The following is a 223,660-nucleotide window of genomic DNA, read 5'->3' on the forward strand; positions in this document are numbered from 1 at the left end:
CGCATGGCCCGTTCGCCGGGCAGTAGGTAGATGTCCGCCTGTGGTCAAGGCCTTTTGCCGAGGCTGCATGCTGCATTTTTTTTCGTGCAAGAAGCGGGTGGGCGGGGCGGGGTCTCGGCCGCGCGCCAAGGGGTGAAAACGCCTATTTCTTGTGCAGATTCCTTACAAATTGCCTATTTTTTAGGCAACACTAGGCGGGCCAGCCGAATTGAATGCCGATGGTTTAGAATCACGGCATCTTTACTGAGTGAGGGGTATCCATGAGCCGCATCGCCGTAGTACTAGAATCCGTTGTTCTGTCGTCATTCCTTGTCGCCTGTGGCGATGGTGGATCACCATCGTCAGCGGCACCGCCTACGCCGAAGGAAGTTGTAAAAATAAGCGCCGGACAACTGTTCAACGCTTACGAAGAAAACGAAGTAGCAACTGATGAAGGATTCAAAAACAAGTTGATCCAGGTATCCGGAAGCGTGCAGGCGATCAGCAAGGATGCTTTCGACAACATCGTGATCGATCTCAAAACATCAAACCAGTTCATGCCCGTACACATGAAGATGGAAGACACTGAGAAGGCTGCAGCCGTGGCGCTTAAGAAGGGAACAAAGACCACCGTGCTGTGCGAATCAATGAGCCGTATCATTGGCGCGCCTTATGGAAATGGATGCAGATTCGTTGCCGAAGAAGCCAAGAAACCAGCCAAATAAGGCGTTGCTTCAGCCAAGTTCCAAGATCGCTGATGATTGTAGAAATGGAAAAACCCGCCGAAGCGGGTTTCGTTTTCTGCGCTGCCTATCCGGCAGTATGACTTAAGTCGGAAACTACTTTTCCTGAGCTGCCTATCCGGCAGTGATTCACCAAATCACAACGCTACCTTTTCTAAGCTGCCTATCCGGCAGTAATCGCTTTCGCGTAACTACTTTTACTGAGCTGCCTGTCCGGCAGTAGCTAACCATAGGTTAATCTATTTTTACTGAGCTGCCTTCCGACAGTGCATTGATTAAACCGTCATCATGGATGAAAGTCAATGTAGCGCCTGGCGACCGCACCTCTAACATCATTCGGATAACCGCTCTGCTTGAACCATTCAGGGAACTGACTGGCGACCCGACGATACTCCCGGACATCGCTCGCCCGGATCACGCCACCGGTTTTCAATAGCCGAAGGCAGGAAAGTACATGGGCTTTATCGGCCGCAGCCGGCGCAAGAACTACAGTCCGTTCCGGGGCGGCGGCCGATACAGTGACCGGCGCTGATATGCGGCGCTGGTATTCAGCCATTGCCGAAGAGATCAGTTTCGACAGTTCCGTCGTCGACAGGGCTTCGAGGTCGATCACCGCGTCACCCCGAGTTTTTTCAGTAGCAGATGCCATGCGGCGAAGCTGATGTTTTGTCGAGTCGAGGCGCCATCGGTGGCAGTGTACTTTCTGAAATTCTGCGGCGTCATGCCGACCAGGGCGGCAGCTTTCGCACCGCTGATTCCGGTAAACGATCCTTCGCCGACGACATGCCGAATTTCCCAACTAGAAGGCGCCCGCCACTGTTCCGGGTCGGTAGTGACGACATCGACGGGCAATAGGTTTCTGACCCAGCAGAGCGGCGCGGCGCTGGATGTCGATCTGATCGACGCATAGCCGTCGATCGAGACGGGCATGGAATACAGCCGATTATCGCTCTGCAGCCAGAATTCGGCGCGATCGTCGATCAGCCCTGCTGTCATGCCTTCGACAATCGAACTCTCGCAGACAAAGCCGGCGATACGGTTACCGGACTGCATGAGATTAATCGGATGAAGTTCTGTCTTCGCGCGCAGTTCATCGCGCAGCTGGGCAAAACAGTCTCCGAGCGAATCTGCTACTTCGTGACGGGTGATGCCGGTCGTATCGATGTTGCTCGCCAACGTTTTCAAGCCATAGCTGATGTCAACCCGGCCGCCGGATCTTGGTCGGACCTCGAAAGGCCCGACCATGAAGTTTTCTTTCAACATGATCGGGGTTCCTTTTACTCGTTGTCGTAATAGGCAGCGTCGGTGCAGTTGGCTTGCCAGGCTTCGCACGGGATAGCCATTTCATGCTGAATCAGCACATGCGATCCATCTTCGAATGTGCGGATTTCTTCGTAAGGGTTCGGGGCGCGAACGCTGATCTTCTTTGCCAGTTCGCTGGCACAGAGGTCGCCGAATTGCTGTTCGCACTGAGCGGCCGCAGCTTCGAATTCCGTCCCGACGAAGTCTTCGGCAGCAGGCCAGCCGAGGCTAATCATGGGGTCGGCAGAAATGCGACGTTCGAAAGAAGCGCGGCAGATGGATTCGAGGCGTTGAGCGATGGTGGTCATGATCATCTCCTGAGAGGAACAGCGCTAGCGGGATTGCTGTGCTGATGGGTTTATTATAGCGCGAATAGCGCTAAGTAAAAGTTTTTTTGCAATGATCCAAAAATATTTTCACCGCCACCAAAATCGACCCCCAAAAAACGCCGCCCGAAGGCGGCGATAACGACGGCGGTCGGTAGATGATGACCCTGTCAAAAATTCCTGATGATCAACTCCCCCGCCTTCTCCTTCGAGCGATTTGTGCCACCGACCATGTAAGGAATCTCCACGCGCTGCATATCGAGTCCAGCGAAGACCTGGCGCATTTCCGGGATGTCGTTGACCGAGATGATCATGCGGCCGGCGATCGAGCGTGCCAGCTCAGCCATGCGGGTGTAGTTATCGAAGGGGAATTCGACGCCATAGCCCTCGGTCGACCAGTAAGGCGGATCGCAGTAGAACAGCGTGTGCGGCCGGTCATAGCGGGTCACGCAGGCATCCCATGGAAGGTGCTCAACATAGACCCGCTGCAGGCGTAGGTGCGCTACAGATAGGTCCTCCTCGACCCGGGTAAAACTCAGGCGCGGCGCCGAGGTTGTTGCCGTGCCGAACGTCCGGCCATCGACCTTGCCGCCGAATCCAAGTTTCTGCAGGTAGTAGAACCGGGCGGCCCGCTGGATGTCCGTCAGCGGCTCGGTCGGTTGATCATTAAGCCAGTCGAACACCTGGCGACTGGACAGCGCGTACTTGAACTGCCGGATCAGTTCCTCCGGATGATGCTGGATCACTCGGTACAGGCAGACCAGTTCGCCGTTGATATCGTTGATCACCTCAGCCTTGACCGGCTCCTTGAGGAAGAACAGCGCGGCGGCGCCGCAGAACGGTTCAACGTAGCACTGATGTTCCGGGAACATCGGGATGATGGTCTTTGCCAGCCGGCGCTTTCCACCGATCCAGGGGATAACAGGTTTTGCTTTCAGCATGTGTAACACTTTCCGTTTACGTGATAGCCTTCGGCCCGCCGTGTGCACGGTGGCGGGGCCTTGGCCGAAAGCAGCACACTCTGCTGGAGGTGGCCTGGTCGGGTGTTAGCGCACCTGACCAGGTCGCACCGTCTCTCATCGCGCCGGAATCTTCTCCGGCGCTGCCACTGGCTCGCCGGCATCGGCCAGCGCGTAGGGCTTGAACCTGATCACCTCTTCCCCCATCCAGTCATTAACCTCAAGCAAGCGCGCCTGCAGCGGCAGGATCTCGTTCGCGTTGAACACGCGGGCCGCCGTAGCCGCGTCGCCAAAGCCGCCGGTATTGCCCGGCACGATGCCCATCAACTGAGGCGGCGTCCGGTGCATCGCCAGCATGTCGTCGCGGGTCACGTTCTTGATGCTGGCAAAGTCGTCCTTCGCCGCCACCTCGCTGACCGGGATGATCTGGATACCGTCCTTCTTGCCGTTCGGCGCGTACATGAAAAGGTTGCGGAAGTTGCCCGGCCCCTTGGCGCTCTTCAGCGCTTCGCGCAGCGCGTCGACGTCTTCCTGCTTCTGGGCGGCATCGGTCATGTACAGGATGTAGCCGGCATGACTGCCGTTCTTGTAGTACTTCCGGCGGAACAGCGTGGCGCTCTCGTTCAGCCAGGCGCTGTGCAGCGCCGGGATGTATTCCGGCAGGCCGTAGATGTCCTGGTTGACGTCCGGTTCGAGCAGGTGGAAGACCTTGCCCTTGGGAAACCGGTGCTCCTCGTTGTACTTCGGCACATACCAGTACTGCCCATCCTCCAGGCCTCGGCGGGTATATTTTGCCTTTGTCGCAAGCAGGCGTAGCGGCTCGCGCAGGCGGTTGTCCCGGCGCTCCAGATACGCATTCCCGAAGATGATGAACTCATGGGCAAACACCGAAAAATCACTGCGCGACAGGTATTGCGACGGCTCAAAGCAGCTCACCAGGATGTTCCGCTTCACGTACATCGCCGAGGCATGATGCACCGCCGAACGGCTCGACTTCGCCAGGCCGTCCAGGCTGATCGGCGGCTCGTACCACTTCCCGTTGTCCGGGCACTCCAGCATGTCGAGGATCTCGCGCCGATCGAGCACAGCCTCCGGATCGCCAAAGGTAAAAGCCTCCATGCGCGGCATTTCTGCGGTCGACGCCGTGTTTTCCGGAAAAACCGGGGTCATCAGATCGTTGATCATCCAAAAATCTCCATCGAAGATTGATTGCTGGCCGACATGCCCTCCAGCGGCTCACGCGCCAGCGCGTGCATCGTTGCCCACGCCAGATCGGCGTGGCTGGTCGTTTCGCTACGCCCGGCCTCGAAAGTCATGGCGTTGCCGCTGGCCGTCGTCGTCTTCTTGATCGCCATGAAAGCCGCGGCCATGTCCGTCCAGCCGGCGTCGAACTCCAGCCGGCCTTTGCCGACCACATCCATCGCCTTGAGCACCAGGCGGGTTTTCACCTCCGGCGTGTAGCGGAACCCAACTACACCCGGATAAAAGTTCTGCACCAGCTCATAGACCAGATCGCCGATACCGGTACGGTCGATGCCGATGTAGCCAACGTTGTAGATCTCGGTAAATTTCCGGATGCGCTCCGCCTGCTCCTCGTAGCGCATACCGGCGAACGTCACGCGATCGAGAATCCGGAACTTCCCACCCGGCACCGCCGGCGGGCACACCACCACCAGCGCCGCGTTGTCACCTGAGCGGCTCGGGTCATACCCGATCCACACCTCGCGCTGCCCCATCGGCCGCAGCGCGAACGGCTTGAAGTCCGCCCACTCCGTCCAGGAATCGACCATGCAGCGCTGCATCGTCGCCAGCGGAAACACGCTCTCGCCATCGTCGATGAACTGGCACATCAGCAGATTCAGGAACTCCTCCGGGGAATACTCCCGGCGCAGTTCCTCGATGTCGAACAGGTCGCAACCGCCGGCGATCGCATCCATCACCGTCACGATCTGGCGCCACTGGAAGTCCTCGCACAGCCGACCATCGCGCAGCGCGGCGTGGCTCACGTCGACCTTGACCTTGTCCTTCGACGCCCTGCCCTTATTGAACAGATCGCCCGTCCAGAACGGATAGGCTTCATGCGACATCGCCGACGGCGTCGAAAAATAGGTCAGCCGCCACTTCTTGTGCATCGCCATCCCGGAGGCCACCTTGCGGAACTCCTGGAACTTCGGAATCCAGAAGTACTCGTCCATGTACACGTTGCCGTGATAGCTCTGCGCCGTCCGGCTATTCGTGCCCAGGAAGTAGAGGCTGGCACCGTTCGCCAGCTCGATCACATCGCCGCCCTTCAGATCCACATCGGCGGTATCTGCTGCAAACTGCTTGATGTACTGCCGGAACACATACGCCTGCGCCTTCGACGCGCTCAAAAAAATCTGATTCCGCCCCGTCTCGACCGCATCGACCAGCCCCTCCCGGGCGAAATACCACGTCGCACCAATCTGCCGGCTCTTCAACAGATCGCGCACCCGCTGCACCAGGCCCGCGCGGTACCAGGTCTCCTGATACGGGAACAGCGACTTCATGAACGCATCGACCAGCGCCTCCTGCTGCGTCTCGCTGATCGCGTTCTTCGCTGGCGCCTTGCGGGTGCCGGCCCGGGTCTTTGCGTTCCGGTTCTCGACGTTCGGGTTAAGGTCGGCCTCATTGCCGCCGTTCGAATACTTGCGCACCCGCGCCAGGCGCTCCATCTGCCGCCCGATCAGGTCGATTTCCTTGAAATCCCGACCGTCCTTGTCCGCCTTGTTGACCAACTGGATCATGCGGGCTTCGAGGCTTGACTCGACGCGCTGGATCGGTTCGTATGTATCCCACGCGTCGCGGCGCTTCCAGCTATGAACCGTTGAAACCTTCTCGGTCAAATGCTCCGCGATGCGCGAAATCCGCCAGCCCTGCCAGTAAAGGTCACGGGCACGCCGCCGCGGATCGATCTCCGCAGGGATAGCATCGGTGGGCAAAGGTGCATTCATGGCCCCGAGGCTACCCGCGCGCGAAGCCATTGCTGCCCGCCGCCGGGAGTAAGCCGCCGCCCTACACCCGCAAGCCTTTGCCCGCCCGCGGCGCCTCCCCGAAACTGGACCGGTCATCACAGATAACCGCCCGGAGACCGACGCCATGCCAATTTCCAAGCCCTTTGCCATCGCAACCGAAGGCTCGACCGTCGACGGCCGAAAGATCAGCCGCGAATGGTTGACCCAGATGGCCGCCAACTACAGCCCCAAGGTCTATACCGCCGTCGCCAACCTCGAGCACTACCTCTCCAGCCTGCCCGACAGTGTCTTCGGTGCCTACGGCAAGGTCATCTCCCTCTCGACCCGCGAAACCGACATCCTCGGCGAGAAGCGCCTTCAACTCATGGGCGTCGTCGACGCCAATGAAGAACTGGTCGCCCTGCAGCAGAAAGGAAAAAAGGCCTTCGCGTCGATCGAAGTCCTGGACAACTTCGCCAACAAGGGTATCGCCTACCTCGGCGGCCTCGCCTTCACCGACCGCCCGGCATCGCTTGCCACTGAATCGATGAAATTCAGCGTCGCCGGTGCCGCGGGCGAGCGCTTTGCGTTCAAGGACGAAATCGAAATCGAATTCGAACCGGAAACCAAGCCCGAGACCAAGCCGGGCGACACCCTCTTCGCCAAGGTCAAGGATCTGCTCGGTATCAGCAAGAAGGACAACGACGGCCGCTTTGCCGACCAGGCCAACGCGATCACTGCCGTCGCCGAGTCGCAGAAGGCCCTGCTCGACAACTTCGCGAGCTTCGAGCAACAGGTCGCCGACGCCGGCGCCCAGGTCAAGAAGCTCACCGAAGAATTCGCCGCCGCCCAGAAGGACTACGCCGACCTGAAAAAGACCCTGTCCGAAACCGATGGCGACCCCAAAAAGCGGCCGAACACCACCGGCGGCAACGGCACCATCACCACCGACTGCTGACCCGGCCGGTCCTTCGAAAACGCCACACCAACGAACCGGAGAAACACATGCGCACAGAAACCCGCTTGGCCTTCAACGCATTCAAGGCCGCCCTCGCTCAACTCAACGGCGTCCCCGACGTCGCCGAAAAATTCACCGTCGCCCCGAGCGTGCAGCAGAAGCTCGAAGGCCACATTCAGGAATCCTCCGACTTCCTCTCGCGCATCAACAATATCGGCGTCACCGAGCAAAGCGGTGACAAGGTCGGCCTCGGCATCGGCAGCACCATCGCCTCCACCACCGACACCACCACCCAGGACCGCGTCGCCATCGACCCCACCAGCCTCGACAGCAACGGCTACGTCTGCACCCAGACCAACTTCGACACCGCCCTCAAGTACAGCAAGCTGGACGCCTGGGCCAAGTTCCCCAACTTCCAGACCCTGATCCGCGACCAGATCATCCGTCGCCAATCGCTCGACATCATCACCATCGGCTTCAACGGCATCACCCGCGCCGCCACCTCCAACCGCGTCACCAACCCGCTGCTGCAAGACGTCAACAAGGGCTGGCTGCAGAAAATGCGCGAAAACGCCAGCGGCGCCCGCGTCCTCAGCCAGATCGGCAGCACCGGCAAGATCGTCATCGGCGACGGCGCCACGGCATCCACCGGCTACAAGAACCTCGACGCCCTCGTTTTCGACGTCGTCAACAACCTGCTGGACCCGTGGTACCAGGAAGACACCGAACTCGTCGCCATCATGGGCCGCGCCCTCCTGGCCGATAAGTACTTCCCGCTCATCAACAAGGTCCAGGACAACAGCGAAAAGATGGCCGCCGATGTCATCGTCAGCCAGAAGCGCGTCGGCGGCCTGCCCGCCGCCCGCGTGCCCAACTTCCCGGCCAACAAGATCCTGATCACCCGCTTCGACAACCTGTCGCGCTACTACCAGGACGGCGCCCGCCGCCGCACCATCATCGACAACGCCAAGCGCGACCAGATCGAAAACTACGAATCGTCCAACGACGCCTACGTCGTCGAAGACTACGGCCTCGCCGCCCTGGCCGAAAACATCGAAATCGCCTGATCGGAAGCTGCCCGAGCGGGGCCGGAAACGGCCCCGCCGGCATCCCAAGGAGCCACCCATGCAATCCCCCGCCAAAGCCCACTGGCAACGCGCCATGGCCGCCAACAACCAGCCGGCCGAAGACCAGGCCATCCCCGCCGGCGCCGCCAACCAATACGAGCTCATGCTGCTCAAGCTCGCCGAAGACAAGCGCCGCCTCAAGGACATCCAGTCCATCGAACGCAAAATCGAAGTCAAGGCCACCCTGCTGCCCGACTACCTGCCCTGGATCGAAGGCGTCCTGGCCGCCGGCGCCGGCCGGCAAGACGACGTACTCATGACCGTCTTCGTCTGGGCCATCGACATCGCCGATTTTGCCCTCGCCATCAAGATCGGCGCCTACGCCATCGAGCACGGCCTCACCATGCCCGACCAGTACAAGCGCGACGTGCCCTGCGTGCTGGCCGAGGAAGTCGCCGACGTAGCGCTCAAGGAATCCGACGACATGCGCGCCGGCATCCTGCCGGTGCTGCTCGCGGTGGCCGGTCTGGTCGAAGGCAAGGACATGCCGGACGAAGTCCGGGCCAAGCTGCACAAGGCCATCGGCTACGCCCAGCGCGCCGCCGGCGACCTGGTCAAGGCCCGCGAATCCCTCGCCCTCGCCATCAAGCTGCACGACAAGGTCGGCGTCAAGAAGGACATCGAGCGCCTCGACGTCGCCATCAAGAACTCGGCCCCGCCGGCACCGGCCGGCGACGCCTGACAAAGAGCGGACCCCGCACCCGCGCGGCTCGGGTGGCGCCCTCGGTTTCCCTCCTTGACCGAAGGTAGCCACCCGACCACCGCGCACCCAAACATCGGAGCCAGAAATGACCTCGTTCAAAACCCCTGCCCGCCAGAAACGTGAATCCCTGCTGGATAAGGTCCTGGCCCCGCTGACGCAGGCCGAGCGCGAAGCCCTGCGCATGGCATTCATCAGCGGCATCTCGAAAAGTGACATCGAAGCGCTGCTGGACGATGTTGGGCTGAGCAACCTGGTGAAGTATCAGAACAACGACATCAACGGGAGGATTACATTGTTGGGTCCGGGGGGCCAGCCGATCACGCCAGCCGACCTCGGTTGGGACATCCCGAATATCGTCACTGCGCCGACGCTTGTTTCTGCGCCGTCGTTTTCGCTTGCGCCTCAGGTTGGCGTGCCCCTGTCTGTCACCGAAGCCGTGTTCGGTGGAGGGGCTGCGACGGTATCGACAAAAATACTGCTGGACGATGCAGAGATCGTCGGCGCTGGACTGAGCTACACGCCGATCACATCGGATGCCGGGAAAACGATGAAAGTTCGCCAGACGGCAACTAACTCGGCCGGATACGTGACAACGACGAGCGCAGGTGCCGTCGTACAAGCTGCATCGTCTCTCCCAGTGCCCACGAATAACCTGTTTTCTGTGCTCGGAGACAGCCGCACGCAGAGCGCCACGGGAGATTTTCCGGCGACCGGAACGATCAACGCGTCCGGTTATATTGCGTGGGCGTTGCAAGCGATGGGTTATAAAGCCTACGCATCCGGAAACTTCGGGATCGGTGGCAGCTACATGATCCCCAACAATAACGCCACGTACTCAATCCGTCCTCGTCTCCCTGCCGTACTCGCCGATCCGGCGTCGGTCGTCGTTTTTTTGTGCGGAGTCAATGACACATCTACGCCGATTGAAACACTGATCCCTGAGTACACGTATTGCTTCCAGCAGATCACCGCCGCCGGGAAAATCCTTGTCGTCTGCAACGAACTGCCGAAGACCGGCATCAGTGAGGCCGAAAGAACGGCGCAGCTAGCGCGTAAAGCATGGCTTGAATCGCCGGCTTGCGCTGCTATCAGCCCGTTGATTGTGCAGCTTGACACGTTTGCGCCGATGCTCAAATCCGGGACGACGTGCGATTTCAAGGATGGCTACGCTCCCGACAACCTTCATCCTGCGACGCTCGGGAATTCGGTTCTCGGCGCGACCATCGGCGCGAAACTTGCGCAGTTGTTCGCTGCGCAGACTGCTTATTACAACGCGCCGACCGGTGCCGACGATTACAATTCCAGCACCAACCCGACCGGCTGCCTGATCCCGAACTACATGATGACCGGGACGGCCGGAACCGCGACCGGGGTCAATGGCCAAGTCGCAACCGGCTGGTCTTTCGCAACCGGCAATGCCGGTGGGGTGACGGTCGATTGCAGCAAGGGAGTCGATGCGGATGGCTACGACTGCCAGATCATCCACGTCTACGGCACGCCGACCGCTGGCAGCAAGACGCTCGCGTTCCAGAGTCTCAACCAGACTGCTGGGAACATGGGTTATATCGGCTCTGGCGACTATATCCGGTCGATAGCTCGGGTGAAAGTTGACGCTGGCGCAGTCGGTTTCAGAGGCTTCGGGATCGGTGCGAAACTCCAGGGCAACAACGGCGCATCGGTCAATAAGACCAAATACAATTTTGCAGGTACGTCGAGCGAATGGCCGTCCGACCTACCGTTTGACGCCGTTTGCGTCTCTCAGCGCAATGACGTCTACGCGGACTGGGCGACGATGACAAGCCGCGGAATTACAGCGCTGCTCAATCTCGCATTTACCGGCGGAGCGCCCGTAGATTTCACGGTACGCGTTTCTCGGTTCGGTGTGAAGAAGTAATTTTCTAATCCCCTCTTGCACCGCATAAAGCCCGGCCGCGCGCCGGGCTTTTGCTTTTCCGGGTGTAAGCGCCCCGGCTACACCCGCCGCCGATGGCGCGCGCGCGAGCGGTCAAACATCATGGTTGCAACTCAACGCAGCCAGCAATCATGTCCCTCGTCATCTCCGCGCCGACTCCCGACACCCTCGAAACGCCGATCGTTTCCGGCCCGTTTTGGCCCAACATCGCGCCGGTCGACGTGCGTGCCCAGCAGCGCATCGACAACACCATCACCCCGGCACGCCTGCGCGGCGCGCTGATCGAATCGATTGCCGAGACCAACCACGCGCTGCGCATCTGGCGTCTGGCGCAGCAGGATCTCGGCATCAATCACCTGGCCGACGTCGTCAGCGACTACGAACCGGTCGACGGCGAATCCGCCCTCATCCAGAAATACCGCCGCGCCTGCGGCTGTCTCGCCAAGGCGCTGCTGCTCGAACGCTGGCGCGATTTCGACACCACCGCCCAGGGTGACAAACAGGCCGACACCCTCGAAATCCAGATCGGCGATCACCGGCGCGACTGGCACGCCGCGATTGCCGACATCACCGGGCGCACGCGGTCGACCGTGGAGCTCATCTGATGCAGGTGATAGCGCATCAGGGCGACACGGTCGACAGCCTGTGCTACCGCCATCTCGGCAGTAGCGCGCAGGTCGAAACCGTCCTCGACGCCAACCCCGGCCTGGCCGCGCTCGGCCCGGTCCTGCCCGAAGGCACGCCCGTCACCCTGCCCGATGCCGCCATGGCCGCACCGGCGACCAAAGCCTTCATCAATCTCTGGGACTGACCCATGGCCGAACCCATCGCCCCAACCCTCACCAGCACCGGCCTCATCGTGCTCGGCGTTGCCACAGGCCTCGATCCAATGCAGCTGCTCGCCGGCTTCATCGGCTGCTGGTGGTACAACACCTACGTCACCCCGCCATTGCCCATCGTCCAGCGGCTCACCTCCGGCATCCTCGCCGCCCTCGTTGCCGCCTGGGTCACCCCGCCCGTCCTCGCCTGGGTCACCGGCAGCGCCTGGTGGCCGGCACACGTCCCCCGCGGCACCGTCGGCCTGCCGCTGGCGCTGGCCGCCGGATTCCTCACACACCGAGTGCTCGGCCCGGCGCTGCTGCGCCTCGCGCAGAAAAAGGTGGAGGACATCGCATCGTGATCGACCTGGCCATCAAGCTCCTGCTCCTGATCGCCTGCAGCATCATCCTGCTGCGGGTCGAGCCCGCGCTCAACCGCATGTCGCCCTGCACCCCGTGGCGCATGCGCTACGCCGCCCTGCTGCTCGCCGGCGGCGCCCTCGCCGGCCTGTTTGGCCTGCTCGATGACGGCAAACCCAGCCTCGCCACCACCTGCCTGGCCGCCGGCATTGCCGCCCTCATGCTCGCCGACCGGCGCCGAAACCCCATCCACCGCCCACCTCACCCTCAAGGAGACCGCCATGCGTAAAGGCGATACCGGACATCAAGTCGCAACCCTGCAGCGCGAGCTCGTCACTGCCGGCTTCAAGCTCACCGTCGATGGATGGTTCGGCGCCGCCACCGAAGCCGCCGTCAAGGCCCTGCAGCAGCGCGCCGGCCTGGTCGTCGATGGCATCGCCGGCCCCAAGACGCAGGCCGCGCTCTACTCGCAAGACAAAGACAAGCGCACGCTGGCCGAAGCCGATCTCATCAAGGCCGCGGAGCGCCTTGGCATCGGCCTCGCCGCCATCAAAGCCGTCAACGAGGTCGAAACCACCGGCCACGGCTTCCTCTCCGACGGCCGACCGGTCATCCTCTACGAGCGTCACAAGGCCTTCGGCCTGCTGGGCGAATCCGGCGTCCCGGCCGAAGACGCCATCGCCCTCGCCACCCGCTACCCCAACCTCGTCAACGAAAAGCGCGGCGGCTACGCCGGCGGGCACCACGAATGGTCCCGCCTCAACACCGCGCTCACCATCCTGCCACCCGCCGTCGCCTACGGCGCCTGCAGCTGGGGCCAATATCAAGTCATGGGCTACCACTGGCAGCGCCTCGGCTACGCCTCGATCGACGAATTCGTCTTTTCCATGAAATCCGGCGAAGCCGGGCAGCTCGAAGCCTTCGTCCGCTACCTCGAAGCCGAGCCGGCCCTCATCAAGGCGCTCAAGGCCGGCAAGTGGGCCGATTTCGCCCGCGGCTACAACGGCCCGGCCTACAAGGACAACGCCTACGATATCAAGCTCGCCCGCGCCTACGAGCGCTACGCCGAGGCCGATCAAGCCGAGGCCGCCTGATCATGCTGCCCATGCCAACCGTCGCCAGCATCTACGCCGCGCTCGGCCGCTGGGCGCTCTATGCCCTGATCGCCGTCGGTCTGCTGCTCGCCGGCTACCTGCACGGCATCGACACCAGCGAAAAGGCCCAGGCCAAGCAGCTGCTCGATCAGGCCCTGGCCTACGCCGATCGCATCGTCCAGCTGCAGGACCAGGGCGAACAACTCACCGCACAGAACAACACCCTGCGCACCGCGCAGGCCGAAAAAACCCGCATCGTCACCCGTGAGGTCCTCCGCTATGTTCAAGTCACGCCGCCTGATCGTCGTGTTGTCCTGCCTGGCACTTGGCGCCTGCGCCACGACGCCGCTGCCGCCGGCGATCTTGCCGCCGCTGCCGCCGGACCCCTGGCTGATGGAGCCGCCGGAACCGCTCAAGCCCTTGCCGAGCAGCCCGTCGCCGACGACATCGCCCTCGAAACCGTCGCCGACAACTACCGCGCCTGCCGGGAAACCGCCGCAAAGCTGGAAGGCTGGCAACGTCGCCAGCGCGCTCTGGCGGGAACCGCACCATGAAAAAACCGGCTGAGCTGCGCAAGCACCTGCAGCAATGGGTGCCGGACCTAGACCGGAACCCGGATAAGCTGCACATGTTCGTCAACAAGGGCCGAGTCAGCGCGCAGCACGGCGGTAATCTCAGCTTCGAACAGCACTACCAGCTCGAAATCATCGTCACCGATTTCGGCGAATCGCTCGACGTCCTCAACGTCCCGCTGCTTATCTGGATCAGCGAACACCAGGCGGACATCCTGCTCAACCCGGACGCGAAGACCAAGGCCGTCGAGTTCGAGGCCGAGATCATCGACGCCAGCAAGGCCGACATCCGGATCACCCTCGAACTCTCCGAGCGCGTCATCGTCCAGCCGGCGGCCGGTGGCGGCTACACCTGCGCGCACGTCGACGAACCGCCGCTGCCCGACCTCACCGGCCCCACCGGCTGGGCCATCTACCCCAATGGCGATCCGGTCGCCGAAGACGATGGCGGCTGACGACCTCGCCGCGCTCGACGCCTTCGCCGCCGACCTCGTCGCCAAACTCGAGCCGGGTGCACGGCGCGAACTCGCCGCCGCGCTCGCCAACGAACTGCGCGCCAGCCAGCAGCGGCGCATCGCCGCGCAGCAGAACCCGGACGGCTCCGCCTACGCGCCGCGTAAACTGCAGCTCAGGCACCAGAAGGGCCGCATCCGCCGCGCCATGTTCAGCAAGCTGCGCACCGCGCGCTTTCTCAAAGCCAGGGGCACCGCGGACGCCGCCATCGTGGGTTTCACCGAGCAGGTATCGCGCATCGCCCGCGTGCACCAGGGCGGCCTGCGCGACTACGTCAACCGCCGCACCGGGCTGGAAGTCGACTACCCCAAGCGCGAACTGCTCGGCTACAGCGAGCAGGATCTCGCGCGCATCGCCGAAATCGTCGTCGCACACCTGGCTCGGGCGTAAGCCGGCGCCCTACACCCGGCGGCACAAGCCATGCGCGCGCGGGGCCGGCATCATCGGCCTCATGGACATCGCCACCCTCTCCCGCCTGCTGGAAAACCTGATCCGCGTCGGCACGATCCATTCGGTCGACCTCAGCAAGCCGCGCGTGCGCGTCGAGACCGGCCGCATCGTCACCGACTGGCTGCGCTGGATCGAAGACCGGGCCGGCGAGACCACCACATGGAACCCGCCCACCATCGGCGAACAATGCATCATCCTGTCACCCTCCGGCGTGCTGGAACAAGGCGTCGTCCTGCGCGGCCTGCCGTCCGACGTCATTGACACCCCGAGCCGCAGCCCGGTCGAGCACGTCGTCAAGTTCCCCGACGGCGCCACCTTCACCTACGACCACGACGCCGGCCACCTCAGCATCACCGGCATCAAGACGGCCATCATCGTCGCCGAAGAAAGCATCACGCACGACACGCCGCTCACGCACCTGACCGGCAAATGCGTGATCGACGACCTGCTCACCTACAACAACGGACTCGCCGGCTACGGCGGCGGCAACGGCAGCGCCATCAAGGGAGACCTCCGCCACCGCGACGGCGTCCTCGAGCAGCAGAACGTCGCGCAGACCAACACCGGCGGATCGATCACCGACAACGGCATCACCCTGCATACCCATCGCCACGAAGGGGTCTATCCGGGCGGCGACACCAGCGGGGGGCCGGTCGCATGATGTCCCGCACCACTGGCCGCGCCATCGGCGAAGACGAGCACATCCGGCAATCGGTCGCCGACATCCTGACCACGCCCATCGGCAGCCGGGTCGAACGCCGCGCCTACGGCTCGAACATCCCAGACCTGATCGACTTCCCCGCCACCCCTGCCAACCGCCTGCGCCTCATGTCCGCCAGCGTCATGGCGCTGACCCGCTGGGAGCCGCGCATCGGCATCAGCACCGCGGCGGTCGACTACACCATGGACGGAAAAACCACCATCACGCTCGACGCCGTCAAACGCCGCGGCCAGCGCGCCGGCCAACCCATCACCCTGGTCCAGGCCCTCAAATGACCGTCGACCTGTCATCCCTGCCCGCCCCGGACGTCGTCGAGACGCTGGTCTTCGAAGCCATCGTCGCCGAGATCAAGGCTGACTTCATTGCCCGCTACCCGGCCGGCGCCGACGTCCTTGACCTCGAAAGCGAACCCGTCGTCAAGCTGCTCGAAGCCTTCGCTTACCGCGAGCTCAACCTGCGCGCCCGCTACAACGACGAAGCCCGCGCCGTCATGCTCGCTTTTGCCGAAGGCGCTGACCTCGACCATATCGGCACCACCTACTATCAGGAAGCCCGTCTCGTCGTCACGCCGGCCGACCTCGACACCATCCCGCCCATGCCGGCAGTCATGGAACTCGACGCCGACTACCGAAACCGCCTGGCCCTCAAGCCAGAGAGCTACTCCGTCGCCGGCCCGCGTGACGCCTTCCGGTTCCACGCCATCAGCGCCGACGGCCAGATCAAGGACGCCTCGGTCGACAGCCCGGAAGGCGGCACCACGCGGGTATTCGTACTGACGCGCACGGGCAACGGCATGCCAACGCCGACGCAGCTCGCCACCGTCACCGGCGCCCTGAGCGGCGAGACCGTCAGGCCGCTGTCCGAATCCGTCGTCGTCGCTGCACCGGAAATCGTCAACTACAGCCTGGATCTCGCGCTCACCTTCTTCGCCGGGCCGAGCACCGAAGTCGGCCTCGCCGCCGCGCAGGCCGCACTCGCCAGGTTCGCCGCCGACAGCCACCGGCTCGACACCGACATCATCCGCTCCGCCATCGATGCCGCCGCACACGTCGCCGGCGTGAAGAAAGTCGTCATCGCCAGCCCGGCCGCGGACATCGTCTGCACGCGCGGGCAAGCCCCGTACTGCACCGGCATCAACCTCACCGTCGCGGGGGTCGAATGAGCGCGCTGCTGCCGCCCCAGAGCACCACGCTCGAGCGAGCCGTCGACCAGAGCGCCGCGGCGCGCCTCGCCGCCCTGCCGGCCGTCGTCAGCAGCCTGTGGAATGCCGACACCTGCCCGCCGGCCATGCTGCCCTACCTCGCCTGGGCGCTGTCGGTCGACGAGTGGGACGAAACCTGGTCAATCGATCGCAAGCGCGCCGTGATCCGAGAATCCCGGCTGATCCACCAGCAGAAGGGCACGCTCGCCGCGGTTCGGCGCGCGCTGGCCAGCATCGGCCAGGGCGATGCGCTGGTGATCGAGCGCGGCGACTACATTCACCGAAATGGCGTCGCCCTGCGCGATGGCACGCATCGGCGCCGCGGTTCCGGTGGCTGGGCAACCTACCGCGTGGTGCTGCGCGAGCCGATCACCATCGACCAGGCGCAACGCATCAAGCGATTGCTGTCAGCCGTCCAGCGCAACTGCATCACCCTGACCGCCATCGATTTCCGCAAAGCCACCTTGCGCCGAAACGGCCAGGCCATGCGCAACGGCAGCTACACCCGCGGCCTTGTCAACACCAGCATTTCATAGGAGTCAACATGGCTATCTTGCCCGAAGCCGACGAATGGACCCCCGGCATCTATCAATACGAGGAAGAGGACGTCCTGCAGGGCGGCCCGGACGGCATGGACAACGTCCAAGGCAAAGCACTGGCGAACCGGACGCTGTGGCTGAAAAACCAGATCGCCAACCTGTCGACCGGAAAACAGCCGCTGGATGCCGAACTGACCGCGCTCGCCGCGCTGGTCAGCGCCGCTAACACCCTGCCCTACTTCACCGGCGCCGGCGCCGCTGCCCTGACCACCCTGAGCGCCTTCGCCCGGACCCTGCTCGACGACGCCGATGCCGCCGCGGCACGGGCAACCATCGGCGCCAACGACGCCAGCAACCTGACTACCGGCACCATCCCCGCCGCCCGCGTACCGACGCTCAATCAGAGCACCACCGGCAACGCGGCGACGGCCACGAAGCTGGCAACCGCCCGCACCATCAACGGCGTCCCATTCGACGGCACGGCCAACATCACCATCTCCAGCACCGATGCCTCGAAGCAGCCGCTGGACGATGAGCTCACCGCCCTGGCGGCGCTGGTCAGCGCCGCCAACACCCTGCCCTACTTCACCGGCGCCGGCGCCGCTGCCCTGACCCCCCTGAGCCCATTCGCCAGGACCCTGCTCGACGACGCCAATGCGGCCGCTGCCCTGGCAACCCTCGGCGCTGCCCCGCTTGTCAATGCGGCGCTGGGAGGTACCCCGACTGTACCCACGGCCGCCGCCGGAACGAACACGACGCAGATCGCCTCGACGGAATTTGTCCAGGCCGCCAGAGGCGCGTCGGCACCGGTTCGGCAAACGGTTCTTACCGGCCCATGCGATGGCAACGGTTGGCCGAGCTTTCTCCCGGCAACCTCGGCCAACTTGTCCATCTCAACGCAAAATGTCGGTGTCGACAGCGCCGCGTTGATCGTCGGCAGCGCCAGCGGGTTTTCTATCGACGGCGCCGTCGACCGCCTCGGCATCACGACCGAAAACCTGACCTGGGCATTAACGGCAAACGCAACGAACTACCTCTATGTTGATGTTTCCGCCGATGGAACCCTGGTCCCCGGCAGCACAACGATCCCGCCGATCTATACGAACAGCAACGCGCCAGCAGCAACCAATGGACAAGCGACTTTTTGCATAAAATTAATGCGGATGTTCGTTGGCAACGGTGCCGCCCCTGTGAAGGCAAATCGTGTATTTGTCGGCGAAGCGGTCACCAGTGCCGGCGCAGTAACAAGCGCAATCGCCTACGCTTATAACGGGATATACGACTCCGGCTTTTACGCAGTCGCAGCCGCGAGCAGCTACAACAAAAACCATAATCTGGGAGTGCTGCCGCTTTCAGCATCGCAACTTGTAGCGCAGAACGCCGACGGCTCCGGGTGGCTTGTATACATGGGCGTCCAGGGGAATTCGACCGGCATCAACCAAGGCGCGTCGATTATCTCAGCCTCTCGGGTGTCGATGATGCTGAAGACCGGGCCGAACTATGTCGCCTGTTTCACAAACGCGGCGGGAAACCAGAGTTATGAGCCCTCTGGATACGCCCGCCAACTCATATCGAGAGGATGGTAAGCATGGGCTTCATTTCTTCGACCACCGGGCAATACTACGAGGGCGACCGCATCGGCGGCGATCAGGAAGTGCCTGCGCGGCCAAATGCCGAGGCGGTCGCGATCAAGTGGGAACAGATCAAGGCCGCGCGTGATCAACGCACGGAACAAGGCGGCGTCCAGGTCGACGGCCGCTGGTACGACACCGACAGCGCCAGCGCGCTACGCTACAAGTACCTCGCCGACCTCGCCCTCGCTGCCGGCGGTGTTGTTAACGAAACCATCGTCCGCGCCGACTGGCGGCCGATGGACTACGACACCCTCGGCCCGGTCGACATGACCTACGGCCTGCTCCTGCGCATCATGCGCGCCGGCATCGAGCAGGCGCTGGCCATCGACACCGCCGCCGAGGTGCATCGCGCCGCGCTTCTGGCGGCCGAGGATCCTGCCGCATACGACTACCGCGGCGGTTGGCCGCTGGCGTTTTTCGACCCTCGGGCGTAAGCCGCGCCCCTACACCCGCCGCCGCGTGACCCCCGCGCGCGCGGCCGGCACCATGGGTGGCACACCTTGACCAGGAGCCACCCATGCCCGCCGACTACCATCATGGCGTACGGGTCTTCGAGCTTAACGAAGGCACCCGCCCCATCCGCACCATCGAAACCGCCATCATCGGCCTGGTCGGCATCGCCGACGACGCCGACGCGGCAACCTTTCCGCCCAACACCCCGGTCCTGATCACCGACGTCCTCGCCGCCAGCGGCAAGGCCGGCGACCTCGGCACCCTCGCCCCGTCGCTCGACGCCATCGCCGACCACGGCAGTCCGGCCGTCGTCGTCGTCCGCGTCCCCAAGGGCGCGACCGATGCCGAAACCACCAGCAACCTGGTCGGCAGCGTCACCGCCGGTGGCCAACTCACCGGCGTCAAGGCGCTGCTCGGCTCGCAGGCGCGCTTCGGCGTCAAGCCGCGCATCCTGGGCGTGCCGGGGCTGGATTCCCTGCCCGTCGCCACCGAACTCGTCGCGATCGCCAAGAAGACCCGCGCCATGGCCTACCTGTCGGCCTACGGCGCCGAAACCAAGGAAGCCGCCGTCGCCTACCGCGAGAACTTCGGCGACCGCGAAGCCATGGTCATCTGGCCCAACTTCACCCGCTGGGACACCGTCGCCAATGCCACCGCCGTCGCCCCGGCCGCCGCCCGCGCGCTCGGCCTGCGCGCCTGGATCGACGAAAACCACGGCTGGCACAAGACGCTGTCCAACGTGCCGGTGCAGGGCGTCACCGGCATCAGCCAGGACGTCTACTTCGACCTGCAGGACGAGTCTACCGACGCCAACTACCTCAACAGCCACGAAGTCACCACCCTGGTGCGCCGCGACGGCTACCGCTTCTGGGGCTCGCGCACCTGTTCCGACGACCCGCTGTTCGCTTTCGAATCCGCCGCGCGCACCGCGCACGTGCTGGCCGACACCATCGCCGAAGCGCACTTCTGGGGCGTCGACAAGCCGCTCACCCCCTCGCTCGCCCGCGACATCATCGAAGGCGTCAAGGCCAAGGGCCGCGAGCTCGTCCGCCTGGGCTACCTGCTTGGCTTCGACTGCTGGCTCGACCCCGCGCTGAACGCACCGGTGGTGCTCAAGGCCGGCAAGCTCTACATCGACTACGACTACACCCCCGTGCCGCCGCTCGAAAACCTCATGTTCCAGCAGCGCATCACCGACCGCTACCTGCTCGACTTCGCGTCGCGCATGGCCGCCTGACCCACCGGAGAAAACCATGCTCCCGACCAACCTCAAGAACTTCAACCTCTACAACGACGGCGAATCCCTGTTCGGCGTCGCCGAAGAAGTCGTCCTGCCCAAGCTGTCGCGCCAGATGGAGGAATACCAGGCGGCCGGCATGCCCGGCCCGATCGACATCGACATGGGCAACGAAAAAATGGTCCTTGAATGGACCAGCGCCGGACTCGTCTTCAGCGCCATCAAGCAGTACGGCGCGAAGAAGCCGGACGCCCTGATGCTGCGCTTCTCCGGCGCCTACCAGCGCGAGGACACCGGCGACACCCATGCCGTCGAAATCGTCGTGCGCGGCCGGCACAAGGAAATCGACATGGGTACCGCCAAGGTCAAGGACCCGACGAAGACCAAGATCACCACCACGCTCGCCTACTACAAGCTGATCGTCGACGGCGAGGTCCTGATCGAATACGACGCCCTGGCCATGATCTTCGTCGTCAACGGCACCGACCTGCTCGAAGACCAGCGCAAGGCCATCGGCCTGGCGTAACGCATACCCACCCCGCGAGCCTGCGAAAGTCCGCCCCGGCGCCTCGGCGCACGGGGCGGCCAGGGCAGCGGAAAACCAAGGAGAACCCCCTCATGACCACCAGCACCACGATCACCCTCTCCGTCCCGCTCAAGCGCGGCGACAAGGAACTGCACGACATCGTCCTGCACAAGCCCAACAGCGGCGCGCTGCGCGGCGTCAGCCTGCGCGAACTGCTCGACATGGGCACCGACGCCATCATCACCGTCGTCCCGCGCGTCTCCGACCCCAAGATCACACCGCAGGAAATGGCGGTCGTCGAACCCTGCGATCTGCTCAAGATGGGGGCCGCGCTCGCCGGTTTTTTGCTCCCGCCGGAAGTCCTGGCCGAGGCGGAGAAGAGCACCCAGTCCCCGACCGTGTAGAGGAATTCATGGCCGACATCGCCGTCGTCTTCCACTGGACGCCCGAATCCATGAACCCCATGGAACTCGACGAACTGTGCGCCTGGCGTGCCCGTGCCGCCGCGCGCATGCCCAAGGGCGACGGCAATGAATAACCTCGAACTCAAGGTCGTCTTCGCCGCGGTCGACAAGTTCGTCCGCCCGGTGAAGGCGATCACCGGCGCCGCCACCGAGGCGGCCAAGGCGCTGCGCGACAACACCGCACGCATCAAGGAACTCAACCGCAGCGTCGAGCAGATCGACGCCTTCAAAAAGGCCGAGAAAGACGCGGCGATCACCGCCAACACCTTTGCCAAAACCCGCCGGCAGATCGACGAACTCAATGCCGCCATCAGCCGGACGGGCGTGCCGACACGGGCACAATCCGCCGAACTCGCCACCCTTACCCGGCGCTCGGAAGACCTTCGGCAAAAGCACAAATCGCTGACCGAAACCGAGCAGAAGCTCTTCGAAAGACTCAAGGCCGCCGGCATCGACACCCGCAACCTGGCCGAGGCGCGCCGGCAGCTGGCCAGCGCCAGCGGCCAGGCCAGCACAGAAAGCCGGCGCCTGCAGGCCAACCTCGACGCCGAAAACCAGAAGATGCGCCGCCTGCGCGCTGCCCAGGCCGACCTTGCCAAGGCCAAGTCCACCGCCGGCAAGCTGGCCATGGCCGGCGCCGGCATCACGGCGGCCGGCGCCGCCGTCGGACTGCCGGCCGCCCGTGCGGTCAACGACTTCCGCGACTTCGAAACCGCCATGCTTGGCGTCGCCCGGCAGATGGACGGTGCCCGCGACGCCAGCGGAAAGCTGACCGCCGACTACTGGGACATGGCCGCCGCCATCAAGGCCATGAGCGAACGCCTGCCCGGCACCGCCAACGACATCGCAAAGATCGTCGAAGGCGGCGCCCGCATGGGCATCCAGGGCAAGCAGAACCTGCTGATCTACGCCGAAACCACCAGCATCATGGCCAACGCCTTCGACCTGCCGGTCGACCAGGTCGGTGAAGACATCGGCAAGATCAGCCAGCTCTACAAGGTGCCGATCCAGGACATCAAAGAACTCGGCGATACCATCAACTGGCTGGACGACAACGCGCTGAGCAAGGGCGGCGACATCATCGACGTCATGAAGCGCATCGCCGGCACCGCCGACATGTCCAAGATGAGCTACCGCGAAGCCGCCGCGCTGGGTTCCACCTTTCTCAGCCTCGGCGCTGGCGCCGAGGTGGCGGCCAGCGCATCGAACGCCATGGTGCGCGAGCTCGCCGTTGCTAACATGCAGAGCAAGCGCTTCCGCGAAGGCCTCGGCATGCTGGGGCTGGACGGCAAGGCCGTGCAGGCGGGCATGGCGAACAACGCCACCGGCACCATCATCATGGTGCTGGAAAAGATCAAGGCGCTCGCCGGCGACAAGCAGCTCGAAGCCGCCACCCGCCTGTTCGGCAAAGAATTCGGCGACGACGCCGCCAAGCTGGCCAGCAACCTCGAGGAATACCGCCGGCAGCTGGCACTGGTCCGCGACGAAGCCGCCAAGGGCAGCATGGACCGCGAATTCAGCGCCCGTGCCGACACCCTGAATCAGCGCATCGAAAACGCACAGGACAGCATCCGCAACCTCTCCAGCGACCTCGGCCAGCACCTCAAGCCGGCCATTGCCGACACGCTCGAAAGCACGCAATCCATCATCCAGGGCATCCGCGACTGGGCGGCGGAAAACCCGCGCCTGTCAGCCGGCATCATTACCGGCGTCAAGTGGCTGGCCATCCTGCTCACCGTGCTGGGCGCCATCACCATCGCCGCCGGGGCGATCCTCGTCCCGCTGGCCATGCTCAAATTCTCGTTGGCGGCAATCGGCCTGTCCGGATCGGCGGGAAAAGCCGGGCTAGCTGGGATAGCCTCGAAAATCTGGCTGGTCCTCGGCCCCATCACAAAGCTGACAGCCGCATTCGGTGCAGGATACGCGGCCGGCACCCTGCTCAATGCCGGCATCGATACCCTGCTCTCGAAGATCCTCGGCTACGAAACCACGCTCGGCGGCAGCATCTACGATCTTGAGCAGCGAATCCGCGGCGGATTCGGCAATGCCGTCACCTGGCTGGAGACCCTGCCGCTCCGCGCCGTCACCGTCGGCAGCGAACTGGTCAACGGCATGATCCGCGGCATCCAGGCCCGCTGGGACGCGCTGCGCAGCACCGTGACCGGCATGGCCGACTCAACCATCGGCTGGGTCAAGGAAAAGCTCGGCATCCGCTCGCCATCACGGGTGTTTGCCGAAATCGGCGCTTTCACCATGCAGGGGTTTGAACGCGGCATCCTGCAGAACGACACCGGTCCGCTCAACGCGCTGGGCGGCGTGGCCCGCCAGCTCGCCGGCATCGGCAGTGCCGCCGCGCTCAGCATGTCGCCAATCGGCATCGGCTCGGCGGCGGCAGCTGGTGGAAACACCTACCACATCAGCATCCAGGCGCCGGCCGGTGCCGATGAGCAGCTGCTCGCCAGCCTCGTCATCCGCGCCATCGAGCAAGCCGATGCCCGCAAGGCCGCCGCCCGCCGGTCGCGCCTCACCGATTCGGAGTAAGCCATGTACGGCGTCCCGGCCATCCACATGCTCATGATCTACGGTCTCTTCCCCTTCGGGCTGGATACCGTCCCCTACCAGCAACTGCAGCGCCAGATCAGCTGGCGGCACCCAGAAAATGCCCGCGTCGGCGCCCGGCCGGCCTCGCAATTCGTCGGCCGCGGGGCCGAAACGATCACCCTGTCCGGGCTGCTGGTGCCCGAGATCACCGGCGGCAAGATCAGCCTGGCCGCGCTCGAAGCCATGGCCGACGAAGGCAAGTCGTGGCCGCTCATCGAAGGCACCGGCTGGTATTACGGCATGTTCGTCGCCGAGGACCTGGCCACCACCGCCAGCGCCTTCTTCGCCGATGGCGCCGCCCGCAAGATCGAGTTCTCCCTGCGCCTCAAGCGTACCGACGACGACCCCAGCCTGCTCGGTACCGTCGGCAACGAACTGCTCAAACTGCTGGATCTCAAATGATCGACCTCGGCCAATACCTGGCCCGCCAGCCGGACCGCCGCATCGACTGGCGCATCGCGGTCGACGGCAAGCAGATCAGCCAAACCATCGATGGCCGCCAGCGCCTCATGTCGCTCACGCACACCGACCTGCGCGGTTTCGAGGCCGACACCCTCGACATCGAGTTCGATGACAGCGACGGCGCGCTGGCGCTGCCTGCCAAGGGCGCCGAAATCACCTTCGCGTTCGGCTGGGCCGGTGAAGGCCTGGTCGACAAGGGCAAATTCATCGTCGCCGACGTACAGCACCGCGGCACGCCGGACGTGCTCGCCATCCGCGCCACCAGCGCCGACCTGGCCGCCGGGCTGACCACCCAGCGCGAACGCGCCTGGCACCAGACCACGCTGGGCGCCATCGTCCGCACCATCGCCGATGAAAACGGCCTCAAGCCGCTGGTCCACGCCAGCCTGGAAAACATCGCCATCGCGCACGACGACCAGACCAACGAAAGCAGCGCCAGCTTCCTCACGCGCCTCGCCAAGCGCTACGATGCCTACGCCGCAGTCAAGAACAACTACCTCATCGTCTCGCCGTCCGGCGCCGGCATCACCGCCAGCGGCGCCGAGCTGCCCACCCTCGACATCACCCGCCAGCGCGGCGACCAGCACAACTTCCTCTTCGCCGACCGCGACACCTTCGCCGGCGTGCGCGCGCTGTACAACGACGTGGATCTCGCCGTCAAAGGCGAGGTCGTCTGGGGCGACAGCGAAGACAGCAACGAGCGCAAGCAGCGCCCGGCCACCGTCAGCACAACGCCGGTCAACGGCCAGTACAAGGCGCTACCGACCACCTACCCGAGCCGCCAGAAAGCGCTGCGTGCGGCCCGCGCGGAATGGAAACGCCTCAAGGGCAACAAGGCCGCCAGAGCGGCCTACATCGGCGTGCGCGCCAAGTACAACGACCGCAACCTCAGCGCGGCCGGCGAAGTCGCCTACGGCCAGGCCGACGACGACAAGGCCATCGCCAGCGCCAAACGCCAGGCCGCCACCGACGCCAGCCGGATGACCGGCACAGCCAACCAGTTCGATCGAACCGCCGACAACCTCAAGACGCTGCGCCACGTCTACAGCAACCGCCAGAACGCCCTGCGCGCCGCCCGCGCCGAGTGGCGCCGCCTGCAGCGCGGCGTGGCGACATTCAGCCTCACACTCGCCGTCGGCATCCCCGAAGCCATCCCGGAAATGCCCGCCATCGTGCGGGGCTGGAAGCCGCAGATCGACGGCACCGACTGGCTGGTGACCAAAGCGACCAACACCATCGGGGCCGATGGCGGTTATTCGCAAGTGCTGGAGTTCGAGGTAAAGGCGACAGAGATTGTGACGGAGTCAGCAATATAACCTTATTGATATTGCTATTGCATACTACCTTGGCAAAATAAAGCCCTCCGGGAGAGGGCTAAGGGAACATATTACGACATGCTCCGGGATCGGTTGGCGATCCCTTCTGGCTGTTATATCGCCGCCAGTACTGTCATCGACTCGTTTGTGACAGGTCATCGTTTGCAAGGCGCTTGGCAAACGTCAGCAGCATTTCTGCATCACTATCCGTCAGCGGCAAACTGAAGATTTCTTCAGCCACCCTGGCCGCCGGCGTATAGGGCCGGGATTCGGGCTCATGCAGCACCGCCCCTCCATCGCTGGCGATCGAGCGACGCCCGGTGATCACATACCCGATGTCGGCACCGATGCCATAAAACAGGATCAACTTGTCGAGTTTTGGCGGCGTCGAGCCTTTTTCGTAAGAGATGATCGTCCGCTCAGTCGTCACCAGCGGCGCGGCGAGCTGCCCCTGCGTAAAGCCAAGCCGCAGCCGTTCCTCGCGGAACCTACGCCCGAACCCGAAAATAATTTCATCAACTTCCGTTGACATATGAAACTTTCTTCACCACAATGTGTTACACACAACACAGAACTTCCATCATCGCATGAGCAACACAAAGCGCAACCCCGACGGTGTCGTAAAAGGAAGCCCGATTCCGCTTCGGCTGATGCCGCAGGAACTGAAAGAGGCACATGCCGTGGCCGATCAATTTCAGATCAGCCGATCAAAACTCGGCCGCGATGCCTTCATTGCTGGCCTCCCAATTGTCATCAAGCGTCTATCCTCTGCCGCCGCCAGCCTCCCCCCCTCGAAACCGGCGGCGGACTTTACCGGCGGTGAGGCTTCGGCCTCACCGTCCGGCCTTTCTTCTCTCGCAGAATAGGGCCAGGTGAAAAAATGATCATGCAGCGCGCAACGCACCCCAGCCCCATCGCCCTGCTCCGCGAGCACATCGAAGCCTGGCGCCGCGACAATCGCTGGTCCCGCGAGACGACCGCGGACATGATCGTCCAGGCGCACATCCGCATCGGCGGCCCGGTATTCACCGGCATTGCCTTCGAGCCGCCCACGACCGACACCTTCGAGCGCATGCGCGTCAACGCCGACCGCATCTTCCGCTGGCTCGATGACGTCACCAAAGACAAGAACCTTCTGCCCTTCAATTTCCTGCTGTCCATCGTCGCCGCCCTGCCGGAAGACCGCCGCATCCTGCTGCTCAACGACCTGCTGGCGCCGGTCGGCCTGCATGTCGAAGCCGGCCAGGACGACGATGCCGACGTCACCCACGAAGAGCTCGTCGATGCGTTCCGGACCCTGGTCGAGCATGGGGCGCAGGCCACCGTCGCCACCAGCCAGCTACTCGATGGCATCCACCCCGGCGAGATCGAGCATGCCGAGAAAAAGCTCGGCCTGATCGCGTCGACCGTAAAAAAGGCCCGTGGCCTGATGGCCCGGTTGAAAAAGCGGAGGTCGGCATGAGCGAATTCAACCAGTGGCGCATCGTCTGCCCGCACTGCGGCCACACCAGCACCGTTCGCAGCTCCAAGCAGATGGGCGATACCGTGCGCGAATCGACGGTCACCTGCGACAACCCGGAGTGCATGCATAGCTGGGTCGCTCAACTGGTCGCCGTCCGCACCATCGCCCCATCGATGAACCCCAAGCCGGGCGTCTACATCCCGCTGTCTCCCCGCTCTCAGGCGGCCGAGCAGCAGGCAGCTGCCGCGCAACTGGAACTCGGCATGACGCACCCGCCGCCGCGCCCAGGCTGACGCCCTAGCCCCACAACCCACTCATCCACCAGCACGCTGGAAACAGCGCGCAGGGACTTTTTACGCCAAAAAACGGAGCCAGACATGGCACAGCAAACACCGATACGCGCAATCAAGGAAGCCAGAAAGATGGCCGACGAGCACGGCATGCTCGTCATCGAAAAGGCGGGTCGCTTCCTGCTCTACCGCAAGCTGCCGCACCGCAACGTCTACATCGGTTTCCGGTCGGACATCGAGGCCTTCCGCCGCTTCGTCGAAGCCTGCGCCTACCCCAAGCAGAAGGAAGCGCGGCACTGACATGGCTGAAATGCGCAACGACATCCTCGTCGAGCTGCTGCCGCGGATCAAGGCGGACTTCAAGTTCAAAAAAACCGTCGGCGGCTGGCTGCAGGGCGGCGAGTGCCCGAAATGCAACAAGAAAGAGCTCTTCGCCAAGGCCGACAATCCCTGGACGCTCAACTGTGGGCGAAAGGACAACTGCGGCCACATCGTCTACGTCAAGGAAGAGTACCCGGACATCTTCGACGACTGGTCAAAGCGCTACGCACAGTCGCCGGCCGAACCGAACGCCGCAGCGGATGCCTACCTGCGGACCAATCGCGGCTTCGACCTGGCCAGAATCCAGGGCTGCTACACCCAGGAGTATTACCAGGACAGAAAGAAGGGCATCGGCTCCGCCACGGTTCGCTTTCCCATCGCCAACGGCGGCTACTGGGAACGTCTGATCGACCAGCCCGGCCGCTTCGAGAAAAAGGCCAACTTCAACTTCGGCGCGCAGTACCAGGGCACGGTATGGGAACCGCCCATGCCGCAGCCGGACGACGAAATCTGGTTTGTCGAAGGCATCTTCGACGCCATCGCATTGATGCATGCCGAGCGCTACGCCGCCACGCCGCTATCGTGCAACAACTACCCTTACCTGTTCCTTCAGGCGATTGCCGAGCGCTGCATCCAGTCAGACAAGAAGCGCCCGAAGCTCGTCTTTGCCTACGACGACGGCAAGGCCGGACGCGACTACATGCGGCGCCACGTGGCCCGCGCCACCACCGAAGGCTGGGAGGCCAGTGCCGCCTACATCCGCTTCGAGCGCGGCGTAAAGCGGGACTGGTCCGACCTGCACCTGGCTGGCGGCATCACCGACGAAGCGATCGAGGACGCCCGCTACCGCGGCGCGCTGCTCACCGCCCGCAGCGCCGCCGACAAGGCCGGGATCATTTTCAAGAAAAAGCAGTGGCGCGACTTCTACTTCGACTTCAACAACCGCCTCTATTGGTTCGAAATCGACTACAAGAAGCTCAGCGATGCCGAGGAATACCTCAAGAAAGAGGCCGGCAACGCGCAAAAGACCCCGGAAGAGATCAAGCGCATGGCGCTCGAACAATCCCGTACCGTCTTCGAAATCGCCAACTGCCTGCCCACCCCGCTCTACTACCAGTCCAGCGCACTGACCGACGAGGCCTGGTACTACGTCCGCATCGATTTCCCGCACGACGGCAACAGCCTCAAGGCCGCATTCAACGGCCGCCAGATTCGCGTCGCCGGCGAGTTCTCCAACCGCCTGATCCACGTCGCGCCCGGCGCGCTCTACACCGGCAATCAGCGCCACCTGGACCTCTGGCTCAAGAGCCAGATGTTCGGCATCCGAACCGTCGACTCCATCGATTTCATCGGCTACAGCAAGGACCACAAGGCGTGGATTTTCGACAAGCTGGCGGTGGCCGAAGGCAAGGTCATCAAGCTCAATGAGGAAGACTTCTTCGACATCGGCAAGCGCGCAGTCAACAGCCGCAATAAAACGGTCAACCTCGCCATCAACGCCGACCTCACCGAATACGATCCGGCCTGGTCGAAAGTGCTGTGGTCCTGCTTTGGCGCCAAGGGATTCGTGGCGCTGTCCTACTGGCTGGGAAGCCTGTTTGCCGAGCAGATCCGCGAACCGGCATTCCACGAAAGCTACCCCTTCCTCGAAGTCACCGGCGAACCGAACGCCGGCAAATCGACGCTGATCGAATTTTTCTGGAAGCTCTGCGGCCGGACGGCCTACGAGGGCTTCGACCCGGCAAAATCCTCCGCCGCCGGCCGCTCGCGCAATCTGGTGCAGGTCTCCAACCTGCCCATCGTCCTCATCGAATCCGACCGCGACAAGGGCGAATCGGACAAGCTCAAGCAGCGCTCGTTCGACTGGGACGAGTTCAAGACGGCATTCAACGGCCGCAGCGTGCGCAGCCTGGGCGTCAAGAGCAGCGGTACCGACACCTACGAGCCACCCTTCCGCGGCGCGCTGGTGATCAGCCAGAACGCCAAGGTGGTGGCCTCCGACGCCTTCATGCAGCGGATCGTGCATATCTGGCTCGAGGCCAAGCCTGTCACTGTCCAGAGCCGCGCCAACTTCAAGGCGCTCACCGGCTTCCCGGTCAAGGCCTGCAGCGGATTTGTGCTCAAGGCCACCCGCGCCGAGCCGGAGATCCTGAAGACGGTCCAGCAACGCTACGAGGCCTACGTTCAGCTACTCGACGACCGGCCCGAGATCCGACAACAGCGGGTCAAACACAACCACGCCCAGCTCATGGCCTTGGTCGATGCGTTGCGACTGATCGTCGAGTTCGACGACGACATGCACCTCGCCATCCTCGAAGAAATCATCGCCATGGCGATCGAGCGGCAGGAAACCATCAACGACGACCCGCCGGTTGTCCAGGAATTCTGGGAAGTCTTCGACTACATCGAGTCCAGAAACGACGAGTCGACGCTCAATCACAGCCGGGATGACCGCCAGATCGCCGTCAGCCTCAACGAGTTTGTCAGCCGCGCCGAATCCATGCGTCAACAGGTGCCCGACATGCGCGAGGTCAAGAAGCACCTGCGCAACAGCCGCTGGCGCCGCTTCGTCAAGGCCAACCACCCGGTCAACAGCCGCATCACCAATAAAACGGTCAAGTGCTGGGTCTTCGAGCGGGACGACCCGCGCCGCAAGGCCGGCGACGACTGAACCACCGATTTTTTCGCAGCACAACCAAGGAGCCCATCATGGAAGTCATCATCAATAAGGCCAAGTTCGACCGACTGGTCGGCGCGGTCGAGCAGCTGCAGACGCTCAACGCCGACGGCACACTCGCCGCCGCCTTCGCTTTCAATGCCGAAGGCGACAACGTACACAAGGCCGTCACCGCCTTCGACAACCTCGCCACCGCCACCGCCGTCATCCGCGTCGAAACCCGCAACGCCAGCCCATTCCTGCGCTACCGCCGCGAGATCATTGCCGATACCCCATCCGGTGCCGCCCTGCGCCGCCTGGTGCTCTCGCTCTACGGCCGCCATGCCGCACCGCTGCGCGACCTGTTCGAACACTTCGGCGAGCACGAATCCCGCGTCGCCCTCGAATGCATTACCAGCTTCGCCACCCACGGCGACCGCGACAGCCAGTTCATGGGCCTCGGCCTGGAAATCGGCCAGGCCATCAGCGATGAACCGATCGAGGTGGTGGCATGAGCGAGATCCAGATCATCCCCCTCGAGGATCACCTCGACAGCCAGCACGACGGCATGATCCGCGTCTCGGTCACTCTGCCCCGCGCCGACCTGGCCAAGCTGCATGCCTGGATGGATAGCGACACCTGGGAGAAAGCCGAAGCCGTCCGCAAGGCCCGCCTCGATGACTGCCTGAAGTCGCTCGAGCACGCGCTGAACTGGGCGCTTCGCCACGACACCAGCGGCGCTCGTGTCTTCGCCACGCTGCTGGCCAGCATGTACAACGGCAACCGCGTGAAGTTCGATGTCTCTGACCTCAAGCTGCTCGACTGCGCCAACTTCGAGCACGCGATGAACAGCATCCGCCTCTGCCAGGAAACGAACCGCGAGCCGCACCAGTTCTTCAAGGACGGCGGAAAGTTGTTCGAGCGGATGATCGGCGACTGGAAGCTGGAGAAGAAGCGGAGGGCTGCGTGATGAGCATCTATAAACGCTACTTCCGCGTCACCGCTGGCCCGCTGATGGACAAGGTCCGCGAGATCAATGCCGCAAACGACGCGAACCGTAAAACCGTCCTGGCATTTGTTGATGAAATCGGCGCCAAGAACGTTTACACCTACAAGGACGGCACCGTCAGCGGTTTTGAGTTCGATAAAACGCCAGATCAGGGCGTCTGGAAACAGCCGAACAGCTTCGGCAATTACATGCCCAGGAAGAACACCGCCAGCGGAAAGGTGATGCTTACGCGCATTCAGAAACTGCCGCGGCTTCTTTGCATCAGTAATGCCCTCGAAGTGATCGGTCTTCATGGCGACGTCCCCGTGCTGATCGGTGGCGGGATTGGTTACCGATCGACGCTGACCGGATCAACGAAGCTCGGCGTCATGTTCGTCGGCGTTCCCTGGCGCGATATCGATCCCGCAGAACTCGCCGAATACCAGCAAGAGCATGCCAAGGGCACATGGTTCTCCACAGAAATGGAACACCTCTGCTGGATTCCGTCGCCAGACATGCAGGAGATCAAGCGCTGGGAGATGGAGAAGGAGATCGATGAACTCAATGCGCGCCTGCGGGCGATGGCTGAGGTGCCGGCATGAAAGCCCGCGACCTGCTCCAGAAGCTGATGGCCGGCGATATCCCGCTCAACGCCACGCTGTACGTCCAGACCATCGACCCGGAAACCGCCCAGCCCGTACTGGTGCCGGTGACCGCCATCGCCCGCGGCGAATCCGACACCTACGGCAACGCCGCCATTCTTGAAATCGAGGAGTGACCATGCAAACCATGTACCCCTACCAGATCAACGCGATCATCCACCCGCTGTGCCAGATCGCCGAAGCCTACGAAGACGCCTACCGTCCCGAATGGCACACGCTGGCCAGCGCCGCCGCGTGCCTGGAACGCCTGCTGATCGGCGACAAGCCGGCCGACCTTGAACAGGTCGTCACCCGCCTTAAGGCGCTCGACCCGACCGACCCCGGCTATCGCCGCCCCGGAAAAACCTACCACTTCGCGGTCGACATGGCGATCACCGTGCTCGACGGCGTACGCCTCGGCCTGATCGAGGTTCTGCCGCGCGGCGACACCACGCCGGTATTCCTCGGCGTCGATCTGGCGGAAGGGCCGGACATCAGCGTGATCAGCCCCCCGTGCCAGGCCTATTCCCGCCGCGGAGGAAGCCATCATGCGTAAGCGCTGCCGCCGTACACATCGCCGCGAGGCCGCGCCGACCATCGTCGCTTACTACCTCAATCCAGAGGTCAGCACCCAGGAGCGCATGGCCGTCGAGGCCATCCGCGCCGGCTGGGCGAAGGTGGCGCATTTCGACGTGCTGGCAGACTGCCGCGACATGCTCGCGCTGGCCGCCGACGAAAAGCGCGACCAGCAGACGCTGGCGGTCTGCGAGCTCGGCCTGATCGCCCTGCAGAACATCAAGGACCGCTACGTCGACCGCCAGCGCCTGGTCGCCACCGGCGACGAGCTGCAGGCGCTCTACGCCCTGGTCGACGTCTCCGAGGATTTCTGGAAGCGCCAGCCGGGCAGCCTGTTCATCGATGCCGAGGCGGCCCTGTCGCGTTGCCGGGCGGAACAGCGGGAAAGGAGAGCGGCATGAAAACCTATGCCCTCATCTTCTGCTGGATTCCGATCGCCGCAGCGTTCATGGGAACCGGGCAGCCGGGATTCGGAAGCTATTTCTTCTGGGCGCTTGTGCTGACCGCGAACGCCGTCAACGCCTGTGCCAGAGCCTTCCACAAGGCCGGCGAAGAAAGCCATCGCCGGATCGACGACGAGATGAAGCTGGCCGCCCTGCTTTCGGAAACGGAAACGGAGTGGAACCAACGCTGCCTGGCGCACGATCTGTTCTGCGAAAGGGGGACCAAGTGACCGCCATCGCCCTCTTCGCCGCCACCTACTTCCTGGTGCTCTTCCTCGGCCTGCAGAGCCTCAACGTCAACGGCGGCCACAAGCTGCTGGCGGCGCTCACCAGCCTGGGAATCAGCACCGCCAACATCACCGTGCTGAAGCTGATGCCCGGCCCGACCAGCGCCTGGGAAATCGCCGCCTACTGCATCGGCGGCCCGGCCGGCATCGTCACCTCGATGCTCATCCATCCGTGGATGGTGCGCCGCTTCGGGAGAAAGCCATGAACCCCGCCATCTACCCCGCCGACTTGGCTGCCCTGACCGCCCAGCGCGCCGGCGAAAAGTACCGGCCGAGCAACGGCACCGAGAGCGAATGCTTCTTCGCCGCCTGGTGCCGCAAGTGCCAGCGCGACAAGTCCATGCGCGAAGGCGTCGATGTCGACGAGTGCGACGACAACGAGCGCTGCGACCTGATCGCCCGGACCTTCGTTTTCGACGTCGAGGACGCCGAATACCCCACCGAATGGCAGTACGGGAAGGACGGCCAGCCCTGCTGCACCGCCTTCGTCCCCGCCGGCGATCCGATCCCGACGCCGCGCTGCACGAAAACATTGGAGCTTTTCTGATGAGCAACCTGTTCGATGTCGTCGCCCTCGACGACAACTGCACACGCTTCGCCTGCCAGCGAGAACTGTCCGACTGCACCTTCGAAACAATCGGAAACTACGCCAGCGCCGACGAAGCGCAGATCGACTGCGATCTGATGAATGAGGCGGTTGAAGAAGATAACCGTGCCTGGGAAGACTTCCTGGCCCCCGTCTACAACCAACAACAAGGCGGTGCCCAATGACCGCCCGCCAACCCATCCACCGCAACCCGGACGACGTTCGCGAGATCCGCAGCTTCATGCTCTTCGGGGCCATCGGTGCCGGCGCCAAGGGCTTCATGCGTGGCTCGGCGCGCGTCGGCAACATGGTCGCCCGGCCGCGCTGCATCGGTTCGGTCGACGTCGATGCCGCCGCCAACCGCGACTTCAAGCGTCTGGTCGGCGTCGATGCCACGACGCTGGACATGTTCTCGCTCGAGCAATACATCGCCTTCCACGGCCGCACGCCGCCGGCTGGCTGGCGCGAAGCGACGCCGGACGACATCCGCCGCGCCGCCGGCTACGAGTTCCCGCACATCGTCTTCCTGAGCGCACCGTGCAAGGGCTTCTCCGGCCTGCTCAACGAGACCCGCAGCAAGACGGACAAGTACCAGGCGCTCAACGGCCTGACCGAGCGCGGCGTCTTCCTGATGCTCGAAGCCTTCGCCGAGAACCTGCCGGAACTGATCGTCTTCGAGAACGTCCCGCGCATCGCCACGCGTGGCCGCTTCCTGCTCGATCGCATCGTCGCCCTGCTGCGCCACTACGGCTATGCCGTGGCCGAGACGACGCACGACTGCGGCGAGCTGGGCGAACTGGCCCAGAGCCGCAAGCGCTTCCTGATGGTTGCCCGCCACATGGCCAAGGTCCCGCCCTTCCTCTACGAGCCGGCCAAAAAGCGGCTGCAGGCGGTCGGCACAGTCCTGGACCGCATGCCGCTGCCCGGCGACCCGGCCGGCGGCCCGATGCACCGCGTGCCGAACCTGCAGTGGAAGACCTGGGTGCGCCTGGCCTTCGTCGAGGCCGGCAGCGACTGGCGCAGCCTGAGCAAGCTGGCGGTCGAGGATGGATATCTGCGGGATTACCTGATCGTGCCGGGCTACCACCACGGCTACCTCGGCGTGCAGCGCTGGGACGAGACGAGCGGCACGGTGCAGGGACGGTCGACGCCGAGCAACGGGGCTTTTTCGGTGGCCGATCCACGCTTCGAGCAGTCCGCGCACTGGAACCACGGCCAGGCTTACGGCGTTCTGCGCGCCGACCAAGCAGCAGGCGCGGTCGCCGGACAGCAAGCCCCCGGGCAAGGCTACTACTCGGTGGCTGATCCGCGCCACCAGGGGCCAGCGAAGCACAGCAACGAATTCCGCATCGTGCCCTTCAACCACGCCGCGATGGCTGTCACCAGCGCCCACGGCAGCGGCCAGTGCGTGGCTGATCCGCGCGGATCCACCAACCCGGCCGACCTGCACGGCAAGTACAAGGTCGAACGCTGGGACGAGTATTCCCGCACGGTCATCGCCGGCAACGCCAACGGCGCCTACGCCGTCGCCGACCCGCGCCCGGCCGGCATCCCGCAGGCCGGCGACCACTACCAGACCGGCGGACACTACGGCGTCCGTCGCTGGGAAGACACCAGCGGCGCCGTCGCCTCGGCCGCGTGCCACGACAACGGCTTCTGGTCCGTTGCCGACCACCGTATGCCGGCCGCGACCGACAAGGTCGTCGCCGTCATCCGCGCCCTGGACGGCACCTGGCACCGCCCTTTCACGACGCTGGAACTCGCCGCCCTGCAGTCGATCATCGAGCCCGAGGAATACCTCGAGCTGGACGGCCTCAACGACAGCGCCTGGCGCGAACGCATCGGCAACGCCGTCCCGCCAGCCGCCGCCGAGGCCATCGCCTCGCAGATGTACCAGACCCTGCTGCTGGCCTGGTCGGGCGAAACCTTCCTGCTGTCGTCGACACCCATCTGGGTGCAGCCGGTGGCGGTGGCGCTGAGTGTGGCGCAGGGAGTGGTTGGGTAACGCTGGCAGTAACGGGCCGAGCCGCGACAGCGGCGGAGGTCCGCGTTGACTGAAATGTTATGCGGCAATTTTGAAAGGAAGAACATGAACACTGACACCAACAACGCCAAGCTGCTGCTCCTGTTGCAGCAAGCCTTCGACGCGCTGGAAGCCACTGCCGACAGCGACATTGACCACTTCGAGGACGAGGAAGAAGAAGCCGAAGCAGTTCCGGCGCAGTACGCCTGCCGCAAGATCATGGATGCCATGGACCTGCTGCGAGCGGCGAACAGGGAGCGCCTGCTTGGCGCATAACGCTAAATAGCCGGCCTCCACGCCGCCTATTCTGTCCACAGCCGACTTTTACATCAAATGATCACCTATATCGCCAGCGCATGAACCACGACGCCCTGATCCGCCACCTGACCTACTACGCCGACCTCATGATCAAGGATCTGCGAGAGGATCACGCCCGCAGCTACCTGCGCGGCTGCATCCCGGTCTGGCGCGATTCCTACGGCCAAGATGTAGCTGCACAGATGGGCCGGATCATCGCCCAGCGTTTTCGGGAACGTGCGAGCCATGCCGCTTGATCAGCCGCCGGCAAGGGCGACAATCCATCTCACGGTCGACGAGCTCGTCGACCTGACGGATCGGCGCATGCCATCGAAACAGATCCAATGGCTTGAGCAGAACGGATGGAAATACATCGTCTCGGCGGCCGGCAGACCAAAGGTTTCCCGGGCCTACTATGATCGGATGATGGGTGCGATCGACGCCGATCCGGCAGATGGCGCGCAAGAACCCGACTTTTCTCATTGGACGGAAAAAAAACATCATGGTGGGTCGCAGAAAGAACAATCTGGAGTTGGGCATGTCCAGGCTGTACGTCTACGAAGGCAAGCGGCATAACACCTACTACACCGTCGACCGCAACAACAAATACATCAACCTCGGCCACGACGAGCTCGAGGCCAAGCGCAAGTTGCTGGAGATGCAGGGCGAAGAGCCGGAGCGCGGCACAGTCGCTGACTATCTGGCACAGATGATGGCCGATCGCTGGCGCCTGGTGAAAGCCAGGAAGCTTTCGGCGGCGACGGTTGAAACCAATGAGCTGGAAGTCGACCAGTTGAACAAGGCCTTCGGCAAGATGGACCCAGCCGCCGTCAAACCGAAGCATATATGGCTCTACCTGCACACCCATCGCGGCGCCGAAAACCCGGTGCGCGCAAATCGAGAGATCGCGCTGTTTTCCAAGCTGTTCAACCGCCTGGTCGGCGCTGGAATCGTCGATCGAAACCCATGCCAGGGCGTCGAGCGAAACGAAGAACGACCCCGCGAACGCCTGGTCGGCGACAAGGAATTCACCGCCTTCCTCAAGTTCTGCGTTCGCAAGAGCGAATCGGGAAAGCGCATGGCCTTCGCCGCCTACCTGGCCTACCTCACCGGCAAGGCTCAGGGCCAGATCCTGAAACTGACACGTCACCAGCTTGAAACCGAAGGCATCCGTTTCCAGGCCCGCAAACGCGGCGCCGGCACGCTGGTACTTTGGACGCCACGACTGCGCAAACTGGTCCGCACCGCGCTGGCCATGCCATGCAACATCTCGCCGCTGTTCGTGATCCACACCAAGGACGGAACGCCCTACACGTCGGACGGTTTCAAAAGCATCTGGCAGCGCCTGATGGCAGAGTGGTGCCAGCTCGGCAACGAACGCTTCACTTTCCACGACCTGCGGGCTAAAGCCGTCACCGACGTCATTGACCAGGGCCGCAAAGCCAGCGACCTAACCGGCCACCGCCAAGAAGCCACCATCAACCGCGTCTACGACCGACGCCGGCTCAGAAAATCGAAGGCCGTCCGGTAATCGATCTTAGGAAAACTGGACAATCATCTTAGGAAATCGCCAGCCGCGCCTGGCCACAGTCACCACCAGAAAAAGAAGAAGCCCCGCAGGGCGTACCTTGCGGGGCTTCGTATCTTGGGGCGACATACCGGGATCGAACCGGTGACACCTGGAATCACAATCCAGTGCTCTACCGACTGAGCTAATGCCGCCGTCGAAGAAGGGCCGCATTTTAAGTGCTCTCAAGCCGGCTGTCTACAGGTTTCAGCGATTTCCGACGATCAGCCGCTGTCTCGTCGCTGCATGCCGGCCGTGATATGATTGGCGGCTTTATTTTTCGGCTCTGAAGTCTCAAGGAATTCTCATGGAAGCAACCACTGCACAAGCTAACGAACTGGAACGCCGCATCGATCTGTCCGTCGCCATCGCCGACGTCGAGAAGGAAACCGACGAACGCCTGAAGCGCATGGGCCGCAACGTGAAGATGTCCGGCTTCCGCCCGGGCAAGGTCCCGTTCGCCATCGTCAAGCAGCAGTACGGCGCCCAGGCCCGTCACGAGGTACTGGCCGAGCAGCTGGACCGTGTTTTCGCCGACACGGTCAGCGAGCAGAAGCTGCGCGTTGCCGGCTACCCGCGTATCGAGCCGAAGACCGGTGAAAACGCGACGCACATGGAATTCTCGGCCGTCTTCGAGGTGTATCCGGAATTCACCCCCGGCGACCTGTCGACCGCAGAAGTCGAACGCCCGACGCTGGAAGTATCCGCCGCCGAAATCGACAAGACCCTGGAAATCCTGCGCAAGCAGCGGGTCCGTTACGAAAACGCCGATCGTCCGGCACAAAAGGAAGACCGTGTCGTCATCGACTTCCTCGGCAAGAAGGACGGCGAGCCCTTCCCGGGCGGCGCTGCCAACGATTATCCCTTTGTGCTCGGCCAGGGCATGATGCTGGCCGATTTCGAAACTGCCGTCGAAGGCAGCAAGGCAGGTGAAACCAAAACCTTCGACCTGACCTTCCCGGCCGACTACTTTGCCAAGGATCTGGCAGGCCAGACCGTCCAGTTCGACATCACCGTCAAGCAGGTGCAAGGACCGAAGCTGCCGGAAGTCGACGCCGACTTCGCCAAGCAGATGGGCGTGGCCGACGGCGACGTCGCCAAGATGCGGGCCGAGATCGAAGCCAACCTGAAGCGCGAAGTAAAGCGTCGCATCGACGGCAAGCTGAAGGACCAGGTCATGGAGGCCCTGCTCAAGGTCAATCCGATCGCCGTGCCCAACGCCCTGGTCGAAATGGAAATCCAGCGCCTGATGCAGGCCGCCCGCCAGGACATGGAACAACGTGGCATGAAGACCAAGGACATGCCGATCCAGCCCGAATGGTTCGCCGACCAGGCAAAACGCCGCGTCACGCTTGGCCTGATCCTTGCTGAGGTGGTGAAGACGGAAAAGCTTCAAGCCACGCCGGAACAAGTGCGTACGCTGGTCGAGGAAACCGCCGCCAGCTACGAGCAACCGGAAGAAGTGATTCGTTGGTACTACGCTCAACCGCAACGTCTTGGCGAAGTGGAAGGCGTGGCGATCGAAAACAACGTGGTCGCGTGGGTGCTGGGCAAGGCCAAGGTCACCGACAAGGCTGCCGTTTTCGACGAACTGATGGGGCAGCAGCAGTAAGCTGTACCTGCGTCACGAAAACGACAAACGTCTGAAACGCTACACAAGGGCCGACATGATTATCGACAACGCAAGCAACTGGGATCCGCAGGCCCTTGGCCTCGTCCCGATGGTGATTGAGCAGAGCGGGCGCGGTGAACGCGCATTCGACATCTATTCCCGCCTGCTCAAGGAGCGGGTGATCTTCCTGGTCGGCCCGGTCAACGACGCCAGCGCCAATCTGGTCGTCGCCCAGCTGCTGTTCCTGGAAGCCGAGAATCCGGACAAGGACATCTACTTCTACATCAACTCGCCGGGCGGTTCAGTGACGGCCGGGATGTCGATCTACGACACCATGCAGTTCATCAAGCCGGACGTGTCGACGCTGTGCATCGGTCAGGCCGCCTCGATGGGTGCCTTCCTGCTGTGCGCTGGCGCCAAGGGCAAGCGTTTTGCCCTGCCCAACTCGCGCGTGATGATTCACCAGCCGCTGGGTGGTTTCCAGGGCCAGGCCTCGGACATCGCGATCCACGCCAAGGAAATCCTGTCGATCAAGGACAAGCTCAACCGCATCATGGCCGAGCACACCGGCCAGCCGCTGGAAACGATCGAGAAGGACACCGACCGCGACAATTTCCTTTCTTCCGCCGAAGCGGCAGAGTATGGTTTGATCGACAAGGTATTGACCCGCCGCGACGCCGCGGCCTGATCGAGGGAGTCTAAGATGGATAAGGGCGGCCAGGACAAATTGCTCTATTGCTCTTTCTGCGGAAAGAGCCAGCACGAGGTGAAGAAGCTGATCGCCGGTCCGTCGGTGTTCATCTGCGATGAGTGCATTGCACTGTGCACCGACATCGTGCGCGACGAACTGCCGGAAGAGTCCGGCAAGGCAGGCCGCTCAGACCTGCCGACACCGCGCGAGATCAGCACCATCCTGGATCAGTATGTCATCGGCCAAGAAGTCGCCAAACGCATCCTGTCGGTAGCGGTCTACAACCACTACAAGCGCCTTCGCCATACCTCGCGCAATGCCGAGGACGTCGAACTGGCCAAGAGCAACATCCTGCTGATCGGCCCGACCGGCTCCGGCAAGACGCTGCTCGCCCAGACCCTCGCCCGCCTGCTCAATGTGCCGTTCGTGATGGCCGATGCCACGACACTGACCGAAGCCGGCTACGTCGGCGAGGATGTCGAGAACATCATCCAGAAGTTGCTGCAAAAGTGCGATTACGACATCGAAAAGGCACAGCAGGGCATTGTCTACATCGATGAAATCGACAAGATCTCGCGCAAGTCGGACAATCCGTCGATCACCCGCGACGTCTCCGGCGAAGGCGTGCAGCAGGCATTGCTCAAGCTGATCGAAGGCACCACCGCATCGATCCCGCCGCAAGGTGGCCGCAAGCACCCGAACCAGGATTTCCTGCAGGTCGACACGACCAACATCCTGTTCATCTGCGGCGGTGCCTTTGCCGGTCTTGAGAAAGTGATCCGCAACCGCTCCGAAAAGGGCGGTATCGGCTTTGGTGCTCAGGTCAAGAGCAAGGACGACGGCAAGGAAGTCGGCAAGATTCTGCTGGAGACCGAACCCGAGGATCTGATCAAGTTCGGCCTGATCCCTGAACTAATCGGCCGCCTGCCCGTGGTTGCCACGCTGCAGGAGCTGGAAGAAGACGCCCTGGTGCAGATTCTGACCGAGCCGAAAAACGCCCTGGTGAAGCAATACCAGAAGCTGTTCTCGATGGAAGACGTCGAACTGGAAGTCCGGCAAGCCGCCCTGACGGCAATCGCCAAGCGGGCACTGGAACGCAAGACCGGCGCGCGCGGCCTGCGCTCGATCATGGAACACGCCCTGCTCGACATCATGTACGAACTCCCCGGCATGGAAAATGTCGAAAAGGTCGTAATCGACGAGAATACGATTACCGGCGACGCTGCACCGCTGATCATTTACGCCGACCAGCCCAAGGTGTCCGGCTCGAACTGAGCCGGGCAGTCTTGAAATCCGGTTTCCCGCCCCCACCTAGGGGGCTCGTATCCTATTCAAAGGCACTCTGATGTCGAACCCCAACACGCTCCCGGAAACCGTCGAACTCCCGCTGCTGCCGCTGCGCGATGTCGTCGTGTTTCCGCACATGGTCATTCCGCTGTTCGTCGGACGCCCGAAGTCCATCAAGGCACTGGAAATGGCCATGGAAGCCGGCAAGAACATCCTGCTGGTCGCCCAGAAGTCGGCCGCCAAGGATGAGCCGGAAGCCGAAGATTTGTACCGCATCGGTTGCCTTGCCAACATCCTGCAGATGCTCAAGCTGCCGGACGGTACCGTCAAGGTACTGGTCGAAGGCACCCAACGCGCGCGCATCGACGCCATCGATGTCCAAAGCTCGGTCTTCATGGCCACCGCGGAGCCTCTGCCCCAGGCGGGTATTGAAGACCATGAAATCGAGGCGATGCGCCGCGCCGTGGTTACGCAGTTCGATCAATTCGTCAAGCTCAACAAGAAAATTCCGGCCGAGGTCCTGTCGTCGATCGCCGGTATCGAAGATGCCGGCCGCCTAGCCGACACCATTGCCGCCCACCTGCCGCTCAAGCTCGAGCAAAAGCAGGAAGTGCTGGAAATGGAAAACATCCGCGACCGCATCGATCGCTTGCTGTCGCAACTGGAAGCCGAAATCGACATCCTGCAGGTGGAAAAGCGCATCCGTGGCCGCGTCAAGCGCCAGATGGAAAAGAGCCAGCGCGAGTATTACCTGAACGAGCAGGTCAAGGCGATCCAGAAGGAACTCGGCGAAGGAGAAGAAGGCGCCGATCTCGAGGAACTGGACAAGAAGATCAAGGCAGCCGGCATGAGCAAGGAAGCGCTCGGCAAGGCCCAGTCGGAACTGAAGAAATTGCGCCTGATGTCACCGATGTCGGCCGAAGCCACCGTCGTGCGCAACTTCATCGAAACCCTGATCGGCCTGCCGTGGCGCAAGAAAACCCGTATCAGCAAGGATCTGCAGGAAGCCGAGAAGATTCTCGACACCGACCATTTCGGTCTGGAAAAGGTCAAGGAGCGCATCGTCGAATACCTCGCCGTGCAACAGCGCGTGGACAAGGTTAAGGCCCCGATCCTGTGCCTGGTCGGCCCGCCGGGCGTCGGCAAGACCTCGCTCGGCCAGTCGATCGCCAAGGCGACCAACCGCAAGTTCGTGCGCATGGCGCTCGGCGGCGTGCGTGACGAGGCCGAAATCCGTGGCCACCGTCGGACTTACATTGGCTCGATGCCGGGCAAGATTCTGCAGAGCCTGACCAAGGTCGGCGTACGCAATCCGCTGTTCCTGCTCGACGAAGTCGACAAGCTCGGCCAGGATTTCCGTGGCGACCCGTCCTCCGCGCTGCTCGAAGTCCTTGATCCGGAACAGAACAACACCTTCCAGGACCATTACATCGAAGTCGATTTCGACCTCTCCGACGTGATGTTCGTGGCCACCGCCAACTCGCTGAACATCCCGGCACCGCTGCTCGACCGGATGGAAGTCATCCGTCTGGCCGGCTACACCGAGGACGAAAAGGTCAACATCGCCATGCGCTATCTGCTGCCCAAGCAGATGAAGAACAACGGCGTCAAGAAGACCGAACTGACGGTTGCCGAAAGTGCCATCCGCGACATCGTCCGCTACTACACCCGGGAAGCCGGCGTCCGTGCGCTGGAGCGGGAAATCTCCAAGATCTGCCGCAAGGTGGTGAAGACCCTGGTGCTGAAGAAGCGCGAATCGAAGATTGCGGTCAACGCCCGAAATCTCGACAAATTCCTCGGCGTCCGGCGCTACAGCTTCGGCATGGCCGAAAAGGAAAACCAGGTCGGCCAGGTGACCGGTTTGGCGTGGACCGAGGTCGGCGGCGAACTGCTGACCATCGAGTGCGCCAGCATGCCCGGCAAGGGCAATATCCTGCGCACCGGCTCGCTGGGTGACGTGATGAAGGAATCGGTCGAAGCCGCCCGTTCCGTCGTGCGTGCCCGCGCCCGCCGCCTGGGCATCAAGGACGAGGTGTTCGAGAAGACCGACCTGCACATCCACGTGCCCGAAGGCGCCACGCCCAAGGACGGCCCGTCGGCCGGCATCGCGATGACTACCGCGCTGGTCTCCTCCTTCACCGGCATTCCCGTTCGCTGCGATGTCTGCATGACCGGGGAAATCACCTTGCGTGGCGAAGTGCTGGCCATCGGCGGCCTGAAGGAAAAGCTGCTGGCAGCCGTTCGCGGCGGCCTGAAGACGGCGCTGATTCCCGAAGAGAACGTCAAGGACCTGACCGAGATTCCCGACACGATCAAGAACCGCATCGAAATCGTGCCGGTGAAATGGATCGATCAGGTCCTCGGACTGGCGCTCGAACGGACCCCGGAAGCCCTGCCGGACACGCCGCCCGCGGAAACCGCCGTCCAGACGGCGGCAGGCGACGCAGGCAGCACGACCGTCGTTACTCATTGATTTGAAAGGCAAGGATGCCGATGCATTGTCATCGGCATCCAAGCACCTTCTGCCCGGCCCCGAAGAATCCGCCAAAATCCGCTTGACACAAGGATTTCGCGGAAGATATAAATCCGCCTTCTCTGGATTTTCACACCAAACCATCCACATCCACAGTAGGGGATTTACTCATGAACAAGACTGAACTGATCGATCAGATCGCTGCCTCCGCCGACATCTCCAAGGCTGCCGCCGGCCGCGCACTGGACGCCGCCGTCGACGCCATCAAGGATGCCCTGAAGAACGGCGACAGCGTCAGCCTGATCGGTTTCGGCACCTTCTACGTCGGCGAACGCGCTGCCCGCACCGGTCGCAACCCGCGCACCGGCAAGACGCTGACCATCAAGGCTGCCAAGTCGCCGAAATTCCGCGCCGGCAAGGGCCTCAAGGACGCCGTCAACTGATATAATCCGCCGCTCTCTGCAGCGGCAGACGGGTGCTTAGCTCAGTTGGTAGAGCGTCGCCCTTACAAGGCGAATGTCGGCGGTTCGACCCCGTCAGCACCCACCAAATTCGAACCCCGCCCCAGTGGCGGGGTTTTTGTTGTCCGTAATTTGGCGCAGAATTCGAGCATGACCGACGCCCGCCCAAGCAACGACAACGACAAGACCGGCGACGCGCTGAGCGAGCAGCGTTTCAGCATGCTGAGCGACATCGCCCGCGAGCTGTCCAGCGACATCGTCTTCCCGACTTATTTCGACGCCATCCTGAGGCTCCGTCAGGCACTGGAGAATCCCGATCTGTCGCTGACCGACATCGGCAAGATCATTGCGCTCGACCCGCTGATCAGCGCCAAATTGCTCCACATGGCCAATTCTGCAGCATTCAACAGTGCCGGCCGGCCCGTCGTCGAGCTGAAAACCGCTGTTGCAATGCTTGGCTTGACCACCGTGCGTTCGACGGCAATGGCGATTGCCATGCGGCAATTGATGCGCGCCAAAAGCCTGGCGCAATTCGCGTCGACCATGCAATTGCTGTGGGAGCACACCATTCGTTGCTCGGCCGCCGCCAGGGTACTGGCTGAGAAGCTGACCCGGGTCAATCCGGATGAAGCCATGCTGGCCGGGCTGATTCACGATCTGGGCGCGTTTTACATGCTCTATCGCGCCACCCAGTACGAAGAGCTCCGGAATCGGCCGGACAGCCTGCGCCACCTGATCCTGCACTGGCACGAAAGCATCGGCATCAGTCTGCTGACCGCTTTGGGCCTGCCCGATGAAATCGTCAATGCGACGGCCGAACATGACCGCCCTCGCCTGCTTCCATCGCCGCCCAGTAGCCTGCACGACATCATCTATATCGCCAACCTGCTGGCCGGCAGCCAGCGCGAATGGTTGCAGGAAATGGACGACGCCACGCTCAAGTTGCAGCAGGAAGCCAAAACCCGGTTCCAGGAATTCCTGCCCGACATCGAAGCGATTACCGACGAACTTCAGCGCACGCTGAAGGGCGATTGATCAATCGCGCCGACCATGGCGCGTCGGCGACTGCGTTGCCGAGAGGATGCCGCGCAGGATGTTCACTTCGTCGCGCTCCAGAGCGATCCGGCCGAACAAGCGGCGAACCTTCTGCAGCAGGCGGCCGGGCTGGGCCGGATTGAAGAAACCGGTCGCGGTCATCACCTGCTCGAGGTGGCGGTAGAGGCCTTCCAGCTCGTCGTGGGTCGCCGGCGGGGCCGAAAACGGCGTGGCATGCTGTTCCAGTAGCGGTGCCGCACCGGCATGGGCGGCCATCCGGCATTCGTAGCAGAGCACCTGAACCGCCGCGCCCAGATTCAGGGAACTGAAATCGGGGTTGGTCGGAATGCTGACCGCCAATTGACACAAACCGAGTTCCTCGTTGCTCAAGCCGCTGGTCTCGTTGCCGAACACCAGCGCCACATCGCCCTCGCCGGCAGCCGCAACCAGACGCTCCACGGCCGTCCGCGGCGTTGCTGGCGCCGGCCCCAGGTCCCTCGCCCGCGCCGACAAGGCCACCGTCAATACGCAGCCTTGCAAGGCTTGCGCCAGATCGCCGGTGATTTTTGCCCGTTGCAGTACGTCGACCGCACCAGTTGCCCTGACATCGGCTTCGGGATCGGGAAACTGCTTTGGCGAGACCAGACGCAGATCGGACAGCCCCATGGTTTTCATCGCCCGGGCGGCAGCGCCGATATTTCCCGGATGACTGGGACGACAAAGGACCACACGGATACGGGACAGAAGTATTTCAGGGTTCATGGTGTAAAATCGCGGTTTTCCAGACAACGAATCGGGTGGCGCGGAGGGTTCCGCAGGCCGCCCGATCGCTCTTTAAAGCCCATGCATCCAGCTCTCAATATCGCCATCAAGGCCGCGCGCCGTGCCGGCCAGATTATCAATCGCGCATCGAACGACCTCGACTCGATCAAGGTCGCCAGCAAGCAACCCAACGATTTCGTCACCGAGGTCGACAAGGCCGCCGAAGCCGCCATCATCGAGACGCTGCAGGAGGCTTATCCCAATTACGGCATTCTAGCAGAGGAGTCCGGCACGGCTGCCGGCAAGGCCAATGCCGAATATCAGTGGATCATCGACCCGCTGGACGGCACCACCAACTTCATTCACGGCCTGCCGCAATACGCCGTGTCGATTGCCCTGGCCAGGAAAGGCATCGTTGAACAGGCCGTGGTCTTCGACCCCAACCGCAACGAACTGTATACCGCCAGCAAAGGCGGTGGCGCCTTCCTGAACGAGCGCCGCATCCGCGTCTCGCGCCGCACCAGACTCGGCGAAGCCCTGATCGGTACCGGCTTCCCCTACCGCGAATTCGACAAGATCGAGCTCTACCTGAGCATCTTCCGCGAATTGGCCGAAAAGACTGCCGGCCAGCGCCGCCCGGGTGCCGCTTCGCTCGATCTCGCCTATGTCGCCAGCGGCCGCTACGACGGCTTCTGGGAGTTCGGCCTGGCCCCGTGGGACATGGCAGCAGGCACCCTGCTCATCTCCGAAGCCGGCGGCCTGGTCAGCGACTTGCGCGGCGAGGCCAACTATCTGGAAACCGGCAACCTGATCGCCGGCACGCCGAAAGTCTTCGCGCCGCTGCTCAAGCTGATTGAAGAAAAGCTGCCGGCCTCGATCCGCGGCTGACCTCGCAACATCCCGATCCTCCAAAGCGCCCGAGCGGCGCTTTTTTTACATCGAAAAAATATTGCAATGGAAAATCCGGCGCCGGAAAAGCAAAACGGCCCTTCAAGGGCCGTTTTTGCAGTTTCCTGGCGGAGAGGGGGGGATTCGAACCCCCGATAGGCTATTAACCTATACACGCTTTCCAGGCGTGCTATTTTTTTGCCATTGACGGCCTATTGACGGGATTTTTCGTAAAGCATATCATCATTTTTTGATTTTCCGTCACAATTTGGTCACACCAAACGATGGCAACCTTCCGACAACGTGAGTCTGGCTACTGGCAAGCAATCATTCGCCGCAAGGGGTGGCCCGAGGAATCGAAAACCTTTCGCACCAAGAGCGAGGCCGAGGCATGGGCATCCCTAGTCGAGGCCGACATGAGGCGCGGCATCTACCAGTCAGCCAGCGAAGCAGAACGCACCACTGTCAAAGATCTCATTAAGCGATTCCGCGAGGAATTTGCACCGAAGCACTATCGCAAACGAGATGACGAGAAGGAGGCCTGGCGTTTTCAACTGTCCAGGATTGAGGATTTTTTCGGCGATTATTCCCTCGCCGCCGTTGATCAAAAATTGATCGCTCGCTATCGCGATGAACGACAGAAGCCACCGACCGGAAGCAAGCTAAAGGCAGTTGGCGACAGCACTGTGCGCAAAGAACTGTACATGCTGTCCAAGCTTCTGAAATTTGCAGAGACAGAATGTGGCATTGCCCTACCAAGAGGGAATTCAGTCTCGAAAATCCGCAAGCCTCGTGAAGGGAAATCGCGTGAACGTCGGCTCACTATAAAGGAATGGGAGGCTTTGGAACGCGAATGCAGGAAAAGCCGAAACCCTTGGCTTGCCTCGGCAGTTACATTTGCAGTGGAAACAGCTCTGCGTCAAGGGGAAATGCTATCGCTTCTGTGGGCACATATCGACAAGAAGCGCCGGCTTGCCTTGCTGCTTGATCCTGAGAAAATCAAAACAGAGGAACCTCGTGCGGTACCTCTTAGCTCCCGTGCGTTGGCAACTATTGAGGCCCTCCCCCGCTCTACATGTGGCCGTATTTTCCCGGTGGAACGATTGACGCTTTATCATGCCTTCTGCGCCGCCTGCACGCGAGCAGGCATTACAGACTACACATGGCACGACTTGCGGCATGAGAGCCTATCCAGACTGGCAGAGAGAGGGGACCTATCCGTACTGGAACTAGCCGCAGTGTCTGGGCACAAAACGCTCCAGATGCTAAAACGCTACACCCACCTGCAGGCCGAAAAATTGGCTGAAAAACTGGGATAGCAATAAAGCTGTTTGACGCAGGGGCTACTCTTCGGCCAATCCGGCCGTTCGAATCACTTCACTCTTCGGTCAGCAAACTGCTGGTTACCTGCCGCGCAGTAAGCAGAAGCGAGGAACGGCAGCATTTATATCTAACAAACTCTGCTTCGACAGAAAAACCAAGGCTATATTCAAGAAATAGTGTGATGAGTCATTCAGGCAACCGTCAGATTTCGACGGAATCGGAGAGATAATCCGTCCGTTGATTCAGTTCGAGGTGGGGAATGGGCGACTGCTGTTCATCGTCCGGGTGCGACGCAAAGCATCCGCAAAAACGCCGCTGTCCCATCAATGGGACCGAGTGCGCGGAGGTCCCGACGCGGACCGTCGCCCACCACATCAAGGAGCCGTGGAACTGGACGCCGACCGCCGAACGGTTCTACTTCTGCGACGATCCCGACTGCGATGCCGTCTATTTCGGAGACGATGGCTCGGTTGTCCCCAAGTCCATGTTGAGGACGCGGGCCGGAGCGAAGGAGCGGGACGGGGATTCCCTGCTGTGCCACTGTTTCGGCGTAAGCAGGGCCGACTTCGACAAAGACCCGTCCATCAGAGATTTCGTGGTGGAGCAGACCAAGGCGGGACGCTGCTCCTGCGAGACCAGCAATCCGTCCGGGCGGTGCTGCCTGAAAGACTTCCCCAAGCCGAAAGGCTGACCGGCAGCGAAGCCGCTACCCGATGGCCGCCTCCAAAAACCGCTTAGCGGAAAGCCCATTGCCGGCCGTTCGCGTGGCCGTCCTTCACGAACCGAACGCTGCCGCAGTGTGGACACGCCCTCACGCTCGCCATGCGAGCCTGTTCGACGGCCGATTTCACCACCTGCCCCTCGCGGACGGAGAGGGCTTTTTTGACCGTCTCGATCTCGTCGGCGGAAAGGGCCGCCACGGCGGCCATCATCCGTTTCAGTTCCCTTGGCGTCATACGAAAGCTCCGTTTTTGTTCTTCGGGAGATGCTATACGTATAACGCACAATAAATCAATGGGTTGACTTTCTCATCCCACTATTTCTTGAATATAGCCAAAACCAAGTAACGTTGGTGCGAAAGCGACGGGCACCTCTCTCCCTGACCATTTCCGGCGAAAAGCTTTCAAAAATGTAACGCGGGGGTCAGCGTCCTGTTGGTATCGGACTCCTAAGATGACATCACGGTTGGACGAAATGAGTCCGACACGATTAACCCGATGTCACAAGGAGAGAACCATGAAAACGAAATTTTCCCAATTAGCCCTGATCGCTGCGATCAGCCTCGCTGCAGCTGGAACGAGCTACGCTCACGAGGATTATTCCGAGGCCGGCACCAACCATTGGCTGAGCCACGTTTCAGAAACCAAGAGCGCACCGACGGCAAATCAACTGGCTTCGTTTGGTTACACGGCCACGAAAAACGCCGACCGAGAGGTCACTCTGTCCAGCGGTAGCAAATATCTGAACGTCACGCGTCTGGAGACCATCAAGATCAACGTCGCTGGCAAGAGCGTCGTCTGGACCTTCGACACGCTGGGGACCGCGCCGTTTCCACTTTCCAAGATCATATCGGGAGCCGACGGCATCACCGTCTACGTGACCGAAAACCCTGCCTATCAGGGCGGCTGATCAACCTGACGGCTAGGTGATGCAATTGTCACCCAGCCGTTGGCAAATTGTCAGGATCGAATCCTTAATATTGATATCGCAGTACAACAGCACCTATTCATGAGGAGATGAAAATGTTCAAGAAGATGCTCGCAATCGTGGCCCTGAGTTCCCTGGGTGTTACCGCCTACGCAGTTGATGCTTCTCAAGTCGAGAAGTCCATTGAGTTGAAGGACGGTTCGACTGTTTATATTTTCAAAGACGGCAAGATGGGTATGGAAGACAAATATGGTCGCGCAACCTATATGGAATCTGGCCATGTGATGGAAACCAAGGACGGCAAAAAAATCATCATGAACGGAAACGAAATCTGGCGTGTTGACGAATTGCTGCACAAAGACCATCGCGGTTAATTTCCCGCATCACTCGAATTCGGCGGCTCCTTTGGGAGCCGTTTTCATTTTGAAGTACCGTTCAAGCATCGCCTTCAATTCCTGACTCCATTGGGCATGATCTCTGGATTGGCCTTGTGCGTATAGCACCGGAGCAACCTGCCGGAAAACGGCATGAATCTTTGGATCGAAATGCTGGCCATCTTCCCGTTCCATGATGCTCAACGTCTCTTCCAATGACAAGGCTGGTTTATACGGGCGAACAGAGGTCAATGCGTCGAACACGTCGACCAGGGCAAAAATCCGTGCGGCCAACGGTATTGCCTCGCCAATGAGCCCATCCGGATACCCTTTCCCGTCGAAGCGTTCGTGATGATGCCGGATGGTCTTCTCTGCGCCAGCCAGCCAGGGATTGCCGGCGACGATCTCGATGCCGAGCATGGCGTGGGTCTTCATGACCTGAAATTCTTCGCTGGTCAGCCGTCCCGGTTTCAACAGAATCTGATCCGGAATGCCGATTTTTCCAACGTCGTGCAGAAAGGCGCCCAGCACCAGTTCGGCAATGGTTTCCTTGCCAACACCCAGTGCTTCGGCAAGTGAGACCGCATAGCAGGTAACCCGGTAGTTATGGGCGTCGGTATCTGCATCACGCTTGGCGATGGCGTTTCCAAGGGAGCGCAGCAGCGAAAGATTGGATTCCAGGAGTTGAGACGACAATGCCACCGTTTGGCCCAGCAATCCCGACATTAACGGGTAAAGCAACAGCGCTGCCGCGAATACTGATATCGAGGCCGTCAGCGCAGCCCCGCGAATCTGTTGTTCTCTCTCTTGCAGTGCCGAGCGGGACACCAGGCTGATTCCCTCGACATAGCCTGCAAGACGGCCATCACTGGTGGTCATCGGCAGAATGACCTGAACCAGTTCTTCGCCAGCCACCGAAAATCGTTTGCTATGGCTGCCTGGAGCTGGCGGCCATGGATGGCGCTGTTGTCGGGCGATCTCTTTCAGCGACTCGGGGAGTGACCGCCAAGCATCAAACACCATCTCCGTATTGGGCGAAAAAACTCGAATCCCGACAAACTCATCGGTCAGCAACTGCGAAATCGCGGAATGGCTATCTCCTTTATCCCCGCCGACCGCCATTTGCATGGCGGGCGACTCGAAATGCCTGACCCCCGCTATGGCGCGTTCAAGGGTGCGCTGCTCTACGCGATACGATTCGACCCAGTAGGCAAGACCTCCCGCGAGACTGCCAACCAGGAGCGCACCTATACCGAGGCGCCGCGCCAACATGCGGCGCAATTGCCGGTGTGTCTGGGGCAGTTGAATAGCGTTCATTTCAGATTCTGTAGCAGTTCCATGGAGTGCTTGAAGTGGCTGCTGACGCGATCGAGTGAGAATTGGTGCATTAACGAATTTTCAGCCATTTTCTGTCGTTCGACATCCATTTCCACCGTGTTGCCATCAGTAGCCGCTTGGTAAGGTACGTGATACTTTAGTGGGAATGGTGATGTTTGCCCGGTGCCCGAGAGATGTCCGGTAGCCGTGCTCGTCAATGGCAACGATGAGGAGGCACCTTGAACGATTTTGGCAGCCTCTTCAATGTCAATATCAACGGCCTTATAACCTGGAGTATCGGCATTGGCGATGTTCGAGGCCAGGAGTTGCTGCCGATAGACACGAACACCCAGCATTTTCTGCTGAAAATTGTGACCGGCATGACCGCCTTGTCCAACTGTGAAGTGATTGGGATGGGCTGACGCCGTGCTGGAGGCCATTCCGGAAGAATGCCCAGTGTGCCCAACTACCCCGGCACCTTGTCCGCCATGATTGCCATGACTGACCACTGGGTTGTTTGCCTGCTGAACAATCGCCTGATTCAAGGCCTCGGAAAACCCTCCGTTGTTGGCCCCCCCGAGGACGCACTATGTCCCTCGTGCCCTCCTTGAACAGAAGTAGATGGGGGAATTGCCGGTGGGATAGGAGGGGCTCCAGCCATGACACTGATTACTCGTTCATGATCAGGATGGCCTTCACCGGATCAATCTGGCCGACGCCATGCCATTTCAGATCGCTGTTTGCTACGGCCGGCTTTGCCAGGCATCCATGATTGCATTCGATGATCCAGCGTTTCTGAAGCACCGTTCGACAATAGTTGTAGGTAAGCAGCTTCGGGTCACTGCCGACCGCAAGCGCCAGCGTGCGACATACACATCGATCGCCGTGCTCTGCCGGTTTGTGGATATCCATGACTGAAATGCCGAGGCCTCGATTCCGAGGCCTTTACTGGGCAGTTACTTTCCATCTCGCGGATGGAAATGTTTGCTCTTGTCCTTGGCTGCGTTCGGCTTGTCAGCCTTTGCATCCGGCATGCTTTGCGGCATTCCGGTTTTTTCCTGGACATGGGAATGTGGCTTGGAAGCAGCCTTGTCAGCCTGTCCTTCGGCAGCCTTCGGCGCAGCGGCCTTTTCGTCGGCGAAGACGACGCCGGTCATCGTGGTGCCAGCAAACAGAACGGCGGCAATGAGGGAGGAAACTTTCATGATCTTGACTCCTGAGTTTTGGGGATTTCAACGGTCCGAATCGAATGGACAGATTCAGTTTGTGCTTCTGTCACTGTTAATAGGATGACTTGTTGATTGCATTGTTGTCAGGAAGTGTGGCCAAATACGGATTCACCAAATGCCCGATTGCGTCGGCAAGCGCATCACGCAATTGCCGTTCGCAACACCCCATCAAAATTCCGTCCTCCAGTGCATCCTGGGCCATCTGGCGAAGTTCATCCAGGTTCTCATTGAGTACCTTGATTTTTTCCGTACAGGCAATGACCTTGCCGGAAGAGTCTTGCCAGCGCACCGACCCCGACGAACTCATCATCGAGTTCACTTTGTCGAATGTTGGGCTAGTACCTGCAAAACCCGGTGCTGGTACTCCATGCTGTCGAGGGTGTATGCCTTCCAATACTCGATGGATAAATTGCCGACTGCAGCCCACCATGCCCCGCTTTGCCCAGGATCATCCAGAGACAGCGATGAAGTTTGCTCAAGGAGTTCCTTGAGCGGGGAAAACTGCGTGGAAACCATCTTTTCCAAACAATCGAGATTCACGCCAACCAACTGGGAAACCAAATGGAAGTCGGGGGATGTGTTGAAAATTGCGAACGAATTGTGTGCGGACATGATTTTCTCCCTGCGGCACGATCAAGGCCCATTGCCTCGTAGGGGGAGTTTGCCTGTGGGTAGCTGTCGCACCCATAACGGGAACATTACAACTCGGTCACTGTTTCGTCAGCTTGTTGCCGTGCTGTTCACTGGGAGCGATTATCTATTGAGTCTGGGCACTTAGCCCCAGAAAGACCTGTTGCCTCCGCCTCTCGAATTCGCCTGCGGAAACCTGCCACTGTGGGTTATGGGGGGAGTTCAGTTCGACAGCGACAATCCGACGCACATAAGCCAGCGCGGATGCCTTGCCTCGCGTAAGCCGCAACAGATCCGGCATTGCCGCATCGAAGGCATCGCGATGATGGTCTCTCAGATCGGTGGTGAGCACCACAAGAATGGCAACGGCATCCTCAAACGGTCGCATTGAATCGTCTTCTTTGGACAGTTTCCCCCCTGATAGTGCTTTGTTTGAAGCATCCGCTATTGGATGCCAACCTTCCGCTGCTCAGCCCGCACATAGGCGGTGACGTGGGCGACGTCGTCCGGCGTCACCCCTTTCACCGGAGCCATGTCGCCAAACTTCCAGTGATGGGCCCGCACACCGTTGGCCACGGCCAACTGGAACGCCGCATCGGCATGATGTGACGGCTCATAGATCTTGTGCAGCAGGGGCGGTCCCTTTTCCGATCCCTTCAAGTCGCCGCCATGACAGCCCGCACAGTGATTGGCGAACAGCGCCTTGCCCGTGCCGGGATTGGGCATTAGGCCGGGACTGGGTTTGGGAATGCTCCAGCCTTGAGCCTGGGCAAGGCTTGGCAGCATGGCCACAACAAGAGCCACAGGAATCCAATGCGAAAGCTTGTGTCTCATTGCTCCATCCCCCGTTTCATTCGCCACTGCTTGACCAGGGCGTAGATGGCGGGGATGACTGCGAGCGTCAGCACCGTCGAGGAAATCATCCCGCCAACCATCGGCGCCGCAATGCGACTCATGACTTCTGAGCCGGTACCGGTACCCCACATGATCGGCAACAGGCCGGCCATGATCGCCACCACCGTCATCATCTTCGGGCGAACCCGCTCCACGGCGCCTTCCATGATGGCCTCGTAGAGATCGTGCAGGGTTGGCGCTTGGTTTTCCGTCCGGCGCTTGGCCTTCAGCGCTTCCCAGGCATGATCAAGGTAAATCAGCATGATCACCCCGGTTTCCGCTGCAACCCCGGCTAGGGCGATGAAGCCCACGGCGACGGCAACGGACAGGTTGTAACCGAGCAACCACATCAACCAGACCCCGCCGACCAGCGCAAACGGCACCGACAGCATGACAATCAAGGTCTCTGTCAGACGTTTGAAGTTCAGGTAAAGCAGCAGAAAGATGATCAACAGCGTCACCGGGACGACGATCTTCATTTTCTCGATCGCGCGCTCCATGGATTCGAACTGGCCGCTCCAGGTCGCGTAATAGCCCGGCGGGAATTTCACGTTTTCCGCCACCGCCTTCTTGGCATCGGCGACATAGCCACCGATGTCGCGTTCGCGAATGTCCACGAAGATATAGGCGGAAAGCAACGCGTTTTCAGTCCGGATGCCGGGCGTTCCCTTGGCCACCTCGACGCGGGCCAATTGGCCGAGCGGAATCATTGCCCCCTCCATGGTCGGCACCAGCACCTCGCGGGCAATCTGCTGCGGATCGGAACGAAGTTCACGCGGATAGCGCACGGTGACGCCAAACCGTTCGCGCCCTTCGACGGTCGTGGTAACCATCTCGCCGCCCAAGGCCTGGCCGATAACATCCTGCAAATCGCCGACCGCCAGCCCATAGCGGGCCAACTGGGTGCGGTCCGGTTCGATATTCAGGTAAAAACCGCCGGTAATCCGTTCCGCGAAAGCCGAGGTAGTGCCTGGAACTGCCTTGACGACCGTCTCGATTTCGCGGGCCAGTCGTTCCATCTCGTTGAGATCCTTGCCGAACACCTTGATCCCGATTGGCGTCCGGATGCCGGTCGACAGCATGTCGATGCGCGCCTTGATCGGCATCGTCCAAGCGTTCGATACGCCCGGGAACTGCAAGGCCTTGTCCATTTCGGCGATCAGCTTGTCGGTCGTCAATCCAGGGCGCCATTCGGATTCCGGCTTCAGATTGATCACCGTCTCGAACATCTCCGTCGGCGCCGGGTCCGTTGCCGTGTTGGCACGACCCGCTTTGCCATAAACCGATGAGACTTCCGGGAAACTCTTGATGATCTTGTTCTGGGTCTGCAACAGTTCCGCCGCTTTGGTGATCGACATCCCGGGCAGCGAAGCCGGCATGTAGAACAGCGTGCCTTCATTCAGCGTCGGCATGAACTCGGAGCCCAACTTGCTGGCCGGATAAATCGAGACCACCAGCGCGAGCAGTGCGGCCACGATAGTGGTCTTTTTCCATTGCATGACGCCGGCGATGATCGGGCGATAAGCCCAGATCAGGAAACGATTCACCGGGTTTTTCGATTCCGGCATGATTTTGCCGCGAATGAACAGCATCATCAGCACCGGCACCAGCGTCACCGACAGCAATGCAGCGCCCGCCATCGAGAAGGTCTTGGTGTAGGCCAAGGGCGAGAACAGACGTCCTTCCTGGGACTCCAGCGTAAAGACGGGCAGGAAGGAAACGGTGATGATGAGCAGCGAGAAGAACAGTGCGGGGCCGACCTCTTTGCAGGCCGCAATCATTGCCTCGATGCGATCCCCGTGGGTATGATCCTCCGGCAAACGCTCGATGTGCTTATGGGCGTTTTCGATCATCACGATGGCCGCATCGATCATCGCCCCAATGGCAATGGCGATACCGCCCAGACTCATCAGGTTCGAGTTCATTCCCAGCAATCGCATGGCGATGAAGGCAATCAGCACCCCGACCGGCAGCATCAGGATGGCTACCAAAGCACTGCGCATGTGCATCAGGAATACGACGCAGACCAGCGCGACGATGAGACTTTCTTCCGCCAAAGTGCGCGTCAAGGTGTCAATCGCACGGTGAATCAATTCCGAACGATCATAGACCGTCTGGATCGTCACGCCCTCCGGAAGCCCGGCAGAAATCTCACCAATTTTTTCCTTCAAGTTGTGAATGACCTCCAGCGCGTTCTGGCCGTAGCGCGCCATGGCGATACCGGAAACCACTTCACCTTCACCATTCAACTCGGTGAGACCGCGCCGCTCGTCCGGCGCCAGTTCGACACGGGCAATGTCACGAACCAAGACGGGCGTCCCGCCTTGTGACTTAACCACCAGATTTTCAATATCGCCTGTGCCCCGCAGATAGCCCTTGCCGCGCACCATGTATTCGGTTTCCGCCATCTCGACGACACGCCCGCCGACATCGCGGTTCGATTCCCGAATGACCTTTGAAACCGCCGCTAGCGGAATGCCATAGGCGCGCAACTTCACCGGATCAACCGTGACCTGGTAGGTCTGGACGAAGCCGCCAATCGAAGCCACTTCGGCGACGCCATGTGCCTTGGTCAGTTGATAGCGCAGATACCAGTCCTGCAGCGTCCGCAGTTCGGCCAGCGTCTTGTCCTTGGCGAGCAGCGCGTATTGATAGACCCAGCCGACGCCCGTGGCGTCCGGACCGATTTGCGGTGTGACGCCCTTGGGCATGCGGCCGGCGGCAAAGTTGAGGTATTCCAGTACCCGGGACCGCGCCCAATAAATGTCCGTGCCGTCTTCAAAAATGATGTAGACGAAGGACGCGCCGAAGAAAGAGAAGCCGCGAACCACTTTGGACTTCGGCACTGACAACATGGCCGTCGTCAGCGGATAGGTGACCTGATCCTCGACGACCTGTGGCGCCTGGCCGGGGTATTCGGTATAGACGATGACCTGCACGTCTGAGAGGTCGGGCAAGGCATCGAGCGGCGTTTTCATGACCGCAACGACACCACCGACGACAACAAACAGCGTGGCGAGCAGGACGAGGAAGCGGTTGCGCCCCGACCATTCAATGATTTTGGCGAGCATGGTATCCCCTGTCAGTGGCCTGCGTGGGGATTGGCCGCCACTTTTCCAGCCATCGGTTTGATGCTGGTGACGACCCATTCACCTGGTTTGCGCTCGACAAACTCGAAGGCCACCGTCGCACCCGGTTTGAGTCCGCTCAACAGCGCCGGCGTCGCGACCTGGAACTCCATGGTCATGCCCGGCCATTTGAGACTGGCGACCGGCCCGTGATTGAGCGTCAGCATACCTGCCTTGGCGTCGAACCCCTCGACCGTGCCTTCGGCCTGATGCCCGACAGCAGCAGGCTTGGCTGACTCCGGCTTCGGCTGGCTGCCGTGGCTAGCATGGCCGAAACCGCCGACCGCCGCCTTCAGGTTGCTTTCGGCGTCGATCAGGAAATTGGCGGCAACCACCACCGGCTCACCATTCTTGACGCCTTCAAGCACCTCAACATGGTTGTCACTGCGTTGCCCCAGCTTGACCTCGCGTGGCTCGAAACGGCCTTCCTTCGCCTGGACCAGCACGATGCGGCGGGTGCCGCTGTCAATCACGGCCGAGGTCGGTACGGTAACGACTTCTCCCTTTGCGCCGACCGGCAACTCAACCTGGGCGAACATGGCCGGTTTCAGCAACTGACCGGGGTTCGGCAGTTCGACCCGAACCGGCACCGTCCGCGTCTCGGCCTTCAGGGTCGGATAAACGTAGGTAATCGTGCCTTCGAACACTTTGTCCGGGTAGGCATTGATCCTGACCTTGGCTTTGGCGCCGGTCTTGACCTGACCAATGTCTTGCTCGAAGACATCGGCAACCACCCAGACCGCCGAGAGGTCGGCCACCTGATAAAGCGCCTCGCCCGGCATGAAACGCATGCCCTGCAGGGCTTTCTTTTCGGTGACGATGCCGGCGACCGGTGAGCGGAAAGTCAGCGTGCGCCGTGCTTCACCGGATTTTGCCAGCGCCTTGACCTGCTCCTCCGATATATCCCAGTTTTTCAGACGCAACAGGCTTGAATCGGCCAGTTGCTTCATGCCGTCCCGCGCTTGGCCGCCGGCTTCCTTCAGCGATTCGACGCCTTGGGCGGCAATCGCGTATTCGCGCTGGGCGGAAACCAATTCCGGGCTATACACCTCAAACAGCGGCTGCCCCTTGCTGACCGGCTGGCCCGTGACATTGACGTGCAGGCGTTCGACGTAGCCCTCGAACTTAGGAGAAATCGCGTAGATGCGGCGCTCGTCCGGCTCGATCCGACCGGCGGCGCGTACCACCTTGTCAAGGATGCGCAATTGGGCGGCTTCGGTTCGAACGCCCAGTTTCTGTACTTTTTCGGTGCTTATCTTTATCTGGTTGGCCGATGCCGGATCGTCGTCCTGCTCTCCCTCATAGACCGCGATGTAATCCATCCCCATCGGGTCTTTCTTGGGCACCGGCGAGGTGTCGGGCAGTCCCATCGGATTGCGGTAGAACAGCAGCTTTTTCTCTTTCTTGGCCGGCTCGGCCGGGGCGCTGGTGACCGGTGCCGCATCGCCATGGGAAGCGCCGCCACGTCCGCCCAGCCAGTAACCACCACCGGCAGCCACAGCAACGGCAATAACGCCGATGGTCAGTCCTGCACCCTTGTTCATAGATCTTCCCCTAAAAGACGTTCGATTTCGGCCAGACGCATCTGGGCGTCGACTTGGGCCTTAAGCTGGTTTTGTCGGGCCTGCCGGATTTGGCGCTGGGCATCGAGCAAGGTGGCGAAATCGACCTTGCCGGTCTCATACCCGGCCAGCGCCGCCTTGAAGGTCAGTTCGGCCTGCGGCAGTAGGCTGTTGGCCAGCAGGTTTTCCGTGCGGCGGGCGGCTTCGATACCAGCCAGGGCCTCGGCCAGTTCGGCGGAGACTTGGTTGGTAGTGGCTTCCTTGCGCGAGCGGGCGGCATTGAGCATCGATTCCGATTCTCGCTCCTGCGCCCGGCGCGAAGACTGCTGCAGCGGGATATTCAGCTCGACCATCAACTCCCATTCCTTGATGGCGCTCTGGTACTGGATGGGGGATACGCCCAGCGTAAAATCGGGATAGCGGTTTTTGTAGGTCAGGTCGCGGGATTTCTCGGCGGCCTTGATTTTCGATTCGTCGGCGAACAGTTGCGGGTTGCGGGTTCGCACGCGCTCTTCCAACGTGGCGTAATCCAGCGCCACGGGAGTCGGCAGCTTGCGCAACTGCGCTGGTTCCTGCAAGGGCGCATTGCTTGGGCGGGCCAGCAAGGCATTCAGCCGGGCATGCAGGTGGTGCTGTTCGGTTTCCAGCGCAATCAATTCGTTGCGCATGTTGGTCTGCTCAACCTGGGCGCGGATAACATCCTGCTGCGCCGCCAGGCCGCCGGAATAACGAACCTGGGCGACTTTTTCCAGGCGGGTCATCAGGTCGAGGATTTCCCGGGTCAGTTGCTCATTGCGGTGTACGAAATACAACTGGGCAAAATTGACTTTGATCCGCCCGGCAACATCGGCCCAGGTGCCCAACGCACGTCCCTTGGCGCCGTCGGCTTCAAGCTCGGCGATTTCGCGCTTCAGGTCACGCTTGCCGAACCAGGGTATGTCCTGCATCAGCAAGTAACGGGTGCTGCCGACGCGATTTGGGGCTAGCGTGGCACTCTGTTCGCCCATCCGCGTTATGTCACGCAACTCGGTCCGAAACTTCGGGTCGGGCAAGGCACCGGCCGGCGTCACCCGCTCGCCTGACGCTTCGGCCTCGGCCTGCATCGCGGCGTACTCCGGATTGCGTGTCTTGGCATAATTGATCAGGCTGTCCACGTTCGCACCAAGGGCGGCGTCTTGGGCAAGCACGGGCGACCCAAAGGCGGTGGCAAGCGCCAGGATCAAAATGGGTAACGGCCTGAGTCGGCGCATGCGACCTCCCTGCAATATTTGTTTTTATGAAGCATGCTGACAGCGAGAGGTAAGCACCGTCTCGCCGTCAGTCGATTGGGTTATTTGGCGGGTTCGAAATGGACGACGGTGATGGCACCATTCACGTTTTCGGCCATGAAGCGAATCTTATCGCCGGTTTTCATCTGGTCCAACCAGGCGACATTGGAAACCTTGAGTACCATGGTCATCGCCGGCATGTTCAGGTTGGTCAGTGGGCCATGCGACAAGGTTACTTTGCCGGCTGCCTTGTCCACTTTCTTGACCTGAGCGTCGATCATCTGCATTTCAGCAGACGCGGCGCTCGGCGAGGCCATGGCATGCCCGGCATGGTCGCTTGCAGCTTGGGCAGAAACGGCGCCGAGGGTGGAAAAGGCGATCAGTGAGGCGGTGATAAGTGCTTTCATGAGTTTCTCCTGTTTGGGGGATCAATGTTTGGCAAAGATGCTGGTTTCGCCACCGGCCTGGACCAGCATCGTGTTGTAGGGGACGGGTCTCGGGCTTTCCATGCCCGGCGATCCTGGCGGCATCGACGGCACCGCGATGCCGAGGGCTTTCGGTTTTTCCTTGAGCAGACGCTGGATGTCGGCAACCGGCACATGGCCTTCGACCACATAGCCGGCCACCTTGGCGGTGTGGCAGGAGCCCAGCCGATCGGGCATCCCCAATTGTTTGCGGGCCGCCGGGACGTCCATGACGTTGTGCGAGCGGACCTCGAAGCCCGCATTTTTCAGATGATCGACCCACTTGCCGCAGCAACCGCAATTCGGGCTCTTGTAAACATCCACCATTTCGCCGGCCGCCACGGCAGTGGAAAGGCCGGCGCCGAGGACGGAGCTCAAAGCAAGAACAAGAAAGGGGTTACGCATGGCGAAGCTCCTGTGTCAGTCGAGTGGCGTCAGTATGGATAGCCGACGCCAACAATTTGCTGTCCGTCGGATTACATTTTTGTAATCTTTATGGGGTTAATGTTTGTGCGCTCCGTGGTCATGGCTGTGCGCATTTTTGCCCTTGGCCACCGGCTTTTCCTCGACCGGGGCTGCTGGTGCCTCTTCGTGGCCTTCCAGTCCGCCATGGGAATGACCGTCACTGGCTGCCACCAGTTGCTCGTAGGCGGTCGCCGACAGCAAAGGCATCTTTTGCAGGAAGGCCGTCAGGTCCCAAATGGCCTCATCCTCCATGCCGCCCTTCGACCAGGCCGGCATACCGGAAGCCTTGATGCCGTGCTTAATGATCCAGAAATCGCGGGCAGCGTCACGTGACGATGGCGCCGCCGGTTTTTCGGAAAGATTGGGGGGAGTCGGATACAACCCCTTGCCAATCTCCGAATCCGGCGCTTCCGGAGACAGGTGGCAATTGACGCACATTGCCGCATAGTTGCCGGCCCCGCGTCGCACGCGCTCGGGATCGGCAAGATCAGCCGGGGTCTGGATTTCACCCGTACGGCTGGCAATGGCTCTTTCGCGGGCAAACGTCAGCGCCTGGTAGGTGAATGAACTGTGGGGGGTATCGGCGCCGACATCGACGACGCCTGCCACGACGACGATCCCCGCCGTTGCCGCGCCCAAGCCGATGGTTGCCAGAGCACCCCAAATAAATCTGCACATAGTTTTTTCTCAGTAAGGGTATGCGGAGTCCAATTGGTCTTGCTCCGAAATTGCTATTTTGTCTTTACCAAACCAACATCTTGCTGACTTGCGGATTACATTTCCGTAATCTAGGCAATCGGCCTTTAAAAGCGACGGAAAATGCGCCATCAATAGCCAATGATTGGTGGAGAGAACGATGAAAATTCTTGTGGTGGAAGACGAAACCAAAACCGGCTCTTACCTCAAGCAGGGGTTGGTCGAGGCGGGCTTCGTCGTGGATTTGGCCGTCAATGGCCTCGACGGGCTGCATCTGGCGCTGACCGAGGCCTATGATCTGGCGATCCTCGACGTCATGCTCCCGGGCATCGACGGCTGGCAGGTGTTGCAAGGTATTCGCCGAGCCGGCAAGGAAATGCCGGTACTGTTTCTGACGGCACGCGACCAGGTCGAGGACCGGGTCAAGGGACTGGAGTTGGGCGCCGACGACTACCTGGTGAAGCCCTTTGCCTTCTCCGAACTGTTGGCGCGAGTCCGGACCCTGCTGCGGCGGGGCGGCAAGGCGAAGGAGTCCGAGTTCCTGCGCGCCGCCGACCTCGAACTCGACCTGCTGCGCCGCCGGGTCAATCGCGCCGGCAAACGCATCGATCTGACCGCCAAGGAGTTCGCGCTGCTTGAACTGCTGTTACGCCGCCAGGGCGAAGTGCTGCCTCGGTCGCTGATTGCCTCCCAGGTTTGGGACATGAATTTCGACAGCGACACGAACGTCATTGAGGTCGCCATCAAACGCCTTCGGGTCAAGATTGATGAGGGGTACGAACCCAAATTGATTCAGACCGTGCGCGGCATGGGCTATGTTTTGGAGATTACCGATTGACCCCAATCCGCGGCCCCTCACTGACACTCCGGCTGACTCTGCTGTTCGCGCTGGCCTCGGCCTTTGTGCTGTTCCTGCTCGGCCTGCTTATCGGCAATGCGGTTGAGCGCCACTTCGAAGAGCAGGATTTGGATGTGCTGACCGGCAAAATGCAGTTGGCAAGGCATATCTTGGAACGAAAACCAGATAGTCAGCCGAAAGAGACACTGACCCAGCAATTGGACGATGCGCTGACGGGGCATCACGGGTTGATCGTTGCCGTCTATGACCAGAATGGCGAAATGCTGTATGCCAACGAAGCGATGGTGTTTCCGCAGGATCTACTAAGCATTGGCGCGACACCAAGGCGCGAGCAACCCGTCAAATGGAACAGCAACGACGGCCAGCCATGGCGGGGAGTTTCCTCGATGGTCAAAGGCACCGATGGTGGCGTTAGTTACACCGTGGCAATTGCCACCGAAATCACCCATCACGAGCACTTCATGACTTCCTTCCGGCAGACTTTGTGGGGGTTCATGAGCCTGGCGACTCTGGCGATGGGATTGCTCGGCTGGTTTGTCGTCCGGCGCGGCCTGTCGCCTTTACTGGCCATTAAGCGGCAGGCGGCTGAGATCACCGCCAATCGCCTGCATACCCGCTTGCCGGTCGAAGCCATCCCCCGCGAATTGGCGGATCTGGCCGACACATTGAATGGCATGCTTTCGCGCTTGGAAGAGTCCTTTCAGCGCCTGTCGGATTTTTCATCGGACTTGGCTCATGAGTTGCGAACGCCGGTCAGCAATCTGTTGACCCAGACACAGGTCACGCTCTCGAAAGCACGCTCCGCAGAAGACTACCGGGACACCCTGGCGTCGAACACGGAAGAATTCGAACGCTTGTCGCGAACCATTTCCGACATGCTTTTCCTGGCCAAGGCCGACAACAACCAGATCATCCCCAATCAGGAGCCGATAGACCTTGCCGAGGAAATTGGCGATTTGCTGGAGTATTACGGCGTGCTTGCCGAAGAGAAATCGATAGCCTTGTCGCTCACAGGTAACGGCCAAATCGTCGGCGACCGATTGATGTTGCGCAGGGCGGTTAGCAATCTGCTATCCAACGCGCTGCGCCACACGCCGAACGAGGGCAAGGTTACCGTTCGAGTCGACAATAACCGTGAAGGTAGGATTTTGGTCTCCGTCGAGAACACAGGGAGCGATATCCCTACCGAACATTTGCCCCGCCTGTTTGATCGTTTCTACCGTGTCGACAGTTCGCGCCTGCGCACGACCGAAAATTCAGGCTTAGGGCTGGCGATAACCCAATCTATTGTGTTGGCTCATGGCGGGGATGTTGGCGTCAACTCGGAAGGTGGAAAAACGCGCTTCACACTTTCTTTACCCTGTGCCCATCAGTAGGGGGCCGCTTTTTGTAAATCGATCCCGCCAATACCAAGTTCTAACTCAACTACAGGGCTAGAAACAGACGAGGGGGCCATTTGAATCTCTTGTGGGTGTTCAAAACCCATCATCGAGGGAAGGCTAAGGGCTTCGGCGAAACATTTTTAGCCAGTTTCTTCGCTTGACCTTGCCTCTGTAGTAAGGTCAAAGGGTCGCTTACCGCCGCATTGCCGACAATTTCAGCCAGAGTGTCGAATGGCAACTCAGGCCGACAACCGGCCTGATAGCAGTGACAATTGGCAGTCCTAAGCCTTATGTGAAGCTCAACACAAAGGCGATTAGGCGTCCTTCACGAAGATATTTTTGTGTCTTCAAGCAATTCTGCGACATCTACGCCCAATGCCATTGCAAGCCGCTCCAGCCCATCGATAGAGATATTGGTGACGCAGCGTTCGAGTTGCGACACATAAGTTCGGTGGAAATCCGCCAACTCGGCCATTCCTTCCTGGCTTAAGCCCCGCTCCAACCTCAGCCGCCGGACGTTGGCGGCGATCCGCCGGCGAGCCTCCCCCGTTTGATGTTTATACGTACCCATAGTACGGCAGAGAGTGACCCGCTACGGCCTTTGTATCTACAGCGCAAAACTCTACCGTTTATACATCTCGTTTCGGTACAATGATTATTCCATTGCAATACGCCTAAACACGATCCCACGCGAACCGGTTACCGGCCGACGACGTGACCATTAACAGAAGAGCGACCGACCCATGACGAAATCCACGATGAATACGGCCTGGCTGGTCCTCCATGGCCTGGCGATCAGCGTTTGCCTGTCTTCGGCTCCGACGTACGCCGCCTCCGATGCTGCCGCTATTGCCGCCGCCACCCCGTCGGCGAAGCGGTTTCTGGAAGAATTTGGCAACGCCACGTCCCTGGGCAAGGCATGTAGTTACCGGGAAGAAGCGATCGGCCAGTACTACTCCAAGGAATTTGCCCGACTGATCCGCATAGAAGCCAAAGGACCAACCGCCGATCACGACGTCGATCGAGAGGTCGGCATCGCCCTGGTCACGGCCAAGATATACGCCAATCAGCGCACAGCTGGAAGGCGCTTTACGAGCGAGCAATGCGCGATGGCCCGCCAAGCAATCGACGAATCGGTGCCCCGGGGCTATGACAAGCCATAATCACCCAAAGTTGTCGGCCACCCGATTTTTTCCCGCCCCGTCTGTGGGGATTCGTTCTCTGGCGATCACTCTCCTCCTAGGCACCGCGCCCATGCTCGGCTGGTGTTCGGATACCCCGGCATCCGAGCCGCCCCAGATCCAGCGGGAAGTTATCAGCAAGAGCTTGCCGCCAGCCGACACAGTTCATCAGCGAATCTTCGTCAGTTTCGAAGGCAGTCCGAAAATGACGCAGATCCTCCAGGAGAAGCTGAGGGCCAAGGGGTTCGCCGTCGTGGAAGATTCGTCATCGGCGGATGCGCGGTTCAGGTTCAACGGCACCTACATCATCTCGGCCCTGGCTAAGCAGGACATCGTCGGCCCGCTGGGCGAGGTTCTTGAGCGTACGGTCCAGGTGGACGACAAGCCAGCCGATCCGCATTACCAGACCGTCGACCTCCTGCAGATCGGGGCGGTCGGTACCTACCGCGGCGCCATTTCCGTTCCGGATCTCCTGCTCTGGATCAGCCAGAAAACCGGCATCGCCGGGCGTTTCAACAAAATGCTGACCGGCGACCCGCGTGGCTGGTGCTTGAATGAAAAATGCAATCAGGTGCGAAGCTACGTCGAGATGCGCGTGTACGGCGACGGCGTCTTCTGGCGAGTGAAGGCGCAGACTTGGCACGAGAAGCTATTGTTGGATGTCCTTATCGCCGATGTCCTGGAAAACACCCTGGCCCCCTTCTATCAGTTGAAAGCCTCGGATGCGCAAGTCCCCGGCACCAACCTTCCGTGAGTTCGAGATCGTGCCGCGTGCCACTTGGCTCCTTCCCCTCGCGGCGGTTCTTGCGAGTTGCACCGGCCTGGGATCGGCCAAGCCCTACCGCCCGCAGTCTCCGCCCGAATTCCGGACGGCTGCCGCCTCGATCATGGGCAAGGACGTTAATAACTCGGTTCCAGACGACCCCGACAACCCCAATCCCCGCATCCGCCTGCAGCCTTCACCGGGGAAGGCGCCCCTGATCGGAAACCGCCCCGTCGAAGTGCTGGCGTCAAACAACAAGAGCGGCGCCTATGTGGCCTTCACCGGCCAGGTGCCGGTCACCCAATACTTCCGGGTGCTTCACCGGGCCGATTGTGACGACTGGGTCTATCTTCAACCGATCGCTCCTTTCGTGGATTACTACACTTCGGGCGACTACACCGGTGACAAGGCGACTCTGAAATGCCTCAGCAAGGTCCACGAGAGATTTCGGGATAAAGCCGACGAGCGCTTGGCTGGATCGGATGGGGTAGTGTTCGATGCCCAGTCGGCGAAATTCACCGATCGAGATGATTCGGCTTATGGTCCGAGGAAAATACACATGGACGGTTGGGCGATCAAATTTGTCGAGCCCACCTCGGCCGACATCGAGGCTCGCCTCAATGCCAAGTCGCTTTCACCCATTGATATCGTCCAGTTCAAGTCGGCAGCCTACTGGGTGGAGAAACATCGCGTAGCAGCTTTCACGCCGGCACTGAGGAAGGTGCTGCCGCTCGAATCCCCTTTTTCTGCCCTAAATTCCTGGGGTGAAACTGAACATGCGGCACTTCGGGCGCTGGTGATGGCCGAGCCCGCCAATGCCTCGATCGATCCCTATGTGCATATCCTAGAAGCCGGCATCGCCAAAATGCTCGTTCCAGGGTCTCAGTATGCCGTATCCGGTCAGAAGGTTGGGTATGCCCCCTTCTTGGCTGCTAACGTGCTGGTCTGCCGCAACCGACCTGGCACTACCGAAATGCTTGAGCGAGTCATGCTGAATGCAACGATTATTCAACACAAGATGGCTGCGGTGAGGGCCCTGATCGCCTTGGGCGAATCCGATGTAGTCAGCAAGAGCTTGGCCGATGGAAAACTTGGGAATATCTCGTCCAAGGCCCGGGATCTGCTGGCCGGGCATGACCACCTCCCGTTCACCTGCCCAATGATGCTACCAAACGGTTAGCTCGACCGAGCAGTTCTACAAATACTCTCGTCTTGCATGGCCATTCGTTATGGTTTCTTTAAACCATCGCCCCTCGGAATCCTCATCACGCTTTTTATGGCCAAGATATCTGCTGATTGCCGCGCCCATAATACGAAGCACCTGAGAGCTTATCTGGTACTCGTTGCTTCCGTCCCATCGGGGCAGCAATTTCAAAACGGAGATCTCTTCGTGGGTCAAACACTGAAGAACATGACAGGCAGGCATCCAGATAGTTTTCGAATTCAGGCTGTGAATGAACACCTCACCTCTCGTGCTATCAAACCCGGGGATACTGTCATTGATACGAATCTGTGAGCGTCCGGAGCAAACCGTGAAGACATCCGTTACAAAGCTGATACTCAAGTCTTCCAGTGTTTCGCTTTCAAATTGATCCAGCGCCGTCATGGCTGCTCCAAGAGTTTTTTGTTCTGGAAGTATCTTGCGGCTGGCGGTAGCAAGGAAGCCACGAATTCCGCCGAAAAGCCGGGGGTAGGTGTATTAATGGACGTGATCGCCAACATTTCGGAGACACCAGGCCCGCTTCAAGATGATTCAACTGCATATGGCGTTTCAAGAGTCCAATGGAAGACAGAAGCTCCGAATTACCAATCCCCGTCAAATCCTGAGGCTCCCTCCCAATGATTTAATCTTTCCATATTGGGTTCATGAGACAAGTCCGTCCCATACAGATTTCCCTCGATATCAACCCCAGCAAATCCTCCGATCATTGGTAGCCCGTTCGCCGGATTCGAGACATCGTCATCCATCAGGCACATTGGCTCGCATATGTCCAGCGAGGCACACACCGAGTCGGCATCATCAAACAAGCTGCCCAGCCATCTAAACATATTCATTGGCCTCTCCAACGGTCAATCGTCGCTACCGAGGGAAATCCCCCAGCTCACTGCAAAGCAGAACATTGCCGTGGTCGTAATGAACGCCAGCAAGACCGCAGCCGTTGCCAGGCAGTCGAGAAGGCTGGATTCCGGGCTAATCATGGCCTGTGCAATTCCGATAGCAACGGTTGGATACCACGCGTCACGGAACAAGTTTTTCCCCATACGGCGGAGAAATTCAACCCAGTCTGCTCGCGAGAAATTCATTGCCACCTCCTATCTTTCCAGACCAATTTACTCACCCCGTTTCAGCGTTTCTGAAAAACTTCCCGACCGGACGATGGCTGGCGATGTAGCACAGCGATAAAATGCGCCACTTATGCCAACGCAATCGGGCAACCACAAAAGATAGAACCCAAGGGGAAGGCAATGCGCGATGGGACGATGACGGAAGCAGATACTTGCCGCGAATACGTCACGCCGAAGCTAGTTGAGGTCGGCTGGGGTGCCGCACCACACAGCATCGGTGAACAGCGCACCTTCACCAACGGCCGCATCATCGTCGCAGGCGGGAAAGTCCGCCGCGGCCAGCAAAAGCGGGCCGATTACCTGCTCTATTACCGTCGCGACTATCCGCTGGCAGTGGTGGAGGCGAAGGAGATCGGCCTGCCCGCAGAAACCGGCGTACAACAGGCGCGGGAATACGCCGAGATCCTCGGCCTCAAATTCGCCTATGCAACCAATGGTCGCCGCATCATCGAGATCGATTACGTCACCGGCACCGAACGCGAGGTCGACCGCTATCCCACGCCGGATGAATTGTTTGCCCGCCTGACCACTGGTTCCCATTTACCGCAAACCGGTGCGCCACATCTCCTGGAGCCCTTCAATCTGGTTTCCGGCAAGGTACCGCGCTACTACCAGCAAATTGCGATTCACCGAGTCATCGAGTCCATCCTGCTCGGACAGAAGCGGATTCTGGCCACACTAGCCACCGGCACTGGCAAAACCTGCGTCGCATTCCAAATCTGCTGGAAGCTCTGGAACAGCCGCTGGAACCGCACCAGCGAATACCGCCGCCCGAAAATCTTGTTCCTCGCCGACCGCAACATCCTGGTCGACGACCCAATGGCCAAGATGTTCGCTCCCTTCGGCGATGCCCGACACAAGATTGCCGGAGGCGATGTCAGTCAGAGCCGTGACATGTATTTCGGCATCTATCAGGCGCTTTCAACCGCCAGCGCCGATGTATTCCGCCAGTACCGCCGGGATTTCTTCGACCTTATCATCATCGACGAATGCCATCGTGGCTCTAGCCGTGATGAAAGCGCCTGGCGGGCTGTACTCGACTATTTCGAGCCCGCCGTCCAATTCGGCATGACCGCAACGCCGCTACGCGAGGAATCCCGCGACAGCTACGAATACTTTGGCAACCCGGTCTACACCTACAGCCTGCGCCAGGGCATCGAGGATGGCTTTCTGGCCCCGTACCGCGTGCACCGCGTCATCACTACCGTAGATGCCGCCGGCTGGCGGCCCAGCAAGGACGAGCTGGATCGCTACGGCCGAGAGGTGCCTGACGAGGAGTATCAGACCAAGGATTTCGAACGCGTCGTGGCCTTGCGCTCCCGTACCCGGGCAATGGCCCGCCACCTGACCGACCTACTCAAAGGAACCGACAGGTTTGCCAAAACTCTCGTGTTTTGTGTCGATCAGGAGCACGCGGCCGAAATGCGGCAGGAGTTGATCAACCTCAACAGCGACCTCGTCAAGCAGTACCCCGATTACGTCTGTCGTGTCACCGCCGACGAGGGCGCCATTGGCCTGACTCATCTGTCGCACTTCCAAGACGTGGATAAGCCCACACCCGTCATCCTGACTACCTCCCAACTACTGACCACCGGCGTCGACGCCGAGATGGTCAAAAACGTGGTGCTGGCGCGCGTAGTGGGCTCCCGCTCTGAATTCAAGCAGATCGTCGGTCGCGGCACGCGGCTAAAGGTAGATTACGGCAAGGAATATTTCAACATCATCGACTTCACCGGCACAGCCACGCGCCACTTTGCCGACCCGGACTTCGACGGCGATCCGGCGCGGATCGAGGAAGTGACCGTTGATGAAGCCGGCGAGCAAGTCGGGACTGCCGAAGCTGAAGCAGATGTGACGCAGGACGATCTGGCTACTGAATACGAAATGCCCGAAGAACAAATCGGGCCTGGGACGGGTCTGCCGATCGATGAACCGCCGCCCGAGCCCCGCAAGTTCTACATTGACGGCGGCGAAGTCGAGGTCATCGGCCATCTGGTTTACGACCTCGACACTGACGGCAAGAAGTTGCAAGTCGTGAAATATACGGAATACTCCGGCCGTGCCGTACGCACGCTGTATCCGACGCGCGACGCACTGCAATCCGCCTGGGCCAACCCCGACACGCGCAGCGAAGTGCTGCGCGAATTGACCGAGCGTGGCATCAGTTTCGAGGAACTGGCCGCCAGCAGCGAGCAGCCCGATGCAGATCCCTTTGACCTCCTCTGCCATCTCGCCTGGAATGCCCCCCTGCTGACTCGTCGCCAGCGGGCTGACCAGGCGCGCCGCCAGGCACAGGATCTATTTACGCAGCACGGCGAAACCGCCCGCGAGATCCTGACGCTGCTGCTCGAACGCTATATCGAGCGCGGCATCCTCCAATTCAATACACTGTCGGATCTGATGAAAGTCCAACCCTTCGATCGCTACGGCAGCCCTTCCGAAATCGCCACGCGGCATTTCGGCGGGGTACGTGGCATGAAGGACGCGGTTGCACGCCTGCAAACCGCCCTGTACCAATAAAGAAAGTTCAACCCGATGGTCAAAGCAGCATCCACCAGTACAACCGAAAAAAAATCCCGCGCACCGCGTAAAGCCAAAGCCCCCCTCACCACCCGCGAAAACCTTTCCTGCCGGGTCGGCCGGGATTCATGTGAAATCCTCGAAAAACCCTGCTAACCATCGGATTTGGTGTAAAAAATCCAGCGTTGGCTATTTCGACTGATGGCGCCAGCCGGCCTTATGGCTCAACAGTGGCGGATCGAATAATGTACCGCACACCACGTTGAACAAGTGGTTCGAGTTCATTAACCCGCCACAGAACTCTGGCTCAGTCGCGATGGTCATTCCCGTCATTCTCGGGAAAATCCACGACATGAACGGGCTTGCAGGATCAAGGCATGCCTGGATTTCGTCTGGGCCGACCAGTTGAAGCTTGTCGCCTCCTCCGCATGGGTCCGGACTTTCAGTGAAGTAATCCAAGTCGATATCGAGGATAACCGAATCGTGCCCTTGCCCGGAAATCGCCTCGCTTAATTGCTCCAGGGAGTCATAACAGCGGACCAGGTGCTGCCGCCCTTCGATATCCACGAAATTCTTCGGGCATTCATCACGTTGCTTTTGCACAACGTGGATGTCGCCAATCAAATTGAGGTAAGCCGCAGCCAGGATGTGGCCATCGTTTAAGGCATGTAACTTATCCCAGCAAAAGTAACTAACAGCCTTGTAATCGGCCGTATCAAGCGCGCTGAGCCAGTCGCATTCGAGTTCGCAGGGTTGAACAAGATCTTGATGCCAATCCAGAGAAATCAGTGTTGGCGGATTGGGCTGCTCGGCTTGCTTGTTGCGCCACTTGAGCCAATAGAAGAAAGCGAAACGATGGTCCTGAACGATCGCCACTTCGATTGCACGCTGTCTATCAATCGGATGTGCAACGATGTCATAGTAGGTTCCCGGTGGTCGAATGTGCTCGTTGGACTCCATGCTTTCCTAAGTTTTTCGGTTCGCTGATGAGCATGGTGGCGTTGAAACCATGCAACTAGACGTTCATGCGGAATCGCGTTTTGTCGACCACTGAATCGCATCCGACTTGACCGGCTCAATTTGACCCAATCCGGCCTATTCACAAATCAAAATGAAATTTCCACTCCTGGCTCGTTGCTGACTTTCAAGGGGAAAAGTTCTTCGCGAAATAGTCAATCATCTGTGCAGCCTGCGTACCCTTCCGGAATTCCTTCTGCTCAGCGAAATTGAGCGATGGCACTAGGTGGATGAACTGAGTTTCTCCATAAAGCGACATCACCTCTTTCGGATCAAGCAAAGGGGGGCGTAGTCCCGTCAGTCCATTCGCTGCTTCGATGATAGCCCCGATCATGACATCGGCAATCTGCACTGCGGGACTACTTTTCGAGTCGACCTGAGTGACAGAAGTCAGCTTGAGAGGGAACCGAAGACTAGCAATTTTGGATTGTCTGAATTCGACCTCGTGCTGGTGATCGATGTAGCTCTGCAGCAAATCGTGATAGGTCAGTAGGTTTTTTGACTGGTCGTGTTCGACCCGGTATGGCCCATCAGCCATTACCTCCATTCGGCTGATCAAGGACTGCAACACCACCATCGCCGCATCCGTAGTGACACCAGGAGTGGCTATAGCGGACAGACACTCTGGCGATGCCTGCACCAGAGGCCCCAGAGCCTCAGGTAACTCCTGCCATTTCAGGCGCCTGGCCGCTAGCACTAACTCGCGCAGGGCTTCCTGGCTTTTCTCCTTGATTGCGTGCTGGAAGGCAACTAGCAAAGCATCGAATGCCTCACTGCCAAACAAGGTCGGGCCTGCCCTGTAGAGTAAAGAAGCCAGCGAGTAGTTCTGACCATCTTCATAGAAATTGACTCCGCCCTCGTAATAGAAGGGCTCTACAGCGTAGTCGAGGAACATCAAGACCAGCAGAAAGCGCTTGTCGCAGACATAGGTCACGCACTTGTGTTGGGACAGCACGGTGCGTTGCAAGTCTAGAAGCGGCCGGTGGTAGCCAGGCCGGCGTACGAGCGAACGGTATTTGAGTTCAGGAGCTTGCAGTTTGGGAAAATACTCCCGGATCAAGCGTGCTGCCTCGTCATCGCTAATTGCAATGGCAGCAGCCCCTTGAAAGCGCTGCTCTAGGTTCATTAGATCGAACCCCGTGTAACCGCTCTCGTCAATCCGGAAACATTCCATTGGGCTTTTCTCTAGATGGCCAGGGGAACCGACATTTTATGCAGGACGTGTGAATGTCTGCAAAGGTCGAATTACCGTCTTGGCGTTATCCGGACCGACAGTCGGCTTCAGTAGGAAAGAACAGCCGTTAAGGTGCTGGGGATTTCAGCGCCGGCAATGCCCGCTCCTGGCGGGTTGTTGCCTGATGTCACTTGGTCAATGTGGTGATATTTGATGGTCAGGTGCGTTGAGATTGGGCGGTCAATTTAGCCGAGGTTTCGCATTCACGCTTGGGGAACTGGCAACAGCATCCTGGCTGGCCCGAAAAGCCGCATAACGCTGACCTCCCTCATTATTTTTCCGGGTCAAAGAGCGATTCTTGGTTCTCGGCACTTTCTTTGCGCTGTCCGCTGCTTTTCGTTGCCGGTGTCTGATTGACGGTGAGTCTTTGCAGGATTTGTTCCTGGCTGGCCAACACAGCCTTCGCTGCCGTTAATTCAGTCTCCAAGCGGAGCTTGGCTTGATTCGCATCCTTTAAATTTTCTGTGCAGCTTTGGTTTTCCACGACCACTTCATCAACGCGGGCAGCACTCTGGGCTAGGTGCTCTTCCAACTGCTGATTCTTCAGTTCGGAAACAGCCAGATGTTCCCGGGCTGTACGTAGCGGACGAATCTCAGATTCCAAACGATGTAACTCGCTACGAAGATGAGCCTGCTCGCTGGAAAGACGGGCATTGTCCTGGTGGCTGCGGATGAGTTCCTGCTGCTTCGCGTTTACCGTTTCCTTGGCTGCGCGCAATTCGCCCTGCAAGAACTGAATCTGCTGCTCGAACTGTCGCTGATCCAGCTCCCGTTGTTCCTTCGCCGCAGTGCGGAAATGCTCCAGAGCCTCTCTGGCATGCTGGTGCTTTTCTTCCAGCGATACACGGTACGCTTCATCCTTTGCCAGTTGCCCCTCCATGTCCTGGATGCGCTGAGTCATTTGCGCCCGAACGATTCTCTCTTCCTGAAGCGTGGCCAGTGTTTCGGTGTGGGCCATTTTTTCTGCCGCCAGTTCCAAGGCCTGGCGCTCAGCCTGCCCACGGAACGACTCGCTTTCGTTACGTAATGCAGCCATTGCATCATTCAGCGCAGCAATTTCCGCCTTGTGCTTGTCGGTCAGTGCCGCCAAGCGCTGATCGGCTTCCTGATGCAGGCGCTCTGCGAGTCTGGCCGACAGATCCTGGATGGCCTCGCTCACGGCAACGTGAGGCCCCGTACTGCCGCCTTCCTCTTCCTCGATCTCCTTGAGGTAGCGGTGAATCGTGCCTTTCGAGCCGGTGTTGCCCAATTCGCCGCGGATGGCATCGATTGACGGGTAGCGCCCCATCGCCAATAGGTTGTCTCGCGCTCTCACCACTTCTGACTTGTAGATTCCAGCTCTGGCCATAGCATCCTCAAATTTCGTACCGTATTACGTATTACGATATTACATACCAAATCTACAAAATTCAAGGCTGTGAATGTCTATATTATAAGACGCGATAATGGTTGATTATTTCTTGTGATGGGCAACGGAGCGGAAAAACTATGTAGGGATGGTACGAAATGGAAGGTTTGCTTCCTGACAATTTCTGCCCAAAGGCTTTCAAAAACGTGACTCTGGGGTTCGTCGTTCCGTTAGGTAATCCACCACGCCAGTGATTTGATCCATGCGGGTGTGTCGGCGGTAATGCCCCGGGGTTGAAAAATGAAACGAGACCGACCCACAAAAGCCCCCTGTTATTTCAGTGATTGAAATAGCTCTTTCATGTGCTTGAACTCACCACCAACCCGGTCAAGGGTGAATTGATACATCAATGAGTTCTCTGCGAATTTCTGGCGCTCAATATCCATTTCAACGGTATTTCCGTCAGCCGCAGCCTGAGAAGGAACATGATATTTCAGGTTTACGGGTGGCGACTGCCAAGAAGAATTGCCCTTCGAATGTCCCGGCGAGGAGGCGTTCAATTGAAGAGGAGGAGATTGCTCGCCACCAGCGGCCTCAGCAATATCAATATCCATCGCTTTGTAGCCAGGGGTGTCAGCGTTGGCGATATTAGACGCAAGAATTTGCTGCCTATAGGCCCTTATTCCGAGCATTTTTTGTTGGAAATCCTCGTTTTTCTTGCCTAAGCCGTTCTCGTTCGCTGGTAAGTGAGATGAATGCGTTGTGCCAAGAGTCAATTTCCCGGCGGGGTCGAGATTGTCGCTTGAGGCAACATTGGCAGCCGCCGAACGTGCGACGGCGTTTTCAAGGATGCTAGAAAATGTTGCCGAGCTTTGAGTTTCACCTGCGTCGGAGATGCGAGGCGCTGCATTTCCAATAAATCCCCCCGGCCTTACCGGGAACAAAGCTGAAATCTCAGACATAGAAGCTCGTTGGATGAAATACGGCCGTGGGAGCTATTGGCTGTGTCCGATTTCCTAAGGGGTACCGCCCACGCATTGCACTGCCCCCTTGCCTGGGCTGTCAGTGAACGAATGGGCGGTAAGGTGAGCATCTCGCCTAATTCAGGACGAAACGAACACTCTGGCCAGACTTGTCGCCGAGTTTGACTATGGCGACAGCCTTTGTGCCGGCTTGGATCTTGAAGGCTCCTTGGGCACGCAACTGGTTACTTCCAGCTGGCAGCAATTTGGCTTCGGTCTTGTCTGATGCAGACAGCAGCGTTATGGTAGCTGACGCATTTCGGGTATCGACAGGCTGGTCGTGATCGGTCACGTAGAGCGTGATGGAGTCTGTCTTCGCCACCAACTCATAGTTGATGTCCTTGATGACCGATACGACGCCACCATGCTGTGGCTTGGCGTCATGGACGTGGGACTGGCCCGGTTTCTCGGTATGGGCATGGCCCTTATGGTCGTCCGCAGCGGATGCCAGATTAACGAAGCAAGCAAGGAGTAACGTTGAAAGTACCGTGGAAAGTTTCATGGGAGCTCCATGTCAGTTGATAAATCGGTTAATGAAAATTTGGGTTATCGTCGTGCTCGGGTGTGCTGCCGACGTAGGTGCAACCTTCCGGTTGGTGCGCACAGGGTTTTGTTTCGCATTGCAGCGTCGTGTGGACTACCTTGAAGCGGTTGGCCAACACCGTCTGTAAGGCGGGCATCAAAACTTTCTCAGGGGAATAGGTCTGGTCGTAAACCGCATGCGCAGTCAGGCTGGTTTTGCCGGTCGTTAGCGACCAGAGATGCAGGTCATGGATGCTGAGTACGCCTGGCACGGCTAGCATGGCCTGCTCCACATCTCCTAAGTCGATGCCCTCGGGCACGCCTTCGAGCAGGATGTTCAGACTGTCCTTCAGTAAGATCCAGGTGCGTGGCAAAACCCAGAGGCCAATGGCTACAGCCACAAGCGGATCTACCCAGGACCAGCCGGTTAGCTGAATCACCACCGCGCCCATGATCACGCCGATCGACCCCAGAAGGTCGCTCCACACTTCGAGATAGGCACCCTTCACGTTGAGGCTATCTGACTGCCCCCCGCTCAGTAGGCGGATGCTGATCAGATTGACGATGAGGCCGATACTGGCAACCACGAGCATCCCAACCGAATGGATGTCGGGCGGGGAGGTGAATCGTCGGTAAGCCTCAATCAGGATGTAGAGCGCCACGGCAAACAGCAGCAAGGCATTGAAGGCTGCCGCCAGAATCTCAAAGCGGTGGTAGCCATAGGTTCGCCGGCGATCGGCCGGGCGCCGGGCAACGCGAATGGCCGCCAATGCGATGGCGAGCGCAGCAGCATCGGTCAACATGTGCGCGGCATCCGAGATGAGAGCTAAGCTGCCGGTCAGTACGCCGCCAATGACTTCGGCAATAAGAAAACTGCCAGTCAGCGCCAGGGCAAAGCGCAGGGCACGCTCGTTTTCGGTACTCGGGAGCGCGTGGGTGTGACTCGAACTCATGCGGCCCCTCCTTGATCATCGGGGCGTCGCTTCCATTTCTGCTTCGTCATCTGGAGACGAAGCAGAAGGTTTTTTGAATATTTTGGTGCCTTACCGCGCCTGCCTTCCCGCCAGCAAAACCATCCGTAAAGCACCAGAAAAGTCAGAATCAGCCCCAGAGTAAGCATGAGGAACTGGAACCCAAGGTGGCTGTGGATCATGTGCTTGACCATGAGGGATGACAGCAAGCTCAGGACTGCTGCGCCTTGCCGCAATTCGGGCAAAACTTAGTACCCGGGGCGAGGTTCGCATTGCAGTCCGCACAATTGCTGGGCACCAAGGCTGTGCCGCATTGGGCGCAGTAGCGTCCCCCAGGGTTGGTCGCAGAGCCGCACTTCGGGCATGAGGGGCCACCGGTAGCGCTATTGGTGGGTGGCGCTGAATTTGAGGGATAACGATTCCCCCAGCCATGATGTCCGCTGTTCCGTTCACGGCCATGATGATCTCCGCCATGCGAACCGGCGACTCCTCGCAAGAGTTTTTCAAAAAATCCCATAACAGCCTCCGTAGTTGAGTAGATGAATGAGTGACCGACGGTTTATGCCGAATCTGGCACTGAGCCCCCGGTCACGAACGGAAAACGCTAGGCCTCAGATGGCTGGTCTGTTGATTTCGTGAAGTCCTCCTCATCGGCATCTTTGCCGTGAGCAAGGCGGTATAGAAGCGGCAACACAAGAAGCGTCAGCGCCGTCGACGACAGGATTCCACCAATCACCACGGTAGCCAGCGGGCGTTGGACTTCCGCACCGGTACCTGTCGCAATGGCCATGGGGACAAAACCGAGCGAGGCGACCAATGCTGTCATCAGCACAGGGCGCAGTCGAGTCAGCGCCCCTTCGTGAATGGCATCATCCAGAGAGCGGCCTTCTTCACGCAAATTGCGGATGAAGGAAATCATCACCAAGCCGTTCAGCACCGCTACCCCGGACAAGGCGATAAAACCGATACCTGCCGAAATCGAGAGCGGAATGTCCCTTAGCCAGAGTGCGACAACGCCGCCTGTCAGCGCAAACGGAATGCCGGTAAACACCAGCAGTCCATCTTTCACGTTCCCGAACATCGCGAACAGCAGCGTGAATACCAAAAGCAAGGCCACGGGCACCACGATCTTGAGACGCTGCGAGGCCGATTCCAGTTGCTCGAAAGTTCCGCCCCAGGCGGTCCAGTAGCCGCTTGGAATCTTGACCTCGGCTAGACGGCTCTGAGCCTCGCCAACAAAGGAGCCGATATCTCGTCCCCGAACATTGGCACTAACAACAATCCGACGCTTACCGTTTTCCCGACTGACCTGGTTCGGACCCGGTGCAATCTCAAGACTGGCGACTTCCCCCAATGGGATATAGGTCGTACGTACATCAACCCCATTTCCGGCAGAAGCCCCCTTCGGCAAAGCTATCGGCAAACGCTTTAGTGATTCGAGATCAGAACGAAGGTTATCCGGCAATCGCACGACAATATCGAAGCGTCGGTCACCTTCAAACATGGTTCCTGCTTCTCGACCACCAATCGCTGTCGAGATTGCATCCTGGACATCACCAATATTGAGTCCATAGCGCGCCGTTTTCTCCCGGTCAATATTCACGGTCAGCATAGGTAAGCCCGTCGTCTGCTCTATCTTGACCTCGGAAGCGCCCGGAATTTTCTCCAATACAGCAGAAATCTTGCTGGCCGTATCGTTCATCACATCCATGTCGTCACCAAATATTTTGATGGCAACATCGCTGCGTACCCCTGAGATCAACTCATTGAAACGCAACTGGATCGGCTGGGAAAACTCATAGGTATTCCCCGGCAGTCTTCCAACGGTCTTTTGGATAGCTGTCAGCAGTTCATCCCGTGATTTCCGTGGCTCCGGCCATTCCGCTTCAGGTTTCAACATGATGTAGCCGTCCGAAATATTGGGAGGCATCGGATCTGAGGCGATTTCGGCCGTTCCCGTTCTCGCGAAAATCCTGTCGATTTCCGGATACTCCGCCTTGAGCCCCTTTTCCAACTGTTGCTGCATGGCTACTGACTGCGAAAGACTGGTTCCTGGAATACGCAGTGCCTGAATCGCGAAGTCGCCTTCATTCAGGCTCGGTACGAACTCACTCCCCATGCGCGTAGCGACCAAGCCAGAGAGAAGAACCATCACCGTCGTGAAGACCAGGACTACCGGCTTGTTCGCCATGACACCAGCCAGAACGGGCTCATACCAGCGCTTGGCTGCCCGCATCAGGAAGTTTTCCTTTTCATCCACCTTTTCACCGATAAACAGTGCGACTGCTGCGGGAATAAAGGTGACGGAGAGGATCATGGCACCTACGAGCGCGGTGACCACGGTGAAAGCCATGGGGTGGAACATTTTTCCTTCGACGCCGGTGAGCGCGAAGATCGGCAGATAGACGATCATGATGATGAGCTGACCGAATAGCAGCGCTCGGCGAGCCTCTTTCGAAGCGGTAAAGACTTCGTGGAAGCGCTCGGTCCGGGTCAACGGTCGCCCGTGATGTGCCTGGGCATGGGCCAAACGGCGAACACAGTTCTCTACAATGACGACTGCACCATCGATGATGATCCCGAAGTCAAGAGCGCCGAGGCTCATTAGGTTGGCACTAATCTGGTAGGTCACCATCCCCGAAAAGGTAAACAGCATGGAGAGCGGGATCACCATGGCGGTGATTACAGCTGCCCGCATGTTGCCGAGGAACAGGAATAGAATGACGATGACTAGGATCGCCCCTTCCAGAAGGTTCTTCTTGACGGTATTGATCGCTTTGTCCACCAGGACGGTACGGTCATAGACTGTCACTGCCTTGATGCCTTCCGGCAGATTGCGGTTGATTTCGACCATTTTCTGGTCGACCGCCCGTGAGACGGTGCGACTGTTCTCGCCAATCAACATGAACACGGTACCCAGAACGACTTCACGCCCGTTGTCAGTGGCGGCACCAGTACGTAGCTCGCGACCGATGCCAACATCGGCCACGTCGCGGATACGGATCGGCACGCCCTGGATATTGCCCAGGATGACGTTTCGAATATCCTCGATGCTATGCACTTGGCCAGGAGCACGAATCAGATACTGTTCGCCGCGCTTCTCGATATAACCGGCACCGACGTTACTGTTGTTGCGGTCGATGGCGACTACCACGTCTTGCAGAGTTAGGCCGTAGGAAGCCAACTTTTCCGGGCTGGGTGCTACCTGATACTCTTTGGCAAAGCCACCAATCGAGTTGATTTCAGTCACGCCTGTCACGTTGCGCAGTTGCGGCTTGATGATCCAATCCTGTATTTCGCGCAAATCAGTCGGTGTATAGGGAGTGCCATCCGGCTTTTTGGCGCCGTCCTCTGCTTCTACCGTCCAGAGATAGATTTCACCCAGGCCAGTAGAGATGGGCCCCATTGCCGGCGCTATTCCGGCAGGGAGTTTTTCCCTGGCTTCCTGAATCCGCTGATTGACCAGTTGGCGGGCAAAATAGATGTCCGTTCCATCCTTGAAAATCACCGAAACCTGCGACAACCCGTAACGCGACAGGGAGCGCGTCTGCTCCAGATGGGGAAGGCCGGCCATGACGGTCTCGACCGGAAAGGTCACTCGCTGCTCGACTTCGAGCGGCGAATAGCCCGGCGCTGCCGTATTGATCTGTACTTGGACATTCGTGATATCGGGTACGGCGTCAATCGGCAGGCGCTGGTAGTTATAGACTCCCAAGCCGGCCATCCCGAGGACGGCCAATAAGACCAGCCAGCGGTGTTCGATGGCGAGGCGGATGATGCGTTCAAACATGTTGTTCTCCCTCGCCTCAGTGGCTGTGCTCGGCGCTACCCTTGCCGAGTTCCGACTTCAGGACGAAGCTGCCTGACGCTGCATAAGGGGTTCCTGCTTTCATTCCACTAACCACTTCGATGAATTTGCCATCCGAACGGCCCAAGGTCACCGGTTGTGCAACGAAGCCGTCAGGCACCTTGATGAAAACGACGCTCTTGTCACCAATCGTCTGAATGGCGTCGGTTTGAACGCTGACTGGAACTTCGGCTTCACTGGAAACGACTTCGATATTCACGAACAATCCAGGACGCCAAGCCATCTTCGGGTTGGCCAAAGTGACCCGCGCCTTGGCCGTGCGCGTATCCTGTCCGAGCAATGCACCCACGTAGGAGATGCTGCCTTCGGCTTTCGAGTCGAAGGCAGTTGCCTTAACAACAACCTTTTCACCAACCCGGATGACGTTCAGATCTTTGGCAGGAACGACAATCTCCGCCCATACGGAAGACAAGTCGGAAATTGTGAAAATACTGGCATCTTCCTTGACTGCCTCGCCAAGTGCGATGTGTTTTTCCACGACCATGCCGTCGAAAGGTGCGCGGATTTCATAACGATTGAGGCTGCCCGAAACCGTGGCACTGGCACCCAGCGCAATCAACTTTTGCTGGCTGTTGGCAACGGCGATTTCGGCTTCCCTTAAAGTTTGCTGGGCTTGCAGGTAGTCTTGTTCGGCAGAGATTTTTTCTTCCCAGAGCTTCTTCTCTCGCTCATAGGTCGATTTGGCGAGCGAAAAGCGTTTCTGTGCTGCCAGAAGTTCGCTGCGTTGTTCCGAAAGGCCAGTGCTGGCGATCACAGCCAGAATCTGACCGCGCTTGACCGTTTGTCCCAGATTGGCAGGAACACTCTCGACGACTCCGGCAAGACGAGGTACGACATGCGCGGTACGGTCCTCGTTAAACCGGATTTCGCCGGGAAGCTGAGCCGCTGTTTTGATTTTGGCGGGAGTGGCCCTCTGGATACCGATGGCAGCAGCTTTAACTTGCTCGTCCGTTAGCTCGATTTTTCCTTCTTCCCGGGTATCGATGAACAGGAATGGGGTGTTTCCCATTAGCACCGATATGGAAGCTTCGAACACATGCGGCTCTGCAATTCGGCTGGTACTCTTCAGATAGTCTTTCTCGGCTGAAAAAAGGACTTCCTGCTTCTCTTCACCCGGTCGCGTCAGTGTTATCGAGACTTTTGCTGCAGTTGGTGCAAGCGGCTTTCCTTCCTGGAACAACCAGACACGGAAACCTGGCTCACCACCATCTTCGGACAACAGCAATTCCAGACCAAAACCATCCTCGGTAAAAAGCTTGCCACCATGCGGCCCCGATTGGGGCTCATCCTCATGGTGCTCTGCATCTCCATGTTCTTTGGCATGCTCGTGACCATCGCCAGCTTTGCTGCCATGATGCTCGGCATCGGCATGCCCCTTGGCTTCTGCATGGCTGGCGTGTTCATGCTGTTCTCCAGCAGGTTGGGAAGTACTGCCCCCCAGTATCCAAGTGCCGGCGACAATTCCTGTCGCCAAAATCACGGCAATGGCGATCCCTTGCTTTCTGGTGAGATTGAAAGTGTTCTTGTTGAAATTCATTTTCACGACGAGCTCCTACGGACGGCTGGGCACAGCAGATGGCATTGAATCGATGGAGCCCAGGAAGCGCTCCAGTTCGGCAGCGGTCCGATGAGCGTCGGACAAACTTCTCAGGTATTGGGCTCTCGCCTGAAAGAAAGTACGTTGTGCATCCAATACCTCCAGAAAGCTGAATTTCCCCAGTTCAAATCCTTTGCTGGCGGCCTCATAGGCGCTACGGGCGCCCGGCATGATTTCGCTTTGCAAGGCTTGTGCTTCAACAACCAGGGCTTTTAGACGTTCCTCGTTTTGTGTTATCTCTGCACCCAAACGAACCTCGGTAACACTGAGCTCGTCCCGAGCCTTGTCGGCTCGACGCTGCGCCTCAAGCACATTGCCCTGATTGCGGTCGAAGATCGGGAAGGGAATTGAGATACCCACAATGGTTTGGTTGCGCCCAAGCTCTTCAGCCTTTTTGGTTCCCAGGCTGACGGTGACGTCAGGAATCCGGCGAGAACGCTCCAAGTCGGCGATAGCAGAAAAGCGATCGGCTTCGTGGCGTGCTCGAAGAAGTGCTGGAGAAGCGTTCAAGCGGCGAGTGATTTCTTCGGCGGAACGGACCGGCGGCAACAAATCGGTACGCCCTTCGACCTGTTCGAACCGTGGCGTCGAACTTCCCCAACTTGCGGCCAAACGCTTGCGGGCCGACACCAGTTCGCGTTGTGCCTGATTCAACTCCACTCGTGCCGAGGCTTCCGCCACACGGGCCTTTGTTTCCTCAACCGGCGATATTTTTCCGGCAGTCACGCGTCGTGAAGCCGCCTGGCTAGCGCGTTGGGCCAGGCCGAGCAAGTCCTCGGCCTGTTGAATACGCTCCTGAGCAACCAGAACATCGAAGAAGGCCCCGATCACGGTTGCGCGTATGTCAAGGCGTTTCGCTGCCAGATCGGCTGCTGCTACATCACGGCCCCGCTCGGCAGAGGCAATTCGAGCCGAGCGCTTGCCACCAAGCTCGATCCGTTGGCTCAGCTGGATAGTTGTGGTTCGCGTGGCCTTATTCTGCGTATCTTCAACGGAAGTCGAAATTTCCGGATTGGGCAGAACCCCAGCTTGGATTACGGCCCCTTCGACAGCACGCAATTCGTTCGTGGCTGCAGATAATTCCGGGTTGAACGTTAGCGCGAGATCAATGGCCGCCGATAGGGTCAAGGAACCAGATGGTTCCTTGGCGAGCGCAGGTGCAAACGTCGCAACAGACAGCGCGTCCTGCATCTGCGCCGATAGGTTTGTGCTGGCAAGCACTGAGAATCCGAACAAGGTTCGGAGCAGCAACGTGACAGCAAAATTTCTTGGGTACATCCGATTCTCCAGTGATGAAATACACGTTGGGGAATCGGCGGGGCGCCATCTGACTGACAGAGTGGCACAGCACGCGGCTTAGGCCGCAGCAATTAGATTTGGGAAAATGCCCAAGCCCCGCCGATTAGGCGGAGATGGACCAGTTAGGACGCTCAGGCTGTTCGTCTGGAGGGGAAGCCCAAAGCAGGACTGTCCGAAAATGATCAGCAACAGCCCCCACCTTGGGCAGCAAACTGCTGAACGAGGTCAATGCAGCAACACAGCCTGCATGGCAGACTGCGCAATCATTGTCCACATCAGAGACCGAGCCTTTCGCAAGCTTCTCGCCATCCTCGGCTTGATGCTTATGGTCGTGATGACCAAAGTGCTTCGTCGATCCCGTTTCGTGCTGGCAATAGGTCGCTGCGACCGCCCAGGAAATCTGGAGCGGCAAAACAATCAACAGGAAAATAGATAGCCAGCGACGCATGGGATGAATGGTAACAGAACAAAATGTGTTCAAGCAGTAAGCCTGCGGGGGGAATGTATGGAAAGGCGAGTTGCTGATGACCAGGGTTTTCCTGGTCATCGTCCGATGGACAACATATCCGTCCTCGGGGCGGAATTAACCACCCTGGTACAACGCCTCGCGTTGCTTCTTTTCTTCCGGCGTCATTTGCACGGATGGCGCAGGTGTGTTGTGCTGGAGTTTGTCGACGTGTTGCCATTTCCCATCGCGATAGGCATATTCGTGCGGAATCAGCACCCAGCCTTGATCACCGCCAACATAACGATACTGGCCGTCCGCACTTACTGGATTGCGTTTGAAGTCATCGAGTTCCTGTTGCACTTGCTGGGCGGATTTGCTGCCCGAACCGTGCGCCGGGTAGAATTTTGTCGCGCCCTCCGGCGTGCTGTGCATGACCGAGTCGGCCAACACCTGACCTGACAGGAGCAAACCGGCACAAAGAACGGGGATGGAAAGGGCTTGTTTGACGTTCATGATGGAACTCCTTCATTGATGTTTCGTTCATCGGTTTTGATGTATGCCGAACAACTGAACGGCATGGGTGAACTATAAAAAAACAGCACTGACAGAACGCCAACAGGAAGTTTACAAAATTGACATCTTTCGATTTGGAAAGAAATGAAACTATTGGTTGTCGAAGATGAGCAAAAGCTTGCCCAGTATCTGCAAAAAGGATTGGGTACGGCAGGCTTCGTTGTCGACCTTGCCCATGACGGAGTAACCGGACTTCACATGAGTCTGGAGTTTGATTACTCCGCCATCATCTTGGACTCCATGCTGCCTGGCATGGACGGACTTGCCTTGCTGGCTGCCCTGCGTACCCAAAAACAAACCCCGGTCTTGATGCTGACCGCGCTGGGTAAAGTGGAAGACCGGGTCAACGGTTTGCAGACTGGCGCCGACGATTATCTGGTCAAGCCGTTCGCCTTTTCTGAGCTGATCGCTCGAATCCAGGGACTGCTGCGCCGCTCGGCGCAGCATCAACCGGAAAGCACGTCAAACCGTCTGGCATTGCACGATCTTGAAATGGATCTGGCTCGCCGCAAGGTTTCCAGGAATGGTCAGCGTATCGACCTGAGTGCCAAGGAGTTCCTGCTGCTTTCTCTGTTTCTGAGGAAACAAGGCGAGGTGCTATCGCGTACCGAGATTGCCGAGCAGGTTTGGGATATGAATTTCGACAGCAACACCAATGTAGTCGAAGTTTCGATCAAGCGACTTCGCGCCAAAATGGATACACCCTTCGAGCTCCAACTACTGCACACCGTACGAGGCATGGGTTATGTCCTCGAAATGCGCGAATGAAACTTGGCAAACAGATTAATCCGACGCTGAGCGGTCGCCTTGTACGCTGGCTCGCCTCACTAAGTTTGGGTGTCCTTGGATGTTTGTGTCTCGGAGTATTTTTCTCGGTCAAAATCAATCTTGAGTCACAACAGGATCTACGCCTTGAAAAGCTCAGTACGGCAATTCAGCACCTGTTTGAAGAAACGCCGGCACACCTGCAACCGGGAACACTGGAGCATGATCTGGAAGATCTTCTGAAGATCAATCGGGACTTGCATCTCAAGTTACTCGATAGATTGGGTGAGGCTCGTTTCATTTCGACGCCAAGTGCGTGGCCGTTAAAAGCGCGCTTTCTCTCGCTTGCACTCCCCGAGGAAGCTTCGAGGACAGATTTTGCCGTTGCCGAATTGGCGCTCGACACTGCACCCGACGAGGCTATTCTGGATCGCCTCGCAGCCATTCTCTGGGGGGCTGCATTGATCGGCAGTGCTGCGATCACCGTGGGCGGTTACCTGCTCGTTTATTTTGGGCTGACCCCCATTCGGACACTGGCTGAGCAAACACGCTGTCTCGCAATACTTTCCCTCGACAAACGGTTGGAAACTGAGGGGATTCCCGCCGAGCTACAAGTGCTTGTCGATCAGTTCAACGATTTGCTAAACCGACTGGAAAAAGCCTACCAGCAGCTCGAAGGATTCAATGCCGATGTAGCGCACGAATTGAGAACGCCGTTGGCGAATATCATCGCTAGCAGTGAGTTGGCTTTGCGTAGCAACGACAAGGATGAAAATCTGCGTGATTGCATCGGTGCGAATCTCGAAGAAATGCACAGGCTGTCGGGCATTGTTAATGACATGCTGTTCCTGTCGCAAGCCGACCGGGGTGCAAAAGCCCGGCGGATACCCGTTCAAAGCCTCGCCCAACTCTGCACGGAGGTGGCTGACTACTATGAAGCAGTGCTGATTGAGTCCGACCTTCAGTTGTCGATTGAAGGTGATGCATCCGGCCTATTCGATGCTGCACTGCTACGGCGCGTACTGTCCAATTTACTGAATAATGCGGCCCGGTATGCTGAGCACGGAAGTGCAATCTTGATCCGGATAGCGCCGGAAGCAGATGGACAACTAAAGCTCTCGGTGATCAACCAGGGGGAACCGATTCCTGCTGCAAGCCAGCCCCACATCTTCGATCGCTTTTTCCGCGTAGACACGTCACGTAGTCACGGCCACCAAAATCATGGACTGGGTCTCGCCATCGTAAGCGCGATTGCCCGGATGCATGACGGGGAGGCATTCGCAATATCCGCCGATGGCGAGACCGAAATAGGCGTACGACTGGACTGCTGACGGCCTCGCTGCTTTCGCCGATGCAGGCCAACGGGTCTTCAGTCTCTGGTTTGCGGCGCAGAGGTTCGCAACGTTCGCAGGCCGTTAGCGACGACCAGCAGACTGGCGCCCATGTCAGCAAATACCGCCATCCACATCGTGGCATTTCCGAACACCGCGAGCCCGAGAAATACGACCTTGATGCCCAAGGCCAGTGCGATGTTCTGCCAGAGCACGGCGTGTGTCTGGCGGGACAAACGGATGGTTTCCGGAATACGCCGCAAATCGTCGTTCATGATGACCACGTCGGCGGCCTCCATGGCGGTATCGGTGCCGGCAGCGCCCATGGCGACACCGATATCGGCGCGTGCCAAGGCGGGCGCATCGTTGATGCCATCACCGGTCATGGCTGTCGGGCCATGACGCCCCTGCAATTCCTCAATTGCAGCCAACTTGTCTTCCGGCAGCAAATTGCCTCGTGCATCGTCGATCCCTGCCAGGCGGGCAATACTGGTTGCGGTTGCGACGTTGTCGCCGGTGAGCATGACCGACGTGACACCAAGGCGATGCAGATCGGTAATTGCTTCCCGCGAGCTTTCCTTGATGGTATCAGCCACCGCGAATATGGCCAGTACCCGATCCTCGGTAGCCAGCAGAGTGGCGGTTCGCCCTTGATTTTCATGAACGGCAAGACGCGCCTCGATCTCGGGGCTGCACAATCCGCGATCTTCAATCAACCGATGGTTGCCCAGTATCAAGTTATGTCCATCTAGGCGGGCTTCAATGCCGCGACCCGGAAGCGCGGTGAAGTCGGTTAGACCGTTTTCCGGGAGATTCAGTCCCTTGGCAATTGCTTTCGAAACGGGGTGGTCCGAATGGCCGGCCAGGCTGGCGGCCCAGGAAAGCACCTTTGCTTCTGGATCGGAGGGGGACAGCACCTCTGTGGCTACCAGACGAGGCTTGCCTTCCGTAATTGTGCCGGTCTTGTCGAGAGCAATGACGCGCAGTTTGCGAGCTTCTTCCAGATAGACGCCGCCTTTGATCAGGATGCCGCGCCGAGCGGCTGCGGCCAGTCCGCTGACAACTGTAACCGGCGTAGCGATAACTAGCGCGCAGGGACAGGCAATTACCAGGAGAACCAGTGCCTTGTAGAGCGCCTGTGTCCACATCCAGTCGAACAACCAGGGGCCGCCAATGGCCACGGCCACGGCAATTGCAAAAATGGCCGGCGTATAAATGGCGGCAAAGCGATCAACGAAACGCTGGGTTGGAGCCCGCGTGCCTTGGGCTGCCTCGACTGCATGGATGATGCGAGCCAGGGTCGTGTTGTTGGCGGCAGCCGTCACCTCGAATTCCAGCATGCCGGTCTCGTTGATGGTGCCGGCGAAAACAGGATCGCCAGTCGTCTTGTCCACAGGAATGCTCTCGCCGGTGACCGGCGCCTGGTTGACGGCACTGCTGCCGGCGGTCACTCGTCCATCCAGCGGGATGCGGGCACCAGGCTTGACCCGCACCTGTGCCCCGATGACAACCTTGTCGGCCGGCGTCTCCCGCCAGCCACCGTCGCCTTGGCGAATCTCTGCGGTTTCCGGGGCTAAGGCGAGGAGCCCCTTGATGGCGTTGCGAGCCCGATCGACGGACCGGGCCTCGATTAGTTCGGCGATGGCGTAAAGCGCCATGACCATAGCGGCCTCCGGCCATTGACCGATCAGGAAAGCGCCAGTCACCGCCACACCCATCAGGGCGTTCATGTTCAATTGACCGCGCCGCAATGCGGACAATCCCTTGCGATAGGTGGAGAATCCAGAGAACGCAATGGCAGCCGCTGCCAACGCCATGCCCAGCCCCTTGAGTAGCAGGGTATCAGGTGCAAAGAAATCCAAAGCTTCGGCTCCGATGGCCAATGCCAGTGCGATCAATGCTTTACTGATCTCGCCGAGACCTGATGGGCTTTCGGTCTTCTGTTCATGCTCGATGGGCTGCGCTTCGAAACCGAGCTGGCGGACGACCTGTAACGCGATTTCCTGAGCAGACTGCTCGCCATCGATGGTCAGGGTCCGGGACGACAGTTCGAAGCGTAGTGACCGAATCCCCTCAATGCCAGTCAGCGCCTTGCGGATATCATTTTCTTCATTGGGACAATCCATGGCTGGAATACGAAAAATTCCCCAATTGGTGTCCGCTACCGACTCTCTTGAAGTAGCAGAAGCAATTTCTGACGTTGCTTTTGAGGCACATCCAGTCTTGCATCCACAATGTTGTCCGGCATCTACCGGGGGGGAAGGATCGTTAATCTGTTTCATGGCTGTCTCCAAGTGATGGCACCATTAGAAACTCTAAAGTCACTCCAAGGTCAACAGGCTAAAGCCACGTCAGGAGATATCCATGAAAATCGGTGAGTTGGCGAAAAAGGCAGATACGAGTGCAGAAACAATTCGCTACTACGAGCAAGCCGGGTTGCTTCCGAAAACGATGCGTAGCGAAGGCAACTACCGCATCTACTCATCACCCCATCTGGAACAGTTGATATTTGTACGCCATTGCCGCAGCCTGGACATGACCCTTGATGAGATCCGCATTCTGCTGAATTTCAAGGCGTCGCCTGACGAAAACTGTGCCGTGGTCAACCAACTGCTGGACGAGCACATCGGCCACGTTGCTCAACGAATTGTCGAACTGCAGGAACTGGAGCGGCAACTGCGTGAACTACGCCAACGCTGCCCAGACAATCGCCAGGTTCAGCACTGCGGCATCCTAAAGGAGCTGTCTCAGTCTGTAGCCAACGAAAAGATGCCGACCAACCATGTTGCCGGCGTCCATGTTGGCACTTCACATAGAACATCACAGTAAATCGTAAGTGCGGTACTTGGTGCAGTCCCAATCCTGGTTATTGACTACAAAATAAATTTCGTCATAAAATTCGTCACAATAAAACATGTGGAAAAAGGCAATTTCGTGGCAAAAAAAGCAACATCCGGCGACGTTGATAGCATTGAAGATGATTTCGCCAATTTGGCCCGTCTTGCCGCCTCAGACTCTCATGAGGATACCCGCTTGCTATTGGCGCGTCTCATACGCAAGTATCGCCAGCAACGCCCTGAGTTAGCCGCACGTCTCGATCAATCACTGAAGGCTTCCCAAACCCGCTCGGCGGGTAATTCAATCCTGCGGCGCGGTGCACCGGTAATGGAGCCAAACGAGGCGCCGCTCCCCGTCGACGGAGACTCCCGTCTAGCGCTGATCCGGGTTTTCGATGATCGCGCTGGGTTGGCCCCGCCCATTCTTCCCGGCAGCGTTCATGACGCCATCGGCGCCATCATTCGCGAACGCCAGGAACGAGAACGACTGGCCGCCCGGGGGATCAGCCCGACCCGCTCAGCCATCCTGGTTGGACCACCCGGGGTCGGCAAGACACTCTCAGCCCGCTGGATTGCCAGCGCCCTGGGCAAGCCTCTGTGGGTACTCGACCTGACAGCGGTCATGAGCAGCCTGCTTGGCAAGACCGGCAACAATCTGCGTGCTGCGCTGGACCATGCCAAAAAACACGCAGCCGTCCTGCTACTCGATGAGATCGACGCCATCGCCAAGCGACGCAGTGATGAGTCCGATATCGGAGAACTGAAACGCCTGGTTACAGTAATGTTGCAGGAAGTCGATCAGTGGCCAGACAGCGGGCTTCTGCTGGCCGCCACCAATCACCCGGAATTGGTTGATCCGGCCTTGTGGCGACGTTTCGATCTGGTCCTCAAATTTGATTCGCCAGATGCCTCGGCGATTGCCGTGGCCATCCAACGATTTCTCGGCGACGACCTGAAACTGTTTGAGTCTTGGGTCGATGTGCTGGCGGCCGGCTTGCAGGGGCAGTCGCTGTCGGATGTCGAGCGCAGCATCAACGCACTGCGTCGCGGCCATGTCTTGCAGACGGCGCCGTTAGAGCAACTGATCGGCTCGGCACTTGGTCAGCGCCAGGAAGCCTTGAGCAAGGCAGAACGCCTCAATCTCGCAATCGAACTGGCCAAGGCGGGTCAGCATACGCACATGCAGATCAGTCAGATGACGGGGGTCGCTCGCGACACCATTCGCAAACATGCGGGGCCATCTCCCCGCAAAGGCAGGGGGCTCAAATAAATGACTACGCGATACCTGATCGGCCGTGCCGAGTTGCTGACCTATCCCATCGAAGCGCCCAAGAAGAAGGTCGGCGACAAGGCTCATCCTTATACGCTTAGCGAGGCTAAGCGCCTCATCTTGCCGGAGATTGAGTTAGCCAACAGCGTTTTCCAGGAACTACCGCCGAAAGCCTGTGCCGATGATCTAGCGGTGGCCCGTCTGGTATTGCACCCGGCCTACTTGGCCAAGTCGTTTTTCCCGAAGTTGCTGCTCGATCAAGTCGGCCTCGCCTCGGTCGGGTCGCGGACCCGCCGTATTCAGCCGCGTCGCCAAACTCAGAGGAAGGCACCGCCGGAAACTGAAACCACGGAACTCTTCGTGGCTGGCACGCGGGCAGCGTTGGGAAACTTCCCAGCTTTCGCCCGAAGCCTGAACGAACAGATGCCGGTCGCCGAACAGTTTGCTCGCATCGAGACCTTTGCCGCGATGACCCCATCTGATCGCCTGCATCTTGAGGGCGCCCATATCGGCCACGTTTTCGAGGTTGGTCTGCATTTCCCCCCCGAGGGCGACGCCTCCGATGTTCGTGCCATGTTCACCGACTATGCCAAGGACTGCGGCTTCAAGGTCAATGGCGAATTTGAGTTTGAAGCGGGCCGCCTGCTGTTCGTTGCGGTCGAGGGGGACGCTGCCGGCCTGGAAAACCTGGCCCAGTTCACCCTGACCCGTGTCGTCCGGCCGATGCCGCACTTGCGGGCGGCTCGTCCGGTCACCCGCAGCATGCCGCTTTCGGTGTCGTTCTCATTGCCGAGCGGCGAGCCGCTTTCTCGCGAACCCAAGGTTGCTGTCCTGGATGGTGGCCTGCCGACTGAGCATATCCTCGATGGCTATGTCCGCCGCTATTTCCTGGCTGACAAAGATGCGAGCGACGTACCCGACTTTACCGAGCATGGCCTCGGCGTCACCTCGGCTTTGCTGTTTGGGCCGATTGAGCCGGAAGCTGCGGCAGAACGTCCTTATGCGCCGGTTGACCATCATCGCGTGCTGGATGCCAAGATCGACGGGGAAGATCCCTATGAGTTGTATCGCACGCTCGGCCACGTCGAAACCGTACTGCTTTCCCGTCAATACCAGTTCATCAACCTCAGCTTGGGTCCGGATTTGCCAGTCGAGGACCAGGATGTACACGCGTGGACGGCGGTGATCGACAGCATTTTGAGCGATGGTGAAACCCTGATGACTGTTGCAGTCGGCAACAATGGGGAACGCGATGCAGCACTTGGCCTTAACCGTATCCAGGTGCCTTCTGATAGCGTGAATGCGTTGTCTGTGGGCGCCGCCGACCGAAGCGGCCCGGATTGGAAACGCGCTGGTTCGTGCCGCGACCTTCGGCTCCCTTGTGGACACCGCCAATGCCCGCCTGCTCAAGCTACGCAGCGTACTGGCAGATCGATACAGCGCTTCGTCCACCGATCAACTGCTCGACCGCGTTTTTTCTCAACCATCTCAAGAAGGATTGTGCTGAAGGGAAGCTGGAATCGCTTGTTGCTGTAGGATGGCTAGAGACCCTTCCAATACGCCGATTTTCTCGGCCACGCGCTGGCCTTCCTCGGCACGTATCGCGTGAGCGGAAACCAGTTCTGCAGCAGCCTTGAACCTTTCCGTTTGTGCTGCCTGCAACTGCGCGGAGACTGCACGTAGCTCTTCCTGCGCCTCGGCCAGACGGCCCTGAAGACTTGCAACCGCTTCGCTTTTGGATAGTTCCAGCGATTGGTATGCGGCGCCGGAGACGGCAAGCTCTTTTTCGACCTCCTGGCGGCTCCGGTCAATCAGCTGATATTCCTTGCGAAGTTCAGCGAGTTCAGCCTCCAGTCGGGGCAAGCCTTCAAGACGGAGCATGAGCTTGGCCACTTCGGTTCGAGCAGCTTCGGCGGCCTGACGCTCACGGGCAACGTCTTCGCGGTTCGTGCCGATGGCAGTTTCAATTTCGGCCAACCTGCCTGCCAGTGCGGCCTTCTCTCCCCGCAAACTTTCAATCGTCACCAACTGTTCGTCGATCAGCGCGGCCTGGCGCTCATTTTCTGTGGCCAAATCTTCGGCAGAGGTGGTTGCTTGGCACAACCGTTCCTCCAAATCGGCACGCCCAACAGAAAGTTCGTGACGGACAAACTCAAGGATTGCCCGTTGCACGGACGGCGGCAAACTCAGTGCGGCCTCGATGGCGAGAGCCTGCGTGCTCTCCCATTGTTGGAAAAGCTTGTGGATAGTGCCGAAGCTTCCCGATCCATGCCGGTCACGAATCTGGCGTGGCGTCGGTTTCCCGCCCTCGGCCTTGATGGCTTCAGCGTATCGAACTACCTGATCATAGGTTATGGTGGCTTCACGCGGCATGATTTTCTTCCTGATTGATATGAAACGTACGATACGAATCGTTATGTATGAATTGCTGAGAGCGTTGGGCGCTACCCTGTTTGGGTGAGCTGCTGCCTGCCCAGCCAGGTCCGAAGCGTTGGGCGACTGACGCCAACGAGCTTGGCGATCGCTGTCTGATTGATACCCAGCTTCTGATAGCGCTCGATTTCCGGACGCTTTTCATCGAGTTTGTAGTGCTTGGCCAACGCGCCTTGCGGACGGCCAAGCTGTTTTCCGGATGCCTTGCGCTTGGCCAATGCCTCCCGTGTCCGCATCGAGATGAAATCGCGCTCGATTTCTGCAGCCAAGCCCAAGATCGTTGCCGTAATTCGCGACTGCATCGAGTTGTCGAATGTCAGTCCGTTCTTGACGATGACGACGGACACCTGGCGCTCAGAAGAAAACTTCAGGATTTCCAGTACCTGCAAAGTACTACGAGCTAATCGGCTGACCTCAGCTACGAGCAAGACATCACCCTTGTCCGCACCGGACAACAGTTCTCCGATTTTTCTGGATCGCCAATCGATGCTGCCTGACGCCGTATCCTCGACAACCGTGTCCGGAACGATTCCCCGCTCTTGGCAGTAGTCACGGATGCCATGAAGTTGATTTTGCGTGTCCTGCACGTTCGTTGAGACCCGCACGTAAATGAAAATGGCCATTTCGCTCCTCTTGGAAAAAACAAACCCTGTTTGCAATTCAATTGTCATTTTCAGAAGACGACTGCACCAGTTGATTGAGTGTAGCGGCTGTTGTGCAGCCAGCTCCTGACAGTCCAATATCAGAAGTGATCTGCACCAATCTCGACTATGCTCAATACTCGTGTGCACCAAAGCGAGGTGAGCATGACGACCGACACCCCACGGATTCCCGAGCAAGGCGTGGCCACTCTGCCTGATAAGGCTTGGGAGCGTGCGCGCCGTCGTGCGGAGATCATCGGCCCGTTGGCGCAGTCGGAGACGGTCGGGCACGAAGCGGCCGATATGGCTGCTCAGGCGTTGGGCTTGTCTCGGCGGCAGGTGTACGTTCTGATCCGGCGAGCCCGGCAAGGCAGCGGCCTCGTGACGGACCTGGTCCCCGGCCAATCCGGCGGTGGCAAAGGCAAGGGGCGCTTGCCGGAGCCGGTCGAGCGCATCATCCGCGAGTTGCTGCAAAAGCGGTTCCTGACCAAGCAGAAACGGACTCTGGCAGCGTTCCACCGCGAGGTCGCGCAGACTTGCAAAACGCAAAAGCTGCGGGTGCCGGCGCGCAACACCGTGGCATTGAGGATCGCCGGCCTCGATCCGCGCAAGGTCACTCGCCGGCGGGAAGGCCAGGATGCGTCCCGCGGCCTGCAAGGTGCTGGCGGCGAACCTCCTGCCGTGACAGCACCGCTGGAGCAAGTACAGATTGACCACACGGTCATCGACGTGATCGTGGTCGATGAGCGCGACCGGCAACCGATTGGCCGCCCGTATCTGACCATCGCCATCGACGTGTTCACCCGCTGCGTGCTCGGCATGGTCGTCACGCTGGAAGCACCATCTGCCGTCTCGGTCGGCCTGTGCCTGGCGCATGTCGCCTGCGACAAGCGCCCCTGGCTGGAAGGGCTGAACGTGAAAATGGAGTGGCCGATGAGCGGCAAGCCCAGGCTGCTCTACCTGGACAACGCGGCCGAGTTCAAGAGCGAAGCGCTACGCCGAGGCTGCGAGCAGCATGGCATCCGGCTTGACTATCGCCCGCTCGGGCAGCCGCACTACGGCGGCATCGTGGAACGGATCATCGGCACGGCGATGCAGATGATCCACGACGAACTGCCGGGAACGACCTTCTCCAACCCTGACCAGCGAGGCGACTACGATTCCGAAAACAAGGCCGCCCTGACGCTGCGCGAGCTGGAGCGCTGGCTCACATTGGCGGTCGGCACCTACCACGGCTCCGTGCACAACGGTCTGCTTCAGCCGCCGGAAGCGCGCTGGGCCGAGGCGGTGGCCCGCATCGGTGTGCCGGCCGTCGTCACCCGCGCCACTGCCTTTCTGGTCGATTTCCTGCCCATCCTCCGCCGCACGCTGACCCGCACCGGCTTCGTCATCGACCACATTCACTACTACGCCGACGCGCTCAAGCCGTGGATCGCACGGCGTGAGCGCTGGCCGTCCTTTCTGATCCGGCGCGACCCGCGCGACATAAGCCGCATCTGGGTGCTGGAACCGGAGGGGCAGCATTACCTGGAAGTCCCCTACCGTACTTTGTCGCACCCGGCTGTCACCCTATGGGAACAAAGGCAGGCGCTAGCGAAATTGCGGCAGCAAGGGCGCGAGCAGGTGGATGAATCGGCGCTGTTCCGCATGATCGGGCAGATGCGCGAGATCGTGACCACCGCACAGAAGGCCACGCGCAAGGCGCGGCGCGATGCGGATCGACGCCAACACCTCAAGGCGTTGGTTCCGCCGGACAAGCTGACTCCGCCAGAAACGGACGTTGCGGCCGCGCAGGCAGACAACTTGCCGCCCGCCAAACCGTTCGACCAGATTGAGGAGTGGTAGCCGTGGACGAATATCCCATCATCGACCTATCCCACCTGCTGCCGGCGGTGCAGGGGCTGGCTCGGCTGCCGGCGGACGAGCGCATCCAGCGCCTTCGCGCCGACCGCTGGATCGGCTATCCCCGCGCGGTCGAGGCGTTGAACCGGCTGGAAACCTTGTATGCGTGGCCGAACAAGCAGCGCATGCCTAACCTGCTGCTGATCGGCCCGACCAACAACGGCAAGTCGATGATCGTCGAGAAATTCCGGCGCACGCATCCGGCCAGCTCCGACGCCGACCAGGAGCACATTCCGGTGCTTGTCGTGCAGATGCCGTCCGAGCCTTCGGTGATCCGCTTCTACGTCGCACTGCTCGCCGCGATGGGCGCTCCCTTGCGCCCGCGCCCACGACTGCCGGAAATGGAGCAATTGGCGCTGGCCTTGCTGCGCAAGGTCGGCGTGCGCATGTTGGTGATCGATGAACTGCACAACGTCCTGGCCGGCAACAGCGTCAACCGTCGGGAATTCCTTAACCTGCTGCGCTTCCTCGGCAACGAGCTGCGCATCCCGCTGGTCGGTGTCGGCACGCGCGACGCCTATCTGGCGATCCGGTCGGACGACCAGTTGGAGAACCGCTTCGAGCCCATGATGCTGCCGCTGTGGGAGGCCAACGACGATTGCTGCTCGCTGCTGGCCAGTTTTGCCGCGTCGCTCCCGCTGCGGCGGCCTTCCCCAATTGCCACGCCGGATATGGCCCGTTACCTGCTCACGCGCAGCGAAGGCACCATTGGTGAATTGGCGCACCTGTTGATGGCGGCGGCGGTCGCCGCCCTGGAAAGCGGTGAAGAAGCGATCAATCACCGCACGCTCAGCATGGCCGATTACACCGGCCCTGGCGAGCGGCGTCGGCAGTTCGAGCGGGAACTGATGTGAAACCGGCAGCACGCTGGCCGCTGCATCCTGCTCCCAGGGAAGGCGAAGCCTTGTCCTCATGGCTCCAGCGTGTCGCCGCCCGCTACCAGATGGACTTGTATGACCTGCTGGAGCACGACCTTGGTCACGGCCGGGTCGATGACCTGGATACTGCGCCACCTCCGGCGCTGCTGACGGCCCTCTCCCTGCGCAGCGGCATTGAGCTGGAGCGGCTGCGTTGCATGAGTTTCGCTGGCTGGGTGCCGTGGCTGCTGGACAGCCTCGATTCCCGGATTCCAGACGCGCTGGAAACCTATGCGTTCCAGTTCTCGCTATTGCTGCCGAGACGCGGCCGCAAGACGAGATCAATCACGAGCTGGCGCGCCTGGCTGCCAAGCCAGCCGATTCACCGCGCCTGCCCGCTTTGCCTGAACGACTCGGAGGATCAAGCCATACTGCTCGCGTGGAAATTGCCGTTGATGCTGAGCTGCCCGCAACATGGCTGCTGGCTGGAATCCTATAGTGGCGTGCCGGGGCAGTTTCTCGGCTGGGAAAACGCCGATGCGGCCCCACGCACGGCCAGCGACGCGATGGTGGCAATGGACCGACGTACTTGGCAGGCGCTGACGACGGGTTACGTCGAGCTGCCGCGCCGACGCATTCATGCCGGCCTCTGGTTTCGGTTGCTGCGCACCCTGCTCGATGAGCTGAACACGCCACTCTCGCAGTGCGGGCCTTGCGTCTGGAGCATTCGCCATGTCTGGGCGTGCTGCGGCCATCTACTGCGCGCTGGACAAAGCCAGTGGCGTCCCTACGAGATTCTGGCCCCGGCGGTGCAGTTACAAATGCTGGAGGCGGCGGCTACCGCCATCGAGCTGATCGAATCGAGCGTGGTGCGTCCACACGGGGAGTTGGGAGCACTGTTCTTGTCGGAGCCGCACACCGGGTTCACCAATGGCCTGCCCGAGAAGAAACGTAAGCCTGAGCCTGTCGATCACTGGCGGGAGGCGGTCAAGGCGCTCAACGAGGCTATCGCCGAGGCCCGACATAATTGCGAAACGGCCCGCTCACTGTTCACGCTGGCGTCTTATGGGCGGCGCGACCCCGAGTCCCTGGATCGCTTGCGCGACACGTTTGCCCAGGAGGGCATTCCCCCGGAATTTCTGTCACATTATGTTCCTCGCGAACCCTTTGCATTCCTTAGTATGAATGACGGGTTAAGTGACAAAATTTGACGATCAGAACTTTCCAACCCACACTGTCACATAATCGAACGTATACGTGACGGGTGAAAAGGTGCTGATCGGCTACATGCGGGTATCGAAGGCGGACGGATCCCAGTCCACCAATTTGCAACGCGATGCGCTCATCGCCGCTGGTGTGAGCCTTGCGCACCTTTACGAGGATCTGGCCTCGGGCAGGCGCGATGATCGCCCAGGGTTGGCTGCTTGCCTGAAGGCGCTTCGTGAAGGGGACACGCTGATCGTGTGGAAGCTCGATCGGCTTGGCCGTGATCTGCGCCACCTGATCAACACCGTGCACGACCTAACTGCGCGTAGCGTGGGCCTGAAGGTCCTGACCGGTCACGGTGCGGCGGTCGACACGACGACTGCCGCCGGCAAGCTTGTGTTCGGTATTTTTGCCGCGCTGGCCGAGTTCGAGCGTGAGTTGATTTCCGAGCGAACAGTCGCTGGACTTATCTCGGCGCGCGCTCGCGGCAGGAAAGGGGGGCGCCCCTTCAAGATGACCGCCGCCAAGCTACGCCTGGCGATGGCCAGCATGGGGCAACCGGAAACCAAGGTGGGCGATCTCTGCGAAGAACTCGGGATTACCCGGCAGACGCTCTACCGGCACGTGTCGCCCAAGGGCGAACTGCGGCCAGACGGCGTAAAGCTGCTCTCCCTCGGTTCAGCCGCATAAATGGAGGCGACCTGGAACGGGGCGCTGTTCAGTGCGGCAACGATCCGATTACCGGTGTCGACCCTGAACCGCCGTAGAGCTTTTGGGAAAGCTGTCGTTCAACGTTTGGTTAAGGGGCGGGCTTTAGCCCGTCCCAGCGAGCGGAGCGAGCGATTTGAACCTGTTGTTAGACATTTTTCACCAGTCGGATATCTATCTCGCGTTCGACATATTCCCACTCTTTTGATGAGCGTAACTGAGCCAACAGTTTGTTGAATATTGCAGTATGCTCCGGAGCAAACTCGAACCAGGTTAAGAAGTCAAACGGCTCTCCGAGGTCGCGAGAATGATGTAGCTGTCTTGCGATTTCTGGAAGATAAGCCAGTCCAATTTCTGTGTGGTGGGACTTTGCTTCAAAAATTTCGCGCCGTTCCTCTTGTGACATTGCCCACCATTCTGGACTTTTCTTTATGGGAATGAGTGCAGCGCATGATGACGTAGGACGGTTTAATTCCTCCTGTTTTGCGCGAAGTTGATTGATCTCATGCCGTTCGGCGTACCGAACATTGCTTGTAAAGCCTTGAAGCACCCAGGTGCCACGTTCGATCAAATTTGTTGAGGGCATATTAACTACATTGACCCTCTCCACAATCTCAAGAGGTATGCCAATGAGTGTTTCACAACTGGTGACTCGCCAAGAGCCCTCGGAGCCGCCAATAAATGAGTAATGATTATTCATGTGATGGAATGCTCTAAATGTCTAACTTTGTTTTCGGGCGACTGCCCAGCTGCGTAACATCGTTACTGCTCCATAATATCACACATCGACCCACGGCGTAACGCGCTTGCTGCTTGGATGCCCGAGGCATAGACTGTACAAAACAACAGTCATAACAAGCCATGAAAACCAGCACTGCACCGTTACCACCGCTGCGTTCGGTCAAGGTTCTGGACCAACTGCGCGAGCGCATACGCTACTTGCATTACAGCTTACGAACCGAACAGGCGTATGTCCACTGGGTTCGTGCCTTCATCCGTTTCCACGGAGTGCGTCACCCGGCAACCTTGGGCAGCAGCGAAGTCGAGGCATTTCTGTCCTAGCTGGCAAACGAGCGTAAGGTTTCGGCATCCACGCATCGGCAGGCATTGGCGGCCTTGCTGTTCTTCTACGGCAAGGTGCTGTGTGTGGATCTGCCTTGGCTTCAGGAGATCGGAAGACCTCGGCCGTCGCGGCGCTTGCCGGTGGTGCTGACCCCGGATGAAGTGGTTCGCATCCTCGGTTTTCTGGAAGGCGAGCATCGTTTGTTCGCCCAGCTTCTGTATGGAACGGGCATGCGGATCAGTGAGGGTTTGCAACTGCGGGTCAAGGATCTGGATTTCGATCACGGCACGATCATCGTGCGGGAGGGCAAGGGCTCCAAGGATCGGGCCTTGATGTTACCCGAGAGCTTGGCACCCAGCCTGCGCGAGCAGCTGTCGCGTGCACGGGCATGGTGGCTGAAGGACCAGGCCGAGGGCCGCAGCGGCGTTGCGCTTCCCGACGCCCTTGAGCGGAAGTATCCGCGCGCCGGGCATTCCTGGCCGTGGTTCTGGGTTTTTGCGCAGCACACGCATTCGACCGATCCACGGAGCGGTGTCGTGCGTCGCCATCACATGTATGACCAGACCTTTCAGCGCGCCTTCAAACGTGCCGTAGAACAAGCAGGCATCACGAAGCCCGCCACACCGCACACCCTCCGCCACTCGTTCGCGACGGCCTTGCTCCGCAGCGGTTACGACATTCGAACCGTGCAGGATCTGCTCGGCCATTCCGACGTCTCTACGACGATGATTTACACGCATGTGCTGAAAGTTGGCGGTGCCGGAGTGCGCTCACCGCTTGATGCGCTGCCGCCCCTCACTAGTGAGAGGTAGGGCAGCGCAAGTCAATCCTGGCGGATTCACTACCCCTGCGCGAAGGCCATCGGTGCCGCATCGAACGGCCGGTTGCGGAAAGTCCTCCCTGCGTCCGCTGATGGCCGGCAGCAGCCCGTCGTTGCCTGATGGATCCAACCCCTCCGCTGCTATAGTGCAGTCGGCTTCTGACGTTCAGTGCAGCCGTCTTCTGAAAACGACATCAATCTACCGAGATGCGGCAGGTTTTTCTGTTTTTTCCCTTACCGATAAGCGGCAACGGAAAACGGTGGTTAAAAAATGCCACGCGATGACTCATGCTGTCCTGTGCGGACGGCAAATCCAGGCCGTCCGCACAGGACTCTCAGCAAGGCAATCCATTCTTTGGCTTCATTTCATAGATGAGCAACTCGTCAGGCAGCAGGAGTGGAAAAATCATGTGATCGACAAGACCAATCTCATGCTCGTCACCAGGGCCTTCTGATTTACAAAGCTGCAGGGCGTAGCGGCGACAGACATATTTAAGCTCTGGGTCCCAAGGGATTTGCTGCATATCCATTTGCCTAGCCCGCTCAAAGTTTTCCCCAAGCGCTTTCCGGACAGCCCAGTGGGCAGCATGGGCAAATGGCACTTTGATGGCGGAGCTAAGGGCTTCAATCTGCCGATAAAGGAGCCAGTCAGTTACGGATCGACTCTCGAAAGACAACTTCAGGTTCGGGTAGCCCATGTATGCCGGCCCCCACCAGTCTGCATTCAGCCAGTGCTCAGGCACAACCGCTCCATACAGGTATTGGGGGAAGTAGTCTTTAGAAGTCATGGGGGATACAAGCACCGGTTCAGGCTGCTTCGTCATTTGAATCTCCTTCAGGTTTGTTGGCGGGTTGTTCGGTGGGGTCGTTTTTGACGGGACGCAATTTGTGGCCAAGACTTCCGCAGTACATGCCGGTAGCCGACTGCCGGAAATGGCCGGCCTGGAGAGAGACGGCCAGCATGGCTTTTTGGTGGGTCTCCTGGTCTGCAGGAAGAACGCCAGCCTCTTTGACCGGTGCAGGAACACCGGCGTAACGCTGGTACTCATCCTGCAGATAGCCGTGACGTAGTCCGTGGGCCGTAACGCCAAGCTGCTCGCGCGTGGCACCGAGCTGCCCCATCAGATAGTAGAAACGGGATTGCGCTTGCCGCCATGTGGTGTCAGGCCAGCGCAATTGGGCATTGAGGCGATTTCCAACCAGCTGTTTGGCTGCTTCGATAATGCGGCGTTGGCGGTCGCTACGGATTGGAATCATCCGATGCCTACCGCCTTTCGTTCCGTCGGTTACATACAGATGATCTTTCCCCAAGGCTATTGCCCGCCAGGGACGAATTTCAATCGACTCCTTGGCACGAAGTCCAAAAAACCGCTGAAATTCAAGCATCACCACAAGCCTGGAATCGAGTAGCTTTGCATTTGCAAGAAATTCCTCGACATCGATTCCACTGGCCTCCCAACTGAGATCCTCGGTTGCGGCCGTTTTCCTTTGAAGGTGCTCTCGTCCGCCAGCATAGACACCAATGTCCTCGACCATTCCGTCTTTCCCAATCCAACGGCAAAACGCCCGTAGGTTCGAGAACAGACCATGAACCGTCTTGGTGGCCAGCCCTTTCCCGAGCCAGTGGTAACAAAGTGCCTGCACATGCTTGGGCTTCAAATGCGTCGGACTTTCGAGTCGATAACCAAGCTGGCGAAGTTCAGCAAAAATCAGGCGGAGATTGCCACGCCGTTCGCGCCGGGTTTTACGGCTGCTGTCGCGTGGAACGACCCGAACTACTGAATGATTTTTTTGGTTATGTTGATTCAGGATGCGATCAAGTTCATCCCGGAAACGCTTGGACAAAACCTGATCTGCAAGGGATGTTCGACTCATGCTTGTCCCTCCCGGATCACTACTAAAACTTTGCTCTGGGCAAAAGCAGGTTCAAAAAACCCATGGAATCCCTGCGCCAGAGCGAGAATTGATGTATGTCTGGTTTTTGCCGGCGATACTTTGAAAATCGGCTGTTGAAGATCACGAAGCATGCGTCGTCCTCCGAGCCTTGGCTTTGCGAGTCTTTTGCAGAAAGCGTTCCCCAGCCTGGACGGCATCAGGGTCACCCCTCATTTCAGAGATAAATTCGGAAGACGACTGTTGGTGGATCTTGTTGAGGGCAGCAGCAGCGCGCTTTGCTTTTACCTGCCGGAGTAGCTCGGCCTGAACGATGCCTGGAACCGGGTTGTCAATTGCCGCAACAGCCACCTTGATCGATTCTTCCGAGTATTCACTTTCCAATGCGTCAGCCAGTAACTCATCATCGACCGTCCAGGTGATGATTCCGCAGGCTCTTACCCGTCTGCGTTTAATGGCAGCAGCAGAAACGGTGTTCTCCTTATGCCACTGCTGCTGTGGAGGCGGTTCTGCTTCATCAATAGCAGAACCGTTAAATTGAAGACCCTTAGCATCGGGATCTCCGAACGTCTTGCTTTCCGATTCTCGGAATTCCCGCACTTCGGTTGCTGACTCACTACCGGACGAAGTCAGAGAAGAAATCCGAGCCCACTTCTGCGGATTGACCAGTATCCAACGCCTGCCATGAAGCTTGCCATCGTCGCTTTGAATAGGCTCGATTCGAATGGCTCCAACATTTTCCAGTTCCCTCAGCCTGGATCGGATTGCGTCTTTTCCATCAGGCCCCATTTTCGAGAGATGCCCAACGTTAGGGCGCCAGCCAACTGGCAAATCCCAAAGGAAGGCAAACAAGCCACGAGCACCAAAAGACAGGCGTCCGTCGCGCAGGGAAGCCCGCGAAATCGGTTTGCAAAATTCGATTTCCCCATCACGGATCAAATAATCATCCACGATCACCTCCCGCACAAAGGCGCGGCCGGCCACGAGGCCTTTTGGTACGCGAGGTATCGCTGTTCAAATTGAAATTTGGCTCAACCAACGCAGCTACGCCAAGTCTGGCGATCCAACCTTCAATATCGGTCCGCCTGTAACGCAAAATTCGCCCAACCTTGACCGGCGTGGGAAATCCTTGCGGGGCAGGCTTTCGCCGATAAGCCCAGTTCGCCACTGTCGCAGGACTGAATACAATCAGCCGCGCGACTTCATCGAAATCCAGAAGTAAAGAATCCATATCTCCGTCTCTGCAATAGAACGGAGCCCTTTGGAGTAGGGATTGTTAGGCGCACCCGAGCGGCGCCGGCGGGCTTCGGAACCCGCGCCGCGTTACGCGCGGCTCAATACGGGGTATGGAAACAAGCGAGGCGAGAGAGCAACATGAGCGATACCTAATCCATCAAGTACCGCAACAACAGCTTCGAACGATTGCCTAGCAAGCTTATGGAAAGTACGTGCAGCCAAGGCAGTCAGCACGGCCATCAATTCGCGAAATTCAGCGCGATTCCTCAAACAGTAAAACGAAACCTCGCTGATGGCACTTCTAAGGGCTCGAGCTCCCTGAGATGCCATCTGATGAATAGCCAGGCCGATCAATGAGCCGATAAGGGCTACCAAAGCGATACAACCAAACTGCCAGGTGAGCAGTGCAATGGCTACAAGCGACAAGAAACACACTCGCCACCCATGGTCGGGGGTGCAACCTTCTGAGAAGCGCAGAGCGAGGTGGTCAAGTGATGTTCTCATCGTGGCCGGATATTACCCTCAGCTTATCCAATGTCAACAATCTTTTGTTTTTTAATCAAACGCTTAGTTGCATGTTAGGCGCACAACACGGTCACACCAAAACGGATAATCATGAGGACAATTTGGGCACAAAATGGGCACACCTGCTCTCGGAAACAAGCGTACATTAGAAATCTATCAATATATTCGTCATAACAAAATCAAGACAAGAAAAAACCCGCAAAGCTTGTAGCCATGCGGGTTTTCATTATGTCCTGGCGGAGAGGGCGGGATTCGAACCCGCGGTAGGCTATTAACCTACACACGCTTTCCAGGCGTGCGACTTAAACCACTCATCCACCTCTCCGGGAAGCCGCGCATTGTAGCAGAACGGGACGCGGGGTCAAACAAACTTTCGCAAAATGGCGAGTCCGATCCACAGCACGAACAGCATCGCGAAAGCAAACAGGTTTTTCAGCCAGGACGCGCTGGCTGCGGGCAGCAGATGCGCGAACAGGCGGACCGGCATCTCGGTGATCAGGCGGAACATCGCGTATATCGGATTTTTCTCGCTGTTCCGCCCGGCAATCGCGAAAAGTGCTCCCTGCCCGATCAGGCACAAGCCGAGCATTTCGATGATGGCGCGCAAGGCGGCGATGGCGAACAAGAGCATTTCCATGCAATCGTCTTATTCGAGCGGTGAGTCTTCGCGGTAGCGTTCGTCCAGGCGGTCCATCCTTCGGTTGTACCACCAGATCAGCCAGAGGTAGAGCAGCAGGATGCCCTGGGCGCCCATATAGAAGCCCAGCGGAAAACCGAGAAAGTCGAATTCGTTGAGTGCCGAGGCAAACCAGTTCAGGCCAAAGGTCAGCAAGCACCAGAGCAGCAACAGGAACAAGGTCAGGCGACGGGTCTGGCGCCAGTACGGGGTATTGGTCGGCACGGCTTAGCCCTCCACCTGCCGGATACGGGCCAGGAAGGCTTTTGCCTCGTCGCCGGGTTTGGTCATCAGGCTGACCACGATATTGACCAGAAAGCCGCCGAACACGCCGAACACGCCGGCCGAGGTCGATTGCAGATGGAACCACGGCTCCATCGGAAAATCGCTCAAGCCCAGCCAGGGCAGACTGGAAAACTCCAGACGCAGGATATAGAACAGCGAGATGCCGAGACCGGCGAGCATGCCGGCAATCGCGCCGGCTCGCGTCGCCCGGGCCCAGAAGATGCCCAGCACCAGGGCCGGGAAAAACGCCGAACCGGCGATCGAGAAGGCCCAGGCGACCATCGACAGGATGGTCCCCGGCTTCTGTGCGGCGACGGTTGCCGCCAGCACGGCGACCACCAACAGCAAGGATTTGGAAATGACCAGCCGGAACTGCGTTGACGCACCGGGCCGGAAAATCCGGTAATACACGTCGTGCGACAGCGCGCTGGTGATGGTCAGCAGCAGACCGTCCGCCGTCGACAATGCCGCGGCCAGTGCGCCAGCAGCGACCAGGCCGGAGACGACATAAGGCATGCCGGCGATTTCCGGGGTCGCCAGCACGATCACGTCCGGATTCAGCGACAGTTCGGCCAGTTGCAGGATGCCGTCGCCGTTGATGTCCTCGATCGACACCAGACCGACCTTGCTCCAGGCGGCAACCCAGCCGGGCAGTTTGGTGATCGAGATGCCGACCAGATTGGTCAGCACCTCGTGCTTGGCAAAGACCGCGTAGGCCGGCGCGGTGACGTACAGAATGGTGATGAACAGCAGCGACCAGAACACCGAATGGCGGGCTTCGGCCACCGTCGGCGTGGTGTAGTAGCGCATCAGCACGTGCGGCAGCGCCGCCGTACCGACCGTCAGACAGAAAATCAGCGCCAGGAAATTCAGGCGCTGGGCCTTCTGCTGTTCCGGCGTCTCCCCCGGAAAGGCCTGCGCGTGGTGAACCGGCACCTTGCTGCGGTCGACCGCAGAAAACATCTCGTTTTCCCAGCGCGCCTTCGCCGCCTCCGGATCGTGCGGCAGATCACGCCGCTGACGCTCCAGCGCGACGATCTCGCGCATCTGGGTGTCGCCGGCCTTGAGCCGGTTGATTTCTTCCGACAGGTGCTGGCGTTCCAGATGCAGCGACTGCGGCAACTGCATGATCTTTTCCGCGTAGCGGTCGGCCCGCTCGCGGTACAACTCGCGAACCTGCTGTTCGGCCGGTGCATCGAACAATTCGTTTTCGAGCGCCGTCACCTTTTTCAGCACCTGTCCGTAAACCGCCTGCGGCACCGGCATGCCGGTCACCTTGTAGGACAGGATCGCCACCGGCGTGATGTAGGCGACGATCAGGATCAGGTACTGCGCCACCTGCGTCCAGGTCACCGCCCGCATGCCGCCCAGGAAGGAGCAGACGAGAATGCCGGCCAGACCGACGAAAACGCCGATTTCGAACTGCAGGCTGACGAAGCGGCTGGTGATCACGCCGACGCCGTAGATTTGCGCAACCACATAGACGAACGATGCCAGGATAGCCGCCGCCACCGCCACCAGACGGACGGTATTGCCGCCATAACGGGCGCTCAGGAAATCGGGAATCGTGAACTGCCCGAAGCGCCGCAGATAAGGCGCCAGCAACAGCGCGACGAGGACGAAACCGCCGGTCCAGCCGATCACGTAGGCCAGCCCCTGGAATCCGGACAGATAGAGCGTACCGGCCAGCCCCATGAAGGATGCGGCGCTCATCCAGTCGGCGCCGGTCGCCATACCGTTGAAGAAGGCGGGAATCTTCCGGCCGGCCACGTAATACTCGGAGATGTCGCTGGTCCGGCTGAAGATGCCGATCACCGCATACATCGACACGGTGAACACCAGGAAAGCGTAGCCGACCCAGCGCGGCGGCATGCCGTGCTCTTCGAGCACGGCCAGAGCCAGCACGAAGAACAGGAAGACGCTGGTATAGGCGAGGTAGTAACGCTGAAGCCGGGTCAGCGAAGACAACAGCCGCTTCAATGGGTCCGCCGCAAGTGGCTGCTGGCCCGGGTTTCGTCGATCAGCGCTTCGACCGTATCGACCTCCTTGGCGTGGGCCCGGACGACCAGCATCTGCATCAGGCGGGCCAGCGCCAGCGTATTTTCCATCGCCGAACGCCGGCCGTTACCAACATCGAGTCCAAAGGCGGTCAGCCAGTCGTCGAGCGGCATCGGCTGATGGCTGATTTCGCCGAACATCGCCGGCAGCAACCAGGCCAGATCGACCCAGCGCGGCTCGAAGGCCACGCCGAGCCTGGCCTTGATGGCCGGCTGCAGCAGGCCGGCGACATAGGCCAGGTGATACGACACCAGCGGCGACTTGCCGACAAATCGCAAAAATGCCGCCAGACGGCGGTCGACCGTAGCAACATCTGCGGTCGACGCGTCGAGATCGACAAAAATCCCCAGCGCCGGCTGCACCACGCCCTGATGCAGCACGCTCGCCGCGATGCCGGTCAACCGGCCATTGCCGTCCGTTTCGACATCGACGACGACGTAACGCGTCAGGAAATGCGAGGACTCCAGGCCATCGGCCGGCGCTGCCAGCCATTGTTCGACGGTGGCGCGCACGTCGGCCGGCAGGTCCTCGCGCAAACCGTCGCCGAACAGAAATTTCTTGATGCCGAACATGGTCAGTGATTCACCTGGTAATCGAGCTTCAGCCGGGACTGGATTTTACGCGCCTGGCGGAAGGATTCCTTCAGGATGCGCCGATCGAGTTCGTTGAGCTTCTCAGGATCGATCAGATTGTCGCCCTGGCGCCCCGGTTCCCCTTCCAGATACTGGTGTTGCAGGCGCAGCAGCTGGATGAAGTTGAGGCCGTCGAGCACGGCGTTGATCTCGTCGCCCTTGATGTTCATCTTCTGCGACGCCAGCCGCAGGCGCTGGATCGAATTGGTGCTGTGCACGCCGGCGGCCAGCGCATAGATGCGCGCGACATCGACGAAGATGCGCGAGCCGTATTTCTTCAGATCGATCTTGCCCGGATGATCCGGTTCGAGGTCGGTGACGAAGTCGCGGATCTTGCCCAGCGGCGGGCCGACATCCAGGGCATTGCGCGCCATCGCCTGCAAAAAGATCGGCGTCGCCGAGGCCAGGTCGAGCAGATGTCGGCGCATCGCGTCGGCCAGCGCGGCCTTGCCGTACAGCGGCCGGAAATCGAAGAAGATCGTCGCATTGAGCAAGGCCACCGGTTCCGGCGTGCGTATCCATTTCCCGAACTGCGACTTCCATTCATCCAGCGTCAGGCACCACTGCGGATTGCTGGCCATGATGTTGCCCTTGCACAGTGGGAAGCCGACCTTGTCGAGATCCTTGTTGGTATCCAGCGCAAAAGCCAGGAAACGCTGCTTCAGCACGGCTTTGTCCTCGCCGTCCGGTACCGCGAACACGATGCCGTTATCCTGATCAGTGCTGAAAGTCTGCTCGTCGCGCCCTTCCGACCCGAAAGCCAGCCAGGCCCAGTCGATGCCGTCGAAATTGTGGCGTTCCAGGTTGAGCTGGATGACACGCCGGGTCAACGCATCGTTGAGGGCAGAAATGAACTGCGTCAGTTGCTCGGCGCCAATGCCCTGGGCCAGCATGTTGAACGACAGTTGCCGGACATCGGCCGCCGACGCCTTCAGCGACTCGACATCGGGCGCCGATTCGATCGCCTGCCGGATCTGGCGCAGGCCGACCCGCTGCAACGCGAACAGATCGCGCTCGGAGACGACCCCGGTCAGCCGGCCGCCGTGGTCGACGACCAGCACGTGGCGAATCCCGTGCGTGGCCATGGCCAGCATCGCATCGTAGGCGGTGGCATGCTCTTCAAGCATGCACGGCGTCGCCGACATCGCGCCTTCGATCGGCGCATCGAGCGGCAGGTCGGCAAGCACGACGCGATCGAGCAGATCGCTGCGGGTGAAGATACCGAGCGGTTTGCCCTCGGGATCGACCACCACCATCGAACCGACGCCGTGCTGCGACATCGCCTGCAGCGCCGCGCGCAGCGGGGTTTGCGGCTGGACCGACAACGGTTCGCGGGCGCCGATGCCGGACAGCGGAGAATTCAGCGTTTGCTGCTCGCTGGCTTTCTGGGCGAACTGCGCCTGCAACTGGCGACGAGACTGGTCGAGCAGGCTGGCGATGTACTGCGTGCAGAACAGGTTGAATTCCGGGCTGCTCGCCATCAGCGTCAGGAAATCCTCGGCCGGCAGGTGATAGCAGAAGGTGTCCTCGACCGCCGTGTAGAAATTGGTCGACGGCCGGCCGGCCGTCACCGCCCCGATCGGGAAACACTCGCCGGGCCCCAGACTGAGGATGGAATACTCGGTCATCGCCACTTCCCCGGCCTGGCGCGCCTGCACCTTGCCGGTTTCGATGACGTGGAAGTAGCGTACGTTGCCCGATTCCGGCCCGACGATCAGGCTGCCGGCCGGGTAGAAGGCGATATGCGCCCGGTCGGCAAACAGTTGCAGCGACGCCTGCGCCATCTTGTTGAATGGTGCATGTCGCGACAGGAAGGCCAGCGTATTGCCGGCCGCCCGCTTCTGCCCTTCCTGGCGAAGCATGGCTTCCACCTGACCGACATCGACGCCGGTCCCAACCTGCGCTTCCTGTGTACTCACGGCTCCCTCTTTTTCTTTAAATAGGTACGGTTGATGACCACGGCCCGCTCCAGCTCAGTACTTGACGCGGGCGAAGTAGGTTTTCTCGGCGGCTTCCAGCGCCTGACGGATCGTCACGATGCCCTTTTCCTCAAGCAGCGGGACCATCTTCAGAAACACCTCGCCGGTGGCGATCGCATCTTCCAGCGCGTTATGTCGTGCATCGATGACGATACCCAGCCGCTCCAGAATCACATCCAGCTTGTGCGATTCCTGGTTCGGATGAATCACCGCCGAGAGCAGCAGCGTATCGAGCACCGGCTGCGTGAACCGGATGCCGGTCCGCTCTTCCTTGAGCTGCAGGAAGCGCATGTCGAACGCCGCGTTGTGGGCGATCAGCACGGTATCCTCGCAGAAGGCGTGAAACGCCGGCAGCACGATATCGATGTTCGGCTGACCGCGCACCATGTCTTCGGTAATGCCGTGGATCGGGATCGATTCCGGGCGCAACGGCCGCTCCGGATCGACCAGCTGATTGAAGGTTTCCTGCTTGAGCAGGCGGTTGTTGACGATGCGGGCGGCACCGATCTGGATGATCTCGTCACCGTTGGAGGGCTCCAGCCCGGTCGTTTCGGTATCGAACACGGTGTAAACCAGTTCGGAGAGCTTGCGATCCAGATCGATCGTCTGGTCCTCGAAATTGAACAGGTCGAAATCGTAATACTCCGGACGACCGGTACTGCGCCGTTCCTCGGGCAGTTCGGCGGTCGGCGTCGCCACCGGCAACACGAACCGGAAGAAGGCGCGATGCGCCGCCTTTTCGCGCTGGTACCAGATTTCGCCGCCGTGCCGGTCGATCACCTCGCGCAAGGTCAGCGACGAGGTCTCGCCATGCGCCTGCAGGCTCTCGCCTTCCCAGGTATAGAAGGTTTCGGAAGACATCGCCGGACCGGCCCAGATCAGGTCCAGATACGCCAGTTTGCCGTCGTTGATGATGCGGAAGCGCAGTTCGCGCGGCGCGTAGTGATCCTGCAGGCGCGACGCCAGGAAGACCAGCGCGAAGACCAGCGAGAAGCTGTCGGCCTTGATCCATAAGGTATCGTCGATTTCCTCGGTCTTGGTCGGCAGGTGCAGGCGATCTTCGATGCGCCGCTGGGCGGCCGCCACGATGTCGATGGCCAGCACATCCTCCAGCGGCCAGCGCGACTTCATCGAATCGGCGAAGTCATGCATGGTCTGGTCGAGCTTGCGACTCATCCGCGACGCCTCGTCATCGACCACCTTGACGAAACGCTCGCGCAATTCGACATCCATGTCCGGGTAATCGATCAGGTTCGCCACTGCCGCCCGGATGCTGCCCAGCGCCGCCCGGCTGCCCTCGGTCAGATCGTGCAGGGCCTGGTCGCGGCGCGATTCCTCTTCAAGGCTGCGGGTAATGTTCTCGACCGTCAGCACGTAGCCGGACATCGCCGCCTCCTGCCCCTCCTCGCCGGCCGCCGCCAGCACCGGCACCATCTGGATGCGCAGCAGCTGGCCGCCGCGCGCGGTGGTGATGAAATTGGCGATCGGCGTCTTGCCGGCCGCCAGCCGCTGACGGATCACCTCGCGCGAATGCTCGATCTGGTTCTTCTCCAGGATCGAGAAGATCGAACGCCCCAGGCCGATCAACGCACCGCCGGCCACCGAGGTCGGCCCCTGCGACAAGGCCTTGAACTGCAGTTTCGCCCGGTTGTTGTAAAGCAGGATGCGGCCATCCAGGTTGCAGACGACGACCGCCTGGGCCAGCTCCGACATCAACGCCGCGAGTCGATTCTTCTCTTCCTCGACCGAGGCCTTGGCTTCGGCGATCTGCGCTTCGACATCGCTCATCAGCGCATCGCGCTGGGCGGCCAGATCGTTGGCCGCCTGGGCCAGTTGCTGGACTTCCGGCGGCCCCTCCTGCTTGACGCGGAAATTGCGGTTGGCGCCGAGCATCAGGCGCAACTGTTCGCCCATGCCGAGCAGGCCTTCGACGTACTGCTTGAACAGCTTGTGCAACACGAAGCAGCCGATGGTGAAACCGAACAGCGTCATCGTCGTGCCAAGCGGCAGGCGCGACAGCAGGAGTTCGGTGAGCATCAGCCGCTCGCCCTCCTTCATGTCCACCCAGACCAGGAACGAGGTGACGATGAACGGGCCGGTCATCAACAGGCCCAGGACGACGACGGCGATCAGAAAACGTGCTTTTGCCTTCATGGCGTTCATTCCGTACCGAAAATTGCCGCAGCGGCGGCGTCGACCGCAGCAGGGAGCTCAGGCCAAGCCGAGCAGTTCCTTGACGCGGACAACCAGATCCTTCGTGGAAAACGGCTTGGTGACGTAGGCGTCGGCTCCGATCGCCAGCCCTCGGGCAACCTCGGTATCGCGCCCCTTGGCCGTCAGCATGACGATTTTCAACGCGGCCTGGGCCGGGTCGGCACGCAAGGCTTCGCACACTTCGAAACCGGACTTCTTCGGCATCATCACGTCGAGCAGGATCAGGTCGGGCGAGAACGCCGCCGCACGGCTCAGCGCCTCGTCGCCATCGGCGGCGACGGCGACCTCGAAACCTTCCTTCTTCATCAGGAACTCGAGCGAAATGACGATGTTGGGCTCGTCATCGACGATCAAAATCTTCTTCATGGTCTCCCCTGCTTATGCTTCCGGTGCCGGCAAGGGCACCGTGAATATGAAGGTGGCACCTGCGGTGGGCGCACTTTCGACCCACAGCTTACCACCAAAGTACTCGACGATCTGCCGGCTGATCGGCAAACCAAGACCGGTTCCCTGCGGCTTGTCGGTCATCGTGTTGCCGCCCTGGCGGAACTTCTCGAAAACCTGGCTGCACTCGGCGGGAGTCAGCCCGGGACCGTTGTCGGCCACCGTCACCCGCAGCGCGCCGTCGGCTTCCCCGACCGCCACACGGACCACGCCGCTGTCCGCCGCCACGAACTTGACCGCGTTCGACAACAGGTTGACCACCACCTGCATCAACCGGTCCCGATCAGCCTGCACCGGCGGCAGGGATTCGGCGATCTCGGCGTCGAGCCGAACCCCCTTGTCGCGGAACAACTGGCCGAGCGTTTCCATGGCGTCGCGCACAACGGCGCCGACATCGACCTCGCTGGTGGTCCATTCGGCCCGACCGGATTCCATCTTCGCCAGATCGAGGATCTGATTGATCAGACGGGTCAGCCGCTCGGTCTCGCCGACGATGATGCCAAGAAAGCGCTGGCGCTCCGCCAGCGCCAGGCGCGGATCGTCGTACAGCAATTCGGAAAAGGCCCGGATCGACGTCAGCGGCGTACGCAATTCATGCGTCACCGTGGAAATGAAGTCGTCCTTCATCCGGTCCAGTTCGCGCAAGCGCTCGTTGGCCGCCCGCAACTCCCCGGTGGCCGCTTCCAGCGCCCGCTGCTTGGTTTCCAGCTCCCGGCTGTAGGCGCGGACCTGGCTGGCTTCGTCGAGGATGTCGAGCACCTCGTCGAGCCCGAGATCCTCCTCGCGCGTCGCGTTGGCGACGATCAGCCGGGCACTGGCCGAACCGATCGCGGCCGCCAGTTCGCTCTCGGCAAAATGCACGAATGCGGCATCCGGCGGCAGTCGCCGCCAGTCGTCCAGGCCGCGCAAGCGCGCGTAATGGATCAACTGCTGTTGCGCCCGCGCCGGCCCGAGGAAACGCTTGAGCAACTCGACCACTTCATCCAGCGAAGCCTTGCCGCGCCATAGATGCGCACCGGGCAAGCGCTCCGTCTGCCGGAAAACATCGACGAAGCGCTCGGCCTGGGCCAGTTCGACCGCATCCGGCGTCGTCGCCAGCGATACCGCGACATAGGCACCGAGGTTGGCCAGCAGGCTCCACCACAGGCAATGCGAGATTTCATCCAGTCCGGCCAAACCGAACAGGGCCTGAGCCTTCAGCCAGCCGATGCCGAACAATCCGACCTCGACGAAACTGCCATCCATCCAGCCCGAACGGGCAAACGACGGCAGCAGCAAGGTGTAGGCCCAGACCGAGAAACCGGCCAGCAAGCCGGCCAGTGCACCGGCACGCGTTCCCTGCTTCCAGTACATGCCGCCGAACATCGCCGGCGCAAACTGGGCTACCGCGGCAAAGGAAATCAGGCCGATGCCGACCAGCGCATAGGCTTCGCCGGCGGCGCGGAAGTAGACGTAGCCGAGCAGCAAAATGCCGACGATGGCCGTGCGGCGGATGGCAATCAGCACGCCCGACAGGTCCGCCGCTTTTCTGCGTTTCAGCCAGGTCGACCGCAACAGCAGCGGCATCGCCAGATCGTTGCAGATCATCGTGGACAAGGCGATGGTTTCGACGATCACCATGCCCGTCGCTGCCGACAATCCGCCGATGAAGGCGAACAGCACCAGTGCGTCGGCACCGTGCGCCAGCGGCAGGCTGAGCACGAAACTGTCGGGATCGGTCGTCCCGGCCGGAAAATGAATCAGCCCGGCGAGCGCCAGGGGCAATACGAACAGGTTGATCAGCAGCAGGTACAACGGAAACAGCCAGACGGCGCGTTTCAGATGCGATTCGTCGACGTTCTCGACGACGATGATCTGGAACTGCCGCGGCAGGAACAGGATGGCAAACCCGGACAGCACCAGCAAGGCCATCCAGTTGCCCGACCGGGCGCTGTCCGGATCGAGCAGACGGGCGAATTCCGGGTGCCCGGCCACCCGACTGAACAAATCGCCGAAACCGTCGTAGATGCCGTAGGTGACGAAGACTCCGACCGCCAGGAAAGCCAGCAGCTTGACCACCGATTCGACGGCAATCGCCGCCACCATCCCCTCGTGACGCTCGGTGGCATCGAGATGGCGTGTCCCGAAAAGAATCGTGAACAAGGCCAGCACGCCGGCGACCAGCAAGGTCGAATCCATGCCGAGCAGGCGCACCGAATGCTCGGACTGTCCGAAAACCATGTCCAGCCCGGCCGCCACGGCTTTCAATTGCAGCGCGATGTAGGGCACGATGCCGATCACCGCGATCACCGTCACCAACCCGGCCAGTTGCTGGCTCTTGCCGTAACGCGCCGCAATGAAATCGGCGATCGAGGTGATCCGCTGCGCCTTGGCAATACGGATCATTTTGATCACCACGCCGACGCACATCAGCATCAAGGTCGGCCCGAGATAGATGGTCAGAAAGGAAAGCCCGCCCGAGGTCGCCCGCCCGACACTGCCGAAAAACGTCCATGAAGTGCAGTAGACCGCAAGCGACAGCGAATAGACGTTGGCGGTGATGATCGAGCGCCCGGCATCGGCCCGCGCATCCCCCCAGCGCGCAACGGCGAACAGCAGGCCGAAATAAGCCATGGTGACCAGCGCGACGACGAAGCCGGAAAGCATCTAGCGGCCCCGCCCTTCGGCAATCCAGGCAGCCAGGCCGATCAGCCCGGCCCATACGGCAAACAGATAGACAAAGCCGGCCGGCCAGCCCAACCACTCACCCTGCGCCAGGCCGAGGATGGGAAAGCCCAGCAGCGGCAGGCCGCACAGCGCCAGGGCCCCCAGCCGCTGCCGGGAACGGCTGCCGCGCCTCATGGCACACCGCGCAAAATAAAAACGGTCGACACGCCAAGCGTGCCGACCGTTCCGGGCATGCGGTACCTTGCGACCACATTTCGGGTCACCTTCTTATGGGCGACCATCGTCTCCTCCTGCCCTGTTATAACCTGACCGCGGCGAGGCAAGCGCACCGCGGGATGGTTGCCGGTCCGGGTTCCGCCCAGGGGCAAAACCCGGCGCAACGCCGTTAGCCCTTCAACTGCTCGAGAATCGCCGGGTTTTCCAGCGTCGAGGTGTCCTGCGTCAGTTCCTCGCCCTTGGCCAGGCCACGCAGCAGACGCCGCATGATCTTGCCGGAGCGGGTCTTCGGCAGGTTGTCGCCGAACCGGATGTCCTTCGGCTTGGCGATCGGGCCGATTTCCTTGCCAACCCAGTCGGCCAGTTCCTTGACCAGCTTCTTGGTGGCTTCCGGATCGGTCGGGCGGGCACCCTTCAACACCACGAAGGCGACAATGGCTTCACCGGTCAGATCGTCCGGACGGCCGACGACGGCAGCCTCGGCGACCAGCGGATTGGCGACCAGCGCGGATTCGATTTCCATCGTGCCCATGCGGTGACCGGAAACGTTCAGCACATCGTCGATACGGCCGGTGATGGTGAAGTAGCCGGTATCCTTGTCGCGGATCGCGCCGTCGCCCGCCAGGTACAGCTTGCCCTGGAAGTCGGCCGGGAAGTAGGACTTCACGAAACGGTCGTTGTCGTTCCAGATCGTGCGGATCATCGACGGCCACGGCTTCTTGCAGACCAGGATGCCGCCCTGGCCCCACGGCAATTCGGCACCGGTCTCATCGACCACGGCGAACTGGATGCCCGGGAAGGGCAGCGTGCAGGAGCCCGGCACCAACGGCGTCGCACCCGGCAGCGGGGTGATCATGTGACCACCGGTTTCGGTCTGCCAGAAGGTGTCGACGATCGGGCACTTGCCACCGCCGACGTTGTGGTAGTACCACTCCCAGGCCGCCGGGTTGATCGGCTCGCCGACCGAACCCAGGATACGCAGCGACGACAGGTTGTAGCTCTTCGGATGCACGGCTTCGTTGGCATCAGCCGCCTTGATCAGCGAGCGGATGGCGGTCGGCGCGGTATAGAAGATGGTGGCCTTGTGATCCTGGATCATCTTCCAGAAGCGGCCGGCGTCCGGGTAGGTCGGCACGCCTTCGAAGACGATCTCGGTGGCGCCGCAGGCGAGCGGGCCGTAGGCGATGTAGGTGTGGCCGGTGACCCAGCCGATGTCGGCGGTACACCAGAAAACGTCGCTGTCCTTGATGTCGAAGGTGTACTTCATCGTCAGGATCGCGTGCAGCAGGTAGCCGCCGGTCGAATGCTGGACGCCCTTCGGCTTGCCGGTCGAACCCGAGGTGTAGAGCAGGAACAGCGGATGTTCGGCATCGACCCATTCCGGCTCGCAGGTATCGGCCTGAGCGGCCAGACCGTCATGCAGCCATTCGTCGCGTCCGGCGACCATGGTGACGTCCATGCCGGTACGCTTGAAGACGACGACACCCTTCAGCGTGTCGCAACCGCCCATCGACAGTGCCTCGTCGGCGATGGCCTTGAGCGGCAGCGCCTTGCCACCACGGAACTGGCCGTCGGAGGTGATCAGCAGGACGGCGCCGGCATCATTGATGCGGTCGCGCAATGCCTGGGCCGAGAAACCGCCGAACACGATCGAGTGGGTGGCGCCGATGCGGGCGCAGGCCTGCATGGCGACGACGCCTTCGATGGTCATCGGCATGTAGATGACGACACGGTCACCCTTCTTGACGCCCTTGGCCTTGAGCAGGTTGGCCATCTTGCAGACCTTGCTCAGCAGTTCCTTGTAGGTGACCCGGGTCACGTCGCCGTTATCGGCTTCGAAGATGATGGCGACCTTGTCGCCCTTGCCGGCTTCGACCTGACGGTCGAGGCAGTTGTAGGAAACGTTCAGTTTGCCGTCGGCAAACCACTTGTAGAACGGGGCGTTCGACTCGTCAAGCACCTGGTTGAACGGCTGCTTCCAGGTAATCAGTTCGCGGGCATGCTTGGCCCAGAAACCTTCGTAGTCGTTTTCAGCTTCCGCGCACAGAGCCTTGTAGGCTTCCATTCCGGAAACCGCCGCATTCTTGACGGTCTCTTCGGACGGGTAATAGAACTGCACGGACTCATTCGACATATTTTTCTCCTCTGCGGTACTTCGCAATTATGTTGAAACAACCGATCGGATCTCGGGGTCTCCCCCCCGGGATGTAATTAAAGCCGTACACGCTGTGGTCGCTTGCGACGACGAAAAGGCAGCGTCGAGGCGGCATTACACGACGATAATCTTACAAACCCCTTACGAAATCACGCTGCGGCGCAGCATTCCGGCGATTCCGGCAGGTGGACCGCAGCATGTTAAACTTCGCCCCCCCACAGCATGCCGCCCCGACATTCATAATGAACAAAGCCGTCAGACATCTCGAAAATTTCATTTTCGCCAGCCGCTGGATCCAGGCCCCGCTGTATATCGGCCTGATCGTCGCCCAGGTGGTGTATTGCTGGCTGTTCATGGTCGAACTGAGCCATCTGGTACATAACGCCTTCGACAGTGCGCACTTCAGCGAGACCGAGGTGATGCTGGTCGTACTCGGCCTGATCGACGTGGTGATGATCGCCAACCTGCTCGTCATGGTGATTGTCGGCGGCTACGAAACCTTTGTCTCGCGCCTCGACCTGGAAGGCCACCCCGACCAGCCGGAATGGCTGTCGCACGTCAATGCCGGCGTGCTGAAGATCAAGCTGTCGACGGCCATCATCGGCATTTCGTCGATTCATCTGCTGAAGAGCTTCATCAATGCCGCCAACCTGACCGAGCACACGCTGATGTGGCAGGTCATCATCCATCTCGTATTCCTGGTTTCCGCGCTGGCCATGGCCCTGGTCGACAAGACCATGACCCAGACGCTCGCCCTGCAACATCAAAAACACCACTAAGAACGGAGTTCTTGCATGACCGCCATCAAACAGGAAGACCTCATCCAGTCCGTCGCCGATGCGTTCCAGTACATCAGCTACTACCACCCGCTCGATTACATCAAGGCCCTCGGTGAGGCCTACGAGCGCGAGGAAGCGCCCGCGGCCAAGGACGCCATCGCCCAGATCCTGACCAACTCGCGCATGGCCGCCGAAGGCCATCGCCCGATCTGCCAGGACACCGGTATCGGCATGGTCTTCATCAAGGTCGGCATGCAGGTCACCTGGCCGGATGCGACGATGAGCATCCAGGAAATGATCAACGAGGGTGTCCGTCGCGCCTACGCCAACCCGGACAACCCGCTGCGCGCTTCCGTGCTGGCCGACCCGGCCGGCGCCCGCAAGAACACCAAGGACAACACCCCGGCCGTGGTGCATTTCGAGATCGTCGAAGGCCATCACGTCGAAGTGATCTGCGCGGCCAAGGGCGGCGGCTCGGAAGCCAAGTCCAAGTTCGCCATGCTCAACCCGTCCGACGACCTGGTCGACTGGGTCCTCAAGAAGATCCCGGAAATGGGCGCCGGCTGGTGTCCGCCCGGCATCATCGGCATCGGCATCGGCGGCACGCCGGAAAAGGCCATGCTGCTGGCCAAGGAATCGATCATGGCGCCGGTGGACATCCATGAACTGAAGGCCAAGGCCGCCTCCGGTGCAACGCTGACCCGCGCCGAGGAACTGCGCCTCGAACTGCACGAGAAGATCAACGCGCTGGGCGTCGGCGCCCAGGGCCTGGGCGGCCTGACCACCGTGCTCGACGTCAAGGTGCTCGACTACCCCTGCCACGCTGCCAACCTGCCGGTTGCCCTGGTCCCGAACTGCGCCGCCACCCGTCACACGCACTTCCATCTGGACGGTTCCGGCCCCGCCAAAATCGAACCGCCGAAGCTGGAAGACTGGCCGGCCGTGACCTGGACGCCGGACGTCAAGTCGGCGACCCGCGTCAATCTCGACACCCTGACCAAGGAAGAAGTCGCCTCCTGGAAGGTCGGCCAGAAGCTGCTGCTCAACGGCAAGATGCTGACCGGCCGCGACGCTGCGCACAAGCGCATCACCGACATGCTGGCCAAGGGCGAAAAGCTGCCGGTCGACTTCACCAACCGCATCATCTACTACGTCGGCCCGGTTGACCCGGTGCGCGACGAAGTCGTCGGCCCGGCCGGCCCGACCACGGCCACGCGCATGGACAAGTTCACGCGCGCCATGCTCGAACAGACCGGCCTGATCTCCATGGTCGGCAAGTCCGAGCGCGGCCCCACGGCCATCGCGGCGATCAAGGACAACCAGTCGGCCTACCTGATGGCCGTCGGCGGGGCCGCCTACCTGGTCGCCAAGGCGATCAAGTCGGCCAAGGTCGTCGGCTTCGCCGACCTCGGCATGGAAGCCATCTACGAGTTCGACGTGCAGGACATGCCGGTGACGGTGGCCGTCGATTCGACCGGCGCCAACGTGCACGAAAGCGGCCCGAAGGAATGGCAGGTCAAGATCGGCAAGATCCCGGTCAAGGCCTGATCCGGCCAACTCAGCCAAAGCCGCCTGCGGGCGGCTTTTTTATTGCCCGGCGTTGCCGCTGTCGATCGATGTTGCAATGCAACAAAAATCGCCGAAAAAAATTGTCACAAATCGTCGCACAAGCGCTAATGGAATTTTTCCCGGGCGACGCCATATTTGCCGGCATGCACTTTTTCCACAGGAGGTCCGCATGCCACTCAATCGCCTGAAACTCACCGTTGCCGCCGTCGCCGTATCGGCGGCGATCGGCGGCGCCTACGCCCTGGGGCAGCAACCGGCCAACGGTCCGAACAATCTGCCGCCCCCCGCCGTCGCCACACCGCTGCTTGCCCCGGCAGCCGTGCCAGCGGGCTACCCGGACATGCGCAGCATCGTCGCCGGCAATGGCCCGGCCGTGGTCAACATCAGCGTCACCGGCAATCGCAAGACGGCGCTCAGCGGCCCGCAGATCGATCCCGACGATCCCTTCTTCCAGTTCTTCCGCCAGTTCCGCGGCATGATTCCGCAACAGGAAACCCCGACGCGCGGTCTCGGTTCCGGCTTCATCGTGTCGCCCGACGGCACCGTCTTGACTAATGCCCACGTCGTCGCCGACGCCGAGGAAGTCATCGTCAAGCTCAACGACAAGCGCGAATACAAGGCAAAGATCGTCGGCCTCGACAAGGCCAGCGACGTCGCCGTGCTGAAGATCGACGGCAAGAATCTGCCGACCGTCCGCATCGGCGACTCGAAGAACGCCCAGGTCGGCGACTGGGTGCTGGCCATCGGCTCGCCCTTCGGTTTCGAATCGAGCGCCAGCGCCGGCATCATCTCGGCCAAGTCGCGCAGCCTGCCGGATGGCAGCTATGTGCCTTTCCTGCAGACCGACGTGGCCGTCAATCCGGGCAATTCGGGCGGACCGCTGTTCAACATGAACGGCGAGGTGATCGGCATCAACTCGCAGATCTATTCGCGCAGCGGCGGCTACCAGGGGCTGTCCTTCGCCATCCCGATCGAGGTCGCGATGAACGTCGAGCGGCAGATCGTCACGCACGGCAAGGTCGAACGCGGCCGGCTCGGCGTCACCATCCAGGAAATCAACCAGGCGCTGGCCGACAGCTTCGGCCTGAGCAAGCCGAGTGGCGCCCTCGTCTCCTCCGTCGAAAAAGGCGGTCCTGCGGCCAGGGCCGGGCTCGAAGCCGGCGACGTGATCCTCGGCATCGACGGCCAGCCGGTACAGGCCGCCGGCGAACTGCCGGCCGTCGTTGCCGGCAAGCGGCCGGGCGAGTCGGTCAGGCTGCAGGTCTGGCGCGGCAAGTCGACGCGCGACATCGACATCAAGGTCGGCGCCTTCGGCGAAGAAAAGCAGGCCGCTGCCGACGACGATGCGACGCCGGCCAAGGGCCGGCTGGGTGTCGCCGTCCGGCCACTGACGCCGGAAGAAAAACGCGCTGCCGAATTGCCCGGCGGGCTGCTCGTCGAGCAGGCCGGCGGACCGGCTGCCCGTGCCGGCATCCAGCGGGGCGACGTGATCCTGTCGGTCAACGGCCAGCCAGTAAGCAGTGTCGAACAACTGCGCGGTCTACTCGACAAATCGGGGAAAAAAGCGGCCATCCTGATCGAACGCGACAACGCCCGCCTCTTCGTTCCGGTCGACCTCGGTTGACGCCGAAAAACGCCCGGCAAAAAGGCCACCCGCGGGTGGCCTTTTCAATTCGGGGAAGCGAAGGCGATCAGTTCAACTTTTCCGGACTACCGCAACACTGCTTGAATTTCTTGCCGCTGCCGCACGGACAGGGATCGTTGCGCCCGGTTTTCGGTTCGTCGTGCTGAACCGTACCGCCGCCGCGCTTGGCGCGCCAGAAGTTGTACAGGGTCTGCACGATCACCGGCAGGTTGTCCTGGATGTCGGCCAGCAGACGGGCCTCTTCGGCCGGCGTAAACCAGCGCTGGCCATTTTTTTCGGCGTCTTCCTTGAGCATGCCGTTGAGGATGAACAGCGGCTCCAGCAACTCGTCCAGATCTTCGGCATGCTTGCCGGCCAGTTCGTACCAGTCGCCGGCAATGCCGGCGCCGAACACATAGGCATCGGCCCACGCGGCGAAATCGTATTCCTCGGAATCTTCCTCGACCGGGTAGAGCAGGGGCGAGATCGTTTCGTTGGCCAGCAGCGCGGCAGCAATGTCGTTATTCAGCCGGATCAACAACTGCACGGTCTCCTCGACCACCACGTCGCCCCCCTTGTCGGCGGCATCGCCGAGGATTTCCGGCAGCCACATCGCCGGTTCCACCGGATCGGGGTGGCTGACCACCGCGCACAGTGCCGCCTGGGCTTCATCGAGACGCATCGCCTCGCCATTGAACACTTCGGCCTCGAGCAATTCTTCCAGCCGGTCGAGATCGGCTTCAGTCAGGGGATTCGGATTCATCGTCGGTTATCCTTGCGAAGCCCTGAATCATACTCCCGAACGCCGGTCCAAGCCGGCATTGCCCGCCACATTTCCCCGGAGGAACGCATGGCCAGAATCGAAAAGACCGACGCCGAATGGCGCGAACAGCTGGACGAACTCCAGTACCAGGTCACCCGCCGCAAGGGCACCGAACGCGCCTTCACCGGCATCTACTGGGACTGCCACGATACCGGCACCTACCGCTGCGTCTGCTGCGACGCGCCGCTCTTCCGCTCCGAAGCCAAGTTCGACTCGGGCTGCGGCTGGCCGAGCTTCCACAGCCCGAACGACGAAAATCTGATCGACGAGCACGTCGACCGCAGCTTCGGCATGCTGCGCACCGAAGTCACCTGCCACCACTGCGGCGCCCACCTCGGCCACGTTTTCGATGACGGCCCGGCCCCGACCGGCCTGCGCTACTGCATCAATTCGGCATCGCTGACCCTGGAACGGGACGACTGAACGTCAGGACGGCAATACCGGGCACCATCGCGGTGCATCCTGGCCTACAATAGCCCCTTCCATTTCACCGCTCCCGCGACTGATGTCCCTGACCGCCCACCGCCATTCCTGTTCCCGCCGCGCATCGTCGCGGAGGGACGACGGTGCGCGCCGACACAGCGAAGCCATGCCGGCCCGCGACCTGCAGACGCAGCTCGCCTTCAAGATCACAGGGTCTCCCGCCGTGCTTTCCCAGGCCGTGCGGGGATACCACCAGGGCTGAAGCCCACTCCCCGCACGGCACATTGCCCGGAAGGCGAATCGCGCTTTCCGTTCAACGTGCAGCCGACGGGAACCCGTTACGACACTTTCTGAAAGACCGCGCTCGCGGTCTGCCCGTTTTATCGGGCTGCCCCGCAACGGGTATTCACCGGAGGCTGCATTCCACATACCGTGCCAGGAGCGCGGTGGGTAATGCACGAAGGTGATGCCAATGATTCTCACAAGAAGTTTCGTCAGGGCGAAGCAGCCCTGTTCCGCAGGATTCCGCTGGTTCGTCCGGCATTTCGGCGAGGCCGGAAACTACCAGGAACTACTGGACAAGCTGGTGGCCGACGGCCGCGTCGGGGACGCCTGCTGGCTGCTCGAACGCTTCGGCCCGACCAGCGAGCGTCGTGTGGTCGACGAAATGGCGGCCGAAGCCATGGTTTTCGCCGGCACGCTCGAGGTTCGCGGCAGCGTGGATATCGACGGGCCGTTGCTGATCGGCGGATCGCTGCGGGCGCAGGGCGGCCTGCGAGTCGGCGGCGAATTGAAGACTGGCGCCGATCTGCGGGTGGACGGCAACATCCGCACCGGCGGAAAACTGACCGTCCTTGGCGATCTGCACGCCGGCTGGGGCATCGCCTGTGCCGACGAACTGCGCTGCGACGGCGATCTGCGTACCGGTTGGGGGCTGCATTGCGGCAAGAGCCTGCGGATTGCCGGCAACGCCAGCATCGGCCACGATCTGGAAGCGGAAAACGACGTTCATTGCGGCAAGGGAATCCACGCCGGCGGCGATATCCGGGTGGCCAACAACCTCCAGGCCGGACAGGGCATCGCCACCGGCGGAAGCATCCACGCCGGCCGGCATCTGATGGCCGGCTGGGGCATCAGGGCCGGCGCCGGAATCGGTGCCGGGGGCAGCATCCGGGTCGGCGAAAGCCTGACGGCTGGCGAGGCGATCCGGGCCGGTGCCGGTTACGGGGTATTCGCCGGTCTCGATGTGCAACAGGAGAACTGGGAGAGTTGCGCCCGGGTGAGCGCGGCGGAGCGCCCGGATTTGCTGTTGAGCGGCTGCTGGGCCGGCCCGGAAGCCGGCCGAGGGTGACGCACGATGAATGCAATCGCCCTGCTGCCGACGGCGGTTACCGCCCTCCCGCCGGATTCGGCCGTGCATCGTTTGCGCATCCCGTTCGCCAGTGCGCGCCAGGCCGCGATCCGCTGGCTACGCACGGAACTGCGTATCGACGTCGACCACACCGACGAGGGTATCGAGCGCGAACTCGATGGCTTGTATGAAAGACGCCAGACGCCCGGCGACCCGATCCACTGCGGCACGCCACTCCCGATACCGGGCCCCGGTCTGCACTTCCGGCATCGCGAGGCGGACGGCGAGCACTTCGTTTACGTCGAAGACGTGGCACGCCGCCGCCTTGCCGGTTATACGGTGTTCAACCGCTTGATCGAAGTCGACCGGCGAACCGATCGCCACGTCCGTTCTCCGCACTCCAAGTATGCAGTCGCCTACCGGGGGCGCGGTATCGCCAGCGCGATCTACGACTGGGCACTCGGCCGCGGCTTCTGCCTGCTCAGCGGCGCGCGGCAGTCGGAGAGCGCGCATGCGCTGTGGCAGTCTCTCGCCCGCCGCCACCGGCTGCGCTGGATCGCCCTGCGCGACAAACGCATGCACGACCTGGGCCCGGATCTCGCCCCGCACCGGGCGGACAGCCTCGACACGCGCATGCTGCTGCTCGGCGCGGGCTGGAGCCTGGCCGAGCTCCGCGACCGCGGGCTGTTGTGCGCGACCGCGGAACGGCACGAAGGAAATTCACCTCGCGGTCTGCCGGTCGATCCGCCTGACTGAGGCCCGCCAGGAGAAACAGCCCCCGGCTCGGCAGAAACGTGGGAATCGACCGGCAGGTATGCCAGTATTACGCCTTTCCCTGAACACCGGCATTCCAGCCAACGGGACGGCGGGCCCAACAGCCCGCCGTCGCAAAGCCGCACCCCGACATGACCACCAATACCCTGCCCCGCCCCGCCGCCGGCGACCTCGAGACGATCGCGCTGATCGGCTTCGTGCACGGCGTTTCGCATTTCTTCCACCTGCTGCTGCCGCCGCTGTTCCCGTGGTTGATGGCCGACTTCGGCCTCAACTTCACCGCCGTCGGCGTGACGATGACGGTCTTCTTCGTGATTTCCGGGATCGGCCAGGCCGCTGCCGGTTTCTTCGTCGACCGCTTCGGCGCCTTCCGCGTGCTGTTTGCCGGCATCTGCTGCTTCGTGCTGGCCGGCATCACGCTGCATTTCGCCAGCGGCCTGGCCTGGCTGATCGCCGCCGCGGCGCTGGCCGGACTGGGCAACAGCGTCTTCCATCCGGCCGATTTCACGGTGCTCAACCGGCGCGTCTCGCAGCCGCGCCTCGGCCATGCCTTCTCGGTGCATGGGCTGTCGGGCAACCTCGGCTGGGCGGCGGCGCCGGTGTTCATGACCGGCATCGCCGCCGTCGCCGGCTGGCGCGAGGCGGCGCTCGGCGCCAGCGTCGTCGCCGTCGTCGCCCTCGGCGTCCTGAGCTGGCGCCGCCAGGCGATCGCCGACCCGCTCGCCGAACATGCCGCCAAGCCCGGCGGCGAGGCCGTGCCGCCACTCGCCTTCCTGCGCGTGCCGGCGGTCTGGCTGTGTTTCCTGTTCTTCTTCCTGATCACTGCCGCCTTCGGCGCCATCCAGAACTTCGCCACGCCGATCCTGCAGGCGCTCTACGCCTTCAGCCTGGCCAGCGCGGCGACGGCGCTGTCCACCTACCTGCTCGGTGGCGCCGCCGGCATCGTCCTCGGCGGTTTTCTGGCGCAGAAGAACGCGCACGACGGGCTGATCGCCGGTGCCCTCGGCGTCGCCGCGCTACTTGCGCTGCTGCTCGCCAGCGGCCTGCCGCCGGCCTGGAGCATCCTGCCGCTGATGGGCGCAATCGGTTTCTGCACCGGCGTCGCCGGCCCCTCGCGCGACCTGCTGGTGCGCCGCGCGGCGACGGCGCGCTTCGGCCAGGCGGCGTTCGGGCGCATCTACGGCTTCGTCTATTCCGGGCTCGACCTCGGCCTGGCGACGGCGCCGCTGATCTTCGGGCGGCTGATGGACGGCGGTAATTTCAGCGGCGTGCTGCTCGGCATCGCGATCTTCCAGGCGCTGGCCATCTTCACCGCGCTGCGCGTCGGCAAGGTCTGAATCTCACGGTCGACGGCAAAAAACGGGCAAAAACCGCGTCGACCGCAACATTACAGGCCGCGTGCCCAGGCCGGGCGCAGCGGCGCCTGGCCGGCGATGGCCTGGCGCACCTGGGCGAGCAGGCGTTCCTTGTCGGCGCCGAGCATGCCCTTGAGGACCAGCCAGTTCGAGGCGTGGTCGGAACGAAAGACGGTGCGCTTGAGTTCGAGGCCGCTCAGGAAGGTCTCCATCTCGGCGAACAACTCCGGCTGGGTCAGCGCTTCCCAGCCGGGAAAGCCGGCGCGCAGCCGCTGTTCGCCCTTGGGAAAGCTGACCACCAGCGTCGCCAGGTATTCCGGCTGGGTGGCGTTGGCCAGGCGCGCCGAGTTTTCCGCATGCTGTCGCGACAGCTCGCGCCCGCCGAGACCGTTGAGGATCATCACCGAACGGCTGATGCCGGCGGCGCCGAGCTTGTTCAGCGCGTCGACGGTGGAGTCGAAGGTCTCGCCCTTGCTGACGGCGGCGAGCACTGCGTCGTCGCCCGATTCGGCGCCGACGTAGACCATCGAAAGGCCGGCAGCGGCGAGTTCGTCGATCTCCGACTGGCTTTTCTTCTTCAGGTTGCGCGGCAGGCAGTAGCTGGAAATCCGCCGCACCGCCGGCAAGTGGCTACGGATCGCCTCGATCACGGTCAACAGCCGCCGCGTCGGCAAAACCAGCGCGTCGCCGTCGGCCAGGAAGACGCGGCGTACCCGCTCGCCATACACCTCGCCGGCCCAGCGCAGGTTGGCCAGCAGCTCGGCCTCGTCGCGGGCGCGGAATTTCTTCTGTGGCGCCGTATACATCTCGCAGAAGGTGCATTGATTCCACGAACAGCCGTCGGTCAGCGGCAGGATCAGCGACTCGGCTTCCGACGGCGGCCGAAACACCGGCTCGACGTAGCGGATCGGCCGGGCACTGTTGCCTTCGGCACAATCCGTATAAAGAGAACAATTCATAAGACTTTGTTTAAGTTCGATTTGATCGAAATTCCGGCATAAATTCCAGGTGGCACACGCCTTGCAAAATGGCTGGCAACCCCCGCCCGCGCGGCGGGGCAAACCACTGGCCCGACCGGGCATGACGAGGTGACAGCATGGGATTCCTGCAAACAGCCAGAGATTACCTGACCGGGAAGCATCGTTGGGGCGTTCATCCCGACGATCACAAACGCCCGGCCTCGGAGGTTCCAAGCCGGATCGTCGCACCGCCCGCCCGGGTCTTCATCCCCCTCTCGCAGCACGTCGGCAGCCCGGCCCAGCCGAGCGTGCTGGTCGGCCAGAAAGTCCAACTCGGCCAGCCGATCGCGGCAGCGCTGGGCAACATCTCGGCGCCGATCCATGCCTCGGTCGGCGGGACCGTGACGGCCATCGGCGAAGTCGCCGCACCGCACGTGTCGGGCCTGCCGGTGCCGGCGATCACCATCGAAACCGGGGACGACCAATCCTGGTTCGCCGGCAACATCCCCGGCGATCCTTACGCGCTGGCTCCCGACGAGATTTCCCGGCGGGTCGCGGCGGCCGGCGTTGTCGGGCTGGGCGGGGCGACCTTTCCGTCGGCAATCAAGCTGAACCTGGGCCGCCGGAGCGCAATCGACACCCTGATCATCAACGGCAGCGAGTGCGAACCCTATCTTTCCTGCGACGACCGCCTGATGCGCGACGAAGCTGCCGCCATCGTTTCCGGTATCCGGCTGATGTTGACCGCAACCGGCGCACCGCAGGCACGGGTCGGCATCGAGGACAACAAGCCCGAGGCGATCGCCGCGATGCGTGACGCCGCCGAAGGCTACGGAGAAATCCGCATCTGTCCGGTACCGGCCCGTTACCCGATGGGCTCGGACCGGCAACTGATCGTCGAACTGACCGGCCGCGAAGTCCCCTCGGACAGCCGGGCGGCCGATGTCGGCGTGCTGGTGCACAACGTTGCCACGGCCCACGCGGTGTATCAGGCGGTCTGCCTAGGCCGGCCGCTGGTCCGGCGTCTGCTGACCCTGAATGGCGGCGCCTGCGTCGCCCCCGGCAATTACCAGGTGCCGGTCGGCATGCTGATCGACGACCTGATCGCGGCCACCGGCGGCATCCGGGAAAACTTCGCCTACGCCGTGATGGGCGGCCCGATGATGGGCATCCGCCTGCCCCACCTGAAGATTCCGGTCATCAAGGGTAGCAGTGGCATCCTGTTGCTCGACCGGACGGAAACCCGCGAATCGGAAACGCAGGCCTGCATCCGCTGTTCGAGCTGCGTCAAGGCCTGTCCGATGGGGCTGCTGCCGATGGAGATGGCGCTCAACATCCGCGCCGAACAGTTCGATCAGGCCGCCGGTCTCGGGCTGAGCGACTGCATCGTCTGCGGTTGCTGCGCTTACGTCTGCCCATCGCGGATTCCGCTGGTGCAGTACTTCCAGCACGCCAAGGGCAGCCTGGCGGCACGCGAACGGGAAAAGCTGCGCAACGCGGCCACCGCCAAGCTGGCCAATGCCCGCCAGGAACGCCAGGCCCGGGAAACCCGGGAAAAGGCGGAAGCCGCCGCCCGCCGCAAGGCGGAACGCGAAGCCGCCGCGCAAAAGGCCGCTGCTGCCACGACGAGCACGAGCGAGGCGGGCTGAGAGCCGCTTTTAACAGCATTTTTATCCATTCGGCGATACGATGCGCAAGCCCTGTCTTCGCCCGATTCCCATCTTGCTGCACCGCCCTTATTTCCTCGCGATCATCGGTAGCGTCGTCGCCACGCTGGTCATGCTGCCGATCCAGGATCCGGCCTTCCTGCCCAGTACCGCACTGCTCTACGTGCTGCTGGTGGTCGGCGTGGCCGGCGCACTCGGCCGCGGACCGGCCATCACCGCGGCGCTGATCTGTTCGCTGCTTTACGCTCACGTCTATGTCCCGCCGCTGTTCTCGCTGAACATCCAGGAAGCCCAGTACCTGCTGGCCGCCGGCATCATGTTCGTCGTCGCGCTGGTGGTTGGCCAGCTCACCGCCAAACTGCAGGACAGCGCACGCCAGATCACGACCCGCGAAGCGCAGGCCAAGGCGCTCTACGAACTGGCCCGGCGGCTGACCGCCACACAGACGCAAAGCGAGGTCAAGCTGGCGGTCGCGCACTTTCTCGAAGACGCCCTGCCCGGTGGCCGGATCCGGCTGATCGATCCCGCCGAAGCCGAGCCGTCGATGCTGCCGCCGCACGGGGAAATCGCCGAGCATCGGGGACAGACCATCGTCAGCGTCGGCCAGGGCCGCGAACAGACCCGCCTGCTCGTACCGTTGGTGGCGTCGACCGGCCTGCACGGCTTGATGATCTGCGACCTCTCGGCGTCGCAGGCCAGCCTGTCGGCCACCCGCGAACTGCTCGAAACGGTTGCTTCGGTCAGCGCAGTGGCGCTGGAACGTACCCATTTCGCCGACGCTGCGCGGGAAAGCGAAGTCCGGCATTCGACGGAAATCCTGCGCAACTCGATCCTGTCCGCGCTGTCGCACGACCTGCGCACGCCGCTGACCCGCCTGATCGGCATGGCCGACACCCTGGCCAGCGGCAAGCTGTCGGACGAGCGTCGCCAGGGCATGCTGGAAAACCTGCGCAGCCAGGCGATGCACATCAATCGCCAGGTGACGAATCTGCTGGACATGGCACGCCTGCGCTCGGGCAGCGTCGAACCGGCGCGCGCCTGGCAGCCGGTCGAGGAAGTCATCGGAACGACGCTGCAGCAGATCAAGGAACAATGGAAAGATCGCGAGATCACGCTCGACATCCAGCCGGCACTGCCGCCGGTGCTGCTCGACGAAGTGCTGATCGAGCGGGTGCTGTGGAACCTGCTGGAAAATGCCATCAAGTATTCGCCGGCCGATACGCCGGTCGAACTGTCGGTCAAGCGCCGCGACCCGTGGCTGGACATCGCGATCTGCGACTGGGGCCCGGGCCTGCCACCGGGCAACAGCGAAGAACTGTTCGGTATGTTCCGGCGCGGCCAGTCGGAGTCGAGCATTCCCGGTGTCGGGCTCGGCCTGGCGATTGCCCGCACCATCGCCGAAGCGCACGGCGGTGAGGTGCTGGCCGAAAACCGCCTGGGCGGCGGCGCTTCGTTCACCCTGCGCTTGCCGCTGAACGCCGCGCAACTGCCGGCAACTCCGCTGGAGGACACCCCATGAGCGTCCCGGACAATATCCTGCTGGTCGAGGACGACTGGCAAATCCGCGAATTCATCTCGATTGCCCTCGAAGGCGAAGGCTATGCCATTCATGAAGCTGCCACGGCCAGCCATGGCGCGGTGCTGGCGGCCAGCATCCGCCCGTGCCTGCTGATCCTCGACCTCGGGCTACCCGATCGCGACGGCCAGGAGTTCATCGCCGATTTCCGCGCCTGGTCGTCGGCGCCGATCCTGGTGCTGTCCGCCCGCAGCAGCGAATACGACAAGGTCAAGGCGCTCGATGCCGGCGCCGATGATTACCTGAGCAAGCCGTTCGGTGTTCCCGAACTGCTGGCCCGGGTCCGCGCCATGCTGCGCCGCCGCCACCAGGAAGTGCTGGAAGTCGATCCGCTGATCACGTTCGGCGATTTCCGCATCGACTGCGTCAAACGCCTGGTCACCTGCGGCAACGAACCGCTGCATCTGACGCAGATCGAATACAAACTGCTGATCTTCCTTGCCGCCAACCCCGGCCGGGTGTTCACGCATCGCCAGCTGCTACGCCAGGTGTGGGGCGGCCATGCGGTCGAAAATCACCAGTACCTGCGCGTCTACGTCGGGCACCTGCGGCAGAAGATCGAAGAGAACCCGGCCCGCCCGCGCCATATCCTGACCGAAAACGGCGTCGGCTACCGCTTTCAGCCTTAGGACGGGCGGCAGCCGAGCGCCGGGTTCGGGACCGCGCTCAAGCCGGGGAAAGACGGGCGATGCGGGCTTCCAGCTGACGCACGTGGCCGCTCTCCTCTTCGGCGAATTCCCGGGCCAGGGCCACGACATTGGGATTGCCACTCGCTGCCGCGACGTCACGATAGAAATCGCAGCTTCGACGCTCGCCGTCGAGCGCCAGTTCCAGCGCCGCGGCGACATCCATGAATCCGTCGACGCCGGCCCAGGCAGCGGCCTCCGGACTGCTGCCATCGGGCCAACGGTATTCCTCGGGCCGCAGGTCGGGCGGATAACGAAAGCCGCCGCGGGCCATCGCCTCGTTCAGGTGCAAGCGGGAGTAATGCGCCATCTGCCGGAAGAAGTCGGCGACTTCGGCACTGCCCAGCGACTGCATCGCCTCGGCCAGTTCTTCGTAGCGTCGGGCGGACTCCCTTTCCAACTGGATGGCGTGGGCAAGAAAGAAATGTACGTCTTCCATGGCCGTCCTCAACCGAACTTGAACAGGATGCCGAACCCGCCGCGCGGCCACTCCCACTCGACGTTCCGGTGCTCATCGCAAATGATCCGGCAGGTGCCGCATTCGAGACAGCCATCGGTGATCAGCACGACCTTGCCGTTGCCTTCTTCGGTGTAGCAACCGGCCGGACAACAGACGGTGCATTGCCGCTCGCTGCAGCGGTGAGTACACAGATCGGCATCGCGGATGCTGATATGCGGGTGACCGGCATCGACCCGATAACGGTCCTGGAACAGTTTCTCTTCGACTTTCAACATGGATCTTCTCCTTACTCGACGGCGCGCCAGAAGCGGAAGGCATCGCCGATCAACCCGAGCCGCGAACGGGCGGCGACGAAACTCTGCTTGATCGATTTTTCCTTGGTTTTCTTGTCGACCCCATCCACCCGGATCAGGGTCTGTGCCGCCTTGGAAAGCAGTTCCGGATAGGTCGTGAAGAATTGCTTGTTCTTGTGGAAGATGTCCGGCATCCGGCGATATTTCTTCAGGTCCTTCATGACGAAGCTGTCGTCGAGCTTGCGCTTGTACTTCGCCAGATTGCCGGCGGTGAAAGGCTTGCCCGCCTGCTTCAGCTCGACCAGCGTCTGCGCCGCCAGCATGCCGGTGGTCATCGCCAGATTGGACCCTTCGCGATGGATGCCGTTGACGAACTGGCCGGCATCGCCGGCGATCAGCCAGCCATCGCCCCAGACCTGCGGAATCGCGTTGTAACCGCCTTCCGGGATCAGGTGGGCGGCGTACTCCTTCATTTCACTGCCGGCGATCAGCGGCGCGATCGACGGATGCGACTTCATCCGGTCGAGCAAGGCGTAAGGCGTCACCTTCTGCTGCTTGAAGTCGGACAACATGCAGCCGACGCCGAGGGTGATCGATTCCTTGTTGGTATAGAGGAAACCGGTGCCCATCATGCCGGCCGAAATCTTGCCGGCCATTTCGATGACCACGCCCTCTTCCTCGCCGATGTTGAAGCGGGCCTCGATGGTTTCCTGCGGCAGGAAGTGGATTTCCTTGACCGCCAGCGCCACGTCCCGGGGCTGGATTTCAGCATGAAAGCCGGCCTTGACGGCCAGTCGAGAATTGACGCCGTCGGCCAGGATCACCGCATCGGCGTATATCTCGCCGCCCTTGCGGTCGGTACGCACGCCGATGACTTTCTTGCCGTCGAGCAGCAACTCGCTGACCGTCGTCTCGCAGATGGTCAGCGCGCCGGCTTCCCGCGCCTTCTTGTTGAACCACTGGTCGAAATGCGCACGGATGATCGTATAGCGGTTGTAGGGCTCCTGGTTGAATGCCTCCGAGCGGTAATGCGTACCGATGTAGGAACTGTCGTCGAGCACCCAGACCCGCTGCTCGATCAGGTGGCGTTCGAGCGGCGCCTCGTCGCGGAAATCGGGGATGATCTTTTCGATCGCATCGGCGTAGAGGATGGCCCCCTGCACGTTTTTCGAGCCCGGCGTTTCGCCCCGCTCGATCTGCAGCACGTTCAGGCCGCCCTTGGCCAGGGTGTAGGCGGCGGCGTTGCCGGCCATGCCGGCGCCGACCACGATCACATCGAATTTTTCAGCCATGTTGTTCTCCTCTCAACCGGCCTTCCTGGCCTGCGCCAGGTGGGCCTTGAAGGCTTCGGTCAGTGCCGGCAGCACGGTCATCGCGTTGCCGACGATCCCGTAATGGGCGAAGTCGAAAATGGGGGCTTTCGGATCGCTGTTGATGGCGACGATGACGTCGGCACCGTCCATGCCGACCCGATGCTGGATGGCACCGGAGATGCCGGCAGCGATGTACAGCTTCGGCCGCACGGTCTTGCCGGACTGTCCGACCTGCCGGTCGAGCTCGATCCAGCCGGCCTGAACCACCGGCCGCGAACCGCCGACCTCGGCGCCGAGTACCCGGGCGAGATCCCAGACCAGCGCGAAATTCTCCGGCTTCTTCAGGCCACGCCCGCCGGCGACGATGATGTCGGCGAATGGCAGATTGGGTTTGTCGCGGCTGTCGTCGGGAATGTATTCGAGCACCTTGGTGATGATCGAGGTTTCCAGCATTGCGAACGGCACCTCGACGATCTCGCCGCGACGCGACGGATCGGCATCCGGCATGGCCATCACGCGCGGGCGCACGGTCGCCATCTGCGGCCGGTGGCGCTGGGTCAGGATGGTACACAACAGCGAGCCGCCGAAGGTCGGCCGGGTTGCCGCCAGGTTGCGGCTCTCGGTATCGATCAGCAGTTCGGTGCAGTCGGCGACCAGACCGGTCTTCAAGGTCGTCGCCACCGAACCGGCCAGATCGCGGCCCAGGGTCGACGCGCCGAGCATCAGGATTTCCGGCTGGTAGGTATTGACCAGATCGGTCAGCGCCTTGGTATAGGGCTCGTTGCGGTAATCGGCAAGCACCGGATCCTGCAGCAGATAGCACTTGTCGGCGCCGTAGCCGAAGGCTTCGGCACAGATGCCCTTGCCGCGTTCGCCGGGTCCGGCGATGACCACGCCGCACAGATCGACGTTCAGCGCGTCAGCCAGCTTGCGGCCTTCGCCGAGCAGTTCCCAGGACACCGGATGCACCTCGCCCCGCTCGCTCTCGATGAAAACCCAGACATGCCGGTAACTGACAAAGCGCGGGTCGAGTTCGACCTTCTTGCGCGCCGGCTTTCTTGCTTGTTCGTTCATGGCATTCTCCTGTCGTTGCGGTCAACGGGCGCGCTTGGCGATTTCCCGTTCGAGCTTGGGGTGCTGGGTGAACATCCGGGCCAGCAGGGTGCTCGCCAGGTTCTTCGGCGAGTCATCCTGGAGGTCGATGATTTCCGCCCGCTGGCTGCGCGGCCGCGGCGCGAAGACCTTGCTGACGACGGTCGGACTGCCCTTGACGCCGACCGTCTCCGGATCCTCGATGCCGATCACCGTACGGTCCCAGACCTTGAGTTCGTAACGGGCGGCGCGGAACAGGTCGTCGAGATCGCCGAAGCGCATCTCGTTGGTGCCCTCGAGCATCGTGATCAGGCAGGGCAGCGTCGTCTTCAGCAACTGGACACCGCCCTCGGCACGCCGTTCGACACGGATTTCCCGATGTTCCAGATCGACATCGACGATCTTCGAGACATAGGTCAGCAACTGATAGTCGAGGCGCTTGGCGATCCCCGGACCGACCTGGGCGGTATCGCCATCGATGGTCTGCTTGCCGGTAAAGATCAGATCGACCGGCATGCTTTCCATGATCTTGCGGAGGGTTGCGGTCAGCGCATACGACGTGACCAGCGTGTCCGAACCGGCAAAGGAACGGTCGGAGACCAGGATCGCATCGTCCGCCCCGTAGGACAGGCACTTGCGCAGCGCCGCCTCGGCCATCGGCGGTCCCATGGTGACGACGGTGACCGTGCCACCGAAACGGTCCTTCAGACGCAGCGCTTCTTCCAGCGCGAACAGGTCGTAAGGATTGATGATCGCCGGGACGCCCTGGCGCATGATGGTGTTGGTGACCGGATGGACGCGGATCTGGGCCGAATCCGGCACCTGCTTGATGCAGACGACGCTGTGCATGGCTGTCTCCCGTCGGGCTTCAGGCAGCGTAACGGGGAACGTTCTTGTCGATCACGATGCAGTCGGCCGGGCAGTCGATGACGCACTGCGCCTCGTCGTGATGGCCGATGCATTCGGTGCATTTCACCGGATCGATGGCATAGACGCCGCTCTTGGGAAAGATGGCGACGTTGGGGCAGACGGACTCGCAGGCCGCGCAGGCCGTGCATTGGGAAGAAACGATCTTGTAAGCCATGGTGGTTCTCCGGATGAATGAATCATGGAAAACCCAGGGCAATCGTCGTACCAGGCGGATTTTATATAAAAACCGCGTAAAAACCACGAATATTCAAGGCATTGGATTTTGTCGTTTTGATGCCAGGATATAAAAATGTCTTTATGAACGTGCGGAATCGCGCAAAACCCGAACGAGCTGTCGGCGCGCGACTCTCCCGGTCTTCAGCCGGCCAGCCGGGCAATGAATTCGGCCGGCACGCGCGCCTTGCTGCGCGTCGCGTAGTCGAAGAAGACGATACCGTGCTTGCCGCGCGCCACCTCGCGGCCGCTCGCCTGGTCGCTGAGCCGCCAGACCAGGTCGCAGCCGTAGTCGGCGAAATCGTCGGCGGCGAATTCGGCGACCAGCGTCTCGCCGTGGAAAGCTTCGGAACGGTACTGGGCGGCAACGTCGGCAACGACGATGCCGGGCCCGCCGACATCGAGCTCGCTCCAGCCGAAATGCTTGAAGAAACGCACCCGCGCCTCGGCGACCAGCATCAGCAGCGCGGCGTTGTCGAGGTGGTGGCCGTAGTTGATGTGCTGGATGTAGATCGGGATTTCGGTGCTGAAGACGAACTTCTCGGGCAAGGCGATCTTGATGCGGGGCATGGCGAACTCCGGAGGATGCAAGCCGCGATTCTAGGCTGCGCCGCCGGTTCGCGCGACCGGCGGCAGCGATTCACTTGCGGAACAGCTTCTGCAGTTCCTTGCCGAGCTTCTCCTCGGCCTTTTCCTTCAGCTTGGTCTTGGCCGCCTCCTCGATCAGCTTGCCCATGTCCAGCGAATAGGCCAGCTTGTTGTACGGGCCACGCAGCCGCAGCGGCACGGTGATCCCCTTCAACTGTTCCAGTTCCTTGCCCTCCTGTCCCTTCGAGGTTTCGACCACGCTGACCATCGCCAGATAGTTCAGGCTGTCCTGGCCGATGTCGATGTCGCCCTCGCCGGCCAGACGCAGGAACGGCGACTTCATCGCCAGATCGTTGTTGTGCGCGATGCCGTCGGCAATGCGGAAACTTGCGGTCAACTCGGAGAAATCGGTTTTTTCCGCGCTGTTGCCGGTACCGCTGACCGTGCTCTGGCCTTTCAGCGCCGCCTTGGCGTCGCGCAGCAGCTTGGCGACGTTGATCCCCTTCACCGCACCGTCGCGCAGGTCGACCGCCGCCTGTCCGGCCAGGCGACGCTTGAGCGCCGGCACCGTATCGCCGCGCGTCGTCACGTCCAGCGTCACGCTGCCGCGACCGTCGAGCACGTCCTTGTCGGCAAAATCCTTGAGCAGCGGTCCGATGGCGACGCCCTGCAGGTTCTGGCGGATGGAAAACTGCTGATTGCCGGCGTCGACCGTAACCCGGCCGTCGAGCGAACCGCCGTACAGCGCGGCGCGCATCGGCGCCAGTTGCAGCCGGCCACCGGCCAGGTCCACGCCGAGCACCAGGCTGCTCAGCTTGAGCCCGCGCCACTGCAAGCGGCCGACCTTGACCGTACCATCGACATCCAGGCCTTTCAGCGGCGACAGATCAATCTTCGCCGCCACCGCCTTGCCCGATTCGGCAGCGCTCTCGGCAGGCTTGCCGCCGGTCGAAGCCGGTGCCGGCGGCAGATAGCGATCGACGTTCAACTGATCGATGTCGAGCGCGAAACGGGCGGCCAGCGGCGCGAAACGGCCGAGCGCCAGCGTCAGGTCGATGCGCGAATCGTCGAGTTTGGTAAGCAGGCTCAGATCGGCCTTCTGGCGCTCCAGGTCGGCCTGGAGCCGGCCGTTCAGCGGCAGTTCAAGACGCTTCATCGGCAAGGCCGGACCGCTCAGTTCGAGGCGGCCAGCCAGCTGGTTCAGCGAAATCGTCCGTTTCGGCAGGTCGACCGCAACCGGCGAGATCAGCGCAGCCTTGGCCTGCGTCTCGCCGAGCGCGGCCTGCAGGTCGAAGGCGAAACGCTCGACGACCGGTTGTTCGAGATCGCCGCCCAGTCCCTGCAACGCGACCCGCGCGTCGATGCGCCGGCCGGCCGCTTCGAGCAATGCGGAAAGGTCCACGGCGGTGGCGGAAAGCTTGTCGCCTTCGACGCTCACGGCCGGTACCGACAGGTTGAGCGTCAGCGTCTGCCCGTCGCTGCGGGCCCGCGTGCTCAGCGCGACCTGCTCGACCGCATAGCGCTGCTCGCCGGGGCGGGCCGAGAGTTTTCCGGTCGACAGGTCGAGATCGGAAATTTCCGTCGTCTTGCCGCTGGCTTCGTCGAGCCAGCGCAAGCGCGCCTGGCGCAGGGCAACGCCGGCGACGTCGATGCGCGACGCCGATTCCTTGCCGGGCTTGTCGCCCTTTTTGCCGGCTTCCTCGTCGTCATCCCCGTCGCGATCCAGCAGATCGTCGATGTTCAGGCTGCCGTCGCGGCGCTTGACCAGATTGATCGACAGGCCGTCGAGCTCGATGCGCCGGGCCTCGACATGGCCGGACAGCAGCGGCAGCACCGCCACGCTGACCCGCGCCGCCTGCAGGCTGGCGAACGCGCTGCGACCGTCGGCCTCCGACAGGCTGACCGCCCCCAGCTGCAGGCCGACGTCCGGCCACAACGACAGGCCCGGCTGGCCGGCAATGGTCAACTGGCGGCCGGTACGACTTTCCACCTGGTCGATCAGTTTTTTCTTGGCCGCCTCGGCGTCGAACAGCAGATAGGCCAGTCCGGCGGCAACGAACAGCAGGCCGAACAGTGCGGCCAGAACGATTCCCAGCTTGCGCAGCAGGCTCATGATCGGTCTCCTTCGGGCGTGAAGACCTCAGCCTAGCAAAGCTGGACGGCATCGATTGTTCTGAAATGTAATCGCCCTACCGCCGGGAATCAGAAACGCTTACCAATGCTTAACGGCGCTTAACCGCGAGCCGCCGGAAAATCCCGGCTTTCCCTCACGTCAGGATTGCCCGATGAAACGATCGATTACCCCACTGTTACTGGCCACCTTGGTGACCGCCTGCGCCCCGATGGGCGGCCGCGGGCCGGAACCGGACAAGCAGGGCGGACCGCGCGGCGGTAACGAGGAACGGGGCGGCGGCGCCACGATGGTGGTAAGCGACCTGCAGGAAAGGCTGCGCCAGGCCGCCGAGGCGCTGAAACTGACGCCACCCCAGGCGCCGCTATGGGACGCCTACCAGGAACGGATCAGTGCGCTGATGGCCGACCAGATGAAACTCGAACCCTACCGCGCCAAACAGGGCGCGATGCAGGCCATCGCTCAGAAAGTCGATACCGTGCGTAACCGACTGACGGCGATGGAAGACATCCAGGACGCCGCCGGCAAGCTGTACGCGGCACTCGACGACAAGCAGAAGCAGACGGCCGACCAGTTGCTGCCGCAAACCGTGCCAGCGCTCTATTCCGGCCTGAGTGGCGGCGCTAGCGCTGCCGGCGGCGAACGCTCCGGCGGACGCAACGACCGTCAGGGCGGCCCCGGCGGTGGCGGCATGGGTGGCCCCGGCGGCGGCATGGGTGGCGGAGGAATGGGCGGCGGCTTCGGGCGTTTCTGAAACCCGTTCGCCCTCGCCCAGCGCCTTCGTCCTGCGGTCGACCGGGGTTTTTAGCGAAAAACCGCCGTCGACCGCAGCCCCGGTCAATCCTTCGCGTGCTGTCCGGCCAGCGCACCGCAGGCATGACAGAAACGGGCGAAGGCGCTCTTGCGCTCGTTGCAGGCGGAGCAATGGTCGAACAGGCAGATACCGCAATGCGGGCAGTAGTCGATCGCCGGATCGCTCAGGTCGACGGCCCGTTCGCAGCCCGGGCAGACCTTCTTGCCGAGCCGCGCCAGCGCGGTGTCGTAGGAAAGTTCCTTGCGCCGTTCGACATCGGGCAGCGCCTCGGCCTGTTTCTGCTTTTCCAGGTAGCGGTTGAGCGCGATGATTGCATAGCGCCCGACCAGCACGGTGACGACGATGCCGACCACGGAACGGATCCAGCCGCCATAGCTCGGCAGGTAGGGCACCAGTTCGAAGAAGAAGGCGAACAACGCGAAGTAGATGAATCCCCAGACGAACGGCCACCAGGTGCTCTTGCGCTTCCTGGCGAACAACCAACCGGCGACGGCGAGCAACGGCAGGGTCAGCGCCAGGCGATAGCCGAAGACGCGCAATTCCTGATCGCGCTGGGCATCCCACAGGCGCTCGCGCGCCTCGTCCTCGAATTCGGCCAGGCGCTGCCGGCTGTGCGCGACGCCCTGCTCGATGTCGAGCAGCGCCTGCTGCTGCGCCTGGACATCGGCCAGGGCGGCGCGCTCGGCGGCTTTCAGCTTGTCCAGCGCGGCGCTGCGGGCGATCAGCTCGGCATCCTGCTCGGGGCGCTGCGTGGCGTGGCGCGTGGCCAGCCAGTTGTCGAAGGTCTCGCCGGCGGTCGCCGCGTCGGAACGCGCGCTGTCCAGCTTCAGCTGAGCCTGCTCGTGGGCTTCCCGGGCCTTGGCGGCGCTGCCTTCGGCAACGCGGATTTCGCTGCGCAGCGCGTCGACCGCCGGCCGGTCAGCGATGAAATCGTCGAGCGCCAGATCGCGCTCGACATGCGGCAGGTTGGCGACGACGTCGCTGCCCAGACCGATCAGGAAACTGGCAAAAGCCACCGCCACCAGCCACAAACCGAAGCGATACCAGCGCTCCGACAACCGTAATGCCTTGCTCATGCCGTTTCTCCCTTGGCCTTCTTGTGATTGAACAGCTTGCCGCCGAGCGTGACCACGCCCAGCACCAGCGCGCCGGCGACGACGCCGAGCAGCCCGTTGAGCAGCATCGAGACCAGCCAGCCGAGGCTGCCGACGGCTTCGGCCGCCTGCGCGATGGCGTGATGCACCGGCCCGATGCCATGCGCCACGATGCCGCCGCCGACCAGGAACATCGCCGCCGTGCCGACCACGGTCAGCAGCTTCATCAGCTTCGGCGCGGTCAGCAGCAAACCGCGGCCGACCGCCCGCGCCAGCGCCACCGGCTTGCCGAGCAGCCAGCTACCGAGATCGTCGAGCTTGACGATGGCGGCGACCAGCCCATAGACGCCGACCGTCATCAACAGGCCGATGCCAGCCAGCACCGCGGCCTGCGTGGCCAGCGGCTGTTCGGCGACGGTGCCCAGCGCGATGACGATGATTTCCGCCGACAGCACGAAATCGGTACGGATCGCCCCCTTGATCTTGTCCGCCTCGAAAGCACGCAGATCGACCGACTCGTCGGCCAGCGCCGCCTGTTCGGCGGCGTGCTCGAGCTCGCCCGCCCCGCCGTGCAGCCACTTGTGCGCCAGCTTCTCGACGCCCTCGAAGCACAGGAACAGGCCGCCGACCATCAGCAGCGGCAGGATCGCCCACGGCGCCAGCGCACTGATCGCCAGCGCCGCCGGCACCAGGATCACCTTGTTGCGCAACGAACCGAGGGCCACCGCCCAGACCACCGGCAATTCGCGCTCGGCGCGCACGCCGGAGACCTGCTGAGCGTTCAGCGCCAGATCGTCGCCCAGCACGCCGGCGGTCTTCTTGGCCGCCACCTTGGTCATCAGCGCGACATCGTCGAGCACCGCGGCAATGTCGTCGAGCAGCACGAGCAGACTGGCTCCGGCCATGAGGCATCCTTACGTCATCAAAAGGGCGCATTCTAGCGGCTGCGCCCGGCTGCCGGGAAAATCAGATCGTCGACAGCACCAGTGGCTCAGCCAACCGCGACTTCGGCAGCTTGGCGTTGAAGTCATCCGCCCCGCTGTAACCGAGCGCGACCAGCACCACGGCGCGCAAGCCCTGGTCGGCCAGGCCGAGGGCGTTGTCGATGGCGACGCGGTCGATGCCTTCCATCGGGCAGGCGTCGATACCGAGGGCGGCGGCGCCGAGCAGCAGGCTGCCGAGGGCGATGTATACCTGCTGGTTGATCCAGGCGTCGAGGTCATTCAGTTGCTCGCGGTGCAGGTTGACGTAGAAGCCGCGCGCGTTGCCCTGGGTCGCTCGGGCTTCCGGCGTCGCAAAACGGCCGTCGGCGTCTTCCTGGGCAAGCACCGCCGCCAGGTGGCTATCGTCGAGATCGCGGCGGGCACACAGCACGACGACGTGCGACGCCTTGCCGACCTTCGCCGCGTTGTAGGCGTACGGCCCTTGCAGCGTGTCGGCGAGGCGCGCCTTGCCGGCGTCGGTTTCGGCAAAGATGAAGTGCCAGGGCTGGCTGTTGACCGAAGACGGCGCAAAACGCAGCAGCGTCTTCAATTGTTCGATCTGTGCGGCGTCGACCCGGCGGGTCGGATCGAAGGCTTTGGCGGTGCGGCGGGTGGTGGCGATCTTGGCGAGGTCGGTCATGCGGTTTCTCCTGAAAATTCGGGCCCGGACGGGCGTGGTCTGGGGCAGCAAAATTCTGCCGAAGTTCGCGCCGGACGGGGCGCGCGGTAGAATTGCCCGGTTTTAGCGTATTTCTGCGGTCGACCGCAAGATTCCCCGAAAAAAGATGACCGATTACTCCGCCGCCTCGATCCGTGTTTTAAAAGACCTTGAACCCGTCAAGGAACGTCCCGGCATGTACACCCGGACGACCTGCCCGACGCACATCGTCCAGGAAGTCATCGACAACGCCGCCGACGAGGCGCTGGCCGGCTTCGCCAAAAAGATTTCGGTGGCCATCCGCGCCGACGGCGTCATCGAGGTGGCCGACAACGGCCGCGGCATTCCGGTGGAAATCCACCCGGAAGAAGGCAAGCCGGCGGTCGAGCTGGTCTTCTGCAAGCTGCACGCCGGCGGCAAGTTCAACAAGAAGGAATCGGGCAACGCCTACCGCTTCTCCGGCGGCCTGCACGGCGTCGGTGTGTCGGTGACCAATGCGCTGTCGACGCGGCTGGAGGTCGAGATCAAGCGCGGCGGCGGCATCCACAAAATCGCCTTCGGCGACGGCTTCGTCGTCGAACCGCTGGCGCGCATCGGCGATGTCGGCCCGCGCACCACCGGCACCGCCGTGCGCATTTCGCCCGACCCGAAGTATTTCGATTCGCCCAAGGTCAATCTCGGCCAGTTGGAACATCTGCTGCGCTCGAAGGCGGTGCTGATGCCCAATGTCACCGTCGAACTGGAGATCGAAGGCCAGGAGAAGAAGGTCTGGTGCTACCAGAACGGCATGGCCGACTACCTGACCGAAATGATGGTCGGTACACCGGTGGCGCCGATCTTCGTCGGCGAGAAATACGTCGAAGTCGAGAACGGTTTTGCCGTCGGCGAAGGCGCCACCTGGGCGCTGGCCTGGTTCGAGGAAGGCGGCGGCAAGCCGGAAAGCTACGTCAACCTGATCCCGACGCTCGACGGCGGCACCCACGAAGCCGGCCTGAAGAACGGCGTGTTCGAGGCGGTCAAAGCCTTCGCCGAGCACCACGCGATCCTGCCGGCCAAGGTCAAGCTGGCGCAGGAAGACGTCTGCGGCCGCATGACCTACCTGCTCTCGGCCAAGGTCCTCGACCCGCAGTTCCAGGGCCAGACCAAGGAAAAACTGACTTCGCGCGACGCCTACAAGCTGGTCTCGCAAATGGTGCGCGACCCGTTCGAACTGTGGCTGAACAACCACGCCGACTTCGGCAAGAAGATCGCCGAACTGGCGGTCAAGGCGGCGCAGAACCGGATGAAGTCGACGCAGAAGGTGGAGAAGAAGAAATCCTCCGGCATCGCCACCCTGCCCGGCAAGCTGACCGACTGCGAGTCCGACGACATCGCGCGCAACGAGATCTTCCTGGTCGAGGGCGATTCCGCCGGCGGCTCGGCCAAGCAGGGCCGCGACAAGGAAACCCAGGCGGTGCTGCCGCTACGCGGCAAGGTGCTGAACACCTGGGAAGTCGAGCGCGACCAGCTGTTCAAGAACAACGAAGTGCACGACATCTCGGTGGCGGTCGGGGTCGACCCGCACGGCATCGAGAAAATCGACGAGGTCGACCTGTCCGGCCTGCGCTACGGCCGCATCATCGTGATGTCGGATGCCGACGTCGACGGCTCGCACATCCAGGTGCTGCTGTTCACGCTCTTCCTCAAGCACTTCCCGGCGCTGGTCGAAAAGGGCCACATCCACGTCGCCCAACCGCCGCTGTTCCGCGTCGATGTCGAAGCCAAGGGGCAGACGCGCAAAATCTACTGCCTCGACGAAGCCGAGAAGGAACAGACGCTGCACAAGCTGCGCGAGGAAGGCGTCAACGAAAACCGGATTTCCGTCTCCCGCTTCAAGGGCCTCGGCGAAATGAACCCGGACCAGCTCTGGGAAACCACGCTGTGTCCGGACACCCGCCGGCTGGTGCCGTTCCAGGCCGAACGCGACACCATCCGGGAAATGCACCGCACCTTCACGCTGCTGATGGGCAAGGGCGAAGCATCCGGTCGCCGCGCCTGGATGGAGAAGGACGGCGGCCTGGTCGAGACCGACGTGTGAACATGATCCGGCGCCCGCTGCTCGCTGCGTTGACGCTGCTCTTGGCGGCCGTTGCGCCGCCGGCTGTCGCGGACGCCGGCTCGCTCGAAGACTGCCGCGGCATCGCCGACAACGGCGCCCGCCTGGCCTGTTACGACGCGCTGAACCCGTCGGCGGTACGGGCGGCAATCCCGACCACGCCCTTCTCCGCACCGCCGCCGGACGATACCTCGCCCACGGCGACCCTGCGCAGCAGCAGCGCCTTGCCGACGCTGCTCGGCCATGCCTGGGAACTCGACGACGACGAACGCGGGCACATCCTGCGCATCCGTCCGTACAAGCCGGTTTACGTGCTGCCGCTGTTCCACACCACCCGCGCCAACCACGCGCCGACCTCGCCGGCTGCCGGCCACAGTGCCGACCGTACCGAGCTGAACGACAGCGAAGCCAAGCTGCAGATCAGCCTGAAAACCAAGCTCTACGAAGACCTTTTCGGCAGCAACGGCGATCTCTGGTTCGGCTTCACACAGACCTCGCGCTGGCAGGTGTATAACCCCGGCGATTCGCGGCCATTCCGCGAAACCAACTACGAACCGGAAGCCATGCTGGTCTGGCGCAGCGACCTGCCGGTAATCGGCGACTGGCGCTGGCGCTACACGGCGCTCGGCATCAACCACCAGTCGAATGGCCGCTCGCTGCCGCTGTCGCGCAGCTGGAACCGGGTCGTCGCCTCGTTTGCCTTCGAGAAACAGGACTGGACGCTGACCCTGCGCCCGTGGTGGCGCATTCCCGAAAAGGCCGAGCGCGACGACAACCCGGACATCGCCGATTACCTCGGTCGCGGCGACCTGCAGATCGTCCGCCGCTGGGGGCAGCACCAGTTGTCGCTGCTGCTGCGCCACAGCCTGCGCGTCGGCAACGACAGCCACGGCGCGGTGCAGATGGACTACGCCTTTCCGATCGCCGGCGAACTGCGCGGTCACCTGCAATGGTTCTCCGGTTACGGCGAAAGCATGATCGACTACAACCACCGCGCCAACTATTTCGGTGTCGGCGTCTCGCTGATTGAATGGTATTGAACCGATGAATTCCGTTTTTCCCCGCCGCCGGCTGTTGACCGCAGCCGTCGCCCTGCTGGCCAGCGGCTGCGTCAGCCTGTCGCCCAGCCCGGCCCGCGCCCCCGATACGCCGCCCGTCGCCGTCCCTGCCGCCCGACCGAAGATCGGCCTGGCGCTCGGCGGCGGCGCGGCACGCGGCTTCGCCCACATCGGCGCGATCAAGATGCTCGAAGCGCACGGCATCGTGCCCGATTTCGTCGTCGGCACCTCGGCCGGCGCCGTGGTCGGTGCCCTTTATGCCGGCGGCCACGACGCCTTCGCGATGCAGAAGATCGCCCAGCAACTCGACGAAAAACTGTTCGCCGACTGGACGCTGCGCGGCCCCGGCCTGCTCAAGGGCGAAGCGCTGGCCGATTTCGTCAACCTGCACCTGAAGGGGCGGCCGCTGGAGAAGCTGGACAAGCCGTTCGCCGCCGTCGCCACCGACCTCAACAGCGGCGAGCGCATCGTCTTCCGCAGCGGTGACAGCGGCCTGGCCGTGCGCGCCTCGGCCGCCGTGCCGGGCATCTTCCAGCCGGCGCGCATCCGCGGCCACAGTTACGTCGACGGCGGGCTGACCAGCCCGGTGCCGGTGCAGGCGGCACGCGAGATGGGTGCCGACATCGTCATCGCGATCGACATCTCGGCCCGCCCGGAAGGCCAGCCGACCGACAGCATGACGGCGATCCTGTGGCAGACGACAACGATCATGGGCGGCATCATCGGCCGCTACGAACTGGCCGGTGCCGACGTGCTGATCCGGCCGAAGCTGCCCTACGTCAAATCCTGGGATTTCGCCGCCCGCAACGACGCCATGCTCGAAGGCGAGCGCGCTGCCCTGGCCGCGCTGCCGGCGATCAAGCAGAAAATCGCCCGCTGAGCCCGTCGACCGCAGCAGGCTTGCGTCGGTGCACGAAGCCGCTATGATGGGCCCATCGACATGCTGCGGCGCACAAAAATGAGCCAGACCACCCTGATCAACCTCGCGCTGCAAGGCGGCGGCGCCCACGGCGCCTTCACCTGGGGCGTCCTCGACGCCCTGCTCGAGGACGGCCGTTTCGCATTCGAAGGCGTCAGCGGCACCAGCGCCGGCGCGATGAACGCCGTCTGCCTGGCGCACGGCCTGATGCAGGGCGGCAACCAGGGCGCCCGCGACACGCTGCGCGCCTTCTGGACCGCCCTCGCCGACCTGGCGCCGATGCCCACCGCGGCACAGCCCGGCAGCAGCTTTTCGCCGATGAAGCTGATGCTGCAGTGGACCAACTACCTGACGCCCGAGCAGATCAATCCCTTCGACCTCAATCCGCTGCGCGACATCGTCGAAGCCCGCTTCGACTTCGCCCGGCTGCGCCGCGACTGCCCGGTCAAGCTGTTCATCGCCACCACCCATGCCAATTCCGGCAAGCTGCGCATGTTCGGCAACGACGAACTGTCGGCCGACGTGCTGCTCGCCTCGGCCTGCCTGCCGACCCTGCACCGGACCATCCACATCGACGGCGAGCCCTACTGGGACGGCGGCTACAGCGCCAACCCGGCGGTCTTCCCGCTGTTCTACGACTGCCGTTCGCCGGACATCCTGCTCGTCCTGCTGACGCCGCTGCGCTACAACGAAACCCCGGAAACCGCCGAAGACATCCGCACCCGGCTGCGCGAACTGGCCTTCAACTCGACCTTCCTGCGCGAGATGCGGATGTTCGCCCACCTGCACGACCACATCGCCTCGCCCAACCTGCCCGACTGGGTGCTCGACAAGCTGCCGATCGCCCGCTTCGAACGGCGCATGGCGGCACTGCGCTTCCACGCCATCAGCGCCGAACAGGTGCTCGGCGAAATGCCGTCGGACAGCAAGTTGACCGTCAACCACGAATTCTTCGACATGCTGTTCGCCGTCGGCCGCGCCCATGCCCGGCGCTGGCTGGCCGAACACGGCGACTCGGTCGGCCAGCGGCCGACGCTGGATCTCGGCCAGCTGTTTTACTGAACGGCCGCCGCCGCGTCAGAACAGCTCGGCCTGCACCGGTCCCTCGTCGGTCAGTTCATCGACCGGCACCAGCCCGCCGGCCCGCACGCCGAGCAGGCGGATGCGCCGGTCCAGTTCGATCCGCTTCAGACACTGGCCGGCCGCCCGGCGGATCGCCTGCGCGTCGGTCACCGGCGCCGGCAGCGTGACGTCGCGGGTGACGCTGCGGAAATCGGAAAAACGCAGTTTGAGGCCGATCGTCCGCGTCGCGAAGCCCTTGCGCCGCAGGTCGTCGGCGACCCGCTCGCACAGCCCGGTGAACAGTTCGGACAGCTCCGGCCGGTCGCGCACCGCATCGAGGTCGCGCTCGAAGGTCGTTTCGCGGCTGATCGATTTCGGATCGCGCTCGGTGACGATCGGCCGTTCGTCGATGCCGTGCGCGGCGCGGTTCAGCCAGTGGCCGGTGGTCGCGCCGAAACGGCGGACCAGTTCGTCGACCGGCGCCGCCGCCAATTGGCCGACTGTTTCGATGCCCATGCGCTGCAAACGCTCGCCGGCCTTCGGACCGATGCCGTTGATCTTGCGCACGGCCAGCGGCCAGAGGCGTGCCGGCACGTCGTCCATGCCGAGAATGGTGGTGCCGTCCGGCTTGTCGAGATCGGAGGCGATCTTCGACAACAGCTTGTTCGGCGTGATACCGATCGAACAGCTCAGGCCGGTCGCCTCGTGCACTGCCTGCTTGATGCGCCGGGCCAGCGTCGCGCTGTCGTCCGGCAGGGCGCTGAGATCGATGTAGATTTCGTCGATGCCGCGATCCTCGATGCACGGCGCGATGCCGGCCACCGCCGCCTTGAAGCGCCGCGAATAATCGCGGTAGGCATCGAAATTGGCCGGCAGCAGGATGGCATCCGGTGCCAGTTGCGCCGACTTCATCAGCCCCATGCCGGAAAACACGCCAAGCGCGCGCGCCTCGTAGGTCGACGTGGTAATCACCCCGCGCCCGACATAATCGCGCAGGCGCGCAAACTGCAGGCTGCCGTCCGGCTGCGGACGCGGCCGGTCCACGCGCCGGCCGCCGACCACCACCGCCTGCCCGCGCAGCATCGGGTAGTGCAGCAGTTCGACCGAGGCGAAGAAGGCATCCATGTCGAGGTGGGCGATGCGGCGAACACTGTTCATATCAACAGTATAACTCAGCACAATTTATCCACGAAATCTGTGGATAAGTCTGTGAACGGCCTCTGGGCCGTTGTTCCAGCTTTCTGATCCGACAGGTTTTTTAACTCTCTGCCCAAAGTTTACGCGCCGCCCGATACGGCTTCCCCGGTAAACTGGCGACCATGAGCAAGTCCGATTTCCCCGCTGCCTCCCGCCTCCTGTCGCTCATCCCGCCGATGACGCAGCTCAACGTCCCCTACCCGGCCAGCGCCTACCTGACCGGTTTCCTGCGTTCGCGCGGCTTCCACGCCGCGCAGGCCGATCTGGCGCTGGGACTGGTGCTCGACCTGCTGTCGCTGGCCGGGCTGGATGAACTGCGCAAGGCCGCCGAAGCGCTGCCGGGAAAGAAGCGGCCAGCGCCGGTGCGCCATTTCCTCAACGAGTTCGCCCGTTACCGCGCCACCGTCGGCCCGGCCATCGCCTTCCTGCAGGGCCGCGATCCGTCGCTCGCCTTCCGCATCGTCGGCCGCGCCTTTCTGCCCGAGGGGCCGCGCTTCTCGGCGCTCGACCACTACGTCGACGACGGCAGCGGCGATCCGCTGGCCTGGGCCTTCGGCCAGCTTGGTGTGCAGGACCGGGCGCGGCATCTGGCGACGCTCTTCCTCAACGACCTGGCCGACGTGATCCGCGAAGCCGCCGATTCGCGCTTCGAGTTCGTCCGCTACGCCGAATCGCTGGCCCAGAGCCAGCCCAGCTTCGTGCCGCTGGCCCAGGCGCTGGCCGCGCCGCCGACCTTGGTCGATGCAAGGCTGGAAAAACTGGCTTTGGCTGCGGTCGACCGCGAGAATCCGGACATTTTGCTGCTTTCCGTGCCCTTCCCCGGCTCGGTCTATGCCGCCTTCCGCATCGCCCAGGCGGTGAAGGCGAAACATCCGCAGATCGTCATCGTCCTCGGCGGCGGCTGGGTCAATACCGAACTGCGCGAACTGGCCGAGCCGCGCGTCTTCGACTACGTCGATTACGTCACGCTGGACGACGGCGAGGCGCCGCTGCTGGCGCTGATCGAGCACCTCGCCGGGCAACGGCCGCGCCTCAACCTGCTGCGCACCTTCACCCGTGTCGACGGCGCCGTGCGCTGGTTTTCCAGCGGCGAACCGGACGTACCGTTCGAGGACGTCGGCACGCCAACCTGGGACGGTCTGCCGCTCGACCGCTACCTGTCGCTGCTCGACATGCTCAATCCGATGCACCGGCTGTGGTCGGACGCGCGCTGGAACAAACTCACCGTCGCCCACGGCTGCTACTGGAAGAAGTGCAGCTTCTGCGACGTCAGCCTCGACTACATCTCGCGCTTCGAAAGCGCCAACGCCAGCACGCTGGTCGACCGCATCGAACGCATCATCGACGAAACCGGCCAGACCGGCTTCCACTTCGTCGACGAAGCCGCCCCGCCGAAGGCGCTGCGCGCGCTGGCCGAGGAACTGCAGCGGCGCAATCTGGCGATCTCCTGGTGGGGCAACGTGCGCTTCGAGAAGTCGTTTACGCCCGAACTCTGCCTGCAGCTCGCCGACAGCGGCTGCATCGCCATTTCCGGCGGCCTGGAAGTCGCTTCCGACCGCCTGCTGGCGCTGATGAAGAAAGGCGTCTCGGTCGACCAGGTGGCGCGCGTCACCCGCGCCTTCACGGACGCCGGCATTCTGGTACACGCCTACCTGATGTACGGCTTCCCGACGCAGACCGTGCAGGACACGGTCGATGCGCTGGAATACGTGCGCCAGCTGTTCGCCGAGGGCTGCATCCAGTCCGGCTTCTTCCACCGCTTCGCGTGCACCGTGCATTCGCCGGTCGGCAGAAATCCGGCGGAATACGGCATCACGCTGCGGCCGGAACCGTTCAGGGGCTTCGCCAGGAACGACGTCGCCTTCGTCGATCCGACCGGCACCGATCACGCCAGCCTCGGCCGCGCGCTGAACAAGGCGCTCTACAACTACATGCACGGCATCTGCCTCGACGACGACGTGCGCCGCTGGTTCGACGAGCGCGTGCCGAAACCGCGCGTCAAGCGCGATTTCATCGGCCGCGCGCTGGCGAGCGCCTGACATGCGTTTCCGCGACGACACCCCGCCGACACCGCGCGGCTTTTCGGTGGCGCTGATCTTCGCGCTGGCCGCGCATCAGCTACATGCCTTCTACGAACACGGCCAGTGGCCGAGCGAAGCGGCGATGGCCAGTCTTGCGGTCGACTGGCTGAATCGCCAGAAAACCGTGCTGCCGCTCGCCGAGCGCCGCCGGCTGGCCGGCCTCGGCGACACGCTGGCCCGCCAGATCGCCGACGGCCTGTCGCGCGAGGCCGGCCTGTACGCGGCACACGAGATGATGGAAGCGCTGGATCCGAACTATCAATCCGAATTCGCCCAGTCGCTGATGAAGGAATGCGAGCGGCTGTTCGACGCAGCCGCATAACAAAACGGCCCGCCGAAGCGGGCCGTTCAACCGGCTGAAACGACGCCGGACGGAGACTTACAGCAGGTCGGCCGGAATGTTGCCGCCGTTGTCAGCCAGCTTCTGCAGCACGGTCTTGTGCAGCCACATGTTCATCTGCGCCGAATCGCCCATCTTGTCGGCCGGGCAGCCGAGCTCGCCGGCCAGTTCCTTGCGGGCGGCGAGGCTGCTGTCGAGGCCGAGCAGCTTCATCAGGTCGACAATGGAGACCTTCCAGTTCAGCTTTTCCGGGTGGGCCTTGGCCAGCGTTTCCAGTTGGCCGAGTACGTCGACCACGCTGATCGCCACCGGCGCCGGGGCGGCAGCCGGCGCGGCAGCGGCCGGGGCGGCGGGCGCGGCTTCTGCCGCCTGAGCTTCGCCGAAGCCGAGCTTGGCCAGGATGGTGCTGAAAATTCCCATGGTTTTCTCCTTGAAAGCGGTATTTCTGCAAGCCCGCCGGAATTCGACGGACAACGGGATGGTAAGACGCCCTCGATGAAAACATTGTGAATAAATATGAAGCCGCTTTACAAAGTCCGCCGTTTCGCCAACCATCGGCCGATCATGCCGACCAATCTTTTTGCCGATCTGCCGCGGTCGACCGCCACCGCCGAGACATTTCTCGAACTCCTGCAACGCCCCGGCCTGCGTATCGAGCGCATCGTGTCGGCCGGCCAGTGCAGTCCGCCGGATTTCTGGTACGACCAGCCGGAAGGCGAATGGGTGCTGGTGCTGCAGGGCGAAGCCGGCCTGCGTTTTGCCGACGAGGCGGCACCCCGCACGCTGCGTGCCGGCGACTTCGTCGACATCGCGCCGCACCGCCGGCACCGCGTGGACTGGACCGCTGCCGACGGCCCGACCGTCTGGCTGGCAATCTTTTACGCCGCCTGAGTTTTTTGCCCGACGCTGCGGTCGACCGCGGAAATCGGCCAAAATACGCCTTTGCCAGCTTCAGGAAACCTCGCATGAGCCTCGTTGCCCGACTCGCCCTTTCCCTGCCGATCATCCAGGCGCCGATGGCCGGCGTGCAGGACGCCGCGCTGGCCATCGCCGTAGGCTCGGCCGGTGGACTCGGCTCGCTGCCGGCGGCGATGCTGACACCGGCAGCGCTGAGCGAACAACTGGAACGGCTGGCGCAGGCCGGGCGTCCCTGTAACGTCAATTTCTTCGCCCATACGCCGCCGCTGCCCGATGCCGGGCGCGAGGCCGCCTGGCGCGCCAGGCTGGCGCCCTGCTACGGCGAATTCGGCATCGATCCGGCGAGCATTCCCGGCGGCCCCGGCCGCCAGCCCTTCGATGCGCAGGCGGCCGCGCTGGTCGAGCGCTTCCGGCCGGCCGTCGTCAGCTTTCATTTCGGTCTGCCGGACGAGGCGCTGCTCGCCCGCGTCCGGGCCACCGGCGCGCTGATCCTGTCGTCGGCAACGACCGTGGACGAAGCCCGCTGGCTGGCCGCCCGCGGCGTCGACGCGGTAATCGCCCAGGGGCTGGAAGCCGGCGGCCATCGCGGCATGTTCCTCGACGACGACGTGACGACGCAGGTCGGCACTTTCGCCCTGCTACCGCAGATCGTCGCCGCCGTCGATTGCCCGGTCATCGCCGCCGGCGGCATCGTCACGCCGGAAGGCGTGCGTGCGGCACTGGCGCTCGGCGCCGATGCCGTCCAGGCCGGCACCGTCTACCTGTGCAGCGACGAAGCCGCGACGACGCCGCTGCACCGCGCCGCACTGGCCAGCGACGCCGCCCGCCACACCGCGCTGACCAACCTGTTCTCCGGCCGCCCGGCGCGCGGCATCGTCAACCGCTTCATGCGCGAATTCGGCCCGCTGAACGAAAACGCCCCGGCCTTCCCGCTCGCCACCGCCGCCGTCGCGCCCCTGCGTGCCGCTGCCGAAGCGCAAGGCCGCAGCGACTTCACGCCGTTGTGGTGCGGCCAGAACCCCCACTGTCCGGCCCGGCCGGCCGCCGCCATCACCCGCTGGCTAGCCGGCGTGGAAAGCGCCTGATGCGGTCGCCGCCCGCCGGCCGCCTTTTTTCCCCGGAACCCGGTCGACCGCAAGCCGCACGCGGGCCAGCCGGACATGAAGCCGGCCGCCGCTCCGTGATACATTCGCCCCCGATCAAAATTCCACGCAGCACAGCATGAACGACCAATTCGACCTGTTCGCCGGCAAACCGGCCCAAGACGACGACGCCCAGCCGGCCACCGCAACGCCCGATACCGGCAGCGCCCGGCAAGGCGCGCCCGAGGCCCCGACGGAATTGCCGGCCGGCACCGCCGAACTGCCCACCACAGGTTCGCCAGCCACCGCCCCGGAGAGCGACGCCGGTACGACCGACGACGCCGACCTGCCGCCGCTGCCGCCCGCCGCGCTGGGCCCGGCCGACGACATTCCGCCGCCGGCCGACTACGCCGCCCGCCGCTACCTCGAATACGCGATGAGCGTGGTCACCGGCCGCGCCCTGCCGGCCAACGCCGACGGCCAGAAGCCGGTGCAGCGGCGCATCCTCTACGCGATGCACCGGATGGGCCTGTACAAGAGCCCGAAGCACGTCAAGTCGGCGCGCGTCGTCGGCGACGTGATCGGTAAATACCACCCGCACGGCGATTCGTCGGTCTATGACGCCATGGTGCGCATGGCCCAGGACTGGAGCTTGCGCTACCCGGTGGTCGACGGCCAGGGCAACTTCGGCTCGCGCGACGGCGACAACGCCGCCGCCATGCGCTACACCGAGGCCCGGCTGACGCCGATCGCCGAACTGCTGCTCGGCGAACTCGACGAAGGCACGGTCGACTGGAAACCGAACTACGACGGGGTCAACGACGAACCCTGCGTACTGCCGGCGCGCCTGCCCTTCTGTCTGTTGAACGGCGCCTCCGGCATCGCCGTCGGCATGGCCACCGAAATTCCGGCGCACAACCTGCGCGAAGTCGCGGCGGCGGCGGTCGCCCTGATCCGCGACCCGGACTTCCCCGAGGACGAACTGCTCAAGCTGGTGCCCGGCCCCGATTACCCGGGCGGCGCCCAGATCATCTCGAGCCCCGAGGAAATCGCTGCCACCTACAAGAGCGGCCGCGGCAGCCTGCGCGTGCGCGCCAAGTGGAAGATCGAGAACCTGGCGCGCGGCCAGTGGCGCCTGGCGATCACCGAACTGCCGCCGGGCGTTTCGACCGCCACGGTAATGTCCGAGATCGAGGCCTGCTCGAACCCGGTGGCCAAGGAAAAGGCCGGCAAGAAGGTGTTCACGCCGGAACAACTCAACCTCAAGGCGGCCTTCCTGTCGGCGATTTCCGAATCCGGCGTGCGCGACGAATCGGGCAAGGAGCACGCCGTGCGCCTGGTCATCGAACCGGCCAGCTCGCGGCAGACGCCGGACGACCTGCTGCGCCTGCTGCTCGCCCACACCAGCCTGGAAACCAACGCCTCGATCAACCTGACGCTGCTCGGCCTGACCGGCTCGCCGCGCCAGGGCACGCTCTACGACATGATCGCCGAATGGTGCCGCTTCCGGCTAATCACCGTCGAACGGCGCACCCGCCACCGGCTGGCCGCCGCCGAAAAGCGCATCCACATCCTCGAAGGTCGGCAGGCAATCCTGCTCGACATCGACCGGGTGATCAAGGTGATCCGCGAATCGGACGACCCCAAGGCCGACCTGATCGCCGCCTTCAAGCTCAGCGAAATCCAGGCCGAGGACATCCTGGAAATCCGTCTGCGCCAGCTGGCCCGCCTCGAAGGCATCAAGATCGGCGAGGAACTGGCGAAACTGCGCGAGGAAGCCGCCGGCCTGAACAAGCTGCTCGACTCCGAAACCGCCCTGCGCGCCTGCGTCGCCGCCGAGATCGAGGCCGACGCCAAGAAATACGGCGACGACCGCCGGACGCTGATCGAAGCCGCCGAACGGGTCACCCTGTCCGACGCCAAGAACGTGTCGATTCCCGACGAGCCGACCACGCTGATCGTCTCCAAGCACGGCTGGCTGCGTTCGCGCACCGGCCACAACGTCGATCCGACGCAGCTCAGCTTCCGCTCCGGCGACAGCCTGCTCGCCTGCCTGCCCTGTCGCACGGTCAACCACCTGATCCTGCTGGATACCCGCGGGCGCGCCTATTCGATCCCGGCGGCCGACCTGCCGGGCGGCAAGGGCGACGGCGTGCCGGCGACCTCGCTGGTCGACTTCCAGGACGGCGGCAAACTGGCGCTGGCGCTCGCCGTCTCGGCCGACAAGCTTTACCTGGTCGCCGGTGAAGGCGGCTACGGTTTCCGCGTCAAGGGCGAGGATTTCATCTCGCGCGGCAAGGCCGGCAAGGCCTTCCTGACGCTCGACGCCGGCGAGGCGCCGGCGATCTTCCAGCCGGCTCCGGCCGATGGCGAAGTGGCAGTCTTCACCAGGGACGGTCGCGCCCTGGTCTTCCCGCTCGACGAAATCCGCCTGCTCGGCAAGGGCCGTGGCCTCAAGCTGATCGACGCGGCCCCCGGCAAAACCGCGCTGGAAGCGCTCGAAGCCGTCGTCGACGGTGTCGCCGGCAAGCTCAAGGGCGAACGTCTGGAAAGCTGCCGCGGCAATCGCGGCGGCAAGGGAAAACCGGTCAAGGCGCCGCGCAAATAAGGCGGCTGCGGTCGACGGCGTTTTTGGCACAAAAACCCGGTCGACCGCAACAACGGGACGGCAGCGAGCCGTCCTCGCCGATCAGATCTTGAAGCGCTCGACCACCGCCTGCATGCGGTGTGCGGTCTGATCCAGACTGACCGCCGCCTGCGAGGTTTCGTGCGCGATGGCGCTGGCTTCTTCGGATTGCGTGGCGATCTGCTCGATCTTCACCGCCACATCGGTCGACGCGGCCGACTGCTCGCGCAGGCCATTATCGACTTCGCGGACGACGCTCGCCACTTCCTGCGCCATTTCACGCAGACGGACGATGGCCTCGCCGGCCTGCTGGGCCAGATCGACGCTGCTGTCGGCCAGTTCGACCCCCTCGGCAATGCCGGTCACCACCTGACCGGTCGATTGCTGGATGGCGCCGACCATGTCGCGAATCTCGCCGGTCGACACCGCCGTCCTTTCGGCCAGCTTGCGCACCTCGTCGGCGACCACGGCAAAACCGCGCCCGGTCTCGCCGGCGCGCGCCGCTTCGATGGCGGCATTCAGCGCCAGCAGGTTGGTCTGGTCGGCGATGTCGCGGATCACCGCAACGATGCCGGAAATCTTCTCCGACTCCTGCTTGAGTGCCTGAATCTGACCCGCCGCATTGCGCACCACGCCGGCGACCTGATTGATCTGGCCGATCAGCGCATCGATCGCCGCATTGCCCTGGACCGCCTGTTCGTCCGAGGCATTGGCCAGACGCGAAGCCTCGCTGGTATTTTCCGAGACGTGGTTGATCGACACCGTCAGTTCCTCGACATTGGCCGCAATGGCCGACGCGGCGCTGCTCTGCACCGTTGCCGACTGGTCGATCAATTGCACGGCATGACTCAAGGACTTCGAGGCATCGAGAATCTGGCCGGCACCTTGCAGGGTTTCGCCCATCGCCGTACGCAACGACTGCTGCATTTCGCCGACCGCCGCGACCAGGCGGCCGATCTCGTCGGCACTCGGCGGCGGCAATTCGCCGCGCAGGTCGCCGGCCGCGATGCGCCGCGTGGCGACAACGGCGGCATCCAGTTGCCCGCCCATACGACGGGCAATCACGTAGGAAACCAGCAAGGCCAGGACAACACCGGCCAACAACGCCGAAATGCCGCTGACCAGGCCGGCCTGCTGCTCTTCGCGCGCCTGCTTCACCTCCTCGTCGGCACCGGCGCTGTTGAGTTTCGCCAGTTCATCGGTACGGTCGCGCAAGGCATCGGCCAGCGGCCCCCATTCGGTACGCCGCAGGTGCTGCGCCGCCTCGTCGTTGCCGCCGAGCGACAGTGCAACGGCCTTTTCAACGATGGCGCGGTAAGCATCCGCCGCCTTCGTCGCCTCCTGATAAAGCGCACGTTCCCGATCGCTGCTGATCAGCTTCTCGTAATTGCGGAAAGCATCGCCCAACGCCCCTTCGAGCTGCTTCAGGCTCTTGGCATGCTTGGCCTTCTCCTCGGCACTGCCGGGCAACATGTATTCAAGACTGCGCACCCGATAACGCAAACGCAGCTGACTGATCTCGGCCACCGCCTGGATCGAGGGCAACCAGTTGCCGGCAATCTGCTCGGTACGCTCGCCGACGGCGCGGATTTCCAGGACGCAGTAGATCAGCGCGATGATCAGCACGCCGCCGCTGGCGACGAAGTTGATCAGCAGCTTGTAACGCAGCGATAGATTGTCGAACCAGCTCATGCAAAGCACCTCTTGTCGGTCATGAAACGCGTTATCGAAGGAATCCCGGGCAACACCGATCCCCGCCGGCTAGATTACACGATCCGGCATAAAAGTCCGCCATGCGGTCGATTTCGGGAATTACGCGAAGGCCCGGCGGCCTTCAGTCCAGCGTCAGGTCGCGCCACACCCGCCGCTGCTCGAGCGCCCGGGCATGCGCATGACGGGCGCGTAGCCGCGGATCGGTAAGCAGCAGGCCGGCCGTCTCGCCGATCACCATGATCACGCCCAGTACCGGCAACACCAGCATCAACCCGGGCACACCGGCCACCGCACCGCCAACGAAGATCATCAGCACGGTCAGCAAGGGGTGCATGTTCAAGCTCTTGCCAACCGTCAGCGGCATGAACACGAAATCGTCGAGCAGGCGAACGGCCACGAACAGCCCGATGGCGGCGTAGGCGACGCCGGGCTGGCCGGGAAAATCGGTGGCGGCCACCAGCACCACCAGGACGCAACCGAGCACCGAGCCGACGAAAGGCACCCAGGCCAGCACCGCCGCCAGCAGGCCGAGCAGCAACGCCCCGTCGATACCGATGATCCACAGGCCGACCGCCAGACAAAGCGTGTCGAGCACGGTCAACTGCAGCAAACCGACGAAATATTGCCGGGCCGTGCGGTCGACCGCATCGAGCACGTACAAACTGCGTTCGAAATAGGCATTCGGCACCGCACGCAGCAACAAGCGCCGGAAGCGCCAGCCGTCGCGCAGCATGAAGAAAGCCAGAAACGGCGCCAGCAACAGGGTCGGCGACCATGCGGCGACGCCAAGCGCGATCCCCGGCAGGTAGTTGGCGGCGAAATGCTCGAAGAAGCTGCCGAGTTGCACTTCCAGCATCTGTCGTGCGCTGCCGTCGGCCAGAAAGGTAAAACGCCCTTCCAGATCGCTCAAGGCATCGGCCAGCAGGCGCAGGCCGCCGCCTACGTAGCGCAACGCCGTGCCATGCAGATTGACCAGATCGCCCAGCAAACGGGGAAAACCGAAGGTCGCCAGCAAGGCAAAGGCAGCGAAGGCCAGCCCGCTGACCCAGGTCGCCGCGGCATCGTGCGACACCCCGCGCAGCACCAGGCGGAGTTTGAGCGGCGCCAGCAGGTAGTGGATGATTAGCGCCAGCACAAAAGGCACGACCAGCCACAGGATTTTCTGGAAAAAGAAGAGGACCAGGCAGGTCGCCGCAATATTGCCCAGCCAGACCAGTGGACCGGGCCGATAGCGCGAACCGTGCAGCGTCATGCCGAGTCACCGAGCATCGCCCGCAGGCGGCGTCCCAGATGGCGGGCCAATTGCAGGGAGATGCTCGAAGCGATGCGCGCGTGCGAGGCCATCAAGCGCTCGAAATCGGTCCGCGGCAGGACCACCAGCGTGCTCGGTTCGACCGCCCTGACCTGCGCCGAACGCGGCACATCGTCGAGCAGCCCCATCTCGCCGAAAAAAGCGCCCGGCCCCAGTTCGGCCAGCGCTGTCGCCTGGCTATCGGCATGGACGGCAACCCGGCCGGCAACGATGACATAGAGTGCCTGCCCCTCTTCGCCGGCATCGAACACCACCTCGCCGGCCAGAAAACGCCGTTCGTGGGCAAACGCCTCGACCACGCGCAATTCCCGCTCGCCCAGCCCGCCGAACAATTCGCTGCCGGCCAGACGTTGGCCATCGCGCCGATGCTTCTCTTCCCGCAATCGCAATCTCATGATCCGCCCCTGGAAATCCCCGCGGCATTCTAGCGCAGCAGCGTAGCCACCAAAGAAAAACCGGGGCACCAGGCCCCGGTTTCAACAAGCAGCAGCGACAGCTGGATCAGGCGGCCTTCTTGGCGGCTTTCGGCGCAGCGACGTTGGTGGCCTTCAGCGTGGCTTGCGTGGCGGCGGCAACGCTGGCTTCGGCAACTTCGGCAGCCTGCTTGGCAACCTTGTTCAGGCCTTCGTAAGCTTCGTTGGCCGACTTGATCGCGGTCTTGACGGCGGCAACGGCAACTTCCGAACCGGCCGGGGCGCTGGCCAGGGCCTTTTCGACCAGGCTGGAGACCTTGGCATTGGTGTCGGCGACGTGCGTCTCGACTTCCTTGGCGATCTTTTCCTTGGCTTCGGTGGCGATGGCGATCACGTTACGCGAGTACTCGACACCCTTTTCCAGCGACGGCGTGGCAACGACCTTCTGCAGTTCGACCAGGGAATGCACATCCTTGATGCCGGACAGCGCTTCGACATAGGACAGGTAGGCTTCGAAAGCCGAACGGGCGGCGGCCAGGTTCAACAGGGCCAGACGCTCGAGACCGTCGAAAGCGGTGTTGGCGAAAAACAGCGAGAAGTTGGCGCCGGATTTGGCGAAGTCTTCGATCTTGATGGTCATGACGATGCTCCAGTAGGTTGAAAAACGATCAGCGACTTTTGTGCGCTGCAACATGACCGCATTCTAAACATCGAAAAGCGGGTGTCAAGTGAATTTTGTGCGTTGCACAAATTACAACCTCCCCACTCGGCACAATGATTGCATCAGCCCCTCCCGACACCGATTTCACCCCGGGAGACCAGATCATGAACCCGCCTGCCAGGCCCCTGCGCATCGCCGTCGCCACCAAGGATCAACGCCAGATCGACCTGCATTTCGGCCATGCCGACGATTTCGCCATTTATGCGGTCGACGGCGGAAAACCGACATTTCTCGAACGACGGATCGTCGAACATTATTGCCAGGGCGGTTACGGCGACGAAGACAAGCGCGAGATCATCCTGCGCGCACTGAGCGACTGTTCGGCGCTGTTCGCCGCGCGCATCGGCGACGGTCCGAAAAAGCGTCTTGCCGACGCCGGCATCGAAGCGGTGGATGGCTATCCGTACGGCGCCGTCGAAGAATCTTTGAGCGCCTGGCTCAGTGCTCGCGATGCGAGTTGAAACAACCGCGGCACCAATGAAAACCGGGCACTCCCGCGAGGAAGTGCCCGGCATGAATTCGTGAGGCTTTGGCGCGCCCGGAGCGATTCGAACGCCCGACCCTCTGGTTCGTAGCCAGATACTCTATCCAACTGAGCTACGGGCGCGCTGCCTGTTTCACGAGCAATCCGACCGAAAACGGTCGAAGTGCAGGTCTGAGTGGCGCGCCCGGAGCGATTCGAACGCCCGACCCTCTGGTTCGTAGCCAGATACTCTATCCAACTGAGCTACGGGCGCGCTGTCAGAGCCGCGCATTATACGGACAAGCGCGCGGATTGCAAGTCTTTCCGGGAAAACGGGACGATGCGGTCACGACGCGTCGCTCCCCCAGGCACGCGGATCGATTTCCAGATGATTGCGCACTTCCCCGACTCCCGGCACCGCGGCGGCCCGGCCCAGGGCACGGTGCAGGGTACGTTCGTCGGGCACCGAGCCACGCAGCAGCACAACCGGCCCGTCAAGCGCCACGACGAAATGCGAACCGGCCAACGCCGCATCGTGGTGCAAGGCTTCTTCGATGCGTTCGACCAGTTGATCGGTACGGTGCGCCAGCACGGCATCGGTCAGGTCCAGCGCGCGGACCTGGCCGCTCAGCGCAGAGCCCAGCCCCAGGCCGGCCAGGGTCGCCAGCGCGAACAGCAGGAAGCGTTTGAAATGTCGTTCGATCATCGTCGCCCTCTCCTTTCTTCATCGATCCGGCAAAGCCATGCGAAGTTCATGCCAGGATGATTTTTCCCCGCGTTACCAGGCATTTGCACAAATCCCCCGCCGCCGACAGCCGCAGAATGTCGTCGGCCGGCGACGTCAGAACGCGGCATTGCCGCCCTCCCCGTTCGCGCGGAACATCGCCGGGCTCAAGTCGTATTTCTGCAGCAGTCGATAGAACTCGGTTCGGTTGCGCTCGGCGATCCGTGCGGCATCGGCGACGTTGCCGTCGGTCATTTTCAGCAGCTGGACGAGGTAATTGCGTTCGAAGCGCTGCTTGGCCTCGGCATAACTCAAGGCCTCGACGGCCGGGGCACGCAGTGCGCGCTGAACCAGCGCCAGCGGAATCAGCGGTGTCGAGGTCAGCGCGCAGCACTGCTCGACGACGTTGTACAACTGCCGCACGTTGCCCGGCCAGGCCGCCGTGGCCAGCGCTTCCAGCGCCTCCGGGGCAAAACCGCTGACCGTCTTGCCGTACTTGCCGGCAATCAGGCCGATGAAGCGGGCGGCGAGCAGCGGCACGTCCTCGCGCCGCTCTTCCAGCCGCGGCAAGGTCAGCGAAACGACGTCGAGGCGGTAATACAGGTCTTCGCGGAATTCGCCGCTCGCCATCGCCGCATCGAGATCGCGGTGCGTCGCCGACAGCAGGCGAACATCGACCGGCTCGGCCTGCGTCGCACCGACCGGGCGCACGACGCGCTCCTGCAACACGCGCAACAGCTTGACCTGGAGTGCCAGCGGCATGTCGCCGATTTCGTCGAGGAACAGCGTGCCGCCGTTGGCAGCCTGGAACAGGCCGACACGCGTCGTCGACGCCCCGGTGAAGGCGCCGCGGACGTGGCCGAACAGTTCGGACTCCAGCAGTTGCTCGGGAATCGCCCCGCAGTTGATCGCCACGAACGGCCCCTCGGCACGCGGACTGGCCCGATGAATGGCGCGCGCCATGACTTCCTTGCCGGTCCCGCTTTCGCCGCGGATCAGAACGCTGGCGTCGGACATCGCCACCATGCGCGCTTCGGCCATCAGCTCGGCCATCCGGGTGCTGCGGTAAACCACGCCTTCCTGCCATTTCTCAACCGCCGGCGCCTGATTCTCCGAAGCGGTGGCGGAGAGCGCCAGTGCCTGATCGATCTTCTCGAGCAGCGTCTGGCTGTCGAAGGGTTTGGTCAGATAGCCAAAAACCCCGCGCGACGTGGCGTCGACCGCATCCGGGATGGTGCCGTGGGCAGTCAGCAGGATGACCGGCAGGGTCGGCCGGGTGCGCCGCAGCTCCTCGAACAGCGCCAGGCCATCGCGTCCCGGCAGGCGAATGTCGCTGACCACGACGCGCGGCGGATCGACGGCGATCTGGGCCAGGGCTTCTTCGGCGGAATGCGCCGGCGTCACGCGAAAACCGCGCGCCTGCAAGCGCAAGGTGAGCAGGCGGAGGATGTCCTCATCGTCATCGACGATCTGGATGTGGGCGCCCAGGCCATCGTTGCGGCGGTTCATCGGGCACCTCCGGCCGGACGCTGGCGAGTTCCCAGGCTACGTTCGATGTCAGCCAGCCGCTGCAGCTTTTCCTGAAGCTCCTGCACCCTGCGTTGGCTCTCCTTCAGTTGAACGGCCTGGCGCTCCAGCGCCTCGTCCTGCCTGGCCCGCTCCGCCGATTGCTGGGCAAGCAGGCCGGCCAGCCGCTGACGCTCGGCCAGTTGGTCGGCGAGCAAGCGGACCAACGGCTGCAGATCGGCGGCCCCCACCCGCTTCGCCCCGGCCAGGTCGTCGAGCAGTTCGCGGGCACGCTTCGGCTCCGGCACCGGATTGCGCGGATGCGAAAGCAGCATCGCCAACCGCAACTGCGTTTCCGGTTCGCCGGACCGCTGCTGCAGCGCGGCTTTCCGGGCCACCCACTCGTCGCCGTTCAGGCCGCCCAGGCGCCCGTACCATTCGATCAGCCCGGCGGTGCCCGGATCGACCGGTTCGCTGCTGTTCGGCACGCTCGCACAAGCGGCAAGCAGGCCAAGGGAAGACAGGATCAGACACCGGCGCAACGCGCCGGCAAAACGCTCAGTTCTCATCAGGCAATTCCACTCGAAAATGTGCGCCGACGGCACTCGGCAACAATCGAACGCTGCCCCCCAGGGCCCGCGTCAATTCGCGCACGATGGACAGGCCGACGCCGCTGCCCTGGCGCCTGACCGGGGCGGCCCGGCTGCCCTGGACAAAGGGCTCGAAAATCCGCTCGACATCGCTGTCGGCCACGCCTGGCCCCTGGTCGATGCAGTCGATACGCCAGCGCCCTTCCGAACGCTGGACGCGCAGCGCCACCTGGCCGCCGCCGGGGCTGAAATCGATGGCATTGGACAGCAGGTTGTCGAGGATCACCGACAGCTTTTCCGCATCGAGCACCGCGTCGCCGTCCGGCACCGTCAGATCGACCGTCACGCCACGCGCCTGACATTGCAGTTCGCGACGCACGACAGCATCCGAAAACAGGCGGCGCAGCGACACCCGTTGCGGATTCAGCTGGCGCGCCTCGCTGGCCACGGCATTCAGGCGCAACAGGCTTTCGATCTGCAACTGCAGGGCAGCGACGTTGTGCGTCAGGATATCGACAATCTCGCGCTGACCGGCCAGCAAGGGCCCCGGGACTTCTTCCGAAATCAGCGCAATGCCTTCCTTGAGCGCGGTCAGCGGCGTCTTCAGTTCATGCGAAACGTGCCGCAAAGCCCGTTCGCGATCGGTTTCCAGCTCGGATAGATGGGCACGCAACCACTCCAGGCGGCGCCCGAGGCGTTGCAGGTCGTCCGGGCCATCGACCCGGATCTGGCCGGAAAAACGTCCGCGGCCGAGTTCGGCGATGGCGCGGTCGAGCTGGCGCACGGGCCGCACCAGCCACCAGCCCATGGCAACGGCAACCGCCAGCGCCGCGGCGAGCGTCAAGGCCATCTGCCCCCCCAGTTGCAGGCGGCGTTGATCAAGTTCGGCCAGCAGGCGGGCGTTGCCCTGATCGATCCATTGCCGGCTGCCACGGGCGATACGCTCGTTCAGCTCGCCCAGCCGGGCGATCAGGGCCTGCAGTTCGTTCTGACTGGCGCCTTGCGTGACGCCCTTTTCCAGCGCCACCGCAACGCGTCGCCAGGCATCGAGCAGCGGCGACAGCGGACGCACCTGATGCGCCTCGATCTCGCTCACCAGATGACGCACCGCTGCCAGATGCTCGGCGAAGCGCAGGCGAAACTCCGGGGTATCGAGGACCAGCGACTGGCGGGCGCTGCGTTCCAGATCGACGGTGCGCTCGGCCAGCGCCTGGACCTCGCCGGTCAACGCCAGCGCCAGTTCGCTGTTGCTGCGGCTCTGGCCGACCAGGCGCTCAAGCAGGACCCAGCTTTGCACGGCAACGCTGCCGAGCAGCAGCACCAGCAACGCGAAGCCGATCACCATGCCCTGGCGAAAGGAAATACGCAGCCAGCCCCCGGCTCGGGAATCTGCTGCGGTCGACGTAGGAAAACCCATAAAAATCAGTGCAATAACAACGTCGTCGGGGAATGGCGACATTGTAGTCCCGAGCCTGGCCCGGAATTCAGTGCGCTGGAAAAAAACCTGTCGCCATCGCCCGACAGCGCGCCGGAAAACACCTGAGCTCTCCAGGCCAATATTTTGTTTACAAACATAAATAATTTTCTGGCACGCATCTCGCAACAGTGTCACGGCGACCCCGTCGCTCATTGCCACAAGGAGAGTCCATGTTCATGAAATCCTCTGCGCCGACGCGCAACGAGCCGATCACCCGCAAGGAAGTCCGCAGCGTGCTCGGATCCCCTGCCCCGGCGCCAGCCACCCCGCCCCCGGAGCCGGCAAAGACCGGCCCGGTCAACGTCCAGCCCGCCCCTGAAACCCCGTCGAAAACCACCGAAACCACCGCCGACAAACCGATGGGCGCCCGCCTGATCGTCGGTCCGGACGTCAAGCTGAAAGGCGCCGAAATCCTCGACTGCGACACGCTGGTCGTCGAGGGACGGGTTGAAGCGACGATGGACAGCCGGATCATCCGCATCGCCGACCAGGGGACTTTCTCCGGCAAGGTCAGCATCGACGTCGCCGAAATCCACGGCAGCTTCGACGGCGAACTGACCGCCCGCTCGCAACTGATCATCCACAGCACCGGCAAGGTCAGCGGCAAGATCCGCTACGGCAAGCTGGTGATCGACGAAGGCGGCGAACTGTGCGGCGACATCAACGCGCTATCGGCCGAGCGCGGCTTTGCCGAGCCGGCGCTGCCGCCACGCGTAGCCAACGGCTGATTTTTCGCGCCGGAGGGCGGTCGACCGCAACCGGCGTCACGGTCGACCGCCAACGCTGGTCATTTCCTGCGAAGCCTCGTAGACTCTGCCGTTTTACGTTTTTCAGGCTAGCGCAATGGCTCAATATGTGATGTCGATGCTCCGTGTGAGCAAGATCGTCCCGCCCAAGCGGCAGATCATCAAGGATATTTCCCTGTCCTTCTTCCCCGGCGCCAAGATCGGCCTGCTCGGCCTGAACGGCGCCGGCAAGTCGACGGTGCTGAAGATCATGGCCGGCGTCGAGAAGGAATACGACGGCGAAGTGCAGTGGCAACCGAACATGAGCATCGGCTACCTGCCGCAGGAACCGCAGCTCGACGCCGAGAAGACGGTGCGCGAGGAAGTCGAATCCGCGCTCGGCGAAGTGATGCAGGCGCAGGCCAAGCTCGACGAGGTCTATGCCGCCTACGCCGATCCGGAAGCCGATTTCGACAAGCTGGCCGAGGAACAGGCCCGCCTGGAGGCGATCATCGCCACCTCCGGCGCCGACGTCGAACACCAGATGGAAATCGCCGCCGACGCGCTGCGCCTGCCGCCCTGGGATGCCAAGATCGGCAATCTATCGGGCGGTGAAAAGCGCCGCGTGGCGCTGGCCAAGCTGCTGCTGTCCAAGCCCGACATGCTGCTGCTCGACGAACCGACCAACCACCTCGACGCCGAATCCGTCGAATGGCTGGAACAGTTCCTCGTGCGCTTCCCCGGCACCGTCGTCGCCGTCACCCACGACCGCTACTTCCTCGACAACGCCGCCGAGTGGATTCTCGAACTCGACCGCGGCGAGGGCATTCCCTGGAAGGGCAACTACTCTTCCTGGCTGGAACAGAAGGAAGCCCGCCTGGAGACCGAAAACAAGCAGATCGACGCCCACATGAAGGCGATGAAGCAGGAACTCGAATGGGTGCGTTCCAATCCGAAGGCGCGCCAAGCCAAGTCCAAGGCCCGCCTGGCCCGCTTCGAGGAAATGTCTTCGCACGAATACCAGAAGCGCAACGAGACGCAGGAAATCTTCATTCCGGTCGGCGAGCGCCTCGGCGACCAGGTCATCGAATTCAACGGCGTCACCAAGTCCTTCGGCGACAAGCTGCTGATGGACAACGTCAGCTTCACCATTCCGCCCGGCGCCATCGTCGGCATCATCGGCCCGAACGGTGCCGGTAAATCGACGCTGTTCAAGATGATCACCGGCCAGCAGCAACCGGATGCCGGCGAGGTCAAGATCGGCCAGACGGTGAAGATGGCCTACGTCGACCAGTCGCGCGACTGCCTCGACGGCAACAAGACGGTGTTCGACGAACTGGCGCAGGGCAGCGACATCCTGCAGATCGGCAAGTTCGAGATGCCGTCGCGCGCCTACATCGGCCGCTTCAACTTCAAGGGCGGCGACCAGGGCAAGCTGGTCGGCAACCTGTCCGGCGGCGAACGCGGCCGCCTGCACCTGGCGAAGACGCTGATGGCCGGCGGCAACGTGCTGCTGCTCGACGAACCGTCCAACGACCTCGACGTGGAAACCCTGCGCGCGCTGGAAGACGCCCTGCTGGAATTCCCCGGCTGCGCACTGGTCATCTCGCACGACCGCTGGTTCCTCGACCGCATCTGCACGCACATCCTGGCCGCCGAAGGCGAGTCGCAATGGACCTTCTTCCCCGGCAACTACCAGGAATACGAAGCCGACAAGAAGGCGCGCCTGGGCGAAGAAGGCGCCAAGCCGAAGCGCATCCGCTACAAGCCGATCACGCGCTGAACCAGCTTTTTTGCGTATTGCTGCGGTCGACCGCAGCAATGCATCAAAATTGCCGATTGGCCGCAAGACAACCGGAAACGCGAAGGGCACCCGAAGGTGCCCTTTTTTATGGCAAGCCGGCTGACCGGCGATCAGGGAGAATCCGGCACCACCCGCCGGAAGAACAGCCAGTAGGCACCGGCGATCGCGCCGGCCAGCGCCAGTTCGAACAGGAACGGCAACTGCCAGGTCATCACCCCCAGCACAGCCAGCCAGAGCAGGTATACGACAATCCGGATTGCCATCGCCACGCCCCCTCCCCGGGGCTCATGCCAACGCGCATGAAACGAAAAACGGGCGCCAAACTTGCGCCCGTCATATTTTCCCCTGCACAACGGGGAAAAGTAAAGCGGTCAGTGCTTGAGGCTGGCGGAAAACACCGCCTTGCTCTTTTCGGAAAACTGGAATTCGGCGAAAGCGCGCTCGATCTCGGCGAGATTGCGTCCTTCGGACTGGTCTGCGAAGCTGATGCCGATGCTCTTGCCGTTGGCCGCCAGGGTCTGGAAAGCGAACCGCCAGCGTTGGGCTTCGGCCAGACGCTCGCGCAGTTCCGCTTCGTTGGAAATCGAGATGCCGGCCTTCTTCAGGGAATCCAGGAATTGTTCGAAGGATTCGTTGCTCAGACTACCCATTTAAATCTCCGTCAGGTTGCGGTGATTGATCACCTTGTGGCGAATAACGAGACGATACCGATTCGGTTGACACAAAGCCTTATAACTTTTCCGAATGCGATAATCACGCCCATGAAAAAGCAGAATCCTCCCGCCGCCATCCCGGAAATCCGCCCCGGGCAGTCCATCGAACTGCTCAAGGAACTGCATATCCTGACGCGCGACGGCAAGCTCAACCAGGACAGCCGACGCAAGCTCAAGCAGGTCTACCATCTCGCCCAGTTCATCGAGCCGTTGCTGGAGGGCATGGAAACCCTGGCCGATCACGGCGCCGGCAAGTCCTACCTCGGCTTCATCCTTTACGATCTCTATATCAAGAGCCGTGCCAGCGGCGAAGTGATCGGTATCGAAACGCGCGCCGAACTCGTTGAAAAATCAAGGGAACTTGCCGAAAGACTGGCCTTCCCGCGGATGCGTTTCCTGGCCTGTACCGTCGAGGATGCCCTGACCTCGACGGCCCTGCCCCCCCGGGTGGATGTCGTGACAGCCCTACACGCCTGCAACACCGCGACCGACGATGCGATCCGTTTCGCACTCGGCCGACAGGCCAGCCATGTCGTGCTGGTCCCTTGCTGCCAGGCCGAAGTGGCGGCCACGATGCGCGCCCACAAAGCCGAGTCGCTGGCGCAGACGCCGCTCGCCGAACTGTGGCGCCACCCGATCCATACCCGGGAACTGGGCAGCCATCTGACCAATGTCCTGCGCTGCCTGCTGCTGGAAGCCCACGGCTACAGCGTGACCGTTACCGAACTGGTCGGCTGGGAACACTCGATGAAGAACGAGCTGATCATTGCGTCGAAAACAGCCCAAAACGGTGGTCGACCGCGCAAGAACGCCCGTGAGCGGGCGGCAGCGATCCTGCGCGAGTTCAACATCGAAAGCCTGGCTCCGCGCTTCATCTACTGAGCCGACGATGCCGCAAACCGCGATTCTCCTGCCGGTGATGGCCCTGATGGGCTGGACCTTCCTGATCCTGCTGCTGATCCTGTGGCGGCGCGTGCGGGCTGGCCTGGCCGGAGAAGTCCGGGTGTCCGACTTCCACTGCGGCGAATCGGAAAACGTTCCGGATCATGTCCGGCTGGCCAACCGCAACTACATGAACCTGCTTGAATTGCCGGTGATTTTCTACGCCCTGGCAATCATTCTGTACGTCAGCGGGAACGTTGATGGGACTTGCGTTGTCCTTGGCTGGGTCTACGTTGCGCTGCGCATCGCGCACAGCGTCATCTCGCTGACCTGGAACAACGTCCTGCACCGGCTGGCCGCCTTTGCCGCCAGCAATTTCTGTGTCCTCGGATTGTGGCTGAAACTGCTCGCCGCAATCGCATTCTGATCTGCCATGACCGCCTCCCCCCGCCATCCTCTCGAACTCCTCGCGCCGGCCAAGAACGCCGAATTCGGCATCGAAGCCATCAAGCACGGCGCCGACGCCGTCTACATCGGCGGCCCGGCTTTCGGCGCCCGCTACGGCGCCGGCAATTCTGTCGCTGAAATCCGACAGCTGTGCGACTACGCCCACCGTTTCCGGGCCAAGGTATTCGTCGCGCTGAACACCATCCTCAGCGATGACGAACTCGAGGACAGCCGCCGTCTGGCCTGGGAACTTTACGACGCCGGCGCCGATGCGCTGATCATCCAGGACATGGGCCTGCTCGAACTGGATCTGCCGCCGATTCAACTACATGCAAGCACCCAGACCGACATCCGCCACCCGGAAAAAGCCCGTTTTCTGGGCGCCGTCGGCTTCTCGCAGATCGTTCTGGCGCGCGAGATGAGCATCGACGAAATCAAGGCGGTAGCGCGGTCGACCGACATCGCACTGGAATATTTCGTTCATGGCGCGCTCTGTGTCGCTTTTTCCGGACAGTGCTACATCAGCCATGCCCACACCGGGCGCAGCGCCAACCGCGGCGAATGCTCGCAGGCCTGCCGGCTGCCCTACACGCTGGTCGACGACAAGGGCAAAACGATCACTGAAAACCAGCATCTGCTGTCGATGAAGGACAACAACCAGTCGGACAACCTGCTGGCGCTGATCGAGGCCGGCGTCTCGTCGTTCAAGATCGAGGGCCGGCTGAAGGACCTGTCCTACGTCAAGAACATCACCGCCCACTACCGCACGCTGCTCGACGAGATCATCGCCGCTCACCCGCAATACGAGCGGGCTTCCAGCGGCCGGTCGACCTTCTCCTTCACGCCGCAGCCGGAGAAGACCTTCAACCGCGGCTATACCGACTACTTCGCCGGCGGCCGCCAGGACGACATCGGCGCCTTCGATTCGCCGGCCTTCGTCGGCGAGCCGATCGGCGAGGTCGTCGACATCGGCGACGGCTGGATTGCCGTGAATACCGGCGAAACCTTCCACAACGGCGACGGCGTCTGCTTCCACGACGCCCATGGCGAAGTCCAGGGCATGCGCATCAACCGCGCCGAGGGCCGAACGCTCTATCCGGCAACGATTCCGGCCGACCTCAGCGTCGGCACGACGCTGTTCCGCAACCGCGACCAGGCCTTCGAACGCGCGCTGGAAAAGGATTCGGCCGAACGCCGGGTCGCCGTCGCGGTACGTTTTGCCGAACACCCCAAGCATTTCGCGTTGACGCTGAGTGACGAAGACGGCGTGACGGTCACGGTCGACCTGGCAAAAGACGGAAAAATCGGCGTCGACCGCGCCGACAACCCGGACGGCGCGCTCGCCAGGCTCCGGGAAAACCTCGCCAAGTTCGGCAACACGATGTTCATTGCCCAGGCCGTCGAGCTGCAGCTGGACGACGCGTGGTTCCTGCCGGTCGGCGCGATCAACGCACTGCGCCGCGACGCCGCCGAGCGCTTGCTGGGCGCCCGCCTCGCCAGCCACCCGCGCCCGCCGCGGTCATGCCCCGAAGAGCCGCCGGCAATCTACCCGCAGCAGGAACTGAGCTACCTCGGCAACGTCTTCAACGCCAAGGCCCGCGCCTTCTACGAGAAGCACGGCGTAACGCTGATCGAGGACGCCTACGAGGCCGGCCAGGAAAAAGGCATGGTCTCGCTGATGATCACCAAGCACTGCCTGCGCTACAGTTTCAACCTCTGCCCCAAAGAGGTGAAACACTTGAAACCCGACCCGATGACGCTGATCAACGGCAACGAGAAACTGGTCCTCAAGTTCGACTGCAAGGCCTGCGAAATGCATGTCGTCGGCAAGATGAAGAAGGGCGTCGTGCTCAACCTCGGCGCCGTGCGCCCGACCGCCGCCTGCGGATGACACCGACGCCCTGCCCCTCCTGCGGCCAGACCATGGCCAAACACCGCTTCGCCCGGCAATTGCATGGCGAGGTCGTGCTCGACATCTGTTTTCCCTGCCAGGGCATCTGGTTCGACGAGTTCGAAAGCGTACAGATCGCGCCGGGCGGCATCATCGACCTGTTCAAGCTGCTGCACCAGCACCGCGACGATCTGCGCCAGCCGCTCGCCGAACCGCTGCACTGCCCGCGCTGCCGCGACCGGCTGCTGCAGGGCCTGGACGTCAGCAAGCTCGGCGGGCGATTCAATTACCACCGCTGCCTGCAGAAACACGGGCGCTTCTCGACCTTCGGCCAGTTCATGATCGAGAAAGGCTTCGTCCGCCAGCTGGCGCCACTGGAAATCGAAGCGCTGGCGGCCCGCGTCGGCATCGTTCGCTGCAACGGTTGCGGTGCGCCGATAGACATCCGCCACGACCACGCCTGCCCGCACTGCAAGGCAGCCATCGCCGTGCTCGACCCGCAGGCCGTCGAACAGGCGCTGGCCCGCTACCAGCAGGCCGAGGTCAAGCGGACGACCGTCGATGTCGAAGCGCTCGGCGACGCCATCGTGATGCGCGAACGGGAAAAATCCCGCGCCCGCCGCGCCAACACGGCCAACGATATCGGCACGCTCGATGTCGCCGACCTGATCGGCAGCGGCATCTCGCTACTCTCGCGCCTGCTGCGCGATTGACGCCGCACCAAAGAAAACGGCCCCGCAGGGCCGTTCGGGGAAGACGCGAAAGCGCTTACTGAACGCGCACTTCGACGCGCCGCCCTTCTTCCGCCGTACCAGTACCCAGCGTCGATTCCGGCTTGCGCAACTTGATGCGCTCGACCGGCACGCCGCCGGCGACCAGCGCTTCGCGCACCGCCAGCGCCCGCTGCCGGGCCAGTTCGGCGTTTACGGCCGCGTCGCCCGACGCATCGTGGAAGCCGGACAACAGCACGACGCCCTCGCCGGCCCGAGCCGCCAGCGCTTCGACGATACGCAGGATGATCACGCGATCCTCGCTGGCCAGCACGGCCGAACCGACGGTGAAATAGACCTTGGCCAGCGCGTCGCCGACCGGCACGATATCGACCTCCTCGACCTCGACGACGACCGCGGCCGGCACAGCCGGCGCCGACGACGCGCCGCTTGCCCAGACCGCCAGCCCGATGACCAGCGCGATGACGCCGCCCACGACGAAAGCCAGAACCCCGAAAACCACCCCTTGTGTTTCGTTATCGCCCTGATCGGACATGCTGCAACCCCTCTCTAAACGGTTGGAAAAATGGTGCCCGCATTCTACGCGGACTGCGCACTCAACAATGTTTCAGGTGTGATCTGCAGCGACCGCTCGCCGCTGGCCAGCCAGATCGTCCCTTCCTGCACCGTGCACGACAAGCGCATGCCGCGCTCGGCGAGCTTGCCCAGCGCCGACGTCGTTTCGGCATCGAGGCGCAACACGGTCAGATTGTCGAACCGGGCCAACTGCGGCGAAATCTGCTGCCACCAGACGTCGACCGCACGCGCGCCGTAAGCCAGCACGACGGCGCGCTCGGCGCGGTTGCAGGCCTTGCGGATACGACTTTCGTCCGGCTGACCGACTTCCAGCAACAGCTTGACAACACCGCCCGGATCGACCTCGGCCAAAGCCGGCTCATCGTCGCTCGACAACCCCTTGCCGAAGGAAAGATCGGGCCCGGCATGCAGCGCAAAGGCGAGCACCCGGACCATCATCCGATCGTCGGTTTCCGAGGGATGACGGGCGATGGTCAGCGCATAGTCGGCAAAATGGCCGCGGTCGAGGTCGGCAACCTGCAGTTCGGCCTTGAAGATGGTGGATTTGAGCGCCATTCGCGGCCCCGTGCAAAAGGCGCGATTATCCCACGATGAATTTCATGACGCTGCCGGCAAAGCCGTTTACGATGTATCGCACATCAAAACGTCTGGAGAACCGACATGACCGCGCCCCGTTTCGCTTCCCGCCACGCCGTTTTTCTGCTCGCCGGCCTGTTGACCGCAGGCGCCCAGGCCGCCGATGTCCCTCAGCGCAAATCCGGCCTTTGGGAGATCAACACCCGGATGTCCGGGATGCCCGCCGGCATGCCGGGCCAGGGGCCGATCCAGATGTGCGTCGACCGGAGCAGCGACGACGTGTTGAAGGAACGCGCCGAACGCGACGGCAAACGCAACTGCCCGGTCATGGAAGTCAAACCCGGCGCCGGCAAGGTGACCGTGCACAGCGTCTGCAAGGACGGCCGGACGACGATGACCACCGACGCCGTGATGACCGGCGATTTCGACAATAGCTACCGCAACGACATGGTCACCCGCTTCGACCCGCCGCAGAACGGCATGAAGGAAATGAAGATGGTTCAGGAAGCCCGCTGGCTCGGCCCCTGCAAGAAGGGCCAGAAACCGGGCGACGTGATCATGCCGGGGATGGGCAAGTTCAACATGCAGGAAATGATGAACGACCCGCAGGTACGCGAGGCGATGAAGCGCCAGCCACAGGCCCGCTGAAAACATGCTGGCGATGGCCGTCGACCGCAGGCGCTGCGCTGCCTGCCAGCGCTGGTCGGGACAGCGGCAAGCCGCCGAGCAGCCGGGCAGCGTGCTGGTCGAGGCCGAAACGGCCGTCGGCCTGTGTCTGGGCGGTCCGTGGAACAACAGCGAAAGACGCGCCCGCTCGGCCTGTGGGCACTGGACGATCTGGCCGGACTTGCTGCCAGCCGACGGCGGGAACGGCTAAGCCGGCGCGAAGGTCTTGCCCAGGTAGCGGGCACGCGCCTCGATGCGGCCGAACAGGTAATTGAGATCCTGCGTCCAGTCGACGCCGATCAGCGCGCAGGCCGTCTGCGACAGATAACGCACCCGGGCCTCCTCCTGACGAGTCAGATCGAGCGCGTTGGTCAGCGCCTCGGCCACGTGCGTCACCGCCACCAGCTTCTCGCCCGGCGGATGCTCGTCGTGATGATGCTCGATGGCCGCCACCACCGCCTCCGGCAGCTTCCAGGCCCGCGCCAGCACGCCGCCGATAAAGCAGTGATCGACGCCGAAATAGGCCCGCTCGGCTTCCTGGATATCGCAACCTTCGTCGCCGGCATTGATCACCATGCGAACCATCTGGAACTCCAGCGGATGAAAACGCGCCATCCACAACTGACCGATGTCGTGCAGCAAGCCGCAGACCAGCGCGTAATCCGGCGACACGTGAGCGATACGCGCCAGTTCCTGCGCCGCCACCCCGACCGCCAGGCTGTGCTCCCAGAAATAATGGCTCATCCGGCTTTCGTGCGAGAACTCGGCCAGACTGACGCCGAGGACGATCTCGCGAACCCGGGCAAGTCCGATCAGGGAAACCGCGACCTGCATGTCGCGTAGATCGCGCTGGATGCGCGACCCCATCACCGCCGCGTTGGCGATCGACAGCACGCGTGCGGTAATCACCGGATCGCGTCCGACCAGCTGGATCAGCGCACCGATCGTCGCGTTCTCGTCGTCCAGTGTTTGCAGCAGTTCGTTGACCACCGACGGAAAGGCGGGCAGCAAACCGGCCCGCTCGATGATTTCGCGTTCGCTCAGCTGCAGTTGCATCAAAGACTCCGGTAGGCAAGCACTGCCCGATACAGCCCGTCGAGCGCCGGATGTTCCAGATTGGCTTGCGAAAAGATACGGTCCAGTCGTGCCTTATGCTGAAACAGATCGGCTTCGCGCTCCTCGTCGCTGCGCGGATCGTCTTCGACGATGCAGAGGAACTCGCCGTGACGCATGGCAATCTGACGGATCGAGGTTTCGGTCAGTTCGTGGCCGGCCGGCAAGGTGAAATTGGTGATGCCGTGTTCGGCCAGCGCCAGCGGCGCCCCCAGCACCATGCCCTCGACCACGTCGGAAATCGGCAGGTAACGCAGATGTTTGTTCATGCCAGGGCCGTCACAGTGTGAAACATGACTTCATCCTAAGCCACAAATAACAAAAAATCAACAATTGATATTTTTGATATTTACTTAGGCAGTCACGCGATTGAGCAACAAGGACAGCTCCGGATAATACCCGTTCACACTGACTTCGATACGCCGCCCGATGCTCACCGCCTCCGCCACCTCGCGCGCCGCCGGGGAGCCGGAGAGCAGATCGGAAAAACATTCGCCGGCATCGACCAACAGGAACAGCTTGACCAGCAGATCGCCGCAAGCGCGGTAATACGCCGGATCGAGCCGGACGCCGTGGGCGCCGAAATCGCAGACATCGAGATAATGCGCGGCGGCCGTGGCACTGGCCTCCATGGCACGAAGCTCGTATTCGCTGAACCGGGACATGATCCTGCTCCTTCGTAAAATCCTTGTGTCGACTGTATTTACGGCAGCAGAAGGGAAAATCTTAGGAAAAATGATGTCGACCGCAAAAGTCTCGACCCTGAAAAAAAAAGGGCTTCCGAAGAAGCCCTTTTTTTGCTGCACCGCTATCAGTTGAAAAGATAACCCACCGTAAACCAGACACGGGGATTTCGGTCGGCGGTATCGGACTGCGCTCTGCCACCATGGTTTTGCCAAGCGACGTTTGCATCCATATTCCAGTTGTTTCGCTGGTAACGCAGACCGAGACCGGAACCCGAGATGGAGCGATAGTTATCGGATACCGGCGTCGTCAGACTGGCAGGATTCGCGTTGAGTCTCGACTTTCCGCTATCGTGAAAGACATAGGGAACGAAGGCCCCCACGGCATAACGCAATTCAAGCTGAGCCAACCACCCCTCGTCGGCATTGCCTTCACCACTCGGATAGGCCCGCACGCCATAAGCGCCACCGAGGCTGAAACTCTCGGAGGAATCCAGGTTCTTGTTCGCCCACTGCCCCGAAAAACGGCCAAACAGCGTAAAGCCAGCCGGCAAGGCCTGCAGACGGGCGACATCCAGATTGATCTTGTTGAAATTGCCTGCCGTATGCTGACCGCTTGCCGTATCGCTGGCCATCAACCCGCCATCCAGGATCAGACGGCCCCGCGTGTAAGCCAAAGCCCCGTAGGTGATTCCGCCACCGAGCACCCCGTCGCGGTGATCAAAAGTCAGGGAAATCGGCAACGCGTTACTCGACTTCTGATCGTCGCTAGCCGTAGCTCCTTGCTCATCGCGCAAGCGCTTGTGCTGATACGTCAGGCTGACAGCCAGATTGCTGCGTTGCGAGCGCACAAGCGGATAGCTCAACCCAAGGCTACTGACCTTTGCCGTACCGGTGGCATCCAGGCTCTCGAAATCCTTGGCCAACTGATAGTAGGTATGAGCGTAACCGGCATTCAGGCGCAGGCCGGAAACACCTACTGGCAAGCTGTAACCCAAACTACCGAGCCACATGCGCTCTTCGGTGTATAGCGTGCGCAAGCTGAACTGGTCACCCAGTAAAAATGGGCTGTTCCATTGCAGGTTGGCCCGCAGACGATGCTCGCCAGTGTAGCGGTTGCCATGATTGTCGACGCCTAGATCACCGGTAATCGGTGCAGTACGCTCGACTTGAACATCCAAATCCCCTGTGCCGATCGTCTCGCCAGGACGAATGATCGGCGTCGTTCTGACGCCAGGGAGATCGTCGAGCAACAGCGTGGCTCGCTCAAGTGGCTGGCTTTCGATCACGGAACCAGAGGCCAGCGGCGAAAGAAAACGCTGGGCTCGCGTATCGCCCAAAGCCTGCACCTTGCCATAACGCCCCTCGACGACCTCGATGCGCAGGCGGCCTTCACTCAGCGCCTGAGGAGGCAGGAAAGCTCTGGCAAAAGGATAGCCCTGCGCATGGTAGTAAGCACCAATCGCATTCGCCAGGCCACGTAGCCCTGCAAAATCGTAGGACTTGCCGACAGCATCCCCCAGCACCGCGCGCAATGCGTCTTCACTGAATAGCGTGTTTCCCGAAAAGCCTATCGACTGGAGAACAATTTGCTGGCCACCGGGCTGTACGGAGGCAGGCTGTGGCGGCTGAATTTCCACCGTCGCACCCTGCTTTGGCGCGATGCTCGGCTGCTGGTTCAACTCTTGCAAGCTGCGACCAGCATCGGGCGCCTGCTGCGCCAGGACCGATATGGGAAAAGCCATCGTGATCGCCGCAGCAATCACATGCAGGATCAGTGGTTTGTTTTTCTGCATGATTTCTATACGTTATTGGTTTTTATCAGAATTATTGTCGCCCTGGGTGCCATAATTCACACCGCCAGCCACCCGGAGTACAGTCATGAAACCATTCGGTGTGCTCCCCCCCGAAGTTGCATCAAAATTCGGAAGTTGTTCAGCAGGAGCGTCAGGCGACACCCCGCTTCCCTGAGCACCGGTAGCGGGACCAGCATTGCCTGAGCCCGCGGGCTGCGTGGGAACATCCAGGAAAGCCAGTCCTCCCGAAAGGTTGGGCGTCCCCAAAGGATTATTACCGAAACTGGCCCCAGGTACCCCTCCCAGACTGCTTGCAGCAGCCGTTCCACTCTGCACGTTTTCCGGCACGGCCACGCCGCTAACCGTGGAACCACCACTCGCGGTATTGCCAACCATCTGTCCGATGGTCCCCTGCACATTCGATATCGCTGCCTGCTCCGGAATATTGGAAACCGGCGCGCTCGGTGTGCTGGGAGTTACGCCGGCCGACTGACCGACGTTGTTGATCACGTTATTGATCTGGGAAACCGGTGCCGCTGCGTAAAACCAGGTCAAGGAGCTACTTTGCGCATTCGCCACATCCCCAAGATTCATGAAAATGGCGTAAGAGCCATCATGATATGCGGAGATCGCCGAGGAGACCGGGTCCTTCTGAACGATACGACCGGAGAAATCGCCCCAGTTGTTGAACAGCGTATTGGTGCCCGGCGTCGTCGAATAGAAGAGAATCGCCGCCCCCTGGGCCGTCGTCGAATTCGGATCATCTTCGGAGACCAGAATGGCGCTACCGAGATCGTTCTGATTCTGGATGCGTTCGAAGCCACTGGCGCCAATATTGCCCTTGGTCTTGTAATTGCTGTCGTTGACCGCAATCCAGTCATCCGAGGTACCGATCCAGATACGGACATTGCTCTTGTCGGCACCGCTAATGTTATTGATCGTCGTTGTCGTCTTCAGGAAATTACTGTTCTGTTCCAGCGTGTAAGCGTTGGTCAGTTTGATCTGCCCCTCGGCGCCAAATGTGTAGGTATTGGTCGCCGTGATCGTGCCAACCCCTTCCTGATATTTGGCAATGTTGATGCTCTGACCGGCGGTCGTGAAAGAGCTATTGCTACCACCGCTGGTGTAGGAGATCACGCCAGAGGTATTCCAGCCGCCGTTATTCGTTCCGCCGACCCCGACCGCCATATCCAATGCATAATCGGAGTAGGTCAAAGGAAACCAGTCGTTACGGCCACTTGAGACATTGTCGAAATACCAGGGCTGAAGCAACATGCCAAGAGAATTCAGGGAAGCTTCGGTACCGTTGCCAAATCGGAGGAACCCATTATCGAAGACCAGGTTCTTGACACTGCCGCCACTCCCCTTCTTCCAGGTGAATGCCGCCGGATTCGGAATCAGCACATCAACACCATCGGCAACACGATATGCGCTGCCGGCACCGCTCGCCGTTGCCTGTCCATATTCAAAAGCCAGACTGGCGCTTCCTGAGGCCAACAAACTCGCATTGACGTTGATATCGTTACCGGCCGACAGCGTCAGTTTGTTGGCATTCCAGGCAATCGACTCATTGACGTCGATATTGTTGTCAGCCGCAATTGTGACATTCGTATTCCCGCCCCCCGACGACAAGGCATCGGCAATTACCGAAGCACCGACCGACGCCCCCCCGATGGCACCATTACCACTGTCGATCGTGACGTTTACCGGATCAATCAACCATTCGGCTGCACGAATTTTAGTGCCGACATCGATATCCAGCGTCTTCCCGGAGGTTTCCACGAAACCGCCGGTGGCATCGAGCGTGCCCTCCACGTGAGTGTGACCGCCATGGGCAAACAGAATGATCTCGCCCTTCTCGCCAGTCGCCAACGCCTGCGCCTCGACAAGCCCCGTATTATTGATGACGCTGCTGGCCAGATTGTCCGCAGCCTGAGAAGTTAGCAAGACCGTACCGCCATTTGCCCTGATCGCCCCACCGTTGGCAATCAGCGTTTCCAGGGTGTCGTTTTCAATTTGCAGCTTGACTGGCCCACCCATATCCAGCGTCACGCGACTACCCGCACCGAGCAGGACATTACCGCCATCGGCGGTCAAGGAACCATTGTTGATGATCTTCGCAGCGATCAGCGCAATCGTGCCGCCGGGAGCCGCCGAGATGTTCCCCTGATTGATGATTGCGTTACCGCTGCTACCCGCAAAACGGTAGTTGCCGCTCATGAAATCGGCCGTTGCCATGTTCAATGTCGAAGCCACCAGACTACCGACGTTGACCTGTGCGGAAGGGGAAAAAAGAACCCCGTTGGGATTGATCAGGAACACCTGCCCGTTGGCCGTGAGTGCCCCCTGGATCACCGAAACATCCGATCCGAGCACGCGATTCAACGCCACCGCGCTGGCTGACGGCTGAACGAAATTGACCGAATTTCCCTGACCAATCGAGAAACTCTGCCAATCGATTGCCATATTGCCGGAAGCTTGCGTAATCGTCATCGCACTACCGGACTGCGCAATGGTCCCACTGCCGGCGACGACCGTCCCGCCGGTCGGCAGCGTCCCGCTGGCCCAGCCAGCGGCATTAAGCGAACCGAGCACCAGGCCCGCAGCCACCAGGCGAACTGCCCTGCCTCCACTCTTGCCTTTCGCGCGCGCAAATTCCGCGACAGCGACAAAAGCATTGAGAATATCGTTCCAGACCAGACGATAGGTGTGATTGAGGGAGGCACGTTTCATGACCAATCTCCAACAGCGTTCAAAAGTGTTGCCATTTATCGATCCATGACCAGCAAATGGCATTAAGCAGTTTGATGTTAGAGATTTTCAGAAATTTAGAACTTACATTTCCTTACATCAGATCAAACACGATTCACGAGAGCAGCACCGGTTCAAGAAAGATGTAACCCTGGTTCCGCAAACCCCGAAGCGGATTGGCATCAGCATTCGTTGCCCGGATCTTGTGGCGCAAGCGGCTGATCGCAACCTCCAGACGGCGGATATCGAAGGTAACCGGATCGCCGCCCAACGCCCTGATCAGGCACTCACGGCTAGCCTGTTGCCCCGGTTCGGAAACGATGGTGGAAAGCAGCAGATTCTCTGTCGCGGTCAGTCCCAAAGGGGTTCCTTGCGGAGACAGCAAGAGCAACTGCCGTGGTTTGAACAGCCATTGACCGGAAGCATTTCCCGCCAGTTGCACAGCTCTGGCCCTGGCCAGAACCACGGCCACCAGTTCTGTCATTTCTACTGGTTTGCACAAATAATTGTCAGCGCCCAGTTGCATCCCGTTAACACGATCGTCTAGCCCGGTACGGGCACTGAGCATCACGATGCCGAGGGCAGGATGTAACTTGCGCAAACGGCTGGCGATGGAAAAACCATCTTCACCCGGCAGACCGACGTCCAGCACAACGACCTGCGGAAGAAACACATCCCAAGCGGCATCCAGCAACTCGCCGTTCTCGCAAGCCAGTACTTTGAACCCACTGCGTTCCAGGTTGAAACAGACATCGTCCAGCAAATCCTGATTGTCTTCGACAACGGCGACACGAATCATGCTTCGGTTTTCCAATGACATTTTGAAAGCGGGCTGTAATGTGCCTGATGCCCTCGCCGATTAGCAAGCAGCCCAAATCCACGGCCTGTGGCAAGATATTCCGGTGAAAGCCCCCTTTATCCTGCTGCTGACCTTTTTGCTGCTGGCTGGCCAGCCCCTCGCCGCCACGCCGGCAGCCGTCGTACTGAGCGAAGCGGAACAAGCCTATGTGAGACAACTGGGCCCGGTCCGGATGTGCATCGACCCCGACTGGTACCCATTCGAGCACATCAGCGAATCCGGACTGCATGAAGGGATTGCTGCAGATCTTCTGGCCCTGGTCTCGCGGCGGACCGGCATCGGCATCCGCTTGCACCGGACGGCAAGCTGGCAGGAAAGCCTGGCCGCCTCCCGCAGCGGACAGTGCGAGTTGCTGAGCTTTCTCAACCAATCCCAGGAACGGGATCGATGGCTGATATTCACTCGACCGATCTTTCATGACCCGAACGTCATTCTGACCCGTGCCAGCCAGCCGGACATCACCAACCTGGCTGCATTGGGCCCGGTTACCGTTGCCCTTCCGAATGGCACCATGGTCAAGGAACGCCTGAAGAGCGAATATCCCAACCTGCGGATCATTCCGACCATCAGCGAACGGGAAGCGATCAACATGGTCGCCAGTGGCGTGGCCGACCTGACCATCCGATCACTGAATATTGCAGCCTTCACCATCAAGCAGGAAGGACTGTTCAATCTCAAAATCGCCGGGCGCATTCCCGACTACGACAACGCCCTGAGAATCGGCGTGATTCGCCAGGAACCAATGCTGCGCGACATCCTCGACAAGGGCGTTGCAACGATCACGCAGCATGAGCGCAATGCCATTTCGAACCGCCATGCCGGCGTCAGCCTGGTAACCCGGGTCGATTACCGGCTGTTCTGGGAAGTCCTGACCGCTGCCCTGCTGATCCTCGTATTGCTGGCCTCTCGCCATCGCAAGCAACGGCAACTCGATGCCGCGCGGATCGCCCTGATCGAACAAAAAGCGGCCAACGCACAACGAGCCCGCGAGGAACAGGGACGTCTGGTTGCCATGCTCTCGCACGAAGTCAAGACTCCGCTGGCGATGATCGACGGTGCCGTCCAGTCGCTCGGCCACCTGGTTGGCCGCGAGCAACCGGAAATCGGCCGACGACTGGACCGCATCCGGCGGGGTGTCCGACGACTGGAGAACCTGAGTGACCGTTTCCTGCACAAGGACCGCCTCGACAACGCCGCACTGCAACTGCGCAGAAGCCCGAGCGACCTGGTCGGGCTGGTTCACGAACTGCTCTCGGAACTGCCGGGCAACCAGCGCATCCGGCTCAATTCGCCCAACAGCCTGATCGCATCGATCGATGGCGGGCTCATGCAGATGGCCCTGAAAAATCTGATCGTCAACGCCCTGAACTACTCGCCATTCATCGAGCCGGTCACGGTCGACATTCGTCACGACGAAAAACAGGTCAGCGTCTCGGTCCGGGATTCCGGTCCCGGCATTCCCGCCGAACTGAAAGACAAACTCTTCGACTGCTATGTGCGTGGCAGCCACGGCTCGGACATTCCCGGCGCGGGGCTCGGGCTCTACATGGCCCAACGAATCGCGCAGCTTCACGGCGGCTCGATTCGCCTCGGAGAAACCGAAAACGGCAGTGAATTCATCCTGGCCTTTCCGATTGCTCAGGACGATTAGTCGGAAACACTTTCACCCCACCGCTCCGACCACTCCCGAATTCGCGCCCGCCCCTGATGGAATCAGGGCACAAAAAGGGGACGACACCTCGGGAAAACCCCGACACCCACGCCACTGTTGCCGACTTCGGTTATCCTGCTCGCCATAATGTTGCGACAGATAACATGAACCGCCCCAGCGCACTAACGCAGAGAATCCGCCATAGCATCATCACCCGGCTGATGGTGATCGGCATCGCCATCATCCTCACCGGGCTGGCGCTTCGTTTCTACATCACCAGCACTTTCCTGCGGGCCGAACTGGAAAACATCGTCGCCGCCCAACTCGACGCTTTTGCCGGCTACGTCGCCAGCGACATCGAACAGAAAATCGGCGAACGTCAGCATTTCCTGCGAAAACTGGCCGCCAGCCTGCCGCCGGCGCTGCTCGGCGATCCGCAAAAACTCCAGCAATGGCTGGCCGAACGGCAGGAACTGCAACCGCTATTCACCTACGGCATCGTCGCCCTCCGCGCCGACGGCATGGCCATCGCCGACGCGCCGGCCATTCCCGGGCGAAGCGGCAACAACTACCGCGACCGCGATTTCATCAAGGCCGCGCTGGCCGGCAACGAAAGCATCGGCAGACCGGTTATCGGGCGCAGTACCGGCAAACCCCTGCTGCCGATGGCTGCGCCCATCCGCGACGCCAGGGGCCGCATCATCGGTGCCATCGTCGGCGCCACGGCGCTCGCCGAAGCGGACTTCCTCGACCTGCTGCAAAGCCGCAAGATCGGCGCCAGCGGCGGCTTCCTGCTGATTTCACCGGCCGACGGCATTTTCGTGGCCGCCAGCAAACAGGAACTGATCTTCAAGCCGGTCGCCGCGCCCGGCATCAACCGGCTGCACGACCAGGCCATGAAAGGCTGGCGCGGTACCGGCATTACGGTCAACGCCCAGGGGGTCGAAGAAATCGTCGCCGTGGCCTCGGTACCCAGCACCGGCTGGTTCCTCGTTGCCCGCCTGCCGACCGAAGAGGCCTTCGCGATGGTCAGCCGCGCCAAATCCTTTCTCTACCGCAACGTCGTTCCCGGCGGGATCGTCCTGATCCTGCTGGCCGGCCTGACGCTGTTCTTCGTCCTGCGCCCGCTGTTCCTGGCTGCCGACCAGGCCGAACGGATGACCCGCGGCGAACTGCCGCTGGCCCCGCTGCCGGTGGTCAAGCAGGACGAAGTCGGCCACCTGACGACCGCCCTCAACCGTCTCATCAGCAAGCTGCTGGACAGCCAGCGCGAACTCTCCCAGATCGCCCATCACGACATCCTGACCGGCCTGCCCAACCGCCTGCTGCTCACCGACCGGGTCGAACAGGCGCTGGCCCGAGCACAACGCAACGACACCCGCCTGGCGCTGCTCTTCCTCGATCTCGACAACTTCAAGGTGATCAACGACAACCTCGGCCATGAAGCCGGCGACTCGGCGCTTGTCGAAACCGCCCGCCGCTTCTCCGGGGTGGTTCGCGACGCCGACACGCTGGCCCGCGTCGGCGGCGACGAATTCGTGCTGCTGGTTCCCGATCTGGAACCCGACGCCGTGCCCGGTGCCGTGCTCGCCGTCGCCACCAAGCTGATCGATACCGCCCGCCAGCCGATGATCGTATGCAACGAAACGCGCCTGCTCGGCGTTTCGGTCGGCATCGCCATCGGTGACTGCAACAGCAGCTTCGACGGCCTGATGAGCGCTGCCGACCAGGCCATGTACGAAGCCAAGAAAACCGGCGCCGGCTACCGCCTCGCTTGACAGCCCGCCGGCGCTTCCCCGACACTGCGGCCATGAACTTCACCGCCAGCGCACTCCGCCGACGTACCGCCGACGCCCGACGTCAATCGGGCGAGCCGGGCCGCGCGCAGGCGCAGCGACGGCGGATGGCAGCGCGCCGCTAGCGGCGCCGACGCAGCCCCAGCGTCACCCCCGCTTTTTCGCACCAGGCCACGGCTCACCCCGTGGCCTTTTTGTTGCGTCCGCGTTTTTCCCCCTGTGGTTTTTTGCCTTTTCAAGGAGTCGACCGTGAACCATCCATCCGCCCTTCCTTCCTCCGCCAGCCTGCTGCCGATCGCCGCCCGCCCGGACGTTCTCTTCGTCCGCGGCCAAGGCGCCTGGCTGTTCGATGCCGACGGCCGCCGCTACCTCGACTGGATGCAGGGCTGGGCGGTCAATTGCCTGGGCCATTCGCCGCAGGTCATCGTCGATGCCGTCGCGCAACAGGCGGCGACGCTGCTCAACCCCGGCCCGGCCTTCCACAACCTGCCGGCGATGCGCCTGGCCGAGAAACTGACCGCGCACAGCGGCTTCGACCACGTCTTCTTCGCCAGCTCCGGCGCCGAGGCCAACGAGGGCGCGATCAAGCTGGCGCGCAAATGGGGGCAGTTGCACAAGGGCGGCGCGCACGAGATCGTCACCTTCGTCGACGGCTTCCACGGGCGCACGCTGGCGACCATGTCGGCCAGCGGCAAGCCCGGCTGGGACACGCTCTTCGCGCCGCAGGTGGCGGGTTTCCCGAAAGCGCGGCTGAACGACATTGCCACGGTCGACCGGCTGATCGGACCAAAAACCGTCGCCGTCATGCTCGAACCGATCCAGGGCGAAGCCGGCGTCATCCCGGCCAGCGGCGACTTCCTGCGCCAGTTGCGGCAGTTGTGCGACGAACACCAACTGCTGCTCATCGTCGACGAAGTGCAGACCGGCGTCGGCCGCACCGGCCAGCTCTTCGCCCATAGCGCGCACGGCATCCAGCCTGACCTCATGACGCTCGGCAAGGGCCTCGGCGGCGGCCTGCCGATCTCGGCCCTGCTCGCCACCCGCGCCGCTTCCTGCTTCGCCCCCGGCGACCAGGGCGGCACCTACTGCGGCAACCCGCTGGTCTGCGCCGCCGGGCTGGCCGTGCTCGACACCCTGCTCGCCGACGGCTTCCTCGCCACCAGCCGGCAGCGCGGTGCAGAACTCGCCGCCGCGCTGCGCGCGCTGTCCGTCGAACTCGGCCTCGGCGCAGTGCGCGGCGAAGGCTTCCTGCTCGCCCTCGAACTCGGCGCCGACCTCGGCCCGGCCATCGTCGTCCGCGCCCGCGAACTCGGCCTGCTGGTCAACGCGCCGCGCCCGCACTGCCTGCGGCTGATGCCGGCGCTGAACACGACGGAAGCAGAAATCACCGAAGGCATCGCCCTGCTCCGCCGCGCCATTGCCGACGCGCAAGAGGCACAAGCATGAGTCCGGCCGAAAGCCCGATCTGGCTGGCTGCCAGCCGCATCATCGACTGGCGGCACCCAGCCGTCCTCGCCCGGGCGCATCAACTTGCCGCCGGCCTCGACGGCGACGCCGCCATCGCCGCCGCCTGCTTCCAGTTCGTGCGCGACGAAATCCGCCATAGCTGGGATTACCGGCTGAACCCGGTCACCTGCGCCGCCTCCGCCGTGCTCGAACACCGCACCGGCTACTGCTACGCCAAGAGCCACTTGCTCGCCGCGCTGCTGCGCGCCAACGGCATCCCGGCCGGCCTCTGCTACCAGCGCCTGACCATCGCCGACGAGCGCCCGCCGTACTGCCTGCACGGCCTCAACGCGGTCTATCTGGCGCAATACGGCTGGTACCGGATCGACGCGCGCGGCAACAAACCCGGCGTCGACGCGCAATTCACGCCGCCGCTCGAACGCCTGGCCTTTACGGTCAACCGGCCCGGCGAGGCAAATTTGCCCGGCATCCACGCCGAACCGCTGGCGGCGGTGCTGCAGGTGCTGGAAAGCGCCGGCGATTACCGCGAAGTCGCCGACCATCTGCCGGACATCGACATTACAATCGATTGAAAATCACGAGGGCAGTCATGTCAGCGCAGTACCCCGGCACCGCGAGCGAAGTCCTGAAGATTTTCCTGAAACTCGGCCTGACTTCGTTCGGCGGCCCGATCGCCCACCTGGGATATTTCCGCGCCGAATTCGTCGAACGCCGCCAATGGCTCAGCGACCGCCGCTATTCCGACCTGGTCGCGCTGTGCCAGTTCCTGCCCGGCCCGGCCAGCAGCCAGGTCGGCATGGCACTCGGACTGTGGCGGGCCGGCTGGCTCGGTGCGCTGGCCGCCTGGATGGGTTTCACGCTGCCCTCGGCCATCGCCCTGGTGCTGTTCGCGATGGGTGCGGTCAACGGCCAGGGCTGGGCACAATCCGGCATCGTCCATGGCCTCAAAGTGATGGCCGTGGCCGTCGTTGCACAGGCCGTCTGGGGTATGAGCCGCTCACTCTGCCCCGACCGCCACCGGCAGTGCCTCGCCATCGGCGCGGCAGCCATCCTCCTCGCCCTGCCAACCGCCTCCAGCCAGATACTGGTCATCGTGCTGGGCGGACTCATCGGCCGCTGGCTGCTGCCGACGCCGGATCGCCCGGCTACCGAACACGACGCACCGGGGGTCGGCCGCCAGACCGGCAGCGCACTGCTCGCACTGTTCGGCCTGCTGCTGCTCACGCTCCCCATCCTCGCCACCGTCGCGGATTCGCCGATGCTCTCGCGCCTGGCCGTTTTCTACCAGGCCGGTTCGCTGGTCTTCGGTGGCGGACACGTCGTCTTGCCGCTGCTGCAGACAAACATCGTGCCGCCCGGATGGCTGGGCAACGACCTCTTTCTCGCCGGCTACGCCGCGGCACAGGCCGTGCCCGGACCGCTATTCAGCTTTGCCGCCTACCTCGGCGCCGCCATGCCCGCACCGCTGGGGGGCTGGAGCGGTGGCATGCTGGCCCTGGCATCGATCTTCCTGCCGTCCTTCCTGTTGCTCGCCGGCGCCCTGCCTTACTGGGAAGCCCTGCGCCAGCTCAGCAACGTCCAGCGCGCCATGAGCGGCATCAACGCCGCCGTCGTCGGCATCCTGGCCGCCGCGCTCTACAACCCGGTCTGGACCAGCGCCATCCACCGCTGGCCCGACCTGGCAATGGCCCTCGCGGCCTTCGCGCTGCTGATCTCCGGACGGGTATCGCCGGTACTCGTCGTCGCGCTGACTGCCGCCACCGGCACCTTGCTCGCCAGCGGATGAAGGGCAAAACACAAAGACATTACAATCGACTAAAACCCAAGGAGACAAGACATGCCCGTCAAGATCATCGGCCTGATCCGCCTGAAAGACCCGGCCGCTTTCGACATCTACCGCAGCCAGGTCGGCGCCACCGTCGAACGCTACGGCGGCCACATCGCCGCCCGTGGCACGGTCGACAAGCCCTACTGGAACGAATTGCCCTGCCCCCCGTTCGAGGCCTACGTCGAACTCAGCTTCCCCAGTGCCGAAGACGCCGACCGCTGGGCCAACAGCCCGGAATACCGGGCGATTGTGCCGGTGCGGGAGAAGGCGATGGATTTGGTTTTGTTTCGGGTGCTGGGGTGAGGCGGTAAAGCTTTGGTGGCTGCAATCGGCCAAATGCAGCCATTCCCCACGGCAAGACAAAAGCCGACATTTGAATTCAATTGCCATGTTGCTGACGCTTGGCGCCGGCACAATTGCCAATGCCTTTGGTATAGTGCCGCGCATGACTGCCGTCTACTCTCGTTCATATTTTCAAACATCTGCTGGATGCCTGTGCTGGCTTTGTTTCCAAATTGATGCCCCGTCCAGAATATACGGCACCAAGCCAGCTTATACGGCGAAAACGCCGTCTACTTCACGTTAGGGCGCGAATGCTCAGACCGGCTGCACTTCTGCTCTTAAGCTCCCTCATCGCTGGGTGTTCGCCATCCCCTTTATCCGAGCGTATCGGCGAAGAAGCTCGGACACACAGCGCAGTCGATCTTGCGGCAATCACCAGCTTCGAATGGGACACTGTATTCATCTTCTCCCCTTACTCGACAAGCAAGGTCATTTGCCAAACGGTCGGCCCACTTTGGGCTAACTGCGAGAGTGCCGCTCCGCGCCAGGTCGCCGAGTCTGAGTTTCATGTGGTCTTCACCAATCGTGGTTCGTTTGTGGCGCAGGTGGTTCACTCTCGCGCCAACGGAGAGTTCTGCCAGTCAACCTGTGCCCTTCGGATCGCCAAACCCAATTCACTATTCAAAGTTGTTCCCTATTCGCCTCGAGAAAGTGAATCCCACTTCCTATTGGTTTCTCAACCCGCGCCCTAACCCGCGCTTCGAGGGGACCGCCGGCAAGCTGCGCTTGCCGGTTCCCTTCGGCCTTCGGCCTACGGCGGCCCCTCAAGCTAGACGTTAGGCATCTTGGAGAAACTATGCCGCGCGAAATAAAGTATCTGGTGAACAAAACCCAAGGCGAAGAACACGATCTTCCATGCGTTAAATGCACGGGTAAAACTGCACATAAGGTATTAGCATCGATGGATGTTCGTGGATCAGAAGGAGATCGCGAATATTCGTTTGATTGGTCTACCGATTACCAAATTGTTCAATGTCAAGGCTGCAAAACAATTTCATTCAGGGAAGCTAGCTCGAATTCAGAAGACTACTACCCAATTAGCCATGACGAATATGAGTACGCCGTCTCGGAAAATCTATACCCCTCGCGCATTGACGGGGTCAAAGGCTTAGGGGACGAAACCCATTACCTACCATCAAACGTGAGGCGTATTTATGATGAAACGCTTCACACCCTCTCTAGCCAATCACCAGTCCTCGCCGCGATAGGTCTTCGTGCATTGCTTGAAACCGTCTGCAAAGAGAAAAATGCGGCGGGAAAGGACTTGCTGAAAAAAATTGATGATTTGGTTACTAAAGGAATCCTAACTCCGGCGGGTGCTGCGATTCTTCACAAAATTCGCTCTCTTGGAAACGCAGCGGTACATGAAGTAAAGCCGCACAGTGACAAGCAACTGGCTCTTGCAATGGACATCATTGAACACCTGCTTAAAGACGTTTACATCTTGCCAAAACAAGTTGAAACCGAGTTTGAAGATGATGCCTAACATCACAATCCACCGGACCTTCGGCAAGCTGCGCTTGCCTCTGTCCGGTGATTTTCAACGTTAACGTCCGCTTTCCCAAATCGCCAGACTTCCGCTTAGGGTCGATATCAGCTCCTAAAAAGCAAAACGGCCATCTCCTGAGAGATGGCCGTTTTGCTTTGTTCTGGCTCCTCGACCTGGGCTCGAACCAGGGACCTACGGATTAACAGTCCGGCGCTCTACCGACTGAGCTATCGAGGAACAATCCCGCCGGGCGGCGGGAAGGCGCGCATTATAACCAGCTTTGCGGAAAAGGAAACCCCCTATTGCCCGGGGTCTTCGACGGTCGGGCCGGTTTCTTCGGGATTCTCGCGGTCGACCGCGGCAGCGGGCGGTTTTTCCAGTTCGGCCTGGCGGGTGGCGCGCAGGGTCGGGGTTTCCAGGCTGATGCGGCCGAGGGTGCCGGTGCGGTAATCGTTGAGCAGGATGCCGGCGGCCTTTTCGAGGTCGAGCTCGCCGCCGCGGCCCTTGATCAGGCAGCCGCGCTTTTTGGCGATGGCTTCGAGCACGGCGACGGCGTCCATGCCTTGCAGGTCGAAGCCGTAGCGGGCCTGGAGCAGCGCCGGGTAGTGTTCGAGCAGGTAGCCGGCGAGCCAGGTGGCGACTTCGTCGTCGATGTAGGCGTTGACGCCGACGGCGTGGCTGGCGGCGAGCATCAGGCCGTCGATCGGGTGGTCGATCTTCGGCCACAGCATGCCGGGGGTGTCGTAGAGGGTCAGCCGCGAGCTGATGTCGATGCGCTGCTGGCTTTTGGTCACCGCGGGCTGGTCGCCGACGGCGGCGACCTTCTTCTTGACCAGCGCGTTCATCAGCGTCGATTTGCCGACGTTGGGGATGCCCATGATCATCAGCCGCAGCGGTTTGACGGCGTCGCAGCGGTGCGGCGCGAGTTTCTGTGCCAGCGCGGGGATTTTCGCCACGTCGCCGGCCTTCTTGCACGAGATGGCGACGGCCATCACGCCCGGCTGTTTGGCGAAGTGATCCAGCCAGGCCTTGGTGGCGGCGGGATCGGCGACGTCGGCCTTGTTCAGCAGCTTGAGGCAGGGACGCTGCCGGAAGGTGCGCAGTTCGTGGATCATCGGGTTGCTGGAGGCCTGCGGCAGGCGGGCGTCGAGCACTTCGACGACGACATCGGCCATGGCCAGCGTCTCGCCCGCTTTCTTGCGGGCCGAGGTCATGTGACCGGGGAACCATTGGATGGACATCGTCAGCCTCCGGTGACCGGCGGGAAGAAGGCGACTTCGTCGCCGTCGCGGACCGCCGTGGCGGCGTCGGCCATGTCCTGGTTAACGGCGCAGCGCAGGTTTTTCGCGGTGGCGAGCGCCGCCCTGCCCTGGCCGACCAGCCAGTCGCGCAGCGCGCCGACGGTGTCGATGCCGGCCGGCGGCTGGACGCTTTCGCCGGCGGTGCCGAAGGTTTCGCGCAGGCTGGCGAAGTAGAGAACCTGGATGCTCATCCCAGCAGCTCCGAGAAAGGAATGAAGGTGACCGGGTCGCCCGGCTGTACGGTGCTGTTCGGCTGGTTGCAGACGAGACCGTCGGCCCAGCACAGCGAGGTGACGACGGCCGAGCCCTGGTTCGGGTAGATTTCGACGCTGCCGTCGTCGGTGATGCGGCCGCGCAGGAATTCCATGCGCTGGTCCGGCTTTTTCCAGACGTAGGCGGCGGGCAGCGTGACGCTGCGCGGGCGCACTTTGTCGACACCCTGCAGGCGCAGGATGAAGGGGCGCACCAGCATCACGAAGGTGGCGTAGGCGGCCACCGGGTTGCCGGGCAGGCCGAGGAACCAGGCGGTTTGCCGGCCGTCGTCGCTGCCGGCCGGCCGGCGCACTTCGCCGAAGGCCAGCGGCTTGCCGGGCTTGATGGCGATCTTCCACAGATTCAGGCTGCCTTCGGCCTCGACCGCCGGCTTGACGTGGTCTTCCTCGCCGACCGACACGCCGCCGCTGGTGACGATCAGGTCGTTGTCGGCCGCCGCGCGGCGCAGCGCGTCGCGGGTGGCATCGAGATTGTCCGGTACGGCGCCGAGGTCGCGCACTTCGCAGCCCAGGCCTTCGAGCAGCGTGCGCAGCATGTAGCGGTTGGAGTTGTAGATGCCGCCCGGCGGCAGCGGCTCGCCGGGTGCGGTCAACTCGTCGCCGGTGAAGAAAACGCCGACGCGGATGCGCCGGTAGACCGGCAGTTCCGGCAGCCCGGCCGACGCGGCCAGGGCGATTTCCTGCGCCCGCAGACGGACGCCGGCGCGCAGGATCTGGCCGCCGCAGGCGATGTCCTCGCCGCGCCAGCGGATGTTCTCGCCGTCGCGCGGGACATGATTGACGACGACGTCGCCGTCGACCGCGTCGCAACGTTCCTGCATCACCACGGCGGTGGCGCCCGGCGGGATCGGCGCGCCGGTGAAGATGCGCGCGGCGGTGCCCGGCTGCAGTTCGCTGCCGACGCTGCCGGCCGGAATGCGCTGGCTGACCGGCAGGCGGACGCCGGCTTCGGCGATGTCGGCAACGCGCACCGCGTAGCCGTCCATCGCCGAATTATCGAGCGGCGGTACGTCGACCGTGGCATCCTGCGCGCGGGCCAGCACGCGGCCGGCGGCGGCGGTCAGCGGCACGTGGCGGATTTCCTCGACCGGCCGGGCGGCGGCCAGCAGTTCGGCCAGGGCTTGTTCGTAAGTCAGCATGGGGTTACCTGCATGGGGGTTGCCTGCAATTCGCAATGACGGATGACGAAGTCGGCCACCGCGTCGATGTCGTTCAGGGGCAGCACCGGGATCGGCGCGGCGATGGCCTCGTCGCAGGCGACGGCGACGATGTCGTCGCGCTCGGCGAAGAGCGGCGGTTTGCCGTTGGCCGGCCGATGCACTTCCAGCTTGGGCACCGGTTCCTGCTTGAAGCCTTCGACCAGCACCAGATCGCACGGCGCCAGCCGGGCGACCAGTTCGGCCAGCACCGGCTCCGGCTCGTGGCGGCATTCGTGCATCAGCGCCCAGCGCGAGCCGCTGGCCAGCATCACTTCGCTGGCGCCGGCCTCGCGGTGGCGCCAGGAATCCTTGCCCGGTTTGTCGATGTCGAAGCCGTGGTGCGCGTGCTTGATCACCGAGATTTTGAGGCCGCGCGCGATCAGGCGGGGAATCAGTTTTTCCAGCAGGGTCGTCTTGCCGGAGCCGGACCAGCCGGCGATGCCGAATATCTTCATGGGCGGATTTTACCTGCTCAGGCGGCGAACACCGGCGCAAAGCCGCCGCCGGGGGTGCGGAAGTTGGTCGTCTGGCCCTGGTAGAGCCGCGCGGCGACGAGCTGGATGCGGCCGTCGTAGACGTAGCAGCGGAAGTCGGCCTTCATCGTCTGCGGCTGGCCGGCGACGAGGATTTCATGTTCGGACGGCGGGGCGATTTCCTGGGCCAGGTAATCGCCGGCGAGGATTTCGTCGAACACGCGGCGGGTCAGCTTGTCGCCACGGTAGGCGGCACGGCTGCCGAAACCGGCGGGCGGCTTGAAGAACCAGTGCTTGCGGCCGGCCCAGAGATTTTCCGCATCGGCCGGGTCGACCGCGACGGTGCGCGGCACGGCGGCGAGCAGAATCTGCTGGGTGTTGCGGTCGACCGCAAGATCGGCCAGTTTTTGCGGATCGGACAGCGTCGTCAGGTGGCGTTTGTCGGCGTGCGTGGCATGCGCCGCGGGATGCGGCGTGAGCACCACGCCGCCGGCGGCGAAAACCTCGCGGATGTCGCGGTCGACCGCAGCATCGAGGTAAAAATCGGTCAACCGGTTGTAGATCAGGTCCACCGGCTGGCCGTCGTGCAGCAGACGGTCGCCGGCGCGCTGCAGATCGGCCGGATCGGCGATTGCCGCGGCGATGCCGTTGGCGGCGAACAGGTCGCGGAACAGTTCGAACTCCGGCGCCAGGAACTGGCCGGCCGGTTCCCGGTCGACGATGACGATCTTGCGCAGCGGCGCGTCGCCGCGGACCAGCCGCCATTCTTCGCGGAACATCGCCAGCAGTTCGGCGATGACGCGGGCGCCGTCGTCTGCCCGGCCGTGCGCGGCGAGCAGGTAGACGTTGAGCAGGCCGCCGCCGGCGTTGGTGTTGATTTCGATCAGTTTCGGGCCGTCGACCGTGAGATGGAAGTCGTAGCCCATGAACACGCCGCGCGCGGCGGTCGGCACGCGGGCGATTTCCGGGGCGCCGGCCAGCGCCTCGGCACGGAAAGCCGGCAGCGCCAGCACCGATTCAATGGCGCCGACCCGCTCGGCCATCGCCTGCAGTTGCGCCGCCGGCACGCGGATGTCGGCGGCCGAGAAGAGTTGCGGCTGGCGGGCGGCCAGGCGCTCGAAGGTGGTTTTCATCGTTGGGCGAAAAAGTCGAGGACGACCTGCAATTCACGCGTGCGTTTCATCGGCGGCAGACTTTGCCAGACCTTGCGCCCGTACGGCTTTGATATAAGTCGTGGATCGCAGATCATCAGCACGCCCTTGTCGGCCTCGTCGCGGATCAGCCGGCCGGCGCCCTGCTTGACGTTGATCACGGCGCGCGGCAGCTGATATTCGATGAAGGCGTTGCGGCCCTGCTTCTTCATCTCTTCGATGCGCGCCGACAGCACCGGATCGTCGGGCGGCGCGAAGGGAATCTTGTCGATGACGACCAGCGACAGCGCCTCGCCACGCACGTCCACGCCTTCCCAGAAGCTCTGGCTGCCGACCAGGATGGCGTTGCCGAGATAGCGGAAGCGCTGCAGCAATTCGTTCTTGCTGCCCTCGCCCTGGACCAGCAGCGGCAGGTCGAGGCCTTCGTTTTCGATCTTCGTCTTCAGCAGTTCGTGCGTGCGGCGCATCGCGCGCAGGCTGGTGCACAAGAAGAAGGCGCCGCCGCCGGCCGCCTTGACCGCCGGCCAGGCGGCATCGACGACGGCTTCGGTGTAGTGAAAGGCGTTGGGATCGGGCATGCCGAGCGGCGCGTAGAGCACCGCCTGCTCGCCGTAGTCGAAGGGGCTGTGCCAGCAGCCGGATTCCGGCTCGCCGAGGCCGAGTTCGGCGCAGTAATGGTGGAACTTGCCCTGCACGGCGAGCGTCGCCGAGGTGAAGATCCAGGCGCGCGGGTGGCCGCCCATCTGCTTGCGGAAGATGTTGGCGACGTCGAGTGGCGTGGCGTTCAGTTGCAGCGACTGGGTGAAGGCCTCGCCCCAGAAAACGTAGCCGGCATCGACCGGATTGCGCCAGCGCGAGAGGCGTTCGCGCAGTTCGGTCGCGCGCTGCCAGCATTTTTCCAGGCCCTCGGCGCGCTGCGCCTGGGTTTCCAGCAGGGCGACGAACTTTTCCAGTTCGCTTTCGAGCAGGGCCAGCGCCGGGGAAAATTCGGGCCGTTCGAGCAGTTGACCGGCGGAATAGCGGCCGCTGTCGATACCGACCGCCAGCCGCAGGTCGCGTGCCGCTTTTTCCACCGCTTTCGACAGCGGCGTCAGGTCGAGGCAGTCGCGCGCATGCTGCAGGCCTTCGGCGCGGGCGTCGCGGGTCAGGTCGAGCACTTGTGCGGTCGACACGCTGTCGCCGAAGAAAAGCGTCGCCACTTCCGGCAGTTGGTGCGCCTCGTCGAAGATCACCGTGTTGCAGGCCGGCAGCAGTTCGGCCATGCCTTCGTCGCGCAGCATCACGTCGGCAAAGAACAGGTGATGATTGACGACGACCAGGTCGGCGGCCATCGCCTCCTTGCGCGCCTGCATCACGAAGCAGGTCTTGTAGTCCGGGCAATCCTGGCCGAGACAGTTGTCGCGCGTCGACGTGGCGTGGTTCCAGACCGGCGAGTTCTCGTTCACTTCCAGGCATTCGGCCTTGTCGCCGCTCTGCGTGGTCTTGGCGAACACGGCGATGCGCCGGGCGTCGGCGGCGTCTTCCTTGCTCAGGAAACGGCCGTCGGCCAGCGAGCGGTTCAGATGATAGGGACAGACGTAATTGGCCCGCCCCTTGAGCAGCGCGATACGCACCGGCGCCTTCAGCACCTCGCGGACCATCGGCAGGTCCTTGTTGAACAGCTGGTCCTGCAGGGTCTTGGTGCCGGTCGACACGATCACCTTGCCGTGCGACTTCAGCGCCGGCACCAGATAGGCGAAGGTCTTGCCGGTGCCGGTACCGGCCTCGGCGATGAATACCGCGTTGTTCCGGATCGCCTCGGCCACCCGCTCGGCCATCTCGACCTGTTGCGGGCGCACGCGATAGCCCCCGATGGCAGTAGCCAGCGGGCCGTCGGGCGCGAAGATTTCCTGGAGGGATGACACGGGGAAGGCCTTTATTCAGGGCCGGCATCTTAGCAGATCGGCCCGTTTTTCCCTTCAACAACGCCGCTGCTCAAGGAGCGGGAGAGACGCTAACGCAAGGGGTTTCGGGACATTTTCTGTTTTTTGAAGCAGCGCCGCCAATTGGTTAACTTTGCTTTACAAAACATCACTGAGCTTTTTGCCACTTATTTAGCACTAATGGCACTAGCGATCGATTATTTGTTGATTTCGCAAGAAAGCATCAGGAAAGGCAAGTGAACCCCCTGTAGAAAACCCCTATATTCGGGGCAACTATTCCAGCCCCTCAACGAAAACAACGGCAGTAAAACAGCCCCTCCTTCTAAAAAAATCGACACATGTTTCAAATCTGCATCATCGACGACCAACCGGAATCACGCCTTTCGATCCATGACGCGCTGAGACAGTCAGGGCATGAACTTCTGTTTTTTGCCGAATTGAACGACCTCTACCTGCATCTGCTGCAAGCGCATTGCGCCATTGCCATTGTGGACACCCATCGGCTATCGCAGGATAACGCGGCCGTTATCAAAACCTTGCGTCGGATTGCACCGACCATCGGCATCGTTGGCTTGCTGGAAAACGATGACGAATCCGAAAAACTCGATCTGCTGGAGCACGGCGCAGATTACTGCATCCAAAGGCCGGGCGATCCCAGGGAACTGCAGATCGTCGTCGACAACCTGCTGGCGCGTCTGCACAGACTCCTGGGGACACCAAGAAATGCGCCGGAGCCGGAAGACAAGAGCGCCTGGCGTCTAATCAACGATGGCTGGTCGCTGAACAGTCCGGACGGCCGGGAAATCGGGCTGACCATCAAGGAACGGCAGATTTTGCTGCGCCTGTTCGGCGACGCCGGCGAAATCGTCTCGCGCGAAGATCTCGTTCGTTCGCTTGGCGAAGACATCTACAACTACGACTACTCGGGACTCGATGCCCTGGTCAGCCGCTTGCGCAAAAAAATTGCCGATCAGGGCCTGACCTTTCCGCTGCGTACCGTCCGCGGCAAGGGTTTCCTGCTCCTGCCCCACTCCGAGCGCACTAGCGATTGAACGGAACGGCAGTCCGGCCAAATATCCAAAACATACCAAAATCATCACACAGGGGAAAACCATGAGCAAGAAAGAACGCACTCACCTCCGCCCGGCTGCCCGTGCGCTGGCCCTGGAACCCCGTCTGCTGTTCGACGGTGCCGGCGCCGTCGCCGCCGCCGATAACTTCGACATGGCAGGCGACCATGCCGCCGAGGCCCAGCAGCAGGAAACCCAGCCGGCGGCGGATGCCCGCCCGAGCGAGCTGGCGGAGAAACCGGCCGGCGCGCTGCCGCTGCTCGACCTGGCCGAGAACGCCGGTGACTACCAGGCGCTTCTGGGCGACGCCGCCAGCCTGGCGCAACAGAAACTGGTCGACTGGCTGAACAGCGACGACTTCCGCACCCAGGCCGCCGAAATTTTCAACGCCGATGCCGGCAGCGCCAACTGGAATGCCCAGCTTGACGCGCTGCGCAGCGAGATTCTCAACGGCAGCTACGGCATCCGCACCGAAGTGCGCAGCAACGAGGAACTGATACAGGTACTGGGCGCCTGGACGGCCAGCGGCACCACCGGCGAGCGTACCATTTACCTCAATGCCGAATGGCTGGCGAAGTCCGATGCGGCCACGGTTGCTACCGTGCTGCTCGAAGAACTCGGTCATGACATCGACAATCGACTGAACAACGGCAAGGACAGCGCCGGCGACGAAGGCCACGCCTTCGCCAGCCTGCTGACCACCGGCGACGCCAACCTGGCGGTCAACCTGGGCCGCGACGACCACCGCACGCTGGTGCTCGACGGCCTGCAAGTGCAGGTGGAAAACGCCGGGCCGTACAGCATTGCCCAGGTGCACTTCGTGTCGATGCCGGAAAACCAGATCTACAGTGGTCTGGTCAACGTCAATACAGCCAGCGGCGCCTCTCAGGTCATCGAAACCATCATCGCCATCACCGCGACCAGCAACAAGACCGTCATCGTCTACGACCACTGGGAAGATGGTTACGAAAGCGACATCAATAGCCCAACGCAAACCGCGACGACCAAAGTCTGGACCTATACCGATGCCGACGGCTGGTTTGTCGATACCGACGGCAATTTCATCAAAGACGCTGGCGAGAGTGCCGTTGCCAACGGTACGAGCATCGTCGCCAATGGCCGAACGCTGATTCTCAACAACAATGTGGCGACTACGCACGCCAGTTCGCCGGGTAGCAATGTCTTTTTCGATGGCCGCGACAAGATCGGCTCGACCAAGGCCGTGACCGTGACCCGCGCCGGCTGGGATACCGGCATCACGACCGTCCTGGGGGGAGCGGTCAATCTGGTCGACGTCGGCAATGCGGGAACGAATTTCGTCATCCCGGTGGGGGCTGATACCTACTATTCCGGCAGTAACAGCCTTTACACGAAAACCTCGTTGTACGTCATGGCCTACGAGGACAATACGGTGGTCACCATCACGCTCGCAAACGCTGATGGCACCCTCAGCAGCAACACCATCACACGTACGCTGGCGCAAGGGGAAAGCCTGTATGTTCAAGGGGGCGGGGCATTCTCTGCGGGCACCGGTTTGAACGACGCCCGGGGAACGGTTTATGACGGCACCACCGTCTCGGCCAGCAAGGCCGTCGGCGTCAATGTCCTGGCCGGTACCAGCACCACCCAGAACCGCTGGCACAGCATCAGTTCGGTCGATAGCTGGGGCAGCAGCTACTACGCGCCGGTTGCCACCGTGGGCGGTGCCATATCGGATGTTTATTTCTACAACAACAACAGTACGGCGATCACCATCGAGTACGAAACGGCCAGCGGAACCAGCAGTGTTACCGTTGCAGCGCACTCGGGTGGCGCCTTTGCCATGCCTGCATCCGCGGCACATTTCTACACCAGCGATGGCAGCAAATTCTACGCCGTCGCCTCGGTGGACCGCACCACCTCGCGGGATTGGAGTTACACCCTGGTCGCCGAGAAGACCCTGACCGACCGCTTCGTCACCGCCTGGGCGCCGGGCAACAGTCAGAACGACGGAACCATCCAGTCAAGCGGGCATAACGGCAGCCCGATCTGGGTCACTTCCACGGCAGATACCCTGTTGTACATCGACGGTTACGTGAAACTGTATGACACCACGGGGGCTGGTAGCACTGCAGGTAGCAGTGGTAGCGCTACCCCGGGCGGCAACGCCATCGCCATCGACAGGATCATTGCCAAGAACGGCGACGAGATCACCGGCACTGCAGCGATCAACGCTTTCATCGCCAGCTCCAGTGGCGACATTGCCACCATGGTTTTTTCGGTCAGTCGCTTGCAGTCCTACCGTATTTACGACGCGAGCAGCGCAAAGAACCAGAGCGGTCTGGCGGTGTACACCAAGGACGGCACACTGCTGACTGCCGCCTGGGGGCAGGACGCTACGGCGTCAGGAACCACAGCGCCCTATCTCGACATGGGCACGACCGTTTCGCCGCAACCGGACTACCTGATTACCAAGGGCGCACTGGAAAAAGCATCGGGGGGCGATCCCAGCATCAGTAACGACAACCTGCTGGTCGAACTGGGCGAAATGGTGGTCTATACGATCACCATCGAAAACCGCGCGGTGATCGACCTGTTCAACATCAACATCAAGGATGCGATGGGTAGCCCCGATAACGGGACTTATGTTGCCAATAGCGCGACCCTGCATATCTACGATGCGGACGGCAATGAACTGTACACAATCCCGGATTTCGACGGCAGTAGTGATCTCTTTCCGTTGTTGGGCAGCGGCTACACCCTGACCGGCGATCTGGACAACGTCAAACCCGGCACCCAAGGCTTGCAGATCGGCAGCAGGATCGTCGTCACATACGCTGTCCAGATCCGCAGCGACATCAATTCGACGCTGGCCGACGACAACTACATGATCAGCAACAGCGTGACCATGAGCGGCCAGCCGCCGGTCGGCGACCCGATCGATCCGAAGGAAGTCACGATCAAGACCAAGGTGACCGCCATCGACGCGCCGCCGCAGACGGTGGCGGAGGATGCAACGCTTGCAAGCGGCACCTTCAAGGTGACCAATACCGAAGGGCTGACCAGCCTCGTTATCGGCGGCACGACATTCACCTTGGCGCAGCTCAATAATGCGACGCCCTCTACTCCGCTCACCGTCAACACGACCGAAGGCGTGTTGACCATCACCGGCTACAGCAACAACGCCACCACCAAGGTCGGCACCGTTACCTACACCTACGATCCGGCTGGCACCAGCAAGGATCACAGCGGCGGTGCCGAGGTCAAGGATACTGTCGCCGTCAAGGCCAACTATGCGGGTGGCAAGGAAGTCAGCGGCAGCCTGGTGATCGACATTACCGACACCGTGCCGGACGCTCGGGACGACGCGCGGACCCTGGAGCGCGACGATGACGTGGTCAACGGCAATGTGATGGCTGGCGGCGGCACTGGCGACGTGGCCGACACGCTGGGTGGCGACGCTACGCGCCTGCACAAGATCGGCACCGGCAGCAGCGCCACCGAAACGGTCGCCAACAGTACCACCAGCGCCAACGGCACGAGCGTAACGGGAACGCACGGCACCTTGGTCATCGGTGCCGATGGCAGCTATACCTACGATCTCGACGAAACCACGAACGCGGTTGCCGATCTCAAGCCAGGCCAGACGCTGACCGAAACCTTCACCTACGAACTGATCGATAGCGACGGCAACACCAGCACCGCCATCCTGGCGATCACCATCCAGAACACGGGCGTGCACGTCAACAGCATCACGGTGAACGAAGGTTCGCCGTATGGCGTGTTTGAAGTCACGGCCCCCCCCGCCGACACGGTCACGCTGACGTTAATGAACGGCAGCGCGCAGGGAGGCACGGACGGTAGCGACACGTCGGGCAATACGGATTACATCGATAACAGTCTGGAGTATTTCGACGGCACGCAGTGGGTCGCTTACACGGGGGTGGCAGTGACCGTCCCGGCCGGCGGCGTGCTGCTTGTTCGCGTCCCCATCGTCAACGACGACAACTACGAGAACAGCGAGACCTTCCAACTCCAGGCCACCAACACCGGCGGCAAGACCGCCACCGGTACCGGCACCATCAAGGACGACGGCACCGGTACGATCTGGCTGCCCAAGGACCCGCTCAACCCCGGCGTGCCGGGCAACCCCAGCGATCCGACCCTCGAACTCGTCCCGCTCAACCCGACCGACCCGACCGATCCGCTCGACCCCAACTATCCGGGCGTCACCCCGCCGCCGGGCGCCTTCGACGATGACCGCACGGTCGACGTCAACGACATCACGGTCAACGAAGGTTCGCCCTACGGTGTCTTCGAAGTCACCGGCCAGCCCGGCCAGAAGATCACGCTCCAACTGATCGACGGCTCCGCCACCAGCGGCACCGGCAGCCCGACCGACGGTACGGTCGACTACCACACCACCCTCGAATACTTCGACGGCACCCAGTGGCAGACCTATACCCCGGGCGACCTGGTCGACGTCCCGGCCGGCGGCACCCTGCTCGTTCGCGTCCCCATCGTCAACGACGACAACTACGAGAACAGCGAAACCTTCCAGCTCAAGGCCACCAACACCGGCGGCAAGACCGCCACCGGTACCGGCACCATCAAGGACGACGGCACCGGTACGATCTGGCTGCCCAAGGACCCGCTCAACCCCGGCGTGCCGGGCAACCCCAGCGATCCGACCCTCGAACTGGTGCCGCTCAATCCGACCGACCCGACCGATCCGCTCGCCCCCAACTATCCGGGCGTCACCCCGCCGCCGGGCGCCTTCGACGATGACCGCACGGTCGACGTCAACAACATCACCGTCAACGAAGGCTCCCTTTACGGTGTCTTCGAAGTCACCGGCCAGCCCGGCCAGAAGGTCACGCTCCAACTGACCGATGGCACCGCCACCGGCGGCACCGGCAGCCCGACCGATGGTACGGTCGACTACCACACCACCCTCGAATACTTCGACGGCACCCAGTGGCAGACCTATACCCCGGGCGACCTGGTCGACGTCCCGGCTGGCGGCACCTTGCTCGTCCGCGTCCCCATCGTCAACGACGACAACTACGAGAACAGCGAAACCTTCCAGCTCAAGGCCACCAACACCGGCGGTAAGACCGCTACCGGCACCGGCACCATCAAGGACGACGGTACCGGTACGATCTGGCTACCCAAAGACCCCGCCACCCCGGGCATCCCGGGCGACCCCACCGACCCGACGCTCGAACTCGTGCCGGTCGATCCGACCGACCCGACCGATCCGCTCGACCCCAACTATCCGGGTGTCACCCCGCCGCCGGGCGCCTTCGATGACGACCGCACGGTCGACGTCAACGACATCACCGTCAACGAAGGCTCGCCTTACGGCGTCTTCGAAGTCACCGGCCAGCCCGGCCAGAAGGTCACCCTCGAACTGACCGACGGCTCCGCCACCGGCGGTGGTGTGGACTATGGCCCTGACATCGAAACCTCGACCGACGGCGGCAACACCTGGACGCCCTACACCCCGGGCGACGAGATCACCGTCGGCGGCAGCGGCAAGGTTCTGGTGCGCACCCCAATCATCAGCGACGGGATTTACGAAGGTTCCGAAACCTTCACCCTGACCGCCAGGGTGGTCGGCGGCAAGAATACCGCGACCGGCACGGCGACCATCCAGGACGACGATCGCACGCCGCCGCCACAACAGTTGCAGCCGGACCCCGATCTATACAAGCCGCTCGTTCCGCCCGCCCTGCAACCGAACAACCCGCTGAACAACTCTCCGGTCATGCTCGATGCCGGTCCGTATTTCGCCGGCGAACGCTTCAACGATGTACGCCGCATGGTGTTGCCGTTCCACCCCGTCGTCTATGTCAATCGCGCCGTATCGGCTTCGCAGGAATTACGCACCCAGGATGACCCGCGTGGCTTCAGCGATCCAGCAGCGGTTAGTCCGGGGCAGCAGCAGCCGACGAGCCTGGGCCGGGACCTCGGGCAGGATCCCAATCTGTTCGTGACCCACGCCATTCGCGACTCGCAACGCGAAGCAGGCTTTCAGCACAGCACGGTCGAAGGCCGCTACAGCCGCCTGGGGCTGGGCAGCGACGGCTATCTGTCCCAGCCCGGCTTGTTCAGCAACCCGGCCACCGAGCTTGATGAGCTTTTGAAGGAGCAAAGGAAAAAGCTGAAGAAGGCGGCGGATATGGACGAAGAACCGACCGAACGCGGAGCTGACGGGGAAAAGACGGCACAACCGGCGGAAAAATCGACCGGGAAGTCAGCCGACGCGGCGGAGATGCCGCAGCGTCTGGCCGGCGGCGCCGCGCCGTCCTTCGGCGAACAGTTGCGTAGCGGTGCGGCCCGCCTGCCCATGGCGCCGCTCAAAGCCTGATTTTTGGATCAACCAATTGATTTTTGAGGGAAGACAATAATGCAAAACAGCAACCTGAAAACCCGTATCGCCCGCCCGGCCCTGCTGGTCGCGGCTTGTTTCACCGTCGCGCTCACCGGCTGCTCCGTCAACCCCGTTCCCTACAAGCCGGAGGAAATCTCCGAACGGGTCACCCAGGACCGCATCCAGATGTATGCGGATCAAGAGCCGGTCACCGCTCCGATCACCTTCCATGAAGCGGCTGCCCGCGCCCTCAAGTACAACCTGGACTACAAGCTCAAGCTGATGGAGAACGCGCTGTCCAAGAGCCTGCACGACGTCTCCACCCACGAAATGCTGCCGCGCCTGGTCGCCGGCGCAGGCTATGCCTGGCGTAACAACGATTCCGGCGGCACCTCGATCGGCATCGAGGATCGCCAGGTCTCCCTGCGCCCCTCGACCTCGCAGGAACGCGAGCGCGTGCTGTCGAATCTGACCTTCTCGTGGAGCGTGCTGGATTTCGGCGTCTCCTACTACCGCGCCCAGCAGAAGGCTGACCAGGTCCTGATGGCTGACGAACGCCGCCGCAAGGTCGCCCAGAATGTGCTGCAGGACGTCCGCAACAGCTACTGGCGAGCGCTCGGTGCGCAACGTCTGCTTGGCCGCGTCGATGCCCTGCTCGTCCGGGTCAATAAGGCGATCGAACACTCCAAGCAGGTCGAGAAGGAAGGCCTGATGCCGCAACCGCAGGTGCTCGCCTACCAGCGGGCGCTGCTCGATGCGGTCAACCTGCTGACGCTGCGCCGCCAGGATCTCGAACTGGCCCGGGCCGAACTGAACGCCCTGATGTCGATCCCGCCCAACGTCCGCTACACGCTGGCCGACGAAAACGAATCGGCGTTGCCACCGGTTCCGACTGACCTCGAAAAACTCGAGCAGATGGCGCTGGAAAAGCGGCCGGAGATCATGGAGGAGTGGTATCGCCGACGCGTTACCGAGAACGACATCAAGGCCGCCAAGCTGCTGCTCTGGCCCAATCTGAGCGCCGATGCCGGGCTGCAATACGATTCCAACAAGTACAACTACAACAGCAACTGGGTCGATGTCGGGTTCCGGTTGTCGTGGAACATCCTCAAACTGACCCAGTACCCGGCGCTGAACCGTGCTCAGGAATACCAGAACCAGACCGACGACATGCGTCGCATGGCGCTGTCGATGGCGGTGCTGACGCAGATCCGCGTCGGCGTCCAGCGTTATGACCTGTCGCTGGCTGAACTCAAGTACGCCGAGGAAAGCCTGCGCGTCGACCAGCGTCTGCACCACTTCGCCAAGGCCGCCGCACAAACCCAGTCTGACTCCGAGCTCGAACTGATCCGTACCGAGGCCCGTGCGCTGCTCGCCGAATACCAGCGCTACGCAGCCTACTCGAACGCCCAGGCGGCCTGGGGCCGGGTTTACAACTCGGTCGGCCTCGATGTGATGCCGGAAACCATCGACAGCCATGACGTCAAGGCACTGGCCGGTGCCATGGAAAGCACCATGGGGCAGTGGCAGCAGGTCGTCTTCAAAACGGCCGGGCAGCGTTGAGCATGCGCTGCGCTCCATTGCACCGCGCCGCCTGGCTGACACTGGGCATCGTTACGGCCTGCTCGGTCCAGGCCCAACCGATTCCGCCAGCCGGTGGCGCTCGGGCACCGGCGACGCCGGTCGCAGCGAAACCGGTTGCATCGGCCGAAGACCCGGGCGCCATCCGCGTCCTGCTTTCGCCCGAGCTGGAAACCACACTGGTGGCCCAGATGGTCGGCCGTATTTCCAGCCTGCAGGCCCAACTCGGCCAGCGCATCGCGAAGGGCCGACCGGTAGTCGGTTTCGATTGCAGCGAAGCGGCGGCTCGGCTGCAGATGGCGCAGGCGGAATCGGCCTCGGCCAACGAAACGCTGAACGCCAAGGAACGCTTGCGCAAGCTCGATGCTGCCGGCGACATGGAAGTGACGCTGGCCGCCACCAACGCCGACAAGGGCCGGGCGGCGATCGCCATGGCCCGGGCGCAGCTAGCGCAATGCACGGTTGTCGCGCCGTTCACCGGGCGCATCGTCAAGGTCCACGTCAAACCGCATCAGGGCGTCAATATCGGGGTGCCGCTGGTCGAGATGATCAGCGACGGGCCGCTGAAGCTGCGCCTGAACGTCCCGTCACGCTGGCTCGGCCAATTGCGCGTCGGCACCCCATTCGAGGTAAGTATCAACGAAACCGGGCTCAGCTACCCGGCCAAGGTAACGTTGATCAATGCCCGCGTCGACGCCGTCGCTCAAACCATCGAGCTGGAAGCCCGCATGGACAGGAACGAACCTGATCTGCTCGCCGGCATGAGCGGTATCGCCCGCTTCCGCCTTACCCCCTGATCCCTCGGCGATGAAGCTGTCTCCTGCCCTGGCGGCATTCGCCACCGAACTGGAGGCGCGCGCCCGCGCCGCCGAAAGTGTCGCCGAACTTGGCTTCAGCATCGCCAACGACAGCCATGGTGCACTGGCTTTCCGCCAGGCGCTGGTGCTCTCGGCCAAAGGCGATGTACTGACGGTCTCCGGCCTGGTCAAACTGGCCGAGGACAGTCCCTACCTGTTATGGCTTAAACGCAGTTGGCCGTGGATCGCCGAACGTGTTCCGGAAACCGGCTGGTACGCGCCGGAAGCCGCCGAACTCGCCGCAGCCCCCGGCGACGTCGCCGACGGCTGGCAGGAATGGTGGCCGGCCGGCATCCAGGTCGTACGCCTGAAGCGCCGTACCGGTACGCCACTCGGCTGGGTGGTGTTCCTGCTGAATCACCCGCCTCAGGACGACATCCTGGCAATGTTCGAACGGGTTACCCAAACCTGGGCTTATTGCTGGGAAATGCTTGGCGGCAAGCCACGCCTCGACCTGCGCGCGCGCTGGCAATCCTTGAACGTCAAACGGCGCCGACTTGCCGTTGCCGCCCTGTTCGTTCTTTTCCTGCTACCGGTACGGCAAACGGTGCTGGCCCCGGCCGAAATCGTGCCGGTGGATGCCATGGCACTCACCGCCGCCCTCGACGGCGTGGTCAAGTCCGTGCATGTCCGGCCGAACCAGCCGGTCAAGGCTGGCGACCCGCTGTTCTCGCTCGACGATACGACGTTGCGCAACCGGCTTGAAGTCACCCGCAAGTCGGTGGCGGTAGCCGACGCCGAACTGCTGGCGGCAACCCAGTTGGCCTTCGACGACAATCGCAACAAGGCCGAACTGGCGACCTTGACCGGACGTGCTCGGGAAAGGCGCGCCGAACTGGCGGCAGTCGAGGCACAGCTCGCGCGGATCGACGCCATCGCGCCCTACGATGGCGTCGCAGTGTTCGCCGATCCCGACGAATGGCAGGGACGCCCCGTCGTCACCGGTGAACGGATCATGCTGCTGGCCAACCCCGACAAGCCGGGCATGCTGATCCATCTGGCAGTCGCCGACGCCATCACGCTCGCCCCAGGGGCACCGGTCAAACTTTTCCTGACCGTCCGCCCGCTGTCGCCGGTCGTCGGCGAAATCAGCGAGACCAGCTACCAGGCCAGCCTGTCGCCGGATGGCGTCGCCAGCTACCGGCTGCGTGCCAGCGTTGCCGACGCCGACGTGCGCATCGGCCTGCGCGGCACCGCCAAACTGTACGGCGACTGGGTCGTACTCGGCTATTACCTGCTGCGCCGGCCGCTGGCCAAGCTGCGCGAATGGAGTGGCTGGTGACGCAGGCCGCCGATCTCCGGCAGGCACTGCGCCAGGACCTCCGCCTGCATGAATCGGGGCCGGGCAGCGACGGTTCCCCGTCGTGGGCGATCCAGGACCCGGTGAACAACCGCTTTTTCCGGATCGGCTGGCTCGAATACGAATGCCTGTTGCGCTGGCCGGGCAAGCCGGAGGAAATCGCCGCCGATATCGAGCGGCATACCCCGCTTGCGGTCGACACCGCCCAGGTCGAGGAATTCGCCGCCTTCCTCGATCACCACCAGTTGCTGCTGCCGACCGACCAGGGACGCCAGCGGATGATCCGCCAAGCCCGCGAACCGGGATGGCGGCACTGGCGCTGGTGGCTGCACCACTATCTGTTCATCCGCATCCCGCTGGTTCGCCCGCAACGTTTCCTGGCTCGCCTGACGCCTTGGCTCGAACCGCTGTTCTCTTGGCCGGCCGCGTTGCTGATGATCGTCGCCAGCCTGCTCGGCATGTTCCTCGTTACCCGTCAGTGGGAAACCTTCACCCACGGCGTCCTCGACATCCTGACGCCGGCCGGCATCGTCGGCTTCATGCTGGCACTGGTCATTTCCAAAACGCTGCACGAACTCGGCCACGCCGTCGTCGCCACCCGCCAGGGGGTGCGCGTCGCACACATGGGCGTCGCCTTCCTGGTCATGTGGCCGATGCTCTACACCGATACCGGCGAATCCTGGCGGCTGCGCTCGCATCGCCAGCGGCTGGCCATATCGGCCGCCGGCATCGCGGTCGAAATGGGTCTGGCCGGTCTGTCCACCCTGGCCTGGGCATTACTCGACGACGGCGCGCTGCGTCAGGCCGCGCTCTACCTGGCGACCACCGGCTGGGCCCTTTCGCTGGCGCTGAACGTCAGTCCGTTCATGCGCTTCGACGGCTATTTCATCCTGTCCGATCTGCTCGACTTCCCCAATCTCCACGAACGGGCCGGTGCGCATGCCCGCGTCTGGCTGCGGCGCCACTTGCTCGGCTTCACCGATCCATGGCCGGAACACCTGCCGCTACGCCAGCGGCGGGCGCTGATCGGCTTTGCCTGCGTCACCTGGCTGTACCGACTGGTCGTCTTCCTCGGCATTGCCTGGGCTGTCTACGCCTTCTTCTTCAAGGCACTCGGCCTCTTCCTGATGGCGGTCGAAATCGTCTGGTTCATTGCCCGCCCGGTGTGGTCCGAGCTGTCGGTCTGGCGCAAGCGCTGGCCAGAGGTCCTCACTACGCGCCGCCGCCGATTGCTGACCGCGCTCGGCGCCGCCGGCATCGTATTGCTGGTGCCCTGGCATTTCGATGTCGATACCGGCGGGATCGCCCATGCCGAGCGCCAGCAAGTGGTCTTCGCCCCGTTCCCGGCGATGCTCGACGCCATGCACCCACCCGGCCGCGTCCAGGCCGGCACAGCGCTGGCCGGCTTCTTCACGCCCGATCTGGCTGCACGCGAGGCCCAGGCGACAGCCGGTGCCGAAGCCCTTGAACGGCGCTTGGCCGGACTTCTCGAGGCCAACGACGGGGTTGCCCGTCAAATGGCCATGACGCAACGTCTGAACGAACAACTGGCAGAGATTCGGGGCGTCCGTGAGGAAGCTGGACGACTCAATATCGCTGCTGAATTCGATGGCGAATGGCGCGACGTCCCGCCGGAAGTACGGCCTGGCACCTGGGTCGGCATCCGCGAAGTGCTGGGCGTCCTGATTGCGCCCGACAGCTGGGTCGTCGATGCCTACGTCGAACAACGCCAGATTGATCGCATCGCCGTCGGTGCCCACGCCAGCTTTCTGCCCGAGGGACAAGCCGGAGCGCTTGCCGCAGAGGTCATTGCCATCGATACGACGCGGGCTCAGCGTCTCGCCCATCCGATACTCGACAGTCGCGCAGGCGGCCATTTCACGACTCACCGGGAAGGGCGCGACGCGGTCCCCGCCGAAGCCCTGTACCGCGTTCGCCTCCGCTTGCTGGAAACGCCCGCGCAGTTCCACGAACTACGCGGTACGGTACGCATCGAGGGGAAAGCCCGCAGCCTGCTCTGGGAGGCAATTCGGGGCAGTCTGGCGATCCTCATTCGCGAGAGTGGATTCTGACCCTGTTCGCGACCTCAATGACGCACCAGCCCCAGCCATAGTGCGGTCGACAGCAACATCAGCGCAAAAATGATGCGCATCGTCCTTTCCGGTAGTCGGTGCGCCAGCGCAACGCCGGCCGATACGGTGAACATGCCGCCGATGGCCAGCGGAATGCCGAGCTGCCAGTCCACGCGTTGCGCTTCGGCGTAGGTGAACAGCGCCATCGCCGAACTTGGTGCAACCAGCGCCAGGGCCAGGCTCTGCGCCACCGTCTGACGCTGGCCGAGCCAGCCGGACAGGACCGGCGCGGCGAGCAGCCCGCCACCGATCCCGAACAGTCCCATGCTGCTGCCGCCGGCCACGCCGAGCAGCGACACCCAGCGCCGGCGCAGCGGCTGCTCGGGCGGCAGCGGCTTGCTGCCGCGTGTCTGCCACAGCATGTACAACGCCATCAGCCCGAGGAAACCGGCAAACAGGCGACCGAGAACACTGGCATCCAGACGTGTCGCCCAGGCGGCGATCAGGCCGGTCGTGACGGTCGCACTGACCGCGATAATCGCCGCCGGCACCCAGTTGACCGCATGGCGCTGCTGGTAGCGCCACCAGCCGATGACCAGGTTCGGCACCATCAGTACCAGCGCCGTGCCTTGCGCCATCGCCTGATCCATGCCGAAGGCGATGACCATCAGCGGAATGGCGATGACGCCGCCGCCGATGCCGAACAGGCCGCCGAACCAGCCGATGCCGGCACCGAGCAGCAGCCAGGAGGCCAGTTGAGACAAGGAAAACAAGGTCATGGTCGACATTCGGGGAGAAGTTCGCCCATGATATTGATCACATCGATAGACACAATATCGCATCGATCAATTGATCATTAACTTGAATGCAACAATGACCGGTACCTCGGATCTCGCCTTCTTCAGCCTGCTCGCCCGCCAGCCCAGCCTTGCCGCCGCCGCCCAGGCGCTGGACGTGACGCCGCCGGCGGTCAGCCGGCGGCTGGCGGCCTTGGAGAAACGCCTGGGTGTACGCCTGCTCAACCGGACAACGCGCCGGCTGAGCCTGACGCCGGAAGGCGAACGCTATCTGGAGGACGGCGAAAGCATCCTGCGCGACATCGAGCGGCTGGAGCGTTCGTTGCTCGACAGTCGTGAACAGCCGCAGGGCCTGTTGCGCATCAACGCCAGTTTCGGCTTCGGCCGCCGGCACCTCGGGCCGGCGATTTCGGATTTCGTCCGCCGTTGGCCGGAAGTCGAAGTCATCCTGCACCTCAGCGACCGTACGCTGGACCTGACCGAGCATGCGCTCGACATCGCCATCCGTTTCGGCCCACCGCCTGACGCCCGCGTACTGGCCCGTCGCATCGCCGCCAACCGCCGACTGCTGTGCGCCGCCCCGGCCTATCTGGCAAGGCGCGGCATGCCGGACAGCCCGCAGGCGCTGGCCGATCACGAGTGCATCGTGATCCGCGAGCACGAACGGGTCTACAACAACTGGCAATTGACCGACGGCCAGCGGCAGTTGACCGTCAAGGTGCGCAGCCCGCTGGCGGTGAATCACGGCGAGATCGCCGTCGACTGGGCGCTGGCCGGCCACGGCATCGTGCTGCGCTCGGAATGGGACATCGCCGCCGACCTGCGGGCCGGCCGGCTGATCCGCGTGCTGCCCGGCTGGGAAGGCGCCGAGGCCGACATCCACGCGATCTACCCGCAACGCCATCTGCTGTCGGCCAAGGTGCGTGCCTTCCTCGATTTCCTGAGCGAACGCTTCGCCGCGCTGCAGGCCGGCGATCCGGGCAGTGCAGGCTGGTGAATCGGCCGGCCTGACGGTATCCTGCGCGTTCAAAAATATTTCCCGGAGAGATGACCATGCCCGCCCTGCTCCCGCATCCCGATCCCGAAGGCCTGCTCGAATATTCGGTGGTCTATACCGACCGCGCGCTGAATCACATGTCGGTGAAGTTCCAGGGCGTCATGCGCGACATTTCCCGCATCCTGAAGCAGGTCTACCACGCCAAGGCAGCGGTCGTCGTGCCGGGCAGCGGCAGCTTCGGCATGGAAGCCGTCGCCCGCCAGTTCGCCAGCGGTCGCAAGGTGATGGTCATCCGCAACGGCTGGTTCAGCTTCCGCTGGACGCAGATTTTCGACATGGGGCACATTCCGTCCGAAGCCGTCGTCCTCAAGGCCCGGCGTAACGGCGACGGGCCGCAGGCACCGTTCGCCCCGCCGCCGATCGACGAGGTGGTCGCGGCGATCCGCGCCGAACGGCCGGAAGTCGTCTTCGCGCCGCATGTCGAAACGGCCTCCGGCATGATCCTGCCGGACGACTACCTCAAGGCGGTCGGCCAGGCGGTGCGTGCGGTCGACGGCATGTTCGTGCTCGATTGCGTCGCCTCCGGCACGGTCTGGGTAGATATGGCGGCCAACGATGTCGACGTGCTGATCTCGGCGCCGCAGAAAGGCTGGAGCGCCTCGCCCTGCTGCGCGCTGGTGGCGCTCGGCGAACGCGCCCGCGCCCACATCGATGCCACCAACAGCACGAGTTTCGCCTGCGACCTGAAAAAATGGCTGAACATCATGGAAGCCTACGAAGCCGGCGGTCATGCCTATCACGCAACGATGCCGACCGATGCACTGACCACTCTGCGCGACGTGATGCTGGAAACCGAAGCCTATGGCTTCGACAAAGTCTGCCAGGAGCAATGGGAGCTCGGCCGACGGGTGCGCCTGCAACTCGTTGCACGCGGCTATCCCAGCGTCGCCGCCGAAGGCTTCCAGGCCCCCGGCGTGGTGGTCAGCTACACCACCGACCCGGAGATCCAGAACGGCAAGCGTTTCCTGGCGCTCGGCCTGCAGACAGCGGCCGGCGTACCGTTGATGTGCGACGAGCCGGCCGATTTCCGCAGCTTCCGCATCGGTCTGTTCGGACTCGACAAGCTGCACGATCCCGAGGGCACGACGACACGGCTGAGCACGGCGCTCGATGCGCTGGCCGGTCACTGACGGGTTACGATTCCTTACATCCTGCAAACGACGTCTTACGCCGATCTCCGTAAGCTTCATCCTGTCGCCGGTACTCATTGCCGGCTCATCCACAGGAGAAGCCCCATGAAGAAGCCCTTCCCGATCACGACCCAGCGCTTTCTCGTTGCCGCCTGCGTGGCGCTCGCCCTGCCGCTGAGCGCCATGGCCTTCCCGGAAGGCAAGGCCGGTTCCGGCGGCAGCCACGGCAGCTGCGACGGCATGCGCGGCAGCCACGGCATGAAGGGCGGCCCGATGCCGATGATCCACGGCCTGCACCGACTCGACCTGAGCGACGCACAGGAAGACAAGATTTTCGACATCATGCACGCCCAGGCACCGGCCGCCCGCGATCAGATGCGCGCACTGCTCAAGTCCGAGGACGAACTGCGCAAGCTGAAAGCCGCGCCGGATTACAGCGATGCCAAGGCCAAGGTCCTGATCGACCAGATCGCCAAGCAACGCGCCGACATGGAAATGTCGCGTCTGCAGAACGAGCGCAAGGTCCTGGATGTCCTGACGCCGGAACAGCGCAAACAACTGACCGAGATGAAACCGGCCGATGGTAAGCCGGGCAAACGTGGTGACCGCCGCGCGCCGCCGCCTCCGCCGGCGCCCGCCAAGTCCTGACCCGGACCACGCCCAACGACAAACGCCGGCTTTACGCCGGCGTTTCTTTTTGTCGGCTTCCCGACAAGCTTTCATCCAATCCGTACGGTCGACATCGAAAAATCCTTGTTTTTCAATACGATGATCGTTGGCACCCCACTTGCTTTCCATCCAGGCAAGGAGAACCCGATGAGCCAAGCTTCCTTCGTCACGATCAACGACACGACCCTGCGCGACGGCGAACAGTCCGCCGGCGTTGCGTTCTCGCTCGACGAGAAGCTGCTGATCGCCCGCCGCCTCGACGCCATCGGCGTGCCCGAACTGGAAGTCGGCATCCCGGCCATGGGCGAGGAAGAGCGCGAATCCATCCGCGCCGTCGCGGCACTTGGCCTGAATGCACGGCTGATGGTGTGGAGCCGCATGCATCCGGCCGACATCGCCGCCTGCGCCGGACTGGGCGCTCAACTGATCGACATCTCGGTGCCGGCCTCCGACCAGCATCTGGCCTACAAGCTGAAACAGGATCGCGCCTGGCTGCTGCGCGAATTGCCGAAATACATCGGCGCCGGCCTCAGCCTCGGCCTGGACGTCGGCCTCGGCTGCGAGGACGCCTCGCGCGCCGACATGGACTTCCTGTGCGCGCTAGCCGAAACCGCCGAACGCGCCGGCGCCCGCCGGCTGCGTTTTGCCGACACCCTGGGCATCCTCGAACCGTTCTCGACCTTCGACAAAATCGCCCGCCTGCGCCGGTCGACCGGACTGGAGATCGAAATGCACGCCCACGACGACCTCGGCCTGGCCACCGCCAACACGCTGGCCGCCTGCAAGGCCGGCGCGACGCACGTCAATACCACGGTCAACGGTCTGGGCGAACGGGCCGGCAATGCACCGCTCGAAGAAGTCGTGCTCGGCCTGAAAAAGCTGCACGACATCGCCACCGGCATCGAATTGCGCGATTTCCCGGCGCTGTCGGCCATCGTCGCCAGCGCTTCCGGCCGTGCCGTGCCCTGGCAGAAGAGCGTCGTCGGCGCCGGCGCCTTCACGCACGAAGCCGGCATCCATGTCGACGGCCTGCTCAAGCATCCGGACAACTACCAGGGTTTCGACCCCAGCGAGGTCGGCCAGCGCCACCGCATCGTGCTCGGCAAGCATTCCGGCTCGCGTGCCGTGCAGGTGGTTTACGGCGATCTGGGGATCGATCTCGACAACACGCAGGCGCAATCCCTGTTGCCGCTGGTACGCGGTTTCGTTGCCACCCACAAGCATCCGCCCGAGGCGGCCGATCTGCTCGGCCTGCTCGCTTCCCTCAGGAGTCCGCTCCATGTCTGACGCCTTGACCATGACCTCTCAAGCCGTACCCGCGCCCAGCCTCTGGGCGATCCTCAAGGAAGACCTGGCCTGCGTCTTCGAGCGCGACCCGGCCGCCCGGTCGACCGTCGAGGTGCTGACCACCTATCCCGGCCTGCACGCAATCTTCGCCCACCGCCTGGCCCACCGACTGTGGCTCGGCGGCTGGCGCTATGCCGCCCGTTTCCTGTCTTTCCTCGGCCGCATGCTGACCAATGTCGACATCCACCCCGGGGCAACCATCGGTCATCGCTTCTTCATCGATCACGGCGCCTGCGTGGTGATCGGCGAGACGGCGGAAATCGGCGACGACGTCACGCTCTACCACGGCGTGACGCTCGGCGGCACTTCCTGGAACAAGGGCAAGCGCCACCCGACGCTGGCCAACGGCGTGGTGGTCGGCGCCGGCGCCAAGATTCTCGGCCCGATCGTCATCGGCGAACGGGTCCGGGTCGGCGCCAACTCGGTGGTGGTCAAGGACGTGCCGGCCGACCGCACGGTCGTCGGCATCCCCGGCCGGGTCGTCGATACCCGCATCGCGCGAGCCCCGGCCAACGGCATCAATCTCGACCACAACGTGCTGCCCGATCCGGTGGCCAAGTCGATCGCCTGCCTGATCGAACGCATCGAAACGCTGGAAAAGGAACTCGCACAACTGCGCAACGAACCGGAACCGGGCGATCACGGCGATTGCCGTACCTGCTCGGCCGGCGACCTGTGCTGCGAAAACGAAGCGATGCACGAGGCGGCGCACTGACATGGACCTGCTCGACTTTTCCGACTGCAAACTGTACTTCGAGGATTCGCTGCCGGCCGAGGCCGAAGCGCTGATCGCCCAGGCGTCGCGGGAATACGGCGACCCGGCGGCAGAACTCGCCCTGCTCCGCGCGCACATGCTGGCACCGGAAAACCTCACCGTACTGGTCGGCCTGTACCGTTATTTCTTCTATCAGCACCGTCTGGACGACGCACTGACCGTCGCCGAGCGGGCAATGCAGTTGTCGGCCCGCCACCTCGGCCTGCCCGCCTGGCACGACATCGAGGAAGCCCAACTCGGCACGGCCGCCAGCAATTCGATCGGTCTGCTGCGTTTCTATCTGCTGGCGCTCAAGGCGGCCAGCGTCGTGCTGCTGCGCCTGGGGCGCATCCCGGAATCCCGGGCCCGCCTGATCAAGCTGTCGCAACTCGACAGCCGCGATCAGATGGGCGCCGGAAAACTGCTTGAAGTGGTCGACGAATTCCAGCGTTCCGACACGCCGACCGAAGCCGATACCGATCTCAATCTCGCCGTTGCCTGAGGAGGCCCTTATGGAAGATACCCTGACCCTTGCCGAAGCCATGGAGGAACTGGTTTCCGCCGAAGACTTCCTCGATTACTTCGAGGTGCCTTACGAGCCCTCCGTCGTGCACGTCAATCGCCTGCACATCCTGCAGCGCTTCCACGACTACCTGACCAAGCAGGCGCCCAACCTGCCGCCCGAGGAAGAGCAGCAGCGCGGCATCTACCGCCTGTGGCTGGAACGCGCCTACCAGGATTTCGTGGAATCGGACTCGATCACCGAAAAGGTCTTCGCCGTGTTCCAGAATCAGGCCAAGCCGGAAGGCGGTTTCAGCTCCTTCGTCTCGCTCGACAAGGTGTTCCGCGAATGATGGACGCCAAATGGGAGTACGGCGAAGCCGTACGGCTGATCCGCAACGTGCGCAACGACGGCACCTATCCGGGCCTCGACCCGGGCGCGCCGCTGGTCCGCCGCGGCAGCATCGGCTACGTGGTCGATGTCGGCACCTTCCTGCAAGATCAGGTGATCTATTCGGTCAACTTCCTCGACGAGGGAAAAATCGTCGGGTGCCGCGAGGAAGAACTGATCGGGGCCGACGATCCGTGGACGCCGTCGAAATTCGAGTTCCGTGAAAAGGTTCGCGCCACCAAGCAACTGTCGGTCGGCGGCGAGGTGCTCGTCGACATCGGCTCCCGCGGCGAAGTCATCAAGGTGATCCGCCACGGCGAGGACGGCGTCGCCTATCACATTCACTTCGACAGTCTGCCGGGGCGCCTGCTGCTGATCCCGGAAGGCATCCTGGAAGCCGATACCGCCAAGGAGGAAGCCGTCTGATGTTGCGCGCCTATCTCGAACTGAAACTGTCCTGGGAAATGTTCCAGAAAGCGCCGGAAACGCTGAGCGATCCGGAACGTAGCCGGCTCGGCGAAGTCGCTGCCCGCCAGGACAGCATCGAGCAGCGCATCCTGGCGACACCGGAAGCGGCCAACGTGATGGTGCCGGCCGCCACGCTGCAGACGCGCACCGTCGAGGTCCGCGGCCGTTATCCGGACGACGACGCCTTCCAGGCCGATCTGCAACGCCTGGGGATGAGCGTCGATGAACTGGAAAAGGCCATCGAACGCGATCTGCGCGTCGAAGCCGTCCTGGAAAAAATCGCGGCGGATGTGGCCGAGGTCAGCATCGTCGATGCCGAAATCTACTATCGCCTGCATCCGGATGCCTTCGACCGCCCCGAGGCGCGGCGCCTGCGGCACATCCTGATCACCGTCGATTCGCCGAAGGAGCGCGAGAAAGCGCTGGAAATCCTGGAAAACCTGCGGTCGACCGTGACATCGGCAGAAAAATTCGCCGCTGCCGCGCTACGCCATTCGCAGTGTCCGACGGCCATGGAAGGCGGCATCCTCGGTGTCGTCAAGCGCCAGCAGCTTTACGCCGAACTCGAACCGGCGGCCTTTGCGCTCGGCGAAGGCGAGGTCAGCGCCGTACTCGAATCGCCGATGGGCGTACACATCATCCGCTGCGACGAGGTTTTCCCGAGCGGCATGCTGCCCTTTGAGGAAGTCCGTGAAAAGATCGTCGAGCGGCTAACCGACAAACGCCGCCGCGAAGCCCAGCGCGACTGGATCAAGTCGCTGGGCAAGGCCCGCTGATCACTTCTCGGGCTTGTCGCCCGGATTGACCTGAAAGCCGGAGAACATGCTGCGCGTCTGGGTCTGCAACTGATCCTGCATGGACTGGAACATCTTCTTGGACTGGTCCATGTAGGCGGTCATCATGCTCTGCATGGCCGGCTGCTGGAAATTCAGGAACTGGTTCCAGAAATCGGCCTGCACCGTCGCCGTATCGCTGCCGTACATCGTGCGCGACTGTTCCTGCAGCTTCTGCTGGAAATCGACGAAGGTCTTCATGTTGTTTTCCAGATACTTGCCGAGCATGTTCTGCGAGGCACTACCGTAGTAACGGATGAACCCGGAAAGCAGGTCACAGGAGAACAGCGGCACACCGCCGGTTTCTTCCTCAAGGATGATCTGGAGCAGGATCGAACGGGTCAGGTCGTCGCCGTTCTTGGCATCGACCACCTTGAAGGCTTCGAACTTGAGCACCAGATCCTTGACGTCCCCCAGCGTGATGTAGGCACTCGTCTTGGTATCGTAAAGACGGCGATTGGGGTATTTCTTGATCAGGCGAACCGGTTCGGACATGCTGCGACCCTCAAGAGATGTAGTTTATGTGCAGCGCACAATTATAGCCAAAAAAAGGCGCACCCGAAGGCGCTCGCTTCTGTTGCAATGCAAAAATCCGGCAACAATTCATGCCGGAAGAGACATCACTGGTAGTACATCAAGCCGCTACCATCAATTGCGCAGCAGTGATCCTGCGTTTTTCGCCGAGCAAGCTCCTGTCCGAGCAACTTGCTTCGCCTCCGAGTTGAATCGGGAACCGGGCACCTAACGGTCAGCAAAAATACAAAGCAAACCACCACCTCTGCAATCAGCGAAGTTATTCACCAAGGCCAATGCAGTTGAGATAGAAATATGACCTTCGTGATAATGACAAGGCACTACACAAGAGTCGATAATGCGCATTCCAGTTCATAAAAATCATTAATGGGGTTAAATCAATGAAACTGAAAGCCATTACCGTTGCATCGACATTTGCACTTAGCGCCTGCGCGACAATTATCGGAAGCACCTCTCAGCCCGTAACGTTCAAAAGCTCTCCCGAGGGCGCGACATTTAGCGTCATCAACCGCGCGGGCGAAAAAATCCATTCAGGACTAACGCCCGCCACAATTACCTTACGGAAAGGTGCAGGATATTTTAAATCGGAGACCTACACGGTTCGCTACGAAAAGGCTGGATTTGAACCGAAGGAATTCACCGTTTCCGGAAACGTCAACGGGTGGTATTTCGGGAACATCATTTTCGGTGGGCTGATTCTGGGGATGCTGATTGTCGACCCATTGTCCGGAGCCATGTTTACGCTGGATGACGAAAGTGCAAATCAAACGCTGACACCCGTAGGTCCCCGAGTTTCAAATATCGATGGCTCGCTCAGGATTGTCACTGTCGATTCCGTTGACCCTGCACTCATGGCGATGGCTCGCAGAATTAACTGAAAAGTCCAGCGGACTCATCATCAAGAAAAAGCCCGGCAAGTTGATTTGCCGGGCTTTTTCGTTCCATGCGCCTTATGGAGAAGCATGGATAAACATCAATTTACGGGTTACTGGTAGTACAGACCGCCGTTGACGTTGATCGTCGCACCGGTGGTGAAGCCGGACAGGTCGTCGGACAGGTAGGCGCAGGCGAAGCCGATTTCTTCCGGCTTGGCCAGGCGCTTCATCGGCACCGAAGCGACGATGGTTTCCAGGACTTCCGGCTTGATCGCCATGACCATCTTGGTCGCCACGTAGCCCGGGGCTATGGCGTTGACCGTCACGCCCTTGGCAGCCAGTTCGGCGGCCAGCGCCTTGGTGAAGCCGATGACGCCGGCCTTGGCGGCCGAGTAGTTGGTCTGGCCGGCCTGACCCTTGACGCCGTTGACCGAGGAGATGTTGATGATGCGGCCCCAGCCACGTTCGGCCATCTTGGCGGAAACCTGCTTGGTCATGTTGAACAGCGAGGTCAGGTTGGTCGAGATGACGGCATCCCAGCCATCCTTTTCCAGCTTGGCGAACATGCGGTCACGGGTGATGCCGGCGTTGTTGATCAGGATGTCGACCTGGCCGCAGGCAGCTTCGGCGTCGGCGACCATCTTCTGGCAGTCTTCGAGGACGGAGACGTCACCGGCAACGCAGACGAAATCGTTGTAGCCGGCGGCGGACATTTCGGCCAGCCAGGCATCCTTGTTGTCGAACTGGGGGTGGTAGGCAGCGACCACCTTGTGACCGGCCTTGGCCAGTTGCTGGCAGATGGCGGTACCGAGACCACCCATGGCACCGGTGACGAGAGCGACACGTTGCGTCATAGTTTTTTCCTTCCTTGTTGATGAAACGACTGAAAAATCCGGCGATCAGAACATGTGCTGGCCGCCGTTGATGGAAATGTTGGCCCCGGTCACGAATGCGGCTTCATCGGAAGCAAGATAGGCGACAAGGCCGGCGATTTCTTCCGGTTTGCCCAGGCGGTTGACCGGAATCTGCGGCAGGATCTTCGAATCGAGGATTTCCTGCGGGATTGCAGTGACCATCTTGGTACCGATATATCCCGGCGAAATGGTGTTGACCGTGACCCCCTGCTTGGCGACTTCGAGCGCCAGTGCCTTGGTGAAACCGTGCATGCCGGCCTTGGCGGCCGAATAGTTGGTCTGACCGAAGGCGCCCTTCTGGCCATTGACCGACGAAACGTTGACGACACGGCCCCACTTGCGCTCGATCATGCCGTCCATGACCTGCTTGGTCATGTTGAAGACGGAATCGAGGTTGGTGCGCATCACGGCGCTCCAATCGTCCTTAGTCATCTTCTTGAAAGTCATGTCGCGGGTGATACCCGCGTTGTTGACCAGGACGTCGACCGGACCGACCTCGGCGGCGACGGTTTCGACGCAGGCTTTCGCCGAATCGAAATCGGTCACGTCACAGGGATAGGCCTTGAAACCGTAGCCCATGTTGTTCATGTTCTTCAGCCATTCGGCAGCCTTGGCATTGCCGGGCGAATAGGTCGTGACGACCTTGTAGCCCAGTGCCGCCATCTTGATGCAGATGGCTTCGCCAAGCCCGCCCATGCCTCCGGTGATCAATGCAACTCGCGACATTTTCCCCTCCTCCAGCGTTTGTTGGAATCAGACCGCACGTTCCTTCACGTAACGGCCCGGTGCCGGCTCGATGGCTTTGTATTTGGTCGTGCCAATCTTGCGCGCGGCGCGCTGTTCCCCGGAGTACGCCTGCAACCAGCCGGCCCAGTCGGCCCACCAGCTGCCCTTCATCTCGCTTGCCGCGGTCAACCACCCTTCGGCATCGTTTTTCACATCGTCGTTGATCCAATAACTGCGCTTGTTCTTGCTGACCGGATTGATCACCCCGGCGATGTGCCCGGAGGCGCCGAGCACGAAGCGGACCGGTCCGCCGAGAAGACGCGTGCCCTGATACGCCGATTGCCAGGGCACGATGTGATCCTCGCGCGTCGCCAGCAGGTACACCGGCATGTCGAGCGCGCCGAGATCGACCTTCTCGCCGCACATGCTCAGAGCCCCCGGCTCGCGCAGCCGGTTTTCCAGATACATGTTGCGCATGTACCAGCAGGCGAACGGCCCCGGCAGGTTGGTCGAATCCGAGTTCCAGTAGAGCAGGTCGAAGGCCTGCGGCTTCTGGCCTTTCAAATAGTTGTTCTGGACGTAGTTCCAGACCAGGTCGTTGGCGCGCAGGAAGGAAAAGGTGTTCTGCAGGTCGCGGGCCGGCAGCAGACCGCCCTCGCCGATCGTCGCCTCGCGGGCCGACACGCCCTGCTCGTCGATGAACAGGCCGATTTCGCCGGTATCGGAAAAATCGAGCAGCGTGGTCAGCAGCGTCAGCGACGCGACGCTATCGTCGCCGCGCGCCTTGAGCACGGCCAGCGCCGAGGTCAGGATGGTGCCGCCGACGCAGAAACCGAGCGCATTCACCTGTTTGACCCGGGTGATTTCCTTGACCACGGTCAACGCCGCGATCGGGCCGTTTTCCAGATAGTCGTCCCAACCGAGATGGCCTTGCGCTTCCTGCGGATTGCGCCAGGACACCAGGAACACGGTATTGCCCTGCTCGACCATGTAGCGGATCAGCGAATTGTCCGGCTGCAGGTCCATGATGTAGAACTTGTTGATGCACGGTGGCACCACCAGCAGCGGACGCTTGCCGACCTTGGGCGTTAGCGGCGCGTACTGGATCAACTGCATCACGTCGTTCTCGTAGACCACGGCACCTTCGGTGGTGGCGATGTTCCGGCCGACTTCGAAGACCGATTCGTCGGTCATCGAGATGCGCCCCTTCTCGAAATCCTTGATCAGGTTGTTGATGCCGTCGGTGATGCTCTGCCCTTTGGTTTCCAGGGCCTGCTTGATGAATTCCGGATTGGTCGCGGCAAAATTGGTCGGCGCCAGCGCGTCGGCCAGTTGGCGAGCGGTGAAGCGCAAACGCTCGCGGCCCTTTTCGTCCTGCACCGGAATGGTCTCGACGACTTCCTTCAAATACTGCACGTTGAGCAGGTAAGCCTGGTGGATGTAATCGTAGATCGGACTGTCGTGCCATTCCGGCGCATTGAAGCGGCGGTCACCCGGCTCCGGCGCCACCCTGAAATCGGTCGATTCACCCTTCTGCCTGGCCAGGATGGACTGCCAGAGCGACATCTGCTGATCCATGAACTGCTTCTGCAGCGCCGTCAGCGCCTGCGGATCGACAACCGGCGGCGGCAGGCTGCTGCCGGCCTGCGGCTGCGCCTTGCCGACGGCGTCCATGAACTGCTGGGCAAAGGCCTGGCCCGCCTGCATGAACTGCATGGCCGAATTCAGGAATGCGTCGTTATTGTTCGATCCTTGCGCCATGGAATTGTCTGTCTCTCTGGTTATCGGGGCTTGGGCTTTTGGATTCTGCATACCGCCTCCGGCACTGTCAATGCATAATTACCGCCTGACCGTCCTCTGTCGGTCGCCTGCACACTGTCTTTCCGGAAGCCCGATGTCCCTTGCCATGATCATCGTCATCGGATGGCTCTACGTGACCATCCTGATCGCCGCCAACGAACCGAGCATCATCGTCGGCGTCGTCTCCTTCTTGTTCTACGGCGCCCTGCCCTGCGGACTGATCCTGTATTTTGCCGGTTCCCGGGTACGCCGCGAGCGGCGGCGTTTCCGCGCCGAAATGGCGGCCCGCCAGGCAGCCTCCCGGGAAGAATGACGCAGCGCTAGCGGCTGCGCGCCTCGCCGATCAACCATTGGCGGAAGGCCGCGACCGAGGGCCGCTTGGCCACGGCCCGGCGCATCACCAGATAATAGGCATAGGGCGACGGAATACCGACCGGGAAAGGCAGGATCAGGCGACCGGCGGCCAGTTCCGATTCGACCAGCGGCAGCAGCGCCAGCGCCACGCCTTGCCCGTCGAGGGCGGCTTCGACAGCCAGCACGGCATTCGAGAAATGCGGCCCGCGTGCCGCATCGACCCCGCCGACGCCAGCGGCCGACAACCATTCCCGCCAGCCCGGCTGGCGACTGCCACGGATCGTGTCATCGTGGATCAGCACATGGTGGACAAGATCGGCCGGTTCCGCCAGCGGCCGATCGGGCGTCGCCAGCCGCGGGCTGCATACCGGAATCCAGTCCGGCGCCAGGATGCGTTCGACCAGCAGCCCGGGATAATCGCCGGTGCCGTAGCGGATCGCCAGCAGACTGTCGTCGCCCCGCGGATCGTCCCAGGCGGTGCTGAAGACCGGCGCGACGCCGTCGCGGTCCACGCTGTCCGAACCGCTGGAAATACGTAGCCGGACCTCGGGAAAGTCGCGGGAAAAGCGGGCCAGCCGCGGCACCAGCCAACGCGCGGCAAACGACGGCGGTGCATCGACCGTCAACAGGCCATCGCGCTCCAGGCGCGTCTGCTCGACCGCCTCGGCCAGACAATCGAAACCCTCGCGAACCTTGGGCAGCATCGCCAGGCCCTGCGGCGTGATCGCCAGCGCCCGCGTCAGCCGGCGAAACAGCGGTACGCCGAGATGGCTCTCCAGCGCCTTGATCTGCTGGCTGATCGCCGCCGGCGTCACGTGCAGTTCCTCCGCCGCCTTCTTGAAGCTCAGGTGGCGGGCAGCGGATTCGAAGGCGCGCAGCGCGGCCAGCGGAGGCAGTCGATAACTCACGGCAACAGATTAGTTTTTCTAACGCATGCGATCATAAAGTGTCGTTTGCCGGCCGGCAAGACGCTTTCTATCTTGCGCACCAAGGCGTTTCCGGACGCCACGCATCCAAGGAAAGGAACCGTCATGCATCTCCCGTCACTGTTTGCCGCGCTGCTTGCGGTCAACCTCGCCGCCTGCGAAAAAACCGGGCCGGCCACGCCAGCCGGCGAAGCACCGGCACTGCGCACGGCTGCGGTCGACACCCCGCCCAGCGAAGAATTCGGTCTGCGCGCACCGTCGACCGCCAGCGGCGAACTGCGTCTCTCGGCCATGCCGGGCGGGGACGAAAATCCACCGCGCCATAATTAAGTTTAGCTAATCCATCGGACAAAAATAACTCGTTCGTCCACCAAAACAGCATTTGCTAAATTTCGCTCCGTCTCCCCCCGGACCTTCCTGCGCTTGGGTTCCGGATTTTTCAAAGCCCGCCTGCGCGGGCTTTTTTTTAGCCAACGATAAAGGCGGCAGACGCCCGCCTGTCAAAACGTAGAGGAGAAACACCGCCATGTCCGATGCATCGCGCATCCTGAACCCCGGTCTGCGTAGCAAGATCATGTCGGCCGACGAAGCCGCCCAGCTCATTCCTTCCGGCGTCAACGTCGGCATGAGCGGTTTCACCGGCGCCGGCTACCCCAAGGAAGTCCCGAGCGCGCTGGCCAAGCGCATCATGGATGCCAACCTGCATGGCAAGAAATTCAAGATCGGCGTGTGGACCGGCGCCTCG

General features: G+C 62.0%; 227 protein-coding genes, 6 tRNA genes and 2 pseudogenes (1 of these 235 running past the window's edge). 129 read left to right on the forward strand and 106 right to left on the reverse strand.

The genetic code is table 11. The features are described 5' to 3' along the window. Positions 1 to 260: 260 nt before the first annotated feature. Complete coding sequence (locus tag L0962_RS05320; RefSeq protein ID WP_234085244.1) at positions 261 to 704, forward strand: OB-fold putative lipoprotein; 444 nt, start codon at positions 261 to 263, stop codon at positions 702 to 704. A 304-nt stretch (positions 705 to 1,008) separates the two neighbouring features. Here the strand turns inward: L0962_RS05320 and L0962_RS05325 are convergent, their stop codons facing one another. From L0962_RS05325 to L0962_RS05350, 6 genes are all read right to left on the reverse strand, one after another. Then, entirely contained in the window at positions 1,009 to 1,335 is a 327-nt protein-coding gene (locus L0962_RS05325; protein ID WP_234085246.1) for a hypothetical protein, read from the reverse strand. Next, positions 1,332 to 1,985, reverse strand: a complete 654-nt coding sequence (locus L0962_RS05330; RefSeq protein ID WP_234085248.1) for a hypothetical protein — start codon at positions 1,983 to 1,985, stop codon at positions 1,332 to 1,334. Before L0962_RS05330 ends, L0962_RS05325 begins: the two co-directional genes overlap by 4 nt. 14 nt (positions 1,986 to 1,999) lie before the next feature. Beyond that, a complete protein-coding gene (locus L0962_RS05335) occupies positions 2,000 to 2,332 on the reverse strand; it encodes a hypothetical protein (protein WP_234085250.1) in 333 nt (110 codons plus the stop codon). Between the two features lie 188 nt (positions 2,333 to 2,520). Beyond that, on the reverse strand, positions 2,521 to 3,291 hold the full coding sequence (locus L0962_RS05340) for a DNA adenine methylase (RefSeq protein WP_234085251.1): 771 nt from the start codon (positions 3,289 to 3,291) through the stop codon (positions 2,521 to 2,523). Positions 3,292 to 3,426: 135 nt separating this feature from the next. Then, on the reverse strand, positions 3,427 to 4,494 hold the full coding sequence (locus L0962_RS05345) for a phage portal protein (RefSeq protein WP_234085253.1): 1,068 nt from the start codon (positions 4,492 to 4,494) through the stop codon (positions 3,427 to 3,429). Continuing rightward, positions 4,491 to 6,281, reverse strand: coding sequence for a terminase ATPase subunit family protein (locus tag L0962_RS05350; RefSeq protein ID WP_234086210.1), 1,791 nt, complete (start codon positions 6,279 to 6,281; stop codon positions 4,491 to 4,493). Before L0962_RS05350 ends, L0962_RS05345 begins: the two co-directional genes overlap by 4 nt. Positions 6,282 to 6,426: 145 nt before the next feature. On the opposite strand from L0962_RS05350, the gene L0962_RS05355 reads away from it, so the two are divergent. The 25 genes from L0962_RS05355 (at position 6,427) to L0962_RS05475 (ending at position 25,942) form a co-directional block, all read left to right on the forward strand. After that, positions 6,427 to 7,239, forward strand: a complete 813-nt coding sequence (locus L0962_RS05355; protein ID WP_234085255.1) for a GPO family capsid scaffolding protein — start codon at positions 6,427 to 6,429, stop codon at positions 7,237 to 7,239. Between the two features lie 47 nt (positions 7,240 to 7,286). Further along, positions 7,287 to 8,306 carry a phage major capsid protein, P2 family gene (locus L0962_RS05360; RefSeq protein WP_234085263.1) on the forward strand — a complete coding sequence of 340 codons (1,020 nt, stop codon included), beginning with the start codon at positions 7,287 to 7,289 and terminating at the stop codon, positions 8,304 to 8,306. Positions 8,307 to 8,364: 58 nt separating this feature from the next. Beyond that, entirely contained in the window at positions 8,365 to 9,048 is a 684-nt protein-coding gene (gene gpM / locus L0962_RS05365; RefSeq protein ID WP_234085273.1) for a phage terminase small subunit, read from the forward strand. Between the two features lie 106 nt (positions 9,049 to 9,154). Then, entirely contained in the window at positions 9,155 to 10,963 is a 1,809-nt protein-coding gene (locus L0962_RS05370; RefSeq protein WP_234085275.1) for an SGNH/GDSL hydrolase family protein, read from the forward strand. 149 nt (positions 10,964 to 11,112) lie between these two features. After that, positions 11,113 to 11,586, forward strand: coding sequence for a head completion/stabilization protein (locus L0962_RS05375; protein ID WP_234085277.1), 474 nt, complete (start codon positions 11,113 to 11,115; stop codon positions 11,584 to 11,586). After that, positions 11,586 to 11,792: a tail protein X gene (locus L0962_RS05380; protein WP_234085279.1), complete on the forward strand. Its 207-nt coding sequence runs from the start codon at positions 11,586 to 11,588 to the stop codon at positions 11,790 to 11,792. The genes L0962_RS05375 and L0962_RS05380 overlap by 1 nt, the downstream gene beginning before the upstream one ends. Before the next feature lie 3 nt (positions 11,793 to 11,795). Then, the gene (locus L0962_RS05385) at positions 11,796 to 12,161 is read left to right on the forward strand and encodes a hypothetical protein (protein WP_234085280.1); all 366 of its coding nucleotides are present in this window, start codon (positions 11,796 to 11,798) and stop codon (positions 12,159 to 12,161) included. Continuing rightward, positions 12,158 to 12,448, forward strand: coding sequence for a hypothetical protein (locus L0962_RS05390; protein WP_234085282.1), 291 nt, complete (start codon positions 12,158 to 12,160; stop codon positions 12,446 to 12,448). The genes L0962_RS05385 and L0962_RS05390 overlap by 4 nt, the downstream gene beginning before the upstream one ends. Then, positions 12,441 to 13,253: an N-acetylmuramidase family protein gene (locus L0962_RS05395; protein ID WP_234085283.1), complete on the forward strand. Its 813-nt coding sequence runs from the start codon at positions 12,441 to 12,443 to the stop codon at positions 13,251 to 13,253. Before L0962_RS05390 ends, L0962_RS05395 begins: the two co-directional genes overlap by 8 nt. 2 nt (positions 13,254 to 13,255) lie before the next feature. Then, entirely contained in the window at positions 13,256 to 13,807 is a 552-nt protein-coding gene (locus L0962_RS05400; protein ID WP_234085284.1) for a hypothetical protein, read from the forward strand. Beyond that, entirely contained in the window at positions 13,804 to 14,280 is a 477-nt protein-coding gene (locus L0962_RS05405) for a phage tail protein (RefSeq protein WP_234085286.1), read from the forward strand. Before L0962_RS05400 ends, L0962_RS05405 begins: the two co-directional genes overlap by 4 nt. Further along, complete coding sequence (locus L0962_RS05410; RefSeq protein WP_234085288.1) at positions 14,270 to 14,728, forward strand: phage virion morphogenesis protein; 459 nt, start codon at positions 14,270 to 14,272, stop codon at positions 14,726 to 14,728. Before L0962_RS05405 ends, L0962_RS05410 begins: the two co-directional genes overlap by 11 nt. Before the next feature lie 61 nt (positions 14,729 to 14,789). After that, positions 14,790 to 15,449 carry a phage baseplate assembly protein V gene (locus L0962_RS05415; RefSeq protein WP_234085297.1) on the forward strand — a complete coding sequence of 220 codons (660 nt, stop codon included), beginning with the start codon at positions 14,790 to 14,792 and terminating at the stop codon, positions 15,447 to 15,449. Then, complete coding sequence (locus L0962_RS05420; protein WP_234085306.1) at positions 15,446 to 15,784, forward strand: GPW/gp25 family protein; 339 nt, start codon at positions 15,446 to 15,448, stop codon at positions 15,782 to 15,784. Before L0962_RS05415 ends, L0962_RS05420 begins: the two co-directional genes overlap by 4 nt. After that, the gene (locus L0962_RS05425) at positions 15,781 to 16,671 is read left to right on the forward strand and encodes a baseplate J/gp47 family protein (RefSeq protein ID WP_234085314.1); all 891 of its coding nucleotides are present in this window, start codon (positions 15,781 to 15,783) and stop codon (positions 16,669 to 16,671) included. Before L0962_RS05420 ends, L0962_RS05425 begins: the two co-directional genes overlap by 4 nt. Further along, complete coding sequence (locus L0962_RS05430; RefSeq protein ID WP_234085316.1) at positions 16,668 to 17,246, forward strand: phage tail protein I; 579 nt, start codon at positions 16,668 to 16,670, stop codon at positions 17,244 to 17,246. The genes L0962_RS05425 and L0962_RS05430 overlap by 4 nt, the downstream gene beginning before the upstream one ends. Positions 17,247 to 17,254: 8 nt before the next feature. Continuing rightward, entirely contained in the window at positions 17,255 to 18,835 is a 1,581-nt protein-coding gene (locus L0962_RS05435) for a hypothetical protein (RefSeq protein ID WP_234085318.1), read from the forward strand. A gap of 2 nt (positions 18,836 to 18,837) precedes the next feature. Further along, entirely contained in the window at positions 18,838 to 19,317 is a 480-nt protein-coding gene (locus L0962_RS05440; protein ID WP_234085319.1) for a DUF4376 domain-containing protein, read from the forward strand. Between the two features lie 83 nt (positions 19,318 to 19,400). Further along, positions 19,401 to 20,573: a phage tail sheath protein gene (locus tag L0962_RS05445; protein WP_234085321.1), complete on the forward strand. Its 1,173-nt coding sequence runs from the start codon at positions 19,401 to 19,403 to the stop codon at positions 20,571 to 20,573. A gap of 16 nt (positions 20,574 to 20,589) precedes the next feature. Further along, positions 20,590 to 21,099: a phage major tail tube protein gene (locus L0962_RS05450; protein WP_234085322.1), complete on the forward strand. Its 510-nt coding sequence runs from the start codon at positions 20,590 to 20,592 to the stop codon at positions 21,097 to 21,099. Positions 21,100 to 21,191: 92 nt separating this feature from the next. Beyond that, positions 21,192 to 21,503 carry a phage tail assembly protein gene (locus L0962_RS05455; protein ID WP_234085324.1) on the forward strand — a complete coding sequence of 104 codons (312 nt, stop codon included), beginning with the start codon at positions 21,192 to 21,194 and terminating at the stop codon, positions 21,501 to 21,503. Between the two features lie 8 nt (positions 21,504 to 21,511). Next, the gene (locus L0962_RS05460; RefSeq protein ID WP_234085326.1) at positions 21,512 to 21,637 is read left to right on the forward strand and encodes a GpE family phage tail protein; all 126 of its coding nucleotides are present in this window, start codon (positions 21,512 to 21,514) and stop codon (positions 21,635 to 21,637) included. Then, positions 21,630 to 24,104, forward strand: coding sequence for a phage tail tape measure protein (locus L0962_RS05465; protein ID WP_301332246.1), 2,475 nt, complete (start codon positions 21,630 to 21,632; stop codon positions 24,102 to 24,104). Before L0962_RS05460 ends, L0962_RS05465 begins: the two co-directional genes overlap by 8 nt. A gap of 3 nt (positions 24,105 to 24,107) precedes the next feature. Next, positions 24,108 to 24,566, forward strand: coding sequence for a phage tail protein (locus L0962_RS05470; RefSeq protein WP_234085328.1), 459 nt, complete (start codon positions 24,108 to 24,110; stop codon positions 24,564 to 24,566). After that, positions 24,563 to 25,942, forward strand: coding sequence for a contractile injection system protein, VgrG/Pvc8 family (locus tag L0962_RS05475; protein ID WP_234085330.1), 1,380 nt, complete (start codon positions 24,563 to 24,565; stop codon positions 25,940 to 25,942). Before L0962_RS05470 ends, L0962_RS05475 begins: the two co-directional genes overlap by 4 nt. Before the next feature lie 133 nt (positions 25,943 to 26,075). On the opposite strand, the gene L0962_RS05480 is transcribed toward L0962_RS05475, so the two are convergent. Continuing rightward, a complete protein-coding gene (locus L0962_RS05480) occupies positions 26,076 to 26,474 on the reverse strand; it encodes a helix-turn-helix domain-containing protein (RefSeq protein ID WP_234085332.1) in 399 nt (132 codons plus the stop codon). A gap of 55 nt (positions 26,475 to 26,529) precedes the next feature. Here L0962_RS05480 and L0962_RS05485 point away from each other — a divergent pair, with 55 nt between their 5' ends. From L0962_RS05485 to L0962_RS05575, 20 genes and pseudogenes are all read left to right on the forward strand, one after another. Continuing rightward, positions 26,530 to 26,808: a hypothetical protein gene (locus L0962_RS05485; protein ID WP_234085334.1), complete on the forward strand. Its 279-nt coding sequence runs from the start codon at positions 26,530 to 26,532 to the stop codon at positions 26,806 to 26,808. Positions 26,809 to 26,822: 14 nt separating this feature from the next. Next, a complete protein-coding gene (locus tag L0962_RS05490; protein WP_234085336.1) occupies positions 26,823 to 27,404 on the forward strand; it encodes a hypothetical protein in 582 nt (193 codons plus the stop codon). Next, the gene (locus L0962_RS05495; protein WP_234085338.1) at positions 27,401 to 27,697 is read left to right on the forward strand and encodes an ogr/Delta-like zinc finger family protein; all 297 of its coding nucleotides are present in this window, start codon (positions 27,401 to 27,403) and stop codon (positions 27,695 to 27,697) included. Before L0962_RS05490 ends, L0962_RS05495 begins: the two co-directional genes overlap by 4 nt. 84 nt (positions 27,698 to 27,781) lie before the next feature. Next, positions 27,782 to 27,994 (forward strand): hypothetical protein, encoded by a 213-nt coding sequence (locus L0962_RS05500; protein ID WP_234085341.1) that lies wholly within the window; start codon positions 27,782 to 27,784, stop codon positions 27,992 to 27,994. Position 27,995: 1 nt separating this feature from the next. Continuing rightward, positions 27,996 to 30,686, forward strand: coding sequence for a toprim domain-containing protein (locus tag L0962_RS05505; protein ID WP_234085343.1), 2,691 nt, complete (start codon positions 27,996 to 27,998; stop codon positions 30,684 to 30,686). A 38-nt stretch (positions 30,687 to 30,724) separates the two neighbouring features. Then, positions 30,725 to 31,186 carry a hypothetical protein gene (locus L0962_RS05510; RefSeq protein WP_234085344.1) on the forward strand — a complete coding sequence of 154 codons (462 nt, stop codon included), beginning with the start codon at positions 30,725 to 30,727 and terminating at the stop codon, positions 31,184 to 31,186. Continuing rightward, entirely contained in the window at positions 31,183 to 31,641 is a 459-nt protein-coding gene (locus L0962_RS05515) for a hypothetical protein (protein WP_234085346.1), read from the forward strand. Before L0962_RS05510 ends, L0962_RS05515 begins: the two co-directional genes overlap by 4 nt. Further along, positions 31,641 to 32,261: a hypothetical protein gene (locus L0962_RS05520; RefSeq protein ID WP_234085354.1), complete on the forward strand. Its 621-nt coding sequence runs from the start codon at positions 31,641 to 31,643 to the stop codon at positions 32,259 to 32,261. Before L0962_RS05515 ends, L0962_RS05520 begins: the two co-directional genes overlap by 1 nt. Next, positions 32,258 to 32,437, forward strand: coding sequence for a hypothetical protein (locus tag L0962_RS05525; RefSeq protein WP_234085355.1), 180 nt, complete (start codon positions 32,258 to 32,260; stop codon positions 32,435 to 32,437). The genes L0962_RS05520 and L0962_RS05525 overlap by 4 nt, the downstream gene beginning before the upstream one ends. A 2-nt stretch (positions 32,438 to 32,439) precedes the next feature. Next, positions 32,440 to 32,856 (forward strand): hypothetical protein, encoded by a 417-nt coding sequence (locus tag L0962_RS05530; protein ID WP_234085357.1) that lies wholly within the window; start codon positions 32,440 to 32,442, stop codon positions 32,854 to 32,856. Then, positions 32,849 to 33,277 carry a hypothetical protein gene (locus L0962_RS05535; protein WP_234085365.1) on the forward strand — a complete coding sequence of 143 codons (429 nt, stop codon included), beginning with the start codon at positions 32,849 to 32,851 and terminating at the stop codon, positions 33,275 to 33,277. The genes L0962_RS05530 and L0962_RS05535 overlap by 8 nt, the downstream gene beginning before the upstream one ends. Next, positions 33,274 to 33,549 (forward strand): hypothetical protein, encoded by a 276-nt coding sequence (locus tag L0962_RS05540; protein WP_234085367.1) that lies wholly within the window; start codon positions 33,274 to 33,276, stop codon positions 33,547 to 33,549. Before L0962_RS05535 ends, L0962_RS05540 begins: the two co-directional genes overlap by 4 nt. Then, on the forward strand, positions 33,546 to 33,812 hold the full coding sequence (locus tag L0962_RS05545; protein WP_234085369.1) for a hypothetical protein: 267 nt from the start codon (positions 33,546 to 33,548) through the stop codon (positions 33,810 to 33,812). The genes L0962_RS05540 and L0962_RS05545 overlap by 4 nt, the downstream gene beginning before the upstream one ends. Continuing rightward, positions 33,809 to 34,153 carry a hypothetical protein gene (locus L0962_RS05550; protein ID WP_234085371.1) on the forward strand — a complete coding sequence of 115 codons (345 nt, stop codon included), beginning with the start codon at positions 33,809 to 33,811 and terminating at the stop codon, positions 34,151 to 34,153. Before L0962_RS05545 ends, L0962_RS05550 begins: the two co-directional genes overlap by 4 nt. Next, positions 34,153 to 34,377, forward strand: coding sequence for a hypothetical protein (locus L0962_RS05555; protein WP_234085373.1), 225 nt, complete (start codon positions 34,153 to 34,155; stop codon positions 34,375 to 34,377). Before L0962_RS05550 ends, L0962_RS05555 begins: the two co-directional genes overlap by 1 nt. After that, the gene (locus tag L0962_RS05560; protein ID WP_234085374.1) at positions 34,374 to 36,197 is read left to right on the forward strand and encodes a DNA cytosine methyltransferase; all 1,824 of its coding nucleotides are present in this window, start codon (positions 34,374 to 34,376) and stop codon (positions 36,195 to 36,197) included. Before L0962_RS05555 ends, L0962_RS05560 begins: the two co-directional genes overlap by 4 nt. Positions 36,198 to 36,281: 84 nt before the next feature. Beyond that, the gene (locus L0962_RS05565) at positions 36,282 to 36,491 is read left to right on the forward strand and encodes a hypothetical protein (protein ID WP_234085375.1); all 210 of its coding nucleotides are present in this window, start codon (positions 36,282 to 36,284) and stop codon (positions 36,489 to 36,491) included. Positions 36,492 to 36,571: 80 nt separating this feature from the next. Next, positions 36,572 to 36,769 (forward strand): hypothetical protein, encoded by a 198-nt coding sequence (locus tag L0962_RS05570; protein ID WP_234085376.1) that lies wholly within the window; start codon positions 36,572 to 36,574, stop codon positions 36,767 to 36,769. After that, positions 36,759 to 36,914 (forward strand): annotated as a pseudogene (locus tag L0962_RS18280) (DUF4224 domain-containing protein); the annotation flags it as partial. The gene L0962_RS05570 and the pseudogene L0962_RS18280, both read left to right, overlap by 11 nt. Positions 36,915 to 36,966: 52 nt before the next feature. Continuing rightward, positions 36,967 to 38,043 carry a hypothetical protein gene (locus tag L0962_RS05575; RefSeq protein ID WP_234085377.1) on the forward strand — a complete coding sequence of 359 codons (1,077 nt, stop codon included), beginning with the start codon at positions 36,967 to 36,969 and terminating at the stop codon, positions 38,041 to 38,043. Between the two features lie 115 nt (positions 38,044 to 38,158). On the opposite strand, the gene L0962_RS05580 is transcribed toward L0962_RS05575, so the two are convergent. Next, a tRNA-His gene (locus L0962_RS05580) sits at positions 38,159 to 38,234 on the reverse strand. 152 nt (positions 38,235 to 38,386) lie between these two features. Between L0962_RS05580 and tig the strand changes: the two genes are divergently transcribed. From tig to L0962_RS05615, 7 genes are all read left to right on the forward strand, one after another. Continuing rightward, the gene (gene tig / locus L0962_RS05585) at positions 38,387 to 39,691 is read left to right on the forward strand and encodes a trigger factor (protein ID WP_234085378.1); all 1,305 of its coding nucleotides are present in this window, start codon (positions 38,387 to 38,389) and stop codon (positions 39,689 to 39,691) included. 55 nt (positions 39,692 to 39,746) lie between these two features. Further along, positions 39,747 to 40,379, forward strand: a complete 633-nt coding sequence (gene clpP, locus L0962_RS05590) for an ATP-dependent Clp endopeptidase proteolytic subunit ClpP (protein WP_255680621.1) — start codon at positions 39,747 to 39,749, stop codon at positions 40,377 to 40,379. A gap of 15 nt (positions 40,380 to 40,394) precedes the next feature. Continuing rightward, positions 40,395 to 41,657, forward strand: a complete 1,263-nt coding sequence (gene clpX / locus L0962_RS05595) for an ATP-dependent Clp protease ATP-binding subunit ClpX (RefSeq protein WP_234085379.1) — start codon at positions 40,395 to 40,397, stop codon at positions 41,655 to 41,657. A gap of 70 nt (positions 41,658 to 41,727) precedes the next feature. Continuing rightward, positions 41,728 to 44,142: an endopeptidase La gene (gene lon, locus L0962_RS05600; RefSeq protein WP_234085380.1), complete on the forward strand. Its 2,415-nt coding sequence runs from the start codon at positions 41,728 to 41,730 to the stop codon at positions 44,140 to 44,142. Positions 44,143 to 44,312: 170 nt separating this feature from the next. Further along, entirely contained in the window at positions 44,313 to 44,585 is a 273-nt protein-coding gene (locus L0962_RS05605) for an HU family DNA-binding protein (protein WP_234085381.1), read from the forward strand. Positions 44,586 to 44,615: 30 nt separating this feature from the next. Then, a tRNA-Val gene (locus L0962_RS05610) sits at positions 44,616 to 44,691 on the forward strand. Between the two features lie 62 nt (positions 44,692 to 44,753). Then, complete coding sequence (locus tag L0962_RS05615; protein ID WP_234085382.1) at positions 44,754 to 45,638, forward strand: HDOD domain-containing protein; 885 nt, start codon at positions 44,754 to 44,756, stop codon at positions 45,636 to 45,638. On the opposite strand, the gene L0962_RS05620 is transcribed toward L0962_RS05615, so the two are convergent. Then, positions 45,639 to 46,400 (reverse strand): RNA methyltransferase, encoded by a 762-nt coding sequence (locus tag L0962_RS05620; RefSeq protein ID WP_234085383.1) that lies wholly within the window; start codon positions 46,398 to 46,400, stop codon positions 45,639 to 45,641. A gap of 81 nt (positions 46,401 to 46,481) precedes the next feature. On the opposite strand from L0962_RS05620, the gene L0962_RS05625 reads away from it, so the two are divergent. From L0962_RS05625 to L0962_RS05635, 3 genes are all read left to right on the forward strand, one after another. Beyond that, on the forward strand, positions 46,482 to 47,288 hold the full coding sequence (locus L0962_RS05625) for an inositol monophosphatase family protein (protein WP_234085384.1): 807 nt from the start codon (positions 46,482 to 46,484) through the stop codon (positions 47,286 to 47,288). Positions 47,289 to 47,572: 284 nt separating this feature from the next. Next, entirely contained in the window at positions 47,573 to 48,607 is a 1,035-nt protein-coding gene (locus L0962_RS05630) for a site-specific integrase (RefSeq protein ID WP_234085385.1), read from the forward strand. A 263-nt stretch (positions 48,608 to 48,870) separates the two neighbouring features. Further along, positions 48,871 to 49,302, forward strand: a complete 432-nt coding sequence (locus L0962_RS05635; RefSeq protein ID WP_234085386.1) for a hypothetical protein — start codon at positions 48,871 to 48,873, stop codon at positions 49,300 to 49,302. 43 nt (positions 49,303 to 49,345) lie between these two features. On the opposite strand, the gene L0962_RS05640 is transcribed toward L0962_RS05635, so the two are convergent. Next, positions 49,346 to 49,567 (reverse strand): hypothetical protein, encoded by a 222-nt coding sequence (locus L0962_RS05640; protein ID WP_234085387.1) that lies wholly within the window; start codon positions 49,565 to 49,567, stop codon positions 49,346 to 49,348. 280 nt (positions 49,568 to 49,847) lie between these two features. Between L0962_RS05640 and L0962_RS05645 the strand changes: the two genes are divergently transcribed. Then, positions 49,848 to 50,240 carry a CzcE family metal-binding protein gene (locus L0962_RS05645; RefSeq protein WP_027458812.1) on the forward strand — a complete coding sequence of 131 codons (393 nt, stop codon included), beginning with the start codon at positions 49,848 to 49,850 and terminating at the stop codon, positions 50,238 to 50,240. Positions 50,241 to 50,353: 113 nt separating this feature from the next. Beyond that, a complete protein-coding gene (copK, locus tag L0962_RS05650; RefSeq protein ID WP_234085388.1) occupies positions 50,354 to 50,632 on the forward strand; it encodes a periplasmic Cu(I)/Cu(II)-binding protein CopK in 279 nt (92 codons plus the stop codon). Positions 50,633 to 50,641: 9 nt separating this feature from the next. Here copK and L0962_RS05655 read toward each other — a convergent pair whose 3' ends face one another. The 13 genes from L0962_RS05655 to L0962_RS05715 all read right to left on the reverse strand — a co-directional run bounded on the left by L0962_RS05655 (position 50,642) and on the right by L0962_RS05715 (position 62,198). Then, the gene (locus L0962_RS05655) at positions 50,642 to 51,949 is read right to left on the reverse strand and encodes an HD-GYP domain-containing protein (RefSeq protein WP_234085389.1); all 1,308 of its coding nucleotides are present in this window, start codon (positions 51,947 to 51,949) and stop codon (positions 50,642 to 50,644) included. After that, positions 51,946 to 52,494 carry a flagellar basal body rod protein FlgB gene (gene flgB / locus L0962_RS05660; RefSeq protein ID WP_234085390.1) on the reverse strand — a complete coding sequence of 183 codons (549 nt, stop codon included), beginning with the start codon at positions 52,492 to 52,494 and terminating at the stop codon, positions 51,946 to 51,948. The genes L0962_RS05655 and flgB (L0962_RS05660) overlap by 4 nt, the downstream gene beginning before the upstream one ends. Positions 52,495 to 52,618: 124 nt before the next feature. Beyond that, positions 52,619 to 52,861 carry a hypothetical protein gene (locus L0962_RS05665; protein ID WP_027458823.1) on the reverse strand — a complete coding sequence of 81 codons (243 nt, stop codon included), beginning with the start codon at positions 52,859 to 52,861 and terminating at the stop codon, positions 52,619 to 52,621. 44 nt (positions 52,862 to 52,905) lie between these two features. Continuing rightward, on the reverse strand, positions 52,906 to 53,154 hold the full coding sequence (locus L0962_RS05670) for a hypothetical protein (RefSeq protein WP_027458824.1): 249 nt from the start codon (positions 53,152 to 53,154) through the stop codon (positions 52,906 to 52,908). A gap of 76 nt (positions 53,155 to 53,230) precedes the next feature. Next, the gene (locus L0962_RS05675) at positions 53,231 to 53,488 is read right to left on the reverse strand and encodes a hypothetical protein (protein WP_234085391.1); all 258 of its coding nucleotides are present in this window, start codon (positions 53,486 to 53,488) and stop codon (positions 53,231 to 53,233) included. A 5-nt stretch (positions 53,489 to 53,493) separates the two neighbouring features. After that, on the reverse strand, positions 53,494 to 53,790 hold the full coding sequence (locus L0962_RS05680; protein WP_027458825.1) for a hypothetical protein: 297 nt from the start codon (positions 53,788 to 53,790) through the stop codon (positions 53,494 to 53,496). Between the two features lie 462 nt (positions 53,791 to 54,252). Then, positions 54,253 to 54,642, reverse strand: coding sequence for a c-type cytochrome (locus L0962_RS05685; protein WP_027458827.1), 390 nt, complete (start codon positions 54,640 to 54,642; stop codon positions 54,253 to 54,255). Then, positions 54,639 to 57,773, reverse strand: a complete 3,135-nt coding sequence (locus L0962_RS05690; protein WP_027458828.1) for an efflux RND transporter permease subunit — start codon at positions 57,771 to 57,773, stop codon at positions 54,639 to 54,641. Before L0962_RS05690 ends, L0962_RS05685 begins: the two co-directional genes overlap by 4 nt. Positions 57,774 to 57,784: 11 nt before the next feature. Next, positions 57,785 to 59,374: an efflux RND transporter periplasmic adaptor subunit gene (locus L0962_RS05695; RefSeq protein WP_234085392.1), complete on the reverse strand. Its 1,590-nt coding sequence runs from the start codon at positions 59,372 to 59,374 to the stop codon at positions 57,785 to 57,787. Then, on the reverse strand, positions 59,371 to 60,579 hold the full coding sequence (locus tag L0962_RS05700; protein ID WP_232422798.1) for a TolC family protein: 1,209 nt from the start codon (positions 60,577 to 60,579) through the stop codon (positions 59,371 to 59,373). Before L0962_RS05700 ends, L0962_RS05695 begins: the two co-directional genes overlap by 4 nt. Before the next feature lie 143 nt (positions 60,580 to 60,722). Next, complete coding sequence (locus tag L0962_RS05705) at positions 60,723 to 61,067, reverse strand: copper-binding protein (protein WP_027458831.1); 345 nt, start codon at positions 61,065 to 61,067, stop codon at positions 60,723 to 60,725. A 21-nt stretch (positions 61,068 to 61,088) separates the two neighbouring features. Further along, entirely contained in the window at positions 61,089 to 61,529 is a 441-nt protein-coding gene (locus tag L0962_RS05710; protein WP_205205072.1) for a DUF411 domain-containing protein, read from the reverse strand. 96 nt (positions 61,530 to 61,625) lie between these two features. Then, the gene (locus tag L0962_RS05715; RefSeq protein WP_234085393.1) at positions 61,626 to 62,198 is read right to left on the reverse strand and encodes a cytochrome c; all 573 of its coding nucleotides are present in this window, start codon (positions 62,196 to 62,198) and stop codon (positions 61,626 to 61,628) included. Between the two features lie 247 nt (positions 62,199 to 62,445). On the opposite strand from L0962_RS05715, the gene L0962_RS05720 reads away from it, so the two are divergent. After that, complete coding sequence (locus L0962_RS05720; protein ID WP_027458833.1) at positions 62,446 to 63,123, forward strand: heavy metal response regulator transcription factor; 678 nt, start codon at positions 62,446 to 62,448, stop codon at positions 63,121 to 63,123. Continuing rightward, positions 63,120 to 64,520, forward strand: a complete 1,401-nt coding sequence (locus L0962_RS05725; protein ID WP_234085394.1) for a heavy metal sensor histidine kinase — start codon at positions 63,120 to 63,122, stop codon at positions 64,518 to 64,520. The genes L0962_RS05720 and L0962_RS05725 overlap by 4 nt, the downstream gene beginning before the upstream one ends. 331 nt (positions 64,521 to 64,851) lie before the next feature. Here the strand turns inward: L0962_RS05725 and L0962_RS05730 are convergent, their stop codons facing one another. Then, the gene (locus L0962_RS05730; RefSeq protein WP_234085395.1) at positions 64,852 to 65,097 is read right to left on the reverse strand and encodes a helix-turn-helix domain-containing protein; all 246 of its coding nucleotides are present in this window, start codon (positions 65,095 to 65,097) and stop codon (positions 64,852 to 64,854) included. Positions 65,098 to 65,269: 172 nt separating this feature from the next. Between L0962_RS05730 and L0962_RS05735 the strand changes: the two genes are divergently transcribed. The 3 genes from L0962_RS05735 (at position 65,270) to L0962_RS05745 (ending at position 67,650) form a co-directional block, all read left to right on the forward strand. Further along, positions 65,270 to 65,689 (forward strand): hypothetical protein, encoded by a 420-nt coding sequence (locus L0962_RS05735; RefSeq protein WP_234085396.1) that lies wholly within the window; start codon positions 65,270 to 65,272, stop codon positions 65,687 to 65,689. 91 nt (positions 65,690 to 65,780) lie between these two features. Continuing rightward, a complete protein-coding gene (locus tag L0962_RS05740; RefSeq protein WP_234085397.1) occupies positions 65,781 to 66,461 on the forward strand; it encodes a hypothetical protein in 681 nt (226 codons plus the stop codon). Then, positions 66,430 to 67,650, forward strand: a complete 1,221-nt coding sequence (locus L0962_RS05745) for a hypothetical protein (RefSeq protein WP_234085398.1) — start codon at positions 66,430 to 66,432, stop codon at positions 67,648 to 67,650. The genes L0962_RS05740 and L0962_RS05745 overlap by 32 nt, the downstream gene beginning before the upstream one ends. A 15-nt stretch (positions 67,651 to 67,665) precedes the next feature. Here the strand turns inward: L0962_RS05745 and L0962_RS05750 are convergent, their stop codons facing one another. Both L0962_RS05750 and L0962_RS05755 read right to left on the reverse strand, forming a co-directional pair. Continuing rightward, positions 67,666 to 68,076, reverse strand: a complete 411-nt coding sequence (locus tag L0962_RS05750) for a hypothetical protein (protein WP_234085399.1) — start codon at positions 68,074 to 68,076, stop codon at positions 67,666 to 67,668. A 464-nt stretch (positions 68,077 to 68,540) separates the two neighbouring features. Next, entirely contained in the window at positions 68,541 to 68,774 is a 234-nt protein-coding gene (locus tag L0962_RS05755; RefSeq protein ID WP_234085400.1) for a hypothetical protein, read from the reverse strand. Positions 68,775 to 68,936: 162 nt separating this feature from the next. On the opposite strand from L0962_RS05755, the gene hsdR reads away from it, so the two are divergent. After that, a complete protein-coding gene (gene hsdR / locus L0962_RS05760) occupies positions 68,937 to 71,336 on the forward strand; it encodes an EcoAI/FtnUII family type I restriction enzme subunit R (RefSeq protein ID WP_234085401.1) in 2,400 nt (799 codons plus the stop codon). A 189-nt stretch (positions 71,337 to 71,525) separates the two neighbouring features. Here hsdR and L0962_RS05765 read toward each other — a convergent pair whose 3' ends face one another. The 12 genes from L0962_RS05765 to L0962_RS05815 form a co-directional block, all read right to left on the reverse strand. Further along, positions 71,526 to 72,296: a UPF0489 family protein gene (locus L0962_RS05765; RefSeq protein WP_234085402.1), complete on the reverse strand. Its 771-nt coding sequence runs from the start codon at positions 72,294 to 72,296 to the stop codon at positions 71,526 to 71,528. Between the two features lie 184 nt (positions 72,297 to 72,480). Next, a complete protein-coding gene (locus tag L0962_RS05770) occupies positions 72,481 to 73,527 on the reverse strand; it encodes a DUF3800 domain-containing protein (RefSeq protein WP_234085403.1) in 1,047 nt (348 codons plus the stop codon). 331 nt (positions 73,528 to 73,858) lie between these two features. Further along, positions 73,859 to 74,935: a DNA-binding protein gene (locus L0962_RS05775; protein WP_234085404.1), complete on the reverse strand. Its 1,077-nt coding sequence runs from the start codon at positions 74,933 to 74,935 to the stop codon at positions 73,859 to 73,861. Between the two features lie 332 nt (positions 74,936 to 75,267). Beyond that, the gene (flgB, locus tag L0962_RS05780) at positions 75,268 to 75,897 is read right to left on the reverse strand and encodes a flagellar basal body rod protein FlgB (protein WP_234085405.1); all 630 of its coding nucleotides are present in this window, start codon (positions 75,895 to 75,897) and stop codon (positions 75,268 to 75,270) included. Between the two features lie 136 nt (positions 75,898 to 76,033). Next, positions 76,034 to 76,459 (reverse strand): hypothetical protein, encoded by a 426-nt coding sequence (locus L0962_RS05785; RefSeq protein ID WP_234085406.1) that lies wholly within the window; start codon positions 76,457 to 76,459, stop codon positions 76,034 to 76,036. 28 nt (positions 76,460 to 76,487) lie between these two features. After that, complete coding sequence (locus L0962_RS05790; protein WP_234085407.1) at positions 76,488 to 77,432, reverse strand: cation diffusion facilitator family transporter; 945 nt, start codon at positions 77,430 to 77,432, stop codon at positions 76,488 to 76,490. A gap of 229 nt (positions 77,433 to 77,661) precedes the next feature. Further along, positions 77,662 to 77,967 carry a zinc ribbon domain-containing protein gene (locus tag L0962_RS18285; RefSeq protein ID WP_367398018.1) on the reverse strand — a complete coding sequence of 102 codons (306 nt, stop codon included), beginning with the start codon at positions 77,965 to 77,967 and terminating at the stop codon, positions 77,662 to 77,664. A gap of 87 nt (positions 77,968 to 78,054) precedes the next feature. Beyond that, the gene (locus L0962_RS05795) at positions 78,055 to 81,240 is read right to left on the reverse strand and encodes a CusA/CzcA family heavy metal efflux RND transporter (protein WP_234085408.1); all 3,186 of its coding nucleotides are present in this window, start codon (positions 81,238 to 81,240) and stop codon (positions 78,055 to 78,057) included. A 16-nt stretch (positions 81,241 to 81,256) separates the two neighbouring features. Continuing rightward, positions 81,257 to 82,855, reverse strand: a complete 1,599-nt coding sequence (locus tag L0962_RS05800; protein WP_234086213.1) for an efflux RND transporter periplasmic adaptor subunit — start codon at positions 82,853 to 82,855, stop codon at positions 81,257 to 81,259. A gap of 15 nt (positions 82,856 to 82,870) precedes the next feature. Then, entirely contained in the window at positions 82,871 to 84,193 is a 1,323-nt protein-coding gene (locus L0962_RS05805) for a TolC family protein (RefSeq protein WP_234085409.1), read from the reverse strand. A 124-nt stretch (positions 84,194 to 84,317) separates the two neighbouring features. After that, a complete protein-coding gene (czcI, locus tag L0962_RS05810) occupies positions 84,318 to 84,662 on the reverse strand; it encodes a cation efflux protein, CzcI family (protein ID WP_173579475.1) in 345 nt (114 codons plus the stop codon). 135 nt (positions 84,663 to 84,797) lie between these two features. After that, positions 84,798 to 85,175: a hypothetical protein gene (locus tag L0962_RS05815; protein ID WP_173579476.1), complete on the reverse strand. Its 378-nt coding sequence runs from the start codon at positions 85,173 to 85,175 to the stop codon at positions 84,798 to 84,800. 144 nt (positions 85,176 to 85,319) lie between these two features. On the opposite strand from L0962_RS05815, the gene L0962_RS05820 reads away from it, so the two are divergent. Both L0962_RS05820 and L0962_RS05825 read left to right on the forward strand, forming a co-directional pair. Next, the gene (locus L0962_RS05820) at positions 85,320 to 86,003 is read left to right on the forward strand and encodes a heavy metal response regulator transcription factor (protein WP_234085410.1); all 684 of its coding nucleotides are present in this window, start codon (positions 85,320 to 85,322) and stop codon (positions 86,001 to 86,003) included. Continuing rightward, the gene (locus tag L0962_RS05825) at positions 86,000 to 87,331 is read left to right on the forward strand and encodes a heavy metal sensor histidine kinase (protein ID WP_234085411.1); all 1,332 of its coding nucleotides are present in this window, start codon (positions 86,000 to 86,002) and stop codon (positions 87,329 to 87,331) included. The genes L0962_RS05820 and L0962_RS05825 overlap by 4 nt, the downstream gene beginning before the upstream one ends. A 38-nt stretch (positions 87,332 to 87,369) precedes the next feature. Here the strand turns inward: L0962_RS05825 and L0962_RS05830 are convergent, their stop codons facing one another. Beyond that, the gene (locus tag L0962_RS05830) at positions 87,370 to 89,613 is read right to left on the reverse strand and encodes a cation-translocating P-type ATPase (RefSeq protein ID WP_234085412.1); all 2,244 of its coding nucleotides are present in this window, start codon (positions 89,611 to 89,613) and stop codon (positions 87,370 to 87,372) included. Positions 89,614 to 89,695: 82 nt separating this feature from the next. On the opposite strand from L0962_RS05830, the gene cadR reads away from it, so the two are divergent. The 3 genes from cadR (at position 89,696) to L0962_RS05845 (ending at position 92,974) form a co-directional block, all read left to right on the forward strand. Beyond that, positions 89,696 to 90,160 carry a Cd(II)/Pb(II)-responsive transcriptional regulator gene (gene cadR / locus L0962_RS05835; RefSeq protein ID WP_234085413.1) on the forward strand — a complete coding sequence of 155 codons (465 nt, stop codon included), beginning with the start codon at positions 89,696 to 89,698 and terminating at the stop codon, positions 90,158 to 90,160. 87 nt (positions 90,161 to 90,247) lie between these two features. Continuing rightward, the gene (locus L0962_RS05840) at positions 90,248 to 91,438 is read left to right on the forward strand and encodes an AAA family ATPase (protein WP_234085414.1); all 1,191 of its coding nucleotides are present in this window, start codon (positions 90,248 to 90,250) and stop codon (positions 91,436 to 91,438) included. Further along, positions 91,439 to 92,974, forward strand: a complete 1,536-nt coding sequence (locus L0962_RS05845) for a S8 family peptidase (RefSeq protein WP_234085415.1) — start codon at positions 91,439 to 91,441, stop codon at positions 92,972 to 92,974. Here L0962_RS05845 and L0962_RS05850 read toward each other — a convergent pair. Both L0962_RS05850 and L0962_RS05855 read right to left on the reverse strand, forming a co-directional pair. Continuing rightward, on the reverse strand, positions 92,927 to 93,811 hold the full coding sequence (locus L0962_RS05850) for a DNA-binding protein (RefSeq protein WP_234085416.1): 885 nt from the start codon (positions 93,809 to 93,811) through the stop codon (positions 92,927 to 92,929). The genes L0962_RS05845 and L0962_RS05850 overlap by 48 nt on opposite strands. A gap of 71 nt (positions 93,812 to 93,882) precedes the next feature. Further along, entirely contained in the window at positions 93,883 to 94,494 is a 612-nt protein-coding gene (locus L0962_RS05855; RefSeq protein WP_234085417.1) for a recombinase family protein, read from the reverse strand. Between the two features lie 183 nt (positions 94,495 to 94,677). Here L0962_RS05855 and L0962_RS05860 point away from each other — a divergent pair, with 183 nt between their 5' ends. From L0962_RS05860 to L0962_RS05875, 4 genes are all read left to right on the forward strand, one after another. After that, entirely contained in the window at positions 94,678 to 96,357 is a 1,680-nt protein-coding gene (locus L0962_RS05860) for a DDE-type integrase/transposase/recombinase (protein WP_048909960.1), read from the forward strand. Between the two features lie 2 nt (positions 96,358 to 96,359). Further along, complete coding sequence (locus L0962_RS05865; protein WP_020684702.1) at positions 96,360 to 97,268, forward strand: TniB family NTP-binding protein; 909 nt, start codon at positions 96,360 to 96,362, stop codon at positions 97,266 to 97,268. After that, positions 97,265 to 98,482 carry a TniQ family protein gene (locus L0962_RS05870; protein WP_043314372.1) on the forward strand — a complete coding sequence of 406 codons (1,218 nt, stop codon included), beginning with the start codon at positions 97,265 to 97,267 and terminating at the stop codon, positions 98,480 to 98,482. The genes L0962_RS05865 and L0962_RS05870 overlap by 4 nt, the downstream gene beginning before the upstream one ends. 61 nt (positions 98,483 to 98,543) lie before the next feature. Next, positions 98,544 to 99,167, forward strand: a complete 624-nt coding sequence (locus L0962_RS05875) for a recombinase family protein (RefSeq protein WP_003155741.1) — start codon at positions 98,544 to 98,546, stop codon at positions 99,165 to 99,167. Between the two features lie 166 nt (positions 99,168 to 99,333). On the opposite strand, the gene L0962_RS05880 is transcribed toward L0962_RS05875, so the two are convergent. Beyond that, positions 99,334 to 99,885 carry a chlorite dismutase family protein gene (locus L0962_RS05880; protein WP_073672967.1) on the reverse strand — a complete coding sequence of 184 codons (552 nt, stop codon included), beginning with the start codon at positions 99,883 to 99,885 and terminating at the stop codon, positions 99,334 to 99,336. Between the two features lie 161 nt (positions 99,886 to 100,046). On the opposite strand from L0962_RS05880, the pseudogene intI1 reads away from it, so the two are divergent. Continuing rightward, a pseudogene (gene intI1 / locus L0962_RS05885) lies at positions 100,047 to 101,060 on the forward strand (class 1 integron integrase IntI1). A 343-nt stretch (positions 101,061 to 101,403) separates the two neighbouring features. On the opposite strand, the gene L0962_RS05890 reads toward intI1, so the two are convergent. The 16 genes from L0962_RS05890 to acs form a co-directional block, all read right to left on the reverse strand. After that, complete coding sequence (locus L0962_RS05890) at positions 101,404 to 101,892, reverse strand: hypothetical protein (RefSeq protein ID WP_234085418.1); 489 nt, start codon at positions 101,890 to 101,892, stop codon at positions 101,404 to 101,406. After that, positions 101,876 to 102,943, reverse strand: coding sequence for an integrase domain-containing protein (locus L0962_RS05895; RefSeq protein WP_234085419.1), 1,068 nt, complete (start codon positions 102,941 to 102,943; stop codon positions 101,876 to 101,878). Before L0962_RS05895 ends, L0962_RS05890 begins: the two co-directional genes overlap by 17 nt. Beyond that, positions 102,940 to 103,095 (reverse strand): hypothetical protein, encoded by a 156-nt coding sequence (locus L0962_RS05900; protein ID WP_234085420.1) that lies wholly within the window; start codon positions 103,093 to 103,095, stop codon positions 102,940 to 102,942. Before L0962_RS05900 ends, L0962_RS05895 begins: the two co-directional genes overlap by 4 nt. After that, the gene (locus L0962_RS05905; RefSeq protein ID WP_234085421.1) at positions 103,085 to 103,912 is read right to left on the reverse strand and encodes a hypothetical protein; all 828 of its coding nucleotides are present in this window, start codon (positions 103,910 to 103,912) and stop codon (positions 103,085 to 103,087) included. The genes L0962_RS05900 and L0962_RS05905 overlap by 11 nt, the downstream gene beginning before the upstream one ends. Positions 103,913 to 104,284: 372 nt before the next feature. Then, on the reverse strand, positions 104,285 to 104,623 hold the full coding sequence (locus L0962_RS05910) for a hypothetical protein (RefSeq protein ID WP_234085422.1): 339 nt from the start codon (positions 104,621 to 104,623) through the stop codon (positions 104,285 to 104,287). 333 nt (positions 104,624 to 104,956) lie between these two features. Continuing rightward, positions 104,957 to 105,047: transfer RNA gene (locus L0962_RS05915), tRNA-Ser, on the reverse strand. 36 nt (positions 105,048 to 105,083) lie between these two features. After that, positions 105,084 to 105,347: a hypothetical protein gene (locus L0962_RS05920; protein ID WP_234085423.1), complete on the reverse strand. Its 264-nt coding sequence runs from the start codon at positions 105,345 to 105,347 to the stop codon at positions 105,084 to 105,086. A 21-nt stretch (positions 105,348 to 105,368) separates the two neighbouring features. Further along, on the reverse strand, positions 105,369 to 105,623 hold the full coding sequence (locus L0962_RS05925) for a sodium/substrate symporter small subunit (protein WP_234085424.1): 255 nt from the start codon (positions 105,621 to 105,623) through the stop codon (positions 105,369 to 105,371). Between the two features lie 3 nt (positions 105,624 to 105,626). Then, a complete protein-coding gene (locus L0962_RS05930; protein ID WP_234086214.1) occupies positions 105,627 to 107,654 on the reverse strand; it encodes a sodium:solute symporter family protein in 2,028 nt (675 codons plus the stop codon). A 5-nt stretch (positions 107,655 to 107,659) separates the two neighbouring features. Then, the gene (locus L0962_RS05935; RefSeq protein ID WP_234085425.1) at positions 107,660 to 108,313 is read right to left on the reverse strand and encodes a hypothetical protein; all 654 of its coding nucleotides are present in this window, start codon (positions 108,311 to 108,313) and stop codon (positions 107,660 to 107,662) included. A 2-nt stretch (positions 108,314 to 108,315) separates the two neighbouring features. After that, complete coding sequence (locus L0962_RS05940) at positions 108,316 to 110,235, reverse strand: DUF294 nucleotidyltransferase-like domain-containing protein (protein WP_234086215.1); 1,920 nt, start codon at positions 110,233 to 110,235, stop codon at positions 108,316 to 108,318. Between the two features lie 111 nt (positions 110,236 to 110,346). Further along, complete coding sequence (locus L0962_RS05945; protein WP_234085426.1) at positions 110,347 to 112,506, reverse strand: exonuclease domain-containing protein; 2,160 nt, start codon at positions 112,504 to 112,506, stop codon at positions 110,347 to 110,349. Positions 112,507 to 112,563: 57 nt separating this feature from the next. After that, on the reverse strand, positions 112,564 to 112,932 hold the full coding sequence (locus L0962_RS05950) for a response regulator transcription factor (protein WP_234085427.1): 369 nt from the start codon (positions 112,930 to 112,932) through the stop codon (positions 112,564 to 112,566). Positions 112,933 to 112,944: 12 nt separating this feature from the next. Further along, positions 112,945 to 115,656 carry a sensor histidine kinase gene (locus L0962_RS05955; RefSeq protein WP_234085428.1) on the reverse strand — a complete coding sequence of 904 codons (2,712 nt, stop codon included), beginning with the start codon at positions 115,654 to 115,656 and terminating at the stop codon, positions 112,945 to 112,947. Beyond that, positions 115,657 to 115,851, reverse strand: a complete 195-nt coding sequence (locus L0962_RS05960; RefSeq protein WP_234085429.1) for a hypothetical protein — start codon at positions 115,849 to 115,851, stop codon at positions 115,657 to 115,659. A 211-nt stretch (positions 115,852 to 116,062) separates the two neighbouring features. Beyond that, positions 116,063 to 118,027 carry an acetate--CoA ligase gene (acs, locus tag L0962_RS05965; RefSeq protein WP_234085430.1) on the reverse strand — a complete coding sequence of 655 codons (1,965 nt, stop codon included), beginning with the start codon at positions 118,025 to 118,027 and terminating at the stop codon, positions 116,063 to 116,065. Between the two features lie 263 nt (positions 118,028 to 118,290). Here acs and L0962_RS05970 point away from each other — a divergent pair, with 263 nt between their 5' ends. The 3 genes from L0962_RS05970 (at position 118,291) to L0962_RS05980 (ending at position 122,020) form a co-directional block, all read left to right on the forward strand. Next, positions 118,291 to 118,827: a TIGR00645 family protein gene (locus L0962_RS05970; RefSeq protein WP_234085431.1), complete on the forward strand. Its 537-nt coding sequence runs from the start codon at positions 118,291 to 118,293 to the stop codon at positions 118,825 to 118,827. 15 nt (positions 118,828 to 118,842) lie between these two features. Continuing rightward, positions 118,843 to 120,375, forward strand: coding sequence for a fumarate hydratase (locus L0962_RS05975; RefSeq protein ID WP_234085432.1), 1,533 nt, complete (start codon positions 118,843 to 118,845; stop codon positions 120,373 to 120,375). Positions 120,376 to 120,565: 190 nt separating this feature from the next. Then, complete coding sequence (locus L0962_RS05980; RefSeq protein WP_234085433.1) at positions 120,566 to 122,020, forward strand: DegQ family serine endoprotease; 1,455 nt, start codon at positions 120,566 to 120,568, stop codon at positions 122,018 to 122,020. A 67-nt stretch (positions 122,021 to 122,087) separates the two neighbouring features. On the opposite strand, the gene L0962_RS05985 is transcribed toward L0962_RS05980, so the two are convergent. Continuing rightward, positions 122,088 to 122,783 (reverse strand): YecA family protein, encoded by a 696-nt coding sequence (locus tag L0962_RS05985; RefSeq protein WP_234085434.1) that lies wholly within the window; start codon positions 122,781 to 122,783, stop codon positions 122,088 to 122,090. Between the two features lie 87 nt (positions 122,784 to 122,870). Here L0962_RS05985 and msrB point away from each other — a divergent pair, with 87 nt between their 5' ends. The 4 genes from msrB to L0962_RS06005 all read left to right on the forward strand — a co-directional run bounded on the left by msrB (position 122,871) and on the right by L0962_RS06005 (position 126,728). Continuing rightward, positions 122,871 to 123,266, forward strand: a complete 396-nt coding sequence (msrB, locus tag L0962_RS05990; protein ID WP_234085435.1) for a peptide-methionine (R)-S-oxide reductase MsrB — start codon at positions 122,871 to 122,873, stop codon at positions 123,264 to 123,266. Positions 123,267 to 123,738: 472 nt separating this feature from the next. Beyond that, positions 123,739 to 124,617 (forward strand): FapA family protein, encoded by an 879-nt coding sequence (locus L0962_RS05995; RefSeq protein WP_234085436.1) that lies wholly within the window; start codon positions 123,739 to 123,741, stop codon positions 124,615 to 124,617. A 6-nt stretch (positions 124,618 to 124,623) separates the two neighbouring features. Beyond that, positions 124,624 to 125,373 carry a hypothetical protein gene (locus L0962_RS06000; RefSeq protein WP_234085437.1) on the forward strand — a complete coding sequence of 250 codons (750 nt, stop codon included), beginning with the start codon at positions 124,624 to 124,626 and terminating at the stop codon, positions 125,371 to 125,373. Positions 125,374 to 125,522: 149 nt separating this feature from the next. Then, positions 125,523 to 126,728, forward strand: coding sequence for an MFS transporter (locus L0962_RS06005; protein WP_234085438.1), 1,206 nt, complete (start codon positions 125,523 to 125,525; stop codon positions 126,726 to 126,728). A 50-nt stretch (positions 126,729 to 126,778) separates the two neighbouring features. On the opposite strand, the gene L0962_RS06010 is transcribed toward L0962_RS06005, so the two are convergent. Then, positions 126,779 to 127,705 (reverse strand): radical SAM protein, encoded by a 927-nt coding sequence (locus L0962_RS06010; RefSeq protein ID WP_234085439.1) that lies wholly within the window; start codon positions 127,703 to 127,705, stop codon positions 126,779 to 126,781. Between the two features lie 137 nt (positions 127,706 to 127,842). Here L0962_RS06010 and rsxC point away from each other — a divergent pair, with 137 nt between their 5' ends. Genes rsxC through L0962_RS06025 form a run of 3 tightly spaced genes read left to right on the forward strand, consistent with a single transcriptional unit; the run spans position 127,843 to position 131,577 of the window. Continuing rightward, entirely contained in the window at positions 127,843 to 129,354 is a 1,512-nt protein-coding gene (gene rsxC / locus L0962_RS06015) for an electron transport complex subunit RsxC (RefSeq protein WP_234085440.1), read from the forward strand. Between the two features lie 40 nt (positions 129,355 to 129,394). After that, positions 129,395 to 130,891 (forward strand): ATP-binding protein, encoded by a 1,497-nt coding sequence (locus L0962_RS06020; protein WP_234085441.1) that lies wholly within the window; start codon positions 129,395 to 129,397, stop codon positions 130,889 to 130,891. Further along, complete coding sequence (locus tag L0962_RS06025; protein WP_234085442.1) at positions 130,888 to 131,577, forward strand: winged helix-turn-helix domain-containing protein; 690 nt, start codon at positions 130,888 to 130,890, stop codon at positions 131,575 to 131,577. The genes L0962_RS06020 and L0962_RS06025 overlap by 4 nt, the downstream gene beginning before the upstream one ends. A gap of 37 nt (positions 131,578 to 131,614) precedes the next feature. Here L0962_RS06025 and L0962_RS06030 read toward each other — a convergent pair whose 3' ends face one another. From L0962_RS06030 to L0962_RS06065, 8 genes are all read right to left on the reverse strand, one after another. Then, positions 131,615 to 132,073 (reverse strand): ferritin family protein, encoded by a 459-nt coding sequence (locus L0962_RS06030; protein ID WP_234085443.1) that lies wholly within the window; start codon positions 132,071 to 132,073, stop codon positions 131,615 to 131,617. Positions 132,074 to 132,081: 8 nt separating this feature from the next. Further along, positions 132,082 to 132,369, reverse strand: a complete 288-nt coding sequence (locus L0962_RS06035; RefSeq protein WP_234085444.1) for a ferredoxin family protein — start codon at positions 132,367 to 132,369, stop codon at positions 132,082 to 132,084. Positions 132,370 to 132,380: 11 nt separating this feature from the next. Then, entirely contained in the window at positions 132,381 to 133,679 is a 1,299-nt protein-coding gene (locus tag L0962_RS06040; RefSeq protein WP_234085445.1) for an FAD-dependent oxidoreductase, read from the reverse strand. Positions 133,680 to 133,691: 12 nt separating this feature from the next. Further along, a complete protein-coding gene (locus L0962_RS06045) occupies positions 133,692 to 134,774 on the reverse strand; it encodes an electron transfer flavoprotein subunit alpha/FixB family protein (RefSeq protein WP_234085446.1) in 1,083 nt (360 codons plus the stop codon). A gap of 21 nt (positions 134,775 to 134,795) precedes the next feature. Continuing rightward, the gene (locus tag L0962_RS06050; RefSeq protein ID WP_234085447.1) at positions 134,796 to 135,641 is read right to left on the reverse strand and encodes an electron transfer flavoprotein subunit beta/FixA family protein; all 846 of its coding nucleotides are present in this window, start codon (positions 135,639 to 135,641) and stop codon (positions 134,796 to 134,798) included. A gap of 19 nt (positions 135,642 to 135,660) precedes the next feature. Continuing rightward, complete coding sequence (locus L0962_RS06055; RefSeq protein ID WP_234085448.1) at positions 135,661 to 135,876, reverse strand: 4Fe-4S binding protein; 216 nt, start codon at positions 135,874 to 135,876, stop codon at positions 135,661 to 135,663. A gap of 203 nt (positions 135,877 to 136,079) precedes the next feature. Beyond that, complete coding sequence (locus L0962_RS06060; protein ID WP_234085449.1) at positions 136,080 to 136,505, reverse strand: thioesterase family protein; 426 nt, start codon at positions 136,503 to 136,505, stop codon at positions 136,080 to 136,082. Positions 136,506 to 136,575: 70 nt separating this feature from the next. Further along, complete coding sequence (locus L0962_RS06065; RefSeq protein WP_234085450.1) at positions 136,576 to 138,636, reverse strand: AsmA family protein; 2,061 nt, start codon at positions 138,634 to 138,636, stop codon at positions 136,576 to 136,578. 172 nt (positions 138,637 to 138,808) lie between these two features. On the opposite strand from L0962_RS06065, the gene L0962_RS06070 reads away from it, so the two are divergent. Next, a complete protein-coding gene (locus L0962_RS06070; protein WP_234085451.1) occupies positions 138,809 to 139,408 on the forward strand; it encodes a Spy/CpxP family protein refolding chaperone in 600 nt (199 codons plus the stop codon). An 83-nt stretch (positions 139,409 to 139,491) separates the two neighbouring features. Here the strand turns inward: L0962_RS06070 and L0962_RS06075 are convergent, their stop codons facing one another. From L0962_RS06075 to nfsB, 3 genes are all read right to left on the reverse strand, one after another. Further along, complete coding sequence (locus tag L0962_RS06075) at positions 139,492 to 140,544, reverse strand: zinc ribbon domain-containing protein (RefSeq protein WP_234085452.1); 1,053 nt, start codon at positions 140,542 to 140,544, stop codon at positions 139,492 to 139,494. Next, positions 140,541 to 141,467 carry a DUF808 domain-containing protein gene (locus tag L0962_RS06080; RefSeq protein ID WP_234085453.1) on the reverse strand — a complete coding sequence of 309 codons (927 nt, stop codon included), beginning with the start codon at positions 141,465 to 141,467 and terminating at the stop codon, positions 140,541 to 140,543. The genes L0962_RS06075 and L0962_RS06080 overlap by 4 nt, the downstream gene beginning before the upstream one ends. Before the next feature lie 61 nt (positions 141,468 to 141,528). Beyond that, positions 141,529 to 142,185, reverse strand: a complete 657-nt coding sequence (nfsB, locus tag L0962_RS06085) for an oxygen-insensitive NAD(P)H nitroreductase (protein WP_234085454.1) — start codon at positions 142,183 to 142,185, stop codon at positions 141,529 to 141,531. Positions 142,186 to 142,330: 145 nt separating this feature from the next. On the opposite strand from nfsB, the gene parE reads away from it, so the two are divergent. The 4 genes from parE (at position 142,331) to L0962_RS06105 (ending at position 147,337) form a co-directional block, all read left to right on the forward strand. Next, entirely contained in the window at positions 142,331 to 144,280 is a 1,950-nt protein-coding gene (parE, locus tag L0962_RS06090; RefSeq protein ID WP_234085455.1) for a DNA topoisomerase IV subunit B, read from the forward strand. Positions 144,281 to 144,282: 2 nt separating this feature from the next. Further along, on the forward strand, positions 144,283 to 145,338 hold the full coding sequence (locus L0962_RS06095; RefSeq protein ID WP_234085456.1) for a phospholipase A: 1,056 nt from the start codon (positions 144,283 to 144,285) through the stop codon (positions 145,336 to 145,338). 4 nt (positions 145,339 to 145,342) lie between these two features. Then, positions 145,343 to 146,236: a patatin-like phospholipase family protein gene (locus L0962_RS06100; RefSeq protein WP_234085457.1), complete on the forward strand. Its 894-nt coding sequence runs from the start codon at positions 145,343 to 145,345 to the stop codon at positions 146,234 to 146,236. Between the two features lie 78 nt (positions 146,237 to 146,314). Further along, positions 146,315 to 147,337: a patatin-like phospholipase family protein gene (locus L0962_RS06105; RefSeq protein ID WP_234085458.1), complete on the forward strand. Its 1,023-nt coding sequence runs from the start codon at positions 146,315 to 146,317 to the stop codon at positions 147,335 to 147,337. 15 nt (positions 147,338 to 147,352) lie between these two features. On the opposite strand, the gene dinB is transcribed toward L0962_RS06105, so the two are convergent. Continuing rightward, on the reverse strand, positions 147,353 to 148,495 hold the full coding sequence (gene dinB, locus L0962_RS06110; protein WP_234085459.1) for a DNA polymerase IV: 1,143 nt from the start codon (positions 148,493 to 148,495) through the stop codon (positions 147,353 to 147,355). 161 nt (positions 148,496 to 148,656) lie between these two features. Here dinB and L0962_RS06115 point away from each other — a divergent pair, with 161 nt between their 5' ends. Together L0962_RS06115 and L0962_RS06120 are read left to right on the forward strand one after the other, a co-directional pair. Next, on the forward strand, positions 148,657 to 150,573 hold the full coding sequence (locus tag L0962_RS06115) for a radical SAM protein (protein ID WP_234085460.1): 1,917 nt from the start codon (positions 148,657 to 148,659) through the stop codon (positions 150,571 to 150,573). 1 nt (position 150,574) lies between these two features. Then, positions 150,575 to 150,937, forward strand: a complete 363-nt coding sequence (locus L0962_RS06120) for a hypothetical protein (RefSeq protein WP_234085461.1) — start codon at positions 150,575 to 150,577, stop codon at positions 150,935 to 150,937. Between the two features lie 57 nt (positions 150,938 to 150,994). Here L0962_RS06120 and L0962_RS06125 read toward each other — a convergent pair whose 3' ends face one another. Next, positions 150,995 to 151,375: a DUF3597 domain-containing protein gene (locus tag L0962_RS06125; protein WP_234085462.1), complete on the reverse strand. Its 381-nt coding sequence runs from the start codon at positions 151,373 to 151,375 to the stop codon at positions 150,995 to 150,997. A gap of 96 nt (positions 151,376 to 151,471) precedes the next feature. Here L0962_RS06125 and L0962_RS06130 point away from each other — a divergent pair, with 96 nt between their 5' ends. The 3 genes from L0962_RS06130 (at position 151,472) to parC (ending at position 155,563) form a co-directional block, all read left to right on the forward strand. After that, positions 151,472 to 151,846 (forward strand): cupin domain-containing protein, encoded by a 375-nt coding sequence (locus L0962_RS06130; RefSeq protein WP_234085463.1) that lies wholly within the window; start codon positions 151,472 to 151,474, stop codon positions 151,844 to 151,846. 74 nt (positions 151,847 to 151,920) lie between these two features. Next, positions 151,921 to 152,958, forward strand: coding sequence for a nitronate monooxygenase family protein (locus L0962_RS06135; protein WP_234085464.1), 1,038 nt, complete (start codon positions 151,921 to 151,923; stop codon positions 152,956 to 152,958). Between the two features lie 136 nt (positions 152,959 to 153,094). Continuing rightward, complete coding sequence (gene parC, locus L0962_RS06140) at positions 153,095 to 155,563, forward strand: DNA topoisomerase IV subunit A (protein WP_234085465.1); 2,469 nt, start codon at positions 153,095 to 153,097, stop codon at positions 155,561 to 155,563. Between the two features lie 81 nt (positions 155,564 to 155,644). Here the strand turns inward: parC and L0962_RS06145 are convergent, their stop codons facing one another. The 4 genes from L0962_RS06145 to L0962_RS06160 form a co-directional block, all read right to left on the reverse strand. Then, complete coding sequence (locus L0962_RS06145) at positions 155,645 to 157,273, reverse strand: methyl-accepting chemotaxis protein (protein ID WP_234085466.1); 1,629 nt, start codon at positions 157,271 to 157,273, stop codon at positions 155,645 to 155,647. Between the two features lie 142 nt (positions 157,274 to 157,415). Continuing rightward, complete coding sequence (locus tag L0962_RS06150) at positions 157,416 to 158,546, reverse strand: AI-2E family transporter (protein ID WP_234085467.1); 1,131 nt, start codon at positions 158,544 to 158,546, stop codon at positions 157,416 to 157,418. Then, on the reverse strand, positions 158,543 to 159,001 hold the full coding sequence (locus L0962_RS06155; RefSeq protein WP_234085468.1) for a cyclic nucleotide-binding domain-containing protein: 459 nt from the start codon (positions 158,999 to 159,001) through the stop codon (positions 158,543 to 158,545). The genes L0962_RS06150 and L0962_RS06155 overlap by 4 nt, the downstream gene beginning before the upstream one ends. 106 nt (positions 159,002 to 159,107) lie before the next feature. Continuing rightward, positions 159,108 to 159,659 (reverse strand): phasin family protein, encoded by a 552-nt coding sequence (locus L0962_RS06160; RefSeq protein WP_234085469.1) that lies wholly within the window; start codon positions 159,657 to 159,659, stop codon positions 159,108 to 159,110. Positions 159,660 to 159,844: 185 nt separating this feature from the next. On the opposite strand from L0962_RS06160, the gene L0962_RS06165 reads away from it, so the two are divergent. Continuing rightward, a complete protein-coding gene (locus tag L0962_RS06165) occupies positions 159,845 to 160,201 on the forward strand; it encodes a NifB/NifX family molybdenum-iron cluster-binding protein (protein ID WP_234085470.1) in 357 nt (118 codons plus the stop codon). Between the two features lie 69 nt (positions 160,202 to 160,270). Here the strand turns inward: L0962_RS06165 and L0962_RS06170 are convergent. From L0962_RS06170 to L0962_RS06195, 6 genes are all read right to left on the reverse strand, one after another. Continuing rightward, positions 160,271 to 160,347, reverse strand: a tRNA-Arg gene (locus L0962_RS06170). Positions 160,348 to 160,400: 53 nt separating this feature from the next. Beyond that, positions 160,401 to 160,477, reverse strand: a tRNA-Arg gene (locus L0962_RS06175). Positions 160,478 to 160,549: 72 nt separating this feature from the next. After that, on the reverse strand, positions 160,550 to 160,909 hold the full coding sequence (locus L0962_RS06180; RefSeq protein WP_234085471.1) for a BON domain-containing protein: 360 nt from the start codon (positions 160,907 to 160,909) through the stop codon (positions 160,550 to 160,552). Positions 160,910 to 161,044: 135 nt separating this feature from the next. Beyond that, positions 161,045 to 162,436 carry a sigma 54-interacting transcriptional regulator gene (locus tag L0962_RS06185; protein ID WP_234085472.1) on the reverse strand — a complete coding sequence of 464 codons (1,392 nt, stop codon included), beginning with the start codon at positions 162,434 to 162,436 and terminating at the stop codon, positions 161,045 to 161,047. Then, positions 162,433 to 163,002 carry a hypothetical protein gene (locus L0962_RS06190; protein ID WP_234085473.1) on the reverse strand — a complete coding sequence of 190 codons (570 nt, stop codon included), beginning with the start codon at positions 163,000 to 163,002 and terminating at the stop codon, positions 162,433 to 162,435. Before L0962_RS06190 ends, L0962_RS06185 begins: the two co-directional genes overlap by 4 nt. After that, entirely contained in the window at positions 162,992 to 164,440 is a 1,449-nt protein-coding gene (locus L0962_RS06195) for a HAMP domain-containing sensor histidine kinase (RefSeq protein ID WP_234085475.1), read from the reverse strand. The genes L0962_RS06190 and L0962_RS06195 overlap by 11 nt, the downstream gene beginning before the upstream one ends. Positions 164,441 to 164,670: 230 nt before the next feature. On the opposite strand from L0962_RS06195, the gene L0962_RS06200 reads away from it, so the two are divergent. Together L0962_RS06200 and ettA are read left to right on the forward strand one after the other, a co-directional pair. Continuing rightward, complete coding sequence (locus L0962_RS06200; RefSeq protein WP_234085476.1) at positions 164,671 to 165,228, forward strand: polymer-forming cytoskeletal protein; 558 nt, start codon at positions 164,671 to 164,673, stop codon at positions 165,226 to 165,228. A 115-nt stretch (positions 165,229 to 165,343) separates the two neighbouring features. Continuing rightward, a complete protein-coding gene (gene ettA / locus L0962_RS06205; RefSeq protein ID WP_234085478.1) occupies positions 165,344 to 167,008 on the forward strand; it encodes an energy-dependent translational throttle protein EttA in 1,665 nt (554 codons plus the stop codon). Positions 167,009 to 167,139: 131 nt separating this feature from the next. Here ettA and L0962_RS06210 read toward each other — a convergent pair whose 3' ends face one another. After that, on the reverse strand, positions 167,140 to 167,292 hold the full coding sequence (locus L0962_RS06210) for a hypothetical protein (RefSeq protein WP_234085479.1): 153 nt from the start codon (positions 167,290 to 167,292) through the stop codon (positions 167,140 to 167,142). Between the two features lie 108 nt (positions 167,293 to 167,400). Next, positions 167,401 to 167,679, reverse strand: a complete 279-nt coding sequence (locus L0962_RS06215; protein WP_234085480.1) for a hypothetical protein — start codon at positions 167,677 to 167,679, stop codon at positions 167,401 to 167,403. Between the two features lie 111 nt (positions 167,680 to 167,790). Between L0962_RS06215 and L0962_RS06220 the strand changes: the two genes are divergently transcribed. Genes L0962_RS06220 through L0962_RS06235 form a run of 4 tightly spaced genes read left to right on the forward strand, consistent with a single transcriptional unit; the run spans position 167,791 to position 171,675 of the window. Next, a complete protein-coding gene (locus L0962_RS06220) occupies positions 167,791 to 168,624 on the forward strand; it encodes an SAM-dependent methyltransferase (RefSeq protein ID WP_234085482.1) in 834 nt (277 codons plus the stop codon). A gap of 7 nt (positions 168,625 to 168,631) precedes the next feature. Further along, entirely contained in the window at positions 168,632 to 169,051 is a 420-nt protein-coding gene (locus L0962_RS06225; protein ID WP_234085484.1) for an MAPEG family protein, read from the forward strand. A gap of 6 nt (positions 169,052 to 169,057) precedes the next feature. Continuing rightward, a complete protein-coding gene (locus L0962_RS06230) occupies positions 169,058 to 170,962 on the forward strand; it encodes a U32 family peptidase (protein ID WP_234085485.1) in 1,905 nt (634 codons plus the stop codon). Continuing rightward, complete coding sequence (locus tag L0962_RS06235) at positions 170,959 to 171,675, forward strand: zf-TFIIB domain-containing protein (RefSeq protein ID WP_255680654.1); 717 nt, start codon at positions 170,959 to 170,961, stop codon at positions 171,673 to 171,675. The genes L0962_RS06230 and L0962_RS06235 overlap by 4 nt, the downstream gene beginning before the upstream one ends. Positions 171,676 to 171,730: 55 nt before the next feature. Here L0962_RS06235 and L0962_RS06240 read toward each other — a convergent pair whose 3' ends face one another. Continuing rightward, positions 171,731 to 172,228 carry an OmpA family protein gene (locus L0962_RS06240; RefSeq protein WP_234085488.1) on the reverse strand — a complete coding sequence of 166 codons (498 nt, stop codon included), beginning with the start codon at positions 172,226 to 172,228 and terminating at the stop codon, positions 171,731 to 171,733. A 44-nt stretch (positions 172,229 to 172,272) separates the two neighbouring features. Next, positions 172,273 to 172,824 carry a YaeQ family protein gene (locus L0962_RS06245; RefSeq protein WP_234085489.1) on the reverse strand — a complete coding sequence of 184 codons (552 nt, stop codon included), beginning with the start codon at positions 172,822 to 172,824 and terminating at the stop codon, positions 172,273 to 172,275. Between the two features lie 105 nt (positions 172,825 to 172,929). Here L0962_RS06245 and L0962_RS06250 point away from each other — a divergent pair, with 105 nt between their 5' ends. Together L0962_RS06250 and L0962_RS06255 are read left to right on the forward strand one after the other, a co-directional pair. Next, complete coding sequence (locus tag L0962_RS06250; protein WP_234085490.1) at positions 172,930 to 173,493, forward strand: DUF3617 family protein; 564 nt, start codon at positions 172,930 to 172,932, stop codon at positions 173,491 to 173,493. 4 nt (positions 173,494 to 173,497) lie between these two features. After that, a complete protein-coding gene (locus L0962_RS06255) occupies positions 173,498 to 173,722 on the forward strand; it encodes a hypothetical protein (RefSeq protein ID WP_234085492.1) in 225 nt (74 codons plus the stop codon). On the opposite strand, the gene L0962_RS06260 is transcribed toward L0962_RS06255, so the two are convergent. The 6 genes from L0962_RS06260 to L0962_RS06285 form a co-directional block, all read right to left on the reverse strand. After that, positions 173,719 to 174,567 carry an HDOD domain-containing protein gene (locus L0962_RS06260; RefSeq protein WP_234085497.1) on the reverse strand — a complete coding sequence of 283 codons (849 nt, stop codon included), beginning with the start codon at positions 174,565 to 174,567 and terminating at the stop codon, positions 173,719 to 173,721. The two genes, L0962_RS06255 and L0962_RS06260, sit on opposite strands and share 4 nt — an antisense overlap. Then, positions 174,567 to 174,893: a hypothetical protein gene (locus tag L0962_RS06265; protein ID WP_234085498.1), complete on the reverse strand. Its 327-nt coding sequence runs from the start codon at positions 174,891 to 174,893 to the stop codon at positions 174,567 to 174,569. The genes L0962_RS06260 and L0962_RS06265 overlap by 1 nt, the downstream gene beginning before the upstream one ends. Positions 174,894 to 174,977: 84 nt before the next feature. Continuing rightward, the gene (locus tag L0962_RS06270) at positions 174,978 to 175,289 is read right to left on the reverse strand and encodes a hypothetical protein (protein ID WP_234085499.1); all 312 of its coding nucleotides are present in this window, start codon (positions 175,287 to 175,289) and stop codon (positions 174,978 to 174,980) included. Between the two features lie 146 nt (positions 175,290 to 175,435). Then, complete coding sequence (locus L0962_RS06275) at positions 175,436 to 177,103, reverse strand: ShlB/FhaC/HecB family hemolysin secretion/activation protein (protein WP_234085500.1); 1,668 nt, start codon at positions 177,101 to 177,103, stop codon at positions 175,436 to 175,438. A 12-nt stretch (positions 177,104 to 177,115) separates the two neighbouring features. Then, on the reverse strand, positions 177,116 to 179,836 hold the full coding sequence (locus L0962_RS06280) for a filamentous hemagglutinin N-terminal domain-containing protein (RefSeq protein WP_234085501.1): 2,721 nt from the start codon (positions 179,834 to 179,836) through the stop codon (positions 177,116 to 177,118). 133 nt (positions 179,837 to 179,969) lie between these two features. Further along, complete coding sequence (locus tag L0962_RS06285; protein ID WP_234085502.1) at positions 179,970 to 180,653, reverse strand: response regulator transcription factor; 684 nt, start codon at positions 180,651 to 180,653, stop codon at positions 179,970 to 179,972. A gap of 103 nt (positions 180,654 to 180,756) precedes the next feature. Between L0962_RS06285 and L0962_RS06290 the strand changes: the two genes are divergently transcribed. The 7 genes from L0962_RS06290 to L0962_RS06320 all read left to right on the forward strand — a co-directional run bounded on the left by L0962_RS06290 (position 180,757) and on the right by L0962_RS06320 (position 189,283). Next, positions 180,757 to 182,364 carry a transporter substrate-binding domain-containing protein gene (locus L0962_RS06290; protein WP_234085503.1) on the forward strand — a complete coding sequence of 536 codons (1,608 nt, stop codon included), beginning with the start codon at positions 180,757 to 180,759 and terminating at the stop codon, positions 182,362 to 182,364. A 164-nt stretch (positions 182,365 to 182,528) separates the two neighbouring features. After that, positions 182,529 to 184,142 (forward strand): GGDEF domain-containing protein, encoded by a 1,614-nt coding sequence (locus tag L0962_RS06295; RefSeq protein ID WP_234085504.1) that lies wholly within the window; start codon positions 182,529 to 182,531, stop codon positions 184,140 to 184,142. A 267-nt stretch (positions 184,143 to 184,409) separates the two neighbouring features. Further along, positions 184,410 to 185,606 (forward strand): acetylornithine transaminase, encoded by a 1,197-nt coding sequence (locus tag L0962_RS06300; protein WP_234085505.1) that lies wholly within the window; start codon positions 184,410 to 184,412, stop codon positions 185,604 to 185,606. Next, positions 185,603 to 186,199 carry a transglutaminase family protein gene (locus tag L0962_RS06305; RefSeq protein WP_234085506.1) on the forward strand — a complete coding sequence of 199 codons (597 nt, stop codon included), beginning with the start codon at positions 185,603 to 185,605 and terminating at the stop codon, positions 186,197 to 186,199. The genes L0962_RS06300 and L0962_RS06305 overlap by 4 nt, the downstream gene beginning before the upstream one ends. A gap of 17 nt (positions 186,200 to 186,216) precedes the next feature. Next, positions 186,217 to 187,413 carry a chromate efflux transporter gene (gene chrA / locus L0962_RS06310; RefSeq protein WP_234085507.1) on the forward strand — a complete coding sequence of 399 codons (1,197 nt, stop codon included), beginning with the start codon at positions 186,217 to 186,219 and terminating at the stop codon, positions 187,411 to 187,413. A 51-nt stretch (positions 187,414 to 187,464) separates the two neighbouring features. Continuing rightward, the gene (locus L0962_RS06315; RefSeq protein ID WP_234085508.1) at positions 187,465 to 187,758 is read left to right on the forward strand and encodes a DUF1330 domain-containing protein; all 294 of its coding nucleotides are present in this window, start codon (positions 187,465 to 187,467) and stop codon (positions 187,756 to 187,758) included. A gap of 835 nt (positions 187,759 to 188,593) precedes the next feature. Then, positions 188,594 to 189,283, forward strand: coding sequence for a DUF4145 domain-containing protein (locus tag L0962_RS06320; RefSeq protein WP_234085509.1), 690 nt, complete (start codon positions 188,594 to 188,596; stop codon positions 189,281 to 189,283). A 164-nt stretch (positions 189,284 to 189,447) separates the two neighbouring features. Here the strand turns inward: L0962_RS06320 and L0962_RS06325 are convergent. The 7 genes from L0962_RS06325 to L0962_RS06355 all read right to left on the reverse strand — a co-directional run bounded on the left by L0962_RS06325 (position 189,448) and on the right by L0962_RS06355 (position 195,586). Continuing rightward, a tRNA-Asn gene (locus tag L0962_RS06325) sits at positions 189,448 to 189,523 on the reverse strand. 62 nt (positions 189,524 to 189,585) lie between these two features. Next, complete coding sequence (ylqF, locus tag L0962_RS06330; RefSeq protein ID WP_234085510.1) at positions 189,586 to 190,527, reverse strand: ribosome biogenesis GTPase YlqF; 942 nt, start codon at positions 190,525 to 190,527, stop codon at positions 189,586 to 189,588. Between the two features lie 2 nt (positions 190,528 to 190,529). Next, entirely contained in the window at positions 190,530 to 190,778 is a 249-nt protein-coding gene (gene moaD / locus L0962_RS06335; RefSeq protein WP_234085511.1) for a molybdopterin converting factor subunit 1, read from the reverse strand. After that, positions 190,775 to 191,998, reverse strand: coding sequence for a gephyrin-like molybdotransferase Glp (gene glp / locus L0962_RS06340; protein ID WP_234085512.1), 1,224 nt, complete (start codon positions 191,996 to 191,998; stop codon positions 190,775 to 190,777). The genes moaD and glp overlap by 4 nt, the downstream gene beginning before the upstream one ends. Then, a complete protein-coding gene (mobB, locus tag L0962_RS06345) occupies positions 191,992 to 192,513 on the reverse strand; it encodes a molybdopterin-guanine dinucleotide biosynthesis protein B (protein WP_234085513.1) in 522 nt (173 codons plus the stop codon). The genes glp and mobB overlap by 7 nt, the downstream gene beginning before the upstream one ends. Before the next feature lie 17 nt (positions 192,514 to 192,530). Then, complete coding sequence (locus L0962_RS06350) at positions 192,531 to 193,664, reverse strand: hypothetical protein (protein WP_234085514.1); 1,134 nt, start codon at positions 193,662 to 193,664, stop codon at positions 192,531 to 192,533. Next, on the reverse strand, positions 193,661 to 195,586 hold the full coding sequence (locus L0962_RS06355; RefSeq protein WP_234085515.1) for an ATP-dependent DNA helicase: 1,926 nt from the start codon (positions 195,584 to 195,586) through the stop codon (positions 193,661 to 193,663). The genes L0962_RS06350 and L0962_RS06355 overlap by 4 nt, the downstream gene beginning before the upstream one ends. A 356-nt stretch (positions 195,587 to 195,942) precedes the next feature. Between L0962_RS06355 and L0962_RS06360 the strand changes: the two genes are divergently transcribed. The 6 genes from L0962_RS06360 (at position 195,943) to L0962_RS06385 (ending at position 208,839) form a co-directional block, all read left to right on the forward strand. Beyond that, positions 195,943 to 196,656, forward strand: a complete 714-nt coding sequence (locus L0962_RS06360; RefSeq protein ID WP_234085516.1) for a response regulator transcription factor — start codon at positions 195,943 to 195,945, stop codon at positions 196,654 to 196,656. Between the two features lie 61 nt (positions 196,657 to 196,717). Next, on the forward strand, positions 196,718 to 203,026 hold the full coding sequence (locus L0962_RS06365; protein ID WP_234085517.1) for a VCBS domain-containing protein: 6,309 nt from the start codon (positions 196,718 to 196,720) through the stop codon (positions 203,024 to 203,026). 39 nt (positions 203,027 to 203,065) lie between these two features. Then, entirely contained in the window at positions 203,066 to 204,592 is a 1,527-nt protein-coding gene (locus tag L0962_RS06370; protein WP_234085518.1) for a TolC family protein, read from the forward strand. Positions 204,593 to 204,594: 2 nt separating this feature from the next. Further along, on the forward strand, positions 204,595 to 205,407 hold the full coding sequence (locus L0962_RS06375) for an efflux RND transporter periplasmic adaptor subunit (RefSeq protein ID WP_234085519.1): 813 nt from the start codon (positions 204,595 to 204,597) through the stop codon (positions 205,405 to 205,407). Between the two features lie 10 nt (positions 205,408 to 205,417). Further along, positions 205,418 to 206,749: an efflux RND transporter periplasmic adaptor subunit gene (locus L0962_RS06380; protein WP_234085520.1), complete on the forward strand. Its 1,332-nt coding sequence runs from the start codon at positions 205,418 to 205,420 to the stop codon at positions 206,747 to 206,749. Beyond that, entirely contained in the window at positions 206,746 to 208,839 is a 2,094-nt protein-coding gene (locus tag L0962_RS06385; RefSeq protein ID WP_234085521.1) for a site-2 protease family protein, read from the forward strand. Before L0962_RS06380 ends, L0962_RS06385 begins: the two co-directional genes overlap by 4 nt. Before the next feature lie 14 nt (positions 208,840 to 208,853). Here L0962_RS06385 and L0962_RS06390 read toward each other — a convergent pair whose 3' ends face one another. Next, complete coding sequence (locus tag L0962_RS06390) at positions 208,854 to 209,618, reverse strand: sulfite exporter TauE/SafE family protein (RefSeq protein ID WP_234085522.1); 765 nt, start codon at positions 209,616 to 209,618, stop codon at positions 208,854 to 208,856. A 94-nt stretch (positions 209,619 to 209,712) separates the two neighbouring features. Here L0962_RS06390 and L0962_RS06395 point away from each other — a divergent pair, with 94 nt between their 5' ends. The 9 genes from L0962_RS06395 (at position 209,713) to nifM (ending at position 216,729) form a co-directional block, all read left to right on the forward strand. Continuing rightward, the gene (locus tag L0962_RS06395; protein WP_234085523.1) at positions 209,713 to 210,633 is read left to right on the forward strand and encodes a LysR family transcriptional regulator; all 921 of its coding nucleotides are present in this window, start codon (positions 209,713 to 209,715) and stop codon (positions 210,631 to 210,633) included. 56 nt (positions 210,634 to 210,689) lie between these two features. Then, positions 210,690 to 211,823 (forward strand): alanine--glyoxylate aminotransferase family protein, encoded by a 1,134-nt coding sequence (locus L0962_RS06400; protein WP_234085524.1) that lies wholly within the window; start codon positions 210,690 to 210,692, stop codon positions 211,821 to 211,823. A 105-nt stretch (positions 211,824 to 211,928) separates the two neighbouring features. Continuing rightward, positions 211,929 to 212,471: a Spy/CpxP family protein refolding chaperone gene (locus L0962_RS06405; protein ID WP_234085525.1), complete on the forward strand. Its 543-nt coding sequence runs from the start codon at positions 211,929 to 211,931 to the stop codon at positions 212,469 to 212,471. Between the two features lie 168 nt (positions 212,472 to 212,639). Further along, positions 212,640 to 213,779 carry a homocitrate synthase gene (gene nifV / locus L0962_RS06410; protein WP_234085526.1) on the forward strand — a complete coding sequence of 380 codons (1,140 nt, stop codon included), beginning with the start codon at positions 212,640 to 212,642 and terminating at the stop codon, positions 213,777 to 213,779. Beyond that, a complete protein-coding gene (gene cysE, locus L0962_RS06415; RefSeq protein WP_234085527.1) occupies positions 213,772 to 214,554 on the forward strand; it encodes a serine O-acetyltransferase in 783 nt (260 codons plus the stop codon). Before nifV ends, cysE begins: the two co-directional genes overlap by 8 nt. 1 nt (position 214,555) lies before the next feature. After that, positions 214,556 to 215,095 (forward strand): hypothetical protein, encoded by a 540-nt coding sequence (locus L0962_RS06420; protein ID WP_234085528.1) that lies wholly within the window; start codon positions 214,556 to 214,558, stop codon positions 215,093 to 215,095. A gap of 10 nt (positions 215,096 to 215,105) precedes the next feature. Further along, complete coding sequence (gene nifW, locus L0962_RS06425) at positions 215,106 to 215,447, forward strand: nitrogenase-stabilizing/protective protein NifW (protein WP_234085529.1); 342 nt, start codon at positions 215,106 to 215,108, stop codon at positions 215,445 to 215,447. Further along, positions 215,444 to 215,911 carry a nitrogen fixation protein NifZ gene (locus L0962_RS06430; protein WP_234085530.1) on the forward strand — a complete coding sequence of 156 codons (468 nt, stop codon included), beginning with the start codon at positions 215,444 to 215,446 and terminating at the stop codon, positions 215,909 to 215,911. The genes nifW and L0962_RS06430 overlap by 4 nt, the downstream gene beginning before the upstream one ends. After that, on the forward strand, positions 215,911 to 216,729 hold the full coding sequence (gene nifM, locus L0962_RS06435; protein WP_234085531.1) for a nitrogen fixation protein NifM: 819 nt from the start codon (positions 215,911 to 215,913) through the stop codon (positions 216,727 to 216,729). Before L0962_RS06430 ends, nifM begins: the two co-directional genes overlap by 1 nt. Here nifM and phaR read toward each other — a convergent pair whose 3' ends face one another. Further along, complete coding sequence (gene phaR / locus L0962_RS06440) at positions 216,730 to 217,281, reverse strand: polyhydroxyalkanoate synthesis repressor PhaR (RefSeq protein WP_234085532.1); 552 nt, start codon at positions 217,279 to 217,281, stop codon at positions 216,730 to 216,732. 419 nt (positions 217,282 to 217,700) lie between these two features. Between phaR and L0962_RS06445 the strand changes: the two genes are divergently transcribed. Next, the gene (locus tag L0962_RS06445; protein WP_234085533.1) at positions 217,701 to 218,198 is read left to right on the forward strand and encodes a hypothetical protein; all 498 of its coding nucleotides are present in this window, start codon (positions 217,701 to 217,703) and stop codon (positions 218,196 to 218,198) included. A 107-nt stretch (positions 218,199 to 218,305) separates the two neighbouring features. Here the strand turns inward: L0962_RS06445 and phbB (L0962_RS06450) are convergent, their stop codons facing one another. Genes phbB (L0962_RS06450) through phaC form a run of 3 tightly spaced genes read right to left on the reverse strand, consistent with a single transcriptional unit; the run spans position 218,306 to position 221,596 of the window. Beyond that, complete coding sequence (gene phbB, locus L0962_RS06450) at positions 218,306 to 219,049, reverse strand: acetoacetyl-CoA reductase (protein WP_234085534.1); 744 nt, start codon at positions 219,047 to 219,049, stop codon at positions 218,306 to 218,308. A 45-nt stretch (positions 219,050 to 219,094) separates the two neighbouring features. Then, positions 219,095 to 219,835: an acetoacetyl-CoA reductase gene (gene phbB / locus L0962_RS06455; protein WP_234085535.1), complete on the reverse strand. Its 741-nt coding sequence runs from the start codon at positions 219,833 to 219,835 to the stop codon at positions 219,095 to 219,097. 27 nt (positions 219,836 to 219,862) lie between these two features. Next, positions 219,863 to 221,596, reverse strand: a complete 1,734-nt coding sequence (phaC, locus tag L0962_RS06460) for a class I poly(R)-hydroxyalkanoic acid synthase (protein WP_234085536.1) — start codon at positions 221,594 to 221,596, stop codon at positions 219,863 to 219,865. A 133-nt stretch (positions 221,597 to 221,729) separates the two neighbouring features. Between phaC and L0962_RS06465 the strand changes: the two genes are divergently transcribed. Next, positions 221,730 to 221,948, forward strand: coding sequence for a hypothetical protein (locus L0962_RS06465; protein WP_234085537.1), 219 nt, complete (start codon positions 221,730 to 221,732; stop codon positions 221,946 to 221,948). 7 nt (positions 221,949 to 221,955) lie between these two features. On the opposite strand, the gene L0962_RS06470 is transcribed toward L0962_RS06465, so the two are convergent. Beyond that, positions 221,956 to 222,897, reverse strand: a complete 942-nt coding sequence (locus L0962_RS06470; RefSeq protein WP_234085538.1) for a transcriptional regulator GcvA — start codon at positions 222,895 to 222,897, stop codon at positions 221,956 to 221,958. 123 nt (positions 222,898 to 223,020) lie between these two features. Between L0962_RS06470 and L0962_RS06475 the strand changes: the two genes are divergently transcribed. Both L0962_RS06475 and L0962_RS06480 read left to right on the forward strand, forming a co-directional pair. Then, on the forward strand, positions 223,021 to 223,245 hold the full coding sequence (locus L0962_RS06475) for a hypothetical protein (protein ID WP_234085539.1): 225 nt from the start codon (positions 223,021 to 223,023) through the stop codon (positions 223,243 to 223,245). A gap of 196 nt (positions 223,246 to 223,441) precedes the next feature. Further along, on the forward strand, positions 223,442 to 223,660 hold the 5' end (the start) of the coding sequence (locus L0962_RS06480; protein WP_234085540.1) for an acetyl-CoA hydrolase/transferase family protein. 1,344 nt of this gene lie beyond the right edge of the window; the window shows 219 of its 1,563 coding nt (coding positions 1-219); its start codon is at positions 223,442 to 223,444; its stop codon lies beyond the right edge, outside the window.

This window comes from Azonexus sp. R2A61, from assembly GCF_021401135.1.
Taxonomy (GTDB): domain Bacteria; phylum Pseudomonadota; class Gammaproteobacteria; order Burkholderiales; family Rhodocyclaceae; genus Azonexus.

What these genes read in the sequence shown, in the direction of transcription:
- cysE (WP_234085527.1), top strand. Translation starts at nt 213,772, where the DNA reads ATGTCTGACGCCTTGACCATGACCTCTCAAGCCGTACCCGCGCCCAGC.
- L0962_RS05880 (WP_073672967.1), bottom strand. Translation starts at nt 99,885, where the DNA reads ATGAATAATCATTACTCATTTATTGGCGGCTCCGAGGGCTCTTGGCGA.
- L0962_RS05450 (WP_234085322.1), top strand. Translation starts at nt 20,590, where the DNA reads ATGCTCCCGACCAACCTCAAGAACTTCAACCTCTACAACGACGGCGAA.
- nifV (WP_234085526.1), top strand. Translation starts at nt 212,640, where the DNA reads ATGAGCCAAGCTTCCTTCGTCACGATCAACGACACGACCCTGCGCGAC.
- L0962_RS05425 (WP_234085314.1), top strand. Translation starts at nt 15,781, where the DNA reads ATGACCGTCGACCTGTCATCCCTGCCCGCCCCGGACGTCGTCGAGACG.
- L0962_RS06220 (WP_234085482.1), top strand. Translation starts at nt 167,791, where the DNA reads ATGAAAAAGCAGAATCCTCCCGCCGCCATCCCGGAAATCCGCCCCGGG.
- L0962_RS05520 (WP_234085354.1), top strand. Translation starts at nt 31,641, where the DNA reads ATGAGCATCTATAAACGCTACTTCCGCGTCACCGCTGGCCCGCTGATG.
- L0962_RS05645 (WP_027458812.1), top strand. Translation starts at nt 49,848, where the DNA reads ATGAAAACGAAATTTTCCCAATTAGCCCTGATCGCTGCGATCAGCCTC.
- L0962_RS06080 (WP_234085453.1), bottom strand. Translation starts at nt 141,467, where the DNA reads ATGGCCGGAGCCAGTCTGCTCGTGCTGCTCGACGACATTGCCGCGGTG.
- tig (WP_234085378.1), top strand. Translation starts at nt 38,387, where the DNA reads ATGGAAGCAACCACTGCACAAGCTAACGAACTGGAACGCCGCATCGAT.
- nifM (WP_234085531.1), top strand. Translation starts at nt 215,911, where the DNA reads ATGTTGCGCGCCTATCTCGAACTGAAACTGTCCTGGGAAATGTTCCAG.
- L0962_RS05805 (WP_234085409.1), bottom strand. Translation starts at nt 84,193, where the DNA reads ATGTACCCAAGAAATTTTGCTGTCACGTTGCTGCTCCGAACCTTGTTC.
- L0962_RS06160 (WP_234085469.1), bottom strand. Translation starts at nt 159,659, where the DNA reads ATGACCATCAAGATCGAAGACTTCGCCAAATCCGGCGCCAACTTCTCG.
- L0962_RS05420 (WP_234085306.1), top strand. Translation starts at nt 15,446, where the DNA reads ATGATGTCCCGCACCACTGGCCGCGCCATCGGCGAAGACGAGCACATC.
- L0962_RS06215 (WP_234085480.1), bottom strand. Translation starts at nt 167,679, where the DNA reads ATGGGTAGTCTGAGCAACGAATCCTTCGAACAATTCCTGGATTCCCTG.
- parE (WP_234085455.1), top strand. Translation starts at nt 142,331, where the DNA reads ATGACCGATTACTCCGCCGCCTCGATCCGTGTTTTAAAAGACCTTGAA.
- L0962_RS06280 (WP_234085501.1), bottom strand. Translation starts at nt 179,836, where the DNA reads ATGAAACGTGCCTCCCTCAATCACACCTATCGTCTGGTCTGGAACGAT.
- L0962_RS05560 (WP_234085374.1), top strand. Translation starts at nt 34,374, where the DNA reads ATGACCGCCCGCCAACCCATCCACCGCAACCCGGACGACGTTCGCGAG.
- L0962_RS06370 (WP_234085518.1), top strand. Translation starts at nt 203,066, where the DNA reads ATGCAAAACAGCAACCTGAAAACCCGTATCGCCCGCCCGGCCCTGCTG.
- L0962_RS05755 (WP_234085400.1), bottom strand. Translation starts at nt 68,774, where the DNA reads ATGAATTTCTCGCGAGCAGACTGGGTTGAATTTCTCCGCCGTATGGGG.
- L0962_RS06030 (WP_234085443.1), bottom strand. Translation starts at nt 132,073, where the DNA reads ATGGAAGACGTACATTTCTTTCTTGCCCACGCCATCCAGTTGGAAAGG.
- L0962_RS05490 (WP_234085336.1), top strand. Translation starts at nt 26,823, where the DNA reads ATGATCATGCAGCGCGCAACGCACCCCAGCCCCATCGCCCTGCTCCGC.
- L0962_RS05995 (WP_234085436.1), top strand. Translation starts at nt 123,739, where the DNA reads ATGATTCTCACAAGAAGTTTCGTCAGGGCGAAGCAGCCCTGTTCCGCA.
- L0962_RS05895 (WP_234085419.1), bottom strand. Translation starts at nt 102,943, where the DNA reads ATGAGTCGAACATCCCTTGCAGATCAGGTTTTGTCCAAGCGTTTCCGG.
- L0962_RS05675 (WP_234085391.1), bottom strand. Translation starts at nt 53,488, where the DNA reads ATGATGAGTTCGTCGGGGTCGGTGCGCTGGCAAGACTCTTCCGGCAAG.
- L0962_RS06420 (WP_234085528.1), top strand. Translation starts at nt 214,556, where the DNA reads ATGGACCTGCTCGACTTTTCCGACTGCAAACTGTACTTCGAGGATTCG.
- L0962_RS06005 (WP_234085438.1), top strand. Translation starts at nt 125,523, where the DNA reads ATGACCACCAATACCCTGCCCCGCCCCGCCGCCGGCGACCTCGAGACG.
- moaD (WP_234085511.1), bottom strand. Translation starts at nt 190,778, where the DNA reads ATGAGCATCCAGGTTCTCTACTTCGCCAGCCTGCGCGAAACCTTCGGC.
- L0962_RS06320 (WP_234085509.1), top strand. Translation starts at nt 188,594, where the DNA reads ATGCCGCGCGAAATAAAGTATCTGGTGAACAAAACCCAAGGCGAAGAA.
- L0962_RS05480 (WP_234085332.1), bottom strand. Translation starts at nt 26,474, where the DNA reads ATGTCAACGGAAGTTGATGAAATTATTTTCGGGTTCGGGCGTAGGTTC.
- L0962_RS06390 (WP_234085522.1), bottom strand. Translation starts at nt 209,618, where the DNA reads ATGACCTTGTTTTCCTTGTCTCAACTGGCCTCCTGGCTGCTGCTCGGT.
- L0962_RS06465 (WP_234085537.1), top strand. Translation starts at nt 221,730, where the DNA reads ATGTCCCTTGCCATGATCATCGTCATCGGATGGCTCTACGTGACCATC.
- L0962_RS05380 (WP_234085279.1), top strand. Translation starts at nt 11,586, where the DNA reads ATGCAGGTGATAGCGCATCAGGGCGACACGGTCGACAGCCTGTGCTAC.
- L0962_RS06095 (WP_234085456.1), top strand. Translation starts at nt 144,283, where the DNA reads ATGATCCGGCGCCCGCTGCTCGCTGCGTTGACGCTGCTCTTGGCGGCC.
- L0962_RS05745 (WP_234085398.1), top strand. Translation starts at nt 66,430, where the DNA reads ATGCGCAAGTCCCCGGCACCAACCTTCCGTGAGTTCGAGATCGTGCCG.
- L0962_RS05605 (WP_234085381.1), top strand. Translation starts at nt 44,313, where the DNA reads ATGAACAAGACTGAACTGATCGATCAGATCGCTGCCTCCGCCGACATC.
- L0962_RS05950 (WP_234085427.1), bottom strand. Translation starts at nt 112,932, where the DNA reads ATGAAGAAGATTTTGATCGTCGATGACGAGCCCAACATCGTCATTTCG.
- L0962_RS06070 (WP_234085451.1), top strand. Translation starts at nt 138,809, where the DNA reads ATGAAACGATCGATTACCCCACTGTTACTGGCCACCTTGGTGACCGCC.
- L0962_RS06055 (WP_234085448.1), bottom strand. Translation starts at nt 135,876, where the DNA reads ATGGCTTACAAGATCGTTTCTTCCCAATGCACGGCCTGCGCGGCCTGC.
- L0962_RS05475 (WP_234085330.1), top strand. Translation starts at nt 24,563, where the DNA reads ATGATCGACCTCGGCCAATACCTGGCCCGCCAGCCGGACCGCCGCATC.
- L0962_RS06190 (WP_234085473.1), bottom strand. Translation starts at nt 163,002, where the DNA reads ATGAGAACTGAGCGTTTTGCCGGCGCGTTGCGCCGGTGTCTGATCCTG.
- L0962_RS05555 (WP_234085373.1), top strand. Translation starts at nt 34,153, where the DNA reads ATGAGCAACCTGTTCGATGTCGTCGCCCTCGACGACAACTGCACACGC.
- L0962_RS06035 (WP_234085444.1), bottom strand. Translation starts at nt 132,369, where the DNA reads ATGTTGAAAGTCGAAGAGAAACTGTTCCAGGACCGTTATCGGGTCGAT.
- L0962_RS06365 (WP_234085517.1), top strand. Translation starts at nt 196,718, where the DNA reads ATGAGCAAGAAAGAACGCACTCACCTCCGCCCGGCTGCCCGTGCGCTG.
- L0962_RS05535 (WP_234085365.1), top strand. Translation starts at nt 32,849, where the DNA reads ATGCGTAAGCGCTGCCGCCGTACACATCGCCGCGAGGCCGCGCCGACC.
- L0962_RS05320 (WP_234085244.1), top strand. Translation starts at nt 261, where the DNA reads ATGAGCCGCATCGCCGTAGTACTAGAATCCGTTGTTCTGTCGTCATTC.
- L0962_RS05900 (WP_234085420.1), bottom strand. Translation starts at nt 103,095, where the DNA reads ATGCTTCGTGATCTTCAACAGCCGATTTTCAAAGTATCGCCGGCAAAA.
- L0962_RS05495 (WP_234085338.1), top strand. Translation starts at nt 27,401, where the DNA reads ATGAGCGAATTCAACCAGTGGCGCATCGTCTGCCCGCACTGCGGCCAC.
- L0962_RS05640 (WP_234085387.1), bottom strand. Translation starts at nt 49,567, where the DNA reads ATGACGCCAAGGGAACTGAAACGGATGATGGCCGCCGTGGCGGCCCTT.
- L0962_RS05345 (WP_234085253.1), bottom strand. Translation starts at nt 4,494, where the DNA reads ATGATCAACGATCTGATGACCCCGGTTTTTCCGGAAAACACGGCGTCG.
- parC (WP_234085465.1), top strand. Translation starts at nt 153,095, where the DNA reads ATGAACGACCAATTCGACCTGTTCGCCGGCAAACCGGCCCAAGACGAC.
- L0962_RS05740 (WP_234085397.1), top strand. Translation starts at nt 65,781, where the DNA reads ATGCTCGGCTGGTGTTCGGATACCCCGGCATCCGAGCCGCCCCAGATC.
- msrB (WP_234085435.1), top strand. Translation starts at nt 122,871, where the DNA reads ATGGCCAGAATCGAAAAGACCGACGCCGAATGGCGCGAACAGCTGGAC.
- L0962_RS05935 (WP_234085425.1), bottom strand. Translation starts at nt 108,313, where the DNA reads ATGTTCGGCATCAAGAAATTTCTGTTCGGCGACGGTTTGCGCGAGGAC.
- L0962_RS06245 (WP_234085489.1), bottom strand. Translation starts at nt 172,824, where the DNA reads ATGGCGCTCAAATCCACCATCTTCAAGGCCGAACTGCAGGTTGCCGAC.
- L0962_RS05850 (WP_234085416.1), bottom strand. Translation starts at nt 93,811, where the DNA reads ATGCCGCGTGAAGCCACCATAACCTATGATCAGGTAGTTCGATACGCT.
- L0962_RS05815 (WP_173579476.1), bottom strand. Translation starts at nt 85,175, where the DNA reads ATGAACGTCAAACAAGCCCTTTCCATCCCCGTTCTTTGTGCCGGTTTG.
- acs (WP_234085430.1), bottom strand. Translation starts at nt 118,027, where the DNA reads ATGTCGAATGAGTCCGTGCAGTTCTATTACCCGTCCGAAGAGACCGTC.
- czcI (WP_173579475.1), bottom strand. Translation starts at nt 84,662, where the DNA reads ATGCGTCGCTGGCTATCTATTTTCCTGTTGATTGTTTTGCCGCTCCAG.
- L0962_RS05695 (WP_234085392.1), bottom strand. Translation starts at nt 59,374, where the DNA reads ATGAACAAGGGTGCAGGACTGACCATCGGCGTTATTGCCGTTGCTGTG.
- L0962_RS06120 (WP_234085461.1), top strand. Translation starts at nt 150,575, where the DNA reads ATGCGTTTCCGCGACGACACCCCGCCGACACCGCGCGGCTTTTCGGTG.
- clpP (WP_255680621.1), top strand. Translation starts at nt 39,747, where the DNA reads ATGATTATCGACAACGCAAGCAACTGGGATCCGCAGGCCCTTGGCCTC.
- L0962_RS05685 (WP_027458827.1), bottom strand. Translation starts at nt 54,642, where the DNA reads ATGAGACACAAGCTTTCGCATTGGATTCCTGTGGCTCTTGTTGTGGCC.
- L0962_RS05975 (WP_234085432.1), top strand. Translation starts at nt 118,843, where the DNA reads ATGACCGCCATCAAACAGGAAGACCTCATCCAGTCCGTCGCCGATGCG.
- L0962_RS05795 (WP_234085408.1), bottom strand. Translation starts at nt 81,240, where the DNA reads ATGTTTGAACGCATCATCCGCCTCGCCATCGAACACCGCTGGCTGGTC.
- L0962_RS06430 (WP_234085530.1), top strand. Translation starts at nt 215,444, where the DNA reads ATGATGGACGCCAAATGGGAGTACGGCGAAGCCGTACGGCTGATCCGC.
- L0962_RS06225 (WP_234085484.1), top strand. Translation starts at nt 168,632, where the DNA reads ATGCCGCAAACCGCGATTCTCCTGCCGGTGATGGCCCTGATGGGCTGG.
- L0962_RS06275 (WP_234085500.1), bottom strand. Translation starts at nt 177,103, where the DNA reads ATGCAGAAAAACAAACCACTGATCCTGCATGTGATTGCTGCGGCGATC.
- L0962_RS06210 (WP_234085479.1), bottom strand. Translation starts at nt 167,292, where the DNA reads ATGGCAATCCGGATTGTCGTATACCTGCTCTGGCTGGCTGTGCTGGGG.
- L0962_RS06260 (WP_234085497.1), bottom strand. Translation starts at nt 174,567, where the DNA reads ATGCAACTGCAGCTGAGCGAACGCGAAATCATCGAGCGGGCCGGTTTG.
- L0962_RS06135 (WP_234085464.1), top strand. Translation starts at nt 151,921, where the DNA reads ATGAGCCTCGTTGCCCGACTCGCCCTTTCCCTGCCGATCATCCAGGCG.
- L0962_RS05705 (WP_027458831.1), bottom strand. Translation starts at nt 61,067, where the DNA reads ATGAAAGCACTTATCACCGCCTCACTGATCGCCTTTTCCACCCTCGGC.
- L0962_RS05330 (WP_234085248.1), bottom strand. Translation starts at nt 1,985, where the DNA reads ATGTTGAAAGAAAACTTCATGGTCGGGCCTTTCGAGGTCCGACCAAGA.
- L0962_RS05825 (WP_234085411.1), top strand. Translation starts at nt 86,000, where the DNA reads ATGAAACTTGGCAAACAGATTAATCCGACGCTGAGCGGTCGCCTTGTA.
- L0962_RS05460 (WP_234085326.1), top strand. Translation starts at nt 21,512, where the DNA reads ATGGCCGACATCGCCGTCGTCTTCCACTGGACGCCCGAATCCATGAAC.
- L0962_RS06115 (WP_234085460.1), top strand. Translation starts at nt 148,657, where the DNA reads ATGAGCAAGTCCGATTTCCCCGCTGCCTCCCGCCTCCTGTCGCTCATC.
- L0962_RS06165 (WP_234085470.1), top strand. Translation starts at nt 159,845, where the DNA reads ATGAACCCGCCTGCCAGGCCCCTGCGCATCGCCGTCGCCACCAAGGAT.
- L0962_RS06200 (WP_234085476.1), top strand. Translation starts at nt 164,671, where the DNA reads ATGTTCATGAAATCCTCTGCGCCGACGCGCAACGAGCCGATCACCCGC.
- L0962_RS06125 (WP_234085462.1), bottom strand. Translation starts at nt 151,375, where the DNA reads ATGGGAATTTTCAGCACCATCCTGGCCAAGCTCGGCTTCGGCGAAGCT.
- L0962_RS06240 (WP_234085488.1), bottom strand. Translation starts at nt 172,228, where the DNA reads ATGTCCGATCAGGGCGATAACGAAACACAAGGGGTGGTTTTCGGGGTT.
- L0962_RS05765 (WP_234085402.1), bottom strand. Translation starts at nt 72,296, where the DNA reads ATGGAGTCCAACGAGCACATTCGACCACCGGGAACCTACTATGACATC.
- L0962_RS06020 (WP_234085441.1), top strand. Translation starts at nt 129,395, where the DNA reads ATGCGCAAGCCCTGTCTTCGCCCGATTCCCATCTTGCTGCACCGCCCT.
- L0962_RS06065 (WP_234085450.1), bottom strand. Translation starts at nt 138,636, where the DNA reads ATGAGCCTGCTGCGCAAGCTGGGAATCGTTCTGGCCGCACTGTTCGGC.
- L0962_RS05855 (WP_234085417.1), bottom strand. Translation starts at nt 94,494, where the DNA reads ATGGCCATTTTCATTTACGTGCGGGTCTCAACGAACGTGCAGGACACG.
- L0962_RS05860 (WP_048909960.1), top strand. Translation starts at nt 94,678, where the DNA reads ATGACGACCGACACCCCACGGATTCCCGAGCAAGGCGTGGCCACTCTG.
- L0962_RS06255 (WP_234085492.1), top strand. Translation starts at nt 173,498, where the DNA reads ATGCTGGCGATGGCCGTCGACCGCAGGCGCTGCGCTGCCTGCCAGCGC.
- L0962_RS05630 (WP_234085385.1), top strand. Translation starts at nt 47,573, where the DNA reads ATGGCAACCTTCCGACAACGTGAGTCTGGCTACTGGCAAGCAATCATT.
- L0962_RS06230 (WP_234085485.1), top strand. Translation starts at nt 169,058, where the DNA reads ATGACCGCCTCCCCCCGCCATCCTCTCGAACTCCTCGCGCCGGCCAAG.
- L0962_RS05730 (WP_234085395.1), bottom strand. Translation starts at nt 65,097, where the DNA reads ATGGGTACGTATAAACATCAAACGGGGGAGGCTCGCCGGCGGATCGCC.
- L0962_RS06250 (WP_234085490.1), top strand. Translation starts at nt 172,930, where the DNA reads ATGACCGCGCCCCGTTTCGCTTCCCGCCACGCCGTTTTTCTGCTCGCC.
- L0962_RS05890 (WP_234085418.1), bottom strand. Translation starts at nt 101,892, where the DNA reads ATGACGAAGCAGCCTGAACCGGTGCTTGTATCCCCCATGACTTCTAAA.
- L0962_RS05395 (WP_234085283.1), top strand. Translation starts at nt 12,441, where the DNA reads ATGCGTAAAGGCGATACCGGACATCAAGTCGCAACCCTGCAGCGCGAG.
- L0962_RS05470 (WP_234085328.1), top strand. Translation starts at nt 24,108, where the DNA reads ATGTACGGCGTCCCGGCCATCCACATGCTCATGATCTACGGTCTCTTC.
- L0962_RS05455 (WP_234085324.1), top strand. Translation starts at nt 21,192, where the DNA reads ATGACCACCAGCACCACGATCACCCTCTCCGTCCCGCTCAAGCGCGGC.
- L0962_RS05445 (WP_234085321.1), top strand. Translation starts at nt 19,401, where the DNA reads ATGCCCGCCGACTACCATCATGGCGTACGGGTCTTCGAGCTTAACGAA.
- L0962_RS06075 (WP_234085452.1), bottom strand. Translation starts at nt 140,544, where the DNA reads ATGAGCAAGGCATTACGGTTGTCGGAGCGCTGGTATCGCTTCGGTTTG.
- L0962_RS06100 (WP_234085457.1), top strand. Translation starts at nt 145,343, where the DNA reads ATGAATTCCGTTTTTCCCCGCCGCCGGCTGTTGACCGCAGCCGTCGCC.
- L0962_RS06380 (WP_234085520.1), top strand. Translation starts at nt 205,418, where the DNA reads ATGAAGCTGTCTCCTGCCCTGGCGGCATTCGCCACCGAACTGGAGGCG.
- L0962_RS05340 (WP_234085251.1), bottom strand. Translation starts at nt 3,291, where the DNA reads ATGCTGAAAGCAAAACCTGTTATCCCCTGGATCGGTGGAAAGCGCCGG.
- L0962_RS06475 (WP_234085539.1), top strand. Translation starts at nt 223,021, where the DNA reads ATGCATCTCCCGTCACTGTTTGCCGCGCTGCTTGCGGTCAACCTCGCC.
- L0962_RS05435 (WP_234085318.1), top strand. Translation starts at nt 17,255, where the DNA reads ATGGCTATCTTGCCCGAAGCCGACGAATGGACCCCCGGCATCTATCAA.
- L0962_RS05710 (WP_205205072.1), bottom strand. Translation starts at nt 61,529, where the DNA reads ATGCGTAACCCCTTTCTTGTTCTTGCTTTGAGCTCCGTCCTCGGCGCC.
- L0962_RS05620 (WP_234085383.1), bottom strand. Translation starts at nt 46,400, where the DNA reads ATGAACCCTGAAATACTTCTGTCCCGTATCCGTGTGGTCCTTTGTCGT.
- L0962_RS05980 (WP_234085433.1), top strand. Translation starts at nt 120,566, where the DNA reads ATGCCACTCAATCGCCTGAAACTCACCGTTGCCGCCGTCGCCGTATCG.
- L0962_RS06045 (WP_234085446.1), bottom strand. Translation starts at nt 134,774, where the DNA reads ATGAACGAACAAGCAAGAAAGCCGGCGCGCAAGAAGGTCGAACTCGAC.
- L0962_RS06360 (WP_234085516.1), top strand. Translation starts at nt 195,943, where the DNA reads ATGTTTCAAATCTGCATCATCGACGACCAACCGGAATCACGCCTTTCG.
- L0962_RS05690 (WP_027458828.1), bottom strand. Translation starts at nt 57,773, where the DNA reads ATGCTCGCCAAAATCATTGAATGGTCGGGGCGCAACCGCTTCCTCGTC.
- L0962_RS05680 (WP_027458825.1), bottom strand. Translation starts at nt 53,790, where the DNA reads ATGTCCGCACACAATTCGTTCGCAATTTTCAACACATCCCCCGACTTC.
- phaC (WP_234085536.1), bottom strand. Translation starts at nt 221,596, where the DNA reads ATGGCGCAAGGATCGAACAATAACGACGCATTCCTGAATTCGGCCATG.
- L0962_RS05830 (WP_234085412.1), bottom strand. Translation starts at nt 89,613, where the DNA reads ATGAAACAGATTAACGATCCTTCCCCCCCGGTAGATGCCGGACAACAT.
- L0962_RS05485 (WP_234085334.1), top strand. Translation starts at nt 26,530, where the DNA reads ATGAGCAACACAAAGCGCAACCCCGACGGTGTCGTAAAAGGAAGCCCG.
- L0962_RS05530 (WP_234085357.1), top strand. Translation starts at nt 32,440, where the DNA reads ATGCAAACCATGTACCCCTACCAGATCAACGCGATCATCCACCCGCTG.
- L0962_RS06400 (WP_234085524.1), top strand. Translation starts at nt 210,690, where the DNA reads ATGCCCGCCCTGCTCCCGCATCCCGATCCCGAAGGCCTGCTCGAATAT.
- L0962_RS05500 (WP_234085341.1), top strand. Translation starts at nt 27,782, where the DNA reads ATGGCACAGCAAACACCGATACGCGCAATCAAGGAAGCCAGAAAGATG.
- L0962_RS05350 (WP_234086210.1), bottom strand. Translation starts at nt 6,281, where the DNA reads ATGAATGCACCTTTGCCCACCGATGCTATCCCTGCGGAGATCGATCCG.
- L0962_RS05575 (WP_234085377.1), top strand. Translation starts at nt 36,967, where the DNA reads ATGGCGCGCAAGAACCCGACTTTTCTCATTGGACGGAAAAAAAACATC.
- dinB (WP_234085459.1), bottom strand. Translation starts at nt 148,495, where the DNA reads ATGAACAGTGTTCGCCGCATCGCCCACCTCGACATGGATGCCTTCTTC.
- L0962_RS05655 (WP_234085389.1), bottom strand. Translation starts at nt 51,949, where the DNA reads ATGAACGCTATTCAACTGCCCCAGACACACCGGCAATTGCGCCGCATG.
- L0962_RS05665 (WP_027458823.1), bottom strand. Translation starts at nt 52,861, where the DNA reads ATGGATATCCACAAACCGGCAGAGCACGGCGATCGATGTGTATGTCGC.
- L0962_RS05375 (WP_234085277.1), top strand. Translation starts at nt 11,113, where the DNA reads ATGTCCCTCGTCATCTCCGCGCCGACTCCCGACACCCTCGAAACGCCG.
- L0962_RS05550 (WP_234085371.1), top strand. Translation starts at nt 33,809, where the DNA reads ATGAACCCCGCCATCTACCCCGCCGACTTGGCTGCCCTGACCGCCCAG.
- L0962_RS05635 (WP_234085386.1), top strand. Translation starts at nt 48,871, where the DNA reads ATGGGCGACTGCTGTTCATCGTCCGGGTGCGACGCAAAGCATCCGCAA.
- L0962_RS05735 (WP_234085396.1), top strand. Translation starts at nt 65,270, where the DNA reads ATGACGAAATCCACGATGAATACGGCCTGGCTGGTCCTCCATGGCCTG.
- L0962_RS05360 (WP_234085263.1), top strand. Translation starts at nt 7,287, where the DNA reads ATGCGCACAGAAACCCGCTTGGCCTTCAACGCATTCAAGGCCGCCCTC.
- L0962_RS05625 (WP_234085384.1), top strand. Translation starts at nt 46,482, where the DNA reads ATGCATCCAGCTCTCAATATCGCCATCAAGGCCGCGCGCCGTGCCGGC.
- L0962_RS05540 (WP_234085367.1), top strand. Translation starts at nt 33,274, where the DNA reads ATGAAAACCTATGCCCTCATCTTCTGCTGGATTCCGATCGCCGCAGCG.
- L0962_RS05510 (WP_234085344.1), top strand. Translation starts at nt 30,725, where the DNA reads ATGGAAGTCATCATCAATAAGGCCAAGTTCGACCGACTGGTCGGCGCG.
- L0962_RS05525 (WP_234085355.1), top strand. Translation starts at nt 32,258, where the DNA reads ATGAAAGCCCGCGACCTGCTCCAGAAGCTGATGGCCGGCGATATCCCG.
- L0962_RS05415 (WP_234085297.1), top strand. Translation starts at nt 14,790, where the DNA reads ATGGACATCGCCACCCTCTCCCGCCTGCTGGAAAACCTGATCCGCGTC.
- L0962_RS05385 (WP_234085280.1), top strand. Translation starts at nt 11,796, where the DNA reads ATGGCCGAACCCATCGCCCCAACCCTCACCAGCACCGGCCTCATCGTG.
- L0962_RS05750 (WP_234085399.1), bottom strand. Translation starts at nt 68,076, where the DNA reads ATGACGGCGCTGGATCAATTTGAAAGCGAAACACTGGAAGACTTGAGT.
- L0962_RS05355 (WP_234085255.1), top strand. Translation starts at nt 6,427, where the DNA reads ATGCCAATTTCCAAGCCCTTTGCCATCGCAACCGAAGGCTCGACCGTC.
- L0962_RS05845 (WP_234085415.1), top strand. Translation starts at nt 91,439, where the DNA reads ATGACTACGCGATACCTGATCGGCCGTGCCGAGTTGCTGACCTATCCC.
- cadR (WP_234085413.1), top strand. Translation starts at nt 89,696, where the DNA reads ATGAAAATCGGTGAGTTGGCGAAAAAGGCAGATACGAGTGCAGAAACA.
- L0962_RS05945 (WP_234085426.1), bottom strand. Translation starts at nt 112,506, where the DNA reads ATGAAGGCAAAAGCACGTTTTCTGATCGCCGTCGTCGTCCTGGGCCTG.
- L0962_RS06185 (WP_234085472.1), bottom strand. Translation starts at nt 162,436, where the DNA reads ATGAACCGCCGCAACGATGGCCTGGGCGCCCACATCCAGATCGTCGAT.
- copK (WP_234085388.1), top strand. Translation starts at nt 50,354, where the DNA reads ATGTTCAAGAAGATGCTCGCAATCGTGGCCCTGAGTTCCCTGGGTGTT.
- L0962_RS06155 (WP_234085468.1), bottom strand. Translation starts at nt 159,001, where the DNA reads ATGAGATTGCGATTGCGGGAAGAGAAGCATCGGCGCGATGGCCAACGT.
- L0962_RS05790 (WP_234085407.1), bottom strand. Translation starts at nt 77,432, where the DNA reads ATGAGTTCGAGTCACACCCACGCGCTCCCGAGTACCGAAAACGAGCGT.
- L0962_RS05465 (WP_301332246.1), top strand. Translation starts at nt 21,630, where the DNA reads ATGAATAACCTCGAACTCAAGGTCGTCTTCGCCGCGGTCGACAAGTTC.
- L0962_RS05565 (WP_234085375.1), top strand. Translation starts at nt 36,282, where the DNA reads ATGAACACTGACACCAACAACGCCAAGCTGCTGCTCCTGTTGCAGCAA.
- rsxC (WP_234085440.1), top strand. Translation starts at nt 127,843, where the DNA reads ATGGGATTCCTGCAAACAGCCAGAGATTACCTGACCGGGAAGCATCGT.
- L0962_RS06195 (WP_234085475.1), bottom strand. Translation starts at nt 164,440, where the DNA reads ATGGGTTTTCCTACGTCGACCGCAGCAGATTCCCGAGCCGGGGGCTGG.
- L0962_RS05955 (WP_234085428.1), bottom strand. Translation starts at nt 115,656, where the DNA reads ATGCTTTCCGGCTTCGTCGTCGCGCTGGTCACCATGGCTTATTTCGGC.
- L0962_RS05440 (WP_234085319.1), top strand. Translation starts at nt 18,838, where the DNA reads ATGGGCTTCATTTCTTCGACCACCGGGCAATACTACGAGGGCGACCGC.
- L0962_RS05430 (WP_234085316.1), top strand. Translation starts at nt 16,668, where the DNA reads ATGAGCGCGCTGCTGCCGCCCCAGAGCACCACGCTCGAGCGAGCCGTC.
- L0962_RS05505 (WP_234085343.1), top strand. Translation starts at nt 27,996, where the DNA reads ATGGCTGAAATGCGCAACGACATCCTCGTCGAGCTGCTGCCGCGGATC.
- L0962_RS05985 (WP_234085434.1), bottom strand. Translation starts at nt 122,783, where the DNA reads ATGAATCCGAATCCCCTGACTGAAGCCGATCTCGACCGGCTGGAAGAA.
- L0962_RS06265 (WP_234085498.1), bottom strand. Translation starts at nt 174,893, where the DNA reads ATGAACAAACATCTGCGTTACCTGCCGATTTCCGACGTGGTCGAGGGC.
- L0962_RS05570 (WP_234085376.1), top strand. Translation starts at nt 36,572, where the DNA reads ATGAACCACGACGCCCTGATCCGCCACCTGACCTACTACGCCGACCTC.
- nfsB (WP_234085454.1), bottom strand. Translation starts at nt 142,185, where the DNA reads ATGACCGACCTCGCCAAGATCGCCACCACCCGCCGCACCGCCAAAGCC.
- L0962_RS06405 (WP_234085525.1), top strand. Translation starts at nt 211,929, where the DNA reads ATGAAGAAGCCCTTCCCGATCACGACCCAGCGCTTTCTCGTTGCCGCC.
- ylqF (WP_234085510.1), bottom strand. Translation starts at nt 190,527, where the DNA reads ATGTCCATCCAATGGTTCCCCGGTCACATGACCTCGGCCCGCAAGAAA.
- L0962_RS05775 (WP_234085404.1), bottom strand. Translation starts at nt 74,935, where the DNA reads ATGGCCAGAGCTGGAATCTACAAGTCAGAAGTGGTGAGAGCGCGAGAC.
- L0962_RS06395 (WP_234085523.1), top strand. Translation starts at nt 209,713, where the DNA reads ATGACCGGTACCTCGGATCTCGCCTTCTTCAGCCTGCTCGCCCGCCAG.
- mobB (WP_234085513.1), bottom strand. Translation starts at nt 192,513, where the DNA reads ATGAAGATATTCGGCATCGCCGGCTGGTCCGGCTCCGGCAAGACGACC.
- L0962_RS06375 (WP_234085519.1), top strand. Translation starts at nt 204,595, where the DNA reads ATGCGCTGCGCTCCATTGCACCGCGCCGCCTGGCTGACACTGGGCATC.
- L0962_RS06350 (WP_234085514.1), bottom strand. Translation starts at nt 193,664, where the DNA reads ATGAAAACCACCTTCGAGCGCCTGGCCGCCCGCCAGCCGCAACTCTTC.
- L0962_RS05405 (WP_234085286.1), top strand. Translation starts at nt 13,804, where the DNA reads ATGAAAAAACCGGCTGAGCTGCGCAAGCACCTGCAGCAATGGGTGCCG.
- L0962_RS05785 (WP_234085406.1), bottom strand. Translation starts at nt 76,459, where the DNA reads ATGAAACTTTCCACGGTACTTTCAACGTTACTCCTTGCTTGCTTCGTT.
- hsdR (WP_234085401.1), top strand. Translation starts at nt 68,937, where the DNA reads ATGCGCGATGGGACGATGACGGAAGCAGATACTTGCCGCGAATACGTC.
- L0962_RS18285 (WP_367398018.1), bottom strand. Translation starts at nt 77,967, where the DNA reads ATGGGATTTTTTGAAAAACTCTTGCGAGGAGTCGCCGGTTCGCATGGC.
- L0962_RS05800 (WP_234086213.1), bottom strand. Translation starts at nt 82,855, where the DNA reads ATGAATTTCAACAAGAACACTTTCAATCTCACCAGAAAGCAAGGGATC.
- phbB (WP_234085534.1), bottom strand. Translation starts at nt 219,049, where the DNA reads ATGACGCAACGTGTCGCTCTCGTCACCGGTGCCATGGGTGGTCTCGGT.
- L0962_RS05335 (WP_234085250.1), bottom strand. Translation starts at nt 2,332, where the DNA reads ATGACCACCATCGCTCAACGCCTCGAATCCATCTGCCGCGCTTCTTTC.
- L0962_RS05970 (WP_234085431.1), top strand. Translation starts at nt 118,291, where the DNA reads ATGAACAAAGCCGTCAGACATCTCGAAAATTTCATTTTCGCCAGCCGC.
- ettA (WP_234085478.1), top strand. Translation starts at nt 165,344, where the DNA reads ATGGCTCAATATGTGATGTCGATGCTCCGTGTGAGCAAGATCGTCCCG.
- L0962_RS05820 (WP_234085410.1), top strand. Translation starts at nt 85,320, where the DNA reads ATGAAACTATTGGTTGTCGAAGATGAGCAAAAGCTTGCCCAGTATCTG.
- L0962_RS06040 (WP_234085445.1), bottom strand. Translation starts at nt 133,679, where the DNA reads ATGGCTGAAAAATTCGATGTGATCGTGGTCGGCGCCGGCATGGCCGGC.
- L0962_RS05400 (WP_234085284.1), top strand. Translation starts at nt 13,256, where the DNA reads ATGCTGCCCATGCCAACCGTCGCCAGCATCTACGCCGCGCTCGGCCGC.
- chrA (WP_234085507.1), top strand. Translation starts at nt 186,217, where the DNA reads ATGTCAGCGCAGTACCCCGGCACCGCGAGCGAAGTCCTGAAGATTTTC.
- L0962_RS06105 (WP_234085458.1), top strand. Translation starts at nt 146,315, where the DNA reads ATGAGCCAGACCACCCTGATCAACCTCGCGCTGCAAGGCGGCGGCGCC.
- gpM (WP_234085273.1), top strand. Translation starts at nt 8,365, where the DNA reads ATGCAATCCCCCGCCAAAGCCCACTGGCAACGCGCCATGGCCGCCAAC.
- L0962_RS06445 (WP_234085533.1), top strand. Translation starts at nt 217,701, where the DNA reads ATGAAACTGAAAGCCATTACCGTTGCATCGACATTTGCACTTAGCGCC.
- L0962_RS06305 (WP_234085506.1), top strand. Translation starts at nt 185,603, where the DNA reads ATGAGTCCGGCCGAAAGCCCGATCTGGCTGGCTGCCAGCCGCATCATC.
- L0962_RS05670 (WP_027458824.1), bottom strand. Translation starts at nt 53,154, where the DNA reads ATGAAAGTTTCCTCCCTCATTGCCGCCGTTCTGTTTGCTGGCACCACG.
- flgB (WP_234085405.1), bottom strand. Translation starts at nt 75,897, where the DNA reads ATGTCTGAGATTTCAGCTTTGTTCCCGGTAAGGCCGGGGGGATTTATT.
- L0962_RS06295 (WP_234085504.1), top strand. Translation starts at nt 182,529, where the DNA reads ATGAACCGCCCCAGCGCACTAACGCAGAGAATCCGCCATAGCATCATC.
- clpX (WP_234085379.1), top strand. Translation starts at nt 40,395, where the DNA reads ATGGATAAGGGCGGCCAGGACAAATTGCTCTATTGCTCTTTCTGCGGA.
- L0962_RS05960 (WP_234085429.1), bottom strand. Translation starts at nt 115,851, where the DNA reads ATGAGGCGCGGCAGCCGTTCCCGGCAGCGGCTGGGGGCCCTGGCGCTG.
- nifW (WP_234085529.1), top strand. Translation starts at nt 215,106, where the DNA reads ATGGAAGATACCCTGACCCTTGCCGAAGCCATGGAGGAACTGGTTTCC.
- L0962_RS05770 (WP_234085403.1), bottom strand. Translation starts at nt 73,527, where the DNA reads ATGGAATGTTTCCGGATTGACGAGAGCGGTTACACGGGGTTCGATCTA.
- L0962_RS06150 (WP_234085467.1), bottom strand. Translation starts at nt 158,546, where the DNA reads ATGACGCTGCACGGTTCGCGCTATCGGCCCGGTCCACTGGTCTGGCTG.
- L0962_RS06000 (WP_234085437.1), top strand. Translation starts at nt 124,624, where the DNA reads ATGAATGCAATCGCCCTGCTGCCGACGGCGGTTACCGCCCTCCCGCCG.
- L0962_RS06130 (WP_234085463.1), top strand. Translation starts at nt 151,472, where the DNA reads ATGAAGCCGCTTTACAAAGTCCGCCGTTTCGCCAACCATCGGCCGATC.
- L0962_RS06315 (WP_234085508.1), top strand. Translation starts at nt 187,465, where the DNA reads ATGCCCGTCAAGATCATCGGCCTGATCCGCCTGAAAGACCCGGCCGCT.
- L0962_RS05940 (WP_234086215.1), bottom strand. Translation starts at nt 110,235, where the DNA reads ATGCTTCGCCAGGAAGGGCAGAAGCGGGCGGCCGGCAATACGCTGGCC.
- L0962_RS06010 (WP_234085439.1), bottom strand. Translation starts at nt 127,705, where the DNA reads ATGAATTGTTCTCTTTATACGGATTGTGCCGAAGGCAACAGTGCCCGG.
- phaR (WP_234085532.1), bottom strand. Translation starts at nt 217,281, where the DNA reads ATGTCCGAACCGGTTCGCCTGATCAAGAAATACCCCAATCGCCGTCTT.
- L0962_RS06235 (WP_255680654.1), top strand. Translation starts at nt 170,959, where the DNA reads ATGACACCGACGCCCTGCCCCTCCTGCGGCCAGACCATGGCCAAACAC.
- L0962_RS05370 (WP_234085275.1), top strand. Translation starts at nt 9,155, where the DNA reads ATGACCTCGTTCAAAACCCCTGCCCGCCAGAAACGTGAATCCCTGCTG.
- L0962_RS05615 (WP_234085382.1), top strand. Translation starts at nt 44,754, where the DNA reads ATGACCGACGCCCGCCCAAGCAACGACAACGACAAGACCGGCGACGCG.
- L0962_RS06180 (WP_234085471.1), bottom strand. Translation starts at nt 160,909, where the DNA reads ATGATCGAACGACATTTCAAACGCTTCCTGCTGTTCGCGCTGGCGACC.
- L0962_RS05410 (WP_234085288.1), top strand. Translation starts at nt 14,270, where the DNA reads ATGGCGGCTGACGACCTCGCCGCGCTCGACGCCTTCGCCGCCGACCTC.
- L0962_RS05720 (WP_027458833.1), top strand. Translation starts at nt 62,446, where the DNA reads ATGAAAATTCTTGTGGTGGAAGACGAAACCAAAACCGGCTCTTACCTC.
- L0962_RS06270 (WP_234085499.1), bottom strand. Translation starts at nt 175,289, where the DNA reads ATGTCCCGGTTCAGCGAATACGAGCTTCGTGCCATGGAGGCCAGTGCC.
- L0962_RS06285 (WP_234085502.1), bottom strand. Translation starts at nt 180,653, where the DNA reads ATGATTCGTGTCGCCGTTGTCGAAGACAATCAGGATTTGCTGGACGAT.
- lon (WP_234085380.1), top strand. Translation starts at nt 41,728, where the DNA reads ATGTCGAACCCCAACACGCTCCCGGAAACCGTCGAACTCCCGCTGCTG.
- L0962_RS06145 (WP_234085466.1), bottom strand. Translation starts at nt 157,273, where the DNA reads ATGAGCTGGTTCGACAATCTATCGCTGCGTTACAAGCTGCTGATCAAC.
- L0962_RS05515 (WP_234085346.1), top strand. Translation starts at nt 31,183, where the DNA reads ATGAGCGAGATCCAGATCATCCCCCTCGAGGATCACCTCGACAGCCAG.
- L0962_RS06025 (WP_234085442.1), top strand. Translation starts at nt 130,888, where the DNA reads ATGAGCGTCCCGGACAATATCCTGCTGGTCGAGGACGACTGGCAAATC.
- L0962_RS06060 (WP_234085449.1), bottom strand. Translation starts at nt 136,505, where the DNA reads ATGCCCCGCATCAAGATCGCCTTGCCCGAGAAGTTCGTCTTCAGCACC.
- phbB (WP_234085535.1), bottom strand. Translation starts at nt 219,835, where the DNA reads ATGTCGCGAGTTGCATTGATCACCGGAGGCATGGGCGGGCTTGGCGAA.
- glp (WP_234085512.1), bottom strand. Translation starts at nt 191,998, where the DNA reads ATGCTGACTTACGAACAAGCCCTGGCCGAACTGCTGGCCGCCGCCCGG.
- L0962_RS06050 (WP_234085447.1), bottom strand. Translation starts at nt 135,641, where the DNA reads ATGCACAGCGTCGTCTGCATCAAGCAGGTGCCGGATTCGGCCCAGATC.